The organism is Homoserinimonas sp. OAct 916, from assembly GCF_003260275.1.
Taxonomy (GTDB): Bacteria; Actinomycetota; Actinomycetes; order Actinomycetales; family Microbacteriaceae; genus OACT-916.
The window spans coordinates 173015-403700 of the sequence record NZ_QJHB01000001.1; the positions used below are offsets into that span (position 1 = coordinate 173015).

A 230686-nucleotide genomic window follows, 5' to 3' on the forward strand; every position below is an offset into this window, starting at 1 on the left:
GGTCCATGGTCGGCCCGATCAGACGCTGCCGCCCGTCGACCAGCACCGCGGCGGCCGCCGAATCCTCCACCCGGTATACGCCATCGGTTCCCAGCACAGCGGCGGAGTGCGCACCGGAACCGAGGGTGAGTGCGCGCGGTTGAACGGCATCGAGTTTCGTGGAGATGCCCGGCACCTCTGTCACCTTCTGCTGGTTGATCGACAGGTAGCCGAACTCCCCCAGACGCTTGGCGAACACCCGGCCGTCGACACGCGGATCCGTGATCGAGATCTCCGGGGTCTCCCGATCGTTCGAGTTGACCGAGATCGCCACCGAGGAGATCGAGGAGATCCCCAGGCTTCTGGTCAATTGCAGCTGCATTCGCTGCCAGGTCAGCTCATCGGCGCCCAGAGCCTCCGAGTTGAGGTCGACCTGGGCTTCGCGGTCCGTCACCGGAACGGCATCCGCCGTCAATGCCGTACCGGGCGGGAATGCGGTGACCACGGCGTTCTGCTCGGCAAGCCAGGGTGCCGGCCCGAGCAGCAGCGTCTTCACGATGCGGGTGCTGGGGGCGGCACGAGCCGGAAACCAGCGCAGGTCGGGAACAAGGTAGGTGTAACTCGGGTCGAAGAAGTACAGCGGGTACGGCGAGAACACCTGGTCGAAGTACAACCGCTCCAGCAGGATGCCGTCTGCGGCGGCGCTGATCCGCCACTCATCGGCCACCTTGGTGAACTCGAAATGAAGCTCGATCGGTGCTTCCGCTGCCACTTGCGCGTATTCGCCGGTCGCGTTGATCTCCGCCTGGGGAACGAGCGAAACAGCCATTGCCTGGCTGCCGGCCTGGTCGGCCTGGAGTGCACCTTGATAGATCGTGACGTTGGCCAGCGGTTTCCAACGTTGGGCCAGGGCCGGCGTCAGAAACTCCCTGGCGGTCTTGAACTCCCCCTGCGGGCTCAGGGCGGCGTCGATGAATCCGAGCAGGATCTCGCGCTGCGAGGCACCCTGCCCGGGTTGGGACGGCACGAAGTCCAACGGCAGGTCTTCGTCGACCTCGATCGGCGCCCCGGCCCGCACGGGCCCCTCGGTCGGAATCGCCGCGCATCCGGAAACGACGAGCGCGCTGACCGCGATCAGCACCGCGAAACGGAGCCGCCTGAACATCATGATTGCTCCTCCTTGACCGCATCGGCCGGTGGCAGGGAGATCGGGGATGACTCGATCTCGGTGCCGAGCGCCCTCGGCAGAGTCAGCACGAAACACGCTCCCTGGCCGGGCTTCGACCAGACCTGCAGCCAGCCGTGGTGCAGTGCGGCGTCTTCAAGCGCGATGGCCAGGCCGAGGCCGGTGCCGCCGAGCGTGCGCTGCCTGGACGGATCGGCGCGCCAGAATCGATCGAACACGTGCCTGACCTCGTCGTCGGTCATACCGTGCCCGTAGTCCCGCACCGAGAGCGCAATCGCCGACTCGTTGCTGTCGATGGTGACGACGATGGGCTTGTTCGGCCCGTGTTCGATCGCGTTTCCGAGCAGGTTTCGCATGATCCTCCGGATTCGTCGCGGATCGACGTCCACATCGAAGTGCCCTCCCGGGGCGACCAGGCGCAGGTCAGAGCCTGCCGCCTCGGCAAGCGAAGACACCGACTCGATGGTGTCTTCGGCGAGGCGCACCAGGTTGGTCGGTTCCGGTTCGGATTCCACGGAGCCCGCGTCGTACCGGCTGATCTCCAGAAGATCGGTTAGGAGCACCTCGAATCGCTGCACCTGGGTGTGCATCAACTCGGCGGTGCGCTGCGTCGCGGGTTCGAACTTGTCGCGTTCGTCATAGAGCAGGTCACCGGCCAGGCGGATAGTGGTGAGCGGGGTGCGCAGTTCGTGGGAGACATCAGAGACGAAGCGTTGCTGCATCACTGACAATTCAGCCAGTTCCCGGATCTGTCGTTCCAGGCTGTCCGCCATCCCGTTGAAGGATTGCGCCAGTTGGGCCATCACATCTCTTCCGCGCACGGGCATGCGCACCGCGAAGTTCCCTGCGGCCAACTGCTGACTGGTGTTGGCGGCGATCTGCACGGGGGTGACCACGAGCCGGGCAACCAACCAGGCCACTGCACCGATCAGGAAGACCAGCACGAGTCCGCCGAACAGCAGGATCTGCTGCACGAATTGCAGGGTCTGTTCGGTATCGCCCAGGTCGTAGCCGATGTACAACTCATAGCGGCCGGCGGCCGGCAACATCAATTCGGAACCCACAATGATCCCGGGCGTGGCACTGTCTGCATGGTGGAGGGAGACCGACTGCCAGTACTGTCCGCTGTTCCCCTGCTGCACTGCGAGGCGCAACTCCGGGCTGATCACCCCTTCCGCCAGCTCCGGGCTGATCCTCGCCTGCGGTGCGACCGAGGACGACGCCTGACCGGGAACTCGAAAGAATGCGATCAGTTGCGAACTCGACGCATCCCGAATGGAGGTTCGGGCTGAGTTGAACACGTTCTGCACCGCCACCCGGTCTGCGGCGTCCGATGCGTCCAAAAGCCGTTGCGCGGCGGTCGTGGCCCGGGCAGAGTCCTCAGAGACCTGCGCCACCCGCGCATCGAACAGGTCATGGCTGATGCTGTACGACATGTAGGCACCGGTGCCGAGAACCGCCAGCCCGGAAAGCACGACGGTGATCAGCGCCGTGCGCAACTGCAGGGAGCGTCGCCAGGCGTCGACGACGACCAGAGGCCAGTTGAGCCACGCGCGCCTGTTCACTGGATGTGCCTGTTCGTCACGCGTCGCCCGGATGCACGCCTGTCGCCGGTCAGTCGGCCTGGCCGGCGCGGTAACCGACGCCGCGCACGGTCGTCACAATGGCCGGATTGTCCGGGTCTATCTCCACCTTGGCCCGGAGCCTCTGCACGTGGACGTTCACGAGGCGGGTGTCGGCCTTGTAGTGGTAGCCCCACACCTGTTCGAGCAGCATCTCCCGCGTGAACACCTGTTCCGGGGCAGAGGCGAGCGTCAGCAGCAGGTCGAATTCCAGCGGGGTGAGCCCGATGACGGTGTTGCCACGTTTCACCTCGTGCGCAGGCACGTTGATGGTCAGGTCTCCGATTTGCAACGAGGTGACGGTTGGCGCCGGGGCGGGCCGCAGCCGGGTGCGGATACGGGCCACGAGCTCTTTCGGGTTGAACGGTTTGACGACGTAGTCGTCGGCACCGGCCTCGAGTCCGCGAACCACATCGTTGGTGTCGGTTCGTGCGGTCAGCATGATGATCGGCGTGCCTGATTCGGCGCGGATCTGGCCGCACACCTGGATTCCGTCGAGGCCGGGGAGCATGACGTCGAGCAGGACGAGATCGGGGTTGACGTCGCGGAACGCCTGCAGCGCCTCGGCCCCGTCAGCGCAGAAGGAGGGTTCGAACTGCTCGTTGCGCAACACAATGCCAATCATCTCCGCGAGGGCGGTGTCATCATCGACAACAAGTATTCGAGCGCTCATTTTCCTTACTCTCCCCTGCGCCAGGGTTCGCCGGGCGATCCCTCGCCACGGATGGGCGTTTGCTAAAGAGTAGCCCGTGTACGTGTCCGGCTGCCACCGATGTGAATCCGGGCCGACGGATGTGGAACCATGGGGAGGTGACTGATGACAGAAACTGGCGGGCCCCAGACTCCACCGAGCCTCCGACTTCGCCCGGCCACGGGCAGCCCTCAGCGCCGCCGGCTCATGGACAGCCCGGCTCCGGCCGACCCGGCTATGGCCAGCCGGGTTTTAGTCAGCCAGGTTTTGGCCAGCCAGGTTTTGGCCAGCCCAACACCGGCCAACCGGGCTATGGTCCGCAGGGCGCATTTCCCGGCGGGCAGGGTTGGCGCCCACCGCCCAAGCCCGGGCTGATCCCACTTCGGCCGCTCGCGTTCGGCACCCTCATCGGCGCCCCCTTCCAAGTGCTGCGCAGAAACCCGAAGGCAACCTTCGGCAGCGGATTACTGATCCAGGGCCTGAGCCTTGTGCTTTCCGCCCTGGCGACCGGCCTGGTGCTCTGGTTCGCGTTCAGCCGCATCGACGCGGCTGACAGTTCCAACGAAGACACCGTCCTGGCGGGGGCGATCGGCGGGATCATCCTGTCGATGCTCGTGCCGATCGCTCTCTCCCTGGTCGGGACGGCCCTGCTGCAGGGGGTCATGGTCGTGGAGGTCGCCCGGGCAACCCTCGGCGAGAAACTCACCATGGGAGGGCTGTGGCGCGAGGCCCGGTCCAGGCTGTTCCGCCTGGTCGTGTGGGTGTTGATGCTCTCGTTCGGTGCGCTCGTGGGCGTGCTGGCGGTGACGGCGGTGGTCTGGCTGCTGGTCGTGAACGGGCCGACGCTGCTGGTCGTGGGGATAGTGGTCGGAATCTTCGGCGCCCTCGCCCTTGCTGCGGTCTTCATCTGGATCGGGGTGCGCGTGTCCCTCGTGCCCAGTGTGATCATCTTGGAGCACCTGGGCATCATGGCGGCTGTTTCCCGGTCGTGGTCCCTGACCCAGGGCTACTTCTGGAAGACGTTCGGGGTGCAATTTTTGGTCGCCGTCATCATCAACATCGTCAGCCAGGTCGTACTCACACCGATCACCCTGGTCTTCGCCTTCTCCACGACCCTCCTCGACCCGAACGGCCAGGGCGATCTCACCGTCACCTCCGTGGTGCTCTATCTGGTGCTCATTCTTGTGTCGATGGTGGTCGGCGCGATCACTGTGGTCGTGCAGGCGTCGACCACGGCGGTCATCTACATCGACCTGCGAATGCGCAAGGAGGGCCTGGACCTGCAATTGGTGCGCTACGTCGAAGCGCAGTCGCAGGCGTCCGGTTCGGCCAGCGGGTACATGCCCGAGCACATCCCGGACCCGTACCTGCCTCGATGACCATCCCCGTGACCCCCGACACCCCCGAAGCCCAGAGTTGGCTGCGGGCGGAGCTTGCGCGACCGGAATACGAGGCGGCGAAGCCGACCTGGTTCGACCGGCTGTCGAAGAGCATCGGTGATTGGATCGCGTCACTTCGCCTGCCCGAGTCAGACAATGTCTCCCAATGGGGTTCGCTCGTCCTGGTGGTGATCGTCATCATCGGCCTGGCCGTCGCCCTCTGGTTCTTCGGCATGCCCCGGCTGAGACGACGCAGCCAGGTCACCGATTCGCTGTTCGGGGCCGCCGAGAGCCGCACCGCGGCGATGATGAGGGCGGATGCCCAAAAGGCCGCCCGAGCGGGCGACCACGCCCGCGCGATCGAGGAGATGTTCCGGGCGCTCGCGCGAGGCCTGAGCGAACGCACGCTCGTCGACATGACCCCCGGCACCACCGCCCACGGGTTCGCCGCTCAGGCGGCCGGGGTCTTCCCCCGGTTCGCGGACGAGCTGGATTCCGCGGCGCGAGGGTTCGACGCCGTGCGGTACCTGGGTGCGGCCGCCGACCGGGCCGATTACGACACGATCGCCGGGCTGGAAGCGGCTCTACGAACCGAGACGCCCCGGCTGGCGCAGCAAACCGTCGCGCAGGTGAACTGAGTGACGCTCCAGCCCGAGCCCCGGCCGCAGCAGGCGGCTGAGACCCCCGACGTGAGCACGCCATCCGTGCGCTCGGTGTCCAAGAAGTCCCTGTTCTGGGTCGCCGCGTTCGTGTTCATCCTGATTGTCGGCGCGGTCACGTTCAGCACTGCGGGCGCGGGTGCCGCCGCCGCGCGCCTGGGTGGCACCAGCCCGAACCCGAACGGGGCGAAAGCGGTGGTCGAGGTTCTCCGCGACCACGGAGTGACGGTCCACCTGGCGGATTCGCTCGCCGAGGCCCGCGCCGCGGCGTCCGATACGACCACCGTGTTCCTCTATGACGGCCAGAGCCTGCTCTCCGATGAGCAGTTGGCCGAGGTCGGCACGCTCGGGGGGCGGCTCGTGGTCGCCGCCCCCGACTTCGACACCCTTCAACAACTGGCACCCCAGCTTGCGATGGCCGGTGCGATCACCGATTCAGGCACCGTGGTGCCCGGGTGCACGCTGCCGTTCGCGTCGCGCGTCGAGGCAATCACCGGGGAGGGCCAGTCGTACCGGATCATCGACGACTCCGCCTCCGGGGTCACGGGCTGTTTCCCGGCCAAGGACAACACCTACTCCCTGGTTCAGGTGGCCACCGGTGCACACACCACCACCGTCATCGGCACCACCGCGGTGTTCTCGAACGAGACCATCGTGGGTGCGGGCAACGCGGCCCTCGCACTGAACCTGTTGGGCGAGTCGGACAGCCTGGTCTGGTATCTGCCGACCCTCGCCGACCTGCCGGCGGGCGAACCGACCCTCGCCGAATTGTCACCGGATTGGCTTCCGGCCGTCACCGGCCTTCTCGCGTTGGTGGTGCTCGGCGCCGCAATCTGGCGCGGTCGCCGATTCGGGCCCCTGGTGGTGGAGCGACTGCCGGTCGTTGTTCCGGCCAGCGAGACGATGGAGGGGCGGGCACGGCTCTACCAGCGGGCCACCGCGCGCAGCCACGCCATCGACCAGGTTCGCATCGGGACGATCGGCCGACTGGCAACCGAACTCGGACTCTCGCACCTGTCGGGGGTTGACGAGGTCGTGAGTGCCGTGGCCGCCCGGATCGGCGCACCCGTTCACGAGGTGCAGCACACCCTGGTCACGTGGGTACCCGCCACCGACGGCGAATTGATAGTGCTGTCCGATGCGCTGCTCGACCTCGAGAAGCGTGTCGCCGAGACCGGGCCGGGCCGGCGCAGCAGCCCCGGCCACCCATCCGTCACCATCGACCAGCCCCGCCAGGCACGAGCGCACGGCACCGAACAGGGAGAATGAACGCATGACCGACTACACCGAGGCGACCGCCTCCGAGCCGACCGCCTCCGAGCCGACCGTGACCGACCTGCGAGCAAAGCTCGTCGCCGTGCGCAGCGAGGTGGGTAAAGCCGTCGTCGGGCAGTCGGGCGCCGTCACGGGGTTGATCATCGCCCTCCTGGCCCGTGGCCACGTGCTGCTCGAGGGGGTTCCCGGGGTGGCGAAGACGCTCCTGGTGCGCGCGCTCAGCCAGGCGCTCGACCTCGACACCAAGCGCGTGCAGTTCACCCCCGACCTGATGCCCGGCGACGTGACCGGTTCGCTCATCTATGACGCTCACGCCGGCGAGTTCGAGTTCCGGGCCGGGCCGGTGTTCACGAACATCCTGCTCGCCGACGAGATCAACCGCACCCCACCGAAGACCCAATCGGCCCTGCTGGAGGCGATGGAGGAACGCCAGGTGTCCGTTGACGGGGTGAGTCGGCCGGTTCCCGAACCGTTCATCGTGGCGGCCACCCAGAACCCGATCGAATACGAGGGCACCTATTCCCTGCCCGAGGCCCAACTCGACCGCTTCCTGCTGAAACTGGTGCTCGATGTGCCCGAGCGCGACGACGAGATCGAGGTGCTGCGTCGGCACGCGACCGGGTTCTCCCCACGCGACCTGGCCGCCGCCGGCGTGACGGCGGTGCTGGATTCCGATGATCTCGCCCGCGCGCAGCAGGAGGTTGCCAAGGTCACCGTCGGCGTCGACGTGCTCGCCTACGTGGTCGACCTGGCGCGCGCCACCCGACAGAGCCCATCGGTGAAACTCGGCGTGAGCCCCCGCGGCACCACAGCGCTGCTGGCGGCCGCCAAGGCCTGGGCCTGGTTGAGCGGCTACGACTTCGTCACTCCCGACCACGTGCAGGCGATGCTGCTTTCGGTCTGGAGGCATCGGGTGCAGTTGCGTCCCGAGGCCGAGCTGGAAGGCGTCGCGGTCGACATGATCCTCGCCTCGGTGATGCAGCAGGTGCAGGTTCCGATCTGATGCACCCGCCACAGGCACACCCGGAGGGGCCCGCGGAATGCGCCAGCGGCCGCGACGCTGCGCCCGCTCGTGCTCGATCCTTCCCGCACCGCGCGCCTCGCGGCACCGGGAACGCTTCGCGCCTGCTTGAACAGGCGCGAAGCGTTCCAACGGGCGCGCGGCGTAGGGTGGGTACCTGATGGCTCTCACCGGGCGGTTCGTGCTGCTCCTCGCGCTCGGCGTTCTGCCGATCGTGTTCTTCGGCGAACCCGTGATCATGCTGCTCTGGCTTCTCGGCAGCGTTCTGCTCGGAGCCCTCGACCTCGCGCTGGCCGCCTCCCCCCGGCGGGTCACCATTGAGCGCGGACAGCCGGGCCGGTTACGCCTCGGCGAGAGCGTGCAGACCGAGCTGCTGCTGACCAACACCGGCACCCGCCGGTTGCGCGGCCTGGTGCGGGACGGCTGGGAGCCGTCGGCCGGGGCGTCGGGCGTGCGGGTTCCGGTGCGGATCCCCGCCGGCGAGCGTCGGCGGGTCGAAGTGCATCTCACACCGTTCCGGCGGGGCGAACGCCGCACCCGGCACGTGACCATCCGCTCGCTCGGGCCGCTGGGACTGTGGGCCAGGCAGGCGACGATCGCGTCGACCGGTGTCGTGCGGGTGCTGCCACCGTTCAATTCCCGCAAGCATCTGCCGTCACGGCTGGCGAGGCTGCAGGAGTTGGATGGCGCGACTGCGGTGATGGTGCGCGGGCAGGGCACCGAGTTCGACAGCCTGCGCGAGTACGTGCGCGGTGACGATGTGCGCTCGATCGACTGGCGGGCGACAGCCAGGCGCAACGACGTGATGGTGCGCACCTGGCGCCCGGAGCGCGACCGGCGGGTCGTGATCGTGATCGACTCCGGCCGCACGTCGGCGGCCCGCGTCGACAATGAGCCGCGCATCGACACGGCCTTCGAATCCTCCCTCCTTCTGGCGGCACTGGCTGACCGCGCCGGCGACCGGGTCGACACGATCGTGTTCGACCGTCGGGTGCGCGCCCGCGTGCAGGGTGCCAGCGGCGCAAACCTGCTGTCACGCATGGTCGATGCCATGGCCCCGGTCGAGCCGGAACTGCTCGAGACCGACTGGGCCCAGGTTCCCGCCCAGGTGCGCCAGGTGACCAGTCAGCGCGCGTTGGTGGTACTGATGACCGCGATCGACACGGCCCAGTCTGCGCGCGGGCTGTTGTCGGTGCTGCCCCAACTGACGCGCAAGCACACCGTCCTCGTGGTCTCGGTCAGTGACCCCGACGTGCTCGCCGCGACCGGCCACCGTGAAAGCCTGGACGAGGTGTACCGGGCCGCAGCGGCCGAACGGGCCCAGTTGGACGTGGCCCGGGTCTCTCAGGCGATCAGGCAGTTGGGCGCCGACGTGGTCACCGGATCGCCCGCAGACCTACCGCCCGCTGTCGCCGACCGTTACATCGCGTTGAAGGCGGCCGGCCGCCTGTAGCGGCCCGGTCAGTGGGCGTCGTCGACGCCGGCGGCCAGACGCCGGAGGGCGCTGACCGGGATGGCCAGCCAGTCGGGCCGGTTACGAGCCTCATACACGACCTCATAGAGCGCTTTGTCGACCTCGAACGCGTCGAGCAGCAGCCGGTCGTCGTCGATGTCCCATCCCGATCGCCAGGCGTAGCCGTCGAGAAACGCCATCCGGCACGAACGCGCCCAGTCGGCGTGCTCCGTGTGCCCCGGCCCAGAGGCGGCGGCGTAGTCGAAGCTGCGCAGCATCCCGGCGATGTCCCGGAGCGGCACATCCGGCAGGGAGCGTTCGGCGAGCGCCCGCATCGGTTCACCCTCGAAGTCGATGATCACCCACGTGCCGTCGGCGAGGGCGAGGATCTGCCCCAGGTGCAGATCACCGTGGATGCGCTGGAGGCTCGGCCACGGAAGGACTCGGGCCTTCTCATACAGGTGCTCGATGGGCCCACGAAACGTCTCGAGCTCCGGAACCTCCCGCACCGCGGCATCGAAACGGGCACGCCACGATCGGATGACGTCAGCGATGTCCGCCGGGGTGGCTGCGCTCGTCGGCAGTACCCGTCCCAGGGTCTCGTGAATATCCGCTGTCGCGACACCCATCTGGCGGGCGCTGACCGAGAAGTCGCTGGAATCATTCACCGCGTCAAGTGCCAGCCGCCAGGCATCCCCGGCTCCCTCAAGAAACTGTTGGGCGAAGGCGAGGTGGCCGTGCGCGCGTCCACCCGGCCGTGACGGGTCCGGCCACTGTCCGGCGACGCTGCCCAGGATGGTCGGAACCGAGTGGGAGCCGGCCTCGAACAACGCCGACTGGAGCACCACGTCTGGGTTGTCTCCGTGGTGCACCATGCGGAAGAGCTTGCAGATCGCCGGCAATCCGCGGCCACCACCGCCGGGCGTGTACACGATCGACGTATTGGACTGTTCACCGCGAAGCACCTCGGAAGTCAGGTTCTCGAACGGCCACGGCGCCACTGCCACCCCCCGCACCTGCGCACGGTCGCCGCTGACACCCTCACCGCGCACGATCAGGTGCAACAGGCGGTGGGCGAAGGCGGGGTCTTCGGGGCCGTCGAAGAGGTGCACCCGGTGGCCCTGGTCGTCGGTCACGGTGCCGATGAGCCCGTGATCGAGGGCCTCCGGCTTCACCCGGCGCCCGGTGACAGGCACCTGGTAGAGCACGGCCGGCGATTCGGTCTCGTCGGCGATGAAGTGGATGGCCACGTCGACGTCGGCCGCCTCGGCGTCACCGGCGGGCGGCAGCGGCACGGACGCGACGATTCGAAGACTCGGCTCACCCCCGGCGCCGACGAACCATCGTTGGCGCCGCATCCAGCCAGCGAGTGCTTCTGCGATCGGTTCCGCGGTTGCCATGCCCCAAGGTTAGCCCGCACGGCCCGGGCGGAGCACAATGAGTAGATGCCTCTTCCCAGTTCGACGTACCGGTTGCAACTCACCGCGCAATTCACATTCGGCGAGGCGGCGGCCGTCTGCGACTACCTTCAGCGGCTCGGGGTGGGCTGGGTGTACCTGTCGCCGGTGCTCCGGGCCGAACCTCATTCGCTGCACGGTTACGACGTGATCGATCATGCCACCATCGATCCGGAGCGCGGCGGCCAGGAGGCTTTCGACGCTTTCTGCGCTGCAGCACACCGGGCGGGACTCGGTGTGCTTGTCGACATCGTGCCCAATCACATGGGGGTGGCCACACCGAGGATGAACGCCTGGTGGTGGGATCTTTTGGGCCGGGGGCACGGGTCGAAGTACTCCGACGCCTTCGACGTCGATTGGGACGCCGGCGGCGGAAAGATCCGTATCCCCGTACTCGGTGATGGTGATGACGAACTCGACCACCTGGTCATCGACGGAGACGAGTTGGTGTACTACGAGAACCGGTACCCGATCGCCCCCGGGACGCGCCTGGCGGATGATGACAGTGCCGCGGAGGATGACAGTGCTGCGGATGTGCACGCCAGGCAGCACTACGAACTGGTCAACTGGCGGCGAGCAGACGACGAACTGAACTACCGGCGATTCTTCGCCGTGAACACCCTGGCCGGAATCCGTGTCGAGGTGCCGTGGGTGTTCGACTCCTCCCACGCGCAGATCGGCCGCTGGTTCCGGGAGCATCTGGTCGACGGGCTGCGTGTCGACCACCCGGACGGGCTCGCCGACCCTCGCGCCTACCTCGACCGCCTGTCCGCGCTGACCGCCGGCGCGCCGGTCTGGGTGGAGAAGATCCTCGAGGGCGACGAGGCTCTCCCCGCCGACTGGGCGACGGCCGGCACGACCGGGTATGACGCGTTGGGCGACTTCGACCGAGTACTCGTGGACGAGCGAGGAAGGGCTGGGTTGGCCCGGGCACAGCAACGGTTGGGAGCCGCCAGGGATCACTCTGCTGACTCGGCCAGCGTGGATGACTGGGCCGAGATGGTACTCGAATCGAAGCACGCCATCGCCAGCGGGATCCTCTGCTCGGAGTTCAACCGTCTCGCCAGGCTGATGCCGGAGATTCAAGGCGCGGCGGAGGCACTGATCGAACTGGCCGCGGCGTTTCCCGTCTACCGCTCCTACCTGCCGTTCGGCGCCCAACACCTCAGGCGGGCCCACCACCTCGCCCGCAGTCGGCGCCCCGAACTGGCCCAGACGATCGACGCAGCTGTGGCTGTTCTCGGCGACCCGAGGCATCCCGCCGCCGTTCGATTCCAGCAGACCTCCGGCATGGTGATGGCGAAGGGAGTGGAGGATTCGGCGTTCTACGGGTTCAACACTTTGACGTCCCTGAACGAGGTGGGCGGCGACCCGAGCGAATTCGCCATTGACGTCACCACCTTCCACCGGCGCCAGGCCGGGCGCCAGAACCAGCGGCCGGCGGCGATGACGACCCTGTCCACCCACGACACGAAGCGCGGTGAAGACACCCGGGCCCGGATCACCGCCCTGGCGGAGCGCCCCGAATTGTGGGAATCGGCGCTCACCCGGTTGCGCAATGCGGCCGACCTCGAGGATCCCGCCTTGGAGAACCTCATCTGGCAGGCGGTCATCGGCGCCTGGCCGGCATCGAGGGACCGACTGCACGGCTACGCCGAGAAGGCGGCACGTGAGGCCGGCAACTCGACGAATTGGCTCTCCCCCGATGCCGGTTTCGAAAAACGGTTGCACGCCGCGATCGACGCGGCCTTCGACGACGCGTCTGTCGCGGCCGTCATCCGGGAGACGGTTCAGGCTATCGGGCCGGCCGGCCGATCCAACGGCCTGAGCGCGAAGTTGCTTCAACTGGCAGGCCCAGGAATCCCCGATGTCTACCAGGGCAGTGAATTGTGGGAGCAATCCCTGGTCGACCCCGACAATCGCCGCCCGGTCGACTTCGCCGACCGGGCTCGACTTCTGGCCAGCATCGATGCGGGCGATCTGCCCGCTGTTGACGAGACCGGGGCAGCGAAGTTGCTCGTCACGAGTCGCGTGCTGCGACTGCGCCGCAGCCATCCGGAGTTCTTCTTGAGCTATCGGGCGCTTGAGCTCGCCGGAGAGATGAGCGACCACGGGATCGCCTTCGACCGCGGCGGAGCCATTGCCGTTGCGACTCGGCTGCCATACACCCTCGCACGCGCCGGAGGCTGGGGCGAGACGACGATCGAACTCCCCCGCGGCGAGCAGGTCGACCTGCTGACCGGTCGCTCGTTCAGCGGCTCGGTCACCCGAATGTCCGACCTGCTGCAGGTGTACCCTGTGGGACTGCTGGTCTTGGCCGGTGAGCAGTGATCCCGGCCGACCGCCCCATTCCAACCAGGAGGCGCCAATGACGACCCCGCCCGCCCCGGAGGGCCACGACGACCAGGGCAACCGAGACAACCGAGACAACCGAGACAACCAGGAATTCAGCGTCTGGGCCCCGGATGCCCACACCGTCGAACTCGCGCTCGGTGAGACGCGCTACTCGCTGCGCCAGAACGTGGACACCGGCTGGTGGACCGGCCAGGGACCGGCCGGCCCCGTGGACTACGGTTTCGTCGTCGACGGCCAGGGCCCGTTCCCTGACCCGCGTTCCCGAAGACAACCAGCCGGGGTGCACGGCCCCTCCCGCCGCTTTGACCCGTCAGCATTCGCGTGGAGCGACCAAGCCTGGCGGGGTCGGCCACTGGCCGGCGCGGTGATCTACGAACTGCACATCGGAACGTTCACCCCCGAGGGCACCCTGGACGCCGCCGCCGGAAAGCTGGAGCATCTGCTCTCCCTCGGTGTCGACTTCGTCGAACTGCTGCCGGTGAATGCCTTCAACGGCGTACACAACTGGGGCTACGACGGTGTGCTCTGGTACGCCGTGCACGAACCGTACGGCGGCCCAGACGCATACCAGCGGTTCGTGGATGCCTGCCACGGTGCCGGTATCGGGGTCATCCAGGATGTCGTCTACAACCACCTCGGCCCCAGTGGAAACTATCTGCCCCAGTTCGGCCCCTACCTGCACGCCGACAGCGCGAACACCTGGGGCAGTTCGGTGAACCTGGACGGGCCCGGCTCGGACGAGGTGCGCGGGTTCGTCATCGACAACGCGCTGATGTGGTTGCGTGACTTCCACGCCGATGGGCTGCGGCTGGATGCCGTGCACGCCCTGGTCGACCAACGGGCGACCCCCATCCTGGAAGAACTGGCCTCCCGGGTCCACTCCCTGGCCAGTCACCTCGGCCGCGAGTTGATTCTGATCGCGGAATCCGATCGGAACGATCCGAAGCTGATCACCGCGCGCGAAGCCGGTGGCGCGGGGCTCGATGCCCAGTGGAGCGATGACTTCCACCACGCTCTCCACGTCGCCCTGACCGGTGAGGTGAGCGGCTACTACGAAGACTTCTCGCATCCGGGGGCCCTTGAGAAAGTACTGAGATCCGGTTTCTTCCACGACGGCACATACTCATCCTTCCGGCGCCGGCATCACGGCCGACCGATAGACACAGTGGCAATCGACCCGTCACGACTGGTCGTCTTCAGCCAGGACCACGACCAGATCGGCAACCGTGCCGCCGGCGATCGCCTCACGGCCACCTTGAACGACGGCCAACTCGCCATTGCGGCCGCGCTGACCCTGCTCGGGCCCAACACGCCGATGCTGTTCATGGGTGAGGAGTGGGCGGCTTCCACACCGTGGCAGTTCTTCACCTCGCACCCGGAGACCGACCTCGGCGAGGCCACCGCTCGTGGCCGCATCGCCGAGTTCGCGCGCATGGGTTGGGACGAGTCGTCGGTGCCCAACCCGCAGGACCCGGCGACGTTCACGCGCTCGATCCTTGATTGGGCCGAGCCTGCCCGCGGGCGCCACGCCCGCCTTCTCAGCCTCTACCGCGATCTGGTCAGGTTGCGCCGGGAACGGGCCGACCTCACGGATCCACAGTTCGCGACCATTCACGTCGAACTGGTCGACCGTGCGCTGGTGCTGCGGCGCAGCCACACGGCGCTGGCCGTCAACTTCGCGCCTGTTGCGGTGACGATTGGCTCCGTGTCCGGGCAGTCCGACGCGAGCACACTGCTGTCATTCGGCGGTTACACGCACGGCAACGACGGCCTGCATCTCGGCGGCCACAGTCTGGTCGTGATGGGCCTCACCGAAGACGCAATCAGCGGCCGGGGGAAGCCAACGAAGAGAAATCACGGAAGACTGTCAACATGACCGAATTCGACGCCACCGCAGCCGAAACGCCCGACGAGAACCAAACGGGAGATGAGAGCGAGCCTGAGGAACTCAGCTATGACGACGTGCGCTACCCGGCACGCCCACGTCGGCTGCGGCCCCGCGCCCAGTTGAGGGCGAGCGGTATCCGTCGCTCGTTCATCGACCCACGCTCGGTCGGTGCTTCGAACCCGTCGTATGTCGAATGGCTGAAACGCCAATCCATGTTGGGGGATGCTGACGTGCTGGGCCGCGGACTCTCGGGCCAGCCGAGCATGTGGCGCAACTCCTACGCGCGTCCGGACGCCCGGCGCGCCATCCGGTCGGCGTCGGTGTGGTTCACGGCCTACCCGATCTCGCTCATCACCAGCCCCGGGCAGTCCTACCTGGAGGCATTGGGCAATGATGAGCTCTGGCAGGCGTTCGAGGCGATCGGCATCAGCGCCGTGCACACCGGCCCGGTCAAACAGGCCGGGGGAATCACCGGCTGGGCCCAGACGGCGAGCGTCGACGGACACTTCGACCGGATCAGCACTCAGATCGACCCGGCATTCGGGTCGGAGGAGGAGTTCCGGCACTTGTGCGACACGGCCGAGAGCCATGGCGGCAGCGTGATCGACGATATCGTTCCCGGCCACACCGGCAAGGGTGCCGACTTCCGGCTGGCCGAGATGGCGTACAAGGACTACCCGGGGATCTACCACATGGTCGAGATTCCCGAGGAGGACTGGTCGCTGCTCCCCGATGTGCCCGACGGCCGTGATGCCGTCAACCTCGACGCCGCGTCGGAGGCGAAGTTGGCCGCGAGCGGCTTCATCATCGGTGAACTGCAGCGCGTGATCTTCTATTCGCCGGGGGTCAAGGAGACGAACTGGAGCGCGACCGCGCCGGTGGTCGGGGTCGACGGTCGAACCCGCCGCTGGGTCTACCTGCACTATTTCAAACAGGGCCAACCGTCGATCAACTGGCTCGACCCGACCTTCGCCGGTATGCGGCTGGTCATCGGAGACGCCCTGCACTCCCTCGGCGACCTCGGCTCCAGCGCGCTGCGCCTGGACGCGAACGGGTTTCTCGGCGTGGAGAAGAGCGCGGAAGGGCCGGGCTGGTCGGAGGGCCACCCGCTGTCAGAGGCCGCAAACCACCTGATCGCGAGCATGGTGCGCAAGGTGGGCGGATTCTCCTTTCAGGAACTGAATCTGGGCATCGAGGACATCCGCGACACCGGCCGTGTCGGCGCCGACCTGTCTTACGACTTCATCAACCGCCCCGCCTATCACCACGCCCTGGCGACCGCAGACACCGAGTTTCTCCGGCTGACCCTGCGCACCTCGCTTCAGATCGGGGTCGAGCCGGCCAGTCTGGTGCACGCCCTGCAGAACCACGACGAGCTCACCTATGAGCTGGTGCACTGGGCCAACCGCCACCACACCGACACCTATGCGTTCCGCGGCGCCGAGCTGACCGGAGCCGACCTGGCCGACGCGATCCGCGCCGACCTCGTCGACGTGCTCACCGGTGCCGCTGCCGACTACAACCGGGTGTTCACCACCAACGGCATCGCCTGCACCACCGCATCGGTGATCGCCGCCGTGCAGGGATTCACCGAACTGGACGCGATCGGCGAGGCCGACATCGATCGTCTCCGCCGGGCACACCTGCTGCTGGCCAAATTCAACGCCTGGCAGCCCGGGGTGTTCGCGCTCTCCGCCTGGGACCTGCTGGGCATGCTGCCACTGCCGGCCGACCAGGTCGCCGATCTGATCGCCGGCGGCGACACTCGCTGGATCCACCGCGGCGCCCACGACCTGACCGACGCCGACCCCTCTGCCACGATGTCGAGTTCCGGCATGCCCCGGGGGCGTTCCCTGTACGGGTCGCTGACGACCCAGTTGGCCGACCCGAATTCGTTCGCATCCCAGCTGAAACACATCCTCCGGGTTCGCGGGCGCCTGGGCATCGACGTCGCCAGCCAGATCGACATCCCCGGGGTCGCCCATCGCGGCATGCTGGTCATGGTGCACCGGCTCGACGAGGGCGATCCCGCCAACGACGACGCCCAGTTGCAGGTCACGGTGCTGAATTTCAGCGGCGAGGCTGTTGAGGGCACCGTGCGGTCGGATGCCCTCATCCCCGGTCGCACCGTCACCGATGTGGAGACGGGCGAGGAGGTGGGCCCTGTCGACGATCTCAACAGCTTCTCTGTGCAACTGGAGCCCTACGCCGGGATGTTTCTCGTGCTCAGCCAGACGGGCGAAGCCACCAGCAGCTGACCGTGCCGGCGTGGGCGGCTCGTGCCGCGGCCGCTCCGGCACCCGCGGCTGCGCCTACTCCGGCTTCTCCCACTGCAGATCCTCGGGCTGCAGATCCTCGGGCGGCAGATCATCCTGCACCGGCTCCTCGCCGTCGGGCAGTACCCGCATACCCATCAGCGGCGAGAACAGCACGAACGCCGAGCCCAGCACACCGCCTGCGACCCCGATCCACATTGTGGGCAGAAGTCCGAGGCTCTGGCCGAGGACGCCGCTGGCGACGCCGGCGATCGGCATGACACCCCAGACCACGAACCGGATGGACGCGTTCATGCGCCCCAACAGGCGGGTCGGGCACAGCCGCTGCCTGAGGCTCACCTGCGTGATGTTGTAGACGAGCACCATGAAGCCGAGGCCGAATTCGGCCACCATCAAAAGCGGCAGCGCGGCCGCGGGGAAAACGGCCGACAGCGGTACCAGCGCTGCAAGCAACCCGCTGGCCACGACCGCGAGCGGGATCACGGTGCCCTCGCCGATTCGGCGGGTGAGCCACGGGGTCGCCAGGGCGCCGGTCACGCCCCCGACCGCCCCGAAACTCATCATGATGCCGAGGCCCGCCGCACCCAGGTCGAGATCGCGCAGCACCAGGATCGGCACCAGGGTCGCCGTGATGGTGCCGAACAGGTTGGTGACGGCCGTGGTGGCCGTGATCCGCCGAAGCAGCGGGTGCCGCCAGACGAAGCCCACCCCTTCGCCGATCTCCCGAGCCAGGCTGTCGCGCTCGGCCGGGTCGGCGAGGCGTTCGGTGTCGCGAATGCGCCAGAGGAACGCGGCCGACACCAGGTACCCGATCGCGGTGCCGAAAAGCAGCATCGGAGCCAGCATGACGTGCAGCAGGCCGCCGGCGGCGGCGGGCCCGCCGATCCGGGCCACCTGGGCGGTGCCCTCCAGTTTGGAGTTCGCCTCGGACACCTGTTTCTTCGCCACCAGTATCGGCACGTAGCTCTGGTACGACACGTCGAAGAAGACGGTGGCCGACCCGATCACAGCGGCCACCAAGTAGACGTGCCACATCTGCAGCAGCTCGAGGGCCCAGAGCGCCGGGATCAGCATGAGGGTCACCATGCGCACCAGATCGGCGACGATCATGACCCGGCGTTTCAACCACCGGTCGACCCAGGCGCCGGCGGGCAGCCCGATCACCAGGAAGGCGGCGGTTCCGGCCGCGCCCAAGAGCCCCACCTCGAACTCGGACGCGCCCAGCAAAGACACCGCCAGCACCGGAATCGCCAGAGACGTCAGTTGGGAGCCGAACTGGCTGGTGGTCTCGCCCGCCCAGAGCTTGAGGAAGCCGGGGTGCCGCCACAACGATGGGGACGGTCGCGATCCAGCGTTCCGAGGCGCTGCGACTGCGGGGCTGCTCACCGGTTGTCGGGTCTCCGCAGTCGATTCGGGCATGGCGCAAGCCTATTGGCCGATCCCGCCGCGCCGGGCCGCCCGCTGCGGGATCTGTCGGCCGGGCTCACCCCGCAGTGATGGTGCGCGCGCCCGCCTCGAACTCAACCAGGTCGCCGGTCTCGCCCGCCCGAACAGCACGGCCTCCGAAGAACAGCATGTAGAACAAGAAGCCGGCCAGGGCCAGCACGCCGATGCCGATCTTGACCGGCCACGGCCACGGCGCCGGGGTGACGAAGCCCTCGATCACGCCCGAGACCCCCAGCACGATCACCAGTCCGATGGCCACCGTGAACAGGGCGCGGCCATCCTCTGCGAGCGCTTCGCCACGGCCACGCGCACCGGGGGCGACCCAGGCCCAGAAGATGCGCAGGCCCGCAGCGGCGGCCACGAAGACCGCGGTGAGTTCCAGCAACCCGTGCGGCAGGATGTACAGGAAGAAGACGTCGCCCTTGCCATGGGCGAACATGACCGCCGCGGAGACTCCGATGCCTTGGGCGTTCTGGAAGAGCACGTACGGCACGTAGACGCCGGTGACGCCAAACGCGACGCACTGGGCGGCGATCCAGGCGTTATTGGTCCACACCTGACCGGCGAAACTGGCTGCCGGGTTCTCGGAATAGTAGTCGACGAACTTCTCTTCGGCGAGCTTCTTGAAATCGGCGTCCGATCCGAAGTTCGCCAGCACCTGCGGGTCGCCAAACGCCCACGCCCCATAGAGCCAGGCGACAAGCACGGTGAACGCAGCCACCGCGAGGGTGATCCAACGCAGGCGGTAGAGCGCGGCCGGCAGTTGCGCGATGAAGAACCGGGGCAGCTGGGACAGCAGGTTGGCGCTCGCGCCGGTGAAACGCAATCGGGCACGCGAGAGCAGTACCGAGAGCCGGTCACCGTGCACCGACGAACCGGCCGAGGTCTTGATGGCCGACAGGTCGGCGGCACCGGACTGGTAACGCTCGATCAGCTCGTCGGCCTCGGGGCCGGTGAATCGCCGCTGGCGCCCGAGAACCTGCAGGCGATCCCATTCATCGCGGCGGGCGGTGGCGTAAGCGTCGAGGTCCATCTGCTTAAATGATACGTATGACTGCCGAAAGATTCGACCACGCCATGCTGGTCGACGATTCGACCGAGCGAGAGTTGGTCACCGGCGAAGCCGTCGCGCTCGACGTGCGCCCGGCAAACTTCATTCTGCGCACGGCGGGAACACTGATCGACGCGGCCGCCTACCTTCTGCTGCTGGGCCTACTGGCGTGGTTGCTGCTGAACATCGCCACCGTCTGGCAGTTCGATGACGCGCTCGCCCAGGCGGTGCTGGTCGGCCTGTTGGTGTTCTGCCTGGTGATCGTGCCCATGACGGTGGAGACCGCCAGCCAGGGCCGATCCCTCGGGAAACTCGCGATCGGTGCGCGCATCGTGCGCGACGACGGGGGCTCGATCGGACCGAGGCACGCGTTCATCCGTGCCCTGACCGGCGTGGTCGAGATCTATCTCACGTTCGGCGGCCTGGCCGCGCTTACCGCACTGTTGAACGGCAAGTCCAAACGCCTGGGCGATCTGCTCGCGGGCACGTACAGCCAACACGAGCGGGTGCCGCACGTGGTGGAACCGGTCTACGGGCTGCCCGAGTCGCTGACCGACTGGGCACCGGTGGCGGACGTTGCCCGGATGCCCGACCCGCTGGCTCGCCGGGTGACCCAATACGTGAAGCAGTCCGCAGGAATGACGTCGTTCGCACGGGCTGAACTCGCCCACCAACTCGCGGCCGAGGTGGCGCAGTACGTCTCCCCCATCCCCCAAGTTGCCGCCGAGGACTTTCTGGCGGGCGTGTCGGCGATGAGGCGCCAGCGCGACTACGCGTCCCTGCTGCTCGAGGCGGAACGCCTCGGCCGGTTGCAACCCGCACTCACCGGAACGCCGCATGGGTTCCCTCTGCGCGGCAGGTAGACAGCCTCAGCCGCGAATGAGGTCGAGCACCTGGTCACGCACGCGTACCATCACCTGTGTGGTCTCTGCCTCGACGTTCAGTCGAAGCAGTGGCTCGGTGTTCGACGGCCTGACGTTGAACCACCAGAACGGCTCATCCCCGGACAGCCCGGTCACGGTCAAGCCATCGAGTTCGTCGAATTCGGCCATGCCGGTGAACGTGGTCACGATGCGCTCGTAGGCCGCGGGCACGTCTGTCACGGTCGAGTTGATCTCGCCGGAGAGCGCGTAGGGGGTGAACCTGGTCGACATCTCCGACAGCGGCCGGTCCTGGTGTCCGAACTCCGCGAGCACGTGCATCGCGGCGAGCATACCGTTGTCCGCGCCCCAGAAATCCCGGAAGTAGTAGTGGGCGGAGTGTTCACCGCCGAATACAGCGCCGGTCTCGCGCATCTTGTCCTTGATCAGCGAGTGTCCGACCCGGGTTCGCACCGCGACGGCGCCCGCTGCGGTGATGGTCTCTTCGACGATCCTGGAGGTGATCAGATTGTGCAACACCACGGTTTCGGGTTCGGTACCGGCCACCCGGGTGATCTCGCGCAACGCCACCACGGCCGTAACCGCCGACGGATTCATCGGGTTTCCCTTTTCGTCGACGACGAAACAGCGGTCGGCATCCCCGTCGAACGCCAGACCCAGGTCGGCGCCGTGGTGCACGACGGCACGTTGCAGATCGACGAGGTTGGCCGGCTCCAACGGGTTGGCCTCATGGTTCGGAAAAGAGCCGTCCAACTCGAAATACAGCGGGATCACTGTGACCGGCAACTCGGGCAATCCGGCGGCGGTGCCCAGCACCGCCGGCACCGTGAGCCCGCCCATCCCGTTGCCGGCATCCACGACGACTCGGATCGGGCGAATATCTGACAGGTCGACCAGTGAGCGGAGCTTCTGCGCGTACCCGGCCAACACGTCCAGTTGCCGCACCTCTCCCTGGTCGGCGACCGCAGGGATGAAATCGGCGCCGACGCCCCCTGCAGTGCCCGCGGTCAGATACGCGGCCGCACGGTCACGGATCTCGGTCAACCCGGTTTCCGAGCTGATGCCGCGTGCACCGGAGCGAGAGAACTTGATCCCGTTGTAGCTGGCCGGGTTGTGGCTGGCGGTGAACATCACCGCGGGCACGTCGAGGTGACCTGAGGCGAAGTAGGTCTCGTCGGTGGAGCAGAGTCCAAGCATGATGACATCGGCGCCGCGCCGACGGGCGCCGGCAGCAAACGCCTCGGCAAAGCGCGGTGAGGAGTCCCGCATGTCGTGGCCGACGGCGATCTCCGAACCCAGCGCCTCCAACTCATCGACGAACGCGGCGCCGAGCGCACTGACGATCTCATCGGTCAGTGTCTCATCAACGATGCCGCGCACGTCATAGGTCTTGACAATGGCGTTCAGCTGGTCGACGACGGTGGCGCGTGCAGGAGTCATGTCCCAAAACCTATCTGGCCGGCCACGGTGTGGCGCACCAGATGCCAGCCCTCGGGTGCGGAGGTGCGTTCTGCATGCCTTTCGCAGAGATCGTAACTATGCGGCTCTGCTGATGTGCTCAAAGGCCCGAGTACCGCCATGGAATCGTCATAGTCGAAAGTGAGCGTGGCCACGGCATCGCGCGGGCACGCCACTCGGGAACAGGGCCTGGAGAACATCGTTGCCAGACTACTAGCTGCCCGGTCGCTTAAGATGGCGACATGCCCCGATCCCGTTCCAGGTTCTCCTCACCCAGCCGAACCGTGCGTGGGGCCTTCCGAGACCGGCACGGCCGCGGGCTTCGCGGTTCTGTCACCGGCCCCCACCTGCCGATGTTGCGCGGGCGGATCGACGTGTTCGACATGACCGTTGCCTCCACTGTGGAGTACCTGCGCGGCATGTGGGCGGATGAGCTCGCGCACGTGCACTTCGAGATCGGCGCCTACCCCGACGGGGCGGTGGGCGGCGACGGAGTGGAACGCTGGCGGGTCGACCGTGAGCACGACCGGGTGGTGCTCTATCGCTTGCCGATCCAGCGCCTCAGCAAGTTGCATCGGAACGATGAGTTCCACCAACGGATGATGATCGAGAGTTGTGTCTTCCGGGCGGTTGCAGAGCTGATGGGCAAGGACCCCTGGGATCTGGCGCCCGGCGGCTTTCACCACTGAGCTGCTGACCGGGCCCGCGCCGGCGTGGAACGGCTGAACCGCTAACCGCGGTAGACCGTGATCGGTGTGGCAAGTGGACTGATCGCACTGATCGGGAACGACGACGACATTCCGTCGCCCAGGTAACTGACCGAGGCGTACAACCCGGCCGGCCCGGTCACGAGATACTGTCCACCGGCCGCAACGTTGGTCGATACGCTCGCACCGGCGTTCACCGTGAGGGCCACCTCGCTGCCGGGGGCCTTGATCGGAGTGAGGGTCACTTCGGCATTCTGGTCGCCCTGATTGGCAACATGCAATCGGGGCTGGGGCCCGGCCGGAACCTCGACGAGGAAGGACTCGGCCAGTGCCTCGCCGGCCTGGAACCACGCGAAGTCGAGCGCGGCGTCGCCACTCGTGTTTCCCCGCACCGCCGCGACGATCGGGGATGACGCCTCGACCACCACCGTGTAGGTGCCGGCCTGAAGATCCTCGATCGGCAGGTCGGCCACCGCACCGGCGGCCACACGGGCGTTGAGGACGGTGCCCTGGCCGGTCTGCTCGCTGAGGATGCGAACCATCAGGTCCCCGTCCTGGTCGCTCACGCTGTGCACGCGAAGTATGGGTTCGGCGTCATTCAGGGTTCTGCCGGTGTCATTGGAGATGCCTGAGGCATTCTGAACCACGTGAACCCCGGGGATCACCTGCCTGCCGGCCGGCCAGGCCGCATGCCCGACGAGCTCGATCCCCCCCGGCCTGAGCCCACGAACCACGCTGTGCTGCAACCAGGCCGCGATCTTTCCCCCGCGGCTGGTGATGTGCACCACCGGGGACTCGACATCGGGGGCGAGCCCGGCAAGGGGGATCACTCGCTGGCTCGCGGGTTCGACGATCAGGCCGGAGGCGCCCGTGATCTCGACCGGCCCCTCGGCTCCGGCGATCTGGATGTCAACGGTTGCCGCAACCGGTGACGGGTTGATGAGCATGATCAGAGTGGTGCGGCCCACATCGGTGGAGCCGGCGACCAGCCAGCTCTCGGGTGTTGCCTCCTGGCACTCGGTGGCGGCCAGCCCCGAGAGCTCATCTCCCGACAGCGCCTGGCTCTGGCTGCCGGCGAGCAGCGGGGCGGTCGCCTCGGCCGGGTCGACGGGAACGCGGATCGCCGTGGGGACGGCTGTACCGTCCGGATCGACGCCCGTGAGCGGCATGGTCTCCACTGTGCGGTCGGGATCCTGCGCTCCAGCGACCACACCGGCTTCTCCGATGGGCGAAACCGCGTTTGCATCGGTCGCACTGGCTGCGATCGTGAGCAACGGCCCGGGGCAGACGCGCTCCTGCGCCGCCGGCTGTGGCGTGACCACTGTTGATGGCGCCGACTGGCGAACCTCTGGCAGGGGGGTCACGAGCGCGGCGGCGGTGAAGGCCACCACCGCTGTCGTCGCGAGCGCCCCGAACAGTGTGCGCGCGCCGATCTTCCAGATACTTCGATCACGCGTCATCGTTCGCCTCCGCTCTCGACCTGCTCTTCGGCGGAATGCTCTGCCGCTTCCACGGTGCCGGCTCCCACCGATATCCGTTGACGCCAATCGGCGTCGGCAGGCTCGGGTTCCGGCTCGGCTTGGTGAGGATGGCCCTGTTCCGGCCCAGCGCTTTCTGGCTCGACCTGTTCTGGCTCGACCTGTTCCGGCACGTCCTGTTCCGGCTCGTCCTGTTCCGACTCGACCACGTCCGACTCAAGCAGTTCCGACTCAAGCAGTTCCGACTCAACCAGTTCTGGCTCAACCCCTTCTGGCTCAACCGGTTCTGGCTCAACTGGCCGAGGCTCGGCCGGATCGGCGGCGCCCCGGTTGTCGGCGGCGAGGCGTGGCTTGTCACGCTTCGGCCGGCGGTCGCGGGCATCACGCCTGCCCGGTTTTGCCGCGCTCCGCCTGCGTCGACGTGGATTCACGGCGAGAGAATCGAAATCGCGCACCGGGCCGGTGGGCACCGCCAGCAGGAACATGAGCGCGAACACGATCACCTGAGCCCAGAGCAATTGGCTGACACCCGGCGGCACCGCCTCGGGCAGCATGGATGCCGGGGTCTCGCTGGTGGTCAGCGGGTGACTCCAGAGCGTGCCGAACCCGGTTTCACCGATCGGAACGAGCCCCGCGTTGCCGTCGAGGGCAGCCGTGACCCGGCGCAACACGGCGTCCTGCGCGGAGACGTCACCACCGGCCTCGCCGAGGGCCGAATCACCCCGGCCGACGATTTGTCCCGCGGTCGGTACGGGTTCCACCGGGGCTTCCGAATCCAGCTCAAGTTTCGGCACCGGTGTCAGACTCGGTGGGCTCGCCGCGATCTCTGGGCTCTGCAGAACAACGAACCCGATCGCCAACTCAGACAGCTGGGTGCTGGCATCGAAGCCGCTGGTGGAGGCGAGGTTCGCCGCGAGTTGCGCCAATTTCACATCGTCTGGGCTGAGAAACGGGTCGGTCGTCTGCAGCGTCGATTCCCGGTCGAGGGTTCGTCCTGCGCCACGGTCAAGCCGCACGGTGAGGCTTCCATCCGGTTGGCCGATCAGCACCATGGTGCCCAGTCGGGGCTGCAGCTGCGCCTCGGCAGTGACCACGGCGGGCAGGGTTCGCCCGGCCGTCGGGGTGACCGCGGCTGTTCCAGCCAACACTGCGATTGCGGCGGGGCTGACGGCCAGAGCTGCCGCCAGCAACGCGGCCACTGCCGGTACAGGCGCAACCCGGGGCACGGCGTCCAGACCGATGACGGCCGCGCAACCGATGCCGAGCCAGAGAAGGCTCAGCCCGGTACCGGGCCACACCGGGGTGGCATCCGCACCGAGCAGGCTGACGGACAATTGACCGGAGACGACCGCCGTGGCGAAGCCGGCCATTCCGATACTGACCGCAATGGCCGCCCGTCGCCAACCCCGCAGGAACAGTGCGACCAGGGCGAGCGCGGCCAACGGCGCAAAGAGCAGGCCCACCACGAGTCCGGCTGGCGTCTCGACGCTGAGGGCGGCGAGCAGGTTGGACCAACTGTCGAGGCCGGTTCCGGGAAAGCCCGCGAGCAGTTGCCCGGCCGGCGCCACGGCGGTGGCGATCACCAGCCCGGGGTCGGCGAGCAGCCCCATCGGGTTGTCGCGCTGGAGCAGCTGGCTGAGAACCAGCGGCGCGAACAGTGCGACGGTGGGAACGGCAACGGCAATCAGGCGTGCGAGGCGCCGCCCGGACGAGAACACCGCGACCAACCAGATCAGAGCAAGCGCCACGAAAAGGATGGGAGCGCAGGCAATGGTCGCCGCCGCGAGCAGCCCCGTGGTGGCTGCCGCTGACCAGGAGCGCGCCGCCCGCATTCCGGCGAAGAAGAGCCAGGGAAGCAGCAGATGCACCAGGATCGCAGCCAGTCGGCCGTCGGCCAGCGCGATCATCAACGTGGGAGCGAGCGCATATATGACAGCCAGAAACGCGCGCAGCCCACCTCTTTCGGTGAACCGGCTGGCGAGGAACCATGCCCCCATCGTCGCGAGTGGAAGTGCTGAAAGGTACACGAGGGTGACGATCAACGATGGGGACCAGAAGGTGATCGAACCCAGCACTGCGAGCACGTAGCTGAAGGGGTCGGCACCTCCGGCGAATCCGAGGCCGACGTCACGCCAGCCGGTACCGAGCTGGCCCCAGAGTTCGGCCGGCCGATCGGACAGCGGTAGCAGACCGCCGCCGCCGAGCGACGATGCGCCGATGAACGGCAGGAAGACACCCAGACCGACCACGAACATGGCTGCCACGGTCCACGCACCGCCGGTGGAGAAGAACTGCACCGGCTGGCGTTTGCCATCGCGGCGCACCCGGGCCTGGTCGCGCTCGATGGCGCGCCGCTGCCGGACCTGATCCGGCGGCATCCGCAGGTCGTCGATGGCCGACCAGCCCAGGGTCTTGGTACGCGCCAGGGCACGACGCGCACGTGGCACACGCAGCCCGGAGAATGCCGCACCGAACGCCGCGAGAAACTCTCCCGCGACCGCGCCCGGTTGTTTGCGCAGCACGAACAGCAGCGAACGCAGGATCGCCAGGGGCACGAGCGCCAACCAGTGCAACGGAACGGCTGGCAGGGGCGCGTACACCAGGCGCCGGTGCAACTGGGCGCGACGATTCTGCCGCATGCGGGTGCGTCGGGCTCTGGCCCGGCGAGACCCGGTCGGGCCGGCGACACCGTCACCGGCCGAGAGGACACGGGCGTCGGGCACCACCACGATACGGTGCCCCGCAAGCCTCACCCGGATGCAGAAGTCAAGCGCGTCGTCGACGACGGGGAGCCCGGGGTCGAATCCGCCGAGTTCACTCCACAGGGTGTGGCGCACGAACATTCCGCCGGCACCGACCGCCAGAACATCGCTGGCCACGTCGTGTTGCGCCTGGTCGAGTTCATTCTCGACCAGCGCGACCGTTGCACCGGTGGCGGTCACCGTCTCGCCGAACTCTCGAATGTAGTCGGTGGCGTGCCAGTCCATCTGCTTGGGCCCGGCGACGGCGACTGACGGGGCCACCTCGACCGTGGCGAGCAACGCCGCCAGTGCGCCCGAGTCGGGTGCGCTGTCCTGGGCGAGCAGCCAGAGCCATTCGGAATCGGAGGCGGGCGGAGCCGAAACCCTCACCGCTTGGGCGATCGCGGCACCGAAGCTGAGTGGCGTGCTCGACGAGACGATCCGGTCAGGCACAAACCTCGCCGCAATGTCGGTGGTCTCGGCACCCGAGCCGACAGTGACGATGATGACCTCGTCGGCCGGGCGCGACTGAGCGGCCAGCGCATCAAGGGTGCGCTCGAGGTGGTCTGCTCCGTCGTGGGCGACGACGATGGCGGTGACTCGTGGCTGCATTCCAGTCAGCCTAAACGCGGTCCCGGCACATCGTGCACATCAGGTGCGGTGCGCCGCATCTGGGGTTCGTTCACCCCCGGATTGGGGGCGTGGATCAGCCCGCGCGACGCCGCAGTTTGCGACGCTCGCGCTCCGAGAGTCCGCCCCAGATACCAAATCTCTCGTCGTTCATCAACGCGTATTCGAGGCATTGCGTCTTCACTTCGCACGTTTCGCAGATCTTCTTGGCGTCGCGGGTGGAGCCTCCCTTTTCAGGGAAGAAGGCCTCAGGATCGGTCTGCGCGCACAGCGCATCCTCCTGCCAGGCAAGCGGATCTTCGCGCGGGGCCTGACGCACGCCCGGCACACCGAGGTCAACCGGATCCACAAACCAGTTGTCGGGAACCCCCGCACGATATTCTGGTATTGACATCGTGTTTCCCTTTCCACTCGGTTCTCGCTAAAAATTCGCTTCTAGTAATTACACCGGTGTAGTTACCGGTTAGTCAAGCCGCAAATGCTAAACCCTCAATCTGCTCTGGAAGGTTGCGACGCGCCGAATGGGGAGATCGTCAGCAAATTTCGGTACCTGCGGGCTCATATTGATCAGAAATTCAGGCGGAGAGGGTCGCCAGAGTTTTGTAGTCTCTGCCGAACCTCTGTGCCTGAATTTTTACCCGCGGCACCCGCCGCGAACCTGAGTAGAAGCTGAAGATGCGGTAACAATACAGGCCAGAATTCGGCACGGACGCCTTCCTGCGCATACGTTGGAAATATGGCACAGCTGCTACCCGCAGCGCGGGTCATGATTTCAAAAACCAATTCCTCCCTGCGGAGATTCTCCTCAGCGGAGCTCGCGGGCTTCGTCTTCTTCGTCACGTTCGCCGGTCAGGCGTTGCGCAACCTCGCCGGGTGGGCCGGGTTCGCAGCCATCATCCTTGCGGTGTTCCTGGCCACTGTCAGCGTGCTCGGGCCGCGCATCCAGTCGGGGCGCCTCGCCGCCGTTCCGGTGCCGCTTCTCCTGTTCCTCGGCCTGTGTGCCGCCTCGCTCACCTGGTCCAAGTACGGCGACGCGACGCTGCTCGGCCTGGTGGTGCAATGGATGCCGACGGTCGCCGGAGTGCTCATCGCCGTCACGCTGGATTGGCAGCAGCTTCTGGATGCGCTCTGGAGCGCACTGAAGTGGATCCTCGGACTCTCGCTGGTGTTCGAACTGTTCGTGGCCGTGGTGGTGCGCGGGCCGTTGATGCCCGTCGGTATGCGCGCCGGCGCCCACCCCGAGACGTTCGCCTGGTCAACCGGTGACCTGTTCTCACTCGGCCCCATTCAGGGGATCGTGGCCAACCGCAACCTGTTGGCATTCGTCGCCCTGCTGGCCATCATCACCCTGGCCGTGCGCTGGTTCGAGCGCCCGGCGTTGCACCGCAACACGGGCGTGTGGCTCGGCATCGCTGCTCTCACCCTCGCCCTGACCCGCTCGGCAACGGTGACCATCGCCTTGTTCACGATCGCGGCGCTGGCCGCCGTCGTGCTGTTGATGCGGCACATTCCGGACGCGTGGCGCCGCTACCTCTACCCCGGCGGCGCCCTCGTATTGTTGGTCGGCCTGGCCGCTTTCGTGGTCAACTCGGCCACTCTCTTCTCCATCGTCGGCCGCGACGACGACATGACCGGGCGAATGGAGATCTGGGAGAAGGTAACGACCCTTGCCTCCCAGCAGCCCATGTTCGGCTGGGGCTGGGTGGGATACTGGGCGCCCTGGGTGAAGCCGTTTCACAATCTCGTCGTCATCGATGGCACCACCTACCTGCAGGCGCACAACGCGCTGCTCGACGTCTGGCTGCAACTGGGGCTCGCCGGTGTGCTCCTCGCCCTGTTCGTGGCGGTCACCGCTGGTGCACGGGCTTGGCGCATCGCTTTGTCCCCCGTCGATCGGCACGGCCGGCGTCGCCCGTTCAGCGCGATCACGCTGCTGCCCCTGCTTCTGATGGCCGCCCTGCTCATCCAGTCGCTCACCGAGAGCCGCCTGCTGATCGAGGGCAACTGGTTGCTGTTCGTTCTTCTGGCGTGCGCGGTGAAGGCCGATGCGCCACCATTCGGTTCGTCGAAACAGTTCGGTCTGGCTGTGCGCGAGATCTACCAGCGCAACTCCCGGGAAGTGCAACGCACCTGAAAACTGGCGCCGGGGCGCCGGGGCGTCTTCGCCTGAGGGCTTAGTCTTGAGGGCATGGCTTGGGGCAGGACGCGACTGGCGGTCAACGTGTTCGGGACCTTCGTCGTCTTCATGTCGTTCACGGCTCTCACCTGGATGAACCTGATCGGTCGGTGGGCCTTCGGCACCGCGGCCGCCGTCATTGTGATCGTGTGCGTCGGACTGGTCATCCAGAGCAAACCGGACATGCGCTGGTGGGGCGCCCCGAAGGCGGTCGGGCTCTTCGTTCTCTACGCCCTGCTGATGGTGATCCTGTGGCCTCCGGGCGGGCAGGGCAGCCAGGACACCCTGTTCGGCGTGGCCATCATCATCGCGGTGACGTGCATCGGCTTGTTCCTGGCCCTCGCCCTGAGCTGGCCCGAATTGCTGCGCGCCATGGAGCACGGGCTGCGCTGGGCGATCGGGTTGTCGCTGCTCTTCGAGTTGGTGGTCGCCATCTTCGTGCGCCATCCGGTCGCGGCTTTGTTCACCGGTGTCTCAGGGTCCGGGGCGGCGGCGCCGATGCTCTCCGAAGCGAACCTGTTCTCGGGTGGGCCGATCCTCGGCGCCACTGGGCTCGAACTGCTGCCACTGACGGCACTTTTCGCCCTGATCGTCTGGTCGATCCGTCTCGGATCCTCGTCGTGGCGACTGCAGCGACCCACACGAAGGTTCTGGTTGATCGTCTGGATCGTTCTGGCGGTCATCACGCTTGTTCTCACCCGCTCTCCGGCCGCAATCGTCGGGCTGGGAGTTGTCGCTGTCACCTTTGGATTCGCGATCTGGGGCCGTACCGCAGGGCCGGCCGGCCGGTTGCCGGTCTACTTGGTGATGACCATCGTGGTGGCGGTCGGGGTCGCCGCAGCCATCGTGTTCACCCCGGAGATCACGGCATATTTCGAGCACCCCTTCGGCGCTCCCAGCCAGGCGAGTAGCGCACCGAGTTGGCCCGGCATCTGGGGCCAATTGGATGTGCTCGGAGTGGTGCTGCTCGCAATGGTGTTCATATCATCGCTGTGGCGCGCCTGGTTCCGGGCGGTGGACCGCGCACAGGTGCGGCCGAACGAACGCATGCGGTATCAGACCTCGGCGCTGCTCGCGCTGCTCGTGGTGATTCTGCTGCTGGTGGCGAGCCTGACGGGGGGGCTGCTGATCGCCATCGCCGGTGGAATCTGGCTGATCACGTTCGCCACCAAGTCGAAGCTGGACGTCGTCATCACGTCCTGACTGCGCGTCGCCGCCCCGTTGCTGAAGTCACTACTTCTCGACGGGCGGACCCTCGGGCGGGTCAGCCGGCGGGTCTCCGGGCCGAATGGGCGGGGTGGGCCGGGCCGGCGAGCCGCCAGAGGGCACGTCGGTGGGGCCCCCAGCGCGGTCAATCGCGATCCTGCGGGCCAGTTCCGTCACCTGGCCCTCCAGCGCCCGAAACCGGCGATAGCTGGTCGCCACGAACCCGAGGAAGGTGAGCACGAGAAAGTACAGCAGCAGGTCGGCCCCGCGCGCGACGCCGAACAGGTTGGCCAGTTTCGTCCAGATCTGCGGCAAAAAGACGCTGGAGGCGGCCGCGATGATGAACACCATCATCAGGATGCGGCGGATCGCCTGGTGGCGTGCTCCCCCGCCCCGCAGCATGAAGAAGGCCGCCACGGCGATGGCCAGCACCGCGAGAAGTTGGAAGACGATCAGCATCGGATCACCGGAACAGCATCTCGACGAGGATATTGACGGAGTTCAGCAAGGATTGCCCCTTCGACCGGGAGTAGTCGGTGTAGATGATGTGAGTCGGGTATTCTGCCCAGTTCGCCTTGAGGTCGCCGATCTGGTCGATCAGCTCAGACGCATGGGCCATCCGATTCTGCCGGAGCCGGATCTTCGCGAGCAGGTCGCGGTCGATCACCCGCAAGCCGTTGTGCGCGTCGGTGAGTGCCATCCCGGTCGTCCAGCGGGTGTAGCGGGCAGCCGACTTCAGGATCAGTTTTCGTAGGCCACCGATCTCGGTGCGGTCGTCGAGAAAACGAGATCCCACCACCACGTCGAGGTTCTTCGCACGAAGTTCTTCGACCATGGCCTTCGCATCCGCGACCGAATGCTGTCCGTCGGCGTCGAAGGTCACCACCTCGGTCATCTGCGGGTCGGCCAGGGCAAAGCTGAAACCGGTCTGCAGGCTGGCACCCTGACCGAGGTTGGTCGGATGCTCGACCACGGTCGCGCCGGCAGAACGCGCCTGGGCCACAGAATCGTCAGTGGATCCATCGTCGATGCAGACCACGAAATCGAAGGCTCGACGCACCTCTTCCACCACCTGAGCGATGACGGTTGCCTCATTGAGCATGGGGACAACAACCCAGGTACGCGCCATGCGTACAGTTTGGCATATCGTGGTGTTGCCTCCGTGACCGCTAGCGTTGGGGCATGAACCCGAGGGACGACGAATGCGCATGAGCAGTTGGCTCGGCCGCGTGGATATCGCCCACGACGAGAAGACGAGTCTTGCCAACAAGGGTCTGCTCTCCACCATCAGCGTGACCGTGCAGGGTCTGATCCGCACGGTGTACAGCATCCTGATCGGAAACCTGCTGACACCGGCCCTGCTGGCTGCCGTCAACAGCGCCATCTCCCTGGCCCTGTTCATGTCCCTGCTCTGGCCCAATGCGACCAGTGCCGCCGCCACGAAATTCATCGCCCGCTCACGCGGGTCAGGCGACTCCGGCCAGGCGGCTGCCATCGCCGCGCACCTGGCCAGGGTCACCGCGGTCACCGCGGGGTTGCTCGCCGTGCCCGCCGGGGCGTTCTCGTACCTGTTCCAGGCACGCAACGACCTGGCCACCGCGGTGCTGGTCATGCTGCTGGTCATCGCATACTCGGGCTATACGTTCGTACGAGGAATCTATTTCGCGATCGGCCAGATCAACCGATCCGTGGCCTGGGATGTGATCACAGCGGTCGTTGCCATCGGGCTGCTGGTCGGAGTGATCTGGGCCGGCTGGACCGCCCTCCTGCTCGCCCCACTGACGGTGGGCTACCTGATCTATGCGATCGCCGGGTGGCCCAGGCGCCACCGCGGAGACCGGCTGCCGCACCCCCTCCGCCAGGAGATGAACGGTTTCACCGCGTGGACCCTGGTCGGCACCCTCGCCAGCACCGGGTTTCTGCAACTCACCATGATCATCGCCCAAGGGGTGGGCCACGGCACCGAGGCCGGCATGTATGCGGCCGCCCTCACCCTGGCCACCCCCACCTCCATGCTCGCCCGGTCGCTGTCGCTGGTGCTGTTCCCGGCGATGGCGCACGCCACTGGCCGCGGCGACCTCGCCGCCGTTCGCCGGCAGACCGACCTGGCCACCCGCGGCCTGGTGGTGGTTATGGGGGGCGCCTTCGCCGCGCTCATCCTGAACAGCCAACTCATCATCGATCTGTTCTGGGGTGCACGCTATGCGGATGCGGTCGGTATCCTGCCGATCCTTCTGATCGCGTCACTTCTGGTCACCCTGAACGTGGGCGCCGTGAACTCGCTCAGCACGACCACATCGTCGGGGGTGCGCATCCCCGCGCTGCTCAGCGTGGTCGGCATGGCGGTGGGGCTGACCACGATGGCGCTTCTGATCCCGAGGCTCGGGGTCACCGGCGTCGCCTGGGGCTATCTGGCGGGCACCGTGGTGACCGGGTTCGGCCCGATCGTGTTCATCTGGGTGCAGGACCGGATGCCGTGGGGCGGCCTCTGGCTGCGTGCCGCGCTCGGGGCGATCGCCCTGGTACTCATCAGCATCGGCCGAGACGGCCTCGGTTGGGGCCTCGCCGGTGACGTGCTGGCGACCGTTGCCTTCGCACTCGTCTGGGCTGCGCTGATGTGGCCGTACCTGGGCATGCTAAATTCGGTGAGGAAACCCACGGCCGGCTAGTCGGCCTGTGTCGGTGCCCCCCAGTTGTTCCGCAAAACTCCGAGAGGACGGTCACAGGTGGTCTTCGTTGCGCCCAGCGCCGATGTGTCAGACGAAGCCGTGATCGGTGACGGCTCGAGCATCTGGCATCTGGCCCAGGTTCGCGAGCGGGCACAGCTCGGCACCCGGTGCATCATCGGGCGCGGGGCGTACATCGGCACCGGTGTGGTGATGGGCGACAACTGCAAGGTGCAGAACTACGCCCTGGTCTACGAGCCGGCCGTGCTCGGCGACGGCGTATTCATCGGCCCCGCCGTGGTGCTCACCAACGACACCTACCCGCGCGCGGTCACCCCGGACGGCGCCCTCAAATTGGCCTCCGACTGGGACGCCGTCGGCGTGACGATCGGCGATGGGGCATCCATCGGCGCCCGCGCCGTCTGCATCGCCCCGGTCACCATCGGAGCCTGGGCGACGGTGGCCGCCGGCGCCGTGGTCACCGCCGACGTACCCGATTTTGCCCTCGTCGCGGGGGTGCCCGCCAAGCGCATCCGCTGGGTCGGCCGCGCGGGGGTTCCCCTGGAACGTGACGGCGACGGGTGGGTGTGCCCGGCCACCGGAGCCCGCTACTTCGAAGAGAACGACAGCCTGCGAGAGGCCACCAATGACTGAGCACCAATCGACGCGGCACGACGTGACAGAGTATGAATTCATCCCCGCCGCCCGGCCCATCATCGGCGACGAGGAGCGCAGGGCTGTCGACGAGGTGCTGGTTTCGGGCATGCTCGCCCAGGGCACCGAGGTGGCCCGGTTCGAACGCGAGTTCTCTGAGGTGCTGCTGGACGGTCGTGCGGCGGTCGCCGTGAACTCGGGCACCGCCGGACTGCACCTGGGTCTGCTGGCCGCCGGTGTGGGCCCGGGCGATGAGGTGATCGTGCCGTCGTTCACCTTCGCGGCCACCGCCAACTCGGTCGCCCTGACCGGGGCCACCCCGGTGTTCGCCGACATCGACCCGAACTCGTTCTGCCTCGATGCGGCGAGTGTCGCCCAGGTGGTCTCCGAGCGCACCGTGGGCATCATGCCGGTGCACCTGTACGGGCATCCGGCCGACATGAATGCACTCGGCACGCTCGCGGCCGAACACGGCCTCAAGATCTTCGAGGACGCCGCGCAGGCGCACGGCGCCTCCCTCGACGGCCGCAGGGTGGGCACATTCGGCGACTTCGCGATGTTCAGTCTCTACCCGACGAAGAACATGACCAGCGGCGAGGGCGGAATGGTCTCCACTGCCGACCCGGAGGTCGAGCGCCGACTGCGTCTGCTGCGCAACCAGGGCATGGAGCGGCAGTACGAGAATGAACTGGTCGGCTTCAACGCGCGGATGACGAACATCCACGCGGCGATCGGACGGGTTCAGTTGACGAAAGTATGGGGCTGGACAGCGAAACGGCAGGCGAACGCCGCGTTCCTGTCCCAGAACCTGGCCGGGGTCACCACCCCGCCGCTCGCTGTGGGTGCCAGCCACGTCTACCACCAGTACACGATCCGGGTCGGCGAAGACCGCGACGGTCTGGCGGAGGCGTTGAAGAGCGAGTACAACATCGGCAGCGGGGTCTACTACCCGATCCCGAACCACAGGCTGCCGTCATTCCAACGCCCGGAAGATCTGCCGGAGACCGAGAAGGCGGCGGCCGAGGTGCTGAGCCTTCCGGTGCATCCGTCGCTGACCGAGCACGACCTCGAACGCATCGTGACCGCTGTGAACGCACTCGCTGCGGCAGGTGCCTGATGGGTGATCTGCGGGTCGGGCTGGTCGGGCTCGGCATGATGGGCCGTCACCACGCACGCGTGGTGCGCGAGGTGGACGGCGTGCAACTGGTCGGTGTTGCCGACGCGATGGGTGACCCGCACGAGGTCTCCGGCAAGCTTCCCGTGCTGCAGACAGTCGCCGAGCTGATCGCCGAGGGGCTCGACATGGCGGTGGTCGCCGTGCCGACCGGGATGCACGAGGAGGTGGCGCTGGAATTGGCAGAGGCCGGCGTGCACACCCTGGTGGAGAAGCCGATCGCGAGCGACTCGGTGGCCGGTCGTCGCATCCTGGAGGCATTCGCCTCACGGGGGCTGGTCGGCGCCGTTGGGCACATCGAACGGTTCAACCCCGCCCTGCAGAGCCTGCGCTCGCGCATCGAGGCGGGCGATCTCGGCGAGGTCTACCAGATCGCCACGAGGCGGCAGGGACCGTTCCCGGCACGGATCGCTGACGTGGGCGTGGTCAAAGACCTCGGCACGCACGACATCGATCTCACCAGCTGGTTGGCGCAGAGCCCGTACACCTCGGTGTCTGCGCGTACCACCACCCGCAGTGGGCGCCCCCACGAAGACATGGTCTCGATCTCGGGGCAATTGGCGAACGGTGTGATCACCGACCATCTGGTCAACTGGCTGTCGCCGATGAAGGAGCGCTGCACCGTCGTCACCGGGGAGCGCGGTGCCTACGTCGCCGACACGATCGCGGCCGACCTCTACTTCTACGAGAACGGCACAATGACCACGCGCTGGGACTCTGTTGCCGCGTTCCGGGGCGTCTCCGAGGGCTCGATGATCCGCTACGCGCTGAAGAAGCAGGAGCCCCTGCGCTTGGAACACGAGGCGTTCCGGGATGCGGTGCTCGGGGTATCGAACAAAATCGTCACCATGCAGGAGGGCCTGGACACGCTGCGGGTTGCCGAGGCCGTTCTCGAATCCGCCCGCGAATCCACCGTGGTGTCCCTGTAACGATGGCGGCACTCTCGATGGCGGTCTCGGGCACACGGGTGCTGATCGCCAGCAGGTTGTTCACCCCGGAGGTGGGTGCTGCGGCGTTTCGGCTGCAGGCGCTGGCTGAGGGGTTGGTGGCTGCCGGGGCATCCGTTCGGGCGGTCACGACGGTGCCGCCGAAAGGTGCCCCGGCGCCCGGCCGCACGCCCGGGCTCACGGTGTCCAGGTTCCCGGTGCTGCGGGATGCCGGCGGCAACGTGCGCGGCTATGTGCAGTACCTCAGCTTCGACATCCCGCTGTTCGTCCGGCTTCTGTTCGCGCGGGCCGATGTGGTGGTCTCCGAACCACCCCCGACGACCGGCCTCGTGGTCGCCGTGACCAGTTGGCTCCGGAGGCGCCCGTACGTGTACTACGCCGCAGACATCTGGACCGAGGCGTTGGCCGCGACATCCGCCCCCGGCCTCGTGACCCGGTTGATGCATCGGGTCGAGGGGCACGTGCTGCGACGGGCGGCACACGTGCTCGCAATCTCTGACGGTGTGGCCGAGAAGGTGAGAAGGTTCGGGGTGGATCCCACCCGCGTCACGACGGTCGGCAACGGGGTCGACACCAGCATTTTCACGGTCGATGGGCCGACGGCCGAAGGGGCGCCTGCACGCCTGCGAGCGCGCACCGCGGAGGCCGACGACGACCGCACGCAAACCCGAGACGCTCCCAGCGCGACTGGGGTGGCCGCCGCCGGAGCGACCCCGCCGTACTTCGTCTACACCGGCACGATGAGCGAGTGGCAGGGAGCCGGAGTCTTCATCGAGGCATTGGCTGCGGTGCGCGAGACGTATCCGGATGCCCGACTGTACTTCTTCGGGCAGGGTTCGGCCGAGGATCAGTTGCGCGCCCTGGCGACGGCCCGGGTTCCCGGCGCCGTGGTCTTCGGCGGCGTCATCCCGCCGGCCGAGACCGCCACCTGGCTGCGGTCGGCAGCCGCCGCGCTGGTGAGCATCGTGCCGGGGCAGGGCTATGACTTCGCCAAACCGACGAAGATCTATGCGGCCGCCGCCTGTGGTGCGCCCGTTATCTTCGCGGGCACCGGTGCCTCCACCGAGATGGTGCGGCACGCACGACTGGGCTGGACGCCGGAGTACACGGCGTCTGCGGTGGCAGCGGCCATGCTGGAGGCTGTGGCAGCGCATCCATCACCATCGGCGAGCGCCACCGCCCGAGCCGCGTGGGTGGCCGAGAATGCGTCGCTTTCTGCGGCCGGCACCCGTGCCGCCGCCGCTGTGCTCGACGTCGCCCCCTGACACCGCCCGCCTTCGCACCTTCCCTTCCCCCCCCTCCCGCGAGAGGTGAGCAGATGGGGTTTTCACGCTCGAATAACCTCAACGACTGCCCTCTCGACACCGATTTGACGAGCCCAGCCCCACCGCTGGTGAGCGGGCCCAGCCGAGTTGTCCCCAGATGCGCGTCAACTGGACAGCGGGCATGGGTGAGGTGGGCACACTGGGCCGATGCGCACCCCGAGCCCGCTCCCGCCACGCTTTCGAGGGCGCGCCTTCCTTACGACCGAAGCCCAAGGCCACTTGACCCCGACCCGGATGCTCGCACGCGACATGCAACGAATCTCCCGCGGCGTGCGGGCCGTCGGTCTCGATCTGGGCACCGTCTATGGCCGGTGTCTGGGCTACCAGCCTCGAATGCAACCAGGCCAGGCGTTCAGCCACATCACGGCGGCGCAGCTCTACCGCATTCCGCTGCCCCCCTTTTTTTTGCAAAACGCCCCTGCAGTTCATGTAAGCGTCGACGGCGAGGCGCACCAGCTGCGTGTGGTCGGCGTCGTCGGGCATCGTCTGGACAAACTGGCCGACCGCGTGGCGACCTACCGGGGTTTCACCGTCGTCAACCCGGCAACCGCATGGATTCAGCTCGCACCGTTCCTCGCGCACTACGATCTGGTGGCCGCCGCAGACTTCCTGGTCTCCGGCCGGGTGACTGACCTCGGCCGCGAACCGGCGCTCGCCACTCCAGAACAGCTCTACGAAGGGGTCGCATCAGCTGCCGGCGCGCGTGGCGTACGAAAGCTGCGGGTGGCTTTCGAATTGGTTCGCGTCGGCGTCGATTCCCGCCCCGAGACGCGAGTGCGGCTGATCCTCGTGGATGCCGGCCTGCCGGAACCCCGGGTCAATATGCCCATCTACAGCGCGAGCGGTGAACGGCTGGGCAAGCCCGATCTCTCCTATCCCGAGCAGCGAGTGGTTTTCGAGTACGAAGGAGACGGCCACCGCGTTGACAAGTGGCAGTTTCGCCACGACATCTTTCGGCGGGAGCGCTTCGAGGCGCACGGCTGGCGCGTCATCCGGGTCACTGCAGACGATGTTTTCATCGACCCGCGGGCGTTCGTGTGTCGAGTCCGATTGGTTCTCGCGCAACAGCCGCACCGAGTGGGCAGTCGATGAGGGAATACGAGAGCTATTTGCCCAACTTCTGCACTCTCGGCAACACATTCACGAGGGGCGGTCAGGCGGGGCGCGGGGCTGTACTTGGCGGAGCGGCAGCGTTACGGGGGCGCCTCAAGACGGTGCGCAGCCCTATGAGGGCGTTGAACAGCCACTCCTGGTTGCGGTACTCCCGATAGCTCACCGGCTCTGCCGCCACGATGGCATCGAGCTCTGCCGCGGTCAGTCCCAATTTCTCGGCGATGAAGAGGTGGTCCTGCTCGCGCAACTCCTGGTCGTACGGGGGCAGACTCAATTCCTCGAGAGCCTCGACCCTGGTCATCTGGCCTGAATTGATCAGGGACGACAGGTGTGCCCGCCGCTTGTCGAAACCGAACTTCGTCGGCAAGTAGTAGCCCTGAAAGTACCGGGTGAACACCGACTCATGGTGTTTGCCACCGTAGTCCTGCCAGTCAAGCTCCGCCGTGATTGTCGCCTTGGCGTCGTCTTTCACGTATGGCATGTAGTTCAACATCTTCACGGTGCGGATCGCACGAACCCGGGAGTACCACACCTCGCGTTTGAAGATGCCCAGCGACGGATACGTGCGCAGCGGTGTGGTGCCAAAGCGGCGATGAATGTCCTTAAGGTGCACGGCGTCCGACGAATTGTAACCCCACGCCTTCGGCAGGATCGACTCGGTGGCCAGGTTGCTGCCAGAAAGAATGAACTTGATTCCGTGTTTGGCCGCCTGCCTGAACGCGATCGCCGGGAACGCGAAGTCGGTCGGGGTGTCACAATTGGCGACGGATGCCCTGAAGAACGCCAATTGCAGATCCTGCATCTCAGTCCAGTTCACCACATCCGTGACCAGGTCCAGTCCGAGTTTCTGAACAATGTTCTCAATGTTCTGGGTTGCCTGCGGCGAGTTCCATCCGGAGTCGAAATGCACGGCCAACGGACGCAACCCGAATTTCACGGCTTGCCGAATCAGGTAGGAACTGTCGACTCCTCCGCTGACCCCCACCACGCAGTCGTAAGGTTTCCCGCGACCAGAGTCCTTGATCGTGGCCACCAGGCGCGCGAGTTCGCCTGCACGGTCGCCACGGTTCGCCGACTCCACGACGGCGCGAGAACTGCTGTCGTAACGCTGGCAGTGAGAACACAGGCCCTTGTCGTCAAAGAAGATTCCCGGGTCGGAGGTGTCCATCACGCACCGCGTGCACAGTTGCAAGCCGTCAGCCGTCATGCGCCGAATCCACCGTTTCTTGACGTGCCGGTTGCCGCCCGCGGCCCCCGATCGGCGCTATTCTACGTGTCATTCGTGACGAAGCTCCAGAACTCATTCCGCGCGTTGAGGAACCTGCTGAAACGATCAGTCGACGCTTACGCCGAGCAGAGTGTCCACGACGCGGTCGGCGGCATGCCCGTCACCGTAAGGGGTGGCTTCGGTCGCCGGGGGCAATGGTCGATGCACCGCGTCGGCCAAGATCGAGAGATCGTCGGAGACCAATGTGTTCCAGCCGAGCTCGACAGTTTCGACCCATTCGGTCTCGGGCCTGATGGTCGTGCACGGCACCCGCAACAGAAATGCTTCCTTCTGCAAGCCACCCGAGTCGGTGATCACACCGCGACTCTGCATGACCGTCGCCACCAATTGCGGATAGGCCAGCGGAGCGATCGGCCGGATGCCACCCTGTTCCAGATCGATGCCGTGCTGGGCGGCCAACTGCACCAGCCGGGGGTGGGCGGCCAGGAGCACCGGGGCATCCAACGCCGCGAGCCCCTCGATGATCGCGGCGAGGCGCTCCGGCGAATCCGTGTTGTCAGGCCTGTGCAGGGTGCTCACGTAGTACTCCCCCACATGCACGCCGAGGGGCAGGTCGGGCTCGGTGCCAGCAACGCTGTCGCGCACCCGATGAAGCACATCGGTCATCACATCGCCGACCAGAACGCTGCGGTCGACCAAACCCTCGTGGGCGAGGTGGCCCATCGCCACCTCGGTGGGTGCGAGACAGAGATCGGCGGCGTGGTCGGTGAGTACGCGGTTGTGCTCTTCGGGCATCCGCCGGTTGAAGGAGCGCAGACCCGCCTCCAGATGCGCTACCGGGAAGTGTAGTTTCACCGCCGCGATCGCCGCGGCGAGGGTCGAGTTCGTGTCGCCGTACACGAGCACCCAATCGGGTGCAAAACGCTCGAACTCGGCCTCCAGGCCGGCGAGCATCGTCCCGGTCTGTTGCCCGTGTTTGCCGCTGCCGACCGCGAGGTTCACATCGGGAGCGGGGATGCCCAGGTCACGGAAGAACACGTCACTCATGAGTTCGTCGTAGTGTTGCCCGGTGTGCACGACGATGTGCTCGGCCCGGCCCGCCATTGCACGCGCAATCGGAGCGAGTTTGACGAATTGGGGGCGGGCGCCGACCACGCTGAGGATTCGCATTGAGGAGACCTTCTTGTCTGGGTTTCGAGCATATGGGCTGTCAACGTAGGGGCTGGGGAGAACTGCGTTGGGAAGATCTGTGCTGGTACGGGTGATCGCTGGCACGTCAGGCGGATGCCGGCCGCCGGCGTCCGAGCAGGCGTTCGATGATGCCGCGTTGCACTCGTTCGTCTTCGGCCGAGCTCAAGGCGGGAGCGGCCGCGTGAGAGGCTGCCTTGAACCGCTCGACATCATGAGTTGTGAGCGACGCGAGTGACCGAGTGAGTGAGTCAGTTTCAAAGTCGGGCAAGATCACTCCGAGCCCAAACTTCTCGATCAATGCGCTGGTCTCCACGGCCGGGCTGAAGACCATCCCCAGCCGCGATTGCACAAAGTCGAAGAACTTGTTGGGCAGCATGAGTCGGTGGTTCGTGGTCTGCGGGGGAAGGACGTAGATGCCCATGTCGAACGTGTTCAACGTTTTCGGCAATTCGGACGGTTTCACCGCCGGATGGAACGAGATGCGCTCCGACCCTGCTGCACGCGCTTTCAACTGCTGCAGGTAGCGACCGCCATCTCGTGCCTCGATGAGGTACAGATCGAGCGTGAATCGGGCGTCGAGCGCCAGTGTGGCGTCGATCAGCGCCTCCAGGTTGCGTCCGGGGACAGCGCCCCCGCTGTGCACCAAGCGGATCCGTCCCGGCTCGAGGGGGCTCGGCTCCAGGTTCTGCAGGGCGATCGCATTGCGCACCACCTCCACGTCACAGCCGAACTGTTCCCGGTACAACTCGGCGATGGAACCGTTGACCGTGGTGACAGCCGCGGTCAGTGGGAGGTAGCGGGCGCAGATGGAGCGCATGAACGGTGCCACCAGCAGCCGCCACGACAACACGTGGGTGCGCTCTTCCGGCGCCCACTCGTGCATGTCTCCCCAGATCGGAGCGCCGCCAGCCACCGTGTGCGCGAGCGGCAACGCGCGGGCCTCGTTCGCGACCACCAGGTCGAACTCGCGCCCGGCCAGCATCTCGAGTGCCGCCCGGTTGGCCGGCGCCGCCAGGTCTGCGGAGCGATGCATTCTCAGCGCGAGCCTGGTCACACCAGTCGCCGTCTGCGGCAGTGACGCCGGCGATCCGACCAGTTCGAGGTGTTCGGTCGCCCCCTCGGGTTTGGGCCCATAGCCGATCGTGGTCACCTCGCCGTAGTCGGCCAGCACCCGCAACTGTCGAAGCACCCGAGCATCTGCGACGTATTCCGAGAACGAGATCGAGAGGATGCGTGCCGGGCCGGTCATACTCTCAATGCTAGAGGTACCGGTCAGATCGGCCCGACAACGTGGCTGGGCGGGCAACCAGTCCTTGGTTACCCGCAGCTCTTCAGTGACGCGACGTCTTTCGACAGCGCCCCGGTGCCCCCGAGGAGCGTCACCCGCAACGCACCAGCAGCCTTGATGTCCGTCAGGATCCCCGCCGGCACACACTTCGGCTGCACCACATACAACGGCGCCTTACTCGCCCCCGCCAACGCAGCCCCGGCCAACGCATCCGGGAACTGATACCCGGTCGCGAAAAACACCCTGGCCGCCTTCGGGAACGCTTGCTTGTTGATCTTCTGGCTCGTCTCGAACCGGTCATTGCCGGCGAACCTGGTCGGCGAATACGCCTTCAACCCCGTCTCGATCCCTTTACTGAGCACCCCGGTGCCGCCGGCGATCAGCACCTTCGTCACCGCCAACTTCTTCAACAGGGCCGCCGTGCCCGTGTCCAACGACTTCGCCTTACCATTCACCAAAACCACGGGTGCCCCGATCGCCCCGGCCGCCGCCGACGCCGACAACGCATCCGGATAATCCATCCCCGTCGCCACATACGCCGTGCCGGATGACGGGAATGCGTCACCGATCAACTTGCGAGACGTGTCGAACCTGTCCGTGCCACCGATTCGTTTCACCGACGCTGCGGGCAGCAGTTTCTTCACGGCATCCATCACCTGGTTCGAGACCGCCCCCGTCCCGCCGACCACGACAACCTTCTGCGGCTTCAACCGTTTGATCTCCGCCGCAACCGGCCCCGGCAACGACTTCGGCATCGTCAACAGCAACGGGCCGCCCTTCTTCGTCGCCGCCGGCGCCGCCGACAACGCATCCGGATAATTGGTGCCCGTCGCCAGGTAGACCACCGGAGCCGTCCCAGCGAACCCCGCCTTGGAGATCTCCACCGCCGTCACATACCGATCATCACCCGAAATCCGATCCACTTTCGCCGGGCCCATCCCCTTCAAAGTGATGGATACCGTCGCCGTATCCGCGGCCAGATCCACCTGTGACGCCGTCACCATGAGGCCGCCTCCCCGACTGGTCAGACTCTTCCCCTCCGCCAGGAAGATGTCCCGCCACCCCTCACCGTCGATGTCTATCGCCCTGAGCGCCGCCGTCGAATTGTCCCAACGGCGCTTCACGATCCGCACGCCAACGCCGAGCCCATCGATGGCTCCGAGTTCTTGAGCCCATTCGATGTTGGGCTGGGTATAGAGCGCGTCCTTATCGACGCCGCTCCCGGAACGGAACTCAACGTAGTAGGTCTCCAGGTTTTTCGGATCCTTGACCTTCAACGCCCGCAGTCCGCTCGTCACGGTAGCCGCGTTGATCGTATAGGTCTTCGTCGACGCGGCCACTCCGGCCTCCTGTGCAACCGGCTCGAGCTCCCCCGTGTTGTACAGCCCGAGCCTCTCGCGGTCGGGAGCGTTCAGCGCGGTCAGGGTGTTGTTGCTCGTGGGCACCCCGTTGTAGGTCAGCACCATGCCCCCCGACATGAAGTCGAAATAGTCTGCATAGGTGACGTCCGTGCAGTCGTCTGAAAAGGTGTACGTCGCTGCCGTGTACTTGCCTTCGACGACTGCGGCATCGGGACAGTGGTGCGCGTTGGAGTGATCGAGACTTGTGTTGTGACCGAACTCATGCCCTATGGTTTGCAGGTCAGTGTCCGCGCCGAGCCCGGCCCAGATTACCCCGCCCGAGTGGAGACCTGCACTCAGTGTTCCCAGACCGTTTCCGCCGCCGCACTGGTTCGGGCTGAGCACCACGAGATGCTCTGCACCTGTGCCCCTCTCATAGTCGAACTGGGCTCGCCCGAACTTGGCCGCGGCCTCAGTCCAGAGCGTGAAAGCATCGCAGCCGCCTTGGGCAATCGTCTTCGACGAGCTGTAGTTCTTGAAGGAGCGGACAGTGATAGTCGGCAGGCCACCTCGTGACTCAATCTTCCAGAAAGCACTCATCTTGGCGACGAGCCCACTGACCTGCGCCTTACTGATGAACGTGCTGGTTCCTGAGTCTTTTGGCGCCACGACGGCGATGTCGAGAATATGCGCCTTACTGGGCTGCACCGCATACGTCGCCGTTCGGATCTCTGCCGCTGCGATCTCCAACGGAAGATCCTGCTCGACGACCGCCTCGACGACCTGCGTTCCTGCTTCACTGTCCAGGCGCACCGGATCGTCTGCCGAACCCTCGACGAGTGCAGCCTGTCCCGAGTCCACAGCATCGACGACCGCCTTGGGCAACGCGAGCGTGCCGGCGAATTCACTCCCCGACCGAACCGAGGTGGGAACATCTCCGACAACGTCAAACCTCTCACCCGATTCTGTGACCAGAAGATACTTCCGGCCGCCGTCGACAGGGTCGGATGCTGCGCCGCCACCGTCACTCGAAACGATTCGCGGCCCTGCATCCACGATGTAGACCATGAGGGTGCCCTCGACCATCAGTTTGGGCTCCGCTTCGAGACTCGCGTCGTCGATCTCGACGTTCTCCGACTGGTCGGATGCTCCGGATGAGGGGTCATCCGCAGCCCCGGTCTCACCGACGTTGTCGAACAGTGGGGCGGAATCCGTGACGAGCGTGGATTCCGGGACGGCGTCGCTGGCAACAGCAGCGCCAGTGTCGTCCTCCGCCATTGCGGCGGGCAGGGCAATTGTGCTCATCACGAGCGCCAGCATCGCCGCCCCGGAAACAATCAGGTGCCGTGATCGTGGGTCGGGAAATGGGCGAAATCCATCCTTGGGCATGGTGACTCCTCGGGTATCACTGCAGTGCCACTGAAGAAAACGGTTGCCCATTCTTAGCGGATTATTGTGAAACACCGCGACCCCCCGTTCGTGGGGCAGACAATCGAGAGGCTTCATGCAGTATCACGCGGTTCCTTCAGTCAATTGCCGGGGTTCAGCCATCCACCTCGGGTACCCTGAACTGATCACATGACGCCGCCACCGTTCCCGGTGGGCACACCCCATGGCATGAGGGCCACCCCACACAGATGAGAACCAGACCCATGACGCGAGCGGATGCCGCCCCAGGCGCCGCCCGGCAGGCTGCGCGGTGAGCTGGCTCGACGTCGTTCCGACCTTCCTCATCGCGCTCACTCTCGTGGTTCTGCCCGGGGTACCGGTGGCCTGGGCGCTCGGGGCCCGAGGGGTCACTTTCGTCGGGATCAGCATCGGTGGCTCGGTCACCGCCACGGCGGTTGCGGCCATCATCGCCCCCTGGCTGAATCTGCCGTGGCAGGCCTGGCTGCCGTTCCTCGTATCACTCCCGGTGGCCGCAACCGGGTTCGGGTTGCGCCGATGGTGGCGCAGACGATTCGTGCCCCCTGAGCCGGCGCTCGTTCGCGACCGCTGGCCGCTGCTGGTCACAGCGCTCGGGGCCGTCGCCATCCCCGCGGTGCTGATCGGGGGCGTGCTGGTGCGCTGGATGGTCTTGCCCGAACACCCGACCCAGACCTACGACGGAGTGTTCCACCTGAACGCCGTGCGCCTGATACTCGACACGGGCAACGCCTCATCGCTGACGCTCGGCCTCACGTCGGCGGAGGGCAGCTTCTACCCGGCCGCGTGGCACGGCATCACCGCCCTCGTCGTGCAGTTGACCGGTGTGCCGATCGTGGTCGCCGCGAACGTGATGACTTTCGTCATCTCCTGTGTGATCTGGCCCGGCGCGAGCATCTTCGTGGCCCGCCAACTATTCGGTGCGCAGAAGTTGCCGATCCTCATCACCGGGATTCTCGCCGCAGCCTTCGTGTCGTTCCCGCTCTACCTCTCCGCCTACGGTGTGCTCTATCCCTACCTGCTGGCGGTGGCACTCGCTCCGATCCTGCTCGGCCTGCTGGTGTCGGCACTCGGCATGGCCCGGGGTGTCGGCATGGAGACTCCGGGGCGCTGGCTGGCGCTCGCCTGGGTGGTGCCCGGAGCGACTCTGGCGCACCCCTCTATCCTGTTCGCACTGATCGCACTGTCTCTGCCACTGTCGGTACAGGCACTGGTGCGTCATCTCGGCAGGGTTCGCGCCGAGGGACGGATGCGCACTGTCGGCATCGCCACGATCTTCGGCTTCACCGCCGCGTATGCCGGAGGCGCCCTGATCTGGTTGAACACGGCAACCTCAGACAACTCGTGGCTGCCCCACCTCACGGTGATCAAGGCCGCCGGGGAGGCGGTGCTGAACGTGCCCCTGGTACGGCCCGCGGCTTTCGCGGTGAGCGCGCTCATGCTGCTCGGCATCGTTGTCGCGCTCGTTGTGGAGCGCCACCGCTGGATGGTGTTCTCCTGGCTGATCCTGGTCTTTCTCTACGTGATGGTCGCCGCCTGGCCACCCGGTGTCCTCCGCAACGCCTTCACCGGGATCTGGTACAACAACACCCAACGACTGGCCGGGCTGATCCCGATCATGGCCCTGCCGCTGGCCGTGCTCGGAACGACTGCGCTCATCCGATGGGCGCAACGGCGCGTCCGAACCGCGCGCACACCTGGCCTGGATCGCGAGGTCGCGGGCCGCCCATTGCGCGCCTGGGCCGCCGTCGCGATCACCGCCCTGGCCGCCGGCATCCTGATCCCCGCCACACAGACCGGCGCTGTTCCCGCGGTGGAACACAAGATGGCCGCGCAGTACCGGTTCTCTGAGAAGTCGCACGTGCTCAGCCCTGACGAGGTGGCCATCTTCGAGATCGTCGCCCGCGAGACGCCACCCGATGCGGTGATCGCCGGCAACCCGTGGAACGGCAGCGCCCTGGTCTACGCCTACACCGGTCGCCCCGCCCTCTTCCCCCACCTCAGCGGCGAATGGAGCGACGAGCAGTGGTTGCTGGCGGAAGGCTTGACGTCGGCGACCGCCGAGGTCTGCGAGGCCGTCCACAGTTACGGGATCACCCACGTGCTCGACTTCGGGGGCAGGAAGCTGTTCAAGAACGACCCACGCGCCGAGAAGTTTCCGGGCTTCAGTTCGTTGAAGAAGTCGGATGCGGTCACCCTGGTCGCCGAGCAGGGCAAGGCGAAACTGTACCGGGTGACCGCGTGCGGCCTGGGCACATCGGGGAGTGACGAATGAGTTGGTTCGCGGCGGTCCCCGCATTTCTCACCGCCGTGACGCTGGTCGTCCTTCCCGGTGTGCCGATCGCGTGGGCTGTGGGGGCACGTGGGATCTCGTTCGTCGCGCTGAGCATCGCCGCTTCGGTCTCTTCGTCTGTCGTGGCCGGAGTGATCGGGCCACTGGTCGGATTCTCCTGGCAGGTGGCCGCACCGTTCACCGTTTCGATTCCGGTGGCCGTGGTCGGGTTCGGGCTGCGCCGCTTTTGGCTGCGCGCCTACCCGGCAGATGACCGGGCAACCCGGCGCACCGATTGGGGCCCGCTGTTCCTGGTCGCGCTGGTCGCCGCCGGAATCGGCGCTGTGCTCATCGCCATTCCGCTGAAGGCCGGCATCGGCATGCCCGACTGGCCTTCTCAGACATACGACGCCATCTTCCACCTGAACGCGGTACAGCAGGTTCTGAACACCGGCAACGCGTCCACTCTCGCGCTGAATCTCAGCACACCCGCGTCAGCCGTGGCCTTCTATCCCGCCGCGTGGCATGGCTTGACCGCTCTCGTGGTGCAGCTCACGGGCGCCCCGATCGTCGTTGCCGCCAACACGATGTCGTTTGTCATCGCGTGTGTGATCTGGCCGGTGTCCAGCGTGTATCTGGCCCGGCAACTGTTCGGGCCGAGCCGACTCGCCCTGCTGATCACCGGGGTGTTGGCTGCCGCGTTTGCCGCGTTTCCGTTGCTGCTGGTGCAGTACGGCGTCCTCTACCCCTATCTGCTGGCGATTGCTCTCTCCCCGATCGCGATCGGGCTTCTGCTGTCTGCACTCGGCAAGGCGAACGCCCCCGACCTCGAGCCTCCCGCCCGCTGGATCCTGTTCACCTGGACGTTGATCGGAATCGGAGCTGCGCACCCCGAAGCCATCTTCGGATTGATGGTGATCGCCGCGCCTCTCGTCGTGCAGGCCGTGGTGGAGTATCTGCGTCGGCTGCACGCCCAGGATCGTCTGGCGCTACGAGGCACGGTCGCGGTTGCCCTCACCCTTCTGGTGACGGCGGCCTGCATCTACGCGTGGCGCACCAACGGCACCACCGACAGCCGCTGGAAGCCGAACCAGACCATCGCGCAGGCGATCGGCGAGGCGATCATGAACGGGACGGTCGAGCGGCCGGCCTCCTTCGTTGTGAGCGCCCTGATGGTCATCGGCATGTTTGTCGCGTTGAGGACCCGCCGCCACCTGTGGCTCGTGTTCGCGTGGGCGCTGATCACGTTCCTCTACGTCGTGGCATCGGCGGGGCCACTCGGTGAGACCCGCACCGCTCTCGTGGGTCTCTGGTTCAACGACATGAGGCGCTTCGCAGCACTGCTCCCGCTGATAGCGCTCCCGTTGGCCGCGCTCGGCGGTCTCACCGTGATTCGTTGGCTCCAAGGCGCGTTGGAGAACGCTGGCCCCCGGTTCGTGTCGCTCACCCAGCCACGAAACCGCAGCATCGCGGCCACCACCATCGCCGCGCTGGTGCTGGTGCTGTTGGTCCCCTCCACTCAGGATGCACCCATTCGTGCTGCGGTGAAGGAGCTCAAGGTCAAGTACACGCTCAGCGACGAATCGGTGGTGGTCTCCCCCGATGAGATAGCCGTCTTCGCCGATGCGGCCCGGTTGACCCCGCCAGACGCGGTGATCGCCGGCAACCCGTGGAACGGAAGCGGGCTGGCCTACGCCTACGCCAACCGAAAGGTCTTGTTCCCCCATGTCTCCGGAACCTGGAGTGCCGAACGTTGGGAGATCGCCGACGACTTGAACACGGTGACCCCCGTCACACCGTCGCAGGCACCCATCTGCCAGGCACTTCGTGACGAGGGCGTCGGCTACGTTCTAGACTTTGGCACGAGGATGCTGCATCCGCATGATGAACGCACGACCCTGTATCCGGGTTTCGACGACATCGCCGCGTCGGATGCCGTCACCCTCGTAGCCCGCCACGGTGACGCCGCGCTCTATCAGATCACCGCCTGCGGTCTGAAGCCGTAAGAACATTCCGCCAATCGCCCACGACAATCCGCAAAGGTCGCACCCCCATGAAGATCGCCGTCATCGCCCTCGGGAAGATCGGCCTGCCGCTGGCCGTGCAGTTCGCAGACAAAGGACATGAGGTCGTCGGCGTCGATGTGAACCAGCACACGGTCGACCAGGTGAATGCCGGCACGGAGCCGTTCCCCGGCGAGGCCCACCTGCAGGAGAAGCTGTCGGCCCTGGTGCCGGCCGGGCGGCTGCGGGCAACCACCGACTACGCGGATGCCATTCCCGGAGCCGATGCGGTGGTGCTGGTGGTGCCGCTGTTCGTCGACCAGGAGGCTCAACCCGACTTCGGCTGGATGGATGCCGCCACACGGTCGCTGGCCGAACACCTGACCGCCGACACTCTCGTCGCCTACGAGACGACCCTGCCGGTCGGCACCACGCGCACACGATGGAAGCCTCTGATCGAGGAGGTCTCCGGCCTGGCCGAGGGGAAGGATTTCCATCTGGTCTTCTCACCCGAGCGTGTGCTGACCGGACGCGTTTTCGAAGATCTGCGCAAGTACCCGAAACTTGTCGGCGGCCTGTCAGAAGCCGGTGCCGCCCGGGCGGTGGAGTTCTACAACGCAGTTCTCGACTTCGACGATCGGCCCGACCTGGCTCGCGGAAACGGGGTGTGGGATCTCGGCTCGGCGGAGGCATCCGAACTCGCCAAACTCGCCGAGACCACCTACCGGGATGTGAACATCGGACTCGCGAACCAGTTCGCCCGCTATGCGGCCAGCGCTGGAATCGACATCTACCAGGTGATCGAGGCCTCCAACTCGCAGCCCTACAGCCACATCCACCAGCCGGGAATCGCGGTCGGCGGGCATTGCATTCCGGTCTACCCCAGGCTGTACCTGTGGAACGACCCGGCCGCGACCGTGGTGCGGGCTGCCCGCGAGGCGAACGCGGGTATGCCCGACTACACGGTCGGCCTGCTCGAGGGAGCCCACGGCACCCTCGACGGGCAGAGGGTGGTCGTGCTCGGCGCCGCATACCGGGGCGGGGTGAAGGAAACGGCCTTCTCCGGGGTGTTCCAGGCGGTCACCGCCCTCGAATCCCGCGGCGCGATCGTCAGCGTGCACGATCCGCTCTACTCAGATGACGAACTGGGCCGGCTCGGGTTCACCCCCTACCATCTGGGCGAACCGGTCGACGCTGCGGTGGTGCAGGCCGACCACGTCGAGTACCGCCGCCTCACATCGGCCGACCTGCCGGGCATCCGCACTCTCGTCGACGGCCGCAGGGTGACCGACCCCGCGGCCTGGCCCGGCGTCACCCACCGGGTCATCGGCCGGTCATATTCGTGAGAATCGCGCTCACCGAGAGCAGGTTGGTCCTTCCGCCGACCTACTTCACCCTGAGCCACGCGGAGCGGCTCAAGGCCGAGCACGAGTTCAGCATGTTCACCATGATCGCCCGCATCGACGACCCTCGTGTGAGCGTGCCGGTGCAGCAATCGGTGCCGCACGAGCGCTGGCCGTTCAGCCGCATGTCCTTTCGTCAGCGGGAGCTGCTCATGCCCGCATTCATGCCGCGGCTCACCCGGCAGATCGTGCGGTACACGCCCGACGTGATCCACCTGCATTTCGCGACGTGGTCTCTGGCCGCGGTCAAAGCCGCGCGATCAAGCGGCACCCCGCTGATCACCACCGTGCACGGCGCCGATGTGGCGGCGGCCCTCCGCACCCCCCACACCGCAATGGAGCGATGGCACCAGCGCAATGTGGCCGCTGCCCGAACGGCAAGCACCCGCGTCTTGGCGGTGAGCGAGTACCTCGCCGGCCGTGCGGTGCGCGCCGGATTCGACCCGTCTCGGCTCGAGGTACATTATTTGGGGGTGGATGCCGACTACTTCACCCCAGCCGCGCCCGGGGCAGAAGCACACAGTTGCGCAGATTCTGAACTGCCGCTGGTCTTGTTCGTCGGCGCCCTGAGCGTGCTGAAAGGGGCGCGCGACCTGGTGCGGGCATCCGTCGGCCTCGTCGACACGGTGCCCCATCGGCTGGTTCTGGTCGGGGAGGGGCCTCTTGAGAAAGAACTGCGGTCGAGCACGGAAGATCAACCACACGTGTCGTTCACCGGTTCGATCGACCGCGAGGCGGTGCGCGAGTTGATGCGCACAGCGACGGTCTTCGTGCTGCCGACCCAGGAGACCCGCGGCCAACGGGAGTCGGCCGGGCTCGTTCTTCTTGAGGCGCAGGCCTGCGGAACCCCGGTCGTCGCCTATGACAGTGGGGGCACCACGGAGATGTTCCGCAAAGACGTGACCGGTGTTGCTGTTCCGGAGAAAGACACTGCCGCGCTGCAGTTTGCCATCGGCCAGGTTCTGGCCATGCCGACAACGGAATACATCGCGATGCGAACGGCCGCGCGCGAATTCGTGCTGACGGAACGCAGCCTTGCGCTCAGCTGCACCCAACTGGTCGACCACTACCGCGACGTGCTGGGCTGAAGCCCGAAGACAGCACGACCGAAGATCAGCAGCGACCCAGCTTCGCCACCGTTCCGGAAAGCGCCCCGGTGCCTCCCAGCAGGGTGACCTTTTTCGACCCTGAGGAGTGGATGTCCTTCAGGATTCCGTCCGGCACGCACTTCGGCATGACCACGTAGAGCGGCGCCTTGGTCTTGCCGGCCAGTGCCGCCCCGGCAAGCGCGTCGGGGAACTGCATCCCCGTGGCCAGGAACGTGCGCTCCGCCTTCGGGAAGGCGTGCTTGTTGATCTTCTGGCTGGTGTCGAAACGATCCGTTCCGGCGAACCGCGTCACCGTGTAACTCGTGAGCGACGCCTCGAAGGTCGAGTTGACCGCGCCGGTGCCGCCCGCGATGAAGACACTCTTCGGCTTCACCTTCTTCAGCAGCGCCGCCGTCGCGGAGTCGAGCTTCTTGCCCGTGCGCCCGTCAACGAGGATGACCGGGGCCTTCTTCGCCCCACCGGCCGCCGATGCCGACAAGGCGTCCGGATAGTTGAACCCGGTCGCCAGATAGGCAGCAGACGCCGACGGGAATGCTTCACTGCTCACCTTGCGCGACGTGTCGAACCGGTCTTTGCCGGCGATCCGCTTCACCGTGGCCAATTTCTTCAACTCGTTCTCGACGGCCTTCGAAACAGCGCCTGTACCGCCGACCACGACGATCTGCGATGGTTTCAGGCGCTTGATCTCCGCTTTCACCACGGCGGGAAGCGTCTTGGTCATCGTCAGGAGCAGTGGCGCACCCTTTGCTGCGGCAGCCGGGGCCGCCGAAAGTGCATCCGGGTAGTCCTGGCCGGTCGCTACGTAGACGACTTTGGCGGTCGTGAAGCCGTACTTGGAGATATTCGCGGCGGTGGCATAGCGGTCGTCGCCCTGGATCCGGTCGATCGAGGTGACGCTGCTGCCAAAACCCTTCAGCGTGATCTCGACGGTGGCCTTGCCGCTCGCAATGGAGGCGACCTTGACGTTCACTCCACCACCCCGCCCGGAGAGGCTCTCCCCCGCGATCATGGCGATCGCGCGGGGTTCGTCGGCAGCAGGCTCCGGGGCTCTCAGCACCGCGCTGGTGCCGTCGATCGCCTTCGAAGTAGCGTCTTCGTCGACGTCGGTGCGTACTTTCAAGACTCGCACTCCGGTGCCGAGCCAGCTGGCGTAAGGCCGAGGCATCCACAGTGGTTCATCGATGGTGTAGAAGGCATTCTTGTCCAGCCCTGTGCCACCGCGGTATTCGACGTAGTACTTCTCACCGGTCTTCGGGTCGGTGATGCGGATGCCGCGCAGACCCTCGGTCGCCGAGGCCGGTTCCAGTGTGACCTTCACCTTCCCAACAGCGCCGGTCTTGGGGAGGGTGACCGACTTGAGTTCGCCTGCGCGGTAGAAGCCCAGGCGGGCCTTGTGGGTCGCGTTCAACGCGTTCGCCGTGTCGGCGTCGTTGACACCGCTGAAACCCATGACGTCATAGAGATCCATGTAGCTGTAGTCGTCACAGTCGCTGGAGAACGTGTTCGTCTTCGAGTTGTACGCCCCATCGACGACCTTGCCCCCCACACAGTTGTGCACATTTGAGTGGTTCAGGCTGAGATTGTGCCCGAACTCGTGGGTAGTCAACTCGTTGTTCGCACCGCCCTGAGCGGCAACCCAGAGCACGCCGCCGCTGGTCGACTCGGACCCGATTGAGGCCAGCCCGGAGAAGTCGACCACGTCCTCGCAATAGGTGGGGCTGAACACCGCAAGGTGCCGTGAGCTGGTCTGCGCCAAGTAGTACTCGGGAGTGTTGTACTTGCCGAACTTCTTCAGCGCCTCGTTCCAGAGGAAGCCATCTGGACTGCACCCGCCAGAATACGTGCCGCGTTCAGACGTGTAGGTCTTGACCGTGCCGACGGCGATGCTCGAAATGCTTCCGTTCGACTGCCCGTTCCAGTAGGTGCTGAGCTTGCCGAACAGCGTCTTCGCCCCAGCTGCGGTGAGAATCTGCCCTGTGGCCTCGCCAGCGGGAGTGACGATAGCCACGTCGACAGTGTGTTTCTTAACGGCATTTGCAGCAGCAACCCCGGCTTCGAATCTGGCCGAGGCCAGCGGAAATTCCGACTCCAGACCAGACGACGCCTCGAACACGGCAGCGCTTGTCTCCGAGTCGAGAACGACCGACTTCTGGGCGGATTGGCCAACCGCGTCCTGCTGCTCCGTCGAAAGCTCCCCAAGAACCGCAGCAGGGACGGTGACAGTTCCGGTCACGTGGCTGCCGGTCTGTATAACAGGGTCGATGTCGCCGGTGACCCGCACGGTTTCACCGGTCGTGGTGAACACCAGATACAGAAAGTCGGAATCTGGTTGCTCGCCCGGCTGGCCAAAAGTCGCCGGGTCGAACCGCGGGGCTTCGACGGGAATCACAGCGAAGGTGCCATCGATGCGCAACAGGGCCTCCCCTTCACCGACTGTGGATTCGAGTTCGATCACAGCCGGCTGCTCCGACTGCTCGCCCTCGTCAGCAGGATCGGCGTCCTCTACTTCAAGACTCACATCGGAGTCGATTCCCGCCTCGACCGATTCGGCGAGTTCTGGACCTTCCGCGAATGCGGCGGGCGCCGAGACCGCGCCCGCCAGCACCGCGAAGATCGCGGCGGCCGACACAGACAGTCTTCGAAAACGGCAGACGGAGTCAGTGCGATCGGTCAGAGCCATTCTGGGGATTCCTCTACATTGAGCAACGGCACTGCCGCGGTGTGTGAAGTTAAGTGAACCTCAATTATTAGCAGGAAGCCCCGACAGAGTACAGTTCACCCTCCCACCCAAAAGGCGGGCCATCTGCCCCTGAGCACCCAGTTGGAGTTCACCCGGAGGCGGCGGTGCATTCCGTTGGAACGTCAGCAGGTGTTGAGCCGGCTGACGTCTGCCGTGAGTACACCCGGGCCTCCGAGCAGTGAAACGCGTGTCGCGCTCGACACGGTGATGTCGAAGAGAACCTGGGGAGCCAGGCAGTTCTTGGCCACGACGTACACGGGGGCGTTCTGCGCCCCGGCCAGGGCCGCTCCGGTGAGGGCATCGGGGAACTGGCTTGCCGAGGCCACGTAGGCGCGTGCGGTCGTCGGGAACGCGGCCTTGTTGATCAGCCGGCTCGTTTCGTACCTGTCGGCGCCGGCCCGACGAGCGGGATTGAACGCTTTCAGTGAAGTCTGGATGCCCGAAGTCACCACTCCGGTGCCCCCGGCGATGATCGTGCGGGTCACCCCAAGCTTTGTGAGCAACGCCTTGGTGGGCGCATCAATGGCATTCTTGCGGCCGTCCACGAGCATCACCGGCGCCTTGATCGCACCCGCTGCGGCCGATGCCGAAAGCGCATCTGGGAAGTCCATCCCCGTCGCCAGATAGGCGGTCTCGGCCGACGGGAAGGCGTTGGAGATGACCTTGCGGGCAGTGTCGAACCGGTCGGTCCCGCCCAGTCGCTTCGTTGGTGCGATCGTTTTGAGCACGTCCATCACCGAGTTGGAAACCGCAGAGGTTCCACCCACGACGACAATACTCTTGGGCTGGAGGCGTTTGATCTCGTTCTTGACCACGTCGGGCAGGCGGTTGGGGATGGTCAGAAGCAGAGGACCGCCCTGCTTGGCGGCCGCCGGGGCTGCGGCCAGGGCGTCCGGATAGTCGTTCCCCGTGGTCACGTAGACCACGTTGGCGGTCTTCGGGTAGCCGGACTTGGAGATCGCCACTGCGGTCCAGTAGCGGTCATCGCCGGAGATCCGGTCGGTCTTGAGGGCAGCACGCATGACCACCTTCGGTTGCGTGGTCGACGACCAGCTGATGGTGCCCTTCTCGAACTCGGATCGAATCTGCCCGCCCGCGGCGGTGATCGGTTCAGCCAGCGGAAAGCCGAGCTTGCCGCCCGGTCCCCCAGCATCGGCATAGGCAGACAGCGCGACTTTCGGTACGCTGACCGCGCCGGTCGCACTTGACCAGAAGATTGCGCCGCTCTCGAAGACCTGACTGTACCCGCCCGGTTCCGGTTGCATGCCCGCCGCGGGATAGCCGAGCGTGCCGCCCGCACCGCCCAGAGCCGCATAGAGCGAGTAGATCCCGCCGGAGGAGTGTTGGGTGCCTCGTGCTGAACTCCAGAAGATCGCACCATTCTGGAACTTCTGGCTGTAGCCGCCCTTGCCGTCATTCACCATGTCACCGACCGGGTAGCCGAGCGTGCCGGTGGGGCCACCGAGCCCGATGTAGCTATGGCCGATCGCACCGGAGGTTCGGTAGGCGCCGGTCTTCTGGTGCCAGTAGGCCCAACCGCGCTGGAACTCCTGCCCGATGCCGCCGTTGGAGTACTTGACGGGCACGTTTGTCGCGTAGCCGAGCAACCCGGTGGAACCGCCGGTGGAATCCCAGAGTGCCTTCAGCTTGGCATCGGCCGCGTACCCCTGCGTCGAGCCGAACCAGTCGACGAAGTAGTTGAAGAAGTTGCGGTTGCCATAGGCCGAGCATCCGTTGCCCAACCCATAGCCGGCGTTCAGCGCCGCGGCATTCGGCGTGTACGGGGTATAGGTGTAGAGGCTGCTGGTGGCCTCGTTCTGGATCCTGACCGCCTTGGTGCCGCAGGAGGCATCAGGGTGGTAGCGCACGTTCACGGTCTTGCCGGGAGCGTACTGGCGGAAGGTGGAGTACCATTCCGTGCCGGGGCCGGTACCTTTCGGCATGGTGTAGCGCTGGAAGGCCCACGTGCCGGTGTAGACCTGGTTGAAGAATCCGTAGTAGTTGATGTCGCAGTCGGCGGTGTCGGGGCATCCGTAGCCCATCGCCGAGCGGTACATGCGGGCGCTCGGCCAATCATCGGTGATGAATCCCTGCTCCTTCTGGAGCGTGACCAGGATGACCTGGGGGTTCACGTTGCAGGCCTTGGCCACTTTGTAGATGATGGTGGCCGCCGACTCGTTCTTGGCGCCGGTGTAGCCGGCGCACATCGGGTCTTTCGGCCGGTTCGGTGTGTCCTGCTTGTAATCGATGAGGCAGGTGTATCCGGTGCGACAGGTCGAGACCTTCGACTTCAAGAACGCCTGGATCTGTGCGACGGTCATGGTGCTCGGATTGAAGAACACGGTGTCGCTGATGATGTTGCCCGGATCGAACTTCGAGAGGTCGGCAGCTTCAGCAGAGGGCGGCGTGGTGACGGTGGCTTCGACAGCGACCAGACCGGCAGCCAGCATGCCGACGGCGGCGACGGCAGCCAGAAATCGGCGCATACCTCGACGCATCGTTCACCTCCGTCCCGAAAATCATTTGGCGAACACTGATGTGGCGAACACTGATGTGGCGAACTCGCACATCGAGCCATCGTACAGTGCCACATTTGCTGGGGACGCTTACTCGCCGCGTGTCCGAAGATCAGACCCGGTTGCGCTCCCCGTGTGCAGGGGGCACGTCAAATCCGCGGGTTGAGGAAATAGCGTGCAGGCAGGTCGTCCGTTCGAGACGGTCGCTGCGCGAGACCCTCCGCCAATGTAGAGATCGCTCTTCAGCCTGCGAAAACGTGGGCCGACCAGGCCGAGCGGATGATCTCGGGCAGGTCGTATTTCGACGTCCAGCCGAGTTCGTCGGCTATCAGTTTCACGTCGGCAATGAGTTGGGCCGGGTCGCCGGGTCGCCGGTCGACGACGATCGGCGTGAGTTCCTTTTCGCTGGCCACACCGATCTCACGGATGACGTCGGCCACGCTGGCGCCGCTCCCCGTGCCCACGTTGAAGATCGAATGCGGCCGATCGTCACGGTCGAGATAGTCGAGGGCCGCAATGTGCGCCTCGGCAAGGTCGAGCACGTGCACGTAGTCACGGATGCAGGTGCCGTCGGGCGTGGGATAGTCGTCGCCGAAGATCAGTGGTTCGGCCCCGGCATCCATCTTCTCGAACACCATCGTTACAAGGTTGAGGGCTGCCGGGTCGCCCAGATCGTCCCAGCCCGCGCCGGCCACGTTGAAGTAGCGCAGGTTGGCACCGCGCAATCCCCACGCGGTGGCGGCGTCTGCCACCAGCCATTCGCCAACAAGTTTGGTCTCTCCGTACGGGTTGATCGGTTGCGGCAATTGTCTCTCATCTACCTGCTCCAGCGCAGGGATTCCGTACACGGCCGCCGACGAGGAGACCACCATGCGATCGACGCCGGTCTCCTCCATCGCCTCGAGCAAGTTGGCCAGGCCGCCCACGTTCTGCTGAAAGTACCGGGCCGGCTTCGACACCGACTCGCCGACCTGTTTCTTGGCGGCAAAGTTGATCACTGCCGTGACCTCGTGTTCGCGCATCACCGCAGCGAGCGGTTTGCGCGACGAATCCGCGGCGATATCCAACTGAACCAGCGGTGCATCCCCGATTCGGGACGCGTCACCGGTGGTGAGGTCGTCGACGACCACCACGTTCCGACCCTGTTGCGCCAGAAGTCGAACAACGTGCGCACCGATGTACCCGGCACCGCCGGCAACCAAAACTGTCATGCGTCAAGAGTACGGGGCAGTTGGCGTTCAGATGCTCCCAAGCGGCCTCCAGCTAACATGGAGCAATGCGCACCGCACTCATCGGCCACACGGGCTTCGTCGGCTCCAACATCGCCGCGAACCAGCCGTTCGACGACCTCTACAACTCGTCGAACCTGCAGGAGATCGCCGGTCGCGAATACGACCTTGTGGTGAGCGCGGCCGGCCGAGCCGACTCGTTCCGCATCAACGAGAATGGGGCCGCCGACCTCGCCGAACTCGACGCGCTTGCCGGGCTCGTCGAACAGGCGTCGATCACGAAGATGGTGCTGATCTCCACCGTCTGCGTGTACGAGGCATCCGACCGCTCCGATGAAGACACCCCGCTCGGCACCGAGAACCTTCCGCCGTATGGTGCGAACCGGTTGCACCTGGAACAGCGGTTTCAGCGGGCCTTCGACACCACGATCATCCGGCTCCCCCAACTCTTCGGCCCCGGGCTCAAGAAGGGCGTCATCTACGACCTGGCCCACAACTACCGGGTGGAGCACATCAGACCCCAGGGCCGGTTCCAGTACTACGACCTGACCCGACTGTGGAGTGACATCACAATCGCGCTGGATGCCGGCCTCACCTCGCTCAACATCGCCACGCCCCCGCTGACCAGCGAGACGGTCGCGAGCCAGTGTTTCGGCATCGACCTGAGCGGCCAGGTACCCGGGGAACCCCAGTCACGGTTCGCGCAGATGTATACGCGTAACATGGTCACCAAACACGCCGACCTGTTCGGGCAGACCCACGACTACCTCATGACCGAGGAGCAGGAGCTCGAGGCCATCCGCGACTTCGTCGCAACCCTCGAACTGCCCACCTGATCCAATCCGGCAGGTAGCATGCCCCACGATTTTCAGCCGAATTGGAGACTGAGCACATGTACGAATCACAACGCGTCTCAGCCATTGTGACCTGCGCGGGCAAGGGTGTTCGTTTCGGCGGCAACAAACTGCTCGAGACGCTGCGCGGCATGACCGTGATCGAGAAGACGGTGCGTCAGTTCGTGCTCCCGGAAATCGACGAAATCATCGTCACCATCGACCCCGACTTCGAGGGCGAATACCGCAGGATCCTGATCGAGGATGCGGGCCTGCCCGTGACGCTCGTGCACGGGGCCGAGGAGCGGCACCTGTCGGCGATGAAGGGTTTGGCCGCGACATCCGGCGACCTCATCCTGGTGCACGACGGTGTGCGGCCGTTCGTCACCGCCGAACTCATCCACGCCGCCCTCGCCGCCGGCGCCGAGCACGGTGCCGCCATGCTCGGCCTGCCGAGCACGGTGCAGGTGAAGCAGGTGTCGGATGACGAGTTCATCACCGGCTCACTTGATCGCGCCCACAGTTGGCTCGGCCAGACACCGCAGGTGTTTCGGCGTGACCTGCTCGACCGTGCCTATCAGGGCGCACTCGCCGACGAGTACCAGCGGGTGAGCGACGACGCCGACCTTGTTGCCGAATACACCGGTCACCCGGTCAAGATCGTTCTCGGAAACGACAACAACATCAAGATCACCACGCCGATGGATATCTTCGTGGCCGGCAAAATCGCTGACCGGGTCGCGCGCGCGGAGGCCTAGGGCCGAGTCACAGCTTCAGTCGGCTCGTGGAACGTCAACGTGCCGTCGGTTGAGACGGTGGCCAGGAACTTGGCGGCAACTGTGCGACCGCCGAAGGTCAGCGTCACCGGATGGGTTCCCCGATTCGCGCGTACGACACCTTCCAACCGCGCCTGTCCGTCTGCTCCTACGACGGCGACCCGCGAGTGCCACCGATCGCCCACCCTCAACCGGCCCGGAATGCGCGTCTCGCCGGTCACGGCGACACCGTCCAGGGGAATGGATACCTCGAAGCGGGAGCCCCACCTGGGCTTGATCTGCGCGTCGGCCAGGCGCGGCCGAGACGAGTTGACGACGTTGCGCACGTTCTGCCCGAGGTCGAGGGTGAGCATTCCGTGTTTGCTGGTGTAGACGATGGCGACACGGCCGTTGATCAGCGCCACGTCGGCGTCGCGCTGAGCGCGAAGGCCACGTTGGTTCACCGTTCCGAACAGGTTGTTGCGCGCGTTGAACTCCCAGACCACATCCTCGAGCGGCTTGCCGAAAATGGCTGTGTCGATATCGAGGGTCGCGTGCGCATCGACGGTTACTTCCGTCGCCCCGTTCTGCGCCTTCAGCACCACCTCGCATGTGCTGGGCACCATCCAGGTGACTCGCTCCACCCTTGACCTCAGGCCGATCGTCGAGCTGGCCCGCATCACCTCGTCGGTCACATCGACCATGTGAGCCGGTAGTCCCTCCTCAACCGCTGCGGGCAGGTCACGCAGAATTCGGCCACCGTGCTCGACCAGGCTCGGCCGGCGGTCGCCGCGCGTGTGCCACCTGGCAGTCGACCAGATGTGCAACTTGCCATCACGCCATTCGACGTCAGTGGTGTGGCTGAGCCCGGTGAGACCCGCGTCGACTTCGACCAGGTGCCTCAGCGACTCGTGTTCGCGGTTGCGAAGCAAATGGGCGCGGGCACGGAGCGTCATCGGGAGTTTCGCGTCGAACTCCTCGGGGATCAACTCGTCGATGATTGCCTCAGCATGCTCGAGAACCTCCTCCCGGGCGTCGTCGTCAACGTCGAAGAAGCCGGGCCCGACCTTCGTCAAGACCTTGTTGAGGTACTGCGAGTGCAACAGTTGGTCTCGCTGCTTGCCGTCGAGATTCTCGGCCACGTACTCCAGGAGCCAGCGCATGTTGCGCCAGTACTCGGTGGGATCGGTGGCGAATGTCGACGAGTTGTTCTCATCCGTCTGCACCCAGTGATAGAACGGGGTGTCCGCCAGGGTACTGATCACCCGGGCGTGACGCTGCGCATCCACGTTGAAGTAGATGTCCTCCCAGAGCACGCGGCGCCCTTCGGGGAACCGAATCTCGTGCTCATTGAGGAACGCCCGACGGTAGAGCTTGTGCGGATTCATCGGGGTCAGAGGGAGAGCGCGGTCGGTGTCGAGCACATTGTCGATATTGCCCGGATAGGCACCGATCGCCCACTTCGGATGATCGGTTCGTGCCTCTTTGCCGTTCAAGACGTCGGCCTTGTTTCGCTTCGCGAATTCGTAGCCGGCTCGGAGGGCATCCGGGTACAACTCGTCATCGTGATCCATGAAGAGCACGTATTCGCCGCGGGCCGATTCGATGCCGATATTGCGTGGGCGGCTCGGCCAGCCAGAATTCTCGATGCGCTGGATGCTCACATTCGAGTGCTCGGCGCGAACGTGCTGCAATCGCTCCCAGGTGTCGTCCGGCGATCCGTCGTCGATGAAGATGACCTCGAACTCGTCGGCTGGCAGCGTTTGATTGCGCAACGATTGCACTACCCGAAGCAGTCCCTCACCGGATCGGTAGGTGGGAACGATGACACTTACTTTGATCACTACAGCCCGTTCTCGAGAGTCATTCGGCAACCATCGCGCTCGTGGAAGTCAGCCTACCGACGGGTTGTCCTGACGCACCCGCTCGAACACCAGATCGTAGAGTTCGGCCATGCGTCGCTGGTCTCGGCGCAGCTCATTCATCTCAAGTTTGAGATCCTTGATCTCGTCCTGATAGGCGCGCAGGAGTTCGACCACGTCGCTGCCCTTCGCCCCGGAGCGGGACAGGAAGAGCAGGTTCTCAACGGTGCGCGGGGCGAGTTTGCGGGCGGTTTTGCCGATGATGTGTTTCATGATGTGGTTTCCTCATTCTCGAATTGAGACTCAATGGCGCGCTCCTCGTGCTGGGGAGACATCCGCCTGATCACGACGGATGCCGTCTGCCTGCGGCCGAGCGGCGAAGAACGGTGGCCCGTGTTGACCAATTGCAGGTCAAGGCCGAACGGTGAGGCCTCCTCATACAGCCAGTCCAGCGGCAGGTGCCAGCTGTCGGGTCGGCCCTTGCGATAGTGCTTGCCGAAGTCGGTGTCGAAACTGGCGTACGCCACTCCGCCGGAGGCCAGAGCGTGCCGCAGCATCAGAAAGACATTCGCGCGGCCGACCTTGGGCAACCCGGCAAGCAACTGGTTCGCAAAGAAGTGCCACGGTTGGCCAGACTCGACGATCTCGAGCGTGAACCCGAGGGTGGCGTGTGAATCGTTCAGGTTGAGGTAGCGATAGTCAACGTTGTCTGGCTTGCTGCGCCGGGCCAGACGCAGCGCCTCGTAGCTGTAGTCCACCCCGAGAACGGTGTGGCAGGCCGCCGCGATGCGCTCGGTCAGCCGACCGTCGCTCGATCCCAGATCGACCACACGGGCCTCTGGGGGAATAAGACGCAGGAACCTCTCGACATCGTCGAACCCTTCGTCGGAGTCGGGCCGGTCGAGCAACTTCTCGAAGTGCTTCTCCCAGAACACACGCCCGCGGTTGAAAACTCCGAACCACGTCTCGAAACGGCGAAGCGTCGACCGGGGGGTCTCGAAACTGAAGGACGGGTCGGGGACCAGCCAACTCGGGCCATAGGCGAATTCCAGCCATGCCTCGGGTTTCGCCGGGGCTGGAAACTCCACCCCGCTCAAGGTGATCGTGCCGATCGGCTCAAGATCGTCGGGAGCCAATTCGCCGCGTAGTGCAAATGGTTGGCCGTACAGGCCATCCATGAAGAACCCGGTGAAGATGTCGACGTAGTGGTCGGTGCCGTCGTCACTATTGAAGAAAGTGATCTGGAGGTGGGCCATACTCAATCGAATTGAGGTGTACCCGCGGTCAACGAGTTGGCGCTCCATCTTCATGCTGGCCAGCGCGATGTCGAGCGGGTTGGTCTCTCGGCAGATCCAGGCCAGGTCGATGTCGTCGTCGTGCGGCAACAGATTTCCGGTGCGCATGGCGCCCAAGAGCGTTCCGCCCACGATGAAGACCGGATATTCGAGCTCCTGCAGATCGGCGACGAGGCGTTGCGCACTGACGAGCAATCGCTCCTGAACCCCATCGTCGTTGCCCTCGAAAGACGGCCCCAGACGGTTCCATTTGTTCATGGCCAACCAGCGGCCCTGGGCATCCCTGATTTCGATCGGCTTCGTGCTGCGCCCGATCCGCACCCGGCTCTCGGCGAACACGTCTCCCGTGGCCGAGCTCGTGACGGTCACCTCTGCCACGCCCTGAAGGTATGGGGACAGTGCATTCGGCCACCGGAAGTGAACCTGTCCCGCCTTGTTGGGGTCGTCCGGACGCACGGACCAGACCCGCCTGCCGTCGAAGTAGATGTCGACAGTGCCATCGCCCATGGGTTCGCGAGGCTCCACCACGAGGGTTCTTCTGCTCGCGCTCAGCCGGCCGATCGGCACCATGTCCTCCAATTGCGCCCGGGGAAGTGCAGACACGAACCAACATTTTACGGGATGAGCCTGAGCGTTGGGTCTTGGGCACGGTCACGGTCGGCTTGGTTGCCGGGTCATCGCAATTCAGGGGTATCGCATATCGGTTGTTACAATCACAGGGTGCCGACGGGCAGCAGTGCCCCAGAGACTCTCACGATCTGCCCGCGATCTCAGAATAGGAACCTTCATTTCTTTGGATAGTAAGACTGCCCCCACTCTCCGCACGGTCGTCGTCATTCTCGCCGGTGGGATCGGCGTGCGAGCTGGGCTCGGCATGCCGAAGCAGCTGGCCCGCATCGCGGGCAAGACGATCATTGAGCACACCATCGAGGCGGTCAACGGGTCGCCAGACGTCGACGAGGTGATCGTCATGATGGAACCCGATCACATGGACCCGATCATCGAGATCCGAGATTCGGGAAAATACGCGAAACTCACAAGCGTGTTCGCCGGCGGCGCGTCCCGCAATGACACCACGCAATTGGCGCTCGACCAGTTGGGCGACGGCGAGAAGAAAGTGCTCTTCCACGACGCGGTGCGCCCGTTCGTCGACCACCGCATCCTCAAGGACTGCGTCGACGCCCTCGACACCTACGCCGCTGTTGACACCGCGATTGCCACGGCTGACACCATCATCGAAGTCGGCGGTGAGCACGGCGTGATCGTCGACGTACCGGTGCGGGACACGCTGCGACGTGGCCAGACACCGCAGGGGTTCCTGCTCTCCACGATTCGTGCCGCGTATGAGGTCGCCGCGAAAGACCCTCACCTGGCGGCCACCGATGACTGCACAATCGTCTTGAGGTACCTTCCGGATGTGCCGATAGCGGTCGTCAACGGATCGGCCGAGAACATGAAGATCACCGAGGGTATCGACGTCTTCGTGGCAGACAAACTATTCCAGCTGAAGTCAGCAGACCCAGCCGGGCTCGACCCCACCGAGCGCGAGGAGGCCATGGCGGGCAAGACGCTCGTGGTGTTCGGCGGAAGCGATGGGATCGGGCGCAGCATCTCCGAGGCAGCGCTGCTCTATGGCGCCAACGTGTTCTCGTTCAGCCGGTCGAGCACCAACACCCACGTGCAGAACCGTGACGACGTGCACGCGGCACTCAAAGAGGTACATGGCCAGACGGGCAGCATCGACTACGTGGTGAACTCCGCCGGGGTACTCGAGCTAGGGAGTCTTGAAGACACCGCCCACGCCGCGGTCGAGCAATCGATCGCCATCAACCTGCTGGCGCCCATTATCATCGCCCAGGAGTCGCTTCCCTTCCTGAAAAAGACTTCGGGTCAATTGCTCTTCTTCACGTCGAGTTCTTACACTCGCGGCCGCGCCAACTACGGCGTCTACTCCGCGACCAAAGCGGCCACGGTCAACTTGTCACAGTCTCTCGCTGAAGAGTGGGTGGAGCACGGAGTGCGGGTGAACTGCATCAATCCGGAACGCACGAAAACCTCGATGCGTATCCAGGCATTCGGCCACGAACCCGATGGCTCGCTTCTCGCGCCGGAGCAGGTTGCGCTGGCCTCGATCGACACGTTGATCTCCGACATCACGGGCCAGGTGATCGACGTTCGACGCAGCAACGGACACAAGGTGACCCAGAACAGCGGCGGCGGTGCGAGCACTGCTGTCGCCAAAGATTAGTGCTGCTTTCTACTCTGGATGACTCCGCAACGGGTCGATACGCTCAGCGCTAGAACTCGCTAGGGGTTGCCGTCTCTCAACCGCTCAAAAACGAGGTCGTAGAGTTCGGCGATCCGTAGGCTGTCTTTACGCACCTCGTCGACCTCGGCACGAAGCTCACGAACCTCCCTCTCGTAGGAGCGCACCAATTCAGCAATGCCTCCTTCGCTCTCGGCCTTATTCATCACCGCCCGGTTTGCCGCATGCTCTGGCGCTATGCGAGCAAATATCCTGCTGAAGAGTCTTCTCATCGGGGCTCTATTCTTCTCTGGTAGTGCGGGTGAATCAGCTGGTCGCGTGCGTCGAAGCATCACAGTCGCGGTCCGTCTCCGACCGTACGGAGTGCATCTTTGACCAGTGGAGAGGGTCTCAACCACCAACCCGTGGCGTCGGGCCTCATCGCGCAGGGTTTTCTGCGGCAGATGCCATGTCTGCGGATTCCCCTCCTCGAACTTGCGCGACAGGTAATTTGTATCAACGGTCGCGAAAGCGAATGCCTCATCTGCCAGCGCCAATCGCAAGCAACGAAAGACGCTTTCGCGGCCGTCTCCGGTGAGCCCTTCGAGCACGTGGTTCAGGTTGAAGTGCCACGGCAACCCGGTCTTCACCAATTCCACACCGAATTCGAGCATCCGTCGTCGGTCGGCGAGATTGATCAACTGCCAATCAATCGGCACCGCCGTGTTCTCCTTGGCTACGTCAAGGGCCCGCGCGCTGAAGTCGACGCCGACTGCTCGATGACCGTGCTGGGCGATGACAGTCGTGGCGACACCCGTTCCGCAGCCCAGATCGACCACCGGGGCGTTTCTGGGCAAGTGTCTCGACAGGGCGCGCAGATGTGCGGCATCACCGTCCACCAGCGCAGGTGTATCGCTTGCCGCATGAACGTCATGCCAATAGTCACGATGGGTGTTGAGGGTGCCGAACCAGTTCTCGAATCGTCGCCGCGTCTCCGGCGGCGTCTCGAACCGGAACGAGGGGTCAGGAGTCTCCCAATCGGGCCCATAACACGCCGCCAGCCAATCCCCGGGCACCGCCGGGGCGGGCAGCGCCTCGCCACCCAGTGACATCGTCGTCGTCGGAACGATGGATGATCGCTCCATGGGAGTGCGCACATGAAACGGTTGGCAGAATATTCCGTCGCGGAAGAACCCGCTGAAGATGTCGATGTAATAGGCGGATTCGTCGGCTGAACCGGAAAAATGCACCTGCAAGTGAGCGGTGCTGTGCCGCATCACCCTGTAGCCGAGACCTTCCAGTTCGTCTTCCATCCGAAAGCTCGCCAACGAGAGGTCAGACGGATGCTCGGCGGGTAACAGCACCGCAAGATCGATATCGTCGTCGTGCGGGAGAATCTCGCCGGTGCGCACCGCCCCCAACAGGCTGCCGCCCGTGATGTAGACCTTGTAACCGAGCGTCTGCAGGTCCGTGGTGAGTCGAGCAGCGTCCACAACAAGTAGTTCGCGCACGCGGGAATTGCCTTCCAGCGCTGGCGACATTCGCTGCCATTTGTTGACGACCAGCCATCGGCCCCGCGCGTCGCGAACTTCTACCGGCGACGCCGATCTGCCGAATCGGACACTCGACGTAGCCAAGAGTTTTCCCGACGACGAATCGCGCACTTCTATCGTTCCGAGGCCGCTCAGGTACGGCACCAGGGCTTTGGGCCATCGCAAAGTCACCTTGCCCTTTTCCGACGCAGTGCCGGGCATGGTGGACCAAATCCGGTTTCCGTCGACCAAAACATCGATGCTCCCCTCGCGCCCGCTGCCGTGGGTCGAAAAAGTGAGGCGTCGCCTGTTGGCTTCAAGTTCAGTTGTCACACAACTCGTTCCTACACCTGAGATGCCACCTGCGAGGCTCCTCGTATTCATGTGCCGATGTTCTCGGGGATGCTCTCCCGCATTCGCTACTTACGCAAAGCCTATTGCCCACCGATGCAGACGACGTAGTTCTCGGCGCGCACGACGACGCGTTCACACTGTTCAGAAACTATTTGCTTGAAGGTCGTCTGGCCGAGCTCTCCTCGGGCTGGGTTGGCGATTATCAACGGAATCGAGTCGGCCGCATCATCCAACGCATGAAACTCCGCGCCCGCAAGGAACGCGACACTTTCAGCGGGGCCCGGGTCTCCTCGAACAGCGGTTATGCCGGCCGTTTCCATCGCTGTCGCCGCAACTCGCTGCTCCGGCAGAGTCTCGTGGCCAATTCTCGCGAGCACGGACGGAAGAACTACGGGTGCCGTGGACACAGCCATGCCCGCCGCGACCATGATCACGAGCGCGCGGCCCGCCCACCTGCCCCGTTTCCAGATCCGGAGTGACTCGCGGAACAGGTACGTGATCAGCAGCGGCACCACGGCGAACAGAACAATCGCGGCGACTGTAGACAGCGGCTCGGACATACCGGCCTCGACCGTCCACCGCCAGGACGACTGCAGATGTGCCCAATAGATCGAAGGGCCGAGCCGAATCAGGTTGACCACCGCCACCGAAAGCGTCGGCAAAAGAGCGAAAAAAGTAAAACTGAAGCCACGAAGAATCCGTGCCTTCGACTTCCGTACTTGCGGTATTGAAAGGAGCACCACCAGCATTATTGGTATCGCGAGTGCGGCCAAGAGTTGGCTCTGCACCGCAAGACCGGCGAGCACCCCCGAGAGCCAGGGCCGCTTTGAAAGGTTGTAACTGGCCCACACGAGGAAAGCCGCAGCGGGGATTACCCCCGAAAGGATTGCGAAGCCATCCAGCGGCAGGCCAAGTGTTGTGGTGCTCACCACAACCGCCGTCGTCGCTGCAACGAGACCCGCCCATCGGCCACCGAGACGGATGCCGCACAACCACACACCCACGAGCAGTGCACCGAAGAAGAGAATCATGGTAGCTCGAGCGCTGACCACCGGGTCTAACCCGAATGCCAACGCACCGGACACGGGCAACAGGGGAATCGAGCCAACTGGGGCGTACGCGCCTGTCGCCGTTACCAGGTCGCTGGCGTAGCTGGGACCCGAACCCGCGAAAACGTCACGAGGCACGCTCGATACTGCCAGTCTGTGTTTCTCAGACTCCCTCAGCCTGTCCAGGGTCAGCGAACAAACAACGACTACTGTCTGCAGCAGAGCGAAGGTCGACGCCAGCAGCCAGAATGTTATGCGAGCGCGAAACGACGGGCCTTGAACGGTGATGGTCATGTCCGGCTAAAAGAGCCAACTCGCTTGTTCTTTGAACTGGGCACGTAATGCGGGCGCAGGGGTCTTTGAGTACGTGGCAGTCATATGGTCATCATCACGATACGCGAGGATGTTCCCCACGTCAGCTTCGCAGGTGCTCTCGGAACAGAATGAGTCAGAAAGATCAACGAAGGCTGTTCTATCTGGAAGCTCGACTTCGTCCAACAGCGGCGCGCGATCCAGGAACAGTTCTGGGAATGCTGGCGCTCCGTCAATGACGAGACCACACGTTGCGATCAAGGCCGAGCCGATCCACGCGAACGAGTTTCGCGCCCATTCGGGTCGCTGCGGGAGTTCCCGCCAAAGTCATTCGTCGTGACCATGCTTGGGAGCGTCCACACCTTTCTCTAACCAAGCCGTATTACAAATTGGACGCATCCACGGTTAAGAAGTCTGGTTATTGGAACCTCACCATCGACGACACCGATGCCAGCCCCGTGAGGGGTAGAGGTCTTGTGACGAGGGCACTCTCCAAAGGTCGGAGGGTTTCGAATAAGCTTCTGGCAAACCTCCGCTCCAGGAAAACGCCCTGAGCCACCACACGCTTCAACTCCGAGAATCTACCACTGGTCTCTCGCCGCGGCTACAGAACCCCGAGAAAACGACAAGGGCCGATCAAGCTGGCGTATAGCGTTGAACACTCGCTCTGAATTCTTCCCATCCTTTACCGGAAATGTTTTCAACGTCCGCGCCACAAACTCTCGCTTCGCCGAAGGGTTGTTCTCTAACGTGTGCAGGGAATTTACAACTTCATCACACGTAGAAACAACCGGGCCGAAACCGTCCGTTTCATAGTCGTAGTACGCCTTTCCTTCAGTGTGTTCTGCCTCGTAGATCTCCTTGTCAAACTGAAAATACACGACGGGTCGCCCGAGATACGCCATGTTGAACGCTTGTGATGAATAGTCCGTGATCATGACCGATGAACGACAGATGATGTCCTGAATATCGTTGTCACCGTACTTCTGGACCACAACATCGTCAGGGACATCAAAACTGGAAAGATAAGGCTGAATGTTCGGATGGGGGAGAAAGACGATTTTCAGATCATTCCGGCGTGCGTAGTCTCGCAATCCTTCCGAGTGCAGGAGGGATTTCCACTGATGCGCGAACTCGCTCGACGCGAAATTCGGGTTCAATTCACGGTCCGTGATCGTTTTCTTGCCAGCTCCGACCAAGTACTGCCGCCACGTCGGCGCGATGACAATCTGGTTGATCTCCCCTGCAGCAATCCCGCTGCTCTTTTCCAACAGCGCATCGTGCCTGGGCAGACCTGTGAGCTTCACTTCCCTCGGGCCGAATCGAAACGGCGACGTCCCACTTATGTAGTCATGTTCGGCCTGCGTCGACGTAGCAAAAAGGTCAATATTCTTCCCGTTCAACCAATGGGACAGATCCCCTTTGATGATTCCGTGTTGCAGAAATGTGAGCTTCCATTGGGGCTTTCCGTAGCGGCTCGCCGGCAACGGATTCGAAATGTAATGGTCAACATGGCTCGAGATGACATGAGCGGCCGAGAGGAGGAGGAGTCTCCAGCGATAGGATCCAAACTCGATGAGTTTGAAACCGTCTCGACTCAGTCGCGACCAATCCGGAGAATCACGTCGCAACACGTACCAGATCTTGGTGTCGGACTTGTTCTCCCTGATCCAGCGGTACAACTGTTCGGCGCTGTCATTTGCCTCGTTGTCCTTATCCATCAGAACCCAGGCATCGAGATATCTCCTACGGATCCACACTTGGCGCAAAGTGATCCCCAGGAAGACGTCTTGAATGTTAGCCAGCTCGAAACGCTGAGCCTGCTTCTTGGCCCAATTTTTCGTCGCGCGGGCCAAGTGGGAGGACATACGCCCGTGTACCTTCTGAAACCGCGGCGGGATGCCTCTGACCGCTTGGTTGGCCTCGGCCTCCAACACCTGACTACGCCTGAACTTGAAGTTGCTTGAGTCGACTTCTTTCGTCAGCAGTGGTTGCGGTTTGCCATCGAGTTCGAACCTAATCACACCGAGCGATGTGACCCAGAGTCTTCGTTCCTTAATGACATCGTGCCCTATCGTCCTTCGAAGCTGGGTCTTCGCAAATCGCGGTTCGACCAATTCGCCACGCACATAGATATCCTCGCGTGGCTGAGTACCGGTGTATCGATACCTGATTTGTAGAAGGTTTCGATCTGCATCCGTCGGCCCAACGTACACGTTGCCAAGATAACGTTCCTCGCTGTACCCATAAGCGAGTGCTTCCTTCATCCAAAGCGGAACTCTCATCATGTCGAAGCCAAGCACGACTTCCGGTTCAATGTGATCCATGACCTCTTCGAGCGTGCGGTGAAAGGCCGCAAGCACCTCCGGGGCCTGGGAGCGAGCACCAGACGGGTTTACAGAATCACTCTTGAACATCCAAAGGATGTCATAAATTACAAGGGTCTGGAGCCACCGGGGAACTTCACCGGCGCTCTGCTGGGCGGCCAGCAACGCATTGAGGTAGCCAGATTTCGGCACATCCGTGTACGAGCGAGAATCCGCTTTACTATTCTGGACGGTCGAACTTCCGTCACTGCGCTGACGATAGAAGTAGTGGGCCTCAGATACCAGTCCGATCACGGGCGCGGGCGCTGCCAACAGATACCGCGATATAAAGTTTCCATCTTCGAATCGTGATCTCAACTTCTCATCGAACTTGAGCTCATTATTTTGAATGACTTCGCGCTTGAAGAAACTCATGACCGCGTTGCCATGGATAAAGTTGGGCTTCCCGATGAGATTTGTCGTCGAATTGCCAAGCCTGAAACGAAAGCTAGTTGGGTGGTTGTCGACAAATCGCTCGGGTGATTCGTGCCACATGATTATGTGGCCAGCGAACAGCACTGTGTTACGGCTTTCCGGGGCACCCATATATTCACGAATTTCTTCGAAGAAATTGGAACTCAAAGTATCATCAGGGTCAGGGAAACAAACCCATTGGCCAGATGCCAGCGTCAAGCCTCTATTTCTTGCAGAGGCCTGCCCGCCATTCTCTTTATGGATGACTCTTACGTTGTTCGGAAACTTCCGCGCGAACTCTTCACAAAGGCGCAAAGACTCGTCTGTCGAGCCGTCGTCAACCAGAGTTATGTCGAGACTTTCAATGCCAACGGTTTGAGCCTGGAGCGAAGCGAAGTAGTCGGGAAGGTACCGTGCGACGTTGTAAACGGGAGAAATTACAGAGAACTGCCGGGTGGTCACGAATTAGTTCCTTCACGGATTGGTATCTGCCCCTTGGAAGGGCTCTGAACATGCTGGCTTCGGGCGACAGCGAAAACCGGGAATCCTATGAGGCTATTCGCTACTCGCCGATAAGCGGTAACTGGCAATACCTATGTCAGTTTCTTGAGGCACAGAGTTCGTCCACTCCTACGCACCGCCAGGAGGTCAGTATCCCTGATCGGCAGTGGCAGATCCCGTAACGCCTGTGCGCCGAGAACTACCGGTACCGAATGTGGCTCGGCCTTTCCGCCGCGAGCGGCCAAGAGTGCAACTTCAAGCTCTCCGTCACTCGAGACGGTCCAAGAGCTCATCTGATCGGAGATGTCAAGCCTGACGGACCAATTTTGCTCCGATTTTGTGACCGTCGCGTGCGTCGCCAGGCCCGCAACGTGCGCTCCGACGATAGTGGTCTGTGGAGGCAAAATGACATTCCCAGAAAAGCCCAAGGACCTCGGTGCGTCTGATGTGACCGCATCCAAGAAAATGCACCCCTGAGGATACTCCTCTAGCTTGAGGTTTCCGGTCGCGGCCCCGTAAGCCCTCAGCGTTCCCGTTCCTGCCGGCACCGAATGGGTTCTGCCTTCCGCCCAGCTGAGAGCCGCCTGGTTCCCGGCCACATCCTCAACACGAACTGTCCAAGACACCGACTTCGCGGTCGAGTCCTGTTCTGCCAGGAATGGAAGGTCAGCAACAGCCTCCAATTGGCCGTCTGCGAGCTTGCTCACGCGTGTCACATGCTTGGTTTCGAAAGAATCTGCTCGAAAGATCATTTTCACGAATTGACGATTGTCAGTCGATCGAAAAGTGACTCGAATCTGCCTTTCGTCGAGAAGAACATTGCCGACGATGCACGCAGGCCTTTCAAGAAGCAGCTTTGCGCCCACATGTCGGTTGGGGTTCGTCACGAACCTTAGTCGAAGGCCCTGCCCCACCATGCGCGAGCCCATCTCTGTCAGGGCTCCCCGGGAGGAGATGTTTCCCAGCGCCTCCGTGATGCTCAAGCCCCCTGCGGATACGCGCACGTCAAGTGTCCACTCGCTGGGGTCGCTGAGTCGAGAGACAAGGTCGTGAATTCGGAACTCTGCGACATAACCGCGACCCACGGTGTTTGCGGAGCCCGCTGCCTTCGAAGGAACTAACGCCGGTTCATCCGACTGACGGACCACAGCATGGGTGACCGCACCATTCGACCTATTCGTCGCCAGTACCTCAACGCGATTCGGCTGCAGTTTTTGGTCGACCCCGGGGATAGACGCGCTGCCAGAAAGCCGAAGCGTCAAGTCGGTTTGGTCGCCGACCCAGGCACCACGAACCAACTGTTGTCTCAAGGTCATCTGGTCCGGTCGAGTCAACAACACGTCAGAAGGCAGGGTATTGAGGGTGGCCTCGGTCAAAGGAAGGGAGTGGACAACGCCGGAGGGCGATACTGTGGCCGGAAAATTCGACAATTCGTATCCGCCGCCCTCACGGAAAGAGTTCAGCTGCCCGCTCAAACCCAAGTCAAGAAGCAGCAGGGCAACTCGCTTCTCTGGCGAAACTCGCACCAGCGCACCCGATAGCTCATGCTCCCGCAGCCTCTGGAGCACCGAGCGCAGTATCTGAAAATACTCAGCATCTGCGATGGAGTCATTGTTCAAGTACCAGTGCAGATGCGTGCCGTAAATCGTGTCGTACCAACCCTCGAGGACCTCACTCGAGGCTTCGGCGCGAAGCGTCTCGAGGCTGAGATCCCAAGCGGCAACTCGATCAATGAGATCGGCCAACTCTTCGGGGCGCTGACTGATCGACGAGCGATCTTCCCGTCTCCGGTACTCGTAGGTGACATCGGTGAGCACGTTCAAACATGAAGCACGGTTGAGCATCTGCGCAATCAGCGGTTGATCCTCATAGATGACACCAATCCGAAACTTCAGCCCCTGCTGGTTCCAGAACTCACGCCGATAAACTTTGCCGACGGGATAGTTGTTGCGCAACAGCGCAGGGAACTCCCTCAGCGTGATTCCTTGGCGGGAAATCGAGTGCACGCCCTTGGCCCAGGCCGGTACCCATTTACGAGTGGAGTCGAATCGGCTCAGCGCCCCGACAACGATATCTGCATCATTGGAGCGCGCAGAGCGCACGAGCACTGCGAGCGCATCGCGCGGGAGTCGATCGTCAGAATCGACGAAAGATACATATTGCCCCCGTGCGCGCGCGACGCCGGCGTTTCGAGCTGCCCCTGGGCCGGAATTGGCCTGGGTCAGCACCTTCACTCTCGGGTCACGGTTTGCGAGTTCGGCGGCGATAGCCGCTGAACCATCTGTTGAACCGTCATCAACCAGTATCACCTCGATGTCGCGCAAGGTTTGATTCACGATCGATGCCAGGCTCTCGGCAAGATAGCCTTCCACGTTGTAGAAAGGAAGTATGACACTCACCGAAGGTGCATTCGGGGCGACCGTTGTTATTGCCCGTCGGACGCCGCTTCTCAGTCGTTGCCAAAGGCTCATCTGGCTGCTGCTCTCAATTCTTGACTCCGGCAGCCCATCGGCCAGCCCGCGTCCATACTCGCACACGCCGCAGCTCGCCTCCTCCCCATGCTATTTTTGGGGAGGCTCATCAGACGGCCGGGTGCTGCTGACATTTGAAGCCTGATCGACTACGCACGCAAACCCCTGAAGGAGCTGGTCTCGGGAGATGACGACTGACCGGGCTCCTGGCAACGCGACGGATCGCGGATCGCTCGCTGAGCGATTTGCTTCAGCAGCGGGATACGAGCTACTGACCAATATCTTCGCCATCGCCGGTATCTCTGCCCTTCTGGCCGGTACAACGACGTGGGTCGTTCTTGCGTTGACGGGGATCTCGTTCGTACTCTCTCTCAGTTCGCACCTCCGTCGGATAAAAAAGGGCACTCAGCATATTCGCCCGACTGGGGAGTTCACGGTATCCCGCGTCATCATCGCCGTCACCGTCGGTGCGTTGTACATGGGAGAGTCACCACTGTGGGTCGTCTGGCTCGCCACCGGCCTTCTGGCTGCGTTGATCGCCGCCGAGATCAGCTGCGCGCGCGTCGCCTGGGGTGCTATCCCACATTCCGTCAGACTCCCCGGAATCACCATCCCCAACAAGTGCCCATTCGCTGCCGCCTGGATCTTCTATATCAATTCCGCGGCCCTGCTCGTTCTCGCTGCGTCGTCACTTGCCGGGGCTTCCGCGTGGATCGGCATGGCGGTCACAGTTGTGGCTGCCGTTCCGAGCGCCGTGATTCTGCTCGACGGGATCTACCGCATTCGGGCGCGACGTATCGCCGAAAGGCGCATCCGCCACTCGCTCACTGAGTTGGCTCCGACCTTCGCCGTGCATTGGGATGCGCCGCTTGGCACCGAATACCAACTCTCGATGTGGCTGCCCTACTTGGAACGGCTGAACAAGAAGTTCTTCGTGATCGTGCGCAACCAGGGCACGTTTCACGCGGTGAGTGCGCTCACCAGCGCCCCCGTACTCTTGCGCAAGACGATGGCCGACCTCGATGCGATGATCGTGCCGACTCTCAAGACTGCTTTTTACACCAACAATGCGGTACGCAATTCACACTTCGTGCGGTTCTCGGAGCTCACTCACATCCAGTTGAATCACGGCGACAGCGATAAGGCTCCGAGCTATAACCCGGTTTTCCGCATGTTCGACAAGAACTTCGTCGCAGGCCAGGCGGCCATCGACCGCTTCGCGAACCACGGGGTGGTTGTACCCCGCGAGTTCTTCTCCATCGTCGGCCGGCCCCAGGTCGAAGGCATCCAGGTTGGACCGGCCACCTCCAGCGGAGCGGGACTGACGGTGCTCTACGCTCCGACCTGGGCCGGACACAACGCCGACTCGGACTACAGTTCGCTTCCCGTGGGATACGGCATCGTGGAAGGGCTCGTGAAGCGGGGCTGCACAGTCATCTTCCGCAGTCATCCTTACACCCGCCGCAACAAGGCGCACGCGGCGGAAGCAGACCGCATTCAGAGTCTCCTGGCCCAGGACGCCGCCGCAACAGGTCGCCCGCACCGCTGGGGTGAGGCCGCAGAGAAGACTCTGGGCATGACCGAGTGCTTCAACGCCGCGGATGCCCTGATTTCTGATGTCTCCAGCGTGGTGCCCGACTTTCTCTACAGCGAGAAGCCGTTCGCCATGGCGAGCATGACGGCAAGCATCGCGACGTTCGTGGACGAGTTTCCGATCGCCAGGGTCGCCTACCTCTTCGACCGCCAGCTGGAGAACTTGGAGGCTCAACTCGATCTGCTTCTCGGCACCGACCCCCTGAAGCAGCAGCGCCACGCGCTGAAGTCGTACTACCTGGGCGACTTCGATCCGGCTCACTACGCCGATGCGTTTCTCACGGAAGCAACAAAGTTCGTCTGAACCGAACCTCCGGCCTTACGGCCGGTAGAGCCTCAGATCGTGAGAGCTGAGGCCAGATCATCTGATCCCGACATCGGCCCACTGCAGGTTGTGATCGGAACCCTGGTAGGCGGGGTCGATCTTCCCGCTCTTCAGAACAATCTGGTTCACGTACTCGAAGGCGCCCGGGGCCTTCTTCAGCATCACATAGTCGATTCTGGGCGCGGTGTACTTGTAGGCGAACGCCGTGAACGGGTAGCCCTTGGCGCCCTTGTTGTCGATCTGGTTCGTGATGTTCGCCGTCGCATGTTTCGGGTTCGAGCGTTTCGTCGCGGCGCTGGCGTCGTAGTACCCCGCGTCTCTCAATGCAGTCTGTGCGCCGTTCGGCATTTCTTCAAAGCTGGAGTTCAAATCGCCCAAGAGCACGATAGGGAGCTCTCCCGCCTTCTGGGACAGATACGAATCGATCGCTTTCGCCTCTGCTACACGAAGTGCATCGGGTGCGTCGTTCTGCGCCGGGAGGTGCACGGCGGCAGCGACGAACTGCTTCCCGGATGAGATGATCTCAAACTTTGCCCAGGAGAACCAGCGGTTATCGAGATTACTGGGCCACGTCTTGCCGAGCAATTTTTTCGGCGAGACGTACTCGCTGGCCAGTACTTTCACGACCGCGGGCTTGTAGAGAAGGTGGGCGCCATTGGTGCCGTCGGCGGCGGGGGGAATTGTGCCGGCAACACGGTAGTCCTTCACCAGGCCGGTGAGGTCTTGCAACTGGGTCTTGCCGTTTCCAAGGCCCGCATCGCCGGTGGTCAGCTCCTGGGTTCCCACCACCGACGCACCGGACTTCACGATGCCCGCGGCCACTTTGTTTCGGCGGTCCTTCCAGGTGTATCCCTTGATCTTTGCCGAAGCCGCCGCGCTGTGCACGTTCCAGGTCGCCACCCTGAGCTTGGTGCCACTCGCCGCTGTCGGCGACGTGTACGAATGTGAGCCCGCCAACGAGAGTCGGTAACCGGCCGCCTCATTCTTCGTGTTCGGCATGGAACTGCTGGCGGATGCCGAATTGTAGGTCGCAACTTTCACGTGGATCGGGTTTCCTGACCCCGTGCCGAGCTTGCTCCGAAGGTTCGCGGGAACCGTCAGCGTGATCGATGTGGTGGTCGCGGGAAACCAGGCCGACTTGAAGACATCCTTCGTGATCCCGCCTTCGGAGCCGGCGATGACCCCCACCTTCGTTGCCCGGCCCTGGCCGGTCCAGCTCACCTTGATCTTGTGCTCACCGGCCGGAACCACGTTCACCTTGAGCTCCCGTGGGTAACCCGCCTCAGGGGTGGCGCCTGTGATCGCACTTGCGGTCAGCGTCTTACCGTTGCTGCCTATCGCGAGAACCCGCACATAGTATTTGGCCTTGTTGGCTACGCCGGTGATCAGCTGGGAGAGCTCCGTCTTCGCATTGATCTTCTTGGCACCCTTCAGCGACGAGCTGGTGCCGTATTCGACTGCATAGCTCACGGCTCCGGGAACCGCCGGCCAGGCTGCGGTGATCGACCGGTCACCGCCGACGACGGTGATCGCGGTGAGGCACTGCTTGAGCGATTGGACGGCCGCGGTCAAGACACCGGTCCCGCCCAACAACGAAACCCTCTCAACCCCCAGCGTGCCAATGTTTTGCAATGCCTGCTGGGGCACACACGACTTCGGCACCACAAACAAAGGCGAGCTCTTCGAGCCGGCGAGGGCCGCGCCAGCGAGCGCATCCGGGAAGGAGGTGCCGGTCGCGAGATACGCAGACTGCGCTGTCGTGAATGATCCGGCGTTCAGCGCGACCGAGGTCTCATAGCGGTCATTGCCTGCCAGGCGCTTCACATTCGCGAACTTCTTGACCTGCGCTTCGATCCCGGTGCTGACCACGCCGGTTCCTCCGGCGATGTAGACCGTCGAAACGCCCGTCTTCTTGATCAGGTCGACGGTCTGCGTGTCGAGAGATGCGGCTTTGCCGTCGGCCAGCAGCACCGGGGCCGCCTTGGCTCCGGCGGCCGCTCCCGCGGAGAGCGCGTCCGGGAAGTCGCGCCCGGTTGCGATGTACAACGAGGTTGCCTTGGGAAAGGCCTTCGCGACAATCGCCCGCGACGTTGCATATCGGTCACTGCCCTGGAGACGCGTTGTGTTCGGCTGCACGGTTTTGAGCTTGTCGAACACGGCGTTCGTCACAACCCCTGTACCACCAGCCACCAGAATTTGCTCCGGCTTGAGCCGTTTGAGTTCGGTGAGAACGTCGCCAGGAATCGAGTTGTGCTCGACCAGGAGGAGGGGTCCGCCGGCGTTGCCCGCGGCCGGGGCCGCGCTCAGAGCATCGGGGTAGTCGGAGCCTGTAGCGATGTAGACCACGGAAACGCCGGGCGTGAAACCCGCCTTCGATATCGTGACCGCGGTCTGGTAACGGTCATTCCCCGCCAGACGATTCACCGCTGGAGCGGTAGCCGCCTCGGCCGAAGCCACCGGAACGATCGTGGTGAGTACTCCGGCGAGCAGGCCGCAGCCGACCATAAGGGCTAAAAAACGTCGCATTCTGTGGGTCTCCCGAAGTTGTTGTGCACAAGACCTGCCCCACGCTAACAGAGGCAACCCGGGAAATGCTGGCCCCAGATCGTGGCTCACCTCACCGGGCGAGTTGCGAACCCGCCAGCCCGAGGTTCGCCGTGTCACGCGAGGAACGGCAGAATAGAACAGATGACACACTCGCCCGCGCCGCTCACGATACTGCAGAATCTCGTCTTCGCCGACGACTCCAGCACCGCACGACCCCTGTATCTCGATGCACACTCCGCGCCGTCTACCCGGGTCACGGGGCGCACTGTTGCCCACGTGTCTGCCGGTGAGACGTTGTCACTTGCCAGCTATTTCAACGCGTTCGCCGCCGGGTACTGGGCGCACTGGACCGTGGTGCGCGAGGTGACCCTCGAAGTGGCAACCACGGGCCGCGGCACGATCACTGTGATGCGCTCGGATGCCGAGGGCGCGGCGTCTGTCGTCGACTCGCGCCCGATCTCTGGGGCATCCACCAGCCACTTCGAGCTTTCCCTCACCGGCTTCGAGTCCGGTGGTTGGTACTGGTTCGATGTGGCGGCGGATGAAGATGTGGAGATCACCGCGGCATCCTGGCAGACCGCCCAGGCGCCGGTAACCGCTGGTCTGCTCTCGATCGCCGTTACCACGTTCAACAAGCCGGACTATTGCGTGCGCACGCTGGAGGCGCTCGCCGATAACCCCGCCCTGCTCGCGGCGGTCGACAAGATCTTCATCATCGACCAGGGCGACAAGAAGGTCGCCGACGAGCAGGCCTTCCCGGCTGTTGCGGCCGCTCTGGGGGAGCATCTGGAGATCATCGACCAGGCGAATCTGGGCGGCTCGGGCGGCTTTTCCCGCGGAATGGTGGAAACGCTCAAACGGGAAGACTCCGCGTTCGTGATGCTGCTCGATGATGACGTCGAGGTGGAGCCCGAAGGGATCCTGCGCGCGGTACAGTTCGCGCGCCTGTGTGCCTCCCCCACGATCGTCGGCGGGCACATGCTCGACCTCAACAACAAGACGGTGCTGCACGCCTTCAGCGAGATCGTCGACCGCAACCGATTCGTGTGGGGCTCACCCGACCCCAGCCAGGAGCGCCACGACTTCGCCGAGGAATCGTTGCGAGACACCCCGTGGTTGCACGCCCGCCAGGACGGCGACTACAACGGTTGGTGGATGTGCCTGATCCCGACCACCGTTCTGCGCACCGTTGGACTCTCCCTGCCGCTGTTCATCAAGTGGGACGACTCCGAATACGGTCTGCGCGCGGCCGACGCCGGTTTTCCGACCGTCTCGCTCCCCGGCGCAGCACTCTGGCACATCTCGTGGCTCGATAAGGATGACTCGCTCGACTGGCAGGCCTACTTCCATGCGCGCAACCGGCTGATCGCTGCGCTGTTGCACTCCCCGGCTCCTCGGGGCGGGACGCTGCTGAGCGAATATCGCAAACAAGACCTCAAGCACCTGTTGTCGATGCAGTATTACACGGTGACGCTACGACACCAGGCGTTTCGAGACGTTCTCGACGGCCCGGCCGGGCTGCACGCAGCAATGCCCACCAAGCTCGGCGAGGTGCGCCGGTCTGCAGCCGCGTTCGCGGAGACGAAAGTGTATCCTCACGATGAGGCCCCCGCCGCTAACGAGGGCGAACGCTCCTATCCAGCTGACGAGAAGCGTGGCCCCCGTGGTCGCGCGCTTCTGCTGTTCATCGGCAAGGAAACCTTGAGGCACTGGTTCACGTCTCCCCGGCAGAAGGATGTCGACGCGCCCCAGGTTCGTCTGTCCAAACGTGATGCCACCTGGTGGCGCGTGCCGGGCTTCGACAGCGCACTGGTCGACACGGGCGACGGCACAGGCTCATCCTGGTACACGCGCGACCGTGCTCGCTTTCGCGGGTTGTGGCGGGAAAGCATGCGCCTGAACCGTGCACTCGAGAAGAACTGGGACAGGTTGCGCGATCAGTATCGTGCGGCCGCGCCCGAGATCACGTCGGTGGATGAGTGGGAAAAGACGTTCCGACGGTGACAGGCGCCTCAACCGCTGCCCGCAAACCCCGGGACCCCTTTCTCGACAACGCTAAAGTCGTGCTCATTACCCTCGTGGTCGTAGGGCATCTTCTAGAGAACGTGACGCCTTCAGGAGCAGCTGATGGCGCCTACACATGGATCTACTTGTTCCACATGCCGGCGTTCGTTGCACTCTCAGGCTATCTTTCACGCAGTTTCACGGCTACGCGCAAGCAATGCCTCTCGCTCATTACACTTCTGATCGCGCCCTACATGGTCTTTCAAACGATCATTTCGATAGAGCGATGGTCGATGGGTGGCGCCTTCAGCTTGAACTTCTTTCAGCCGAACTGGGCGCTCTGGTATCTGTTGGCTCTGGCGGCGTGGAGGCTCATGACTCCGTTGCTACGCGTTATTCCGCATCCGCTGTTGGTGTCGATCGTTGTTTCCGTTCTTTCCGTCACGTACGGCGGAATTTCGCAGGATCTGAGTGGCGCACGAATTCTCTCCTTCCTGCCGTTCTTCACCCTTGGGCTAATGACGACGCCGGAACGACTGGAGCGTTTCAAGGAGGCCACGAGCGCGCTCTGGGTTCGGTCACTGTCGGCAATGTTGCTCGCGTCGACATTCATTGGGACCTATTTCTTGCGTGATTGGATCGCACGCCGTTGGCTATACATGTCCGGTCGCGAAAGTGATTTCGACATGTCCAACCTTGAGCTGATCATCCTGCGATGCAGCGTGCTCCTTGCGGCATTCGTTCTGACGTTGGCCGCACTGACTCTCATACCGCGGCGCCACAATCTCCTCACCTCTCTCGGAGCTGCGAGTCTTGGCGTTTACTTGTTGCACGTTGCGATCGTGTACCCACTCAAGTTCACGATTGGAGATTGGAAAGGTTGGAGTCTCTTTTCCGTCGTTGGACTGATATTTGCCGGGATTGTGCTTTCGCTCGCGCTGGCTACTCCCCCCGTCCAACGGGCAACCCGGTGGCTGCTCGACCCGATCAATTTGATCGGTCGCCTGCGCCGGTCCCGGCCCCGGCCCCGGTTCGACGATGTGGTGAACGGACCGGACAGTGAAATTCTCGAGGTTCACCCCAAGGACCCTCGAGTCGACGAAATTCTGGAACCACGTGCTAGACCAACACCGCACGGGCGCCAGCAAGATCATAGCGGTGGATGAGTGACAAAGGATTTTCCGTCGACCAAGACCAGTTTGCGCGACCCGCACATGGAACAGCGCCGCCGCCGATGGCTTCGTCGCGTGCTGCTATTTGTCGCCATTACAGTCGCCGGCACCGTCGGCACCATTCTCGCTTACCCGTGGGGCAAAGCCGCCTACGCCGCCGTCGCTACCGCCTCGCACACGACAGACGTGCACACCACGGCATCCTATGAGACGCTCGACGCGGAGTGGGCAGCCGCGGAGAATGCAGCCAGCTATAGCTTTCTGGTCGCGACCGACTCAGCGATGAGCGACGTGGTGTGGAGCGAAGTGAACACCGAACCACACGCTCGCGCCGAGGGGCTCAGCAATGGGAACGAATACTGGTACCAAGTGAACTCGTTCAACGCGTTGGGCTTCGCCGGCGAGGCAACCACTCCGCAGTCGGTCACGACGCAGTTTCGGCCGGTGGATCCCCCGGTTGGGCTCAAAGTCACCCCCCTCTCGCCGACGAGCGTGCGAGTCACCTGGAAGCCTGCCACCTGGGCGACCGGCTACACCGTGACCCAGTCGACAGACAAAGCCGAGCCCATGCGTGGTGTCGAACATGAAGCCACGCTGTCTGCGGTGACTATTGAAGATCTCCCCGTCGAAAAGTACGGACGCGACTACTTCTTCAGCGTGCAATCAAAAAATGGCGAGAACCTCTCCCCGCCATCGGCAACGGCTGTCGGCAATACGTTCCCGACCAAGCCGGCCGCAGTGACACTTTCGGGCCGATCATCTCTTGGGGTGACAGTCGCCTGGCAGCCAAGCATGAACGCGCAGGAGTACGTGGTGGAACGGGCATCCGACGAGTTCTTCATTCATCCGGAGAATGAATACCGGGTTCCGCTCGCCTACACGCGGCTGACGGTCAACGACCTGAGCCCAGGAGCAATCAGCTATTTTCGCGTGCGGGCTGTCAACGGCGATGCCAGCGTGCTGGGGGATGCGGTGGTGACTGCGCAGGCGTCCGATGCCGCCACGATCCCGCTCCAGGTCGCCAGTTACAACGTGCGCAGTACCCGATACGATCCGGAAGGGCAGCCCTGGAAATCGCGTCGCTCGCGGGTGGCTGAGTTGATCAATGCGGCCAAACTAGACGTGATCGGCCTGCAGGAGGCGAGCGCTGTCGTGAGGGGGCCGGCCGGGGCACGCAGCCAGGTCGACGATCTTGCTTCACTGACGAAGCCCCGGTTGACGAAGTCGAAGGCAGCGCACCTGGGGACCTCCATTCTGTACGACGCAAAGAAGTTCGAGCCCGTGCGCCACGGAGTGATCAACCTGGCCTACGTGCCCGGTGACACGTCGACACGGGCTGCGGTCTGGCAGGAAATGCGAGACAAGAAGTCGAAGGCGCGCTTTCTCGTGGTCAACGCCCACTTGTCAAACGGCCCAGGGGCTGACCGCAACAAGGCACGATTCAACCAGAGCCAGGCGATAATCGAAGCTCTGAAGAAGATCAACCCGGGGGGAATGCCTGTCGTCCTGACGGGGGATCTGAACACGTTCGACAGCCGGGCTGAGAAGACTCCGTTGAACATGTTCTCCGAAATGGGCCTTGCCCGCACCGATCTTTCTGCAGCGAGGACCACAAACAACGAGTTCAACAGTTTAAGCCGGTTCGGCGGTTCTGACGGCAGCGAGCGAGGCACCAAGCTTGATTACATCCTCGCTTCTGAAGACATTGGAGTCGAGCAGTTCACCGTGGTGCTCGACACCACCGCCAGCGGCAAATTGCGCGCCAATGAGGCATCGGATCACCGGCCGGTCGTCGCCCATCTGAGAATGCCCGTCGTCAAGTAACCGGGGCGCTCCGGTCCTGCTCTCGGTGAGCTCAGTGCCTCCGTGCCTCGGTGCCCCAGTGCCCCAGTGCACGATTCAGGGTCTCAGAGCCTCAACGCCTCAACGCCTCAACGATTCAGAGGAGAGCCGTCTAGAGTCAGAGGATGGCATCCCCCTCGTCATCCGCCGCGTTGAGCAGCGTTCGCCTCGACGTATGGATCTGGGCCGTGCGCGTTTTCAAGACACGGTCGCTTGCCACGGCGGCCTGCCGGGCAGGCCATGTGCGCCTGAACGGGGAGCGCGCGAAGGCCGCCCAGGCGGTACGGCCGGGCGACGAGGTGCGGATTCGGATAGCGGGCTTTGATCGCATCCTGATCGTGAAGCACCTGCTGGTCAAGCGGGTGGGAGCGCCGGCTGCCGCGGCGGCAGTGACCGATCTCACGCCGGCCCCATTGCCGCGCGAAGAAGCCGCGATCGCGCCACAGCGGGACCGCGGCACCGGGCGCCCCACAAAGCGCGAGCGCCGAGACCTGGAGAAGCTGCGTGGGCGTTGACGGCATCCCGTGCCGACGGATGCCTCCTCCACAGATAGTTCTTTGACCTCATGTCCACAGCTTAGCGACATTATATTCGAATGTCAGTGGCTCACCTTATCATAGAAATATGTCAGAGATCGGAAGTTTCTTCGATGAACTGGTTGCCCAAGTCCAGGCAGCCGGCGTGCGTGCTGCCGCCTACGCCGCCCTCTCCGATGATGATCTGACCGCCGCCCATGTTGCGGCCACAGCCCTCATGCGTGCGGCCGAGAACAGTGCGTCGTTGTCAGCTGCCGAAATCGACCGTCGGTCGAGTCGGATGCTGGGGCAAGACGGCCTGGCCTGGCGCAGGGGGCACGTCAACTCCGAGGCAATGTTGCAGAGCCTGACCGGAGACGGCAAGCAAGCAACACGCCGTCGTCTCAGGGTGGGAACAATGGTGGCCGAGGCTGAGGCCGCGATAGAACTCGCCGTCCAGTCAGCCCAGAACCCAGAAGATGACTCTCTGGCACAGTTGGCCGCCACCGGCCAGGTGTGGCACTCACCTCTCGGCACCGCGGTTGCGGGCGGGGTGATCGGAGCTGAAACCGCTCACTCGATCCGGCAGGGGCTCGGCGAACCCGCACCCGGCGTGACCGCCGAGATGCTGGCCGAGGCTGTTGTCTCACTCATAGCCGAGTGCGCGCACCTGAACGCCGACCAGGCCCACAAGGAGGCGCGGTGGGCTCGGGACCAGATCGACGCCGCGGGGATCGCGGCCCGCGCCGAGAACAAGCGCGAACGACAGTCTCTCAAAGTGTGGGTGCAGACCGACGGCATGGTGGCTGGCCGGTTTTTGCTCGATCCCGAAAACGGCATGTTCGTCAAAGACATCGTCGACCAGTTGATCTCTCCTCGCACCGGCGGCCCCCGCTTTGTCAAAGAACCGAGCAAAAAGTGGTACCAGAGGGTGCTGAACGACCCTCGCACCACTGAGCGCATCGCTGCCGAAGGGCTCGTCGAACTGCTCCATGTGGCGGTGAACGCTGACCCGGGCACGATCTATTGCGGATCCAGCCCCACGGTCAAGCTCATCGTCAGGGAGACCTCACTTGAAGCTGCCCGCACAGGCCTCGAACACGGATTCATCGAGGGTCACCCCGACGCAGTGCCGATCGAAACGATCGAACGCGAGCTGTGTTCATCGGGAGCCGTTCCCATCATGTTCGACGATGGTGGTGAGTGCGTAAACGTGGGCCGGCAGTTGAGACTGTTCAATCAGCGTCAGAGGCAGGGCCTCGCCGCGCGAGACGGCGGCTGCATGTGGCCCGATTGTGACCGGCCACCCTCGTGGACCGAGGCGCACCACATCGAACAATGGAAACGAGATCGAGGCAGAACCGACATCGGGCTGGGCATCCTGCTCTGCAAACGACATCACCTGCTACTCCACAACAAGAAGTGGAAGATCATTCGGGTGGGCAAGGTGCAGTATGAACTGATCCCGCCGGAATCCGAGGATCCGAAGCGTCGACCGATCCCGCTGCGCAGCAAGTCACGGCTTCACCCAGGTTCGCCGGTGACAGTGGCGACAGCAGAGGCGACGTCGGATTCCCCTGTCCGAAACGAGCTCAGACTTGCTTCGGTTCAGGCCACGTAGTCACCCCAACCGCGCGACGCAGGAAGGCCGCCCGGGCAGACTGCGCTGAAGCCGGGTGATCTCTGCAACCTTTGTGGTCCACGCGTCGGCCTCCTCGGGCTTTCCTCCCCCTAGTCAGCCTCTGCAACGTTTCACCCACGTGTCGGCGCTATAGGGTCCGGCGACGTTCTGACTCCCTGGTCAGCCTTATCAGGCCCGGCAGCGTTCAAACCAATGGGTCAGCCGCATCTAACCGTGCAGTATTCCCACTCCCGCATCCAGCCGAATCAGGCCCCTGCAGACTTCTGAATCACCAGTGTCAGCGCTCTCGTTGGCTGGCAACCTTATTGAGTACGCCGTGTGCGGCCTCATGGACGGAATCCAAGCCAGCGGCGCGGGCAAACCGGCTGATGGCACCGACCACTTCGACTTCACTGGCCACCAGCGCGCGCTCACTTTCTTCCAAGACGGGGTCACCACCGTGAATCGCAATCCATATCTCGATCCACCGCAGTACGGAACGCCACGCATCATCGAGGTCAGCGGCGAACAACAGCAGTTCATGATTGCTGCCCTCGCCCAAGCCGGACGACCGCTCGTCGTTCTCGGATCGCAATTCCAAACGAACGGTGGCCTCAGCAGCGGCGTGTTGAAGTGTCTCACGCACTCGCTCCGCGCCGATCGTTGTCGCCACACGACTGATCGTTGCCAACGACACTCGCTGGAGCTCGTCCGAAGTTCGTGCGCGGATGAGCTCAGCCCAAGGAATTGATGCAAAATCGACATCTTGAGTTGGATCAAACATAGTATTCCGATCGCTTCGATCGCGTCGCTCTCAAGGCGCGTTTCACGCTGATTCTACTCCGGTCGAACTGCGGCTCCCAGACCGGAGGGACAGGTTGTTCGCTTGAACTTGCGATTTCCACGCCGTGCGCGGGCAGTGCATCTGGGGCGCCCGCGGTCAGCCATACACTCAAGGCATGACCACCAGTTTCCGGCGCCTCGTGGTCATCGTCAACCCGGCGGCGTCGTTCGGCAGGAATCGGCACGTAGGACCGCAAGTGGTTTCTGCACTGCAAAGAGCCGGGCACCGGGTGACCGTGCTCGAAGACCCAGACCAGACCCGGTTGCACGATCTGGCCACCGCCGCGCTCGCCGATGTCGAGGCTCCGGATGCTCTGATCGTGGTCGGCGGCGACGGCATGGTGAGTCTCGGCACCAACCTGCTCGCCGAAGGCACAATTCCGCTGGGCATCATCCCCACGGGCACCGGCAATGACATGGCACGCGGGCTCAGAATTCCGCTCGATGATCCGGCCGCAGCCATTTCGGCGCTTCTTGGAGCGCTCAACGAGCCGGCACGAGCAATCGACGTCGGCCGTGTCTATGACGGCGAAGAAGCCGTGACCTGGTTCGCCGGTGTCTTCTCGGCCGGATTCGACGCGATCGTCAACGAACGGTCAAATCGAATGCGCTGGCCACGCGGCAGAAGTCGTTACAACGTGGCCCTGGTGCGTGAGTTGGCAATGTTGAAACCGATCCAGTACCGGATCACACTCGACGGCACGCAAATGCACACTCGGGCGATGCTCGTCCTCGCGGCCAACAACACCTCGATTGGCGGCGGGATGCTGGTGACCCCCGAAGCTGAACTCGACGACGGGCTCTTCGACGTGCTGATCGTGCAACCACTGGGTCGTCTGGCGTTCCTCCGAATCTTCCCTCGCGTGTTCAAGGGCACTCACATCACCGATCCGAGGGTGCAGATCGTGCGCGCGCGGTCGGTTCGCATCGAGGCAGACGAGGTAGTCACCTACGCCGACGGCGAGCGTGTCGGCGCGCTCCCCCTGCGGGTCGAGATTCGCCCGAGGGCACTTCTGGTACTCACCCCACCGCAGTAGGGATCCGATGGCCGCGAACTCGGGAATGCAACAACTGACGTGCGCAGGCAACCCTTGGAACATCTCGTCGTGCGCAACCTTTCGCGAGGGTGCGCACAACCAGACTCAGCGGATCAGTTCAGGGCGCTGGCCCGCTCCTGCGTGTGGGAACGCCGCCACCCGTGGGTCAGTTCGCGACGCTCGCGCGCTCGGGAAACACCGGTGGATGGCTCGCAGCCATCTCCTCAAGCACACGAACGACCTGGCTGCTGTAGCCGTATTCGTTGTCATACCAGATGTACAGCACCAGGTTCTTGTCGTCGCTGATCGTCGCGAGTCCGTCGACAATTCCGGCACGGTGGGAACCGACGAAATCGCTGGAGACCACCTCGGGGGAATCGATGTAATCGATCTGCTGCTGCAACGGGGAATCCAACGACAGGTTTCTCAGGTAGGAGTTCACCTCGGCCTTCGTCGTGCCCTCGTTGAGCGAGAGGTTCAGGATCGCCATAGACACGTTCGGCACCGGAACTCGGATGGCGTTTCCGGACAGCTTGCCCTCGAGTTCCGGCAACGCCTTGGCCACTGCCTTGGCGGCGCCGGTCTCGGTCAGCACCATGTTGAGCCCGGCGGAGCGACCCCGGCGGTCACCGGCGTGGAAGTTGTCGGTCAGGTTCTGGTCGTTGGTGTACGAGTGCACCGTCTCCACGTGCCCGTGAACGATGCCGTACTTGTCATTGACGGCCTTCAGCACGGGAACGATGGCGTTCGTGGTGCACGACGCCGCCGAGAGGATGGTGTCGTCACCGATCGTGTTGTTGTTGATCCCGTAAACAATGTTCTTCAGGTCACCCTTGCCCGGAGCGGTCAGAAGTACTCGCGCCACCCCCGGGCAGGCGAGGTGCTGTGACAGCCCCTTCTCGTCACGCCAACGGCCGGTGTTGTCGACCACGATCGCATTGTTGATGCCGTACTCTGTGTAATCGATCGACGCCGGGTCGTTGGAATAGATCACGTGAATCAGGGTGCCGTTGGCGAGGATCGTGCTGTTCTCCTCATCAACGGTGATGGTTCCCTCGAAGGGACCGTGCACGGAGTCGCGGCGAAGCAGGCTCGCCCGCTTGACGAGATCGTTCTCCGCACCCTTGCGCACCACGATGGCGCGCAGCTTCAGCCCGTGCCCCTGGCCGGCATGGGAGATCAGAATGCGCGCCAGCAGGCGCCCGATCCGGCCGAAACCGTAGAGCACCACGTCGACCGTGTCGCCGTTCGGCTCCTGCGAACCGCCAATTACCGGGCCCAGTTCAGAACGCAGGAAGTCAGTCAGGTCCTGGCCCTGGCCATGCGCCTTGTAGCGGGCGACGAGCTTGGCCAGGTCGATCGACGCCGGGCCGAGCTGCAGCTGCATCATGGCCTGCACCACCGGCAACGTCTCTTCGATGGGAAGTTCGAGCTCATCGATCTTACGCGCGTACCGGTGTGCCTTGAGCACCTCGATGGCGGACTGGTTGATCAGCCTGCGGCCGTAGATCGACGTGACCACGCCGTGGTCACGATAGAGGGTTCCGATCATGGGAATCATCGACTCGGCGAGCGCCTGGCGGCTGTTCCACCGTCGAAGCTGGTTGTCGGATTCCTGGCTCATCGTTCTCCTTCGATTTCAACACACGAGGCCTGATAGGCAGACCACGCCAGTCTATTCCAAACCGCACATCGTGCTGGGTCTCGAGACTGGGCCCACAGAGCCGGTACCGAACGATGCGCCAGCATCGGGCGGCCGTGCGATGGGGAGCGCTGCGCGACCCCTCGACCAACGGAGACGCTCAGAGCCCGCAACTCGATCGTTACGGTCACCACTGCGCCACGAAACGGCGCATGCTCTCGAAATCGGGGCGCGCAAGCCCCGCGGATTGAGGGATCCGACGGAGAAGGATCGTCTCGAAATCGCGGCGCGCAAGCCCCGCGGATTGAGGGATCCGACGGAGAAGGATCGTCTCGAAATCGCGGCGCGTCAGCCCCGCGGATTGAGGGATCCGACGGAGGAGGATCGTCTCGAAATCCGCGCCCGCGCATCCTTGCTGCGCGCTCTGAGCCCGCGCCGCGAGTCCGCTCCGTCAGCGGGTGAAGTTCGGCGCCAGCTGGTTCGTGAACATCGACAGCGCAGAGCCGATCGCCATATGCATGTCGAGGTATTTGTAGGTGCCGAGCCGGCCGCCGAAGTACACGTCCTTCTCTCCCCCGCGCAAGTCACGATATTTCAGCAGGCCGGCACGGTCATCCGCGGTGTTCACGGGATAGTACGGTTCGTCCTCCCGGGTGGCGAAGCGGGAGTACTCCCGCATGATCACGGTCTTGTCGGTGGGGTACCAGGTGCGCTCGGGGTGGAAGTGCCGGAACTCGTGGATGCGGGTGTAGGGTACGGCGGCATCGGCATAGTTCATCACCGGCGCCCCCTGGAAGTCTCCGGTGTTCACAACTTCTTGTTCGAAGTCGAGCGTGCGCCAACTGAGCTCACCCTCGGAATAGTCGAAGTAGCGGTCGATGGCGCCGGTGTAGACCACGGGCACCTGGCCGACCGCAGCGGCTTTGCTGGCCTCGTGGGAGTCGTCGAAAAAGTCGGTGTTGAGTCGTACCTCGATGTTGGGGTGGTCGGCCATCCGCTCCAGCCACGCGGTGTAGCCGTCGACGGGCAGACCCTCGTAGGTGTCACTGAAGTAGCGGCTGTTGTACGTGTACCGCACTGGCAGCCGGCTGATCACCTCGGCGGGGAGCTCGGTGGGGTCGGTCTGCCATTGCTTGGCCGTGTAGTCGCGAATGAACGCCTCATAGAGAGGACGCCCGATCAACGAGATGCCCTTCTCCTCAAGGTTGGCGGCCTCTTTGGTGGAGAACTCACCGGCCTGCATTGCGATCACTTCGCGGGCTTCGTCGGGTGAGTAGGCCGATCGGAAGAACTGGTTGATGGTACCGAGGTTGATCGGCAGCGGGTAGACCTCGCCGCCGAAGTTCGTGTACACGCGGTGCTGGTAGTCGGTGAACTTCGTGAATCGGCTGACGTAGTCCCACACCGACTCGTTGGAGGTGTGGAAGAGGTGCGCACCGTATTGGTGCACCTCGATTCCGGTTTCCGGGTCGGGCGCGGTATATGCATTTCCGCCGATGTGGTTGCGCCGGTCGATGACGAGCACCTTGAGGCCGAGTTCTGTAGCCGCGCGCTCGGCGATGGTGAGCCCGAAGAATCCAGACCCGACTACGAGTAGATCAGCGTTCACGTGCAATCAGTCCTGTCCGGTCACTGGTTCTTCAGCGCTTCGATAGCTTCTTCCACTGGGCCGTCAAAGATCTTGACGCCCTTTTTGATCACGATGCCGCGGTCGCAGAGCTCGCGCACGGTGCCCACGTCGTGGCTCACAACCACCATGGTCTTGCCCTCACCGATCAGTTCGCGAATCTTTTTGCGACACTTCTCCCGGAACGGCGCGTCTCCGACCGAGAGAATCTCGTCGACGAGCAGAATGTCGAGTCGTACGTGGATGGCCACGGAGAACGCGAGCCGGAGGAACATCCCGGACGAGTAGTGCTTGACCTCGCTGTCAATGAAGTCCTCGATCTCGGAGAACGCCACGATGTCGTCGAAGCGTTCGTCGATCTCTTTCTTACTCATGCCGAGGATGGCGGCGTTCAGGTACACGTTCTCACGCCCGGACAGCTCGGGGTGGAACCCAGCGCCGACTTCGATCAGGGCTCCGACTCGTCCGCGGGTGCGAATGCGACCCGCATCGGGTTCGAGCACCCCGGAGATCAGCTTCAGCAGCGTCGACTTGCCCGATCCGTTGTAGCCGAGGATCGCCACAGATTCGCCTTCGTTGATCTCGAAGGACACGTCTTTCAAAGCGTCAAAACTCGTCGAAGTCTGCTTCTTCTTGATCTTCGAGATGAAGGCTTCCTTGAAGGAATGCGTGTGGCGCAGCAGGAACGTCTTGCGCACATTCTCCACGAGAATGCTGAGTTTCGGAGGGGCAGTCACGGTGGTCATCTAGACGTCCTGTGCGAATCGGCGCTCGAACCGGCGGAACACAACTTGCCCCACGATGATCAGCACGAAACACGCGGCCAATCCGACGAGGGAGAACACAAGCAGGTGCGGCGGGGTTGGTCTGGAATCTGTCGTGGTGCCGTACCAGAAGCCGTAGTGGAACAGTTCAACGGCAGACGTCAGGGGGTTGAGCATGTACAGGGTGCCCAGCCAGTGGCCGACCTGGTCAAGCTTGTCAACGATGAGCACGTAGCTGTAGAGCACGGGAGAGAACCAGGTGGCCAGCATCCGGATGATCTCCACGAAGTTCTCGGCATCACGAAACGAGACGTTGACGGCGCCGAAGATCATGCCGAGTCCCGTGGCAAAGAGGACAACGATGAGGGTGCCGAGGAGGATCGCAGCCAACTCAAGGGCTGTGGGAACCCACCCCATCAAGGCCGCGACGATCGTCAGCACCGCCGCCTGCGGCAGGAAGTGGATGAACGCGACGATGACCGCCGCCACCGGGAAGAGTTCCCGGGGCAGATAGATCTTCTTGACCAAGGCCTTGTTGTCGACAATGGATTTGGTCGCGTTGGTGAACGCCTCATTGAACAGGTTCACCACGACGATGCCGGCGAGCAGGTAGAGAGCAAAGTTCTCTATTCCGCCTCGACCACGCCCAAGAATGGTGCCCATGATGAAGAAGTAGATCGCGTACTGGGTGAGCGGTTTTACGTAGGACCAGCCCCAGCCGAGGGCGGAGTTGCGGTACCTCGTCGACACTCCTTTGCGAACCAGCAGGCGCAAGAGGTACCTCCTGCGGAACACGTCAAGAAGACCTCTGCCACGACCGGGAGTCGAGAAACCAGTCAGATCGACTGGTTCATGTGTGGTCACTGTCAATACTTTCTCTTCTGCTTCGTGTCTAGAATTCGGACTCGGGCCCGCACGTCACACGCTCGGGCAGGAAGTTTCTGCGCGAGCGTCGCGACGGCCAGAGTCAATTGTAATGGGAGACCTGCGTGTTTCCCGAGTGAGTCACCCTTCATCGCCCCCGGTGAAGAACCTCCGATAGGCAATCTTGCGCAAGGACTCGGGCACCAGGCGGTAGCCGCCGCGGATGGCGACGTTGCGCAAATACTGTCTTCTGCTGACGAATCCCGACCTCAAGAACTCCCGTTGCAGGGCAGTCTCGGCGCGCAGTTGCGACCACCCGCCGCGGCGCGCGTAGGCCCCGTCGCCGACCCGGTACATCACCAGGGCATCTGGAACATTGTCGACCACGGCACCCTTGTGGATCATGCGGGCGAACAGCCAGTAGTCCTCCATCAGCCCCAGATCACGATAACCGCCCGCATTCTTCACTGCAGACTTTCGGTACACGACGGTGGGGTGGTTGAACGGGTCTCGAAAGCGGGATGCCTGCACGATCGCCTCGGTTCCGACAGGCGGGGTGCGGCGCGCCCCGATCTCGCCGGTGGACTCGGCGAACTCCAGCAGTCCGGCTCCGAGCAGGTCGAGGCCGCCGTCGACCAGGCGAGGAATCTGCACCTCGAAACGGTTCGGCAGCGCGATGTCATCGGCATCCATGCGGGCAACGATGTCGTAGGTGCAGTGGGTGAGCCCGACCGTCAAAGCATTGGCCAGCCCGAGGTTCTCGTCGAGCAGCACCCGCAGCACGGTGACCGGGGAGTTCTCGATCGCGTCTTCCATCGCGTCATCCAGCTCGACCGAGATCGGACCGTCCTGGACGAGGATCACCTCGTCCGGCTTCAGCGTCTGCAGATTGACCGCGCTCGTGAACGCTTCGGTGAAGTAGTCGGCTTTGTCGCCCGCGTAGACCGGCAGCAGCAGCGAGAACCGGCGGTCGGGCCCCTCGTGCCCCTCATCATCGGGACGGGTCTTCTTTCTACCCAGCACTCGATCCTCCTTCTGCCTCTCCCGGCACCGCCGCGGCAGCCATCCTGACGGTCTCGGCGACCTGGGCACCCAACCGGGCCAATGCGACGGTGTTGGGCTGCGGTCTGGTCGAAAGGCCGTCTCTCAGGCCCCTGCGGAATGCTGCGCGCAGCACCGCCCGGTTCTCGGAGCGTCGGAATGTGCGCAGCCATCGTCTGAGTGTCGACCCGAAGTAGAGCACCTTCTCCCCCGGATTCAGCCCGCGCGAATGCAACAGCATCCATAACTTGTTGCGCACCTCGTAGTAGAAGCGTTCACCGGGGTCGACGTCGGTGGAGCCGAGCTTCTTCGTCTTGTGCACGACCACACTGGCCGGAACATAGCGCCCGCGCATGCCACGCAGTATGCGGGTGGAGAACTCGAAGTCGTCGTTCCAGATGAAGTAGTCGGCGATCGGCAGTCCGCGTTCGCGCACGATGTCGGCGCGCACCAGCATGGAGACGAACGAGGAGCTGCGAACGGCCAGAGTGCCGGCGTGTGCGGCGGCGGCACGTTCGGCGCGGGTGACGAACGGCTTCTCGCGTGGTGTGTTCATCGGGTGGTCCTGCCCGTCGGTCCATACGACGCGGGAACCGGCCAGCACCACCCGCTCGCCCTCGGCCCCGCGCAACAACTCTTCGAGTGCGGTGGGGGTGGGGATGGTGTCGTCGTCCATCAGCCACAGCCAGTCAGCGTTGTGGTCGGTGAGTGCCCGGGCGGCTCCGACCGCGAATCCGCCGGCGCCGCCGGTGTTGTGGCTGAGAGTGAGAACGTCGGCGTTCGGAGCACGGGTGCGGGCCACCTCGGCGGAATCGTCGTCGGATGCGTTGTCAATGACGACGATCTCGGTGACGGGAACCGTCTGTGACAGCAGACCCTCGAGCACTTCGATCAGCAGGTCGCGACGGTTCCAAGCGACGACGACCGCGACGACGCGCGGAACGGAAGTGGGTTCGGTCACGTGCTCTCTTCTGGCTGCTGAAAACGGTGGGGAAGCGCCACGAGGTGTCGGCGCATCAGCAGTCTATTGTTCCCGGCTACGCGGGAGCTGAACCCGCGGCCTCCGATTCAAGGTATTCCAACTGCGCGCGCATTGACGCCTCGGCGGCGAATCGGATGGCAGGATCCGTGTCGGCATAGACGAGGTCGGTGACCTTTTCCACCGTGGCATCCGGCCCGAGTGTTGCAACGACATCGCGAACTTCGGCCAGGCGCGCCAGGCGGTGCGCCCGGTACCGTTCGCATGCGGCCATGAGGTTCTCCAGGCTGTCTCCATGCGCCGGGAGTGCGACCGCGTCGCCGATACCGGCCAACAGCTCCAGCGAGTGCAGGTACTCCGCCAGGTTTCCGTCGGGGTGGGCGATGATGGTCGTGCCTCGGCCGAGGATGGTGTCGCCGGTGAGCACCGAGCCTGTGGGCCCATCGTCGGGGAGCACGAAGCACACCGAGTCGGAACTGTGGCCGGGGGTGGCGAGAACTCGAATGCGGGTGCCGCCGGCCACGATCTCCTCATTGTCGACCAGTGGGGCGCCGTCCACACAGAACGCGGGGTCGAGTGCACGCACCTGAGCTCCGGTGATCGCGGCGAACCGGGCGCTGGCCTCGGTGTGGTCACTGTGGTGGTGAGTGATCAGAACCAGTTCGACGGGTGCGCCAGAAGCCAGTAGTTTGAGGTGGCCCTCGTGAAGTGGGCCCGGGTCGACCACGACGCACGTTTCTGCGTTTGGGGCCCGGATGATGTAGGAGTTGGTGCCGTCGAGGGTCATGGGCCCGGGGTTCGGCGCCAGCAGCCGCCGCGTCAGTTCGCTGGTGCGCTCGCCGATCGCGCCAGTGGCTCCAGCGGCTCCCGTGGCCCCAGCGGCACCAGCGGCACCAGTGGCAGTGTCGTGAGTGTTGTGAGTGTCGTGAGTGTCGTCGTTGCTGGTATGGCCGTGGCCAGTGCTGCCTCGATGAGTCGCATCAGTCGCATCCGTCGCATCCGTCGCATCCGTCGCATCGTCCATACTGGGAGCCTAATCGTCAGCGGTCGCTATGCCGCAGGCGCTGCGGCGGGATGTCACGCCACGTGGAGTGCCACGCCCCATTACCACGGGCTACCACGCTCCGGAAAGTCGGCTGCGAACATCCGCCACCGCCGAGCAGGTCGCCCAACCGAGTTCTCCGATTCGCTCAGGCGTCTGGACCCGAGGCCGAACGGTCTCGATCGACCAGAACATTGGTGATCGTGATCTCCGATTGCAGTGTGCGATGCACCGGACACAGGTCTGCGATCTGCATCATCCGGGCACGCTGCTCGTCGGTGAGGTCACCGGTCAGGGTTATCGACCGATGAATGTGGTCGATACGGCCCGAGGTCGTCTCGCACTCTTCACAGTCTTTGGCATGCATGCGGGAGTGGGCGAGCCGCACCCTCACCTTCTCCAGGGGCAGCTTCTTGCGATCTGCGTACATGCGCAGGGTCATCGACGTGCACGCACCGAGCCCCGCCAGCAGCAGTTCGTAGGGAGAAAGCCCGGTATCGGTGCCGATCGGGTCTGGCTCGTCGGCCAACAGCGTGTGGCCTCCCGAGGAGACGAGTTGTTGGAAGTGGCCGTTGCCGGTCTCCTCGACGATGACCACGCCGGGTTCCCGCTCGGTCGTCTCGTTCGGCGAGGGTGTGCGGGTTGCCTCGACGCTCGTACCGGCGGGTGACGACTTTTCCTCGAAGGCGTAGCGACCGGCCCACGCACTGATGATGTCTGCGGCGAACTGGGAATCCTCGCGTCTGGACAGCAGGTGATTCGCTCCGTCGAGAGCAACGAACGACTTCGGATGCCGCGCCAGGTCGAAGATCTTCCGAGCATTGTCAATGGCGACGACCTGGTCAACAGGAGAGTGCATCACGAGAAGCGCCGCACCCAGCGTGCGGATTCGCTCGGCCTGGGGTTGGGCGGCGACATCGGCGAGGAACTGCTGGTGGATGTTGAACTGGCGGCCACCGATATCTACCGTGGCAAAGCCCTGCCGGTGAATCGTAGCCATGTCATCCTGCAGCAGGCTCTCGACCTGTCGCGGATCGGAGGGTGCGCCGATGGTCACGACGGCGCGAGTTTCTGGAATGCGGTGCGCCGCCGCCAGCACGGCCGCACCCCCGAGCGAGTGGCCGATCACGATGCTTGGCGCACGGTGGTGATCTCTCAGGAAGTCGGCGGCACAGACCAGATCGTCGATGTTCGAGGTGAAGTTTGTATTGCTGAAGTCTCCTTCGGATTGGCCCGAACCGGTGAAATCGAATCGGAGTACAGCAATTCCGGCACCGGTCAGGCCGCGCGCGATCCGCGAGGCAGCCAAGACGTCTTTGCTGCAACTGAAGCAGTGGGCGAACATGGCGTACGCCCGAACCTCACCATCGGGGATGTCCAGGCGAGCAGCCAGCACGTGGCCCTGGGATCCAGGGAACTCCAGCCTGTGTGATTCTGCCGACCCGCTCATCGCTTCTCCTGTCTTCGCGTTGCTATCGATCCAACCCTCTCCGGGCGCGGTGTGCACCACCTTGCCTGCGACGAGACCCATGAATCACCGGTTCTCATCGGACAAGAAAGATCTTGGCCCCGGAGATTTTGACCAAGGAGACACGCACCGAAGACGGCGACGGCGTCGACGAGGACGCGACGACGACGGACCCCCGAATCACGAGTATCACTCGTATCACCAGGCACGGTTCGCTCACGCGCTCTGGGATGGCCAGATTCGGTCGGCCCACACAGTGCGCGTCCGTGCCCTCTCGTACCGGCCGCTCACGCGGTCGCGGCAGCGCCGGCGGGTTGTGCGTGCTGGGTAGGGTGGACGGATGAATCCCCCCGCTGCCACCCTCGAAGTCGCGGCGACCGTGGTGCTCGTGCGAGACGGCACCAACGGGCCCGAGACGCTCATGCTGGAGCGGCCGAGCGACCGTGGATCGTTCGCCGGGGCCTGGGTGTTTCCGGGTGGTCGAGTCGATCCCGAGGACAGTGCCGCCTCTGAACCTGACGACTCAGAACATGACACCCCAGAACATGACTGCGCAGATCATGACTCTCCAGAACATGACCCTGCAGAACATGACTCTGAAGGTCGTCTGCCTGCGGACGTGAGCCCGGCAGGCGATGAAGAACCGGTCGCGGGTGGTGACGAGGAACAAAGTGCCCGGCGAGCAGCCGTGCGCGAACTGCACGAGGAGACCGGGTTGACCGTGGCGGTCGCAGATATTCACCTGATCTCCTGCTGGACTCCCCCGCTCGGCATCCCCCGGCGGTTCCGTACCTGGTTCTACTTGGCGAAAGCGCCCGCAGGCGAGATCACGCTCTCCGCCGATGAGGCCGTCGACCACGCCTGGATCCGCCCTATCGACGCCTTGGACGCCCATTCGGCCGGTCGGTTGCAGCTGGTGGCACCGACCTGGGTGACGCTGCATCTGCTCGCCGAGACCGATAACCTCGCCGGCATCCTCAGCCGGGCAGCATCTACCCCAGAAATCCATTTTCGCACCCGGCACTCCGAGCAGGGCAACGTGCTGCTGTGGGAGCCGGACGTGGCGTATTCCGATGACGGAATGCTAGAGGCATCCGGCCCACGTCACCGCTTGGAGATCACGCGCCTGCCCTGGGTCTACACCCGTTCCGTCAACGCTGCTCAAGCAACCGGGTGAGATAGGCGCCGTAGCCGCTCTTCTGCAGCGGTTCGGCGAGCGCCCGCAACTGGGCGTCGTCGATCCAACCAGCCCGCCAGGCCACCTCCTCGATGCAGCCGACTTTGAAGCCCTGCCGTGCTTCGATCACCCGCACGTAGTCACTGGCCTGCACCATCGACTCGAAGGTTCCGGTATCGAGCCAGGCCGTTCCCCGGTCGAGCACCTGCACATTCAGCTTGCCGCGGTCGAGGTAGACCTCATTGACGGTGGAGATCTCCAGTTCCCCACGCGCACTCGGCGTGATCGACTTGGCGATCTCGATCACGGAGTTGTCATAGAAGTAGAGCCCGGGAACCGCATAGTTGCTCTTGGGTTTCGCCGGTTTCTCTTCGATCGAGATCGCGCGAAGGTCGGAGTCGAACTCGACCACGCCGTAGCGGTGAGGATCCGCCACCTGGTAGGCGAAGATGGTGGCTCCGTCGACGTCGCGGTTGTCGCGCAACGCCGTGCCGAGGCCCGTTCCGTGAAAGATGTTGTCACCGAGCACCAGTGCCACTGAGTCATCGCCGATGAACTCCTCGCCGATCACGAAGGCCTGGGCCAGGCCGTCGGGAGTAGGTTGCACCGCATACTCCAGCCGAATGCCGAGTTCGGAGCCGTCGCCCAAAAGCGCTTGGAACTGATCGTTGTATTCAGGGGTGGTGATGATCAGGATCTCATTGATGTCCGCCATCATGAGAGTCGACAGCGGGTAGTAGATCATCGGCTTGTCGAAGATCGGCATCAATTGCTTCGAGACACCGCGCGTGATCGGCCACAGCCTGGTTCCGGACCCGCCAGCGAGAATAATGCCCTTCATTGCGTGGGTGCTCCTGTTCGTTGGCCCCGTTCAGACAAAACCCACCTTAGAGGACGCCATGCGCGTCGGCGCCCGATCAGTGCCAGAACTGTCAACACCGCCCAGAGCACCAGCAGAGCCGCGATCACCACTGCCGCACTCGCCATTACCCCGAAGCCGGCCGGCCGATACTCAACCGAAATCGTGTGCCCGACGGCATCTGCCGGCACATCGACCGTCAGCAGAAACCCCTCGGTCGCCGCCCCCAGAGTGCCGCCGGTGACGGTGTAGCCCGGCCACGGCATGCGGCTGAGCACCACGCGGCCGTCAGATGCCGCGGCCTTGATCACCTCGAAGTCGACCCGGCTCTCGGTTTCTCTCGTCACGCGTACCTGCAACCCGGGCGTTGTGGAGACGACGGAGCCGGCGTTCGGCACTGGGGTGTCTCGCACCAGCAGCCGCACGCCCGGGGTGTCGGAGACGATCGACCAGCCGGGGTAGACCGCCTGCCAGGAGTGCGAGTGGAAGGCCACCTTGACCAGGTAGATCGAATTGATGCCGAGCAGGTCGACCAGCATTTTGCCGGTTTCAGGCTGCGGCACGAACAACTGCTTGTAGGTGCCGGTGCACACGTTTCCCTTGAGTGAGATGCACAGCGTCTTCGAGTACGCCGGCCATTGCAGGGTGGTGTAGGCGTTCTGCACCCGACCGGCGGTGAGATACCAGCTGTTGCCGGTCACCGCCTCGGTCGGGATGCGGGCGTGTTCGTGATCGTCGAGGGCATCCCCGATGACAAGTACGTCACCGCGGGCATCCTTCAATATGGACTGGTAGGTGGACAGTGTGGTCGGCAGGCCGAAGTCCACGCCTCCGGGCGTGGGATGCTCGACATGCTGAGCCCCGAGCAGAAGCGCCGTCAGCAGCACGGCACCCGCGGCAAAGACCTGCTGCCGCAGCCGGGGATGCCGCCCAAGGCCAGGCACGGCACGATGTTGCTCGTCCTGGCTGCGCGCGGCGCCCGCAGGACTGTGGTTCGCCCGCGCAACTCCGGCCGTGCGTCTGATCGCCAGGAAGTACCAGAAGTACGCGAGTGCGACCACCATCCACCCGATCAACAGCGACCCCCACCATTTGGGCGATGTTCCCCAGACCAGGTAGGTGCTGAACGACAGCACACCAATGGTGCCGACCAGGCGCCGAACCGTGAGCGGCCTCGGTTGGGCCAACGACAACCCGACAGCAAGCATCACCAGCAGCACGACGATCAAATACGGGTACACCCGCAATGGGAACCGGATCGGGCCGAAGTCCGAAGGCAATTGGATCATGACCAGGGTGCCGGCGAGCATGATCAGAAGGCTGACTCGCGTCTTCAACAGCGTGCCAAACCTGCGCCAATCGACCATGACGAACAACGGCAGCAGCCAGGAACTGTACACGAACGGCAGGCCGGTCAGGTGCACGGGTGTCCAGTAGAGGCGCCCGGTGCCGAACGGTTGCACCGACTGCAGTATGGCGCTCACCCCCGGCGTGTAGCGGGAGACGTTGCTGATGCCGCCCTGCCTGGCGGTCACCGGGTAGATCAAGAGTGCGGGCAGATGGGCGATGATCGCGGCGCAGAGAAGGATGAGCGCTGCAACGATCATCCGTCTGAACCCGGCGCGGTCGGTGAGCCACGCCTCCACCATCACCGCGGCCACGGCGAGGCCGAGCATCAATGTGGCGTGCGTGTAGGTGATCCCGAGCAGGGAGACGCCCCACAGGATGGGCCCCGCGATCGTGGTGCGGTGAAAGGCAAACGACCGCATCGACGCCCAGGCGTGCGGCAGCAGCGCCCACGTCATCAACCCGGTCACCCAGGATGATGCATCCTGATACATCGTGAAACCGGCGAACGGGGCAGCCACCGCTACCATCGCCGCCCAGTGCGGATGCGCGCCGAATGAGCGGGCGAGCCGGTAGACGCCGAGGGCGGCGAGCACCAGGAAGGAGATCTTCACCGTGTTCATGAGCAGGAGAACGTCGTTGACGGAGTGCGCGGCGATGCCGATCACCCAGAGAATCGGACTGTACAGCCCCCAGGCCCCGTCTGCCAGATAGGCACCCGCCTGCCAGACGGTCGGGTTGAGCACCGACCAGTCCCCGGCCAGCAGCCTGGCGCCGATGTGGTACCACTGGCCGTAGGCGCCGACCTGTGTGTCACCGGTGAAGTAGTAAGTGCGGAACAGTGCCGGTGGGATCAGAGCCGCGACTGTCACCACCAGGGCGACGCCGAGCGGCCACAGGGTGCGCGCCCAGGCGGAGTGCCTCACAGGGGGGAGGTCATCGGTCGCAGGCGTCGACTGGTCGATCTCATCAGCTGGCTGGTGGCCGTCGAGTGACGCGGGCTCAGCGTTGTGCGACAACGGCGCATCCGCGTTCGGCTCGGGAGGGGACGCGTGCCGACTGGGCGCGCCACGGTGACGCAGCCGAACGACAAGACGCCCGATCTCCCAGGCCAGAAGCACCGCGACGACGATCGCGCCGACCGCCCATTGTGCCGTCGAAAGCGCTGCCCCCGATAGGGCAAGATGCACCGGTTCGCGGTCGGGCACGGCCAGCGACCGCGATGTGTAGTGCTGCGGGATCAGGAAGGTTACGGTGCCAAGAATCACCACGAGAGCGGCCGGCCAGCGTCGCCCCCGTACCGTGTGCCACCAGCGCAAGCCCTTCGCCGCCCTGCTCGAATCGCGCTCGGTCGTCCCGCGACGCTCCCCGCGCACGGTGATCAGCCAACCGACGAGAAGTATCGCCGGAAGCGACACCGCGGTGACCGCCACCAGCACCTTCACGAACTGCGGCCCCTGGCTGAAGGTGATGCCCGAGGCGACCAACACCCACCCCGACGCCAGCGCCACCCGCGGTGCGGTCAGGGTGCGCACCCTGGCGCGGGACAGTCCCAACCCGACGGCGAGCACCAGCGTCAGTGCAATGAAGGGCATCATACGAATCGGGTCGTGCAGGCCGAGCACATTCGACGGCATCACCGCGACCAGGATTCCCGCGGCGAAAGCGGCCGCGATGCTGGCCATTCCGCGCACCCGCGCCAACGCGCGCCATCGCACAAAGGCCAGCAACGGCAGGAACCAGGCCACGTACAGGATCGGTGCGTTGGGGAAGTGGGCCCCGAAGAATGTCACCTGCTGGGTGCCGACCGGGGTGCTCGAGGCGGCGATCCCGCTGAGGTCGACGGTGAGCTCTCCGGTGTTGTGGATACCGTCGTGCCCTGCCGCGTGAAGCCAGCCCGCGAAGCCGGGAAGCCACACCAGGACAGCGGCGGTGGCTGCGAGGGCGGCCACCGCAACTGCCCGGATGAGCGGGGTGCGGCGCCCGTGAATCGCGGCTTCGGCGATGGTCGCCGCGAGCACAGCGAATACCGCAAGCGTTGCGTGCGAGACGCCGAAGACGAGCACAGCGGCGCATCCGATCACCGCCCAGGCCGGTGTTTTTCCCTGAAACACCGCGCGGCGCGTGAGTGCCCACGCCCACGGCACCAGGCTGAACGCGGCCAGAGAGTTCACCCACACCGGGGCGGCGACATACAGGGTGAAGCCACAGAGCGGAGCGGCGACCCCCACCACGCCCGCCCAGGCGTGATCGACCCGAAAAGTGCGGGCCAGCGCATATGCGCCCCATCCGCCCACGATCAGAAAAGCGAGAATGACGCGGAGTTCGACGCTCGCCACGTCGACCCCGTAATACGAACGGTCGAAGATCAACGGAACCACAGCACCCGCGAAAACCGCCGCCCCCACCAGGAGCGGCGTCACAATGGCAGGTACGAGATTTTTCGACTGCACACCCGCAGTATGCACCGATTCCGTACAGTTTCGCAGTATCACCGCCGCATACGTTCCCGGTCTAGACTCACATTCGCACGAGCACGGAACCGATTGACGGCAATTCGACCGGTGTCGCGCTGTATCGTGAAAGCACAGGTCAGAATCCGATTGCGAGATGTTCGTCATGGCCAGTTCCTCGAACCAGACCGCAGGGGATCAACCCCTGCCCCCGGCTGGCATGCAGGGCGCGCCCGGACCCCTGCTGCGGCTGGTGCGCAACCAGAAGGTGGCGTTCGTTCTCGTCGGCGGGGTGAACACGGTCGTCGGCTTCCTGTTCTTCGTTGGCTTCGAGGTGACGATCGGGCGCCTGTGGGGATACTTCGCCAGCCTGGCCTTTGCACACGTGTTCAGCGTTCTGTTCGCGTTCGTGCTTTATCGCCGGTTCGTGTTTCGGGTGCACGGTCACGTGCTGCGCGACCTCGGCCGATTCGAAGTCGTCTACCTGGTCGCCCTGGGCATCAATTTCGTGCTTCTGCCGATCCTGGTGGAGGTGTTCGGCCTGCAGGTCATCCCGGCGCAGGCTCTGATCGTGTTCGTCACGGCGTTGGTGAGTTTTTTCGGCCATCGCGGCTTCTCCTTTCGTCGTTCGCGTGGCGAGCTCGAACCCGACGAGCAGACCCTGGCGGCCGCCGGCACCGCGGTCGCATCCGGGCCCGACGGCGTGCCACAGGTCTCGGTGGTCATCCCCGCCTTCAACAACGAGCAGTTTCTGGTCGAGACCATCGAGACCGTGCTCGGCCAGGACTACCCCAATTTCGAGTTGATCATCGCCGACCACTGTTCGACGGATGGCACGGCCGCCATCATGCACCGCTATGCCGACGACCCCCGGGTGCGGCTGTTCCAGACCGAGGCCGGAGGCGGAGCGGAGCGAAATTGGAACCGGGTCAGCCGGGCGGCCAACGGAACCTACCTGAAACTGGTCTGCGGCGACGACCTGCTCTACCCGGGAATCCTCACCGCCCAGGTGGCCGCGCTGCAACAGCATCCGGAGGCAGTGCTGGCGGCCTCGCCGCGGGATATCCTCGATGCGGCCGGCAAGAAATTGATTCGCGACCGCGGACTTGCGGGCCTGGTCGGTCGGCATTCCGGCGACACGGCCATCCGGCGCACGGTTCGACAGGGAACGAACATCTTCGGCGAGCCGGGCTGCGTCCTGATCCGGCTGGATGCGTTGCGAGCCGCCGGTTGGTGGAGCACAGCCGCGACCTACCTGATCGACGAGGCCACCTACGTCGCCGTGCTCGGGCACGGGGACTTCGTCGGCGTTCCCACGACGCTCGCGGGCTTCCGGGTCTCAGCCGGTCAGTGGAGCGTGCAGCTCGCCCGACAACAAGCAGCCCAGGTGGTCGCCTTCCACGGTGAACTGCGGCGAGCGCTACCGGAGACGATCAGCCGCGCAGACGTGCGAGTCGGCAATGCACGCGCCCGCGTGCTGGCGCTCAGCCGCCGCCTGGCCTACCGTGTGCTCGCGCACCGGGCGTCAGGGCCCACCACGCAGGCGACACCACCGAACCCGCACGCGTCCGGCCAATTGCACTCCGCGCCGCCGCACCCACCCGTGCCCATCAGCCCACCAGCACCCGCTCAGACAAGTCCTCCCTCGCCCGCTCGCGAGTCTCGCCCCTGACCAATTCCCGCCCAGAGGTCAGACCAGTGCACTACAGTAAATTTCGCGGCGCCCCAGTCCACATCGTGGGCAATCGTGGTGTCCGCAAGAAAGACGCCCCAATGCTCGAAGCACCCGCAGCTCGCGCCCGTCACGCAACGAGCGCTCCGTTCCCCAAAACGGCCGTCCCGGCCGGCTTCGAGGCAGTCCGAGATGTCTGATCCACAATCCGGGGAGAGAGCGGCATCTCCGGTCGAGCCTCGGGAAGACCAATCACGTCGACACGAGATTCAGGCGCGCTTCGTGTGGGGTGCGGCTGCAGGCCTTGCCGGGCTTCTGGCGGTGGTGTTGGCGGGAGTTCTCATCCGAACCGTGGCGGGCAACCGGCCGATCGGGCTCGATCAGGCGTGGCTCGATTTCCTCGTCGGCCACAGATCCGATTTCCTCACAACGATCACATTGGCGTTGAATCTGATCGGTGGGCCCATTGTCATGACCATCGTGCTCACCGTTGTCGCCCTCGTGCTGTTCCTGGCGCATCGAAGGCGTGATGCCGCGTTGTTCGCCATTTCGGCGGTGGGCGCGACGCTGTGCTCACAGACGCTGAAATTCGTCATCGCGCGGCCCCGTTCCATTGATCAGACGGTCCAAGCCGGTGGATCATCGTTCCCCTCCGGCCACACGACCATGGCCGCAGTCGTCGCGGTCATTCTGATCCTCTTGGTACGCCGTTGGTGGATCTGGCTGGTCGCGGTCGTCTGGGTGGCGCTGATGGCATTCAGTCGTACCTACCTGTTGGTTCATTGGCTCTCCGACACGCTTGCGGGGGCTGCTCTCGGCGCCAGCGTTGTCGTGATCGTCTGGTGCGGCATTCAGATCTTGGCGCCTCCGCGGCTACCAACTGCCGACCGCGTGGCCTGAGACGGGCCGAGCCCGTCGTTCACGATGCGCTGACCCGGGGTGGCCGGCCGAGGCCGTGGCCGCCTCACCCGGGGCAACCCTCGGAGGGCTCAATACCATCCGTTCCTTCCCGCTGATGGGTTTCCGTGCACGTCTCCCGATCCACGGCGAATGGCCAGAGATCGAGCGTAAAGTCCCCATGGACAAGGAGCCAGCCCATGGTCGCCTCACTCATGAACGCCAACATTCTCGACGGCCTGCTCCTGTTCGTCGTGTACGGCGTTGCGGCCGCACTCTTCGCTTGGATGTTGGTGCTCTCCTACCGGCGCGCGTCGTCGGTCGCGGCCTGGCTGGCCGGTCTCGCCATCGGTGCCCTGGCCGGAGTGATCACCGGCCTTGTTCTGTCCTGGCTGGTCGGCTACGTCTGGTCCACCTTCGGCCAGCCACTGTCAACGGTGACGACCGCTTGGGCCGCGGCCGCACTGGCCGCCACCGGGGTGGCGTTGGCCAGCCTCCGTGGCGCGCATTGGAGATCACGGCTGCTGTCGATCATCGTCATCCCGGTCGTGCTTCTGACGGGGGCCATGGGCATCAACGCCGATGTGGGACAATTCCCCACCCTGGAAGGCATCTTCGCCGGGAACCAGTTGACTGCGCTCACGCCTCAGGAACTGCAGGGAACCTCGGGGCCCACATCATCGACGGGGCCACTGTGGAAGACCTGGGTGGCGCCACCCGGCATGCCCACCACCGGCCAATTGGGCACCGAGACCATCCCGGCAACCCTTTCGCGCTTCCCCGCCCGGCCGGCCGTTGTGTATCTACCGCCCGCCGCCCTGGTGAAGAACGCGCCGAGACTGCCCGTCGTGATCGTGATTCCGGGTCAACCCGGCGAACCATACGACGTTTTTCGCGCCGGCGGGTTGCAGCCATGGCTCGATGCATTTGCGGCAGCCCACCACGGGCTCGCTCCAATCGTGGTCTCACCTGATCAACTGGGCGATCCGGCCAACAACCCGATGTGTGTCGACTCACCCCTCGGAAACTCTGCCACCTACTTGAGCGTCGATGTACCGAACTGGATCAACGATCATTTGAACGTGATCAAAGATCGTGCGTCCTGGGCGATCGCCGGATTCTCGCAAGGTGGAACCTGTGCGATCCAGCTCGGTGCGGCCCATACCGACATTTTTGGCAACATTCTCGACGTGTCGGGCGAGTTGAAACCGCAAAAAGGGTCGGTGGAGAACACCATCAAAGTCGGGTTTGGCGGCAGTGCGCAGGCCTACGCCAAGGCGTGGCCGGTGAACATTCTCACGGCGAACGCGCCATACGCCGACACAAAGGCGATCTTCGTCATCGGCGAGGCGGATACGCGCTATATGCCCGGCCAGATCACCGTGTCCGATGCTGCCAAAGCTGCCGGTATGACCGTGACGTTCCTGGAGTCACCGGGCACCGGGCATGACTGGCATACCGCCAAGTACGGACTCACCAACGGTATGCAGTTGTTGTGCACCCGGTTCGGCCTCAACCCGTGATCCGGCGGACGCTTCCCCGCCTGATGACGACGAGCCCCGGCGCCTTCTAGTCTGAGGCGCGGGCACGTCTGGTGATCTGCCTCAGAGAAAGGGTGGGGAGATAGACGCGGGTGAGGGCAATCCCAATGGCCGGCAGCGCTGCCTGGTCGGGGTAGGCCATCAGGAGAGGGTGGAATTCAGGCTGGAATTTGCGTTTGAAGTTCAGCAGTGACCGGAATCCGTAGACCGGTTCCAGGGAGGAACTGAGGTAGTCAAGCATCCGCTCGATCGTTGAGTTCTGGTCGGTGAGGTGCGCGGTGTGCGCCAGCGGAGCCCCGGAAAGGCTGAGGAACTCGATACCGGCCTCCTGCATCCGCATGGCGGTTTCAGCGATCAGGAACTCCATCACCCCGTTGATGCTTTCGGGGCGCCGGCGCATGAAGTCCAAGGTCCAGCCGATGATCTCGCCGTTCCTGAACGTGGGCAGCCAGCTGGTCACGGCTTGCACCTGACCGTCCGGGTCGATGGCGAGCATGAGGGCGACGTCGGGGTCACGCAGTTCATTCAACCCACCGAGGGTGAACCCCATCTCGGGCAGGCCCTTCTCGGAAACCCACTCTTCGGAAATCTCGGCGATCTGGGTGCTGATCCCGAGCGGCAGTGCGCCGAAGCTGGTCCAACTCGCGGTGATTCCGGCGCGCTGGGCCCGGTTGATGGAGGTGCGCACATCCTGCCATTTCTTACCAGTGGTCTGCCAGGTCGCCGGCCGGAGTACGGTTTCTTCCGCAACGACCATGGTGTGCCAACCCATGGACCGGAACTTCCCCTCGAATGCGGCGTCGATACTGTAGAAGACGGGCACCCAGTCGTTGTCGTCCGAGAATCGGGCGAACCGGTCGATGGCGGCGTCTTTGGGCACTGCGGAGCCGAACGGGCCGCCGAGGGTGAGCGCCACCCGCCCGACGACCCGGTACGCGATGGCAAGGTCTTCTTCGTCGTCGAACCAGTATGAGTTGCCCGGCCAGGATGCCATGAACGCCAATGAATCACCACCGCCCGCCATCAGCAGTGACCGAACCCGGGTGAGCGCGCCGGGCTGTTCCCTCGCCGGTGACTGGCGGGTGGGTGTGATGGCGGCGAGGATGGCGACCACCCAGAAAGCCGGGCCGATGCCGTAGTACAACATTTTGCCGATGATCGACGAGGGCAGGAAGGTGATCGACTCCCTGATCAGGAACGACACCGGCACGAACCGTTCCACGGCGTCGCTGAGCAGGTCGGCCAGGTTCACCGTGTCGGTGAACGCGGTGTCGCGAACCAGCAGACCGCCAACCACATACAGCCCGGCGAGCACGACTGCGGTCGCGGCGACGGTGATCACATACCGGCGGACACTTGCACGGGACGCGAGTACAGAAAAGTGTTTGCGCAGCACGATCAGGGTGATGGCAATGGCGACCGGCAACACGGCGGAAGCGACCAGCCCGAAGCTTGTCTCCCACGAGGCACCGGTCGGCCGCGAGATCACATACGGCACTCCTGAAAGTGGAAGCAGACCGAAGTAGAAGGCCGCGAGCACACCGAACATCCCGTTGACGATGACAGCCAGCCAGAGCGCGAACCTGCGCCCGTGCAGAAGCCCATAGGCGGCCACGATGAGCAGCACCAGCGGGAGGATCGAGACCAGGATCGCGCCGGGGCTGTTGATTCGCTGCAGGGTCAGATCGCGAAGGCAATGGGCGGTCACCGCGAATGCATCGCACCGGCTCTGGGCGTTCCCAGCGGCGGGCACCTGGTTGCCGATCAGCAGTGCGATCGGTGCGAGCGGTCCGAGCCGGGAAGAGGACAACAGGGCGATCACCGGCCCGATCGCGGTGATGGCCACCACGGCCGCCGTCAGCACGTGGATTTCGTGGGCAGAGCTCCGAACCCACCGGATCAGTTGCTTCTCACGTCGCAGCAGCAGGCCCAGCACCAGGCCGGCGACCCCGGCCAAAAGCCGATACAGATCATCAGGGTGCCCCGAGTAGAGCAGGAACACCAACAGCACGAGCATGGTCACGATGCGGATGCGCCGACGCCACAGCACACTCGCAGACCCGCTGGCGGCCATCAGCGCGCCAACGATCCCGATTGTAGGATCCAAGACGACGAACTCGGTCACGTGCAGCGACCAGAACTCACCGGTGGCATCGCCGAGGGCCTGCAATCCGATCCCGGCCAGCGGCCCGATGATCGCCGTGGCGAAGAATGCGACCGTGGTGCGCCAGGTGCCGATGATCTTTTCGGCAACGCGCAACAGCACAATCGCGAGCACGAGGGCAACAACCAGGTCGATGGGCATATTGGTGAAGAAAGCGGCGGTGAGCGGGCTCCACCAGTGGCCATGGTCAAGGAGCGGTTCGGAACCGGTTCCCATGTCCCAGACCAGCGTGCCCCGGGTTCCGAAAATGAGGCCTGATGTCAGAGCCAGCAGCAGGATCAGCGCCGTCACAGCGGAACTGAACGGTCGAGAAAGGATCCACCGGCCCACCGCACCCGTGGATGCGCTCAGTCGCGCCCGCCCGCCGGCGCCGGATGCAGGAGTTCCGCTCAACGGCCCCGCTCCAGACGCACGCGTTGTGCCGGTCGAGCTCGTCTCCGCTCACCACGCCGCCTGTCGCCCGGCGGTGTCAGCAACCAATGGAACACGAAAAGTCCTTCGGGAGGGTTGAAACAACGACTGTCGGGTGGGCGGGAGCACCGCTTCGCTACGCCGACACAGTCCCGTGAGGGTCGAGAATGCACGAAATCGAATCTGGCTGGACACCTCGATGTGCGATCCCCCGAAAGGCTGACGCCTTCCCGCCCATTTTACCGGCCTCAGGGTCAACCGCCAACAGTTCTGAGCAGTCGCGCAAGGACGCCCTCTGGCGTGCGTGACCACGTGAGCCCGGGCTTCGAGTGCGGCGATCCGGACTCCCAAGGGGCACTTCTTACAGGACTGCCCGCGCCCGGCTGGGCACTTCAGGGTAAATTCAGGGATATGAACACAGTGGCAGAACCGGTTCGGCCCGTACACCGAATCTCGGTTGTCATCCCTGTCTATCAGGGAGAGCGCACCCTGGCCGGGGTTCTCACTGAACTTCGCGAGTTCGCCGAAACCCGCACCAGTCCGGCGGGCCACGACTACGTCATCGACGAGGTGTTGCTGGTGTACGACAACGGACCGGATGGCTCGGCCAGGGTGATCCGTGAACTCGAGCGCGAACATTCGATCGTTCGAGGCGTCTGGCTGAGCCGCAACTATGGCCAGCATGCGGCGACCCTGGCCGGAATGGCCTCAGCCGGCGGCGACTGGATCGCAACCATCGATGAAGACGGCCAGCACGATCCGCATGACATCGCCGGGTTGCTCGACACAGCGATGCGGGAGCAGGCGACCGTCGTGTACGCGTTTCCCACCAACCCGGCACCGCACAGCGCGTTTCGAAACTGGGCGTCGCACACCGCCAAATGGGTGTTGCAGAAACTCTTTTCCGGCTCCGACGCTCCCGACTATCAGAGTTTCAGGTTGGTGGTCGGCAGCGTCGGGCGCAGTGTTGCCGCGTACGCCGGATCAGGGGTGTACCTCGACGTTGCGCTGGGCTGGGTCACGGGTCGCAGTGTCACGAGCCCGGTCACGTTGCGGGCCGAGGGCGACCGGCCCTCCGGCTACACCAACCGGCTGCTTCTGTCGCACTTCTGGCGCATGGTGCTTTCCAGCGGTACACGCGCGCTGCGCCTGATCAGCGTCGTGGGCATCGCGTTTGCCACCATCGGCGCGATCTGGGCGATTGTGATCCTGATCCAGTTGATGGCCGGCGCGACGATCGCAGAGGGCTGGTCGTCGATAATCATCGTCTTGCTGGTCTCCTCTGGCGCCATCCTGTTCTCCCTCGGGGTCATTGCGCAGTACGTCGGCGTGATCGTGAATATGGCCCTCGGCAAACCGCCGTACCTGATCGTCAGTGACCCCGCGCTCGGTCCACTCGGTTACGCCGACGCACCGCGCGAAGAGTGACCGATGCCGCTCGTCTGGGTGATCGGCTCACGCGGTCTGCTCGGTCGCGCGATCTGCCGCGCGGTACGCGCTCGACCCGGTTGGACGTTGTGTGATGCCGAACCGTTGCCCTGGGCAGAAGACACCCGAATGGCGGAGGTGGCGAGGCGGAACACCCGCGCGCTTCTGGAGCGGTCCGGCGCCGAGACGTTGCGGTGTGCAGGATCCCCGTCGGCAAATCCGGTCGACGCCCGAAGCGGCTTCGACTGGGCGATCGTCTGGGCGGCCGGGGCGGCCGTGACCTCCTCCCCCGTATCCCAACTCGACCACGAACACACCCAGCTGCAACTGGTGTTGGACGCGATCGCCGCGGAACTCGCCCTGGTTTCGGGCGCACGTTCGGACCCCCCGCATTCCGAGCCCACCGTGGAGTCTCGGCAAACCCCCTCCCCCGCACGCGGCGTGTTCTTCTACGCCTCCAGTGCAGGCGGCGTGTATGGCGGTTCGATCCACCCCCCATTCACCGAAGAAACCGTGCCGGTTCCGCTCGCCGGATACGGCCGGTTCAAACTCGGCGCTGAACAGGCGATCACCGCGTTCTCCCGTGGCTCCGACACCCCGGCGCTGATCGGCCGAATCGCCAATCTGTATGGCCCCGGCCAGAGTATGGCGAAACTCCAGGGCGTCATCTCCCACTTGGCGCGGGCGGAACTGACCCGTGCGCCGATGGCGATCTACGTTCCGTTGGACACGATGCGCGACTACATCTACGTCGACGACTGCGCCGCCCTGATCTGTGCCGGACTCGAACGCCTGGCCTCCGAGCCCCATGATGCACTCTCAAAGACGGTGGTGAAGAACTTGGTCAGCGGTTCCGCAGTGACCATCGGCAGCCTGCTCGGCGCGTTCCGGGTTCTCGGCAAACGCAAGCCTAATGTCACCCTCGGCGCGTCGTCGCTCGCCGCGGCGCAGGCCGTAGACCTGCGGTTGGCCTCGATCGTGTGGCCGGAGTTGGACGCGCGCCCCCAGACACCGTTGCCCGTCGGAATCCAGGCGACCCTGGCCGAAATGCAGGCAAAGATCCAAGCCGGGCCGCGCCAGTCGCCGTGATCAGCGCAACACCCTGCAGCGCAACACTTGCAGCGCAACACCCTGCTACGCAAAACAGCGGTCCACTACGGACCGGATCTGTACGCCGCTGGCCCGAGGAGCCTAGTCACCCGCGGGGCGGTTCAACCCCTCGTAGAACTCGCGGGTGGCCGCCCAGGTGGGCAGCAGGCCCTGCTCGGCGGCCTCGGCCAGGCCGGGCGCATCCGTGTCTTTTGCGGACAGGATCAGCTCGCCGGCCTCCTTCGGGAACTGCAGGGAGACCTGAGCATCCAGCGGGTTGATGCCGTGCTCCCGGGTCGCATCGAACCGACTCGAGACGAGGTAGCTCACGGTCGCGTCTTCGGTCAACGCCACGAAGGCGTGGCCGAGGCCCTCGGCGATGTACAGGGCCCGGCGGTCGGTGTCGTCGAGCAGCACCTGATCCCACTGGCCGAACGTCGGCGAGCCCACCCGGATGTCGACGACGAAATCGACGATCGCGCCGTGCGTGCAGGTCACATATTTGGCCTGTCCCGGCGGGATGTCGGCAAAGTGGATGCCGCGAACCACGCCGCGCCTCGACACCGACGTGTTCGCCTGCGCCAGGGTGAGCGGATGCCCGACCGCCTCCTCCAGCGCGTCGAAACGGTACCACTCGAGGAACACACCCCGGTCATCACGAAACTGCTTCGGCGTGATTTCGTAGGAATCAGGAATACTCAACTCACGGATCTGCACCCCGCCAGTCTATGGTTCATCCCTCTGGCCGGCGCCCCCTCGTGAACCGCGACACCTGGGCCCGGACTCTCCGGCGCACGCGGATCCGTGCGTAGGATTGCCTCAGAACCCAAGGGAGAACACACGTGAAGATTCTGGTCACCGGCGGAGCCGGGTTCATCGGCTCGAACTTTGTACGCCGCACGATCGAGGGAGCGTACCCGGAACTCGCCAAGGCTGATGTGATCGTGTTGGATGCGCTCACGTACTCCGGAAACCTGGCCAACCTGTCCCCTGTCGAATCCTCGCCCCGCTACCGGTTCGTGCACGGTGACATTCGAGACGCCGCACTCCTCGACACCCTCCTGCCCGGAATCGATGCGATCGTGCATTTCGCCGCCGAATCCCACGTGGACCGCTCGGTACGCGACGCAACGATCTTCGTCGAGACCAACGTACTCGGCACCCAGCAACTGCTCGATGCCGCACTGAGATGCAACGTGCCCCGGTTCGTGCACGTGTCGACCGATGAGGTGTACGGCTCCATCCCGACCGGCTCCTGGAACGAAGAATGCCCCCTCGAACCGAACTCGCCGTACTCCGCGTCAAAGGCCGGCAGCGACCTGCTCGCACGGAGCTATCACCGCACGCACGGGCTCAACGTGTCGATCACCCGTTGCTCGAACAACTACGGCCCGTACCATTTTCCCGAAAAGGTGATCCCGCTGTTCGTCACCAACCTGATCGACGACCAGCACGTTCCGCTCTACGGAACCGGCGAAAACATTCGTGACTGGTTGCACGTCGACGACCACTGCCGGGGGATCGCCCTCGTGCTGGCGGGCGGCCGCGCCGGTGAGATCTACAACATCGGCGGCGGCACCGAGCTCAGCAACACCGAGCTGACCCAACTGCTGCTGGATGCCACCGATCACGACTGGTCCTTCGTCGACCGGGTCGACGACCGGCTGGGCCACGACCTGCGCTATTCGGTGGACATCACGAAGATCCAGGCCGAGCTGGGCTACCGGCCGGAGGTTCCGTTCGAGCGCGGGCTCACCGAGGTCGTCGCCTGGTACCGCGAGAATCGCACTTGGTGGGAACCGTTGAAAGCACGCGCGGCTCTTCAATCATGACGCGGCGAACACGCGATGGCGACCTTGCTTCAACGGTGGCACCGAAGGGAGCGACCCCATGAGGTACCTCATCACCGGGGCCACCGGGATGCTCGGCCGTGACCTGCAGCGCGCGTTCGCCGGGCGGAACGTGACCGCGCTCGGCCGAACCGAGCTCGACATCACCGACCCGCGGGCGGTAGGCAATGCCGCAGCCGACCACGATGTCATCATCAACGCCGCCGCTTACACCGCCGTCGATGACGCCGAATCCCACGAGGAGGACGCCCGCCGGGTGAATGCCCTCGGAGCCGAGAACCTGGCGATGGCCGCAGCGAAGAACCAGGCACGCCTCGTGCAGCTCTCGACCGACTACGTGTTCGACGGCCGGGCAACGTCACCGTACCCGGAAGGTGCACCGCTGAACCCGATCTCCGCCTACGGGCGCACCAAGGCCGAGGGGGAACGGCGAGCCGTGGCCGCCAACCCGAATGCAACCTTCATCGTTCGCACCGCGTGGCTCTACGGGGAGCACGGCGTGAGTTTTCCGAACACCATGCTGCGGCTGGCCCGCAGCCACGAGAGCCTCCCGGTCGTCGACGATCAATTCGGCCAGCCCACCTGGACCTGGGATCTGGCCTGCCGCATCCGTGAGCTGCTCGATGCCAACGTGGTCGCCGGCGCGTACCACGCAACCAATTCCGGTCTCAGCTCATGGTTCGAGTTCGCTCAGGAGGCATTCAGGCTGGTCGGTCTCGACCCTGATAGGGTCACTCGAACCGAAAGTGCCACGTTCCGCAGGCCAGCCCCCCGACCGTCGTACTCTGTACTTGGCCACAGCGGTTGGGAACGGGCAGGACTTGGTCCGATGCGCCACTGGCGCACCGCGTTGAACGAAGCAGTGGGCGAGGGAGTGCTGAAGCGAGATGACAACACTGCGCGTGATCGTTGACCAGATGGTCGCCGCCCACCCCGGCGGCATCGGCAGGTACACCCATGAACTCACCCGAGGTCTGATCGCCGCGGCCCCCAGCGGCTGCGACGTCGAGGGGATCGTGGCCGCAACGACCGAAGAGAACTACGCGCTGATCGAGCGCAGCCTGCCCGGGCTGGCACGCCTGCACAAAACGAGTCTCGGCCGCCGGGAACTCGCTGCGGCCTGGCAACTCGGCCTGCGTTCCTCCGCTATGAACGGTTTGATCCACGCCCCGAGCCTGCTCGCGCCGCTGCGCAAGAACAATCACGTGACAGGCACCCAGGTCGCCATCACCGTGCACAACGTCTTCGCCTGGACCGACCCGTCGTCCCTCAGCCCACAGAACATCGCCTGGCAGAAGGCAGTGATCAAGCGGGCTCGCAAATTCGCCGACGCCATTGTCGTGCCCAGTCACGCCGTCGCTGCCGAACTGGCTGACATCGACAACTTCGGTGACCGGATCCGGGTGATCAGCGGTGCCGCCGCCGAAAGCCTGCAACTGCCCTCTGATGCTGATGCCCGTGCCCGCGACCTCGCGTTGCCCGAGCGCTACATCCTGACCATGGGTGGTCTCAGGCCGCGCAAGGGCGTTACCGAGCTCATCACCGCGCTGGGGCTGCCGGGAGCCTCAGAGCTGCCGCTCGTGATCGTCGGCGGTCCAGAGGCCGATGATCCCGACCTGGCCGCGGCGGTGGCGGCGGCAGGGCTCCCCGAGGACCGTGTGCGCACGTTCGGGCACCTCGACGACGGTGACCTCGCCGTCATCTATGACCGGGCCGCGGTGTTCGTCTACCCGTCGCTGGCCTCCGGCTTCGGTCTGCCCGTCCTGGAAGCGTTCACGTTCGGCACCCCGGTGGTGCATTCCGACGCACCGGCACTTCTCGAGGTTGCCGGCGACGCCGGATTGGTCGTGGAACGGGACGAACCGATCGGCTACCCGCACCGCTTGAGCGAGGCCATCACGAGTGTGCTCGATGACAGTGCCCTGGCCGACCGGCTCTCCGTCTCCGGGTCAGACCGGGCGCGCGCCTACAGCTGGTTCGACAGCGCCCAGCGAGTGTGGCAGTTGCACGCCGACCTGTAGCCTGGTGCCCGGTCAGGGCTTTGGAGTCGGCGTGACCGGGGCGAGGGCCTTGGCCACCAACTGGTGGATCACATCGAAGTCGGGATCCTCCGGGTCGACGGCGGGGGGCACGAGCTCGAGACGATCGATCGGCAACGCCCGGGTCTTCATCGCCAGGTCGGCGAACACACCCAGCATCGACTGCGGGATGTCGGTCTTCACCACGTCCTCCCCCGCCTTGGCCACCGCTTGGAACTTGGTCACCACATTGGCCGGGTTGAACTGTTTGAGCACTGCCTCCTGCAGCACACGCTGCCGGGCCATGCGGTCGTAGTCGCTGGTGCCGTGCCTGGCGCGCGCATACCAGAGCGCGGTGAAGCCGTTCATGTGCTGGGTACCCGCTTCCACCCAGCCGTCGACGTTGTTGAAATCTTCGTCGCCGCCGATCGGCAGGCGCTCGTCGACCGTGATCTCCACCCCGCCGAGCGCATCGATCAGATCGGAGAACCCCTGCATATCGATCGACACGAAGTATTGCACCTGGATGCCCAGGGCCCCTTCCACCGCATCCCTGGTGGCCTCGATGCCGGGGGTGCTGCCATGGCTCTCGGCATTCGGGTACCGTTCGGGGCTCTTCAACTGAACCTCGGTATAGATCGAGTTCAACATGCACACGTCGACGTCGCAGTCGTAGTAGCCGTCGGGGTAGGTCTCGTACATCGGTGAGTCGGTGGGAAAGGGCACGTCTTCCAGGTTGCGCGGCAGCCCGATTATGGTGGCCCGCCCGGTTTCGGCGTCGATCGAGACCACCGAGATGCTGTCAGGTCTGGCCCCGTCCCTGTCGGGCCCCGCGTCACTGCCCAGCAGCATGATGTTGTACCGGCCGTCGATCGGCGGCACCACGGCCTGATTCTGGAACACCGATCCGAGAAATCCGAGGGTGGACCCGATCACCGTCACGCCGTAGGCGGCCGTGCCCGCAGTTCCAACCATGAGGAGCACGCCGAGGGCGGCGATCCAGGCGCGGGCGCTCGGAGCTGTGCGGACCAGTTTCACCAGGCGCAACGTGTCCACCGTGAGCACAACCCAGAGCACTGCGTAGGCGGCCAGAATGATCTGCGCGGCCACCAGCCCGATTGTGTTGGTTGCGGCCGTCAGCACGGCGACCGGCCAGATGAGGTAGCCGATGCCGACAATCAGTGCCGCGCCCCACAGCCCCAACGTCATGCCCAGCCCGACCCGGCCGAGCCGACGGTTGCCGGCAAGCACCTGCGCCGAACCGGGCAGCACAAAGTTCAGCACCACCAACCACCACCCGCGCCGGGTCATGAGCGGGCGCGGGAGACCGTCGGAGTGCCTGATCGGCAGGGCGATGCTCATAATCGGGATTGAAGACTTTCGTTCTTCTGTTCCACCATCCGGGCGAGCCCCGCCTGGTAGTCGGCAAGCCGGCCCGCCAATTCCTCATCGCCGGTGGCGAGCATGCGGATCGCCAGTAGGGCGGCGTTTTTCGCGCCACCGATCGATACAGTGGCCACCGGAACCCCCGCGGGCATCTGCACGATCGACAGCAGCGAATCAAGGCCGTCGAGTCTGGCCAGCGGGATGGGCACACCGATCACCGGCAGGGTCGTGACCGAGGCGAGCATTCCTGGCAGGTGTGCGGCGCCCCCGGCCCCGGCGATGATCGCCCTGAGTCCGCGCTCCCGGGCCGTCTCACCGTATTCGACCAGGCGAAGCGGCGTGCGATGCGCCGAGACCACCTCCACCTCGTGGGCGATGCCGAAGTCGCTCAACTGCTGGGACGAGTCACTCATCACCGGCCAGTCGGAATCCGACCCCATCACGACACCGATGATCGGGGTGTCTGCCGTGGCGTAGTTCACGCGTTGCTCCTGTTCGTGGGAACCATCGCCGCATGACGAAAAACGGTTCGACCCATGCTAAACGTCAGTCGGTCAATATGTCCTGAGCGGCACGCGCTTCGTAGGCAACCTGGTCCAAATCGTCGCCCGAGACGGTGACGTGCCCGATCTTGCGGCCGGGGCGCGGCTGCTTTCCATAGTCGTGGATCTTGACGTTCGGATGCTCCCTGAGCACCCTCTCGTAGCGGTCGTACAACGTGCCGGTCGTCGGCCCACCCAGGATGTTCGTCATCACCGACCAGGTCTCGCGGCATCGGGTGGAGCCGAGCGGCAGATCGAGAATGGCCCGCAGGTGCTGCTCGAACTGGCTGGTGATGGACCCGTCGATGGTCCAGTGCCCGCTGTTGTGCGGGCGCATTGCCAACTCGTTGACCAGGAGCCGGTCGTCAGTCGTCTCGAACAGTTCCACCGCGAGGACCCCGGTGGCCCCGATTCCCTCGGCGATGGCCACGGCAGTCTCCTCGGCAACGCGGGCAAGGCGTGCCGAGCAGCCCGGCGCAGGGGCCAACACCTCGGTGCAGATGCCATCCAGCTGCACTGTCTCGACGACCGGCCAGGCCGCGACTCCACCGCTCGGCCGGCGAGCGACCAACTGGGCCAACTCCCGGCGAAATTCAACCACTTCCTCGACCAGCAGGTCACCGCCACGACCGTCTTCGGCGAGCGCCAGAAACCAGTCATCGACCTCGTGGGCCTCGCTCACCACACGCACACCCTTGCCGTCATAGCCACCACGGGGGGTCTTGACGACCGCGCGCCCACCGTGCTGGTCGAGGAATCGGCCCAATTCGTCGGCGTTCGAGGCCCGGGCCCAGTCGGGGCAGGCGATGCCGAGCTCGGTCAACCGTTCTCGCATCAAGAGTTTGTCCTGCGCGAACTGCAGCGCATCCGGCCCCGGATGCACCGCGAACCCGCGGGAGACCAATTCACGGAGGATCGCCTGCGGCACATGTTCGTGGTCGAAAGTGATCACATCCACGCCCTCGGCGAACGCGAGTACCGTCTCCCAGTCGCGGTAGTCGCCGACGACCGTTGTTGCCAGGTGAGCGGGTTCCCCCTCGCTGGCCGCGAGCACCCGAATCTCCACCCCCAGATTCGTGGCGGGGGATATCATCATTCGAGCCAGTTGGCCCGCACCGATAACGCCGATTACGCTACTCACATCAGAACTTTCCTGTTGGCAATTGATCTCACGGCCAATTCGATGACCACCTCATACAGTACAACTGACGCTGGGAAACAATTGGGACCAACCGAATGCTGAGCGACTGGGTCAGTCGGCTGTGGAGCACTTTCATCGTTTACGCGCTCAAGTTCGGCGTCGTCGGCATCATCGGCCTCGTCATCGACGTGGGACTCTACAACATGCTCCGCCTGGGGGTGTTCGGAGACGGGTTCTGGCAGGGGGCCATCGCCGCGAAGGTGATCAGCACGTCAGTGGCGATCGTCTTCAATTGGGTCGGCAACCGGTATTGGACCTTCCGGGCGCACCGGAGCGCGAACGTGCTGAAGGAGTTCTTCGAGTTCGTTGTCGTCTCCCTCGGCGGAATGGCTATCGCCGTGCTCTGTCTGTGGATCAGCCACTACGTGATGGGATACACCAGCCTGCTTGCCGATAACATCTCCACGAACGTGGTCGGGCTCGTCCTCGGAACCGCGTTCCGCTTCATGCTCTACCGGTACTGGGTGTATCGCCCGGGTCGTGTCGGTGCACGGGTACAGAGCCCAGCAGAGGTCGGTGACATCGTATGAGCCGCACCGTGGTACTCATTCCCACCTACAACGAGAGGGAGAACCTGGCCGAGATGGTCTCCCGGGTTCTCGACGCCGTACCGACCGCCGATGTGCTGGTCATCGACGACTCATCCCCCGACGGCACCGGCGAGATCGCCGACCGGCTGGCTGCCGATGATTCTCGGGTGCATGTGTTGCACCGCACCGGCAAGCTCGGCCTGGGTTCGGCCTACGTCGCGGCGTTCGAATGGGGCCTGGCGCGCGGCTACGACTTGCTGGTCGAGATGGATGCCGACGGCTCGCACCCGCCCGAGCGGCTCCCGGCGATGCTCGAGGCGGCGAGCAGGCCTGCAACTTCAGTGCGTGGAGCAGGGCCCGTGGGTGAAGCAGTGCCCGTACGTGGAGCAGAGCCTGTGCGTGAAGCAGAGCCTGTGCGTGGAGCAGGGCCCCTACGTGGGGCGGCTCCCCGAGCCGGCGCGGAGCCGGGGGCCGGCAAACCTGTCGGCCTGGTGATCGGCTCCCGCTGGGTGCCGGGCGGCGAAGTCACCAACTGGCCGAAGAGGCGCGTGTGGTTGTCTCGGGCGGCGAATACGTATGCCGGGTTGGTGCTGGGCATCCGGGTGAAAGACTCGACGGCGGGCTTCCGGGTGTTCCGCGCCGAGGTGCTGCGCGAACTGCCGCTTCAGGCAATCGACTCGAAGGGATACTGCTTCCAGGTCGACATGACGCTCCGAGTCCTCGACGCCGGATACCGCGTGGTGGAAATGCCGATCAACTTCCATGAACGCCAGCACGGCGAGTCGAAGATGAGCGGGGACATCGTCGCGGAGGCGATGTGGCGCATCACGGGGTGGGGATGGCAGCGCCGCGTGCTGCGACGACGTTCTGGACGGTCCCTGCGGCCCTGACACCATGCGAGGCCGCGACGGCCGCGGCTGCCAGGGCTACCGGGCGCCCAGCGCTATCGTGTGGTCCGAGTCCGCTTCGAACTTCTGCCGGTTGGTCGCGATCGTGTTCTGGCTGTGCTCCATCAGGTCGCTGAGCGCGCTCACCACCAGCGAGGGCCCCGGCACATCGGCCAGAACGAACGGGGCATCCAGCCCGGCGTTGATGAGTACGTCGCCCGAGCCGAACACCGACTGCAGCCCGTGCTTTCGCACCGTGATGTCGTAGCCGCGGCTGTGCAACAATTCTTGCCGGATCCGCACGAAGAAGCCGTGCCGAACGATGATGCGCCGGGTGGTGATCGTGTACCGCCGGCTCAGCCAGCCGATCAACGGCAGCAACCCCACGAGCACGATGATCACCGCGCCGCCGGCCAGCAGCACAAGGTTGATCCACCCCTCGGTGAAGTTTCCGTAGAAGTAGCCAAGGGCCCCGACGGTGGCGATCACGAGAATCGCAGGCAGGAACAGCCTGCGGGCATTCGGGCGCAGCCGCGCGACCACCCGCTCCGCCTCCTGCGGCGCCTGGGCCTCAACCATCTCGTCTCTCGCTCTGCTCATGGCTCACTGTGGTTCGTGCCTCGCACATCCACTGACTCCATTAATACCGCAGATGCGTGACATCGCCGGCTCCGACAGCCACGAGTTCGCCATCCGAGGCTCGTTTGATCACGATCTGGCCATACTCGTCGATTCCGGCGGCCACCCCGGTGAGGTCAGCGCCGCCGGGCAGTGCCACGCGCACCTCACGGCCGAGGCTCTCGCAGGCGTCTTCGACAGCGGAGCGGAGACCGCTCGACTCCGCGTCTCCGCCCTCAGCCGCATACTGCCCGGTGAGGGCGATGAGTTCACTCAGATAGGTGGCGAGCACGGTGTCGAACGAGGTCTCCGCTGCCCCGACGGCAGCCAGGGACGTTGCTCCGGGAATCTCATCCGGCGCCTGGCTGAGATTGACGCCCGCACCGATCACGACCCCTGCGGCACCGGGCAGCAGTTCGCAGAGGATGCCACTGACCTTCTGCTCCCCGACCAGTACGTCATTGGGCCACTTGAAGCCGACATCGCCGTCAACCAGCAATGCCACGGCCCGCGTCATGGCGAGGCCGGCGAGCAACGGATACCACGTGAATCGGTCGATCGGCAGCGGCACTTTCTTCCGGTCGACCGGCCGAAGCAGGATCGACGCGGCGAGGCTGGAGGATGCGGCCGTCCACTGACGGCCGTGGCGGCCGCGCCCGTTCGTCTGGTTGTCGGTGACGATGCCGGAGAGGTCGGGCCAGTCCGCGGCCGACGGGCCAGACGCGAGAGTGACCAGTTCTTCGTTGGTGGAGCCCACTTCGGCTCTGTAGACCAGTCCGGGGACGAGGGTTCGTGACTCGGGAAGCTGCATGGTTTTCAGCGTACGCGTTGGAGCCCGGAAGTTCGGCCACTGCCCCGTCGGGGATTCTCAACCAGTGGACTCGTCAGGCTTTGTGTCTTCTCCACAAGCTCACAGGGGCAAGTCACAGCTAGAGTGAAACGCGTGACTGTACCCCAAGCTTCCGAACCCACCGACCTGTACACGACTGCCGGCAAGATCGCCGACCTCAAGAACCGGTACCACGAGGCTGTGACGGCACCGAGTGCGGTCGCGGTCGAGAAGCAGCACGCCAAGGGCAAGATGACCGCCCGTGAGCGCATCGAGCTCTTGCTCGACCACGGTTCCTTCGTGGAGCTGGACGAGTTCGTGCGGCATCGCACCCACGCGTTCGGAATGGACAAGCGCCGCCCCTATGGCGATTCGGTGGTCACCGGGGTGGGCACCATCCACGGACGCCAGGTCGCCGTCTACTCACAGGACTTCACAATTTTCGGCGGCTCGCTCGGCGAGGTGGCCGGCGAGAAGATCCTCAAGGTCATGGATCTCGCGCTGAAGACGGGTGTGCCGATCATCGGAATGCTCGACTCCGGCGGTGCGCGCATCCAGGAGGGGGTGGTCGCGCTCGGCAAGTACGGGGAGATCTTCCGGCGCAACACCGCGGCATCCGGGGTCATTCCCCAGATCTCGATCATCATGGGGCCGGCGGCCGGCGGGGCGGTCTATTCGCCCGCGCTCACCGACTTCGTGATCATGGTCGACAAGACCAGTCACATGTTCGTCACGGGCCCGGATGTCATCAAGACGGTCACCGGCGAAGACGTCGGCTTTGAGGAGCTCGGTGGGGCGCTCACCCATAACAAGATCTCAGGGGTCTCGCACTTCCTGGCCAGCGACGAGAACGACGCTCTCGACTATGCGCGCACCCTGCTCGGGTTCCTGCCCGACAACAACCTGGCGCAGCTGCCCGTCTACGACAGCGATGTCGACCTCGAGACCACAGACGCCGATCGAAAACTGAACACGCTGATCCCCGACAGCCCGAACCAGCCGTACGACATGAAGACGGTGATCGAACACGTCGTCGACGACGGGGATTTTCTCGAGACGCAACCGTTGTACGCTCCGAACATCGTTGTCGGCTTCGCACGCGTCGAGGGGCGCTCCGTCGGAATCGTGGCGAACCAACCCAACGCCATGGCCGGCACACTCAATATCGAGGCGGGCGAGAAGGCGGCCCGGTTCGTGCGCTTCTGCGACGCTTTCTCGATCCCGATCCTCACCTTCGTCGACGTTCCCGGCTTTCTGCCCGGCACCGATCAGGAGTGGACCGGCATCATCCGGCGTGGCGCGAAGTTGCTCTACGCCTACGCCGAGGCGACGGTGCCGTTGGTCACCGTGATCACCCGCAAGGCCTACGGCGGCGCCTACATCGTGATGGGCTCCAAGCAGTTGGGTGCCGACATCAACCTGGCCTGGCCGACCGCTGAGATCGCCGTGATGGGTGGACAGGGTGCGGTCAATATTCTGTACCGCAATGAGATCAAGGCGGCAGAGGCGAATGATGAAGACGTGTCGGCGGTTCGCACCAAGCTTGCGAACGAGTACACCTACAACGTCGCCAGCCCGTTTCTCGCCGCCGAGCGCGGGGAACTCGACAACGTGATCGAACCGTCTGCCACCCGGGTCTCGGTGATCAAGGCCCTCAGGGCACTGCGCGGCAAGCGGGCGAGTGCGCCGCCGAAGAAGCACGGGAACATTCCGCTGTGAACGCGACCGGGCAGAACGAGCAGGGGCAGAACGAGCTCCCCGACATCATTGTGCTCACCCCCGGGGCCACTGAACTCGAGATCGTGGCGGCGACCGCAGTGCTGGAAGGGGTCTTGAAAGAACTCGCTGCGGAGGCGGCGGAGCCAGCACCTGGCCGCATTCCGTGGCAACAGGTCGCCCGCAAGTTGCGGGAACCGATCGGGCCCGGTCATCCGGGTTGGGGCGAATTCAGCGGGTGAGGCGGGCCACCGACTCCAGGTGGTGTGTGTTCGGGAACAGGTCGAAGGCGCTCAGGCTGCGCAGCCGATACCCCTCTGCTGCCAGAAGCGCGACATCCCGGGCCAGCGCCACGGGGTCGCAGGCGACGTAGAGGATCTGTGCCGGCTGCAGGCGGCCGAGTGCCCGCACCACTTTCTTGCCGGCGCCGGCACGCGGCGGGTCGAGGATCACGGTGCCGGCCGATAGCCTGGCCCTCTCGTTCTGGTTCGACTCCTCACCCAAGTAGTCGAGGTAGCTGTCGACCCGTGCGGTGACCGCCTGGGCGCCCCACTCGCGCAGGTTGTGCTTCGCGTGGCCGGTGGCACGGGCGTCGGACTCCACCGTCGTGATTCGCAACCCCGGACTGGCAGCGAAGTCGCCGACCGCGGCTGCGAGAAGCCCCACACCGCCGTAGAGGTCGAGGTTGTCGGCCTGGGGGTCGAACAGGTCACGGTCGAGGCCCTCGACGACTGCCTGGCTGAGGCGCGTGGCGGCGCCGGCGTGCACCTGCCAGAAACCGCGCACATCGAGCTGGAATTCTCGGTTGCCGACCGTTTCGACGATCGTCTGCGCGGCGGGTGCCGCGCCCGAGGCGGGCCGCCTGGCCGGGCCCCCGCGCCTGCGCTGGTCCGCGCGGGAGCCACGCGGGGAGGCACGGCGTTCGGACCGTGGAGTCGTGAGAACGTGCGTCTGGCCCGTACTCGTCGCGACCAGGTCGATCGTGGACACGTCGGGCAGATTCAGGCCCAACGGTGCGATCTCGGCCAGGGCATCGACCGCAAGCGGAAGCGAGTCCACAGCCACCACCTGGTGGGAACGTGCGGCGTATGGTCCGACCCGGCCGTCGTCGTCGACGTGCAACCGCACGCGGGTGCGCCAGCCCGCGTCGGAGTGTTCGGGCAGTGCCTCGACCGAGACATCCGATTCGTGGCCGGCCATACGGCTGAGCGCCTCGGTCAGCACCACGCGTTTGAGTTCCCGCTGGTGGCCGGGCTGGATGTGTCCGAACTCGGCGCCACCGGGGCGCTGCTCGGGGGAGCGATCCACACTCGCCTCGGCCCACAGGTGCGGGCGACGGTGAACGGAGGCCTCGAGCACCTCGACGGTGTCGGCCCGCCAGAACGTGTCGTGGGTGGTGTCGCTGATGCGCGCGAGCACCCGTTCACCGGGAACGGTGTCACTGACGAAGACCACGCGGCCCAGGTGGCGGGCGACGAAGACCCCGCCGTGGGCCACATTGGTGATCTCGAGTTCGACGGTGTCGCCTTCGGCGATGTCACCCGCGCGGGAATCGGGCCGGGGTTCACGAGGGAAAGTCATTCCTAGAGCATTCCACACCCCGCCCAAAACCGGCCCGCGCGCCAGTTGGCACGCTTTGCCACAGTTCGAACAGGCGCGAAGCGTTCCCGATGGCGCGAAGAAGCAACGGCAGGGCTCAGCCGGGGGGGCCGGGTTTGTTCGTTAGGGTGTGTACCGCGTCCACGAAAGGCCCTCATGCGCTTGTACCTCGCCTCTACCTCGCCCGCCCGCCTCGCCCTGCTGCGTTCGGCCGGCATCGAACCGGTGTTGCTCTCGCCCGGTGTGGATGAAGATCACGTGGTACGTGATGCCGAGCACGGCGGCGAACCTCTCGGCCCGGAGGCCATGGTGCGTCTGCTCGCCCGGGCCAAGGCCGAAGCCGTCCAAGGCGATGGCATCGACGGGTTCATCCTCGGCGGCGACTCGGCCTTCGTGCTCGACGAAGTCATCTACGGCAAGCCGCACACCCCGCACGTGGCCGCAGAACGCTGGCATGCACAGCGCGGCCGCACCGGCCAGTTGTATTCCGGGCACTGGCTCATCGACCACCGGAATGGAACGGCAGGCCCGTCGGCCACGGCCGTTTCGGTGGCATCCGTCACCTTCGCCTCCGACATCTCGGATGCCGAGATCGACGCCTATGTCGCCACCGGTGAGCCGCTCTTCGTCGCCGGGGCGTTCACGATCGACAGCCTGGGTGCACCGTTCATCAGTCACATCGACGGCGATCCGAGCACCGTTGTCGGCCTCTCCCTCCCGACCCTCCGCAGCCTTTTTCGCGAGTTGGGTGTCGCCTGGCCGACACTCTGGAACCGGGCATGATCGCGTCCGCCACGCGCAGATATGTGGTTTTCCACTAATCAAATACGGGTTCCTTGTGCACGTGCTCCAATCAAAGTGGCCGTGCGCCCAATAGGCTTGGGCCTCATGGCGCGAATACACAAGGTCTTGATTGCAAACCGCGGCGAAATCGCCGTCCGGGTGATTCGAGCGGCGAAGGATGCCGGAATCATCTCGGTTGCGGTCTACGCCGACACCGACCGAGACGCACTGCACGCGAAACTCGCCGACGAATCCTATGCGCTCGAGGGCACCACCAGCAGTGAGACCTATCTGGTGGTCGAAAAACTCCTGTCGATCGCACGCCGCTCCGGGGCCGACGCCGTGCACCCCGGCTACGGGTTCCTGGCCGAGAACGCCGACTTCGCCCGCGCCGTCATCGCGGCCGGGCTGACCTGGATCGGCCCATCCCCCGAAGCGATTGAACAACTCGGCGACAAGGTCTCTGCCCGGCACGTGGCAGAGAAGGTCGGAGCACCACTCGCACCGGGAACGTTGAACCCCGTGACGGGTGCCGACGAGGTTTTGGAGTTCGTCGACACGCACGGCCTACCGGTGGCGATCAAAGCCGCATTCGGGGGCGGCGGCCGCGGGTTGAAAGTCGCCCGCACCCGAGAAGAAGTGCCGGAACTGTTCGAGTCGGCCACCCGCGAGGCGATCGCCGCGTTCGGCCGCGGAGAGTGCTTCGTCGAGAAGTTCCTCGACAAACCCCGCCACGTGGAGACCCAATGCCTGGCGGATGGGCATGGCAACGTTGTCGTCGTTTCCACCCGCGACTGCTCGCTGCAGCGCCGGCACCAGAAACTCGTCGAAGAGGCCCCGGCCCCCTTCCTCACCGACGCCCAGAACGCCGAGTTGTACCGGGCGTCCAAGGCGATCCTGAAGGATGTCGGCTACGTCGGCGCCGGCACCTGTGAGTTTCTCGTCGGCAATGACGGCACGGTGTCGTTCCTCGAGGTGAACACCCGTCTGCAGGTGGAGCATCCGGTGTCGGAGGAGATCACCGGTATCGACCTCGTGCGCGAACAGTTCCGCATCGCCGAGGGAGCCGTGCTCGACTACGGCGACCCGGCCCCCCGCGGGCACTCCTTCGAGTTTCGCATCAACGGGGAAGACGCCGGCCGTAACTTCATGCCGAGCCCGGGCCCCGTGCACGTCTTCAAACCCGCTGGCGGCCCCGGTGTGCGCGTGGACAGCGGGGTCGAGGCCGGAGACGTGGTCTCGGGCGCATTCGACTCGTTGCTGGCCAAACTGATCGTGACGGGGGCCACCCGCGAGGAAGCCCTGGAGCGCGCACGGCGTGCCCTCGACGAGTTCGAGGTGACCGGCCTGCCGACGGTGCTGCCATTCCACCGCGCCGTTGTTCGGGATGAGGCTTTCGCCCCGGCGGGCGACACGCACTTCAGCATCTACACGACCTGGATCGAGGATGAGTTCGAGAACGACATCGAGCCGTGGAGCGGTTCGCTGGAGGAGGCGATTGCCGCCGCACCCCGGCGCACCGTGGTGGTCGAGGTCGACGGTCGCCGCCTCGAGGTGAGCCTGCCCACCAAGTTCCTGGGTGGCAGCCACCCCGATTCCGGTCCCACTGCCGGCCCCTCTCCCAAGCGTCGCAACTTCGGCATGGCGGTCTCCACCATGACCGGCGACGCGGTCGCCGCGCCGATGCAGGCCACCGTGGTCAAGCTGGCGGTGGCAGAGGGCGACCATGTCGTCAAGGGCGACCTGATCCTTGTTCTGGAAGCGATGAAGATGGAGCAACCGCTCACCGCCCACAAGGACGGCATTATCGGCCCGATCCACTCGATAGTGGGCACGACGGTCTCGTCGGGGCACCTGCTGTTGACCATCACCGACTAGGAGACGTGTCCAAACAACGAATTCAGTTGCGTTGCGTCAGGTCAACAGATGATTTGTTGATACGGTGTGTTGAATATCAACGCGAACCGTGACCAGTAAAGATGATTACCGCCGACACTATGGCAGTGGGAGAGATAATGAAGTCGTTCGGATCACCAGCACGCAGGCCACGCCCACAACTGTCAGCGCGTACTGGCTTCTCCAGGCGCCAGTTCATGCAGTTCGCCGCCGCAGCCGGTGGCGCGACACTGCTCAGCGCATGCTCCACCAAGCCTGCTGGCACCGTTCCGGGCGCCGGCGCCGGCGGTGGGTCCACGGGCGAGCTCATCTGGGCGAACTGGCCCCTGTCTGTCGACACCGAAGATGACGGCACGATCCCCAGCCTTGTGGAGTTCCAGAAGCGCACCGGCACCCAGGTCAACTACCTCGCCGAGATCAACAGCAACGACGAGTGGTTCGCCAAGGTGCAGCCGCTGATGCAGGGCGGGCAGGGAATTCCAGCGAGCCTGGTGAGCCCCACCGACTGGATGGGCGGGCGTTTCATCACCCTCGACTGGGCAGAGAAACTCGACAAGGCAAAGATCCCGAACGCGAAGAACCTCCAACCGGCCTTCGAGAGCCCGGCATTCGACCCGACACGCACCTACTCCCTGCCGTGGCAGGGGTGGCTCGTGGGCATTGCCGTCAACACCGACGTGACGGGCAAGGATGTTCGTTCGGTCGACGAGTTGCTGGGCGACCCCGACCTCAAGGGCAAGGTGTCGCTGCTGACCGAGTTGCGGGAGACGACGGGCACGCTGATGCTCGCCAACGGGGCGGATCCGAGCAATTTCACCGAAGACGAGTTCAACCAGTCGCTGGAAGACATCGAGAAGGCGCGTGCGAGCGGGCAACTTCGCCGTTTCACGGGCAATGACTATGCGGCCGACCTGGCGCAGGGCAATATCGGCGCCTGCTTCGCCTGGGCCGGCGATGTGGTGCAACTGGCCAAGGACAATCCCGCCATCAAGTTCTTCATTCCCGAATCCGGGGCAGTCCTCATGGAGGACGTGATGATGGTTCCCAAGAACGCACAGAACTCGGACGGGGCGCACGAACTCATCGACTTCTACTTCGAGCCTGAGATCGCGGCGCAGGTCGCAGCCTATGTGAACGCGGTGTGCCCGGTAGCCGGAGCCCAGGATGCGATGGCCGACATCGATCCCGAACTTGCCGACAATGAGCTGATCTTCCCCGACGACAAGGCAATGGAGAGCATGTACACATACATGTCGATGAGCATCGAGGACAACCAGAAGTACCAGGCCGCGTTCGACAAGGCTCTGGGGCTCTGAGCATGACCGAGGTCATCACTGCCGAATCAGAGGGGCTCAAGCAGGCGACCGCCCTCCCCGGCGAGGGAGACCTGGATCTGCGCGGGCTCGTCAAACGGTACGGGAAGAACACGGTGGTCGATCACCTCGACCTCACTATTCCGAGCGGGCAGCTGTTCGCACTCCTCGGCCCCTCCGGCTGCGGCAAGACGACCACCCTGCGCATGGTGGCAGGGCTCGAGCATCCCGATGAGGGGCAGATCCACCTGTCCGGCACCGACATCACGCAGCTGCGAACCTTCCGCCGGCCGGTGAACACGGTCTTTCAGTCCTACGCCCTGTTTCCGCATCTGACCATCTTCGAGAACGTTGCCTTCGGGCTCCGAGAGCGACGCAAGAAAGACATCAAGGCGAAGGTCTCCCGAATACTCGAAACAGTTGAGCTCCAGGCGATGGCCCATCGCAAACCGGCCCAGCTCTCGGGCGGCCAGCAGCAGCGGGTCGCCCTTGCCCGTGCGCTGGTGAACGAACCCCAGGTGCTGCTGCTGGATGAGCCTCTCGGCGCACTCGACATGAAGCTGCGCCGCCAGATGCAGTACCAGATCAAGCAGATCCAGAACGAGCTCGGCCTCACCTTCCTGCACGTCACACACGACCAGGAGGAGGCCATGACGATGGCCGACAAGATCGCCGTCATGAACAACGGCAGGATCGAGCAGATGGGGGCGCCCGAGGAGCTGTACGAATCACCACGCACCGCGTTTGTGGCAAACTTTCTCGGAAGCTCCAACCTGCTCGAGGGCGAAGTGCGCGGCACCGACGGTGACGTGGTCGTCACGGAGGTCGTCGGTCAGCAGGTGCGCGTTCCGAAGGATCGGGTGCACAGCGCGCACCAGAGTGTGTTTGTCGGCGTGCGCCCCGAGAAGATTCACGTGGTGGAGCACGGGACCGCTCCCGACCCGTCAGAGAACGAGATCTCCGGCATTGTCCTGGACTCCTCGTTCATCGGGATCGGGACCGAATACGTGGTCACGGTGGCCGGCAGCTTCGAGCCCATGAAGGCCTTCGTGCAGAATCGTTCTGCGGGCGCGCGCCTTGCGCCCGGCACACCGGTGAGCCTGCGCTGGCAGATTCCTTTCACCTTCGCCCTGGACGGTCACGAGGATCCCCATGCCGGCGAGGGCAGTGCGGTGGGCCCTGCGACGGGCCACATCAGCGTCGACGCCGACGAGATGAGTGCGCGCGCCAAGCACGGGCCCCGGAAGTAGGCGCGTCCGCGATGGCACTGACTGCCGCTGAAAAGCGTCGAAACTGGACGCCGTACCTCCTGCTCGCGCCCATGCTGCTGTGGTTGCTGATGTTCTTCCTCGCGCCCATGGTGACGCTGCTCATGGGTTCGCTCCAATCGGGCTCCTTCACCGAAGGGTTCAACTTCACCTTCGAGGTGAGCAACTATGTGAATGCGATCGTCGCGTACTGGCCGTGGTTCCTGCGGTCGATCGGCTACGCGCTGGTGGCAACGTTGTGCGCACTGCTCATCGCGTATCCGCTCGCCTACATGATCGTGTTCAAGGCGGGCCGGTGGAAGTACATCCTGCTGGTGCTCGTGGTCGCGCCGCTGTTTGCCAGCTTTCTCGTGCGCACCCTCGCCTGGACGACGATTCTCGCGGATGAGGGCGTCGTCGTGGGCACTCTGCGCTCATTGCACATCCTTTCGCCCGACCAGTGGCTCCTCGCCACCCCTGTGTCAGTGATCGCCGGTCTCACCTACAACTTCCTGCCGTTCATGACGCTGCCCATCTACGTGAGCCTGGATCGCATCGACAAGCGCCTCATCGAGGCGGCGACCGACCTGTACGCCAGTGGATTCCGGGCGTTCAGGCGGGTGACGCTGCCGCTGTCCCTGCCGGGAATCGTGTCGGGCATGCTGCTGGTGTTCATTCCGGCGGCCGGTGACTTCGTGAATGCGCAGCTGCTCGGAAGTGTCGAGACACAGATGATCGGCAACGTCATTGAAAGCCAATACCTGCGCGCCCTCGACTACCCGATGGCGTCGGCCCTCTCGGTCATCCTCATTGTGCTGATCATCGGCCTCGTCACGTTCTCGATGCGCCGGTCGCGCGCGGATGAACTTCTCTAGGAGCGTCATGACCCGTGAAACCGCTCAACGACCTGTGAGCCAATTGAACTACTCGCCGAAGCGCGAGCGCATCTCCGGATTCTTCGGCCGCCACATCATTCGGGTGATCGGCGCACTGGCGACGGTGTATCTGTTGCTCCCCATCGCCGTGATCATTGTGATGTCATTGAACAAGCCGGCGGGCCGGTACAACTTCACGTTCAACGAGTTCACCCTCGACAACTGGACGAACATGTGCGGCCCCTACGGACTGTGCAGTTCGGTGACGTTGAGCCTGCAGATCGCACTCGCCGCCGCCGTGGCGGCCACCGTCATCGGGGTGCTTGCCGCGTACTCGCTGTCACGGTTCCGGTTTCGGGGGCACGGTTCGGCCAATATTCTCGTGCTGCTGCCCATGACGATGCCCGAGGTGGTACTCGGTGCTTCGCTGCTGACCCTGTATGTGAACGTGGGAATCCCCCTCGGCCCCCTTGCAATTCTGCTTGCCCACATCATGTTCTGCATCAGCTTTGTCATCATTGTCGTGAAGGCCCGGCTCGCCATGCTCGATGCCAATCTCACCGAGGCCGCGGCCGATCTCTACGCCACCCCGTGGCGTGCATTCAAACGCGTGACCCTTCCGCTCGCAGCCCCCGGCATTCTTGCCGGGGCAGTGCTCGCATTCGCGTTGTCGTTCGATGACTTCATCATCACCAACTTCAACTCGGGCAATGCGATGACCTTCCCCATGTACGTCTGGGGTGCGGCAAAGCGCGGTGTGCCACCGCAGGTGAACGTGATCGCGACGGTGATCTTCCTGATCGTGATGGTCCTGGCGGTGACCATGTCGATTGTCGCCACGGTGCGTGAGAACAGGTCCCGCTAGTCGAAGGCGGTAGGCGGTTACCGCACCACGTGCATCGCCCGGGCGGCATCCGCGAGTGACCCGGTCAGCGACGGATACACCGAGAAGGTGCGGGCGACCTGGTCGACGGTCATGCGCCGGTTGACCGCGAGGGCGAGCGGATAGATCAGCTCACTCGCGTTCGGCGCCACGATCACGCCCCCGATCACCGTGCCGCTGCCCGTGCTGGCGAAAAGCTTGACGAAACCATCGGTGATGCCCATCATCTTCGCGCGCGGGTTCTTCGACAGCTCGAGCTTATGGATCTGCCCGTCGACCTCCCCGGCCTCGATCTGCTTCTGCGACCAGCCGACCGTCGCGATCTCGGGCTGCGTGAAGATGTTCGCCGCGACGTTGCGCAGGTCGATCGGGATGACCGCGTCGCCCATCGCGTGGAACATGGCCGCACGGCCCTGCATGGAGGCGACGGAGGCCAACGGCAGGCTGGTCGTGCAGTCACCGGCGGCATAGACGTTCGGCATGCTGGTGCGCGCCACGCGGTTCACCCGGATGTGTCCGGATTCCGTCATCTGCACACCCGCCTCGGCCAGGCCGATGTCGGCCGTGTTCGGAACGGAGCCGACGGCCATCAGACAGTGGCTGCCTTCGACGGTACGACCATCGGACAGGGTCGCCAACACTCCCGTTTCGGTGCGAACAACCGAATCGGCCCGCGACTTGGACAGCACATTCATGCCGTGGCGCGTGAAGACGTTCTCGATCACGACCGCTGCATCGGCGTCTTCACCGGGCAGCACCTGGTCGCGACTGGAGATCAGGGTGACCTCGGAGCCGAGTGCCCGATAGGCCGACGCGAATTCGGCACCGGTCACACCACTGCCGACCACGATCAGGTGTTCGGGGGTGCTCCGCAGGCTGTAGAGCTGGGTCCAGGTGAGGATGCGCTCCCCGTCGGGGACTGCGGAGTCGAGAATGCGCGGGGTGGCCCCCACCGAGACGACCAGGGTGTCGGCCTCCACCCGATCGAAGTCGGTGCCCTTTGTGCCCGGGGCGGTGGAGACGATGATGCCACTGGTGCCGTCGAGCCGGCCCTCACCCTGGATCAGGCGCACGCCTGCCGACTTCAACTCCGCCTTCATGTCTTCGGACTGCTGGTCGGCGAGCCGCAGCAACCTGTTGTTGACCGCTGTCAGGTTGACCGCGATCTCGGGCCGCACCGGAGCACCCGACTCGTGACCGCGCAGGAAGAACTGCACCCCCAGGTCCGTGGCATCGTTGATGGCATTCGCGGCCACCGCGGTGGCGATCAGCGACTTCGAGGGAACCACATCGGTGAGCACCGCTGAACCGCCGATCCCCGCCCGTTCGACCAAGGTGACGTCGGCCCCCAATTGGGCGCCGGCCAATGCCGCCTCGTAGCCCCCGGGGCCGCCACCCAGGATGGCAATGCGTTGTTTGCGCTCGAACTCATAGGTCATTGCTTCATTCTCGCGCAGCGGCCGGTGCCCGCCAAACCGGGCCGGTGCCATCCTCGGGGCCAACGAACCCGTCGGGTGGTGCCCCGCCTGTCATAGAGTGGAGCAATGTCCGAGTCCTCAGTGAATCCCCTCGACCAGAACGACGTCGACCCGTTTGCGATTGCCCAGACGGCGGCCGCCCAGATCGCCGAACGAACCGGCGTCGCCCGGCACGATATCGCCCTCACCCTGGGCAGCGGCTGGGGCAGCGCAGCAGACCTGATCGGTGAGACCACGGCGTCGTTCCCGGCGCAGGAGATCGAAGGGTTCAGCGCCCCGGCACTGGTTGGCCACGGTGGCCTGCTCCGCTCGATTCTGTTGCCCAGTGGTAAGCGCGCACTGGTGATCGGCGCCCGTACGCATTACTACGAGGGCCACGGGGTTCGCCGGGTCGTGCACAGTGTGCGTACGGCGGCCGCGACCGGCGCGAAGACGATGATCCTCACCAACGGCGCGGGCGGCATCAAAGACCATTGGACGCCGGGCACGCCGGTTCTCATCAGCGACCACATCAACCTCACCGCTGATTCCCCGCTGGAGGGGGCGACCTTCGTCGACCTGACCGACCTGTACTCGAAGCGCCTGAGGCACGTCGCCCTCGGCGTCCGGGGCGATCTCGACCAGGGAGTGTATGTGCAGTTCCGCGGGCCGCACTACGAAACCCCGGCAGAGGTGCAGATGGTGAAGACCCTCGGCGGCCACATCGTCGGGATGTCGACGGCGCTCGAGGCGATCGCGGCCCGCCAAGCCGGCATGGAAGTGCTGGGACTGTCCCTGATCACCAATCTCGCCGCGGGGATCTCACCGACCCCGCTCAGCCACGACGAGGTCATCGAGGCGGGGAAGACCGCCGAACCGGTGATCAGCCGGCTGCTCGCCGACATCGTGGCGGCGCTGTGATGGTCGCTGACGCCACGGACGGCGTGCTCGAGTCGGCGCGCGCCTGGCTCGCCCAGGATCCCGACGCGGTCACCCGCCACGAACTCGCCGCGCTGATCGATCAGGCATCCGGCACCGGTGAGGGATCAGTCACCCCGGAGGCAGCGGCAGGCGCCCTGGCCGAACTGCACTCCCGCTTCGACACCCGGCTTGAGTTCGGCACCGCCGGGCTCCGCGGCGAGATCGGTGCAGGCTCCAACCGGATGAACCGGGTGCTCGTTGCCCAGGCCGCGGCAGGCCTCGCCGCCTACCTGTTGGAGAAGGCACAACCGGGTGTGACCCCATCGGTTGTGATCGGCTATGACGGCCGCACCAACTCGGATGTCTTCGCCCGCGACAGCGCCGAGATCATGGCAGGGGCGGGCGTGCGCGCCATCCTGTTGCCCAGGCTGCTGCCGACCCCGGTGCTCGCGTTCGCGGTGCGTCACTTCGATGTGAGCGCCGGCGTGATGGTCACCGCCTCACACAACCCCCCGCGCGACAACGGCTACAAGGTGTACCTGGGCGGGGCACATCAGGGCTCCCAGATCGTGGCCCCCGCTGATGGGGAGATCGCCGCGCACATTCTGCGGTTCGCTGCCGAGCGCAGTGTGCTCGACGCACCTCGCCGCACCGACTATCAGGTCGCCACCGACGAGGTGGTCGACTCCTACATCATCGCCACCGTCGCGGATGTGCCCCGCCCCGAGGCGCAGGTCTCCTCGGTGTACACCGCGATGCATGGGGTCGGTTGGGAGACTGCACAGCGGGTCTTCCAGAATGCCGGCTTCGACGCACCAGCATGCGTGGCCGAGCAGATCGCACCCGATGCCGCGTTCCCGACGGTTGCCTTCCCGAACCCCGAGGAGCCGGGCGCGATGGATCTGGCGTTCGCGAGGGCCCGGGAGGTGGGGGCCGAGATCGTCATCGCCAACGACCCCGATGCCGACCGGCTGGCCGTGGCGATCCCCTCTGCCGGTCCAGGCTCCGAAGGCGGTTGGCGCCGGCTGAGCGGAAACGAGGTGGGGTACCTGCTCGGCTGGCAGGCGGCCGAACATGCGCGTGCGGCCGGGATCGGCGGCACCCTGGTGTGCACGATCGTCTCCTCCCCCGCGTTGCGTGCCGTCGCCGGCGACTACGGTCTCGACTTCGTCGAAACGCTCACCGGGTTCAAATGGGTGAGCCGGGTTCCGGGCATCCTCTACGGCTACGAGGAGGCCCTCGGCTATCTGGTCAACCCCGGCACGGTGCGAGACAAGGACGGCATCTCGGCGGCACTCGCGTTCTTGTCCCTGGCCTCCGAGCTCAAGACACGCGGGTCGACGATCGCCGACCGGCTGGATGAGTTCACCGCGCGGTTCGGGCACTTCGCATCAGACCAGATCTCGATCCGGGTGACCGACCTGGCCGACATTGCGCGCGTGATGGCGTTGTTGCGTGAGAGCCCGCCGACAAAGATCGGTGGCGTGCCCGTGGAGCGGATCGACGACCTGTTGGGCGGGTTCGGTGATCTCGCGCCCAGCGACGTTCTGCGCATCCGGCTTGCTGACGGGTCGCGCGTCATGGTGCGACCCAGCGGCACCGAGCCCAAGCTCAAGATCTACATCGATGCGTCCTCGACCGAGGGCAGCGTCGCCGAGCGCCGGGCGTCAGCGACGGGCCGCGTGTCGGCTCTGGCCGAGGGGATGACCCTGCTGATCGGTTGAGGCCAGCCGGCGGTCGCGCCGGCAGTTGTCGAACCGGCGCCGGGAGGCCTCACCGGGCTGCCGCACCCCCGAGCCCTGCCGCACCCCCGAGCCCTGCCGTGATCGACGCGGCGGCCGACCGGGCATGCTCTTCGGCGTCGTTCAGCCGTCCGCTGCTGAAACTCGTCGAGATGTAGGGCACCGTCAGGGCCGCGGACACTCGTCTATCCGGGCCGAAGACCGGGTAGACCAGGTCGGTGACACCGGGCTGGATACTGTCATCGGCGCGCTCGAACCCGTGCTCGCGGATGGTGTCGAGCCGTTCGGCCATGGCCCGGCCGGCACGCGGTTGCAGGGACGCGAGCCACGCGTCGCGCACATCGTCGTCCTGGTGCGCCATCAACAGCGCCCCGGTCGCGGTGGTGTCGATCGGAAACGTGGCACCCACACGGACGTGGAATCCGAAATCGGCGGGACTCTCGACCTGGGCGAGGATCAGAACCCGTCCCGCCTCGAGCATCCCGAGGTTGCATGATTGCCGCACCCGGTCGGCCAGAAGGCGCATCGGATACTGCGCGGCCAGGATCAGGCCCCGCACCCCGTGGTGCCGGTGGGCCAGATCGAACATTCGGAGCGACAACGAATACAGGCCGGACTGGGGATGCCGATAGATGTACCCCCTGGCCTGCAACGTCTGCAGCACCCGGAAGATCTGGCTGGCGGAGCGCTCGACCCGTTCCGCGATCTCTCCCTGGGCCAGGCCACCGGATTGTCCCGCCAGAAGCTCCAGGATGTCCAACGCCTTGTCCAGCGCCGGCACCGAGTAATCGGGTGCGGTGGCGCTCACCGATCCACCTGCATGGTGGCGAGCATCCGCCTCGCGATCTCACGGTTGAGATCATCAGGAACCGGATGCGCACCCGCGGTGAGTTCCGCCGGCCGCCTCGCCACTCGCTCAAGCGACATCGCCTGCAACAGGAAGCCGAGATCCATCGACTCGAGCGAGTTGCCCTTGGGCTCCCGGCCCGCCAGGTTGAACATTCGACCACCGGCAATCAATGTCAGGTACCGCCCGTCGGCGAACTCGACCTGTTCGATCCCGTCGTCGACCTCTCGTACCCGCTCGGCGTGCGCGGTCAGCGCCGACACATCGATCTCCCACGCAAAATGGCCGCAGTTCGCGAGAACGGCCCCGGACTCCATCCGGGCGAAGTCCTCTGGCCCCAAGACGTTCGGCCTCCCCGTTGCGGTGATGAAGACTTCTCCCCACCCCGCCAGATCACTCGTCGCGCCCACACGGAATCCGTCCATCGCTGCTTCGAATGCCTTCAGCTCATCGCGTTCCACCACAGCCACCCGGCCCCCGAGCGCGCGAAGGTACTGGGCGACACCGCGTCCGCACCAGCCGTAGCCGATTACGACGAATCGGCGCCCGGGCACCATCAGGTTGGTGATGCGCATGAAACTCTCCACCACCGACTGTCCCACGGCGTGTTTGTTCTCGCCGATCTGCTTGAGCGGGCTGTCGTTGATCACGATGACCGGGTACGGCACTCGGCCAGCGAGCTCACCGCGCAGCCGATCTCCCCCGGAGGTGGTCTCCTCGGTGGCGCCGATGATTCGTGCGGTGGTGCCGTCGCGCACACCCTGCGCAATCAGGTCGCCGCCGTTGTCCAGGATGATGTCGGGCTGCAATGCCAACACGTGCGTGAGGTTCTCGGCGTGCTGCTCGGCCGTGTCGTCACGCGCCCCGTAGATCGTCATGCCCTGGCTGCGCAGCACGGCGACGATGTCATCCTGGGTCGAGCCGTGGTTTCCGGTGGCGACGATTTCGGCGCCACCGGCGGCAAGCACCTCGAGCAGCACGGCCGTCTTCGGGTCGAGGTGGATGGCCACTCCGATCCGCAGGCGGCGAAAGGGTCTGCTCTCGGCGAACTCGTCCTTGATCGCGGCCAGTAGGCGCATTCGCGAGCGGATCCAGTCAAGCCGTCGTTCCCCGTGCTGAACCAGGGTGTCGCCAGTGAGTACCATGCATCGAGTTTACTCAGGTAAACGAGAGTTTTGTATATAAAACCTCTGACGCGGCCACGATTGGCGCCCCGCAAACTCCCCGGCAACGCGGGTGCGGCAACGCGGGTGCCTTGACACGAGTGCTGCGACACGAGTGCTGCGACGACGGGTCAGTGATACCGCCGCCGGGTTGCTCAGTCGCCGGCGTCGAGCCCCTGGTCGAAGCCGTGCGCGATCTGGTCGGCCAGCTCCTCGCGGTCTTCCAGCGGCAGGAACGCCGCCGCCGCCGCATTCTGCTGGAACACCTCGAGGTCGGACACGTCGTAACTGAAGGCATCCGCCAGTATCGACAACTCCCTGCTCAAAGTGGTGTTGCTCATGAGTCGGTTGTCCGTATTGACCGTGACGGCGAACCCGAGTTGGTAGAGCAGGTCGAACGGGTGTTTCTCGATCTCACTCCCCCACGCCGCGATCGCCCCGGTCTGCAGGTTCGAGGTCGGGCTCAGCTCCAGCGCGATACGCCGGTCCTTCACCCATTGCGCGACAGGTCCGACTGTGACGTACATCGTATCGGCATCCTCGCTGTCGACCTCCATGTCCTCGGCGATGCGCACCCCGTGCCCGAGCCTGAGCGCCCGCCCGTCGAAGAGGGCGGAGCGGATGCTGTCGATCCCGGCTGCCTCCCCGGCATGCACGGTGACGGGAAGATATTGCAGCGCCAGATAGTCGAACGTGCCTGCCATGAGGCTCGCCGGAAAGCCGTCTTCCGGACCGGCAACGTCGAATCCGACCACACCGTCCAACCGATGACGCACCGCAAGTTCGGCGATATCTCTCGCACGATCGCCCTGGCGCATCGCCGACAGGAGTTGGCCGACGCGGATGTCCCGGCCCAGGTGCGCCGCGTCGTCGACCCCCTCGTCGATCCCCTCCTGCACTGCGTGGACCGCGTCGTCGAGACTCAGGCCCCGCTCCAGGTGCTGTTCCGGAGCCCAGCGCACCTCGCCGTAGATCACGCCGTCGGCCACCAGGTCATTCACATATTCGCGGGCGCACCGCACCAACCCCTCCCGGGTCTGCATCACGGCGCACGTCACCTCGAACGTCTTCAGGTACTCGAGCAACGACCCCGAGTCGGATCGCTCGGCGAACCACCCGGCGAGCGCCTGGGGCTCCGTCTCGGGTAGCTCATAGCCGACCCCGTCGGCGAGTTCGATGATCGTCTGCGGCCTGAGGCCGCCGTCGAGGTGGTCGTGCAGGGAGATTTTGGGAAGATCTCGAATGCTCGCCCCACTCGCCAGCAGATAGTTCACATCTGTCAGTGCCACAACATCCTCCTCGACCGCCGGCGCCGGTGCCGGCATGCCAGTCCAAACCTACCGGCACCGCGCAACGAGCAACAGCGGCAGTTGCCCGGGATGCGGGTGCGCACCGTCTCTGATCCCGTCTGCCGCTACATTTGAGGAATGCCGAAGAAGATCATCCTGGACTGTGACCCGGGTCACGACGATGCCATCGCGCTGCTGCTCGCCCACGGGAACCCCGAGATCGAACTGGTCGCCGTCACCACCGTGGTCGGCAACCAGACGTTGGACAAGGTGACTCGCAACGCCCTCGCCGTCGCCGAGATCGCCGGCATCACCGGGGTTCCGTTCGCCGCGGGCATGCACCGCCCGCTGGTGCGCGAGGTCGAGACCGCACCGTCGATCCACGGCGACTCCGGCATGGACGGCCCCGTTCTGCCCGAACCGACGATGCCGTTGGATCCCCGTCATGCGGTCGACCTGATCATTGACACCATCATGGCCCACGAGGTTGGCGAGATCACTCTGGTCCCGACCGGAGGTCTGACCAACATTGCAATGGCCGCCCGGCGCGAGCCCCGCATCGTCGAGCGAGTCAAAGAGGTCGTACTCATGGGGGGTGGCTACAGCGTCGGCAACTGGAGCGCGGCCGCGGAGTTCAATATCGTGATCGACCCCGAGGCGGCCCACATCGTGTTCAACGAGAAGTGGCCGTTGACGATGGTGGGCCTGGATGTCACCCACCAGGCCCTCGCCACCCCCGATGTCGTGGCCGCTGTCGCCGCCGTCGGCACGAAGCCCGGCCAATTCGTGCTGGAGCTGCTGGAGTTCTTCGGCCGCACCTACAAAGTGGCCCAGGGATTTGATGCGCCGCCGGTGCACGACCCGTGCGCGGTCGCCTTCGTGATCGACCCGTCTGTCTTGCAGGTTCGCCGCGCGCCTCTCGACGTTGAGCTCACCGGCACCCTGACGTTGGGGATGACGGTCGCCGACTTTCGGTTGCCCGCACCTGCCGACTGCACCACCCAGGTAGCGGTGGGCCTCGATCAGGAGAAGTTCTGGGCTCTGGTGATCGACGCGCTGGAGAGGATCGGCAACCCCTGACCAGCATGATCCCATCGCTTGTGGCCACCGGCCGCGCCCGCCTCGCCCCCCGAGGCGGTCACCAGTGACCGTGTGGCTGGGCGAACTCGGAGTTCTCGGAGCGGCCCTGGCTGTGGTCTTCGTTCCCGGGCTGGCGCTTTCCTGGCTCCTCGGCGCGCGCGGAATCCTCCTGATCGGCTGGGCTGCCCCGTTCACGGCTGCGATCGTGGGGGTGACCGTGCTGGCTGCCCAGATCCTGCCCTTCCGGTGGGGACCGGCCGCCGTTCTGGTCAGCACGGTCGCCCTGTGCGCGCTCACCCGGGGCGCACGAGCGCTTTGGCGCCGCAGGTGGCCTGACGTGATGGCCGGCGGTGCCGGGCGACGCGACCTGGTCGTGGGGCTGATCGGGTTGCTGATCGGGGCCGCCTTGATCGCGCCGAGGCTGGCCGAAGCCTTCGGCGCCCCGTCGAACATCTCCCAGACCTTCGACAACGTTTACCACCTGAACGCGGTGCGGTTCATCGTCGACGGCGGCAGCGCCTCGCCGTTCCAGCAGATGATCCCCGGTTTCTATCCAGACCTGTGGCATGCCATCACCGCGCTGGTGGTGCAGACCACGGGCACCACCATCCCGATCGCCATCAATATCGTCAGCATCGTTCTCGGTGCGTTCGTCTGGCCGCTCAGTTGCATGCTCCTTGTGCGCGTGATCGTCGGGGCCCGACCGGTAGCCGTGCTGCTCGCCGCTGTGCTCGCCGCCGGCTTCGCAGGTTTCCCCCTCCTGATGCTCGACTTCGGGGTGCTCTACCCCAATGTGCTCTCCATCTCGTTGTTGCCGGCCGTCTTCGGCGCCGTCATCGTGGTCGCGCGGCTGGGCGCGCAGCCGGTGATCAGCGCGCCAGCGGCCCTGTGGACGCTCCTGGCGCTGGTCCCCGCACTCGCACTGGCCCATCCGAGCTCGCTGATGGCGTTGATCGCGGTGAGCTTCCCGATCGCCGTGGTGGCCGCGGTGCGCAACTTCCGCGAGCTGCGAGCCGCCGATGCCTCGCCCCGGGTCGTCGTGGCGACGGTGGCAGCCTGGTCGGCGGGGGTGAGCGCCGCGATTGTTCTGCTCCTTCTCGCACGCCCCACCCCGGAACAGGCGTTCTGGAAGCCCAATTCCACCGTCCTGAATGCCCTGTGGTCAGTCGTGTCGAACTCGGCGGCGGGGAAACCGGTCGCCTGGGCTGTCAGCATCCTGATGGTCATCGGTCTTGTGGCGCTGGTCGTGCAGCGCAGGCAGGGCTGGTTGGTCTGGTCCTTCATCGTGATGGCCGGGCTCTATGTCGTCTGCGCCAGCTTTCCTGTCGGGGTTCTCCGGTATGGCCTCACAGGGTCGTGGTACAGCGACAGCGTTCGCCTGGCCGCGCTACTGCCTGTCGTCGCACTCCCCCTGGCGACGGTCGGCGGCCTGTGGCTGATCGAATGGATCGTGGCGCTCAGCGCCCGCATTCGTTCCGCGAACCGCTCCGACAGCATCCGGGACGAGGCCGTCTCAGGGGCAGGCAGTGCACGTCCGGCACCCCCACCGATCAGCGCTGACGGAGCCCGCAGAAACAGCATCCGCCCGCGCGCCCTCACCTGGATCGTCGGCGCGGCGCTGATCACCGCCGTGGCCCTTGCCAGCCAGACGGGAGCCGCGATGCAGGCCGCGACGGCATCGGCAGAGCGAAGCTATCGGATCGGCGAACACGCCCCGCTGCTGTCACTGGATGAACAAACGTTGCTCGAGCGGCTGGACGCAGACGTCCCCGTCGATGCAGTGATCGTCGGGAGCCCCTGGACCGGCACCTCCCTCTCATTCGCGCTGGCGAACCGCTATTCCCTCATCCCGCACATCTACACCGAACTCGACCAGGACATGACCACCATTGTTGATCACCTGAATCAGGCGAAAAGCGATCCGCAGGTGTGTCCGGCGCTGGCGCGCACCGGTGTGCGGTTCGTGCTCGACTTCGGCCCCCACGAGGTGCACAACGGTTCGCATCCGTATCCCGGCCTGGCCGACCTGTCCGATTCCGACGCCGTCACCCTCATCGACGAGCAGGGCGATGCCCGACTGTATGAAGTGACCGCCTGCATGAAGTGACCGCCTGCCGGTGACACGGCCCGAGGCGCAGCCCCTGGTCAGTCGGCGAACGGCGCAAGGTTGGGCGTCGATGGGCTCGCCTGGATATCCAGCTGCAGGGCACTGATCAACAGCTGGGTGCCGATCATCAGGGGCAAGGCGGCCAGCATCACCGTGGCCGCGGTGGCGACGACGGAGCCCGCCACCTGAAAGGCCACCCAGATCGCGACGACAAGCCCGAAGCCGAACAGAATGATGCCGAGCACCAGAAGCAGAGCGATCGGGGAGAACGACCAGAGAACATAGCGGTACCAGATTCGTCGCCAGAATCCGCGCGTGAGAAGGCCCATGATCTCCGGAATCACCCGCCCCAGTTTGATCCCTGAGACCTCTGCGCCGTACAAAGCCGGGATGGGCACGTCAGTGGCCGAGACCTGCAAGATGTTCAAATGGATGAGCAGGTCGTTCTCGAAGCTGTACCGCTGGGCCACACGGCTGAGGTCCACCCGCTTCAACACCTCGGTTCGGATAGCGGTGTAGCCATTCTGCGGGTCGAACAAGTGCCAATATCCGGACGCCAGCTTGGTCATGAACGAGAGAACGATGTTACCGATCACGCGGTGCCTGGGCATCCCTTGGAACGACTCCGGTGAGAAGAACCGGTTCGCCTTGGCAAATCCGTAGCCCAGCTGGGTGACGTGATCCAGAAGTGCGGGCAGATGCTGCGGATCCATCTGGGCGTCGCCGGCCATCACCACGTTCACGTCTGAGCCCAGTGCCATCGCAGCCTGGTGCCCGGTGATGATCGCCCCTCCGACACCGAGGTTCTGCTCGTGTCTGATCAGTGTCACGCGAGGGTCAGCGCTCGAGCGCACCACGGTGCTCGTCTCATCGGGGCTGCAGTCGTCGACGATGACGATGTGGTCCACGTAATCGGGCATGGTGTCGATCACCGTCAGGATCATTTCGGCCTCGTTGTACGCCGGCACGACAGCGGCGATCACGGCTGAGTTGAACACTGGTCTCTCGTCCCTGCCTCACCCGAGGCGAATACCCAATAGCGGTAGATGAAGTAATTCCACACGGTGGTCACCGCTGTTGCGATGACTTTACCGCCAACCCACCCCACTGGTGAGTCATTGACCCACCCCACGATGAGGATCGTCGCCAGGGTGTTGAAGGCAACAAGGATCGCGTACCTCACCAGGGCCTGGCCGTGCGGTGACTGGGACGTGAAGGCGAACACTCGTTGGATCGAGTAGGTGAAGAAGAAGGAGACGAGGAACGCGGTGCCGGTGGCCAGCCAGAGGGGCCACAACAACACCAGTTTCAGCAACGCGAGTATGCCGAGGTCGACCAGGAACGCCGCGCCGCCGGCGAGCAGGTACCTGGTGGCACTGTGGTTCACCAGCCGAACCAGCCCGTTCGATGGCGGCAGGGGAACCTCGGCGCCGGCATCGGCCTCTGTGCCACTGCGCATTGCGTCTTCGCCTTTCATAATCCGTCGCCGAGAGGTGAGTAGATGGGGCAATAGCCGGCCGATAACCTCATCTGCTGCACTCTCGGCGCGTGGGGGGGGGGTGGGGTTGGGGGGTTGGGGTTGGGGGGGGGTGGGGTGGGAGCGGGGGGTGGGAGGTGGCGGGGGTGGGGGTGCGGGGGCTACTCGACGCGTTCGGCGATCAGGGGGCCGCCGTCGAGCACCTTCTCGGAGGCGCTCCCGATGCGGTACGCCCCCTCCAACGCCTCCAACGCACGCGCGAACCGCGCCGGCTCGTCTGCCGACAGCGTGAACAGGGGTTGCCCGGCCGTCACGGTGTCGCCCGGCTTGGCGTGCAGGTCGATCCCCACCGCGTGCTGCACCGGGTCCTGCTTGCGGGCGCGCCCCGCACCCAGGCGCCAGGCCGCGACACCGAAGGGTAGCGCCAGCTGCTCGACGAGCACGCCGTCACTGTCGGCGGTGACCACGTGAGTCTCGCGGGCGATCGGAAGCGCGGCATCCGGGTCTCCGTCCTGCGCGCGAATGAAGGCGCGCCAGGTATCCATCGCCCGCCCGTCGTCGAGGGCCGCCTCCACGTCGGCGTCGGGCTGTCCCGTCAGGGCCAGCATCTCCCGGGCAAGCGCAACCGTGAGCTCACGAACGTCGGCGGGGCCGCCGCCGGCGAGGATCTCCACCGACTCGCGCACCTCATTCGCATTGCCGATGGCGAGGCCGAGAACCACATTCATGTTCGTCAAAAGGGCCCGGGTCTTGACACCGGCGTCGTTGCCGAGGTCGACCATCGTACGGGCCAGTTCTCGGGAACGATCGATGTCTTTCAGGAATGCGCCGGAACCGAACTTCACGTCCAGTACCAGCGACTCGGTGCCTTCCGCGATCTTCTTGCTCATGATCGACGACGCAATCAGGGGGATCGATTCGACCGTGCCGGTGATGTCACGCAGGGCATACAGTTTGCCGTCGGCCGGGGCGAGCCCGGAACCGGCCGCACAGATGACTCCGCCGATCGAAGCCAGTTGGTCGAACATCTCCTGGTTCGTGAGGTTCGCCCGCCAGCCCGAGATCGACTCGAGTTTGTCGAGGGTTCCCCCGGTGTGGCCGAGCCCACGACCGGACAGTTGCGGCACGGCCACGCCGAAGCAGGCCACCAGCGGCATCAGGGGCAACGTGATCTTGTCGCCCACTCCGCCCGTCGAGTGCTTGTCGACGGTCGGTTTTCCGAGCGATGCAAAACTCATCGTCTCACCGCTTCTGATCATGGCCATGGTCAGGTCACGCACCTCGCGCCGGTTCATCCCATTCAGAAAGATCGCCATTGTCATGGCAGCCATCTGTTCGTCTCCGATGAACCCGCGCGTGTAGGCGTCGATCATCCACGAGATCTGCTCGGTCGACAGTTCGGCCGCATCCCGCTTGGCGTGGATCAGGTCGACAGTGTCGAAGGCTTCAAGGGCTGAGGAGGACATCGGTGACTGCTTTCTGTAGCGCGATCATACTTCTGGACGAGCATCGTGTTGGCTGGCCCTTGTGCTGAGTGGGCATTGTGTTGCGTCGGACTTGCGTGACACGGGATTTGTGTTGAGTGACGATTGTGTTCAGTGACGATTGTGTTCAGTGACGATTGTGTTCAGTGACGATTGTGTTGAGTGGCGCCGGTGGCCGATGCCGCAGAGAGGATCCTCAGGAGCACGGCTCAGGAGCCCGAATACTCGGCCAGGGTACGCGGTCCGAATGCGTCGGGAATGACCTCTTCGATGGTACGGATGCCCGAGACGGTCTCGAGTTGCATGCCGGGAACCGCGTGCTCGAACAACAGCTGCCGGCAGCGTCCGCAGGGCATCAGGGTGTTGCCGTGCCCGTCGACGCAGGAGAAGGCCACCAGTTGCCCGCCGCCGGTGGCGTGCAGGGTTGAGACCAGTCCGCACTCCGCGCAGAGAGTCAGCCCGTACGACGCGTTCTCCACGTTGCATCCGGAGATGATGCGACCGTCGGTGACCAGGGCGGCAACCCCGACCGGGAACTTCGAATACGGCACGTAGGCGTTCTCGACCGCCGAGAGTGCCGCAGCACGCAGCACCCCCCAGTCGATCTCGCCGCTGGGCGCGGCTTGATTGGTTTCATTCATGTTTTCGACTGTATCCGCCCTTCATCGCAACTGCCACCGCCGACGAAAGCCACCCTGTTCGCACAGGCCGGGGCGCCCGGCACCCGCCACAGGTCGCTATTTGATATACGGCTTGCCGTCAGCTGCCGGCGCTCTCGACTTTCCGACGAACCCGGCGACAGCCAGGATCGTGACGACGTACGGCAGCATCAGCATGAACTCACTCGGCACGGGCGAGCCGATCACGCCGAGCACGCTCTGCAGGTTCGTGGCGAACCCGAACAGGAGTGCCGCCATCGTGGCCTTCAGCGGATCCCACTGGCCGAAGATCACAGCGGCCAACGCGATGAAGCCCGCTCCTGCGGTCATCTCCTTGTTGAACGCACCGACTGAGCCCAGAGTGAAGTAGGCACCGCCCATTCCGGCCACGGCACCGGCCAGGGACACGTTCCAGAAACGGGTGACCCCCACTTTGATTCCGACCGTGTCCGCGGCCTGGGGGTGCTCGCCCACCGACCGCACGCGCAGCCCCCAGCGGGTGTGGAAGAGCCCGTACCAGACGACGAAGACCGTCACGTACATGATGTAGATGATGATTGTCTGCTGGAACAGCAACGGTCCGATGATCGGAATCTGGCTGAGCACCGGGATCTCGATCCGGGGGAACCGGGCCGGCTGGTTGAACATCTGCGGGTTCGCCGTCATGATCGTCGAGTAGAAGAAGCTTGTCAGCCCGAGAACCAGCACGTTGAGCACAACACCGACGATGATCTGGTCGACCAGATATTTGATCGCGAATGCGGCGAGCACGAACGACACCAGCATGCCGGCCACCATGGCGCCGAACAGCCCGGCGAAGGCATTGCCGGTGAGGGTGGCCACCATGGCTGAGACGAAGGCACCGGCAAGCATCTGCCCTTCAATGGCAATGTTGACGACCCCCGAGCGCTCCGAGATGACACCACCGAGCGCGCCGAAGATCAGCGGTGCGCTCAGTGCGACCGTTCCCAGCAGCAGTCCGTAGACCGGGATCGATGCGCCGGCTCCCGCCCAGGCCAGAAAGCCCACCAGGAAGAGGAACGCGAAGATCGCAACGATCCACAGCGGCGTCTTGCGCTCGGTCTGCACGCGGTAGGCGCTGTAAGCGGTCAGCCCCGCGAGCAGCACCGTGATAACGATGCCCGTGGCAACCGTCGGCAGCTGGATCACCGGCAATTGGATGGCGGTGGCATCGGCGGTCAGCTTGAACGAGCTGGTGCCCTCCCTGCCGTTCAGCACGAACAGCAGTAGTGCCACGATGGTGACTACGCCGAAGGAGATCGGCGCCTTCCAGTTCTTGACGAAGGCCTTCTCCAGGACGATCTTGTCGGCCCCGGCCCCTGATGTCTGGCTCACAGCGCTCATTAGACTGCCTCAATCTTCGTCCGCTTGCGGAACACGCCGGGGGTGGGCAAGTGGAACACCGCCCGCACCAAAGGTGGCGCCGCGATGAACAGCACAATCATCGACTGTACGACCAGCACGATATCAATCGGAATGCCCTGTGCGGCCTGCATCGCATATCCGCCCGCTTTGAAGGCTCCGAACAGAATGGCGGCCCAGAAGATGCCCCAGGGTTTCGACCGGCCGAGCAGGGCCACGGTGATCGCGTCGAAACCGATCCCCGCGTCGATTCCCGAGCTGAAGCCCGTTGTCACTGTGCCGAGAATCTGGGAGACACCGGCGAGCCCGACCAGCGCGCCGGAGATCACCATCGACCAGATGAACATCGCACCGACGTTGATTCCTGCCACCCGCGCGGCGTTCGGGTTGTACCCGACCGCCTTGAACTTGAAGCCGAGGCTGGAGCGTTCGAGGATCCACCACACGATGATGACGGCGATGATCGCGAAGACCAGTCCCAGGTTGACGCTGTACCTCTCGCCGAACAGAGGCGGGAACACCACGGTGTCCTTCATCGGCGGCGACTTCGGGTTGTTCGACCCGGGCGCCTGCAGTGCGCCGGGGGTGCGCAGCAAGAACGAGACCAGATAGAACGCCACGAAGTTCAACATGATCGTGGTGATGACCTCGTGCGCCCCGGTCTTCGCCTTGAGCAGGCCGACGATGCCGCCCCAGAGCGCCCCGCCGATGAGACCACCGATCACGGCAACGATCATGTGGATGCCCGCGGGCAGGTCGAGCGCGAAGCCGATCCAGCCCGCGATCGCGATTGCAATCAGCATCTGGCCACGGCCACCGATGTTGAACAGGCCCACCCGGAAGCCGAGGCCGATGCCGAGACCGGCCATGATCAGCGGGGTGGCGAAGTTCAAAGTGTCCATGAACGGTTTGATGCCGTTCAGGAAACCCTCGCGACGGAAGTTGTAGACCGAGCCCTGGAACAGCGAGCTGTATGCCCCGGACACCGCGAGCCAGACGGCGTTGAGCATATCGCCGGGCTTGGCAAAGAAGTAGCCCGCCGTCGCCTGTACGGTCTTGTCGGTCACGGCGATCAGGATCGCTCCGGCAACCATGGCGAGCACGATTGACAGGATCGAGATCATGATCGACCCGCCCATGATCTCGTTCATCGCGACCCGCCAGCGCGACGGTGGTTCCGGTTCCACCGGACCCGTGGACACCAACGGCCCTTCCAGATGCGCGATCCCGGTGTCGGACATGCCCGAGCTCGACAGTCCGGGGTTCGGCTCGTTGGTCGGTTGGTCGGTCATGCAACTGCTCCTCGGCTGTCGTGATGTTCTCCGGCCATCATCAGCCCGAGAACGTCTCTCGAAGTATCTCCCGGAACGATGCCGATGATTCCGCCGCGGTACATCACCGCGACGCGGTCAGCCAGTGCGGCGACCTCGTCGAGTTCGGTGGAGACCACGATGACTGCCACCCCGGCATCCCTGGCGGCCACGATCTGGGTGTGAACGAACTCGATCGAACCCACGTCAAGGCCCCGGGTGGGCTGTGCCGCGACGAACAGGCGCAATTCGCGACTCAACTCGCGTGCGAGCACGACCTTCTGCTGGTTTCCGCCGGAGAGCCGGCCGACCAGCGTACGGATCCCCTGCGCCCGGATGTCGAACTGCTCGACCTTCTCCTCGGCGAAGGTCGCAAGGTAGCCAAGTTGCAGGTTGCCGAACTTCACGAACGGCTCCCCGTCGGAGCGGTCGAGCATGAGGTTCTCGGCCACGGTGAAGTCCCCGACCAGCCCGTCCACGTTGCGGTCCTCCGGGACAAAACCCACCCCGGAGTTCAGCACCTTGTTGACGCTCAGCCGGTTCAGCGGCTTCCCGTCGAGCGAGATCTCACCGGTGACGTGCTGCTGCAGGCCCATGATCGCCTCGGTCAACTCGGTCTGTCCGTTGCCTTGGACTCCGGCGATCGCCAGGATCTCGCCTGCTCGCACCTCGAACGAGACCCGGTTCACCACCATCTGGCCGACGTGGTCTATCACCGACAGGTCTTTCACGACGAGGGCCGGTGCGCCGGGATCGGCCGGGCCCTTGTCGATCATCAGGTCGACGGCGCGGCCGACCATCAGCGATGCCAGTTCCTCGTTCGTCGCGGTGGGTTCGGCCTCACCCACCACCTTGCCCAATCGGATGACCGTGATGCGGTCGGCGACCTCGCGCACTTCGCGCAGTTTGTGGGTGATGAACACGATCGCGGTACCGGCGTCGCGCAGCTGCTTCATGATCAGCATGAGCTCATCGGTCTCCTGCGGCGTCAACACGGCCGTCGGCTCGTCGAAGACCAGCACCTGGGCGTTCTTGGAAAGCGCCTTGATGATCTCGACCCGTTGCTGCACCCCCACGGGCAGGTCTTCGACCAACGCGTCGGGGTCGAGGTCGAAACCGAACCGGTCGCTGAGTTCGCGAACCGTCTTGCGCGTCGCCGTCATGTTGAGGCGTCCGCCGAAGGTGGTCTCCTCGTGGCCGAGCATCACGTTCTCGGCGACGGTGAACACGGGGATCAGCATGAAGTGCTGGTGCACCATCCCGATTCCGGCAGCCATTGCGTCGCCGGGACCGGCGAAGTCCTGCACCACGTCATCGAGCAGGATCTCGCCCTCTTCGGCGTGGTACAGCCCGTAGAGCACGTTCATAAGGGTGGACTTGCCCGCACCGTTCTCGCCGAGAAGGCAGTGGATCTCGCCGGGATTGACCGTCAGGTTGATGTTGTCGTTGGCGACCAGAGAACCAAATCGCTTGGTAATGCCTCGAAGTTCGAGCTTCATGTTGAGTCAATCTACCTTTCGGCGTGCACCGCATTGTGTTGCCACGACGAGCTGTGTTGCCATGAAGCGACGTGTCGCTTCAAAATGAAGGATGCCAGGGAAAAAATAACGTGTGACGGGGAGACCAGCAGAGCGCTGGTCTCCCCGACACAACGATGTCAGTGCCTGTTACTTAGGTGACGACGGCGACTCGACCTTGATCGTGCCGGCGATGATGTCTGCCGTGATGGCGGACAGCTCGGCCTGCAGATCCGGGTTGATCTTCGACTCGTAGTCGTGGAACGGCGCGATGCCCACTCCACCGTTCTCCAGCGTGCCGATATACGGCGTGCTGTCGAACTTGCCGTCGGCCGCGGCCTTGGTGACTTCTTCAACACCGGGCTTGATGCCCTTCATGATCGAGGTCAGGAACAGGTCGGAGTTCTCCGGGTTGGTCTCGAACACGTCAGCGTCGACACCGATCAGGGCGATCGGCTTGCTGGCGTCGCGAATCGCTTCGGCGGCGCTCAGGAAGATCGGTCCGCCGACTGGGAGGATCACGTCGGCACCCGCGTCGATCAGCGTCTGTGCTGCCTGCTTCGCGTCGGTTCCGGCGGCGAAGCCACCGGTGAAGCTGCCGTTCTGGGATTTGACATCCCAGCCCTTGACCTCGACGGTGTCTTTGTTCTTCTCGTTGTAGTAGTTCACTCCGTCAACGAAACCATCCATGAAGATGGTGACGGGCGGGATCGGCAATCCACCGAACGTTCCCACGATCTTCGAGGTCGAGTAGCTCGCGGCTGCGTAGCCGGCCAGGAATGCTGCCTGGGCGGTGTCATAGACCAACGGCTTGACGTTCGGCAGGTCGATCGAGTTGTCGTCGATGATCGCGAAGTTGATGTCCTTGTTCGCCTTGGCCGCGTCGTCCGTGGCTGCAGCCAGGTTGAAGCCGACCGTGACGATCAGGTTGCAGCCCTGGTCGATCAGGTTGTTGATGTTGGGTGCGAAGTCGGTGTCTGACTGGGACTCAGCCTGCTTGAACTGGGTTCCGAGCGCGGCCGAGGCCTCCTTCAGCCCCTCGAAGCCCAACTGGTTGAACGACTTGTCGTCGAACCCGCCCGAGTCCGAGACCATGCAGCCCAAGAAGTCGGCGTTGGTCGCGGGTGCTTGCGATTCGGTTGCACCGCTTGCAGACGGTGCAGGTGCGGCGTCGGGCGCGGATGCGCAGGCAGCCAACATGCCAACCATGGCCATCGTGGTCAGGCCCGCGAGCGCAGCCCTGCGTGTGGTGAGTCTCAAAATATCCTCCAAGGTGCTGGCCCTGCATGGTGCGAGGGCTGTCATTAGGTATGACGCTACCGAATGAACTGCCTGCGCATGTGAGCATTCTCACTTCGCTACCGAACAGTTACAATCGCGCCAACTCGCTGAAGTCTACGACAGTTGAGAATTACTTCGTGACGAACCCGATGCTCTCGTTCCCGTCGCCGTGGACTCAGTTGCTACTCGGGGTGCTCGGCGATGTGACAACGATGGCGCCGTCAATGATCTGCTGGCGCAACTGGTCGATCTCGCCGGCCAGTTCGGTGCTGACCAGGTCGGCCCGATCGTGGAACGGCGCGATCTCCACCCCACCATTTTTGAGCGTACCGATGAACGCGCTGTTGTCGAAGACACCGTCGATGTCGCCGCCGACGATGCTGATCACGGCATCCTGAGTGTTCTTCAACACACTGGTCAGGACGATCGGCCGAAACTCGGCCGGCAGCGTCTCGAAGCCGTCGTTGTCGACCCAGATCAGGCTGGCCGCGCCACCGGCGTCGACCACTGCGGCGGCGGCCCCCTCACCGACCTGGCCGGCCACCGGCAGAATCACGTCGGCCCCGGCATCCAGGAAGGCCTGCGCCTTCGCCTTGCCCTTGGTGGTGTCCTCATAGTCGCCGGTGAACTCGCCGTCCTGCTTGGCCTTGTTCCAGCCGAGCAGTTTCACGGTGGTGCCGTGCACCTGGTTGTACTGGTCGATGCCGTCGGAGAAGCCGTCCATGAACAGGGTCACCGGCGGCTGGTTGTCGCCGCCGAAGGTGGCCACGATGCCGGTCTTCGAGACGCCCGCCGCCAGATAGCCTGCAAGATACGAGGCCTCGGCCGTGTTGAACACGATCGGCTTGATGTTCGGGGCGTCGACCTGCTCGTCGACGATGGAGAAATGCACGTCGGGGTGGGCTGTCGCCTGGGCAAGGGTCGCATCGGCCAGTTCCCAGCCGACCGTGAGCACGTACTGGCATCCCGTTGCGACGGCCTGCTCGACGTTAGGGCCGACATCCGTTTCGGTCTTGGAGACGATGGCCTGCACGTCAATGCCGTACTTCTCACCGGCGCTCTGCAGCCCCTCCCAACTGGACTGGTTGAACGACCTGTCTTGCAGGCCACCGGAGTTGGTGACCATGCGAGCACAGTAGTCCGCGTTCGCCGACGCGCTTTCCGACGGTGACGGCCCCGTGGAAGTGTCGGGCGCACTCGCACAGCCCGCGAGGAGCAGGCCGGCGGCTGAGAGCAGGACGAGGGGCCGAAGAAACGCAGATTTGGGCATGGGAAGAGTCTAGAGGGAACCCACCACGGGGACAGTTGGGCGAGAGAGCCGGGCGGTCCTGCTACAGAACGTCGCCGCGCCCGGAGAGTCGCAGCGCGTCGACGACCGACTTCACCTTCTGGGCGTTGGCTCCGGTGGTCACCAGCAGTGCGTCGGGGGTGTCCACCACCACGATGTCGTCCACGCCGATGAGGGCGATTGTGCGGCCCCCCTCGGAGACGACGATCCCGCTGGATGAGTCGGCCAGCACCCGGGCATCGGCTCCCAGGATCGCCAGATTCGACTTGCGGCCGCCCGAGTGAAGGCGCGCGATCGAGGCGAAGTCTCCCACGTCGTCCCAGTCGAAGTCGCCGGGAACGACGGCCAGCCTCCCGGCGGCGGCGGCGGGTTCCGCCACCGAGTAGTCGATCGCAATCTTGGTGAGGTTCGGCCACACCGCGTCGACGACCATGCCGCGGCGTGACGTGTCCCAGGCTTCTGCGAGCTCGATCACCCCGGCAGCCAACTCGGGTTGGGAGAGGGCCAACTCCTCGAGAAGCCGCTCCGCCCGGGCAATGAACATTCCGGCGTTCCAGAGATAGTTGCCGCTGGCCAGGTATCGTTCGGCGGTTCGGGCATCCGGCTTCTCCACGAATTCCGACACCGTGAGGGCGTGCGGCGCCCCGGCACAGTTCAGCGGCTCCCCGGCATGGATGTAACCGAAGCCCACCGATGGGCCCGACGGTTTGATGCCGATGGTGGCGATGTAGTCGGCACGCGCGGCGACCACCGCCTCCTCCACGCAGTGCCTGAAGCCGGTCTGGTCGGTGATCACGTGGTCGGCGGCGAAAGAACCGATGATGACGCCGGGTTCCCGCCTACTCAGGATCGCAGCGGCCAGTCCGATCGCCGCAGACGATTCGCGCGGGTCGGATTCGAGAACAACGTTCTGGTCGGCGAGCGTCGGCAGTTGGGCCTCCACGGCGGCACGGTGCGCCCGGCCGGTCACCACCATGATGCGCTGCTCGCCCGACACGGGGGCCAGCCGGTCCCAGGTGTCTCGCAACAGGGTCTGGCCGCTTCCGGTCAGGTCGTGCAAGAACTTCGGAGCGCCGGCGCGGGAGAGCGGCCACAGCCTGGAGCCGATGCCGCCGGCCGGGATCACACTGTAGAAACCTTCTATCGGTGCTGCGGATCTGCGAGCTCGAGTCATCCTTCGAGACTAGCGCTCGGGCCCCGAAACCGGCCGAAGCGAGGCCGCGGACCCGGGCGGCGTGCCGAACGAGAAGCCCGATCGACGAAAGCGGTAGAGTATTTTTACGCATAGTGCGCATGAGTGCTGGTTCATCGGGGGAGTTCGCCCCCGGAATTGCACAGCCGTAGGAGGGTTGTCCCGTGTCATCTCAACCGACAGAGACCCAAGCGCCGACACGCCGACGCAAGCCACGGCCGGCGGGAACGCTGTACCGCGGCGACATCACCGGCCTGTGGTCATGGGTTCTGCACCGGATCACCGGTGTCGCCATTTTCTTCTTTCTGCTCGTCCACATCCTGGACACAGCCTTGGTGCGCATCAGCCCGGCCGCGTACGACGCGGTGATCGGCACCTACAAGACCCCGATCATGGGCCTCGGAGAAGTCGCTCTCGTGGGCGCGATCGCCTACCACGCCTTCAACGGTCTGCGCATCATCCTGGTCGACTTCTGGCAGTGGGGAACCACACACCAGCGTCTCCTGTCCTGGATCGTGATCGCGCTGTGGGTCATCACCATGGCCGGTTTCGTCCCCCGTCACTTGATCAGCGTCTTCACCGGCCAGTAGGAGCGCCGAACACATGTCTGTCACCATCGAAAACCCACGCTCCCCATACACGCGCCCTCGCGTGGGCGGGTTGAACATCGAGAAGTGGGGCTGGATCTACATGCGCGTCTCCGGCGTCGTGCTGGTCGTGCTGATCTTCGGGCACCTGTTTGTGAACCTGATGCTCGGCACCGGCGTGCACCAGATCGACTTCGCCTTCGTCGGCGGCAAATGGTCCGACCCGTTCTGGCAGTGGTGGGACACCATCATGCTGTGGCTGGCCATGATCCACGGCGCCAACGGAATGCGCACCATCGTGAACGACTACGTGCGCAAGGTCCAGGTCGCCCGGGTGCTCAAGGTCGCACTCTTCGCCTCGGCCGCCATCCTGATCATCCTCGGCACCCTCGTCGCGTTCACCTTTGATCCCTGCCCGGCCGGCGCTCCCGCCGACCTCGTCGCATCCTTCTGCCCGGTCTCGTAGCCCGGGCCCGAGCAACATACCGGAGACATTCGTGACTGATAAGAACGCCCGCCCCGCCCCCCACGAGCATTCTGGGGCCGGCGCAGCCGACGACCCCTATGCCTCGAAACTGATCGACGGGGTGCACTACCACCAACACGACATCGTGATCGTGGGTGCGGGTGGTGCTGGCATGCGCGCAGCAATCGAAGCGGGGCCGCACGCTCGCACCGCCGTGATCTCGAAGCTCTACCCGACCAGGTCACACACCGGGGCGGCGCAGGGCGGAATGGCCGCGGCGCTGGCCAACGTGGAAGAAGACAACTGGGAGTGGCACACCTTCGACACCGTCAAGGGAGGCGACTACCTGGTTGACCAGGATGCCGCAGAGATCCTGGCGAAGGAGGCGATCGACGCGGTCATCGACCTGGAAAACATGGGTCTGCCGTTCAACCGCACCCCCGATGGCAAGATCGACCAGCGCCGATTCGGCGGGCACACGCGCGACCACGGCAAGGCGGCGGTTCGCCGCGCCTGCTACGCAGCAGACCGCACCGGCCACATGATCCTGCAGACACTGTTCCAGAACTGCGTCAAGCTCGGCATCAACTTCTTCAACGAGTTCTACGTGCTCGACCTGGTGATGAGCGAGGTCGACGGGGTGCGGAAGCCGTCCGGAGTCGTCGCCTACGAGTTGGCGACCGGCGAACTGCACGTCTTCCAGGCGAAGGCCGTGATCTTCGCGACCGGCGGCTTCGGCAAGATGTTCAAGACCACCTCGAACGCCCACACTCTGACCGGTGACGGCGTAGGCATCATCTGGCGCAAGGGCCTGCCGTTGGAAGACATGGAGTTCTTCCAGTTCCACCCGACCGGCCTCGCGGGCCTCGGCATCCTGCTGACCGAGGGCGCCCGCGGTGAGGGCGCGATTCTGCGCAACGCCTCCGGCGAACGCTTCATGGAACGTTACGCCCCCACCATCAAAGACCTTGCCCCCCGGGACATCGTCTCCCGCTGCATGGTCAAGGAGGTGGCCGAGGGCCGCGGCGCCGGACCACACAAGGACTACGTCTACCTCGACTGCACCCACCTCGGCGCCGAAGTGCTCGAGACCAAGCTGCCCGACATCACCGAGTTCGCCCGCACATACCTGGGTGTCGACCCGGTCACCGAACCGGTGCCGGTGATGCCGACCGCGCATTACGCGATGGGTGGCATCCCGACCAACGTGAACGCCGAAGTGCTCAGCGACAACACGACGGTCGTACCCGGCCTGTACGCGGCAGGCGAGTGCGCCTGCGTCTCGGTGCACGGCTCCAACCGCCTCGGCACCAACTCCCTGCTGGACATCAACGTCTTCGGCAAACGAGCGGGAAAGAACGCGGTCGAGTATGTGAAGACCGCACCGGATGTCCCGCTGCCCGAAGACGCGGCGCACTACGTCCGCGCGATGATCGACGACCTGCGCAACTCGACCGGCACCGAACGCATCGCGGCCATCCGCAAGGAGCTGCAGGAGGAGATGGACAAGAACGCCCAGGTGTTCCGCACCGACGAGTCGTTGGCCGGCGTGTCCGGCACCATCCACCGGCTGCGGGAGCGCTACCGCAACGTCGGCGTTCAGGACAAGGGCCGCAGATTCAACACCGACCTGCTCGAAGCCGTCGAACTGGGATTCCTGCTCGACCTCGCCGAGGTCGTCGTGTTCTCCGCCCGCAACCGCAAGGAAAGCCGCGGCGGCCACCAGCGTGACGATTATCCGAACCGCGACGATGCCACCTACTTGAAGCACACCATGGCGTACCTGTCGGGTGACCCGCATTCCTCGGATGCCGGCGACCACATCCGCCTGGACTGGAAACCGGTGGTCATCACGAATTACCAGCCGATGGAGAGGAAGTACTGATGTCGATCGCACCCGCGGCTCTGCCAGAGGCTGAGGCGCCGATCCTGCCGTTCACCGTCACCCTGATCATTCGGCGGTTTGACCCCGAGGTCGACGAGGAGCCGCACTGGCAGGACTTCGACGTGGAGCTGTACTCCACCGACCGCGTGCTCGACGCGCTGCACAAGATCAAATGGGAGGTCGACGGGTCGCTCACGTTCCGCCGCTCCTGTGCCCACGGGATCTGCGGCTCCGACGCCATGCGCATCAACGGGCGCAACCGATTGGCGTGCAAGACGCTGATCAAAGACCTCGACATCTCCAAGCCGATCTACGTCGAGGCCATCAAGGGCCTGCCGCTGGAGAAGGACCTCGTAGTCGACATGGAGCCGTTCTTCGAGTCATTCCGTGCGGTGCAGCCGTTCCTGATCCCAAAGAGTGCACCGACTCCCGGCCACGAGCACACACAGTCGGTGGCGGAACGCGCGGTCTTCGACGACACCACCAAGTGCATCCTCTGTGCAGCGTGCACCTCGAGCTGCCCGGTGTTCTGGACCGACGGGCAATATTTCGGGCCGGCGGCGATCGTGAACGCCCACCGATTCATCTTCGACTCCCGCGATGACGCCGCTCAGGTGCGTCTCGACATCCTGAACGACCGCGAGGGTGTCTGGCGCTGCCGCACCACCTTCAACTGCACCGATGCCTGCCCGCGCGGCATCAAGGTGACTCAGGCGATCGCCGAGGTCAAGCAGGCGATCATGAACAACTCGGCGAAGAAGTAGCCCTACGCGCACAGGAGCGGTCCGCGCGTTTCGGGTACACGCGGCCCGCTCCTGTCGCCGTCGACGCCTGGGCTCAACACACCGGGTGCGTTGGCTCCGACGTTGACGGGGGATCGCAAAAAACTGTTGCACACAATCCAGTGGCAAGGATCGCGTAATTCTCAGCTGGGGAGCGAGAACCGCATTCAAGGAATTTGATCACTCAGATCACATCCTTACCCACCGATGGGAGGCGACAACTTCGGGTCTTGGCGCCTCTCGCAACATCCATTGCGACACGACCATTGTAAGCTCAGCGCCCGCTAGCTGACAATTGCTCGCCTTGACCCCAGAACGGGGGTGGGCAGAGATGAAGCAGGGGCGAGGTGGCCCCAGCCAACCTCGCCCCCGATACCCCCCAGCCGAAAATTATGCGGCACGCCTCCCGATCTGCGTACCCGACTTCCCGAAAAGTTTGGTGCGCAGAGGCCCGCCGCAAGCCTGTGTCGCTGTGAAGCAACGAACCTCAGGATAGGGGACGAATGAAAGACCCGACCAGTCCCACTTTCGGGTCGCCCCCAGCCGGGGTACAGCCGAGGTACAGCCGAGCGACCCGCAGAAGTGTGGGCAACCCTCGAGATGCACTCTGCCCGACCTTCCGGCCCACGACTGCCCGTTCCCTGCGGGTCAGAGAATTTCACTGCATCCCACGGGTCGTTGGGACGGGGTCGCCGTCGGTACGATCGTTGGATGGCATCCCACGATTCACCACTGTCACGGATGAGCGCCCGCCTGCAACCGCTCATCGCCTGGGCCAAGACCACCCGGATCGCCCGTATGATCGCGCGCTTCAACGAGAGCCGCGGCAACCTTCTCGCCAGCGGGCTGGCGTTCAGCGCAATATTCGCGTCGTTCGCAGGCGTTTTCCTGCTGTTTGCGATCGCCGGGTTTGTCCTTGAGAAGCAGCCTGAGATCCGTGACCAGTTGGTCTCGATGGTGGCTCGGGCGATCCCTGGACTGATCGACACCGGGGAAGGCGGCGCGATCGACCTCGACACCCTGTTCGCCAGTCAGATCCTGGGCTGGGCGGGGTTTATTGCTGCCGGAGTGCTGCTGTGGACGGCGCTCGGCTGGATGAATTCCGTACGACAGGCGATCCGCATCATTTTTGAACTGCCGCCGCTGGTCATGAATTTCTTCCTGCTCAAGGTTCGCGACCTGGGCCTGATCATCGCGCTCGGAGTCGTGGTGTTCCTGTCGGCCACGATCTCGGTCATCGGAACGAAGTTGCTGACAACCGTGTTCGGGTGGATCGGCATCACCAGCGATTCCATACTGCTCAACATCAGCGTGCGCATCGTGGCATTCGCCGTCGCCCTGGTCGTTGACACTGTGACGCTCGGCGCCATGTTTCGTGTTCTGGCCGGCATTGCGATCCCCTGGCGCCTGTTGCTCGGCGGGTCCCTGCTCGGAGGTGTCGCCCTCGGCGTGCTGAAGGTACTGGGAACCCTGGTCATCGGGGGCGCCGGAAACAACCCGCTGCTCGCCGGCTTCGTTGTGATCATCAGCCTGATGCTCTGGTTCGTTCTGGTCTTCCGGGTGATTCTGATGGCCGCGTCGTTCGTCGCCGTCGAGATGGACGACTCAGACGCTCGCGGCACGAGCTCAGGGCGCCCGCCCAAAGTGGTTGCCGAGACCCCCGCCGAGACCGACCACGCCGCGCTCTAGACTTGAAACCATGAGTTCTGCCCCGACACCGACCCGCCTGCGCATCGCCTCGATCAACACGAACGGGGTGCGCGCCGCCTTCCGCAAGGGCATGGGGGCCTGGTTGGAGACCCGAGATGTGGACATCCTCGCCATTCAGGAGGTCCGCGCATCCACCGACGACCTCGAAGGCCTGCTCGGTGACGAATGGAGCATTCTGCACGACGCCGCCACCGCCAAGGGCAGGGCCGGCGTCGCACTTGCGAGCCGAAACGCCGCACACATCCACCGGGTCGCTATCGGCGACGAGGACTTCGACAGCGCCGGCCGCTGGTTGGAGGCGGACTACGAGGTGAACGGACGTCTGGTCACGGTGGTGAGCGCCTATGTGCACTCGGGCGAGGCGGACACCCCCAAACAGGTCGAGAAGTACAAGTTCCTCGACGGAATGACCCGGCGCCTGCCCGAGTTGGCCGCGCACAACCCGCTTTCGGTGGTCGTGGGCGACCTGAACGTTGGACACCGCGAACTCGATATCAAGAACTGGAAGGACAATGTGAAGCGCTCGGGGTTCCTGCCCACCGAGCGGGCCTACTTCGACCGCTTTCTGGGCGAGAAGGATTCGTCGGTCACGGGCGTCGACGGCAGCACCGGCCCCGGTCTCGGCTGGGTTGACGTGGGTCGAGAATTCGCGGGAGAAGTGGACGGGCCGTTCAGCTGGTGGAGTTGGCGGGGACAGGCCTTCGACAACGACACCGGCTGGCGTATCGACTACCACCTGGCGACCCCCGAGTTGGCAGCGACCGTGGCGCACTACGCGATCGACCGGCCGGCAGCCTACGACCAGCGCTGGTCCGACCACGCCCCCGTGGTCGTTGACTACCTGATCTGACCGGGCACCCGCAGCGCCGAGCCCACCACTGATCCGACCCCGCATCCAAGGCTCACGCCCCCGCAACCGAAAGACATGACCCATGACCGACAAACCCCGCCTGTTCTCCGGCATGCAGCCCTCAGCAGACTCCCTGCATCTCGGCAACTACATCGGCGCCCTGCTCAGTTGGAAGAAATTGCAGGAGACCCATGATGCGTACTTCTGCATCGTCGACCTGCACGCGATCACGGTGCCGCAGGACCCGGCCGTGCTCAGGGAGAACACCCGCCGCACCGCGGCCCAGTACATCGCGGCGGGCATCGACCCGTCGGCGTCGACCCTGTACGTGCAGTCACACGTGCCGGCACACGCCCAACTGGCGTGGGTGCTGAACACGGTCACCGGCTTCGGGGAGGCCAGCCGGATGACGCAGTTCAAGGACAAGTCCGCGCGCTTCGGGACCGACTCGACCACACTCGGGCTGTTCGCCTACCCCACACTGATGGCGGCAGACATCCTGCTCTACCAGTCCCGGATCGTGCCGGTCGGAGAAGACCAGCGCCAGCATGTCGAACTCACCCGCGACCTGGCCGAGCGCTTCAACTCGCGCTTCGGGCAGACCTTCGTCGTGCCGGAAGCCGTGATCGCCAAGGAGACCGCGAAGATCTACGACCTGCAGACCCCGAGCGCAAAGATGTCGAAGTCGGCCGACTCCGATTCGGGAATCCCGTGGTTGCTGGACGAACCGAAGAAGACGGCGAAAAAGATCATGCGCGCGGTGACGGATGACGAAGCACGGGTCTTCTTCGACCGCGAGTCGAAGCCCGGCATCTCGAACCTGCTGACGATCTACTCTGTGCTCGCCGACCGGAGTGTGCCCTCGATCGAACAGGAGTACGCCGGACGTGGCTATGGTGATCTGAAGAAGGCCATCGCTGAGGCCGTGGTGGAGACGTTCGGCCCGATCCGTGAACGCACGCTCGAGTTGCTCGATGATCCCGCCGAGCTCGACCGGTTACTGGCGCACAACGCCCAGCGCGCGGCAGAGGTCGCCGACCGCACGCTGGCGACCGCGTATGACAATATCGGCCTGCTGCCCACCGCCCGGTGACCCGGGCTGTGACGACCAAGCAAGGGGCGAACAAGGAGACACCATGCAACCCGTGATCCTGCACACGAAGCGAATGGAGCTCAGCGCTCCGACCGAGGCCGACATCGACCAGATCACTCACATCTGTCAGGACGAGGACATCCTGAAGTGGACCACCGTACCGTCCCCGTATTCTCGAGCAGACGCCGAGTTCTTCGTGACACAGATCGTGCAGCCCGGCTGGGAGTCGAAGGTGGCACTCACCTGGGCGATGCGCCAGGGCGGCGACCTCATCGGCATGATCAGTCTCACCGCCCTCGACGAATCGATGTACGAGCTCGGCTACTGGATGGCCCCCATCGTTCGCGGCCAGGGTCTGATGGTGGAGGCGGTGCAGCGTGTTGCCGATTACGGATTCGCAGCTGACGGCCTGAACCTCGGCCGCATCGAATGGCACGCCTATGTGGGCAATGCAGGGTCGGCCTCCGTCGCCCGCCGCTCGGGCTTCACCTACGAGGGACTGCTGCGCATGGAGGGCCTGCAGCGCGGAAAGCGGCACGACAGCTGGGTTGCCGGCCTGTTGCCGACCGACGACCGCGCCGAGAAACCGGGTTGGCCGGCATGAGGACCCCGCGCGTCGTGCTCTTCGACCTCGACGACACGCTGTTCGCCCATCGCGCGGCGGTCGACCGCGGGATCGCGGACTACTCACGCCGCCTGGGCGCTCCCTACGAACGGATCGAGCCCCAAGCCGCGTCACGCCTCTGGTACGAACTCGAAGAGCGGCACTACCACTCCTATCTGGCCGGCGATCTGGACTTCGAGGGGCAGCGCCGCGCCAGGGCCCGCGACTTCGCGGCCGCAGCCGGGGTGCACCTGAACGATGAGCTGGCCGGGGTCTGGTTCGATGACTACTTCGAGCACTACGTGGCCAGCTGGATGCTGCACGACGACGCCCTTGCGTGTTTCGACGCACTGACCGCCGGCATTCCAGGGGTGCGCTTCGGAATCATCACCAACGGGGACCGCGTCTTCCAGTCCCGCAAGATCGAGCGGGTCGGGTTGACCCACCGCATCGAGCGCGCCGTCTTCTCCGGTGAGTTAGGCATCACGAAACCTGAGGCCGGCATCTTTCACCACACGATCGGCCAGTTCGGTGTTGACACCTCAGACGGTGTGTACATCGGCGACCGTTTGGTCACCGATGCGCTCGGGGCCGCCCGGGCCGGGCTCACCGGCGTCTGGTTGAACCGCTCCGGGCAGCTTCCCGACCCGGCGGATGCGGCCGAGGCGCGCGCCCTGGGCGTGATCGAGATCCACAGCCTCGACGAGCTGCTCCCGCGCCTGCTCTGACCTGCGCGACGACTCGGTTTCGAGATCATCCTTTTTCGCCGGACCCCGCAACCCGATCTCGGTCAATGGCCAACGGATTGCACAGCAATCGTCTCGACCACCAGCACGCGAGATTCCCGCATCCGCACCTGTTGTTCTAGGATGGAGTCAGTAATGTGCTCCGGGGTCGGTGAGAGTCCGAACCGGCGGTGATAGTCCGCGACCCGCACCCACGAACGATCTGGGAAGATCGCACGCGAGTGCGGTTGATGTGGTGAAATTCCACGACCGACGGTTAAAGTCCGGATGGGAGGATGCACACGCTGACGGTTGACGTGTTGAACCGTCGGTGAGGCTGTGAACTGCGCACTGCCATCGCCCGGAGTTCGATAGATTTTCGAACTTGAGGATACGAGATGACGGATGCGACCGGCCGCTGGGACCCAGCGATGCAGCGAGCGATCGAGCTCGCGCGCCTGGGCCCCGCCCGCGACCGCAACCCGCAGGTCGGCTGCGTCATCCTGAATGACGACGACCAGATCATCGCAGAGGGCTGGCATCGAGGTGCCGGCACCGAGCACGCAGAGGTCGCCGCTCTGGACGCCCTTGGTCCTGGTGCCGCACGCGGTGCGACCGCGGTCGTCACCCTCGAACCGTGCAACCACAGCGGCACCACGGGGCCGTGTGCCGAGGCGCTGCTCGCGGCCGGAATCGGACGCGTTGTCTTCGGCACCGCCGATCCAGGAACGCGTTCGTCAGGCGGGGCCCGCACCCTGGTCAAAGCAGGCATCGCCGTTGAGTCTGGGGTGCTCACGGTCGAGACCACGGCATTGATCTCGGACTGGCTGGTCAGCGCCCGCCTCGGCCGCCCCCATGTGACCGTGAAGTGGGCCAGCAGTCTGGACGGTCGCGCGGCAGCCAACGACGGCAGCAGCCAGTGGATCACCGGCCCCGAGGCCAGAGCGCACGTGCACACCCAGCGCGCGCGCGCTGCAGCAATAGTGGTCGGTACCGGCACGGCGCTGGCCGACGACCCCAGCCTCACCGCCCGCGACCCGCACGGCTCCCTGTTGCCGGAGCAACCGATACCGGTCGTCGTCGGCCTGCGCGAACTTGCCACCGGTGCCCGGGTGTTCACGCACCCGCACAAGGTCATCCTCGAACAAAGCCATGACCTCGCCGGCATGCTCGACCGGTTGCGCCAACGTGGCCTCCACCGCGTCTTCGTCGAGGGCGGCCCGCACCTTGCAAGCGCCATGGTCGAGGCGGGCCTGGTCGACGAGTACCTGGTCTACCTGGCGCCAACTCTGCTCGGCGGCGACCGGATGGCGCTCGGCGACATCGGGGTCGACACCCTTCAGCAGCGCAGAAACCTGCGCATCACCCACGTCGAACGGCTCGGCGACGACCTGCTGGTCGTCGCCGTTCCAGGTTCTGTTGGCTCCCCGGCATCCGCAGACGCCGCACCTGCGAGCCCGACCGAGACCCCAGCCCAGCCCCTCCCGGGCCCGAATGAAGGCTTCTGAATGTTCACCGGAATCGTCGAAGAGCTCGGCCGGATCGACCAGATCGAGATAACCGCCGACGCCGCCCGCCTCACCGTACATGGCCCTCTCGCTGTCACCGGTGCCCGGGAGGGCGACTCGATCGCGGTGAACGGCGTCTGCCTGACCGTGGTCACCACCACCGGCCAGGCGTTCACCACGGACGTGATGGCACAGACCCTGAAGATGAGCACGCTGGGTTCGCTGGTTGCCGGTTCGCCCGTGAATCTTGAGCGCGCCGCCCTGGTCGGTGGCCGCCTCGGCGGGCACATCGTGCAGGGCCACGTGGACGGCACCGGCCGCCTGCTCGCCATCACCCCGGGCAGCGCCTGGCGCGTGCTGCGATTCAACCTTCCGGGCGAACTCGCCGGCCTGGTGGTCGATAAGGGGTCGATCGCCGTCGACGGCGTCTCCCTCACTGTGAGCGCGATCAGCGCGCCCGATGAGAAGGATGCCTGGTTCGAGGTCTCCCTCATCCCGGAAACCCTGCGCGCCACGACGCTCAGGCTCAAAGCCGTCGGCGACACAGTAAATCTTGAAACTGACATTCTTGCCCGACACGTCGAGCGCCTGCTCGCAGTTAGGAGTGCATCATGACTCTCGCCACCATCCCAGAAGTACTGGCCGCGCTGCGCGCCGGCACCCCCGTGATCGTCGCCGACGATGAGGGTCGCGAGAACGAGGGCGACGCCATCATGGCGGCCGAGCACGCGACCAAGGAGTGGGTGGCGTGGATGGTGCGGCACACCTCCGGCTACCTCTGCGCGCCCATGCCCAATCATCTCGCCGACAGGCTCGAGCTCCCCTTGATGACCACGCTCAACCAGGACACCCGCGGCACCGCCTACACCGTGTCGGTCGACGCGGCCAACCGGGTCTCAACGGGCATCAGCGCCTCCGACAGGGCAGAGACGTTGCGCACCCTCGCCGACCCGACCTCGACGCCTACCGCGTTGATCCGCCCCGGGCACATCCTCCCGCTGCGCGCGGTCGACGGCGGGGTGCGAGTTCGTGGGGGCCACACCGAGGCGACGGTCGAACTCATGAAACTTGCCGGCCTCCACCCGGTCGGGGTCATCGGCGAACTCGTCGAAGATTCTGGCGACATGATGCGGATGCCCTCGCTGCTGAGGCTCGGTGCCGAATACTCACTGCCGGTCACCACGGTGCAGGCGATCATCGACTGGCTGGACTCGCATTCGGAACCGCCGGCCCCCCTCGGATCGGATTCCGAGGCACGGGTGCGCTTCGAGGTGGAGACTCTCGTTCCGACGGTGCACGGCTCCTTCCGCATGCGCGCGTACCGCGACCAGATGACCGGCGCCGACCACGTGGCCATCATCTCCGGCAACCCGGGCCAGAACGCCTTCGTGCGGGTGCACTCGGAGTGCCTGACCGGAGAGGCGTTCGGCTCGCTGAAGTGCGAGTGCGGGCCCCAACTGCAGGAGGCGTTGAATATCATCCACGACCGCGACGGGGTCGTGGTCTACCTGCGCGGCCACGAGGGTCGCGCGATCGGCCTGGTGAACAAGTTGCGCGCCTATGAGTTGCAGGAGGAAGGTCTCGACACTGTGGATGCGAACGTCGCCCTCGGCCTGCCGATCGACTCTCGCGACTACGGTGCAGCGGTCGCGATCCTGAAGGATCTCGGTCTGGAGAAGGTGAAGTTGCTGACCAACAATCCGGAAAAATCCGACGCATTGACCGAGCGCGGCATCGAGGTCTCAGAACGCATCCCCCTGATCGTCGGCATCGGTGACAACAACCGGTCCTATTTGAAAACCAAGCGCGACCGAATGGGCCACGCCCTCTCGCTCGCCCACGACAGCACAGGAGACCCCCTATGAGCCACGAAGGAACCCCCACGATCGCAGTCGACGGCACCGGGCTTCAGGTGGTGATCGTCGCCGGGCGGTGGCACGAGAAGATCTCGGACGGGCTGATCGGCGGGGCAACCCGTGTGCTCGAGCAATCCGGCGCCCGCTTCTCTCTGGTGCGAGTGCCGGGCAGTTTCGAACTGCCCGTCGCGTGCAAGGTCGCGTTGGAGTCGGGGGCGGATGCAGTGGTCGCGTTGGGCGTCATCATCCGCGGCGGCACACCCCACTTCGAGTACGTGTCCGCGGCCGCGACTGACGGCCTGACCCGAGTCGCGCTCGACACCGGCAAGCCGGTTGGTTTCGGCGTGCTCACCCTCGATGACGAGCAGCAGGGCCTCGACCGCGCCGGGCTGGTCGGCTCCATCGAGGACAAGGGTGCCGAAGCGGCGACCGCCGCGTTGGAGATGGCGCGCGTGCTGGCCGGGTTGCGCGGATCGTCTCGACTGGGCTGAGTCAGGCACCAGCAGGTAGGCTTGTGCCATGACCAATATCGGCCGCGTGCTTGTCTCGATCTTCACCGTCGGTGCCGCGGCCCTCCTGGTGGCATTCGTCTTGAAGGTTCTCGCCGTCTTCTGACTCTCGGCACACCAGTTTCTGGACAGGGCGCGCTGCCAATCATGGTCGGCCCCCCTCCACCCACCGGGTGCCGGGCAGAATCGGTCGAGGAGCAGAATCAGTCGAGGAACAGGGTCGTCAGGCGCTTGGTGGTGAACACCATGCCGATGACGATCATCACCAGGTAGTAGAGCACGTGCCACGCCGTCCCGGCATCCACGGTGCCGGTGGTCAGCCCGCGGATGAGCTCCACCCCGTGCCACAGCGGCAAAGCCATCACGACCAGCTGGATCGGCTCCGGGTACACGGTGATCGGATAGAACGTGGCCGAGAACAGGAACATCGGCAGCAGCACGAAGTTGATCCAGTCCATCTGCTGGAAGGTGGTCATGTAGCTGGTGACGGCCATGCCGAAACTCGCGAAGGCGAAGGCGATCAACACCACTGCCGGCAGCGCCAGCAGCGCCCACCAGGACAGGTTCAAGCCCAGGAACTGCATCACCACCATGAAACCGACCCCATACAGTGCGCCGCGCAGGAGCGCCAGCGAAATCTCACCGAGCGCGACGTCGAGCGGGCCGAGCGAAGTCGACAGCATGCCCTCGTACAGCTTCGAGAACTGCATCTTGAAGAACACATTCCAGGTGCTGTCGTAGATGGCGCCGTTCATGGCGGCGACCGCGAGCAGGGCCGGCGCGATGAATGCCGCGTAACTGACCTCGTCGCCGTTCGTGGTGGTGACGGTGCCGACCAGGGCGCCGAGGCCGAGCCCCATCGACAACAGGTAGAAGATCGGCTCGAAGAAACCGGAGACGACCACCAGCCAGTTGGTGCTGCGGGTGGCGAGCACACCGCGGGCCATCACCGAGTTGGCGTTGCGGGCGTAGATCGACCCGAGCAGCCGGTTTCTGCGCGCAGACGCCCGGCCCGCGGCCAGCGTCTCGGTCATTTGTTCAGCCTCCGCTTCGCGAAGCGGACGGCGAGCCACCAGCCGACCGCCAACAGACATGCCGGATAGGCCACGTGCACGACCGACAGCCACAGCGGCTCGACGGCGCCGTAGCTCAGCACCCGGGAGAGTTCGACCCCGTGCCACAGCGGCGACAGCCAACCGATCCACTGCAGGAAGATGGGCAGCTGGCTGAGCGGGAAGAAGGTGCCGGAGAACAGCGTCATCGGCAGGATGACGAAGCGCATCAGCATCGCGAGCTGGCCGGTGTCTTCGGTCAGGGTTGCTGTGTAGGCCATCAGCAGGGCGCCGAAGCCGAGGCCGACCAGCAGGGCAACCGGGATCATCAGAACACCCGCCGGCCGGACGACCGCGCCGAACAGCAGCATGAAGACGTAGTAGAGACCACAGGTGGCGAACATGCGGGCGGCCACCGAGATGACCACACCGTTGATGATCTGGGCCGGCGAGATCGGGGCGGCGTTCATGCCGTAGAAAGTCGGGTTCCACTTGAAACCGAGCATGATCGGGTAGGTGAACTCCTCCGATGCCACCGTGATAGCCGCCATGCCCAGCAGCGCCGGCGCGACGAACTGCAGGTAGCCGACCCCGTTCACGGCGTCGGGCCCAAGGTTCTGGTCGACCAGGGTGGCGAGCCCCACCCCGAGGGCATAGAGGTAGATCAACGGATTGCCGATTCCGGTGACCGTGATCGTCTGCGCGTACGAGCGCATCACCCGAAACCGGTGCTCGGCCACATACCACGAGCCGAACCGTCGCACCCGGCTGGCCCGGGCGGTGGGTGTCCCGGCGCTCATGCGGTGCTCTCGCGTGGCGAGAGACAGCCTTCCGGCTGGAGGAAAATCGCGCGCCCACATCTTTCGGCCGCTTGACCATCGCTCAGGGCGCGGGAGAGGCTGCGGAACGCGGTGCTCATTCGACGAGGCTCCGACCTGTGAGGCGAAGAAATACGTCTTCCAGGCTGGAGCGGCGCACCAGGCTGGTGATCGGGGTGAGCCCGGTGGACGGGATGCGGGAGAGTTCGGCCTCGCCGTCGGAGCTGTAGACCAGCACGCGATCGGGCAGCACCTCGATGCGATCACCGAATCCGACGAGCCGCTCCCCCGCATCCGCGTTGTGGCCAGAACCGAACCGCATCTCCAACACCTCACGGGACGAATACGAGGCGATCAGGGAGGCCGGGGTGCCTTCGGCCATGATCCGGCCCTTGTCCACGACGACGAGACGGTCGCAGAGTTGCTCGGCCTCGTCCATGTAGTGCGTGGTCAGCACAAGCGTGGTGCCCTGCTCCTTGAGCCGGAACAGCCGGTCCCAGAGGATGTGCCGCGCCTGCGGGTCGAGGCCGGTGGTCGGTTCATCCAGAAGCAGGATGCGTGGTTCGTTGATCAGGGCGCGAGCGATTGTCAGGCGGCGCTTCATGCCGCCGGACAGGTCGTCGACCTTTGCCTTCGCGCGTTCGGTGAGCTGGGCGAATTCGAGCAACTCATCGGCACGGGAGGCGATCTGCCGGCGGGGCAGGCCGAAATAGCGCCCGTAGACCAGCAGGTTCTCGCGCACGCGAAGTTCGGTGTCGAGGTTGTCGGCCTGCGGCACGACACCCAGTCGGGAGCGGATCTCCGGGCCGTATTCGTCGGGATCGAGACCGAGAACACTGAGGGCTCCGCTGGTTCTGGTCGACACGGCGCCGACCATGCGCATGACGGTCGACTTCCCGGCCCCGTTCGGGCCGAGGAACCCGAAGGACTCTCCGGGCGCGATCTCGAAGGAAACGTTGTCGACGGCCGCGAAATCTTTGTACTTCTTGACGAGGTTCACTGCGGTGATGACGGGCTCTGGCACAAGATCCAACTCTAGTCGAGGTGCCGTGCAGCCTCCTGCGGCTGACGCGTGGCAGACCGGAACATGTGATGGTGGAACGTCAGCGTTCTCCAAGCAGTGCCCGTGACAGACTTGTCTCTGGCAATTGGAGCAACAGATGACTGAAACCCCCACCCGGCGCCGACTCGGCCGTGGCCCACGCACGCCCGACACGGGTCCGCGTGCCACGTTCAAGCAGCTGATGCCGTATCTCTTGGAGCACAAGAAGGTGCTCTCGGTCGTGATCGTTCTGAGCATCCTCGGCGCGGCGGCCAGCCTGGCCCAACCCCTCCTGGTCAGCCAGGTGATCACTGTGGTCGGTGAGGGCGACCCGCTCGGCGGCCTCGTGTGGGTGCTTGTCGCGCTCGTGATCATCGCCGCCCTGATCTCGGGTTTTCAGCATTACCTGTTGCAGCGCACCGGGGAGGGCGTGGTGCTCTCGAGCCGGCGCCGACTGGTGGGCCGCATCCTGCGGCTGCCGATCAGCGAGTTCGACGCCCGACGCACCGGTGACCTGGTCTCTCGTGTGGGCAGTGACACCACCCTGCTGCGGGCCGTTCTCACGCAGGGCCTGGTCGACGCCATCGGCGGGGCGCTCACCTTCGTCGGGGCGATCATTGCGATGCTCGTGATCGACCCGGTGCTGTTCGCCCTCACCGCACTGGTGATCGCGATTTCGATCGTCGTGGTGGTCACGCTGTCGTCACGCATCCGGGTGGCCAGCCGAAAGACGCAGGAGAAGGTCGGTGACCTGACCGCCGCGGTGGAACGGGCGATCAGCGCTGTGCGCACGGTTCGGGCCTCCAATGCGACCGATCGCGAGATCGCCAGTGTCGATGTCGAGGCAAAGGGTGCCTGGCAGAAAGGCATCGAGGTCGCCAAGATCTCGGCGCTGGTGGTTCCGGTCGCCGGTATCGCGATGCAGGTGTCGTTCCTCGTGGTGCTCGGCGTCGGGGGCTTCCGGGTGGCCAGCGGCAGCATCACGGTCGCATCGCTGGTCGCGTTCATCCTCTTCCTGTTCCTGATGATCATGCCGCTCGGCACCGCGTTCGGGGCCGTGACCTCGGTGAACGCCGCCCTCGGGGCGCTCGGACGGATCGAGGAGATCATCGCCCTACCTGCCGAAGGGGATGGCGACCGTGAGATCATGCCTCTCGCGATGACGGTCGGTCCGGCGAACGCCTCGGTGCTGCCCGATGCCCCGGCGATCCGGTTCGCCGACGTGCACTTCCACTACCCCGATGCGCCGGCACCCGTTGCACCGGATCTTCGTGCGCCAAATGCCGAGGCGGATGCGGCGGCCGTCCCTGCGGCACACGAGCGTGGGGTGCTGCACGGGGTCAGTTTCGAAGCCCCTCGGGGCAAACGCACCGCATTGGTCGGCCCCTCGGGTGCCGGCAAGAGCACCATCCTCGCCCTGATCGAGCGATTCTATGACCCGAGCGCGGGAACCGTGGAGCTCGGCGGTCTCGACATCCGCTCTCTGGACCGGGAAGCCCTGCGCGCCCAGATCGGCTATGTGGAACAGGATGCCCCTGTGCTGGCCGGCTCACTGCGCGACAACCTCCTGCTGTCGGCGCCGAACGCCAGCGATGAGGCCTGCATCAAGGTGCTCCACGAGGTGAACCTGACCGAGGTGCTCGAGCGCAACCCGCTCGGTCTGGGGGCGCCCGTTGGCGAAGAGGGCATCATGCTCTCCGGCGGCGAGCGCCAACGATTGGCGATCGCCAGGGCCCTGCTCGCGGCCCCACCGATCCTGTTGCTGGACGAGTCGACCGCGAGTCTCGACGGATTGAACGAGCAGAGGCTGCGTCTGGCAATCGACGCGGTCGCCGAGAATCGCACGCTGATCGTGATCGCACATCGGTTGTCGACGGTGGTCGACTCCGACCAGATCGTGGTGCTCGAGCACGGTCGAGTGGTCGGGGTGGGAACCCATTCGGAGTTGGTGGTCTCGACGCCGTTGTACCGTGAATTGGCCAAGCACCAATTGCTGGTGTGAAGCATCTGGTGCCGTGGGCTCCGCACAATGATCACCGAGCACGCGCTGCTTCAGGTTATCCCGGGGCACGAGGACGAGGGTGTGTGCTGAGCTCAAGCCGGCTCCCTGTCACAAGGTTATTTCCGGCGGCACACTGGGAGCATGATCGGTCGCCTGCATCACGTCGTGCTCGACACGGCGGACCCAGCCGGGCTTGCACGGTTCTACTCCGCGCTGCTCGGGCTGCCCATCACGTACACCTCTGATGACTGGGTCGTGGTCGCGGCCGACGACACGTCCTCGGGTCTGGCGTTCCAACGCGCGCCCGGTCACCGTCCACCGCTGTGGCCGGATCCGTCGAGTTCTCAGCAGTTTCACCTCGACATCATGGTCGACGACGTGGCTCAAGCAGGTAGCCGGGTAGAGGCGCTCGGGGCGAGGCGGCTCGACGACGGAGAGAATGTCTTCGCCGACCCGTCCGGCCATCCGTTCTGCCTTGTCGCTCGGCCGGGCTGGGCCGCCTCGATCACCGGCCGTTGACTCCACCGGCCGTGCGGCGCTTCGAGCGGTCTCACGCCCGGCGATAGCGCAGTGTCACCAGTTGGAATGGTCTCAGCTCCAGGTCAACACGCCGGCCGTCCGCGCCTATCACAGCCCGGGGCTCACCGGCGACCCGCTCCAGCAGGTCGGTCTCAACCGTTTCGTGCGCGTCGAAGGTGCGCACGATCTGCGCCCGTGCCCGCGTTCCGTGCGCTTCGTACAACCGCACGATCACATCCCCCGAGCGGTCCTCGGCGAGCTTCACCGCCTCGATAACGACGGCGGGATCATCAACCGTGAACAGCGGTTCCACTGTGGAGTTCGCAACCGCCAAGAAGCGCCTGAGCGGCAGGTTCATGCGATATCCCTCGGCCACAGCGTCCGCGATGCTCGCGCCTGGCAGTACCGAGACTCGCAGCCGGTGTTCGCCCTGATCTGATTCGGGGTCGGGGTAGATCGGCGCCCGCAACAGCGACAACCGAACCTGGGTGGACGTGTGACCTGTGGTATCCCGAATCCGGCTGATGTCGTGCCCGTAGGTGCTGTCGTTCGCGACCGCCGCCCCGAACCCCGGCTCCCCCACGTGAACCCAGCGGTGGGCGACCGTCTCGAACCGGGCGACATCCCAACTCGTATTCGTGTGAATGGGCCGGTACAGGTGCCCGAACTGGATCTCGGAAGCTGCCCGGTCCGCTGCCAGGTCGAAGGGGAACGCCAGTTTGAGCAGTTTTTGCCGCTCGTGCCAGTCGACCACGAACGAAAGCTGAACCGAACGAGCGCCGCCCGCGAGGGTGATCTCCTCCGTCACCGTCGAATCACCGAACCTGCGGCGCACCCGCACCCCCACGAGGTCTGGTTCGTCGGCGAATTCCGCCACCCACTCCGCCTGGCCCACGTCCACCGGCCGCTGGCCGTAATCAGCGTCGAGATCCCAGGCGTCCCACTGGTTGGGCACGTCGTGGAACAGTTGCAGCTGGTTGCCCCGCGCGGCCTGCGGCACCAGTTCGCGACCGGTGGCCAGGTGCACGAGGGAGACGAACTCGCCGTTCTGATCAATCACTACCCGCAGATGCTCGTTGGCCATTTCGATGCCGGCGTCGGTATGTGCGATGGATGCGGCGCCCGAGTGACCGGTGGTGCCACCGCCGAGACCCGGCACCCCGTCCTGCTCATAGGGGCCCGCGTTGAGGTGTACGGTCTCGTCACCGGTTCCGCAGATCTCGTGTGCCGCTGAGGTGATCAGCGCATTGAGCGTCTCGGCGACAGCTGCATAGTTGTGCTCTGCCTCGCGGTGCACCCACGCGATCGAAGTGCCCGGCAAGATATCGTGGAACTGCTGCAGCAGCACCGTTTGCCACACCTGTGCCAGCCGGTCGTACGGGTATGCGGAACCCTTCCGCACCGCAGCGGTGGCCGCCCACAGTTCGGCTTCGCGCAGAAGGTGTTCACTTTGACGATTGCCGCGCTTGGTGCGCGCCTGCGAAGTGAAACTGCCGCGGTGGAACTCCAGGTACAGCTCGCCCGACCAGACCGGTGGGTCACCGTACTCGGCCTCCGCCTGCTCGAAGAACTGCCGGGGACTCGACAGCCGCACCACAGGCGAACCCTCCAGGTCGGCGAAGCGCCTGGCCGCCGCGATCATCTCCCGGGTCGGGCCGCCGCCGCCGTCGCCCCAGCCGAATGGAACCAGAGACGTGTTCGCCGCACCCTTCTCGGCGAAATTGCGTTCGGCCCGCGCCAGTTCAACTGCGGACAGTTCGGAGTTGTAGGTGTCGACCGGCGGGAAGTGGGTGAAGATTCGTGTGCCGTCGATACCCTCCCAACAGAAGGTGTGGTGCGGCATCAGGTTGGTGTCGTTCCAGGAAGATTTCTGGGTGAGGAACCAGCGCGAGCCCGCCTGCGCCACGATCTGCGGCAGAGCCGCCGAGTAGCCGAACGAGTCGGGCAGCCACACCTCCAGCGGTTCGAGGCCGAACTCGCGCAGAAAGAATTGTTTGCCGGCCACGAATTGGCGTGCCAACGCGTCGCCGCCGGGCATGTTCGTGTCGGATTCCACCCACATGCCGCCCACCGGCACGATCTGGCCGGCGGTGATCGCCGCGGCAACACGGGCAAACAGGTCAGGGTAATGCTGCTTGAGCCATGCGTACTGTTGGGCGCTGGAAGCGGCGTAGACGAAGTCGGGGTTGCCCTCGGATAATTCGAGCACATTGGCGAAGGTGCGTGCCACCTTTCGCACGGTCTCGCGCACCGGCCACAGCCACGCCGAGTCGATATGGGCGTGGCCGACCGCGTGGATCTGATGCGCGCTGGCGGCGGCGGGGCGGGCAAGCACGTCGGCAAGTGCATCCCGCGCATCGCTGGCTGTACTGGCGAGGTCGCTCGGGTCGGTCGCGTCGACCGCCCGCTCCAGTGCCCGCAGGATCTGCGCCTTTCGGGACGAACCTGCCGGCAGTTCGGCAAACAGGCCACGGAGCACGGCGACATCCTGCGCCAGGTTCCAGACCGTGTCGTCCAGCAGGGCCAGATCCATTCGCATCAGGGTGTAGATGGGCTCCGTACCGGCCGTGGCCGGGTCACCCTGGGTGGTGGGCACGAACGTGAACCCGGCAGTGACGTCGGGGTTCGACGCCGCTTCGATGAACAGGTCGACCGGTGAGCCCTGGCTGACCGGCACCGCCTGATTGCGCGGTTCGACAGCTTTCACGATGGTGCCGTCAGGGAGATAGGCCAGACCCTCGGCCTGAAAGCCGGGAGTCGCCGGGGTGAACCCGAGATCGATGACCACTTCGGTGCGACATTCGGCGACTGACTGCCACCAGGCAGGCACGTGGCCGGTGACGTGAAACCACGTTGTTCCCCATGGTTTGCCCCATGGGCGGCCCACCTCGAACGGTTCGAACCGCTGGGTGACCGCCTCGGAGAACGGCACCGGTTCCCCGGGCGCCTCCCAGCGGGTGATCACAAGCGGCATCCGTTCCCGGTGAATCGCCGGGATCAACCGTTCCCTCACAAACCGGTCGATTGTGAGCAGAACAAGCGCACTGTCGTCATGCATGGGCCGACCCTTCGCGGTGGTTCTCAGCCTATGCCTGCCCACCCCCCGGCACCATGTCCCCTTCGATCACGGCGAGGGGCCAGGATCGGCGCCTCCGACGGCGATTCTGGCGCGTATCTTGACCCTTCAGCGGATCGGGGCGTGCGTGCGAGCTATTTGGGTTGCATACGGATGGCGCCGTCAAGCCGGATGACCTCGCCGTTCAGCATCGGGTTCTCCACGATGTGGCGAACGAGTGCAGCGTACTCGCTCGGCCTACCCAGACGGGACGGATGCGGCACCTGGTGCCCGAGGGATTCCCGGGTCGCCTCCGGAAGGCCGGCCATCATCGGCGTCTCGAAGATGCCGGGTGCGATAGTCATCACCCGGATCTGCGCGCGCGCCAACTCTCGGGCGAGCGGCAGCGTCAGCGCCGCCACCGCGCCCTTGGAGGCGGCATAGGCCGGCTGCCCGATCTGCCCGTCAAACGCGGCCACACTGGCGGTGTTCACGATCACGCCCCGTTCACCGTCGATGGCACGAGTCTCGGCCATAGCCGCCGCGGCGAGCCGTGCCACGTTGAACGTTCCGATCAGATTGATCTTGATGACCCGTTCGAACGCGTCGAGTGCCAGCGGCCCCTCGCGCCCGAGCATGCGGCCGGGAGTGGCGACACCCGCGCAGTTGACCAGTATCCGCAATGGGCCGAGCTCACCGGCGGCGGACACCGCCTGCATCACCTGGTCCTCATCGGTCACGTCGGCTGGCACGAACGCCGCCCTTACCGCAGAGACCCGACCGGCTGCCCTGCGCCGAGAACGGCGGGTTCCAGACGTGGGTTCCGCCGCCGGCTCCGCCTCCACCACGACCGGGGCGGCTCCGCCCTGCTCGCGCAACTCGGCTGCGACGGCCTCGCCCGCCGACGTCGGCAGGTCGACGATGACCACGTTCACACCCGCCGCAACCAGTTCCTTCGCGGTGGCGAGGCCGAGCCCGGAGGCTCCCCCTGTGACGATGGCGGAGCATCCGTTCAATTTCATTGCTGGAATCCGTTTCGCTGGAAGTGAGTGGGGAAAAAGGTGAGTGGAGCAGATTCAGAGTCGTTCGATGATGGTCGCGTTGGCCATGCCGCCGCCTTCGCACATGGTCTGCAACCCGTATCGGCCCCCGGATGCCTCGAGTTCGCCGAGCAGGGTCGCCAGCAGTCGGGTGCCCGATGAGCCGAGCGCATGCCCGAGCGCGATCGCACCGCCGCGGGGGTTCATCCTGGCCAGATCGGCGCCGACCTCTTCGCACCACGCCAACGGGACGGGCGCGAACGCCTCGTTCACCTCGTAGGCGTCCATATCGTCGATCGACAATTCCGCCCTCTGAAACACCTTCCACGTGGCGGGTATCACCCCGGTGAGCATCAGCATCGGGTCGCTGCCGGTCACGGCGAAGTCGACGAATCGTGCTCGGGCCCTCAACCCGAGGTTGGCTGCGCGTTCGGCGCTCATGATCAGTGCGGCGGATGCCCCGTCGGTCAGTGGCGACGAGTTTCCCGGGGTGATCTTCCACTCGATCTCCGGGAATCTTTCGGCGAGCCGGTCGGTGCGAAATGCCGGTTTCAAACCGGATAGCCCCTCAAGCGTTGTTCCTGTCCGAATGGTCTCGTCGACCGTGACGGGGGGCGACGACGGCGGAAAGACGGGTACGATCTCCTGCTCGAAGTCTCCCCTGGCGGTGGCAATTCCGGCCAGTTCGTGAGAGCGGGCCGAGTACTCGTCCAGCTGGGAGCGGCTGAACCCCCACCGGGTTGCGATCAACTCGGCTGACACGCCCTGGTTGACCAGGCCGTCTGGGTAGCGCTTGGCCAGCAGTTCACCGGACGGATCCGCCCCGGCCAGCGACGACCCGAGAGGCACCCGGCTCATCGATTCCACACCGCAGGCAATCACCACATCGTTGAGTCCGGTCATCACGGTCTGCGCAGCGAAGAGGGCGGCCTGCTGGCTGGAGCCGCACTGGCGGTCGATGGTGGTGCCGGGAATCTGCTCCGGGAACCCGGCGGACAGAAGCGCGTGCCGGGCGATGTTGAAGGTCTGTTCGCCCACTTGGGACACACAGCCGGCCATCACATCGTCGACGAGTTCGGGATCGAGATTGTTGCGAGCCACCAGGGCGTCGAGCACCCCCGCGAGCAGGTCGGTCGGGTGCACCCCCGACAGGGCGCCGCCCGGCTTGCCCCGCCCGGATGGCGTACGAATCACATCGACAATCACGGCTTCGTGCATGGCGCCTCCCGCATCAGGGTCTTCGTCCTCAGCCTACGCTGGGACGGGGTGAGCCATCCGGCCCTCTCGCAGAGCTAGGCCTGAGCGGCCTCCACGTAACGGTAGAACTCAATGCCGAGGTCAGCCACGTCGGGCCCGGCTGTGGTGCCCACACGGTCGACCACGAATTCGTCAGACGCCTGTGGGGGCGAAAGCGTCGCGGCGCGCCCGTCATGCAGTGCCTCGTACTGGTGCTGGTCGAGATCGATGGGGTCGGCCAATGCCTCGGTGAAGTTGATGCGGGATGCCGCCTCGCGCCACCCGTCGGCCACGCGCATCGGCAGTGCTTCTGCGGCGTCGCCGCTGCCGTAGCCGAGAGCCAACCACTCCTGCCCGGCTACCCGGAGATCGTCGTCGTGGGCTTCTACGAAGCCGGACGCGATCCACGCCGGAAGTGCCGCGGTGTAGAGGTTGCCGAGGTCACGCATGGCGTTCTCGCCGAGGCCGAGCTTCTTCTCGACGAGGGTCGCCCAGGTCTCGGTCTTACGCAGGTGCCTGCGAACTTGGCCGGAGAGCGGGAACAGGTCGCTGGTCTCCTCGGAGACGCTCACGCCCTGCCCGCGGAACGGTGACGGCGCTGACAGCTCGGCCACCAGGGCGTCGTAGTCGACGCCCGTGGCAACACTCAGTTCGCGCAGGATCTCCTTTCCGCCGTTCACGTCGGCGGCGAGCGCGAACAGGTAGGTCATCACCCAGCCGATGGCGGGCATCTGCTGGTACGGCCGGTGCATGAACACCGAGTCGACCTCGTCGAAGTAGGCGAGGTTCGCACCGTCGCGCTTGGCGAGCATGTTCATGACGGCATGGTGCGTCGCGTCGATGTAGCAACTGGTCGAATAGCGGCCGTTGAACACCGGCAGGTCTTGCATCTGCCCGTCATCGCGCTTGGGCTGGTCCCGGAACCGGGCGAACGGCTTGCGAAAATCGACAGCCCGATAGTCGGAGTCGCTTCCCGCGCCGGCCAGGTCGATCGTCAGCAGTTTGGGATCTGATTCGAGGAGCATCGCCACGGCGCCGGCACCCTGGGTGGGCTCCCCACTGGAGCCGCGCCGGTACTCGGCGATGTCGGCCCCGACCACGATCGCCTTGCGGCCGGCACCGTCACTGGACAGGTAGCGCAGCGCCGACTTGACGCCGTACATGGCGCCGAGGCAGGCGTGCTTGAACTCGGGAACCTCGCAGTCACGAGCGAGCTCGGGTTTGCCGTTCGCGACCAGGGCGTCATTGATCATCCCCTTGACAATGATCGCACCGGCCGAATTGTCACTGGACGACTCGGTGCCGAGGGCGAGATAGCCGACGTCACGCGGGTCGATGTCATAGTCGCGGATGAGCCGCCACACGGCGTTGGCCGCCATCGTATACACGCTCTGGGCAGGCCCGCGCATGCGGAAACTCCTGCCCACCACGTTGCGTACCTTGTCCCACGATTGGTCATTCCAATCACACCACTGCTCCAATTGAACACGGTAGGGAGGCAGGTAGAGGGACAGTCCACTTATTCCGGGTACCAAGTTTGCCCTTTCCGCAAGGGTGCCGATCACTCCACCGGCACCCTGCGATATTACCAAGCGAATCCGAGCGGTATGCCGGTGGCGGTTCCGCACATCCTCATCCGGGTGGATTCGATCACGCCGAGTGCTGGCCCTGGTGCCCAGCACTTCGCACACGTATACCCCTAGCGATATTTCTCTTCACTCGCGTTGCGACGACGCCACCAGGCACCGGGTAAGCTCGGGATTGACCCTCCGGTCTGTCTTGACCGGTTGCAGCTGACCTCGATTTGGGCGGCAGGTCCTGGCAGGAGCCAGCCCTGGATTCCCCGCGTCTGCATGCAGACGATTTCCCCCATCGAGGTCACATGTATTTCGTTCCCCACCGAGGTATTTTCGTTGTTGCCATCGCGGCCAGTGCATTGCTGGTCGCAGGATGCAGCGCCGCCGGCGCCGAGCGCGCAGCGGTTGAATCCCCGGCGTCCGCCGCCCCGCCGGTCGCAGCCGCGACAACCACGTACCCGGTCACCATCGACAACTGCGGAACCGAGGTGACCTTCACCCAGGCACCGACCCGCGTGGTGACCATCAAATCGTCCACCACCGAGTTGCTGGTGGCGCTCGGGCTGACCGACCGCATCATCGGACAGGCATTCCCCGACGGACCGATGCCCACCGCAGTTGCCGGGCATTCGATCACACCGGTCGAGATTCCGGTGATCAGTGACAAGGTGCCCGGGCAGGAGGCGGTGCTTGACCTTGAGCCCGATCTGGTCTTCGCCGGCTGGGAATCCAACTTCGGCCCGGAGGGAGCTGGCGACCGCGATGCTCTGCACTCCCTCGGCGTGCTCAGCTACGTGGCGCCCTCCGCGTGCAAGGAGCCCGGGTACAAACCGGAGAAGCTCAGCTTCGACGATGTGTTCGCCGACGTCAGCGAGGCCGGAGCGATCTTCGATGTGCCGGATGCCGCCACCACACTGGTCGCTGATTCGCGTGCGGTCCTCGACGACATCGCCCCGCTGCCCGCGCCGCTCACTGCCCTCTGGTGGTCCTCTGGTGTGGACCTCCCCTACGTCGGCGCCGGCACGGGTGCCCCGCAAATGATCATGGAGGCGGCCGGGCTCACGAACGTGGCCGCGCGGGTGGACGACACGTGGACCCAGATGAGCATGGAGGCGATCGTTGACGCCAACCCACAGGTGATCGTGCTCGTCGACAGCGCCTGGAGCACCGCGGCGAAGAAGAAGGAGTTGCTGGCGGCGAACCCGGCCACGGCCGGGCTGGATGCGGTGAAGAACGAACGCTATATCGTTGCACCGTTCGCGGAGACGGAGGCGGGCGTGCGCAACGCCGACCTGGCCGCCCAGATCGCCGTCGAGGCGGCGAGGTTCACTCCCTGATGCAAACGACCGCGCTTCGGCCTGCGGCGGCCGCCGCCTCTGCGCACAGACCCGGGGCTCGCATCCGTGTCCCGGTGTTGGGTGCAGGGCTCGGCGTGGTGCTCGCCGTATCCGTATTGTTCGCGGTCACGATCGGACCCGCACAGATCACGTTCGGCGAGGCCTGGCAGTCGGTGTTCGCTCACCTGGGATTTGGTGACCCGGCGCTGTCTCCGCTGCGGGACGGGATCATCTGGCAACTGCGCATGCCACGCATCCTCACCGCCGGGGCGGTCGGCGCGGGCCTCGCACTGTGCGGCGCGGTGATGCAGGCCCTCACACGCAACCCGCTGGCCGACCCCTACCTGCTCGGCCTCTCTTCGGGCGCTTCACTCGGCGCCGTCGGCGTCATCCTGCTCGGTGTGGGCGTGCTCCTCCCGGTCGCGGCCTTCGGCGGGGCCATCGTCGCCCTGGCCGCCACACTGCTGGTGGCCAGCGCCGCCGGCACCCTCACCCCGACACGCACGATCCTGGCCGGGCTGGCTGTCTCCTCCTTCTTTGGCGCACTCACAAGTCTGGCGATCTTCTGGTCGGCCACTGGCGACACCTATCGCGAGATCCTCAGTTGGCTGCTCGGCTCCCTCTCTGGTGCCCAATGGTCGTCGGTGGCAATCGCGGGGGCGGCACTCGCGGTGGTGGGCGTTCCCCTGCTCTTCTCCGGGCGAGTTCTGGATGCGTTCGCCTTCGGCGACACGGCCGCATCCGCCCTGGGGGTGAGCGTGACCCGAACCCGCTGGATCATGCTCACTGCCACCGCCCTGCTGACCGGAGCCCTGGTGGCCGTCTCCGGTGCGATCGGATTCATCGGCCTGATCCTGCCGCACATGGTGCGGTTGGTGGTCGGCCGCGGCAACCGCCGCGTGCTGCCGCTTGCGGCCCTCACCGGCGCCATCTTCCTCATCTGGGTCGACACGGCTGCCCGCACGGTGTTCGACCCGCGCGAGCTGCCGGTCGGAATCCTCACCGCCGCGATCGGCGCCCCCGTCTTCGCCCTTCTCCTACTGCGTTCCCGGAGTTCATCATGACCCTCTCCCCCACCCGCCCCGCCCCACAGGCCCGGCCCTCAATACCGCCGGCATTCCCGCAGCCGGTCGCCGCACCGGATGCCGCAGGGCTGAGTGCGCGACGCATCAGCTTCAGCCGCCAATCCACCCTGATCATCGACGGGGTGGACTGCACCGTCCCCGTGGGCGGGTTCGCCGCAGTGATCGGCCCGAACGGAGCCGGCAAGAGCACCCTGCTGCAGGTGATCGCCGGTATCCTGCCCGCGTCGGAATCGGCCACCGCGCGCCTGGGCGACACCGATCTTGTGGGCATGCGCCGTCGGGATCGAGCGCGCATCGTCGCGTTGGCCGAGCAACACTCCGCCGAAGACTCCGGCATGCGGGTTTCCGACGTGGTGATGCTCGGACGCACCCCCCACCTCGGCCGCTGGCAGGCAGAGGGAGCAGAAGACAAGCGCATCGTGCAGGACGCCCTCGAGGCCGTATCGCTTCGTGAGTTCGCAGATCGGGCCTTCGACACTCTGTCGGGCGGCGAGCGCCAACGGGTGCACCTGGCCCGGGCACTGGCCCAGCAGCCGCGCCTGCTTCTGCTCGATGAACCCACGAACCACCTGGATGTGCACGCACAGCTGTCGCTGCTGTCTCTGGTTCGGGCGCAGACGGCCTCAGGTCTCACCGTGGTCGCCGCCCTGCACGACCTGAACATCGCGGTGGCCTACGCCGACCACGTGATCGTGCTGAAGGCCGGCCGCGTGCGGGCCGCCGGCCCCGCCCAGCAGGTGCTCACTCCCGAACTCATCTGGGACGTGTATGGGGTGCGTGCCGAGATCCTGACCAACCCGATCACCGGCCGACCACTGATCGCGTTCGACACCGGCGACCGGCCCGCATCCTGACAAAAGCCGGGCGAGACGGCGGATTCGACGTCGCGCAGACGACCCGCCACGATGGGGGCATGGAGTTTCAAACAGTGGTGGACCGCCGCCGCATGGTGCGCCGTTACCAGGCCGAGCCGGTCGCCGCCCACACCATCGACCGGATGCTGCGCAACGCCGTGCGCGCACCGAATGCAGGGTTCACCCAGGGCTGGGCGTTTCTGGTGCTCGATGAGCCCCGAGACCTGGCCCGCTTCTGGGCCGCGACCACTCCCCCGGGCACCTCCAGCAACCGCTGGCTCGACGGCATGCGCAGCGCACCGCTGATCATCGTGCCGCTGTCATCGAAAGCGGCCTATGTGCGCCGCTACGCTGAGTCGGACAAGGGCTGGCCCGCAGATGAGGAGCCGCGCTGGGCGGTGCCGTATTGGCACGTGGACGCCGGAATGGCGGCCCTTTTGATTCTGCAGACCGCCGTCGACGAGGGTCTCGGCGGCTGTCTCTTCGGGCTGCCACCCGACCGCATCCAGGCGTTCCGGGCCGAGTTCGGTGTTCCCGACGAATATTCTCCGGTGGGGGCCGTCACGCTCGGCCATCCGGAGGCTTCGGCTCAGGCGTCTGGCTCAGCGACCAGGCGTCCCCGGGTTCCCCTCGAGGAGCTCGTGCACCGCGGGCAGTGGCGCTCGTAGCTCGGCGACCGAGGGCTGGCCCGCGACTTTCCCTCAGGAGCCGAAGTGCGACTAAAATATGGTGGACGCGATCGGAGCACCACTGTGGCAGACACCATCCGCGGTGACCTCACTGCGGTCGCGCGGGCGCACAGCAACATCGCTCTGGTCAAGTACTGGGGAAAGCGCGACCCCGCCCTGAACACCCCCGCGACCGGCTCGATCTCGGTGACCCTGGATGCGCTGGCCACGGATACCCGCGTTTCGTTCGATCCGTCGCTGGCCGCCGACCAGTTTCATCTGGACGACAGGCCCGAACCGGCATCCCGGGTGAGTGCCCTGCTCGATGTGGTTCGAAGTCAGGCCGGCCTCACCCTGCATGCCCGGGTCAACAGCACGAACAACTTTCCGTCGAGCGCGGGTCTTGCCTCTTCGGCATCCGGGTTCGCGGCCCTCGCCCTCGCCGCCAGCCGCGCCGCCGGTCTTGCCCTGACCCCCAGGGAGCTCTCGGTCCTGGCCAGGCGCGGCTCCGGTTCGGCCGCACGTTCGGTGTTCGGCGGCTACGTGGAGATGCATGCCGGTACCGCAGCTTCCGGCCTGGACTCCTTCGCCGAGCAGTTGCTCCCCGGGGCGGACTGGCCGCTGTCAGTCGTGGTCGCGATCACTGAGCCCCAGCCGAAACCGGTCAGCTCCACCGCCGGGATGCTGGGCAGCGCAACGACTTCGCCGTTCTATCCGGGCTGGCTCGAGACTGCCGACCGCGACCTCGACACGATGCGACGGGCCATCACGGAGCGTGACTTTCGCACGCTAGGCGAGGAAGCCGAGCACAGCTGCCTGAAACTGCACTCCCTGATGCTGACGACGCGCCCCGCGTTGATCTATTGGAACGCGGGCACCATGGCCGCCATGCACCGGGTCATCCGCCTGCGTGAAGAAGGGCTGCCCGCTTACTTCACCATCGACGCGGGGCCGCAGGTGAAGGCTCTCTGCGCCCCCGAAGACGCGTCAGCGGTGGCCGCCGAACTGGGTGCTGTGCCCGGGGTGCGCCAGGTGCGGATCAGTGCCCTCGGCCCGGCCGCACATCTCGTGGATGACATGGCCCCAGCTGAACCCGGGAACCCCTGATGATCAGGCCGCTCCACTCGCGGGCCCCCGGCAAGCTGTTCCTGATCGGCGAATACGCCGTGCTCGACGGGGCGCCGGCCCTGCTGACAGCCGTCGACCGGTACGTCGAGGTCACCCTGCGTCCATCGCCCGACGACCTCTGGCGGGTGGCCATGCCCGGCACCGGTATCGACCCGATCACCCTCGGGGTCGACGGGGGGTTACCGGACGGCCTGAGCCGCCGCCAGCGTGAGTCCCTGCGCGTGTTCGACGCGGTGCGGGGCGAGGTGCTCTCTGCGGCAACGCGGCCTCCCTCACCGTTGGAAATCTCGATCGACAGCCAAATCTTCCACGAGGGTGGGGCAAAGCTGGGGCTCGGATCCAGCGCCGCGGTCGCTGTTGCGCTCACCCATGCCCTAGCCCGCGCCTGTGACCTTCGCCTTGATTCCGGGCACGTGCGAGAGCTCGCAGACACCGCCCATCGTGCGGCACAGGGCGGAGTCGGCTCGGGTGGCGACGTGGCAGCCTCCAGCCACGGCGGCCTGATCGAATTCACCCCCGGCCGGGATCCTGTTCCCCTCACCTGGCCCACCGACCTGGAAATGATGGTGGTCACAACCGGGCAGGGCGCAGTCACCACCGATCTGGTCGGCCGGGTGCGCGCCTTACGCGCAGATGACCCCACCCGGTATCAGCGACTGATCGACCGTCTGGCTGCCCTGGCACGATCAGCACGGGACACCCTCGGCGACACGGACAGTTTTCTCCGACTCTGCTCGAACTACTTCGATGCGCTCAGCGAACTCGACGCCGCGACCCGTGCTGGCATCATCACCGACCGCCACCGCGAATTGCACACCCTGGCCGCGGCTCACGGCGGCGTGTTCAAAACCTCGGGAGCCGGTGGCGGCGATGTCGGTCTGGCGTTCAGCCGCTCCGGCGAACCCGCAACGCGGCTGGCCGACGCCCTGGTCGCGGCCGGAGCCGATATCATTCCACTGTCCGGCGGAGCGCCGGGCGTTCACCCAGGAGGCGGAGATGGCTGACTCACGCCTACCCAAATTTCACAAACTGTCTGTCGATGATCGGCTTGCGCTGCTGCGCGACCACGGGGCACTCACACAGGCCGACTACGAGGCGCTGCTCGGCGGGAAGTACGTCTTGACCCCGGAACAGGCCGACCGCCTGACTGAGAATGTGATCGGCACTTTCTCACTCCCCCTTGGACTCGGTCTCAACTTCCAGCTCAACGACCGTGACTACCTGGTGCCGATGGTGGTGGAGGAGCCGTCCATCATTGCGGCGGTGAGTTCCGCCGCGAAAGTGGTGCGCCGCGCGGGCGGATTCACCACGTCGTCGGATGAGCCGTTGCTGATCGGACAGTTGCAGATCCTCGATCTGGATGAGCCGCTGAAAGCGATCGCTGTTCTCGAAGCGCGCAAAGACGAGGTGATCGCATTGGCGAACAGCGGACACCCGAACATGGTGCGCCGCGGTGGGGGCGCTCGTGACCTGGAAGTGTTCCGGCACGCGCGAACCGCGAAGAACGGTGATCTGGTGGTCGCCCACCTGGTGGTCGACACCCGTGACGCGATGGGTGCCAACCTCGTCAACTCGATGTGTGAGGCGGTGGCACCGCTCGTCGAACAGATCACCGGCGGACGAGTCTTCCTCCGGATCCTGTCGAACCTCACCGACCGGGCGCTGGTGCGCGCCCGCGCTATGGTTCCTGCTGCGTTGTTGGAGACCTCCGAATTCAGCGGCGAACGCGTGCGAGATGGAATAGTGCTCGCCAGCGAGTTCGCCGAGCTCGACCCGTATCGGGCAACCACCCACAACAAGGGCATCATGAACGGAATCGATGCCGTGGCGCTCGCGACCGGCAACGACTGGCGGGCGATCGAGGCCGCCGCACACGCGTTCGCAGCCCGCGACGGACGCTACTCGCCGCTGACCCGTTGGTCAGTGGATGAAACGGGTGCTCTGGTCGGCGAACTGGAAATGCCGCTCAAGGTGGGCACCGTCGGCGGACAGGTGGAGTCGAATCCCGCGGTGAAGCTGGCACACACGCTGCTCGGGGTGCGCTCGGCGACCGAACTGGCCGAGGTGATGGCTGCCGTTGGCCTGGCCCAGAATATGGCTGCCCTCCGGGCCCTCTCGACCGAGGGAATCCAGCCCGGGCACATGCGCCTGCATGCCCGTGCCGTGGCTGTGGCGGCCGGAGCCGACCGCGGAATCTTCGACGAAGTGGTTTCACGGCTGGTCGCCAGCGGTGACATCAAGGTGTGGAAGGCCAGGCGCATCATCGACCAGGTGAACCAGGGGCTGCCCCCGACCGGCGCGATCAGCGTCATCGACCGCGCCGCAATCGATGCGGCCAGGGCGGCCAATGCCAGGTCCGCACCGATTCCCGCGGGCGCCACCGATGCCGACCAGGTCGGCTACGGAAAGATCATCGTGCTCGGGGAGCACGCGGTCGTCTACGGCGGCCACGCGATCGCGGCCCCGATCAACCTGTCGATTCGGGCGCGAGCAGAAAAACGCCCCTCGGGGCTCAACGTGTCGATCCCCGACTGGGACATGCGCGTCGCACCCGATCAGCCGGTCGGAGTCGACACGTTGCAACAGGTGGCGGCTCTCATCACCGGCCGCCTGGGGGTGGCCGATGAGGGCATCCACGTGGACGTGTTCGCTCACCTGCCGCGTGCGAGTGGGCTGGGGGCCTCGGCCGCTCTGGCCGTCGCGGTGATCCGCGCGGTGGCTGGCTGCTTCAACATCTCCCTGTCCGACCGCGCGGTCTCCGAGCTGGCCTACGAGTGCGAACAGATCGTGCACGGCACTCCGAGCGGCATCGACAACACCGTGGCGACGTTCGGTCGACCGATCCTGTACCGCAAGGCGGATGCCACCGCCCAGAGTGAGATCCAAGGCATCTACACCCCCCAGCCGATCCCGATCGTGATCGGGCTCACCGGGGTGAAGTCGTTGACCGCTCACACGGTCGGGCGCGTGCGCGAGGCGTGGAAGCGCAACCCGACCCGCTACGAGCAGATCTTTACACAGATCAACGACCTCGCACTGGCTGGAGCAGACGCGATGGAGTCCGGCAACCTGATCGAGCTCGGGGAACTGATGAACATCAACCAGGGCATGCTCAACGCGCTGCAGGTCTCCAGCCCGGAGCTTGAGGAACTGGTGGACATCGCCCGGCGGGCGGGAGCGCTCGGGGCGAAACTCACGGGCGGCGGTGGCGGCGGCGCGATGATCGCGTTGGCCGGGCCCGACGGCAGTGAGCCCATTATGAACGCGATGCGCCGGGCCGGCTACCGCAGTTTTCTCACTGAGATCCGCTGACCGCGCAGACTCCCGCAGAGCGTGCACCACTTGGAACGCTTCGCGCAAGTTCGAACCGGAGCGATGGGTTCCCGATGGCGCCCGTGTCGCCGGTGCTGCCGGTGCCGATGTCGCCGGTGTCGCCACGGATGCCCCCTCTCGGGCATCCGTCGGGTCGGATTTCTCGCGTGCGGGAGAGCAGCATGACGCATCAGACCACACGGTCACTGGTCAAACTTTCGCAGCCGCCTCGGTGCGCGCGCCCCTTGGCACGCTGCGCCCCCGTTGGAAAGAGCGCGAAGCGTGCCAAGGGGCGCGAGCCTCAAGGGATGGGTGTCAGGCCGCGGGGTCAGGCGTCAGCGTGTACTTCGTATACAGGTACTCGTGGATGCCCTCGAGCCCGCCCTCGCGGCCGAGGCCAGACTGCTTAACGCCGCCGAACGGCGCCGCGGCGTTCGAGATGACGCCCATGTTCAGGCCCATCATGCCGGTCTGCAGCCGGTCGATCATGCGCTGGCCGCGGGAAAGGTTCTCGGTGTAGACATAGGCGACAAGCCCGTACTCGGTGTCGTTGGCCAGCCTGACCGCCTCGTCCTCGTCGTCGAACGGAACAATCGACAGCACCGGCCCAAAGATCTCCTCACGCAAGATATCGCTGCCGGCAACAACTCCGGAGATCACGGTCGGCTCGTAGAAGCTGCCCTCCCGGTCAACCTTCGCGCCGCCGGTTCGCAGGGTCGCGCCGCGTTTCAGCGCATCCTGCACCAGCTCGTCGGCCTTGGCCACCGCCTTGTTGTCGATCAGCGGCCCGATCACGACACCGTCCTCCGTGCCGCGGCCGATCGCGAACGAGTTCACCCGGTCGGTCACCCGTCGGGCGAACTCGTCGGCGATCGACGAATGCACGATGAACCGGTTCGCTGCGGTGCACGCCTGGCCGATGTTGCGGAACTTCGCAGCGATGGCACCTTCGACAGCCTTGTCGAGGTCGGCATCCTCGAAGATGACGAACGGCGCGTTTCCGCCCAGCTCCATCGAGGTGCGCAGTACAACGCGGGCCGACTGCTCGATCAGCCGCTGGCCGACCGGAGTGGAACCGGTGAAGCTCAGCTTGCGCAGCCGCGGGTCGCCGATGATCGGGGCGGAGACCGCACCGGAGGTCGAGGTGGTGATCACGTTCACCACGCCCTTGGGCAGGCCGACCTCTTCCAACAGTTTCACGAAGTGCAGTGTGGACAGCGGGGTGAGGGCGGCCGGCTTCACGACCACAGTGCAGCCGGCGGCGAGCGCCGGGGCAATCTTGCGGGTCGCCATGGCCAGCGGGAAGTTCCACGGGGTGATCAGGAAGCTGGGACCCACCGGGTGCTGCGAGACGATCATGCGGCCGGTGCCCTCGGGGTTGGGTCCGTAACGGCCGGTGATGCGCACAGCCTCCTCGCCGAACCAGCGCACGAACTCGGAGGCATACTTCACTTCGCCGAGGGACTCGGCCAGCGGCTTGCCCATCTCGACGGTCATCAGCAGTGCGAACTCGTCCTGTCGCTCGATCAGCAGGTCGAAAGCGCGTCGCAACAGGTCACCGCGAAAACGCGGCGAGGTGGCAGCCCAGGCGTCTTGCGCCGCGACGGCCGCATCCAGCGCGCCGATCCCGTCTTTGATGCTCGCGTCGGCGATCGAGGCGATCACCTGGTTGTTGGACGGGTCACGCACGTCAAGGGTGGCACCAGTTGTCGAATCCACCCATTCCCCACCGATGAACAGTTGGTGAGGAACACGGGCGAGGAGGTCGGCTTCGGTCAGCACGGTCTCGGTCAGCGCAGTCATGGGCTCTCTTCTTCTTTTTCTACTTGTTTCTCAAGGTTTCGGGCCGGCACCCTCGTGGCGCAGACCGCTCCAGTTTACTCGCCAATACCGGGTCAGTACGAGGAGCGCTCGGGGCCTTCATCCCTCGACAACCAGCGGGCTGTGAGCTCTTCGGATCCGCGTGCCAGCAGCGCGACATCCGCCCCGACAAGCACGAACGAAACGCCCGCGGCCAGATACGCCTCGGCCGCATCGGGGTCGAAGGCGTTCACCCCGACCGGCTTGCCGACGGCCCGCACCGCGTCGAAGGCCCGAACGACGGCGGCTGTGACCTCCGGGTGCGTCTGCTGCCCGAGAAGGCCCATGGAGGCGGACAGGTCACTCGGCCCGATGAACACGCCGTCGATCCCGTCGACTGCTGCGATCTCGGACGCGGCCTCCACGCCCTGGGAGGTTTCGATCTGCACGAACAGCGAAACGTGTGAGTCGGCGTCGGTGAGGTAGTCGTCGACCCGGTTCCAGCGCGCCGACCGGGCGAGTGCCGAACCCACACCGCGTCGCCCGCGAGGCGGATATCGCACGGCTTCAACCACGGTGCGGGCGTCATCGGCCGAGGAGATCATCGGTACGAGGATGTTCTGCGCGCCGAGGTCGAGGACCTGTTTGATGGCCACCACATCACCGATTGGCACGCGCACCACAGGTGTCACGGGGTATGCCGCCACTGCCTGCAGTTGCGTGAGGGTCGACTCGAGCGTGTTCGGCGAGTGCTCCATGTCGATGAGCAGCCAGTCAAGCCCGGCGCCGGCGCAGATCTCTGCCACCAGAGGGCTGCCTGAACACACCCACATTCCGACCAGCGGGCGGGGCGAGGCGGCCAGTCGATCGCGGAAGGTCGGATCTAGACGAAGCGACACGAGATGGTCCCCAGTTCTCGATAGTCGGCGAGCACGGTGTCGCCCGGGTGCACCCACATCGGCTGGGTGAACGACCCCGCAAGTACGATCTCACCCGCTTCGAGCCGGTCACCGTGCTGGGCGAGCTTGTTCGCCAACCAGACGACGCCGCTCGCCGGGTGGTTCAGCACGGCGGCGGCCACACCGGTCTCCTCGATCATCTCGTTGCGGTACAGCAGTGCCGAGACCCACCGCAGGTCGACGTCGTCGGGCCGCACCGGATTGCCGCCGTAGACCATGCCGCCGAGCGCGGCGTTGTCACTGATGGTGTCGACAATGGTGCGTCCTTCCATCTCAACGCGAGAGCTGAGGATCTCCAACGCCGGAACGACGTATTCGGTCGCGCGCAATACATCGAAGACCGTGACATCGGGGCCTTCGACTGGCTCGGCGAGCACGAATGCCAGCTCGACCTCGATGCGCACGTTCGAGAACCGGGCGTGCTCGATGACCGAGCCGTTCTCGTACACCTGGTCGGCGAAGATCGCACCGTAGTCCGGTTCGGTGATGCCGGTGGCCACCTGCATCACCTTTGAGGTGAGCCCGATCTTGCGCCCGATCTGCCTGCGGCCGGCCTCGATGCCGCGCCGGCGCCACTCGTTCTGCACGGCGTAGGAATCCTCCACCGTCATTGACTCGTGGCGCGCTGTCAACAGGGGCACCATGGTGCGATTCCGCTCCGCCTCAGCCAGCTCATCCGCGATCTGTGCGATGGTCTCCGAATCGAGCATCCCATTCTTCCTTCCTACAAACAGCGATCAGGTCTGCATTCCCGGCGGCGTGCTGCTCATCGCGCCGTACCATTCATTGCGGCGAAGCCGATACTTCTATACAGGCGTGAAGCTTTGCCGACGTGCAGATCTACCGACGTGCAGACGTGCAGTCTCGCACACTGTGCCTCAGAGCTGGTGGCCGAGCTTGTACTCGCCCTGCTTCCACGATGGCAACCCTTCAGGCTCGTCGCCCTTGCGGGTGTACGAGAAACCGTCGGCGCCTATGGTCACCGCCAGTTCGGAGGTGTCGGTGCGCGCCACCACCGGCTGTGGGTTGCCGTCGAGGTCGAGCACGAGCGAAGCGTCGGTGTACCAGGAGGGAACCACCGGGTTTCCCCACCAGTCGCGGCGCTGGTTGTCGTGCACGTCCCAGGTGACGACCGGGTTGTCGGGGTCTCCGGTGTAGTAGTCCTGCGTGTAGATCTCGACTCGGTGCCCATCCGGGTCACGCAGGTAGAGGTAGAACGCGTTCGAGACACCGTGCCGGCCCGGGCCGCGCTCGATCGCATCCGAGCGGCGGAGCGCCCCGAGCTTGTCGCAGATCGAGATGATGTTGTGCTTCTCGTGGGTGGCGAACGCGATGTGGTGCATGCGCGGGCCGTCGCCGCCGGTCATGGCGGTATCGTGCACGGTGGGCTTGCGGCGCATCCACGCGGCATAGGTCGTGCCCGCCTCGTCCTGAATGTCCTCGGTCACCCGAAACCCGAGATCCTCCATGTACGCGACCGCGCGCGGCACGTTCGGGGTGACCTGGTTGAAGTGGTCCAGCCGCACGAGGGCGCCGGGGGTGTACAGCTCATAGCGCCAGGCGAGGCGCTCGACGTGCTCGACATCGTGGAAGAACTCGTACGGGAAGCCCAGTGGATCCTCCACACGCACCGAATCGCCGATGCCCCTGGTGAAGCCCTCCGCGCGCCGTTCGACCCGGCATGCGAGCTCCTCGTAGAAGGCGACCGCCTTGTCGAGATCCTCGGGGGAGCGCACGCGGTACGAGAACGCCGCAACCGCGGCGACCGGGCCCTGGCGCAGCACCAGGTTGTGGTGGATGAACTCCTCAAGTGGCCGCAGGTAGATGCTGCTCTCGTCTTCCCAGGTGACCACGAGGTCCAGCACGTCCACGTAGAACGCGCGCGACGCCGCGAGGTCGGTGACGACGATCTCCATGTAGGCGCAGCGCAGGATGTCGGGAGCTGGGGATTTCGGCGTGGGAATCCTCGCCGAAGTGGGGATCGGGGTTTCCGCCGTGACGACGGGTTCCGGCGAATCGGGGGTGATGGTGCTCATGTCAGCGTCCTTGGCTTGTCGGGGGTGGAGTGTGTCTGGCGACGGTCGGTTCAGCGGGGGTCGGGGTTGTCAAGTGACGCCTCGAAGGTCTCCGACTTGCCGAAGGTGGGGTTGTGCACGGCGCCGAGCGTGATGTGCACGGCCTGCTGGTCGGTGTAGAAGTCAATCGAGCGGTAGCCGCCCTCGTGTCCGAGGCCAGACGCCTTCACTCCGCCGAACGGTGTGCGAAGGTCGCGCACGTTATTGGAGTTCAGCCACACCATGCCGGCCTCGATCGCCTGCGAGAAATTGTGCGCGCGTTTGAGGTCGTTGGTCCACAGGTACGCGGCCAAACCGTATTTCACCCCGTTGGCGAGTTCCAGGGCTTCTTCGTCGGTGTCGAACGGGGTGATCGCCACGACCGGCCCGAAGATCTCCTCCTGGAAGATTCGCGCATCCGGCGCCACATCGGCGAAGACCGTCGGCGCGACGAAGTTGCCCTGCTCGAACCCCTCGGCGCGGCCGCCGCCGGCAACCAGGCGTCCCTCCGATTTGCCGATCTCGATGTAGCTCATCACCTTGTCGTAGTGCTCGGGGTGTACGAGCGCCCCGACCTCGGTCTTCGGATCATGCGGGTATCCGACGATCACGCGCTTCGCCTGCGCGGCGTAGCGCTCGACGAACTCGTCATAGATCGACCGCTCCACCAGAATGCGGCTGCCCGCAGTGCAGCGCTCGCCGTTGAGCGAGAAGACACCGAAGATGGTCGCATCGATCGCGGCGTCGAGGTCGGCGTCGGCGAACACGATGGCGGGAGACTTGCCGCCGAGTTCCATCGACAGGCCCTTGAGGAAAGGCGCAGCATTGGCGAAGATCAACTGGCCGGTGCTGCTCTCGCCGGTGAAGGAGATGAGCGGCACATCGGGGTGCTTCACCAGCGCGTCACCCGCATCCTCGCCGAGCCCGTTGACGAGATTGAAGACGCCTTGGGGCAGCCCCGCCTCTTCAAAGATGCCCGCCCACAGCGATGCCGACAGCGGGGTGAACTCTGCGGGTTTGAGCACGACGGTGTTCCCCGTGGCCAACGCAGGGCCGAGCTTCCAGGACTCGAGCATGAATGGGGTGTTCCACGGGGTGATGAGGCCCGCAACGCCGATCGGCTTGCGGTTGACGTAGTTGATCTGACGACCCGGCACCTTGTAGGTGTCGTCGGCCTGGGCCACGATCAGGTCGGCGAAGAAGCGGAAGTTCTCGGCGGCACGGCGAGCCTGGCCGAGGGCCTGGGTGATCGGCAGGCCCGAGTCGAAGCTCTCCAGCTCGGCGAGCCGGGCATCACGGGACTCGACGATGTTCGCGATGTTGTGCAGGATGCGTGAGCGCTCGCGTGGCAGCATCGTCGGCCACGGGCCTTCGGTGAACGCGCGCCTGGCCGCCGCGACGGCCAGGTCGATGTCGGCCTTCTTTCCGGCGGCCGCCTGCAGGTAGGTCTCATTCGAGACCGGGTCGAGCACGTCGAACGTGTCGCCATCGACCGAGTCGACGAACTCGCCGTCGATGTAGTGCTGGATACGGGTGGGCAAATCGGCGGGGACGTGCCGGGTGTCACGTGCGGTGTCGGTCATTGGGGCCTCCGGATCAGTGGGAGTGGATGTCGGATGGTTGGTGGCTGTCGGCATTGCGACGTGCGGCAGTGAATGCGTCAATGGTGCGCCACCGGTGGTTGCGCGCGGCCAACTCGATTTCGAGGGGGTCGGCATCGGCTCGAATCAGGTTGAGGATCTCGGCGTGTTCTTCCACAGAATGGTGGGCGCGGCCGGGCACGAACGAGAACGTTGAGTCGCGCAGGCCGGACAGCCTGGACCAGCCGCGATAGACCAGTTCACGCAGTTGCACGTTGGGGCAGGGCTCGAACAGGACGGAGTGGAACTGCTGGTTGAGGGTGGTGAACATGTGGGCGTCGAAGTGGTCGAGCAGTTGGCACATTCGCTCGTTGATCTCCTTCGCCTGGGTGAGGTCATCGGTGGTGAGCCACGGCGCGGACAGGGCGGTGGCCGCGCCCTCGACAATGCCCAGGGCCTGCATGGTGTCGACGTACTCGTCGGGGTCGACGAGCGACACGCGCGCCCCGACATTGCGCTCGAAGGTGACGAGGCCTTCGGCCTCAAGCCTGCGGATCGCCTCGCGCACGGGCACGACACTCATGTTCAATCCGTCGGCGATGGGGCCGAGCACCAGGCGAAAGCCTGGGCCGTACTCGTGGCGGGAGATCCGTTCGCGGATCCAGTGATAGGCACGCTCGGATTTGCTGGAGGCGGCCAGTGCGATCTGGGTCACCGTGCGTCCTCCGCGGGTTTCGGCTCGGCCGGACGAGCGTCGTATTTCGCCCGCCACTCGGCATTCATGGGAAACAAGCCGTCGATGGGGTTCCCCGCAGTCACCTGGTCGGCGACCCAGGCGTCTTCGTCCTCCTGCGCCAGTGCCGCATCCACAACCTCTTCGACGAGGCCGGGAGGGATGACGATCACGCCGTCGCCGTCGCCGACGATGATGTCGCCCGGCTGCACGGCCGTGCCGCCGCATCCGATCGTCACGTCGTGGTCCCACGGCACATGCTTGCGCCCGAGAACCGCGGGGTGGGCACCGACGGAGTAGATGGGGAGGCCGACCTCGGCGACGGCGTCGTAATCGCGGATGCCGCCGTCGGTGACGATGCCGGCGGCACCCTTCGCGCGGGCGCGGAGTGCGAGCACGTCGCCGAGAGTGCCGGAGCCGGTCTCGCCCCGAGCCTCGATGACGATCACTTCGCCCGCGGCGACGGCGTCGAACACGCGCTTCTGTGCGTTGTAGCCGCCGCCGTGAGTCTTGAACAGGTCTTCGCGGCCGGGCACGAACCGCAAGGTCTTGGCCGTGCCGACGATCTTGGTACCTGCATGCATGGGGCGCACGCCGTCGATGGTGACGTTGTTCAGCCCGCGCTTGCGCAGTTGCCCCGACAGCGCCGCGACGGGCACCAGCTCGAGTTTGCGTCGCACCTCGGCGGTGAGCCCGCCCGCCGAGGGTGGCTCTTCGCCGGCGAGCCCCGCGGCGGCCGCGGAGCCCCAGGCCTCGGTGCGCTGGGTGTCGTCGACAGAGGGAAGCGAGCCGAGCGCGGGGTCAAATTCCGCTGTGCCCTGCGTGACAGTGGTGACGAGCCTCCCCGACGTCGGCGCACCAGCAGAGCCCGGGGAATCCACTTCCACTTCGACCACGTCGCCGGGCACGACCACGGATGAACCGGCCGGCGTGCCGGTGAGGATCACGTCGCCCGGCTCGAGAGTGAAGTGTTGCGACAGGTCTGCCACCAGCTGGGGGAGCGTGAACAGCAGATCGGCCGTCGTGTCGTCCTGGGCGGGCCGGCCGTTGACCCAGGTGCGCACGCGCAGGGACGCCGGTTCGACCGCGCTCGCGTCGATCAGTGTGGGGCCGATCGGGGTGAAGCCGTCACCACCCTTCGACCGCACATTCGAGCCCTTGTCATTCGCGCGCAAGTCGTAGAGGCCAAAGTCGTTCGCGGCTGTCACCGAGGCGACATGGGACCAGGCATCTGCCAGCGATACCCGCCGCGCACTCGTTCCGATGACCAGTGCCACCTCGCCCTCGAAGGCGAGAAGCTCGGTGCCGGCAGGCCGCTCGATGGTGCCGCCCGATGCGGCAACCGAGCTCGACGGTTTGAAGAAATACGACGGCGCGGCAGGGCGGCGGCCACGCTGGGCGGCGCGGGACGGGTAGCTGAGGTGAATGGCGATGATCTTGCCGGGCCGCCCGGGAAGGGCGGAGAAGCGGGCATCGCCGGCATCCGACAGATGGCTGCCATATGCGGTGTCGTTGTTCATGAGCTCCCTCGCTCTTGCGTCGTATTTGAAATCGTATATGATCCTAATCAGGACGGCAAGCCACCCGAGGGAATGTCAGTCACGACAGTGAAACCAGCAGCCCGCTGGCTGATCGACGACGAAGGAGTCACCGCAGATGTCTGCACCCAACGCCCCACAGTCGGGATTCACCCCCACCGGCACCATCCAGACCGCGCACGATCGCCGCCGTGTCGTCGTCGCCACAGTCGTCGGCACCACCATCGAGTGGTACGACTTCTTCATCTACGCCACCGCGGCAGGCCTCGTCTTCAGCAAGGTCTTCTTCGAACCGCTCGGGCCCCAGGCCGCGATCCTGCTGTCGTTCGCGACAGTGGGCCTGAGCTTCCTCTTCCGTCCGTTCGGCGCCTTTCTCGCCGGTCACTTCGGCGATCGCTTCGGGCGGCGCGTGGTGCTCGTCTGGACCCTGATCCTGATGGGCTCGGCAACGACGCTGATCGGCGTTCTGCCCACCTATGCGGCGATCGGCGTGGCCGCCCCCATCCTGCTCGTGCTGCTGCGGGTTCTGCAGGGCATCTCGGCAGGCGGCGAATGGGGCGGTGCCGTGTTGATGGCCGTCGAACACGCCAAGACCGAAAAACGTGGCCTGTTCGGGGCAGCCCCGCAGATCGGCGTGCCGATCGGCCTGCTGCTGGCCTCGGGGGTCACCGCGCTGATGGCGATCATCGCGCCAGGTGATGCGTTCGTGGAGTGGGGCTGGCGCGTGCCCTTCCTGCTGTCGATCATCCTGATCCTCTTCGGCTACTGGGTGCGTCGCCGGGTGGAGGAGAGCCCGGTGTTCCTTGAGATCGCCGAGCGCAAGGAGAAGGCAAAGATGCCGATCGTGCAACTCTTCAAGAAGCACACGCCGCTGGTGATCATCGCCGCCCTCGTGTTCGCCGGCAACAATGCGGTCGGCTACATGACCACCGGCGGCTACATCCAGAACTACGCCACCAACCCGGAGGGCGTGGTCGCCCTTGAACGCGGACCGGTGCTCCTCGCGGTCACGATCTCGGCGGTGTTCTGGCTGGCGTCGACGTGGTTCGCGGGCTGGCTCTCGGACAAGCTCGGGAGGCGCAACACCTACATCGTCGGCTGGATCTTGCAGCTGGTCGGAGTATTCACGCTGTTTCCACTGGTCAACACCGGCGATGTCTTCCTTCTCGGGGCGGCTCTTGCGATCCTCACCATCGGCCTCGGCTTCACCTATGGCCCGCAAGCCGCGCTCTACTCCGAACTGTTCCCCGCATCCATCCGCTTTTCGGGGGTATCGATCTCGTACGCCATCGGTGCGATCGTCGGCGGCGCCTTCGCCCCCACCATCGCCACGGCGCTCGTCCAGGCGACCGGAACGACCTGGTCGGTCACCTGGTATCTCGCGGGGATGACAATGGTCGGTCTCATCGCGACGCTGATGCTGCGCGACCGCACCGGCATCCCACTCGGACCCGATCACGAAGAAGAGCAGGCCAAGAGCCCGATCTACGGGCTGTCCAGGTCCTGACGCCCCGCGTTGACACACCAGAACCGAGGAGATTCCATGCAGTTCCACCACCACGGCTACTTGTCCGAAGATCCGCGAGTGAGCCCTGCGGCCGGCACCGGGATCGATCGCTCCGAGGGCCTCCCCGACGAGGTCGACGTGCTGATCGTGGGCAGCGGCCCGGCCGGTATGCTGCTCGCCGCGCAGATGTCACAGTTTCCGAATGTCACCACGCGCGTCGTCGAACGCCGCGGCGGCCGCCTGGTCCTCGGTCAGGCTGACGGAATCCAGCCACGCAGTGTCGAGACGTTCCAGGCCTTCGGATTCGCACCGCGCATCATCGCCGAGGCGTACAACATCGCCCATATGAACTTCTGGAGCCCCGACCCCGAGAACCCGCAGAACATCATCCGTACCTCGCGCACCGAGGACTACGCTCAACACATCGGCGAGTTTCCCCACCTGATCGTGAATCAGGCGCGGGTGCTCGACTACTTCGCCGAGGCCGCGTTGCACGGGCCCGCGAGGATCACCCCCGACTACGGCATCGAGTTCACCGGTCTGACGGTGGGAGCCGATGGCGACTATCCCGTCACCGTCAACCTCAGGGACGTCGAGGGTGAGAGGCAGGAGCGAGTGGTCCGTGCGAAGTACGTGGTGGGCTGCGACGGTGCGCGCAGCCTCGTTCGCGACGCGATCGGCCGCAAACACCTGGGTGGCGTCTCGCAACACGCTTGGGGCGTGATGGACGTTCTCGTGAACACCGACTTCCCCGACTGGCGCATCAAGTGCGCGATCAACTCGGAGGCCGGCAACATCCTGCACATCCCGCGCGAGGGCGGCTACCTGTGCCGAATGTACATCGACCTCGGCGAGGTGGCTGAGGACGACAAGCACCGTGTGCGCCAGACCCCATTGGAGGCCATCATCCAGAAGGCGAACGACATTCTGCATCCGTACTCGCTGGATGTGAAGAATGTCGCCTGGCACAGCGTGTACGAGGTCGGGCATCGGGTCACCGACAAGTTTGACGATGTGCCCGTCGGCATGAACCACACGCCGCGGGTGTTCCTGACCGGTGACGCCTGCCACACCCACAGCGCGAAGGCCGGCCAGGGCATGAATGTGTCAATGCAGGACGGGTTCAACCTGGGCTGGAAGCTCGGCCACGTACTCACCGGCCGAAGCCCCGAATCGCTGCTGTCGACCTACTCGGATGAGCGCCAGCCGGTGGCGCAGCAGTTGATCGACTTCGACCGTGAATGGTCGAGCCTGATGGCCCGCAGGCCGGAGGAGATCGCCGACCCCCGGGAGTTGGCGGACTACTATCTGAAGACCTCGGAGTTCCCGTCGGGCTTCATGACGCAGTACCCCCCGTCGATGATCGTGGGCGCTATGGAACACCAGTCACTGGCCGAAGGCTTCCCCATCGGCAAGCGTTTCAAGTCCGCCCAAGTGGTGCGCGTATCCGACGGCAACAATGCGCACCTCGGCCACCACGCCAAAGCCGACGGCCGCTGGCGCATCTACGCGTTCGCCGATAGACCGTCAGCCGGTGAGAGTTCAGCGCTGGCCGACTGGGCCGAGTGGCTGTCATCCTCGCCCGCGTCTCCACTGGTGCGCTGCACCCCGGCCGGAGGCGATATCGACAGTGTCTTCGACGTGAAGGTGATCTACCAGCAGGGGTTTGAAGACGTTGAGATCGCGCGTGTGCCCCCGACGTTCCTGCCGAAGACCGGGCCGTTCGAACTGACCGACTGGGAGAAGATGTACGCGGTCAAGCGCGACGAGGACATCTTCGACGTGCGCGAGATCTCGCGCGATGGCGCCGTTGTCATCGTGCGCCCCGACCAGTACGTCGCGCACGTACTGCCCCTGGCGGCGACCGATGAGCTGGCGGCGTTCTTCGCGCAGAATCTCCTGCCGGCGTCGTGAGCCGACTCCTCGCCCGATCAGTCGTGGCGGGCGAGGAGATCGCGGATGCCCCGGCGCGCAGGTTCCACGTCATAGCTGTTCACCAGGGCGCCGGCCATCCGCACCGGGTCGCCGAAGAAGAAGTACTCGTACAACGCCTGCCGGGAGGCGAACCCGGAGATCGATGCGTCGTGGGCGAGCTTGAACAGCTTCACCCGCTCGGGGCCGGTCAGCGACTTGGCCTGCAGGTACAGCTCAATGTCGCCCACTTCGGAACTGGCCAGGTCGGCCTCGCCGGGCAACGCCATCAGCCCTGAGGCACACAAGGTGCGTATGATCTGCGGAAAGCGCTGCGCGACCTTCGGGTACCAGTTGCGCGCCGCATTCAGCGGCTCCCATTTCGGTTGCATCATGCCGAATTGATTGAGTTCGGCATCGACCTCCGCGGTCCGCATCAGCGCCTTGCCGATCTCGACGTCGATGATGAGTTCGGTCAGGGACTCCTGGACGTGTTGAAAGCCGTCAATCCCAATGGATGCGGCGATCTCGCTGGCCAGCCCCAAAAAGAACGTACTCTTGCTGATCGTGCGGGCGATCACCTGCCCGGTCATCAGCGCGGCCGCCCCCGTCTCGGAATAGAAGCCGTTGCAGAGCTCCGGGTGCCCGAGCAGGAAGATGCGCTCGTTGGGCACGAACACGTTGTCGAAGACGACCACTGCATCCATTTCCTCGAACCGGCTGGCCAGGGGCTCGTCGAAGGTGGAGCCCCCGTTGTGCAGCGACGTGCGGCAGAGGTACCGGAGACCCGGTGCGTCGTTCTGGATTGCGAACGCGTACGAGTACGGTGCATCCTCGGGGGTGCCGCGCAGCACCGTGGACGGGAACACGAGCAGTTCATCGGCGATCGGTCCGATCGTGGCCAGCATGCGGGCACCGGAGATGACGATGCCGTCTTCGCGCTCCTCGACGATGCGCGCCGCGAGCCTGCCGCCCAGCTGTTCGCTGCCCGAGACCGAGCGGTTGGCCTGCGGCGGGATCAGCGTATGTGTGGCCAGCAGGTCGTTGTCGCGGGCGTATTCGTAGTAGTTGCGGATGTTCTGCGCGAATTGGGGATCCGCCTGGGCGAACCAGTGTTCGGCAGCGGCGAGCGCGGTCAGCGCCGAGTTCAGATAGTCTCCGGTGCGTCCGAGGAACCCGTGGGAGTACTCCGCCCAGACCTCGGTGGCCTGTCTGCGCCTCTCCAGATCTTCGACGGTTCGCGGGATCAGGAACGACGTGCTCACGCGCTCCCCGGTCTGTGGCAACGCGTACGTGAGCGCCTCGGAGTGCTGCGGGTCGTGCTGCATGTCGAACAGTGTCGCGAAGGTGCGTGTGACGTTCGTGAAGGCCGGGTGTTCGGCGATGTTCTCTCGAATGACCTCGCCGTCGATGAGCACGTGCGGTCGCATGGAATTGAGCTTGTCGATGTATTGCGCTCCGGTGCGGATTCCCATGATTTCTATTGCTCCTTGACGGTCGGGTCGGGTGCGTGGGGCGGGTGTTCAACCCAGCGGTCAGAAGAGTGCCTCGTGCCCCAACAGGTGTTCGGGGATGACGGTGAATGCAGAGTTGACGAATCCGAGCGCGTCGCCGGGCCGGTAGTCGAATTCCCTCACTTCGCCCAGGTACAGCGTGTGGTCACCGCCGTCGTACGCGGCCCAGGGCAGGCAACTGAGGTGGGCCAGCACCCCGGAGAGCCTCGGTGCGATCTCGCCGTCGACCCAGAGCGGGTCACCCGTCAGGCTGCCCGCGAAATTGCGGGCAACCTCCTCCTGCTCTGCGCCGAGGATGTTCACTGTGAACGGGCGGTCGTGGAGAAGATCGTGTGACTGGGTGGACTTGGCGATGCTGACGAGCACCAACGGCGGCTCCAACGAGACCGAGGTGAAGGAGTTCACGGTGATGCCGTGCCGGCCGTCCGGTGTGCTGAAGGTGACCACTGCCACCCCGGTGGCGAAGCGACCGAGGGTGCCCCTGAAATGATGTTCGCGCGGGCGCAACACCGACGGCTTCCATGTGTGCCTGAGACCGTCAGGGACTGGGATCACCGGTGGTTCCCCATCCGCTGATTCATCATGCATTGTGTTCAACGGTCATCGTGACTCGGATCCACTCATTCCGGGTTCGAACAGGGCATTTCATCGCTGGCCTCCTTTTTGACGATAGCCGGTTGCCGGTTGACTGTGCATCCCCGGCGAGTCGTCGTCGGCTGCCCCGACGGGCCGGGATGGCGCTCGCCACCCGCATAACAGTCTCGTTCAGTGGGCCCGTCCAGCCCGGCGTGAGAGAATTATCTGTTGGCCCCTTCGCCGACCCGACTCGACCAGGAACGTGCCGCACGACTTATGCCCTCCCCCATCAGCACCCCGATGATCGCCCGCCTCGTCGGCCCGCAGGCATTCACCCGCGGCGAGCGCTACGCCAGGGACGGTCATGTGTCGCAGCTCACCTGGCTGAAGAATGGCGCGCAGGTCTACGGTACTGTGGCCGGTTCGCGCAACGAACCGTACACGGCCACTGTGACGCTCACCACGGATGGCCGCGGTGAGGTGTCCCGGGCATCCGGAGTCTGCACCTGTCCGTTGAAACGCAACTGCAAGCATGTTGCCGCTTTGCTGATCGTGAGCCAGCGCTCACGGCCCGACTCGGACGACCAGACGGCAGAACCGGTCGATTCGCGGCACGAGGAGGCCACCGAGTCGACCTGGCGCAAAATCCTTGGCCCGCTGGCGACTCCGGCCAGGGCAGGCGAGGCCACTCCTCGCACACCCCTGGCGCTGCAACTCGACGTTCCACGAAAGCACTCCGGCCATTTTCGATTCGTCTCAGGCGGCCCCGCGCCCCTCCCCCGCCTGGCCGCCCGCGGCATGCTCGCCGGCAGGAACGGTGTCTGGACACCGGGAAATCTCACCTGGGCGATGCTTTCCCACCCGCCCACGTCATTCGATCCGGCCCAGGTGCGCGCGTTGCTCGCCCTTCATGCGCTGTTGCCGGCCACCCAGCGGTTCCAGACGCAGGCTGACGAGTGGATCTATCTGGACGGCATCGATTCCCCCGCGTTGTGGACCCTGCTCACGGCTGTCGTCTCCAGCGGGGTGCCATTGGTCTCTACTGCCCCGGGGCTTGATCCGGTCACTCTCCAAGCCGCTCCGGCCAGCGTCGAACTCGACATCCGCCGACACGCGGGCGCCCTCACCCTCGCCCCGCTGGTGAACCTTGCCGGCGGTCACGTCGCGAGGCGCACCTTCGGCTTCACGGGGGCACCCGCTCACGGGGTGTTCACCTGGGACGAGAGCCGCGCGGCAGACGGCACGGCAGGCAACACCGTGCGGGTCATTGCGCCCCTGGCAGAGGCTGTCAGCCCGCACCTGCGTGCCCTGACCGCCGAGCCGGTCACAATCCCCCCGGCCGACGAGGCTGATTTCATCGGTAGCTTCTACCCCCATCTGCGCCGACAGTTCACGCTGACCAGCATTGACGGCTCGTTTGACCTGCCGCCGGCCGCGCGCCCACGTTTGGCACTGACCATCGCACACCACACGAATGCCCGGATAGAGCTCCAATTCGAGTGGGAGTACACCAATCCTCGAGCCGGGGCCGACGACACTGTGGCCTACCGTCATTCGCTCTGGCCCTCCCCCGGCGACACGAGTTTTCGAGACACAGAGGCAGAAGCAGAGATCATTCAGTCGGTGGATGCCGCCCTCAACCCGTTCCCAGAACTCAGCCCACCCCGGTATCCCCGATCGCGGCTGGCCGATACGTCGGTACTGGCCGGCGGTCGCATGCTCGCGTTCCTCGACACGGCTGTGCCCGAACTCGAGGTGATCGACCGCGTGCGGGTCACGATCGACGGCAACGCGCCGCTCTACCGCAAAGCCCATGAACCACCCCTGATCAGCGTCGGCACCACCGAGATCGCCGGCGAGCGTGACTGGTTCAACCTGGCCGTGACGGTGTCGATCGAGGGCGTCGAGATTCCATTCGATGACCTGTTCCGTGCGTTGGCGACCGGCCAGGAGGTGATGATCCTGCCCACAGGCATTTGGTTCGACCTGGACCGGCCGGAGCTTGGCCAGTTGCGCACATTAATCGAAGAGGCGCGCGGGCTCCAAGACGTGCGTTCGGATTCACTTCGGTTGAGCCGGTTCCAAGCCGACCTCTGGGACGAACTGCAGCATCTCGGCGTCGTCACCGAACAGGCCGACGCCTGGCGGCACGCGATGGCGGGTCTGACGGGCTCCGAGTCCGTCGCCTGGGTACCACTGCCGAACAGCGTGGATGCGACGTTGCGCGACTATCAGCAGTCGGGTTTCAACTGGCTCGCATTTCTCTACGAACATGGCCTCGGCGGCATTCTGGCCGACGACATGGGCCTCGGCAAGACTCTGCAGGCCATCGCCCTGATCGCGCACGTGCAAGGGCAGAAAGACGCGGCCGCGACCGACCGGGCGCCCTTCCTCGTGGTCGCGCCGACCAGCGTGGTCTCCAACTGGGCGGCCGAGTGCGCCAGGTTCGCTCCCGACCTGTCGGTGGCCACGATCTCCGAGACATCGAAGAAGAGACCGAACACACTGGCCGAGGTGGCCCGGGGCATGGATGTCATCATCACCTCCTACACGCTCTTCCGGCTTGACTTCGCGGAATACGATGCGATCGGCTGGGCCGGTCTGCTGCTCGACGAGGCGCAATTCGTGAAGAACCACAAATCCCGCGCCCACCAGTTCGCCCGGCGACTGAACACACCCTTCAAGTTGGCCATCACCGGAACCCCGTTGGAGAACAACCTGATGGAGTTCTGGTCGCTGTTGTCGATCACCGCACCCGGGCTGTTTCCCACCCCTGGCCGGTTCACCGAGTACTACCGCAACCCGATCGAGAAGAACTTCAACGCCGAGAGGCTGCAGCAGTTGCGGCGGCGCATTCGGCCGTTCATGCTGCGGCGCACCAAGGACCAGGTGGCGACAGACCTCCCGGAGAAGCAGGAGCAGGTGCTCGAACTGGAGCTGAACCCCAAGCACCGTAAGGTTTACCAGATGCACCTGCAGCGTGAGCGCCAGAAGGTGCTCGGGCTGCTCGGCGATCTGAATACGAACCGCTTCGAGATCTTCAGGTCGCTGACCATGCTGCGCCAGTTGAGCCTGGACGCGAGCCTGTACGATCACCAGTACGCCCATATTCCCTCGACGAAGCTCGACGCGCTGCTCGAAATGCTTGACGACATCACGGCCGAGGGCCACCGAACGCTGATCTTCAGTCAGTTCACGCAGTATCTGGGCAAGGCTAGGGACCGGTTGGATGCCGCCGGCATCACCTACTCCTACCTCGACGGCAAGACGCGCAATCGGGCCAGGGCGATCGCCGACTTCAAGCAGGGTGACACGCAGGTGTTCCTGATCAGTCTGAAGGCGGGCGGGTTCGGCCTGAACCTCACCGAGGCAGACTATTGCATCCTGCTCGACCCGTGGTGGAACCCGGCAACCGAGGCCCAGGCCGTGGACCGCGCCCACCGGATCGGCCAGACCAAGAACGTCATGGTGTACCGATTGGTGGCCAAAGACACCATTGAAGAGAAGGTCATGGCCCTGAAGTCGACCAAGGCGAAACTGTTCGAGTCGGTGATGACTGACGCGGCCCACTCGGGCAGCGGCTTCACTGCCGCCGACATTCAGGAGTTGCTGGCGTAGGCAGCACCCCTTTGTTCTGCGGTGCGGCACTACTGGTATGATCCGCATCACGGATCGTAAACGACGTTGTCCCTTCCCCGAGGTGGTTCCCCATGTCCCGTGCCACAGCCGACCAGAGCCCAGGTTCTGCCCGTGTCGAAACGCTGGTGGCGCGTGATTTCAGCGACTTTCAAGTCGCGGTGTCCGAGTCTTTCCTCCCCCTCAAGGTGTCGAGCGATCAACCGGAGCATTTTCGCGGCAGCATCCGCAGCGGCATCGTCGATGAGGTGCACATCTCCGATGTGCGAGCCAGCACGCACGTCGTCGAGCGCACCCCCGGCCTCATCGCTGCCGATGACCGCGCGTATTACAAACTCAACCTGCAACTGTCCGGCAAGGGGTTGCTGATCCAGGACGGCCGGGAAGCGCTGCTTCAGCCGGGTGATCTTGCCGTCTACGACACCAGCCGTCCATACTCCCTGGTGTTCGAGGACACGTTTCGCACCATGGTGGTCATGTTCCCAAGGGAGCGGATCGATCTGCCTGTCCCGCTGGTCGGCCAGCTCACAGCAGTGCACATGTCTGCGGCGGATCCTCTCGCCGGAATGGTCACCCCTTTTCTCGAGCAAATGGTGAACAATCTCGACCAGTTGTCGCGCAACGTCGGTCCCAGGCTGGCCCACGGTGCGCTCGACCTCGTGACGACCCTGTTCGCCGGTCAGCTCGACCTCAAACGCACGATCGACCCGAATCACGCGTTGATGGAGGGAATCCGTGCGTATATCGACGAGAACCTTCCCACAATCCAGCTCAATCCCACTCAGATCGCCACCGCACACCACATTTCGACCCGGCACCTTCACGCGCTCTTCAGCGCTGAGGAAACGAGCGTATCCGCGTGGATCCGCACCAGACGCCTCGAGCACTGTCGCCGCGACCTGCTCGATCCGGTCCTTTCCGGCCACTCGATCGCCCAGATCGCCAGCAGGTGGGGACTGGTGGATGCCGCACACTTCAGCCGCGTCTTCAAAGCCGCATTCCATGAATCCCCGAGCACCCTGAGGGAGCGCAGCAGGGCGGCCTGAACAGACGGCCCCCTGCCACAGCCCGGGCAGCCGCCACCCATTCCGCTGTTGGCGGCTTGGCCCCAGGCGACCTCGGCGCTACCGCATTTCGTCCGCGGAATCCGGTGCATCCAGTAGCGCATCAGGATCATCCCCTCCGCGTCCGATGTTCTGGTAGACGCCAGGATTGCGGCTCTTCAGCACGTAGGCCCACACGACCCCCAACAGGCCCGGCACGATGATGATGGCCGGCAGGATGAATGTCGTGCCTTCGATCGTGGGTTGGTCCAGTAACACATGGAAGTTGATCAGGATGAGCACGAGGGTGAGGCCGAGCCCGGCAAAGGCGATCACCGGTGCGATCACGGTGGTCCAGGCGCCATAGCCGCGCCTGTTGCTGCGGAAATAGCCGATCACCGCGAGAGACACGATCGTCATCATCAACACCAGCCCCATGGCCCCCGCGTTGGTCAGCCAGCTGAACAGGGTCAGCACGGGGAACAGTTCGCCGAGTTCAGACCCGGCCCCGGAAATGGCGAACACGATGATGACCACGGCAGCCAAGACCGACTGAGCCATCGAACCCGCGATCGGGGCATTTCGCCTGACGGTCGCAAGGGGCCGGAAGATCACACCTTCCCTCCCCAGGGAGAAGAAGTAGCGGGCCACGGCGTTGTGAAAACTCACGAGTGCCGCGAACAGGCTGGTCACGAACAACACCTGGGCGAGGTCGGCGAAGACTGCCCCGAGTTGCGTCTCGAGGAAGATGAACATCAGGTCAGGACCCTGCTCACGGGCCACGTCGATGATCTGGCTGGGCCCGGTGCCGATGGTCATCGCCCACGCCGAGAACGCGTAGAAGATCCCCATGATGGCCACGGCAGTGAACGTCGCGCGGGCGACGGTTCTCTTCGGATCCTTGGACTCCTCGCTGTAGATCGCCGCAGACTCGAAGCCCATGAAGGCCGCGATCCCGAACACGAACACGGCGCCGATACCCGGCACGAAGAAATTGGCCGGGTCGAGGGCCACCGCATCGACTCCCTCAGGGGCCACCATGAACGCAATGAAGTCGTAGATGATGACCACGATGAATTCCAGAGCCACGAAGACCGCCAGTATTCTCGCCGACAGGTTGATTCGGGTCACCCCGAATAGACCGACCACCACGATGCACACGAGCACATAGATCCACCACGGTATGGCCACCCCGAACAACGAAAACACCAGCGAAGACAACGCGAAGCCGAACAGCCCGTAGATACCGATCTGCATCGCGTTGTAACTCATCAACGCAAGAATGCTGCTGCCCACCCCGACTGGGCGACCGATGCCTTGGGCGATATACGCGTAGAAGGCTCCGGCGTTACGGATGTAGCGGCTCATCGCGGCGTAGCCAACCGCGAAGACGGCAAGCAGTCCGCCCAGCACGATGAAAGACAGGGGAACCGCGACCACCCCGCTGACCGCGAAGTTAGTTGTCACGCCCCCTGCGACCACGGTCAGGGGTGCTGACGCTGCGATGATCATGAAGGTCACGCCGGGAACGCCCAGCTTCCTGACCCCGGCCCGATCTGCTGTCCCGAGCCCGGTGCCGGGCCCGGCCTGGGTTTCAGAACCCTCGTTGACTGTTGCGCTCATCTGACTCTCCTATGAGTAGGGGCGACGGGCTCATCAATGACCACCCGACACCCCTGATCATCGCCGGATTCGGGGCCAGAAGATTGGCCTGCACTGCACAGCGGTTGTCTCATACTGCACATCACCGATCCAACAACGCACGGCTGAGCCCCCGGGCGTGCACCGCGCCACGGTCCGATCGCGCTCTACACTCGCATACAAGATGCCAGCACTGGGCAACAAGACACGCACGGAATCACCGGTCATGATGGATTCACTTGCGTAGGACAAGCAGGCACACAGCTACACGTCATGAAACCGAGGTGTTGGAATGGTTCGCAACGAAGCGGGCTGGAAAGTCATTGTCGTCGGTGCGGGTTTCGCCGGCCTGGTCGCAGCCCGTGAGCTCGCGTGGAGAGGCCATGACGTCACCGTCGTGGAGGCGCGTGATCGCATCGGCGGCCGCGCATGGACGGATGAGCGAATGGGCATGCCCCTGGAAATGGGCGGCGGCTGGGTTCACTGGGGCCAGCCCTACGTCTGGGCCGAGATGCAGCGCTACAGCCAGGACATCATCGAGTCCCCCAAGCCTGAGACCGTCTACTGGATCACAGGCGGCGAGTTGAAGTCGGGAACCTTGGCCGACCTCGACCAGTTGTTGGCTGATCCGATGGCCGCCATCTTTCAGGATTCGGCCACGCTCTTCCCCCGGCCGCACGATCCGTTCCGAGTTCTCGAGTCCGAGGAGTCCAGCGATGAGCTCAAGGCGGCCTTCCTCGCAGCAGACCAGGGCTCGGTGCTCGATGCGGTGCGCGGTGGCGAGTTCAGCCAGGAACAGATTGATCTCGTCGACGCCTATTGGTCGGCCGGTTACAACGGTTTCACCGCATCGGCCTCACCGATGATGGCGAAATGGTGGGTCGCCCTGAGCGACAACCGGTTGAGCTACTTGGACGACCTGACACTGTTGTACAAGCTGAAGAACGGCATGCGCGGAGTCTATGAGGGCATCGCCTCCCAGATTCCCGGCCCCATCAGATTCAATACCCAGGTCAGTCGCATCGACCACAGCAGCGATGGCGTCACTGCGACGCTTTCTGATGGGACCGAACTCACTGCAGATGCGATCGTCGTCACGGTGCCGATCACGGCGCTTCGCCAGGTCGAGTTCGCACCCGCATTGCCGGAACCGACCCGGGAGGTGATCGAGCAGGGGCTGAACTCCACCGGTCTCAAGATCTGGGTGAAGGTGCGCGGCCGGCACTCGATCATGGCCTACGCGCCGACAGGGAATCCGATCGCGATGATGAAGAGCGAGTATTTTCTTGACGATGACAGCACGATTCTCGTCGGCTTCGCGCCCGATGCGAGTGCCGTCGACCCGGAAGATATTGCGGCCGTCCAGGAGGTGCTTCGCCAGTGGGTGCCAGAGATCGAGGTTCTGGATACCACTTCGCACGACTGGGTGGCTGATCAGTGGTCCCAGCAGACTTGGGCAACCTGGCGCACTGGACAGCTGACCGGGGGTTGGCGCGGTTTTCTGGAGCCGTCATCCAGACTTGTCTTCGCCGGCGCCGACTACTCGACCGGATGGAACAGTTTCGTCGATGGCGCCATCCAGAGTGGAATCGTCGCGGCTCACACGATCGACACGTGGTCTGACCAGGGCTGAACGGGGCAGTGACGGTACGGTGAAGGATGTAACTTTTCGTATACCGTGCCAGGAGCGCCCGATCGGCAGCTAGCCGGGTGCTTTCGGGCGGCCTGCAGAGGAGCACGACGTGACTCAGAGTTCAAGAATGGATGCCCTGGCCGAGGTCTCCCCCGGGAAGATCATCGCGGTGCACCTCAACTACCCGTCGCGGGCCGAACAACGTGGGCGCACCCCGGAACTCCCGAGCTATTTTCTCAAACCCACCACCTCGCTCAGCGGTTCCGGCCGCGCCGTGGAACGACCGGCTGGTTGTGAACTGCTCGCATTCGAGGGCGAGATCGCCCTGATAATCGGCGAGAGGACCCGGAGGGTCAGCCCGGAGAACGCGTGGGAGGTCGTGGCCGGGGTCACCGCCTCGAACGACTTCGGCGTGTACGACCTGCGCTACGCCGACAAGGGCTCCAACCTGCGCTCCAAGGGCGCCGACGGTTTCACACCGATCGGCCCGCACGTGCTGTCGGCCGACGACATCGATCCGAAGGCGTTGCGGGTGCGCACCTGGTTGAACGGCCAGTTGGTGCAGTGCGACACCACCGACACCCTGCTGTTTCCGTTCACCCAGCTGATCGCCGACCTCTCCCAGCTGATCACGCTGGAGCCCGGCGACATCATTCTGACCGGCACCCCGGCCGGGGCCTCGGTCGCCCGGCCCGGCGACACGGTCGAGGTGGAGGTGGATGCCCCGGGGCACCCCGAGCAGCTGACCACCGGCCGGCTGCGCAACACCATCACCCAGGGCAACATCGAGCTCGGCTACTACGGCGCACGGCCGAAGATGAGCGAGTCGGAGCGGGCCGACGCCTGGGGGCACCGGGTTGATGCCACGGCTCCGATCCCCGTTGTGCCCACGAGCACGCCCCCTGACACACAGGCGGACAGGCCATTCGCGCTCACCGACGAGCTGGTCGCGAAGATCAACAGTGTGGGCACGGCCACCCTCAGCTCCCAATTGCGGCGGCGCGGCCTGAACAACGTGTCCATCGACGGGCTCAGCCCCACCCAACCGGGCAAACGGCTGGTCGGGCGAGCCCATACCCTGCGCTTCGTGCCCAACAGGGAAGACCTGTTCACCAGCCACGGTGGCGGCTACAACGCGCAGAAGCGTGCCTTCGATGCCCTTGGCCCGGGGGATGTGCTGGTCGTGGAGGCCCGCGGCGAAACCGGCACCGGCACCGTCGGGGACATCCTCGCCCTGCGCGCGCAGGTACGGGGAGCCGCCGGCATAGTGACCGATGGCGGCGTGCGCGACGTCGACGCCGTGACGGCCATAGGACTGCCGACGTATCACGCCGGCGCGCATCCGGCAGTGCTCGGCCGCAGGCACGTGCCGTGGGACACTGACCTGACGATCGCCTGCGGCGGTGCCACTGTGCAACCGGGTGACGTGATCGTCGGTGACGGGGACGGCGTGTTGGTGATTCCCCCCGGGCTGATTGACGAGCTGGTCTCCGATGCGATCGAGCAGGAGCGCCAGGAGCAGTTCATCGCCGAACAGGTCGCCGCGGGCGTTGGCATCGACGGTTTGTACCCGATGAACAACCAGTGGCGGGCGAAATATCAGGAATGGTGCGACCGCTGACCCACGCCACTGAGCCGAGCCACTGACCCGGGCCACTGACCAAGGCCCGTGACCCGTGCGGATGAGGCCCGGGCCATCCCGTCTCGCGACGGGCAGCTTTTCTGAACTTCTCAGCCGTTGATGATCTGCGGCACCGACACCGATTTGAGTCCTTCGACCCCGAACTCGAGGCCATACCCGGAGCCCTTCACCCCGCCGAACGGGATCATCGGGTGCACGCCGCCGTGCGAGTTGATCCACACGGTTCCCGCCTGGATGCGAGCAGCCACCCTTCGCGCCTCATCACGGTCGCCCCACACGGACGCCCCGAGCCCGACGTCGAGACCGTTGGCACTGGCGACGGCATCGTCCACGTCGTGGTAGCGGATGATCGGCAGTACCGGACCGAACTGCTCCTCATCGACCAGGGCGACGCCGTCGGTCACATCCGCAACCAGGGTTACCGGATAGAACAATTCACCGAGTTCGGGCGCGGGCGCGCCCCCGGTAACAATCCGACCCCCGTTGGCCCTGGCGTCCTCCACCAGGCCGCTGACGATGTCGAACTGGGCCTTGTTCTGAAGTGGGCCGAGCACGTTGTTCTCGTCCAGGCCGTTGCCCATCGGCATCAGGGCGGCGACCTCTGCGAGCGCGTCGACGACATCGTCGTAGATCGAGTCGTGGACGTACAGGCGTTTGAGCGCCGCGCAGGTCTGGCCGGTGTTGATGAACGCACCCCAGAACAGATCCTGCGCGATCGCCTTCGGGTCGGTTCCCGGCAGGATGATGCCCGCATCGTTTCCGCCGAGCTCCAGCGTGAGGCGAGCGAGGTTGCCCGCCGAAGCCTCGATGATCTTGCGGCCGGTAGCCGTGGATCCGGTGAACATCACCTTGTCGATGCCGGGGTGTGACGACAGCCTCGCTCCCACCTCGCGGTCGCCGGAGATCCCGATGAGAACATCTGTCGGCAGTACGTCGTTCATGATCGCCAGCATCGCCAACACACTCAACGGTGTGTGCTCACTGGGCTTGATGACCACGGTGTTGCCCATGCGCAGTGATGGCGCGATCTGCCAGATCGAGATCATCATCGGCCAGTTCCAGGGCCCGATCGCTCCAACGACCCCCACAGCGCGGTAATGCAGTTCGGCATAGACCTCTCCGTCGTCCACGACGACTTGTGTCTCCAGCGGTGTTGAGGCAGTGGCACGCAACCACGCCGAGCACGCGCCGACCTCAAAACGGGCGTTCGGGCCGTTCAACGGCTTACCCTGCTCGCGTGAGAGCAGACGCGCGAGCACCTCGGCGTTCGCCTCGAGTGCGTCTGCTGCCTTCATCAGCAGTGCGCTGCGTTCCTCGTGTCCACGCGCCTCCCACCCCGGCTGCGCCGCCCGCGCCCGGGCGATCGCGTCGTCGAGGTCGGCGACCGATTGAACCGGAGCGCGGCCGATCGCCTCGCGGGTCGCTGCGTCGAGGATCTCTCGGCCCTCGCCTTCCGGGGCCTGCACACGGTTCAGCAGCGTCGTCTCGTCGAGGGTCTGGGTGGAATCGGACATCGGAGTCTCCTTCTTCGGTTCTGCCACGGCGCATCTCGGCGACAGCACGTTTCTGCCAGCACATCGAACTGGCCCTGTCCTCCAATTATCTGTCACGTCACAGATCCCGCCTTGTCGCAGGGCGCACCGTCGCTGTCTTCCAGCGATCGTTCTGGCGAGTACCTGTGAACAGCGTCAGCCACGGCGAACCCGGCAGTCTGCTCATATCGGTACTTGCCTTTTTCGGCTTTCTGGACTTTCCGGGCGTTGTGATCTTTCCGGTCGAACCAGTCGTGTGGCCGATCTCGGCCCAGGCAACAGCGAACAATCGCACCTAGCCAATCGGATGCCGACGGGCAGCCCCGGCCGCAACGTGCCGACGTCCCGAGCACGGCAGGTGTTCGCCGGTCACCAACCCGCGCGGGCCCGGCTCGTCCCCTGCCTGGCTGGCGGTTCGCGGCGCCGCCCGCTGGCGCCTCGGCACCATTGAACCCATCACCACGCCGACGAGCACCAGTAGGAGGCCCGCCAACTGGCCGGGGCCGAATGTCTCGGCTGCGATGGCCACCCCCAGCACGACGCCGGTCACGGGGTTGAGCAGGCCCACCACGCCCACCACGCTTGCAGGAAGCCTCCGGAGGCCTGCGAACCAGGCTGCGTAGGCCACCGCTGTCGCGAAGACGATCACAAACGCGAAGCCGGCCACTGCCGGTGCGTCGAGTGCTGGCGGGGCGCCCTCCACGATGAGTGCGAACGGGAGCACCACGAGTGATCCGGCGAGCAGTTGCCACGCCGTCATCGGCAGGGGCGACACGCCCTTCCCCCACTTCACCGTCAGCACGAAACCGAGGGTCGACGACGCCATCGCTCCGATTGAGGCCACGACTCCCCACGGATCGACGGGTCCGCTGCTCGGCCCGAGCATCACAACGACTCCGGCGATTCCGACGAGCGCTCCGAGCACCGCCGCCACCCGCGGGCGCTGGCGCAACAGCAACCAAGAAAGCACGATCATGAACGCCGCCGAGGTGGACATGAGGGTGGCCGCAAGGCTGGTGGGCAATCGCTGCGCCACGACATAGACCAGCACGTTGAGTCCGCCCACCGTCAGCGCGCCGAGCACGAACGAGCGCCACCACCACGATCCGCGAGGGAGACGGCGAACCAGGATCAACACCAGCAAACCCGCGGGCAGGCACCGGATCACCCCGCCCCAGAGTGGGGCATCCGCGGGCAGGAGCTGCCGGGTCACGAGGTAGGTGCTTCCCCAGGCGATCGGGGCGATCGCGGTGATGAGCACCCAGCGCCATTTAGTATCTTCCATAGAAGACACCTTACTCTTCCATGGAAGATATTTGCGACTTCTCTGGAAAGTGCTCAGTGTCTCCGCGGAGGATGCTCGCTGATTCCGTGGAAGATACGATCGAGCCATGGATACCGCAGCTGACCGTGTCGCCCAGCTCATGGCCGAATGGCGTCGGGAGCGACCAGACCTCGACCCTTCGCCCCAAGGAGTGATCGGGCGGCTGCACCGCCTCGCTCGGGCCCTGAGCAAGGAGCTGGACGCCGTCTACTCGAAGCACGGCCTGAGCGAGCCGGAGTTCGACCTGCTGGCGACGCTGAGGCGCGCCGGTCCCCCGTATGAGCGCGCAGCCGGTGACCTCGCCACGCACACGATGGTGACCACCGGCGGACTGACCAAACGCGTCGACCGGCTCGAGGAACGCGGCCTGGTCACACGCTCCGGCGCGCCGGGCGACGCCCGCAGGCGTCTTGTGCGGCTGACCACGGCGGGCCGGAAAGTCATCGACGGCGCCTTCACCGACCACATCGCAAACGAACACCGTCTGCTCGCCGACCTCGGCAAAGCGGATGCCGCAGCTCTCGAACCCATTCTCCAGCGCTGGCTCCGTGTTCTCGGCGCGGACTGACAGCGCTCGGCTTCCGCCCCGTCACGGGCTGTGGCCTCAGGTTGTGGCCACCGTGCCAGAGAACATGAGTCACCGCGATTCAGAGCACGCCCTCGTCCGCCGCTTCGGCAGTGGCGGCTCCGCCTGGGCGCGGGTGCCGCGGCTCGCGCCGCGGATCCTTCAAGGAGATGGTGAGCAACAGCGCGATGATGGGAAGTCCGATCAGGATGCTCAGGGCCGCCCGCAGGCTGGTGGCATCAGCGATTGCTCCGAGCAGCGGGCTGAACAGCCCGCCGACCGTCACCGCCAACCCGACAGTCACCCCGCTCGCCGTGCCGATTCGATTCGGCAGGTAATCCTGGCCGAGGATGACGAAGACCGCGAACGGCATGAATACCGCCACCCCCGCGAGCACCGTGAACCCCATCGCCACCGGCCAGTTCGGGGCCAGGACGATGCCTGCCACTGCCGGGATCGCGAGCACGAATCCGACCCTGATACTGCGCAGCCGCCCCGCACGGTCGGCCAGCCAGCCGCCGAGGAGGGTGCCCACTGCCCCGGAGAGCAGGAACACGGTCAGTGCGGCGCCACCGGTCACCACGTCGACACCGAGCTCGTGGATGAAATACAGGGCGAGGAACGAGGTGAGCCCGAAGAAGAGAATTGATCGCACCACGACGACCGCCGTCAACTGCAGGAATGCTGGCCAATTGTCGGTTCCACTCGGTAGCCGCACCGGCCGCTTCGCGCCGGCCCGGCCGTCGAGAACAGTTCCGAGGCGCAGCACCAGAATGCCTGCCATCACAATCGCAGGGATGATCAGCAGCACGGTGCCTCGCAGCCCGGTCGCCAGCAGCAACGGGGTCGCGATCAACGCGCCGAGGGCGAACCCGATATTACCGCCGAGCGCGAACACACTCATTGCCCGGTTGCTGTCGCCCGATGCCTGCCTGGCCGCTCGCGCTGCCTCCGGGTGGAACGCGGCCACCCCGAGCCCCGACACCGCGATCAGCAACCAGGTGGTGACGTAGTCGCCCATCAGCCCGACCAGGCCCACCCCGACCGCCGCGATGAGCATTCCGACCGGAATCATCCAGCGCCGTGGCCGGCGATCACCCAACCAGCCGAACGCGGGCTGCGCCACCGACGAGAGCACGGTGGCTGCAAGGGTGAGGCCGGCCACAGCGGCGTAGCTGTAGTTTCTCTCGGCAACCAGGAACGGCAACAGCGCGGGCACCACACCCTGATAGAGGTCGTCGACCACATGCGCCGAGCTCATCAGCGCGACCCCGCGCCGATTCACCCGGGCGGCACTCATTCGCTGCTGGTGGCCGCCCACACCAGGGGGAGGGCGCGCGCGGGGATCTGGGAGTCCAACACGATGACGGTGGAGGTTCTGGTGACCCGGGTGTCGCTGACCACCTGGTCGATCACTCGTTGCAGGTCGCTGTTGGATGTGGCGACGACCCGCAGCAAGAGGTCGCCGGGGCCGGTGATGGTATGCGCCTCGAGCACCTCCGGGATGCCCGCCAGATGCTCGATCACCTGCAGGTCGCGCTCACCCTGGGAGATCTCGGCGGTGATGAATGCCATCACCGGGTAGCCGAGACCGGCCGGGTCTATGGTTGGCGCGAAGTCTTTGATGACCCCGTTCTTCAGCAGGCGGTCGAGCCGGGCCTGAGCCGTTCCACGGGCCACACCCAGCCTTCTGGAGAGCTCGAACACCCCGAGTCTGGGCTCGGTGGTGAGCAGGTCGATCAGCCGGGCGTCAAGCTCGTCGATCGCCATGGCCCGCCCTCCTGTCTCCTCCAGTGTATTGCGGCCGTGTAACCGCTACCGTTCCCTTCTGCTCGGCCCCGCACTCGTCGACGCTCCACTTGCTCGGCCCCGCACGCCTCCACCCGCACTCACCACATTCAGCCGCCGAGAGGTGAGTAGATGGGGTTATCCCACAAGTATTTCCCCAACGACTGCACTCTCGACGAAAGGGACAACCGCACTCTCGACGAAAGGGACAACTGCACTCTCGACGAAAGGAAGTACTGCACTCTCGACGAAAGAAACTACTGCACTCTCGACGAAAGGGACAACTGCACTCTCGACAGCACGAACTGGGATGACCCGTGAGCCGGACCCAGGGTGGGCGGCGGCTCAGGCGGTGGCCACCCTGGCCAGCAGGTCCGCGGCGACCAGCTCTGCGATCTGCACGGTGTTCAGGGCGGCCCCCTTGCGCAGGTTGTCGCTCGAGATGAACAGTGCCAACCCGCGCCCGTCTGGAACACCCGGGTCCTGGCGGATGCGACCGACAAAGCTCGGGTCGGCCCCGGCGGCCTGCCTGGGGGTCGGGATCTCGCTCAGTTCGACTCCGGGAGCCGACGAAAGAATCTCCGTGGCACGCGCCACCGAGAGCGGCCGGTCGAACTCGGCATTGATCGACAGGGAGTGCCCGGTGAAGACGGGAACCCGCACACAGGTTCCGCTGACCTGCAGTTCGGGCAACTCGAGGATTTTGCGGCTCTCGTTGCGCAACTTCTGCTCCTCATCGGTCTCGAACGTGCCGTCGTCGACGATCGAGCCGGCCAGCGGCACCACATTGAACGCGATCGGGCGGCGGTACACAGCCGGCTCGGGAGTATCGACACCGGCTCCGTCGCGCACGAGCGGCATCAGGTCACCACCGTCAATGGCGGCGCGAGTCTGTGAGGACAGTTCCCTGGCGCCGGCCAGACCGCTGCCCGAGACGGCTTGGAACGTGCTGATGATCAGCCGGCTCAGCCCGGCCTCGACGCTCAGTGCCTTGAGCGCGGGCATGGCAGCCATGGTGGTGCAGTTCGGATTCGCGATGATGCGTTTGCCTCCGGGGCCGGTCGCCCGGGCGATCGCGTGGGGGTTCACTTCGCTCACCACGAGCGGCACATCGGGGTCGAGGCGCCACGCGCTGGAGTTGTCGATCACCACAGCGCCGGCTGCGGCAAACCTCTCCGCCTGCGCGCGAGACGTGTCACCGCCCGCCGAGAACAGTGCGATGTCGATCCCGGTGACATCAGCCGTCGCCGAATCCTCGACCGTGACTGCCTGGCCCCGGTAGTCAAGCACCGACCCGGCCGACCGTTTTGAGGCGAAGTATCGAATACTTGCCACTGGGAACTCCCGCTCAGCCAAGAGGCTGCGCATCACCTCGCCGACCTGGCCGGTGGCACCGACAATGGCGATGTTCACTCCGACGGAATGGTTCACGTGGCTCACTGAAAATCCCTAACTGCTCGTGCTCGATGGGTGTCGCGACTGACGAGCGTCGCGCCCGGTTGTCTTGTGTCGGCGGCTAGCGCCCCGTACCGCCGTGCACGATTGCCTCGACGTCGGAGTCGAGTCCGAACGCCGTGTGCACGGCCCGAATCGCCTCGTTGATCATGTCGGCCCTCGTGACCACCGAAATGCGGATCTCACTCGTCGAGATCATCTCAATGTTAATGCCGGCGCCGGCGAGCGCGCTGAACAACTTCGCTGAGACCCCGGCGTTCACGCGCATTCCTGCCCCGACCACCGCGAGTTTCGCGATCTGGTCGTCGTACTGCAGTCTCCGGAACCCGATTTCCTCCTGCGCAGCGGTCAATGCGGTCAGCACCGTCTGGCCGTCGTCGGTCGGCAGGGTGAAGGAGATGTCGACCGTGCCGGTCTTCGAGCCGGAGACGTTCTGCACGATCATGTCAATATTCACGTTCGTGCGGGCCACCGCGTCGAAGACGGCCGCAGCCTTGCCCGGAATATCCGGCAATTCGAGCACGGTGATCTTCGCCTCGTTCAGATCGGTCGCGATACCGACGACAATCGGTTCTTCCATCTGGCCCTCACCACTTCCACTTGTAGCCTGCAACACGTCTGGGTCATAGACGAGTGTTCCCTCGTCATTGCTGTACGACGATCGAACACGCAGCGTGACCCCGTGCCTCCTGGCATATTCCACTGCCCGTATATAAAGAATCTTCGCCCCCGCCGCGGCGAGTTCGAGCATCTCCTCGCTCGTGATGCGCTCTATCTTGCTGGCGCGCGGCACCATGCGCGGGTCGGCCGTGAAGATTCCGTCTACGTCGGTGTAGATCTCGCAGATCTCTGCGTTGAGGGCGGCGGCCATTGCCACCGCCGTGGTATCGGACCCGCCGCGCCCGAGCGTCGTGATGTCCTTGGTATCCCTGCTGAAACCCTGAAAGCCGGCCACAATGACGATCGCGCCTTCATCGAGCGCCTCTCGAACGCGCACCGGTGTCACGTCGACGATACGTGCCGAGCCATGGCGCGCATCCGTGATCATGCCCGCCTGGCTGCCGGTGAACGACCGGGCGTCGTAGCCCATGCTCTTGATGGTCATGGCGAGCAGCGCCATCGAGATGCGCTCCCCCGCGGTCAGCAGCATGTCGAGTTCCCGCGGGGCTGGAATCGGAGCCACCTCATGCGCCAGGTCCAGCAGCTCATCGGTGCTGTCCCCCATGGCCGACACCGCGACGACAACTTCGTTACCAGATCGGTGCGTGTCAACGATTCGCTTCGCAACGCGTTTGATGCTTTCGGCATCACTCAGCGATGATCCGCCATACTTCTGCACGATCAAGCCCACTTGACAAACTCCCGAATCGTTCCAGTGTCATCGATGTCTCATTCTAGAGTGTGACTGAGAGACCGGAATCACCGATTGCCGCCGTGTGGCCCGCTGGAGGTAGTGGTCAGGTGACGACGCGGCGCCCCTCGAACGCACGCCCAAGAGTCACCTCGTCGGCATATTCCAGGTCGCCGCCGACCGGGAGCCCCGAAGCAAGCCTGCTGACAGTGAGCCCGATCGTACTGAGCAGCCTGGACAGATAGGCGGCGGTTGCCTCGCCCTCGAGGTTGGGATCGGTCGCGATGATCACCTCGGAAACCGTGCCGTTGGCCAGACGCTGCATCAATTCTCGGATGCGGAGGTCGTCGGGGCCGATTCCCTCGATCGGGCTGATCGCCCCTCCGAGTACGTGGTACAGTCCGCGGAACTCGCGGGTGCGCTCGATCGCCACGACGTCTTTGGCCTCTTCCACGACACAGATCAGGCTGGGGTCGCGCCGTGGGTCACGGCAGATCGTACAGGTCTCCTGTTCGCAGACGTTTCCGCAGATGGAGCAGAAGCGTACCTTGTCGCGCACCTCGATCAGCACCTCGGCGAGCCGGGTGACATCGAAATTCTTGGTCTGCAGAATGTGGAACGCAATGCGCTGGGCCGATTTGGGCCCGATGCCGGGCAGTCTGCCCAACTCGTCAATCAGTTCCTGAACGATCCCCTCGTACATCGGTTACCCTCCTCCGGGGCCGAAACCGGTGAATCCCCGGTCTGCCTGGTCACGTTCGACCGTCTGTTCCTCGAGGAAGGTCGCGCCCAGGATCTCGCGCACCACTGACTCCCCATACCGCTGCCGTTGGGCGCTCGGGGCGGGATTCACCGCCCGATCGGATGCCTGGTCAGCAGCTGGTGCCGCCTGAGCGGCTGAAACCGGTGCTGGTGCTGGTGCTGGTGCTGGTGCTGCAGCCTTCGGCGCCTCGGTCACCTTGTGCGTTGAAGCGTGTGCCTGGTCACCGGGGTTGTCTGCCCAGGGCTCGTACGGGGCGTCGTCATCCGAGACCGGCCAGGCGTCGTCAGCTTCGGCCGGTGACGGTGCTGGCCGAGACGAGTCTCGGGGGTTTCCCGATGCTTTCGGTTCAGTTCGAGCTTCTGGTGGCATCGATTCTGTCGGGGTTGTTGCCACCGATGGAGTCTGCGGCCGCGCTGATTCGGTTTGTGCGGCGTCGGACTGTGCGGAGCCCGGCTGGGGTATCGCCACCACGTCCCAACTGGCCATTGTCTGGGTGCGTAATCCCCCTGCGGGCGTGGCCTCTGTTGAGGCACCCGCCGATGGGGCACCGGTTGCGGGTTGTGGGTGTGCCTGCTGGATGGGCGGCACGAGAGCCTTCGGCATTTCAGCCTTGGCATCGGTGGCCGGGGAATCCTGCTCAGCCGTGGGAACGGCGGCCGCAGAAGCGGCGGCTGAAACATCGCCGTCGACGACGGCGACAAGTTTCGGCTGGAAGCCGAGAACCTGCTGCACCGCCGCCTTGAGCAGGTCGCCGATCCCCTCGCCCGGCTTCGAGCGCTGTTTGAGGCCCTCGACGTCGCGCTGGCTGGGGAACGCGAGAACGAGCACATCCGATTCACGCAGCTCGCGCACGTGCGCCGTCGACAACACCATCCACGCGCCGCGCTTGGACTTCTGCACGACTTCGAGAACCTGGGGCCAGGCGTCCCTCAATTGTTGAACCGTCACGGGGCCGACCGAAGTGGCCGCAGCCGCCGGGGCAGGCGTGGCTTCCGCAGACGCAACCTTGGCAGAGGGCGCATCCGCCGACGGAGTTTCGGTCGGTGCGGTCGTGGCGGAAGCGCTCGCGGCGGAAGCGCTCATGGCCGCTGGGGCAGCGGCGGGCCCTGCCGCCGGAGCAGATCGTGTGGCGCCGGTCGTCACCGGGGCGGCCTGCGTCGGTGCGGCAGAAACTGAGTCGGGGTCTGCAACTGAGGTTGCGGTGCGGCGATCGGCGGCGGGGCCGTCAACGACCCCGATCCTGCGCTCCAGACGCTCCAACCGGGCGGCGAGACCCTGTTCGGAGGTGTCGTGCGAGCTGATCAGCGTGCGGGCGATCATCAGTTCGAGGTGCAGCCTCGGGGAGGTGGCCCCGGTCATCTCCGTGAGCGCGGCGTTGACGATGTCTGCGGTGCGAGACAGCGCCGCTTGGCCGAACGACGAGGCCTGGCTCGCCATCCGATCCAATGCGTCTTGGGGAATGCCGCGCAGAACCACACTGGCGTTCTCGTTGGTGGCGGCCACGACAATCAGGTCGCGCAGACGCTCGAGCAGATCCTCGACGAAACGACGGGGATCCTGCCCGGTCTGGATCACGCGGTCAACGGCGCCGAACGCCGCAGCGGAATCACGCATGCCGATCGCCTCGACCACCTCGTCAAGCAGCGCCGCGTGCGTGTAACCGAGCAGGGCGACTGCCCGTTCGTAGCTGACGCTGTCTGCGTCGGAGCCGGCGATCAACTGGTCGAGCAGTGACAGCGTGTCACGTGGCGAACCGCCGCCGGCCCGCACCACCAGCGGAAGCACCCCGGGAGCCACGCTCATCTTCTCGTTGTCGCACATCAACTGCACGTAGTCGAGCATCTGCGCGGGCGGCACGAGCCGGAACGGGTAATGATGCGTGCGTGAGCGGATGGTGCCGATCACCTTGTCGGGCTCGGTGGTGGCGAAGATGAACTTGATGTGCTCGGGTGGCTCTTCAACAATCTTCAGCAGGGCGTTGAAACCCTGCGGGGTGACCATGTGCGCCTCGTCGAGGATGAAGATCTTGTAACGGTCGCGGGCGGGCGCGAACACGGCGCGCTCGCGGATGTCCCGCGCGTCGTCGACCCCGTTGTGGCTGGCGGCATCGATCTCGACCACATCGAGAGAGCCCCCGCCGTCACGGCTGAGCTCGATACAACTGGGGCACACACCGCACGGCGTATCGGTTGGCCCCTCGACACAGTTCAGGCAGCGGGCGAGAATACGCGCCGATGTCGTCTTGCCGCACCCGCGAGGCCCGCTGAACAGGTAGGCGTGATTGACCCGATTGGTGCGCAGTGCGGTCATCAGCGGATCGGTCACCTGCGACTGGCCGATCATCTCGGCGAACGTCTCTGGCCGGTACCGGCGATAAAGGGCTGTAACCACGAGTCAATCGTAGCCGGGGTCACTGACAGCGCGCCCCGGGGCCTCGACCACCGACAGCGTCTGCCGGGCGATCTCCAATTCCTCGTTCGTGGGGACCACCAGAACGGCGACCGCGGAGTCATCTGCAGAGATTCGTCGGATCTCCCGGGATGCGTCTTCGTTGCGTCTGCTGTCGATACGGACGCCCAGGCTTTCCAGCCCGGCCAACGCCCGGCCGCGGATCAAGGCGTTGTTCTCACCCACCCCGGCGGTGAACACGATCGCGTCCACCCGGCCCAACTGCGCATAGTACGCGCCGACATAGGCCTTCAGCCGGTGCAGGTACACCTCAAGCGCGTTCACCGCAGCGGGGTCTCCCACAGCTGCCGCCGCCAGGACGTCGCGCATGTCACCGGTGCCGGCCATCCCCAGCAGGCCGCTCGACCTGTTGAGCAGGGTGTCGAGTTGTTCGATGCCGAGCCCCGCCTTGCGGTGCAGGTGGAACAGCACCGCCGGGTCGATGTCGCCCGAGCGGGTACCCATCACGAGGCCTTCCAACGGGGTCATCCCCATCGAGGTCTCCACCGATCGTCCGCCTTTGACCGCGCAGGCCGAAGCGCCGTTTCCGAGATGCAGAACGATCGTATTCGTCTGCTCCAACGACCGGTCGAGGAACGCAGCCGCAGCTTCCGACACGAATTTGTGGCTGGTGCCATGGAACCCGTAACGACGCACCCCGTGGTCGGCGGCCAATCGGGCGTCGATCGCATAGGAATAGGCGGCCGGAGACAGCGAGTGATGAAAGGCGGTGTCAAAGACCGCCACATGGGGGAGGTTCGGGAAGGTGACCTGCGCCGCGTGGATCCCGGCCAGGTTGGGCGGGTTGTGCAGTGGGGCCAACGAGCTGAGAAGGTCGATCTCACGCCGCACCCGCTCGTCGATCAGAGTGGGTTCGACAAAGCGCTCCCCCCCGTGAACGACCCTGTGGCCGATGGCGACGGGTGGCATCTGGTCGAGGTCAGGACCGTGCTTGCGGAATGCCGCCAACATTGCCGCGAACCCCGCAGTATGGTCGGCGATCGGCAACCGTGAGACATGCTCCACGGCTTCATCCGCCGTCACAGTGGCCGCCTCAGTGGCGCCGGCCTCAGTGGTGGCCGCCTCAGTGGTGGCCGCCTCAGTGGTGGCCGCCTCAGTGGCAGATCGGTGCCGGCTGAGACCGATGTTCTCACCGATGCGTTCAATCAGGCCGGTGGCGAGCATCCGTTCGTCGGCGGCGTCGATCAATTGGTATTTGATCGAGGAGGATCCACAGTTGACGACGAGGATCGATCTCATGACGACACTGAAGTGGCTGCGGCAGGTGGCACGGCTGGCGTCGCGGTCGGCCTTGCGGCTTGGATCGCCGTGATCGCGACGGTGTTGACGATGTCTTGCACGAGGGCCCCCCGGGACAGGTCGTTGATCGGTTTGTTCAGGCCCTGCAGCACCGGTCCGATCGCCACGGCACCGGCACTGCGCTGCACTGCCTTGTAGGTGTTGTTGCCGGTGTTCAAGTCGGGAAAGATGAACACGGTCGCCCGGCCGGCGATCTGCGACTCCGGAACCTTCGCGGCGGCGACCGCGACGTCGGCGGCGGCGTCGTACTGAATGGGCCCGTCCACCGCGAGGTCGGGCCGGCGTTCCCGCACCAGCGCGGTGGCTTCGCGCACCTTCTCCACGTCCGCGCCGGCCCCACTCGCGCCGGTCGAGTAGGAGAGCATGGCGATGCGCGGCTCGATGCCGAACTGGGCGGCAGTGGCCGACGACGAGATGGCGATGTCAGCCAGTTGGTCGGCGGTGGGGTCGGGAATCACGGCGCAGTCGCCGTAGACGAGTACTCGATCGGCGAGCGCCATCAGAAACACGCTGGAGACCACCGACACCCCGGGTCTGGTCTTGATGATCTCGAATCCCGGCCGGATCGTGTGCGCGGTCGTGTGGGCCGCGCCCGAGACCATGCCGTCGGCAAGCCCGAGATGCACCATCATGGTGCCGAAATACGACGGGTCGACGATCTGGGCGAGGGCATCGGCATAGGTGATCCCCTTGTGTGCCCGCAGCCGTTGGTATTCCTTGGCGAACCGAGCGCTCAACTCGGGGTCTGACGGGCTGATGATCTGGGCATCCGCGATCGACAGGCCGAGTTGTTCCGCTCGGCAACGGATCTCCTCCTCATCACCCAGCAGGGTCAGTCTCGCCACCCGCCGGTCGAGAATGATGTGGGCCGCGGTGAGGATGCGGTCGTCTTCGCCCTCGGGCAGCACGATGTGACGCGCGGCCAGACGAGCCCGCTCGATCAGTGAGTATTCGAACATGAGTGGCGTGATCACCACCGAGTTGCTCAGGTTCAGCCGGTCGACCAGGTTCTGCCCGTCAACGTGGTCGGCGAACAGGGTGAGCGCCCGACGGTATTTGCCCGTGTTGTCGGCGGCCAGCCGCGCACGGGCTCGTGTGACTCGCATCGCCGTGTCGTAGGTGCCGAGATCGGTTGCGATCACTGGCCGCGGCACGTTCAGCCCTGATATCAGGCGCTGAATCGGTTCCGGAAGCTCGAATCCGCCGTTGACGATCACGCCCGAGATCGATGGGAATGTGCCCGACTGTTCCGCGAGCAGTACGGCCAACAGCACCTCGGTGCGGTCGGCGGCCACGATGAGCACCGAGTCCTGGATCAGTCGCGCGAGCACGTTGACCATCGACATGCCGGCAACGACGACGGCGACCGCCTCGCGCTCGAGCAAAGACGGGTCGCCGGCGATCAGGGTTCCGTCGACGGCTTCGAGCAGCGTGCCCATGCTGGGCGCGACCAGCATTGGATCCTCGGGGATGGTCCACACCGCCTTGCCGAGACCCGGGATCACCGCGGCCACCTCGCTCGAGATCTGGTCGAGCCGTTCCGTGTCGGCTCGGTTCACGATCACGGCCAGCAGGGTGGCGTGCGCGTGCACCAGTTCCACCATGGCCAGATCCATCAACTGCCGGAGGTCTCCGGGCGTGCGGGCATCCGCCTGTCCCAATTGCTGCCCGCGCCCGGGGCCGACCCTGCCGCCCAGCACCAGCAGCACCGGCGCGCCCAGGTTCGCGGCCACGCGGGCATTGTAGGAGAGTTCGGTCGGGCTGCCCACGTCGGTGTAGTCGGAGCCGACGATCACCACCACGTCACTCACGGCCTCGACCGCCTTATAGCGTTCCACGATGCGCGACAGTGCGGCATCCGGGTCGGAGTGCACATCGTCATAGCTGACGCCGACGCACATGTCGTAGTCGAGGCGGTTGGGTGAACCTTCTGTTGTATCGACACCGTCGTGTGCCAGCATCATTTCGAGCACATAGTCCGGGGCATCGACCGAGCGGGCGACCGGACGGAAGACCCCCACCCTCGTCACTGCCCGGCTGAGTTGGTCGATCACCCCCAGCGCTACCGTCGACTTCCCGGAATTGCCCTCGGCTGATGTGATGTAGACGCTGCGTGCCACCCCCCAAGGCTATCGCTGTAGCGTCTCCACCAATTGCGCGAGCGGCACGGTTGAATCGGCAAGCTCTGCCGCGTTCACCCGAATTCGGGAGCGGATCAGGTCTTGAACCGGCGTGATGCCCTCATCCCAGGCGTTGACGTGCATGCCGGCGACAACCACGTCGTCAACGACCCAGAAGGCATGGAACACATCTGCGGCGAGGTCGCCGCGGATCACCGGGTCGTCGGCAGTTCTGGCATCTATCCACCCGGCGTACTCCATGGCGACGTCGTACTGATCGGTGAAGAAGAACGGCGCCGGGTCGAACTCAGAAACTCGCCCCAACATCGATTGCGCAGCGATCCGGCCGTCCATCAGCGCGTTTGCCCAATGCTCTACCCGCAGCCGTCGGCCGTAGAGCGGATTCGCGACACTGGCGATGTCGCCGGCGGCAAAAACATCCGGGTCGTCGGTTCGCATCTGTGGGTCGACACGCACCCCACCGTCATCGGCGAGCATCCCGTCGTCGAACAATCCGACCTCGGGGCTGACCCCGACCCCGGCGATCACGACGTCGGCAGGAAACTCACCACCGTCGTCGGTGACGACCGACGTCACCTTGTTGATTCCCTGAAAGCCGGAGACACGCCGCCCCAGTTGGAACTCGACACCATGGCGTCTATGCAGGTCTGCGAAATACCCACCAAGTCGGGTGCCCATGGAAGCCTGCAGCGGAACTTTCCCGGGGCCGATCACCGTGACCCGGCAACCCTTGGCACGCGCAGCCGCGGCCGTTTCGAGACCGATCCAGCCCGCCCCGACCACGACCACGTTCGGTGCGCCGCTCAGGGCGGCACCCAGCGCTTCGGAGTCTTCCAGAGTTCGCAGATAGTGCACGCCAGGCAGATGCGCGCCGGGCACGTTCAGCCGCCGCGGGTTCGAACCAGTGGCAATCAGGAGCTTGTCGTAGCCGAGCGTGGTCTGGTCGTCGAGAGTGATCTCGTGATCGGCACGGTGCACCGATGACGCGCGCGCTCCCAGTCGAAGCTCCACCCGGTGCGTGTCGTACCACTGTTGATCCCGCAGCGATTCTTCCGAGAGCCAGCCTTCACCCTTCAAGTAAGACTTCGACAGGGGTGGACGTTCGTAGGGCAGGTGGCGTTCCGCTCCCACGAGCACGATCCGGCCGTCGAACCCTTCGCCACGCAATGTCTGGACAGCGGTGCCGCCGGCTTGCCCGGCGCCGACAACGACAAATACTTGGTCAGTCGCCACGATCTCCTCCTTCGATGGAGCCTTTGTAGCACCACCTCAGAAGAAGTGAGAAGTGGAAACTACTCTCACAAAGCCCTAACGGAAAAACCTCCCCGTGCATTCCGCCCAAAAGGCACGGCCCCGGTCACACGTGCTGCCCCGGTCACACGTGCTGCCCCGGTTGCCCGTGCTGCCCCGCGCAGCGAACAAGGACTCCCCACGCACCCCGCGCAGAAACACAGCCCCGGTTACCCGTGCTGCACGGCTTAACGAACAAGGACTCCCCGCCCACCCCGCGCAGAAACACAGCCCCGGTTACCCGTGCTGCACGGCTTAACGAACAAGGACTCCCCGCGCACCCGCCAGAGCCCGGTTACCCTTGCTACGTTTCCGTCCTGGGGGAGTTGGCCTGGATGGCGCCACGCGGGGAGCCGCACCCAGTGTATCCCGTGCTTGTGTCCGACGACGAACCCGCGTTGACTGGGAAGCTGACCCAACATTCGACGGAAGGGACAGAATCAATGAGAGTGGCAATTGCGGGCGGACACGGAAAGATCGCCCGAATCCTGGAACAGCTATTGGTCGATGCCGACCACGAGGCGATCGGGATGATCCGAAACCCCGAACATGCCTCTGACCTGTTGGCGATCGGGGCGATCCCGGTGATCATCGATCTGGAGAGCACCGAGCCCCACAGCCTTGCTCGCAATCTGGAGGGCGTCGACGCGGTGGTCTTTGCCGCCGGTGCTGGCCCGGGCAGCAGCGCGGCCAGAAAGTTGACGGTCGATCGTGACGGCGCGATCCTGCTCGTGGATGCTGCCGTGGAGGCCGGCATCAGGCGCATCGTGGTGGTCTCAGCCATATCGGTAGACGATTTCGATCCAGACTCGGACGAGGTTTTTCAGGTCTACCTTCGAGCCAAGTCCGAGGCGGATGCCGCGGTTCGAACCCGTGACATCGACTGGACGATAATCCGGCCAGGCTCTCTCACCGACGATCAACCGACGGGTGCTGTGACCCTCGGCGACCGCGTTGAGCGTGGCCCGATCTCCCGTGCCGATGTCGCCGCATTGATCTTTTCGGTTCTGGTCGACGGCACCGCAATCCGCAGCCAGTTCGAAGCAGTCGCCGGCGACGAGCGCATACGCGACGCCCTGAACGCGCTGAATTACTGAGGGTCGCCGCCTAGTTGGGTGGGCGTTGTCCTCCCTGCGCTCAGGCACCTGAAAATGAAAGATGCGAGAAGAACAGGTAGGATGCTCTTTGGTCCTGCGTGCTCGATCGGCGCCGTACCTACCTGGAGAATTCGCCTAGTGGCCTATGGCGCACGCTTGGAAAGCGTGTTGGGTGCAAGCCCTCGGGGGTTCGAATCCCCCATTCTCCGCCACGAAACTGTCCAGCGCCAGGGGTGCAAGAACCCCACCCGGGGAGCACGAATCCCCCATTCTCCGCCACGAAACTGTCCAGCGCCAGGGGTGCAAGAACCCCACCCGGGGAGCACGAATCCCCCATTCTCCGCCGTGAGCAGAAATGATTCCGCCTTTGCGGCCGGCAACCCCGGCCGTACAGTGACGATGTGACCCCCACCGTGTTGTCAACTGCGGTCGTACTGCTCGCGGTCGCGCTCGCCCCCGTCGTTGCCTTGGCGGTGCGCCGAATTGTCCGTGTTCCGGTGGTGGTGTTCGAGATCATCCTCGGAATGCTGGTGGGCCCGGCGGTGCTGAACTGGGTTCAATCAGGCGACGTACTCCACATGCTGTCCAATTTCGGGCTGATCCTGCTGTTTTTCATGGCGGGGAACGAACTGGACTTCCGCGGGTTGGGGGGACGCCCACTGAGGCGTTCGGTGATCGGCTGGCTGATATCACTCGCTGGGGGTCTCATCATCGGCTTCGCAGTCACGGGATCGGTCAACGGCGTCTATGTCGCGATCGCGCTGTGCTCCACAAGCCTCGGAACCCTGATGCCGGTGCTGCGAGACAGTGGGATCCTGGGCACCCCGCTGGGTGGTTCAGTGGTCGCCGTTGGCGCCGCCGGCGAGTTTCTACCGCTGATCGCCATCTCGGTGTTCCTGAGCGGGCGGCAACCGCTTCTGGGAGCGCTCGTACTGCTTGCCTTCGTGGTGATTGCGGGCCTTGCGGTGGCGCTGTCGCTGTGGCGTCGGATGCCCCGGTTCGATAATTTCGTCGCCGCGTCACTTGGAACGAGCGCCCAATTCGCGGTGCGCCTTGTCCTCGTATTGATGGCCGCTCTGGTGGTACTCAGTCTCACGCTGGGCCTGGACATGCTGCTCGGAGCGTTCGCAGCCGGTATTCTCGCCCGCGCCCTGCTGCGCGGCGTTTCGTCGGACCATGCCGAAACACTGGACCGCAAGTTCGAGGCCGTTTCGTTTGGTGTCTTCGTGCCGGTGTTCTTCGTCATGACCGGAGTGACGTTCGACTTCGCCGCCCTCTTCGCCGACACCTGGACTTTGCTGCTTCTCCCGGCATTCACCGTTGCCCTGCTCGTGGTGCGCGGGCTGCCGGGCACGCTCGCAGCGCCGGTTGGCGCTTCCTTCGCCGATCGCCGATCGTTGGCCTTCTTCTCGGCGACCGGCCTGCCGCTCATCGTGGCCGTGGTGGGAATCGCGCTCGATCAGAACGCGATCGCACCCGGCATTGGTTCTGCGCTGATCGGCGCCGGCATGTTGTCGGTGCTGTTTTTTCCTGTGCTCGCACTCGTCGGCCGCAGTGTTCCCCAAGCCGAATCGGAGGCCAGCG

At 65.0% G+C, this 230686-nt stretch carries 177 protein-coding genes, 1 tRNA gene, 1 other RNA gene and 1 riboswitch (2 of these 180 cut by a window edge); of the genes, 88 read left to right on the forward strand and 91 right to left on the reverse strand.

The window, feature by feature from the left end:
- The 3 genes in view from DL891_RS00770 to mtrA are tightly spaced (at most 49 nt apart) and all read right to left on the reverse strand, a layout consistent with a single transcriptional unit that may run on beyond the window.
- Positions 1–1147, reverse strand: the 5' portion of a protein-coding gene (locus tag DL891_RS00770) for a GerMN domain-containing protein (RefSeq protein ID WP_111718502.1). Its footprint begins 542 nt before the window's first position; only the first 1147 of its 1689 coding nucleotides appear in the window; it begins with the start codon at positions 1145–1147; its stop codon lies off the left edge, out of view.
- Positions 1144–2730, reverse strand: coding sequence for an MtrAB system histidine kinase MtrB (gene mtrB / locus DL891_RS00775; protein ID WP_232818934.1), 1587 nt, complete (start codon positions 2728–2730; stop codon positions 1144–1146). Before mtrB ends, DL891_RS00770 begins: the two co-directional genes overlap by 4 nt.
- A 49-nt stretch (positions 2731–2779) precedes the next feature.
- Positions 2780–3460 (reverse strand): MtrAB system response regulator MtrA, encoded by a 681-nt coding sequence (gene mtrA / locus DL891_RS00780; RefSeq protein ID WP_111718504.1) that lies wholly within the window; start codon positions 3458–3460, stop codon positions 2780–2782.
- A gap of 137 nt (positions 3461–3597) precedes the next feature.
- Between mtrA and DL891_RS00785 the strand changes: the two genes are divergently transcribed.
- The 5 genes from DL891_RS00785 (at position 3598) to DL891_RS00805 (ending at position 9265) form a co-directional block, all read left to right on the forward strand.
- Positions 3598–4857, forward strand: a complete 1260-nt coding sequence (locus tag DL891_RS00785) for a hypothetical protein (protein ID WP_157962338.1) — start codon at positions 3598–3600, stop codon at positions 4855–4857.
- A complete protein-coding gene (locus DL891_RS00790) occupies positions 4854–5495 on the forward strand; it encodes a DUF4129 domain-containing protein (protein ID WP_111718508.1) in 642 nt (213 codons plus the stop codon). Before DL891_RS00785 ends, DL891_RS00790 begins: the two co-directional genes overlap by 4 nt.
- The gene (locus DL891_RS00795) at positions 5496–6785 is read left to right on the forward strand and encodes a DUF4350 domain-containing protein (protein WP_111718510.1); all 1290 of its coding nucleotides are present in this window, start codon (positions 5496–5498) and stop codon (positions 6783–6785) included.
- A 4-nt stretch (positions 6786–6789) separates the two neighbouring features.
- Positions 6790–7794, forward strand: coding sequence for a MoxR family ATPase (locus tag DL891_RS00800; protein ID WP_111718512.1), 1005 nt, complete (start codon positions 6790–6792; stop codon positions 7792–7794).
- A gap of 178 nt (positions 7795–7972) precedes the next feature.
- The gene (locus DL891_RS00805; RefSeq protein ID WP_111718514.1) at positions 7973–9265 is read left to right on the forward strand and encodes a DUF58 domain-containing protein; all 1293 of its coding nucleotides are present in this window, start codon (positions 7973–7975) and stop codon (positions 9263–9265) included.
- An 8-nt stretch (positions 9266–9273) separates the two neighbouring features.
- Here DL891_RS00805 and DL891_RS00810 read toward each other — a convergent pair whose 3' ends face one another.
- Positions 9274–10665: a phosphotransferase gene (locus tag DL891_RS00810; RefSeq protein ID WP_111718515.1), complete on the reverse strand. Its 1392-nt coding sequence runs from the start codon at positions 10663–10665 to the stop codon at positions 9274–9276.
- A 45-nt stretch (positions 10666–10710) separates the two neighbouring features.
- Here DL891_RS00810 and treY point away from each other — a divergent pair, with 45 nt between their 5' ends.
- Genes treY through treS form a run of 3 tightly spaced genes read left to right on the forward strand, consistent with a single transcriptional unit; the run spans position 10711 to position 17223 of the window.
- Positions 10711–13053 carry a malto-oligosyltrehalose synthase gene (gene treY / locus DL891_RS00815; RefSeq protein ID WP_111718516.1) on the forward strand — a complete coding sequence of 781 codons (2343 nt, stop codon included), beginning with the start codon at positions 10711–10713 and terminating at the stop codon, positions 13051–13053.
- A gap of 37 nt (positions 13054–13090) precedes the next feature.
- Positions 13091–14953, forward strand: coding sequence for a malto-oligosyltrehalose trehalohydrolase (gene treZ, locus DL891_RS00820; RefSeq protein WP_111718517.1), 1863 nt, complete (start codon positions 13091–13093; stop codon positions 14951–14953).
- Complete coding sequence (gene treS, locus DL891_RS00825; protein WP_111718518.1) at positions 14950–17223, forward strand: maltose alpha-D-glucosyltransferase; 2274 nt, start codon at positions 14950–14952, stop codon at positions 17221–17223. The genes treZ and treS overlap by 4 nt, the downstream gene beginning before the upstream one ends.
- A 54-nt stretch (positions 17224–17277) precedes the next feature.
- On the opposite strand, the gene DL891_RS00830 is transcribed toward treS, so the two are convergent.
- Together DL891_RS00830 and DL891_RS00835 are read right to left on the reverse strand one after the other, a co-directional pair.
- Positions 17278–18660, reverse strand: coding sequence for an MFS transporter (locus DL891_RS00830; RefSeq protein ID WP_111718519.1), 1383 nt, complete (start codon positions 18658–18660; stop codon positions 17278–17280).
- Between the two features lie 64 nt (positions 18661–18724).
- Positions 18725–19720 carry a stage II sporulation protein M gene (locus tag DL891_RS00835; protein ID WP_111718520.1) on the reverse strand — a complete coding sequence of 332 codons (996 nt, stop codon included), beginning with the start codon at positions 19718–19720 and terminating at the stop codon, positions 18725–18727.
- Positions 19721–19737: 17 nt separating this feature from the next.
- On the opposite strand from DL891_RS00835, the gene DL891_RS00840 reads away from it, so the two are divergent.
- Complete coding sequence (locus tag DL891_RS00840) at positions 19738–20601, forward strand: RDD family protein (RefSeq protein ID WP_232818935.1); 864 nt, start codon at positions 19738–19740, stop codon at positions 20599–20601.
- A gap of 6 nt (positions 20602–20607) precedes the next feature.
- On the opposite strand, the gene DL891_RS00845 is transcribed toward DL891_RS00840, so the two are convergent.
- Together DL891_RS00845 and DL891_RS00850 are read right to left on the reverse strand one after the other, a co-directional pair.
- A complete protein-coding gene (locus tag DL891_RS00845) occupies positions 20608–22059 on the reverse strand; it encodes a phosphomannomutase/phosphoglucomutase (RefSeq protein ID WP_111718521.1) in 1452 nt (483 codons plus the stop codon).
- On the reverse strand, positions 22056–22277 hold the full coding sequence (locus tag DL891_RS00850) for a DUF3499 family protein (protein WP_111718522.1): 222 nt from the start codon (positions 22275–22277) through the stop codon (positions 22056–22058). The genes DL891_RS00845 and DL891_RS00850 overlap by 4 nt, the downstream gene beginning before the upstream one ends.
- Positions 22278–22319: 42 nt before the next feature.
- On the opposite strand from DL891_RS00850, the gene DL891_RS00855 reads away from it, so the two are divergent.
- The gene (locus DL891_RS00855; RefSeq protein ID WP_111718523.1) at positions 22320–22766 is read left to right on the forward strand and encodes a metallopeptidase family protein; all 447 of its coding nucleotides are present in this window, start codon (positions 22320–22322) and stop codon (positions 22764–22766) included.
- 41 nt (positions 22767–22807) lie between these two features.
- Here the strand turns inward: DL891_RS00855 and DL891_RS00860 are convergent, their stop codons facing one another.
- The 3 genes from DL891_RS00860 to DL891_RS00870 form a co-directional block, all read right to left on the reverse strand.
- On the reverse strand, positions 22808–24244 hold the full coding sequence (locus DL891_RS00860; protein ID WP_111718524.1) for a DUF5719 family protein: 1437 nt from the start codon (positions 24242–24244) through the stop codon (positions 22808–22810).
- Entirely contained in the window at positions 24241–27615 is a 3375-nt protein-coding gene (locus DL891_RS00865; RefSeq protein ID WP_111718525.1) for a glycosyltransferase, read from the reverse strand. The genes DL891_RS00860 and DL891_RS00865 overlap by 4 nt, the downstream gene beginning before the upstream one ends.
- Before the next feature lie 94 nt (positions 27616–27709).
- Positions 27710–28027: a WhiB family transcriptional regulator gene (locus DL891_RS00870; RefSeq protein ID WP_111718526.1), complete on the reverse strand. Its 318-nt coding sequence runs from the start codon at positions 28025–28027 to the stop codon at positions 27710–27712.
- Positions 28028–28369: 342 nt separating this feature from the next.
- On the opposite strand from DL891_RS00870, the gene DL891_RS00875 reads away from it, so the two are divergent.
- Positions 28370–29767 carry an O-antigen ligase gene (locus DL891_RS00875; RefSeq protein ID WP_111718527.1) on the forward strand — a complete coding sequence of 466 codons (1398 nt, stop codon included), beginning with the start codon at positions 28370–28372 and terminating at the stop codon, positions 29765–29767.
- A gap of 54 nt (positions 29768–29821) precedes the next feature.
- Positions 29822–31012 carry a hypothetical protein gene (locus DL891_RS00880; protein ID WP_111718528.1) on the forward strand — a complete coding sequence of 397 codons (1191 nt, stop codon included), beginning with the start codon at positions 29822–29824 and terminating at the stop codon, positions 31010–31012.
- A gap of 30 nt (positions 31013–31042) precedes the next feature.
- Here the strand turns inward: DL891_RS00880 and DL891_RS00885 are convergent, their stop codons facing one another.
- Together DL891_RS00885 and DL891_RS00890 are read right to left on the reverse strand one after the other, a co-directional pair.
- Positions 31043–31474: a DUF2304 domain-containing protein gene (locus DL891_RS00885; protein WP_111718529.1), complete on the reverse strand. Its 432-nt coding sequence runs from the start codon at positions 31472–31474 to the stop codon at positions 31043–31045.
- Positions 31475–31478: 4 nt separating this feature from the next.
- Positions 31479–32144 (reverse strand): glycosyltransferase family 2 protein, encoded by a 666-nt coding sequence (locus DL891_RS00890; RefSeq protein ID WP_111718530.1) that lies wholly within the window; start codon positions 32142–32144, stop codon positions 31479–31481.
- A gap of 79 nt (positions 32145–32223) precedes the next feature.
- Between DL891_RS00890 and DL891_RS00895 the strand changes: the two genes are divergently transcribed.
- The 6 genes from DL891_RS00895 (at position 32224) to DL891_RS00920 (ending at position 38873) form a co-directional block, all read left to right on the forward strand.
- Entirely contained in the window at positions 32224–33684 is a 1461-nt protein-coding gene (locus DL891_RS00895) for a lipopolysaccharide biosynthesis protein (RefSeq protein WP_157962339.1), read from the forward strand.
- 57 nt (positions 33685–33741) lie between these two features.
- Positions 33742–34335 (forward strand): acyltransferase, encoded by a 594-nt coding sequence (locus DL891_RS00900; protein WP_111718532.1) that lies wholly within the window; start codon positions 33742–33744, stop codon positions 34333–34335.
- Entirely contained in the window at positions 34328–35452 is a 1125-nt protein-coding gene (locus tag DL891_RS00905; protein ID WP_111718533.1) for a DegT/DnrJ/EryC1/StrS aminotransferase family protein, read from the forward strand. The genes DL891_RS00900 and DL891_RS00905 overlap by 8 nt, the downstream gene beginning before the upstream one ends.
- The gene (locus tag DL891_RS00910; RefSeq protein ID WP_111718534.1) at positions 35452–36438 is read left to right on the forward strand and encodes a Gfo/Idh/MocA family protein; all 987 of its coding nucleotides are present in this window, start codon (positions 35452–35454) and stop codon (positions 36436–36438) included. The genes DL891_RS00905 and DL891_RS00910 overlap by 1 nt, the downstream gene beginning before the upstream one ends.
- Positions 36439–36440: 2 nt before the next feature.
- Positions 36441–37721: a glycosyltransferase family 4 protein gene (locus tag DL891_RS00915; protein WP_232818936.1), complete on the forward strand. Its 1281-nt coding sequence runs from the start codon at positions 36441–36443 to the stop codon at positions 37719–37721.
- A gap of 207 nt (positions 37722–37928) precedes the next feature.
- Positions 37929–38873, forward strand: a complete 945-nt coding sequence (locus DL891_RS00920) for a hypothetical protein (RefSeq protein WP_157962340.1) — start codon at positions 37929–37931, stop codon at positions 38871–38873.
- A gap of 61 nt (positions 38874–38934) precedes the next feature.
- Here the strand turns inward: DL891_RS00920 and DL891_RS00925 are convergent, their stop codons facing one another.
- From DL891_RS00925 to DL891_RS00940, 4 genes are all read right to left on the reverse strand, one after another.
- Entirely contained in the window at positions 38935–40101 is a 1167-nt protein-coding gene (locus tag DL891_RS00925; RefSeq protein ID WP_111718536.1) for an N-acetyl sugar amidotransferase, read from the reverse strand.
- Positions 40102–40227: 126 nt separating this feature from the next.
- On the reverse strand, positions 40228–41292 hold the full coding sequence (gene wecB, locus DL891_RS00930) for a non-hydrolyzing UDP-N-acetylglucosamine 2-epimerase (protein ID WP_111718537.1): 1065 nt from the start codon (positions 41290–41292) through the stop codon (positions 40228–40230).
- A 106-nt stretch (positions 41293–41398) separates the two neighbouring features.
- Positions 41399–42562 carry a hypothetical protein gene (locus DL891_RS00935; RefSeq protein ID WP_111718538.1) on the reverse strand — a complete coding sequence of 388 codons (1164 nt, stop codon included), beginning with the start codon at positions 42560–42562 and terminating at the stop codon, positions 41399–41401.
- Between the two features lie 68 nt (positions 42563–42630).
- Complete coding sequence (locus DL891_RS00940; protein ID WP_198668715.1) at positions 42631–45330, reverse strand: cell wall-binding repeat-containing protein; 2700 nt, start codon at positions 45328–45330, stop codon at positions 42631–42633.
- 310 nt (positions 45331–45640) lie between these two features.
- Here DL891_RS00940 and DL891_RS00945 point away from each other — a divergent pair, with 310 nt between their 5' ends.
- Genes DL891_RS00945 through DL891_RS00960 form a run of 4 tightly spaced genes read left to right on the forward strand, consistent with a single transcriptional unit; the run spans position 45641 to position 52132 of the window.
- Complete coding sequence (locus DL891_RS00945; protein WP_111718540.1) at positions 45641–47641, forward strand: DUF6541 family protein; 2001 nt, start codon at positions 45641–45643, stop codon at positions 47639–47641.
- Complete coding sequence (locus DL891_RS00950) at positions 47638–49644, forward strand: DUF6541 family protein (RefSeq protein WP_111718541.1); 2007 nt, start codon at positions 47638–47640, stop codon at positions 49642–49644. The genes DL891_RS00945 and DL891_RS00950 overlap by 4 nt, the downstream gene beginning before the upstream one ends.
- A gap of 47 nt (positions 49645–49691) precedes the next feature.
- Complete coding sequence (locus DL891_RS00955) at positions 49692–50987, forward strand: nucleotide sugar dehydrogenase (protein WP_111718542.1); 1296 nt, start codon at positions 49692–49694, stop codon at positions 50985–50987.
- Positions 50984–52132 (forward strand): glycosyltransferase, encoded by a 1149-nt coding sequence (locus DL891_RS00960; RefSeq protein WP_111718543.1) that lies wholly within the window; start codon positions 50984–50986, stop codon positions 52130–52132. Before DL891_RS00955 ends, DL891_RS00960 begins: the two co-directional genes overlap by 4 nt.
- A 25-nt stretch (positions 52133–52157) precedes the next feature.
- Here the strand turns inward: DL891_RS00960 and DL891_RS00965 are convergent, their stop codons facing one another.
- The 3 genes from DL891_RS00965 to galE form a co-directional block, all read right to left on the reverse strand.
- The gene (locus DL891_RS00965) at positions 52158–54833 is read right to left on the reverse strand and encodes a cell wall-binding repeat-containing protein (RefSeq protein WP_111718544.1); all 2676 of its coding nucleotides are present in this window, start codon (positions 54831–54833) and stop codon (positions 52158–52160) included.
- A gap of 182 nt (positions 54834–55015) precedes the next feature.
- Positions 55016–57379, reverse strand: a complete 2364-nt coding sequence (locus DL891_RS00970) for a cell wall-binding repeat-containing protein (protein ID WP_111718545.1) — start codon at positions 57377–57379, stop codon at positions 55016–55018.
- A gap of 272 nt (positions 57380–57651) precedes the next feature.
- Positions 57652–58620: a UDP-glucose 4-epimerase GalE gene (galE, locus tag DL891_RS00975; RefSeq protein ID WP_111718546.1), complete on the reverse strand. Its 969-nt coding sequence runs from the start codon at positions 58618–58620 to the stop codon at positions 57652–57654.
- 65 nt (positions 58621–58685) lie between these two features.
- Between galE and DL891_RS00980 the strand changes: the two genes are divergently transcribed.
- Positions 58686–59474 carry an NAD-dependent epimerase/dehydratase family protein gene (locus DL891_RS00980; protein WP_111718547.1) on the forward strand — a complete coding sequence of 263 codons (789 nt, stop codon included), beginning with the start codon at positions 58686–58688 and terminating at the stop codon, positions 59472–59474.
- Between the two features lie 56 nt (positions 59475–59530).
- Positions 59531–60229 (forward strand): 2-C-methyl-D-erythritol 4-phosphate cytidylyltransferase, encoded by a 699-nt coding sequence (locus DL891_RS00985; RefSeq protein ID WP_111718548.1) that lies wholly within the window; start codon positions 59531–59533, stop codon positions 60227–60229.
- Here the strand turns inward: DL891_RS00985 and DL891_RS00990 are convergent.
- From DL891_RS00990 to DL891_RS01000, 3 genes are read right to left on the reverse strand one after another with little or no spacing between them, the layout of a single operon-like run.
- Entirely contained in the window at positions 60226–62070 is a 1845-nt protein-coding gene (locus DL891_RS00990) for a glycosyltransferase family 2 protein (protein WP_157962341.1), read from the reverse strand. The genes DL891_RS00985 and DL891_RS00990 overlap by 4 nt on opposite strands.
- 48 nt (positions 62071–62118) lie before the next feature.
- Complete coding sequence (locus DL891_RS00995; RefSeq protein ID WP_111718550.1) at positions 62119–62361, reverse strand: hypothetical protein; 243 nt, start codon at positions 62359–62361, stop codon at positions 62119–62121.
- Positions 62358–63986, reverse strand: coding sequence for a bifunctional 2-polyprenyl-6-hydroxyphenol methylase/3-demethylubiquinol 3-O-methyltransferase UbiG (locus DL891_RS01000; RefSeq protein WP_157962342.1), 1629 nt, complete (start codon positions 63984–63986; stop codon positions 62358–62360). The genes DL891_RS00995 and DL891_RS01000 overlap by 4 nt, the downstream gene beginning before the upstream one ends.
- A 190-nt stretch (positions 63987–64176) precedes the next feature.
- Between DL891_RS01000 and DL891_RS01005 the strand changes: the two genes are divergently transcribed.
- Positions 64177–65631: a bifunctional cytidylyltransferase/SDR family oxidoreductase gene (locus DL891_RS01005; protein WP_232818937.1), complete on the forward strand. Its 1455-nt coding sequence runs from the start codon at positions 64177–64179 to the stop codon at positions 65629–65631.
- Between the two features lie 59 nt (positions 65632–65690).
- Here DL891_RS01005 and DL891_RS01010 read toward each other — a convergent pair whose 3' ends face one another.
- The 5 genes from DL891_RS01010 to DL891_RS01030 form a co-directional block, all read right to left on the reverse strand.
- Positions 65691–67493, reverse strand: a complete 1803-nt coding sequence (locus DL891_RS01010; protein ID WP_198668716.1) for a methyltransferase domain-containing protein — start codon at positions 67491–67493, stop codon at positions 65691–65693.
- 101 nt (positions 67494–67594) lie between these two features.
- Positions 67595–68701: a hypothetical protein gene (locus DL891_RS01015; RefSeq protein WP_157962343.1), complete on the reverse strand. Its 1107-nt coding sequence runs from the start codon at positions 68699–68701 to the stop codon at positions 67595–67597.
- 162 nt (positions 68702–68863) lie between these two features.
- The gene (locus tag DL891_RS17740) at positions 68864–69136 is read right to left on the reverse strand and encodes an SGNH hydrolase domain-containing protein (protein WP_368665609.1); all 273 of its coding nucleotides are present in this window, start codon (positions 69134–69136) and stop codon (positions 68864–68866) included.
- A gap of 320 nt (positions 69137–69456) precedes the next feature.
- Positions 69457–72117: a CDP-glycerol glycerophosphotransferase family protein gene (locus DL891_RS01025; RefSeq protein ID WP_111718554.1), complete on the reverse strand. Its 2661-nt coding sequence runs from the start codon at positions 72115–72117 to the stop codon at positions 69457–69459.
- A gap of 131 nt (positions 72118–72248) precedes the next feature.
- Positions 72249–74555, reverse strand: a complete 2307-nt coding sequence (locus DL891_RS01030; protein WP_157962344.1) for a glycosyltransferase family 2 protein — start codon at positions 74553–74555, stop codon at positions 72249–72251.
- A 259-nt stretch (positions 74556–74814) separates the two neighbouring features.
- On the opposite strand from DL891_RS01030, the gene DL891_RS01035 reads away from it, so the two are divergent.
- Positions 74815–76524 carry a CDP-glycerol glycerophosphotransferase family protein gene (locus DL891_RS01035; RefSeq protein ID WP_111718556.1) on the forward strand — a complete coding sequence of 570 codons (1710 nt, stop codon included), beginning with the start codon at positions 74815–74817 and terminating at the stop codon, positions 76522–76524.
- Positions 76525–76581: 57 nt separating this feature from the next.
- Here the strand turns inward: DL891_RS01035 and DL891_RS01040 are convergent, their stop codons facing one another.
- Positions 76582–79071: a cell wall-binding repeat-containing protein gene (locus tag DL891_RS01040; protein WP_111718557.1), complete on the reverse strand. Its 2490-nt coding sequence runs from the start codon at positions 79069–79071 to the stop codon at positions 76582–76584.
- A gap of 162 nt (positions 79072–79233) precedes the next feature.
- Here DL891_RS01040 and DL891_RS01045 point away from each other — a divergent pair, with 162 nt between their 5' ends.
- From DL891_RS01045 to DL891_RS01065, 5 genes are all read left to right on the forward strand, one after another.
- A complete protein-coding gene (locus DL891_RS01045; protein WP_111718558.1) occupies positions 79234–81096 on the forward strand; it encodes a glycosyltransferase in 1863 nt (620 codons plus the stop codon).
- A complete protein-coding gene (locus DL891_RS01050; protein WP_111718559.1) occupies positions 81072–82262 on the forward strand; it encodes an acyltransferase family protein in 1191 nt (396 codons plus the stop codon). The genes DL891_RS01045 and DL891_RS01050 overlap by 25 nt, the downstream gene beginning before the upstream one ends.
- Entirely contained in the window at positions 82263–84092 is a 1830-nt protein-coding gene (locus DL891_RS01055) for a fibronectin type III domain-containing protein (protein WP_111718560.1), read from the forward strand.
- 143 nt (positions 84093–84235) lie between these two features.
- Complete coding sequence (locus tag DL891_RS01060) at positions 84236–84625, forward strand: RNA-binding S4 domain-containing protein (RefSeq protein ID WP_111718561.1); 390 nt, start codon at positions 84236–84238, stop codon at positions 84623–84625.
- A 109-nt stretch (positions 84626–84734) separates the two neighbouring features.
- Positions 84735–86246: an HNH endonuclease signature motif containing protein gene (locus tag DL891_RS01065; RefSeq protein ID WP_111718562.1), complete on the forward strand. Its 1512-nt coding sequence runs from the start codon at positions 84735–84737 to the stop codon at positions 86244–86246.
- 298 nt (positions 86247–86544) lie between these two features.
- On the opposite strand, the gene DL891_RS01070 is transcribed toward DL891_RS01065, so the two are convergent.
- Positions 86545–86919 (reverse strand): hypothetical protein, encoded by a 375-nt coding sequence (locus DL891_RS01070; RefSeq protein WP_157962345.1) that lies wholly within the window; start codon positions 86917–86919, stop codon positions 86545–86547.
- A gap of 286 nt (positions 86920–87205) precedes the next feature.
- On the opposite strand from DL891_RS01070, the gene DL891_RS01075 reads away from it, so the two are divergent.
- Positions 87206–88126: a diacylglycerol kinase family protein gene (locus DL891_RS01075; RefSeq protein WP_111718800.1), complete on the forward strand. Its 921-nt coding sequence runs from the start codon at positions 87206–87208 to the stop codon at positions 88124–88126.
- A 166-nt stretch (positions 88127–88292) separates the two neighbouring features.
- Here the strand turns inward: DL891_RS01075 and DL891_RS01080 are convergent, their stop codons facing one another.
- The 8 genes from DL891_RS01080 to DL891_RS01115 all read right to left on the reverse strand — a co-directional run bounded on the left by DL891_RS01080 (position 88293) and on the right by DL891_RS01115 (position 97616).
- On the reverse strand, positions 88293–89750 hold the full coding sequence (locus tag DL891_RS01080) for a glyceraldehyde-3-phosphate dehydrogenase (RefSeq protein ID WP_111718564.1): 1458 nt from the start codon (positions 89748–89750) through the stop codon (positions 88293–88295).
- Positions 89751–90219: 469 nt separating this feature from the next.
- Complete coding sequence (glf, locus tag DL891_RS01085) at positions 90220–91377, reverse strand: UDP-galactopyranose mutase (protein ID WP_111718565.1); 1158 nt, start codon at positions 91375–91377, stop codon at positions 90220–90222.
- Between the two features lie 20 nt (positions 91378–91397).
- Complete coding sequence (locus DL891_RS01090; RefSeq protein WP_111718566.1) at positions 91398–92141, reverse strand: ABC transporter ATP-binding protein; 744 nt, start codon at positions 92139–92141, stop codon at positions 91398–91400.
- Positions 92142–92933 carry an ABC transporter permease gene (locus DL891_RS01095; protein WP_232818938.1) on the reverse strand — a complete coding sequence of 264 codons (792 nt, stop codon included), beginning with the start codon at positions 92931–92933 and terminating at the stop codon, positions 92142–92144.
- A gap of 231 nt (positions 92934–93164) precedes the next feature.
- Positions 93165–94046 carry a glycosyltransferase gene (locus tag DL891_RS01100; RefSeq protein WP_232818939.1) on the reverse strand — a complete coding sequence of 294 codons (882 nt, stop codon included), beginning with the start codon at positions 94044–94046 and terminating at the stop codon, positions 93165–93167.
- Positions 94036–95025, reverse strand: coding sequence for a glycosyltransferase (locus DL891_RS01105; protein ID WP_111718568.1), 990 nt, complete (start codon positions 95023–95025; stop codon positions 94036–94038). Before DL891_RS01105 ends, DL891_RS01100 begins: the two co-directional genes overlap by 11 nt.
- A gap of 76 nt (positions 95026–95101) precedes the next feature.
- Positions 95102–96067, reverse strand: coding sequence for an MBL fold metallo-hydrolase (locus DL891_RS01110; RefSeq protein ID WP_232818940.1), 966 nt, complete (start codon positions 96065–96067; stop codon positions 95102–95104).
- A gap of 166 nt (positions 96068–96233) precedes the next feature.
- Positions 96234–97616: a bifunctional alpha/beta hydrolase/OsmC family protein gene (locus DL891_RS01115; protein WP_232818941.1), complete on the reverse strand. Its 1383-nt coding sequence runs from the start codon at positions 97614–97616 to the stop codon at positions 96234–96236.
- Between the two features lie 277 nt (positions 97617–97893).
- Here DL891_RS01115 and DL891_RS17010 point away from each other — a divergent pair, with 277 nt between their 5' ends.
- The gene (locus DL891_RS17010; protein WP_157962346.1) at positions 97894–98730 is read left to right on the forward strand and encodes an NUDIX hydrolase; all 837 of its coding nucleotides are present in this window, start codon (positions 97894–97896) and stop codon (positions 98728–98730) included.
- On the opposite strand, the gene rfbA is transcribed toward DL891_RS17010, so the two are convergent.
- A complete protein-coding gene (rfbA, locus tag DL891_RS01125; protein WP_111718569.1) occupies positions 98705–99571 on the reverse strand; it encodes a glucose-1-phosphate thymidylyltransferase RfbA in 867 nt (288 codons plus the stop codon). The genes DL891_RS17010 and rfbA overlap by 26 nt on opposite strands.
- On the reverse strand, positions 99568–103389 hold the full coding sequence (locus DL891_RS01130; RefSeq protein WP_111718570.1) for a hypothetical protein: 3822 nt from the start codon (positions 103387–103389) through the stop codon (positions 99568–99570). Before DL891_RS01130 ends, rfbA begins: the two co-directional genes overlap by 4 nt.
- Positions 103390–103555: 166 nt before the next feature.
- Between DL891_RS01130 and DL891_RS17410 the strand changes: the two genes are divergently transcribed.
- The 3 genes from DL891_RS17410 to DL891_RS01150 all read left to right on the forward strand — a co-directional run bounded on the left by DL891_RS17410 (position 103556) and on the right by DL891_RS01150 (position 107481).
- Positions 103556–105061 carry a glycosyltransferase gene (locus tag DL891_RS17410; RefSeq protein ID WP_232818942.1) on the forward strand — a complete coding sequence of 502 codons (1506 nt, stop codon included), beginning with the start codon at positions 103556–103558 and terminating at the stop codon, positions 105059–105061.
- A 192-nt stretch (positions 105062–105253) separates the two neighbouring features.
- The gene (locus tag DL891_RS01145) at positions 105254–105961 is read left to right on the forward strand and encodes a phosphatase PAP2 family protein (protein ID WP_111718571.1); all 708 of its coding nucleotides are present in this window, start codon (positions 105254–105256) and stop codon (positions 105959–105961) included.
- Between the two features lie 197 nt (positions 105962–106158).
- Positions 106159–107481 (forward strand): esterase family protein, encoded by a 1323-nt coding sequence (locus DL891_RS01150; protein WP_111718572.1) that lies wholly within the window; start codon positions 106159–106161, stop codon positions 107479–107481.
- A gap of 46 nt (positions 107482–107527) precedes the next feature.
- Here DL891_RS01150 and DL891_RS01155 read toward each other — a convergent pair whose 3' ends face one another.
- Entirely contained in the window at positions 107528–110056 is a 2529-nt protein-coding gene (locus DL891_RS01155) for a bifunctional lysylphosphatidylglycerol flippase/synthetase MprF (protein ID WP_232818943.1), read from the reverse strand.
- A 429-nt stretch (positions 110057–110485) separates the two neighbouring features.
- Between DL891_RS01155 and DL891_RS01160 the strand changes: the two genes are divergently transcribed.
- Positions 110486–111502 (forward strand): glycosyltransferase, encoded by a 1017-nt coding sequence (locus DL891_RS01160; RefSeq protein ID WP_198668718.1) that lies wholly within the window; start codon positions 110486–110488, stop codon positions 111500–111502.
- A 3-nt stretch (positions 111503–111505) separates the two neighbouring features.
- A complete protein-coding gene (locus DL891_RS01165) occupies positions 111506–112591 on the forward strand; it encodes an NAD(P)-dependent oxidoreductase (protein ID WP_111718573.1) in 1086 nt (361 codons plus the stop codon).
- A gap of 102 nt (positions 112592–112693) precedes the next feature.
- Here DL891_RS01165 and DL891_RS01170 read toward each other — a convergent pair whose 3' ends face one another.
- Positions 112694–113308 (reverse strand): dTDP-4-dehydrorhamnose 3,5-epimerase family protein, encoded by a 615-nt coding sequence (locus DL891_RS01170; RefSeq protein WP_111718574.1) that lies wholly within the window; start codon positions 113306–113308, stop codon positions 112694–112696.
- Positions 113309–113433: 125 nt separating this feature from the next.
- Between DL891_RS01170 and rfbB the strand changes: the two genes are divergently transcribed.
- The 3 genes from rfbB to DL891_RS01185 are packed head-to-tail and all read left to right on the forward strand — an operon-like array spanning position 113434 to position 116462.
- A complete protein-coding gene (gene rfbB / locus DL891_RS01175) occupies positions 113434–114423 on the forward strand; it encodes a dTDP-glucose 4,6-dehydratase (RefSeq protein ID WP_111718575.1) in 990 nt (329 codons plus the stop codon).
- A 58-nt stretch (positions 114424–114481) separates the two neighbouring features.
- On the forward strand, positions 114482–115354 hold the full coding sequence (gene rfbD, locus DL891_RS01180) for a dTDP-4-dehydrorhamnose reductase (RefSeq protein ID WP_111718576.1): 873 nt from the start codon (positions 114482–114484) through the stop codon (positions 115352–115354).
- A complete protein-coding gene (locus DL891_RS01185) occupies positions 115329–116462 on the forward strand; it encodes a glycosyltransferase family 1 protein (protein WP_111718577.1) in 1134 nt (377 codons plus the stop codon). Before rfbD ends, DL891_RS01185 begins: the two co-directional genes overlap by 26 nt.
- 12 nt (positions 116463–116474) lie before the next feature.
- Here DL891_RS01185 and DL891_RS01190 read toward each other — a convergent pair whose 3' ends face one another.
- The 3 genes from DL891_RS01190 to DL891_RS01200 all read right to left on the reverse strand — a co-directional run bounded on the left by DL891_RS01190 (position 116475) and on the right by DL891_RS01200 (position 119555).
- Entirely contained in the window at positions 116475–117821 is a 1347-nt protein-coding gene (locus tag DL891_RS01190) for an LCP family protein (RefSeq protein ID WP_111718578.1), read from the reverse strand.
- On the reverse strand, positions 117818–118285 hold the full coding sequence (gene purE / locus DL891_RS01195; protein WP_111718807.1) for a 5-(carboxyamino)imidazole ribonucleotide mutase: 468 nt from the start codon (positions 118283–118285) through the stop codon (positions 117818–117820). The genes DL891_RS01190 and purE overlap by 4 nt, the downstream gene beginning before the upstream one ends.
- A 106-nt stretch (positions 118286–118391) precedes the next feature.
- Entirely contained in the window at positions 118392–119555 is a 1164-nt protein-coding gene (locus DL891_RS01200) for a 5-(carboxyamino)imidazole ribonucleotide synthase (protein WP_255563064.1), read from the reverse strand.
- A 68-nt stretch (positions 119556–119623) separates the two neighbouring features.
- Between DL891_RS01200 and DL891_RS01205 the strand changes: the two genes are divergently transcribed.
- A complete protein-coding gene (locus DL891_RS01205) occupies positions 119624–120118 on the forward strand; it encodes a GtrA family protein (protein WP_111718580.1) in 495 nt (164 codons plus the stop codon).
- Positions 120115–121008, forward strand: coding sequence for a polyprenol monophosphomannose synthase (locus DL891_RS17415; protein ID WP_111718581.1), 894 nt, complete (start codon positions 120115–120117; stop codon positions 121006–121008). Before DL891_RS01205 ends, DL891_RS17415 begins: the two co-directional genes overlap by 4 nt.
- 36 nt (positions 121009–121044) lie before the next feature.
- Here the strand turns inward: DL891_RS17415 and DL891_RS01215 are convergent, their stop codons facing one another.
- Positions 121045–121605 carry a PH domain-containing protein gene (locus tag DL891_RS01215; RefSeq protein WP_232818944.1) on the reverse strand — a complete coding sequence of 187 codons (561 nt, stop codon included), beginning with the start codon at positions 121603–121605 and terminating at the stop codon, positions 121045–121047.
- A 40-nt stretch (positions 121606–121645) separates the two neighbouring features.
- Positions 121646–122434, reverse strand: a complete 789-nt coding sequence (locus DL891_RS01220; protein ID WP_111718583.1) for a biotin--[acetyl-CoA-carboxylase] ligase — start codon at positions 122432–122434, stop codon at positions 121646–121648.
- Positions 122435–122566: 132 nt separating this feature from the next.
- Between DL891_RS01220 and DL891_RS01225 the strand changes: the two genes are divergently transcribed.
- A complete protein-coding gene (locus tag DL891_RS01225) occupies positions 122567–124171 on the forward strand; it encodes an acyl-CoA carboxylase subunit beta (RefSeq protein WP_111718584.1) in 1605 nt (534 codons plus the stop codon).
- On the forward strand, positions 124168–124410 hold the full coding sequence (locus DL891_RS01230) for an acyl-CoA carboxylase epsilon subunit (protein ID WP_111718585.1): 243 nt from the start codon (positions 124168–124170) through the stop codon (positions 124408–124410). The genes DL891_RS01225 and DL891_RS01230 overlap by 4 nt, the downstream gene beginning before the upstream one ends.
- Here the strand turns inward: DL891_RS01230 and DL891_RS01235 are convergent.
- Complete coding sequence (locus DL891_RS01235) at positions 124400–125749, reverse strand: class I SAM-dependent RNA methyltransferase (protein WP_232818945.1); 1350 nt, start codon at positions 125747–125749, stop codon at positions 124400–124402. The genes DL891_RS01230 and DL891_RS01235 overlap by 11 nt on opposite strands.
- Before the next feature lie 174 nt (positions 125750–125923).
- Between DL891_RS01235 and DL891_RS01240 the strand changes: the two genes are divergently transcribed.
- The 6 genes from DL891_RS01240 to DL891_RS01265 all read left to right on the forward strand — a co-directional run bounded on the left by DL891_RS01240 (position 125924) and on the right by DL891_RS01265 (position 132746).
- Positions 125924–126550, forward strand: coding sequence for a nucleoside triphosphate pyrophosphatase (locus DL891_RS01240; RefSeq protein ID WP_111718586.1), 627 nt, complete (start codon positions 125924–125926; stop codon positions 126548–126550).
- Positions 126551–126655: 105 nt separating this feature from the next.
- Positions 126656–128428: a biotin carboxylase N-terminal domain-containing protein gene (locus DL891_RS01245; protein WP_111718587.1), complete on the forward strand. Its 1773-nt coding sequence runs from the start codon at positions 126656–126658 to the stop codon at positions 128426–128428.
- Positions 128429–128643: 215 nt separating this feature from the next.
- Positions 128644–129762, forward strand: a complete 1119-nt coding sequence (locus DL891_RS01250) for a spermidine/putrescine ABC transporter substrate-binding protein (RefSeq protein ID WP_198668732.1) — start codon at positions 128644–128646, stop codon at positions 129760–129762.
- Positions 129763–129764: 2 nt separating this feature from the next.
- Positions 129765–131009, forward strand: coding sequence for an ABC transporter ATP-binding protein (locus tag DL891_RS01255; protein WP_111718589.1), 1245 nt, complete (start codon positions 129765–129767; stop codon positions 131007–131009).
- A gap of 11 nt (positions 131010–131020) precedes the next feature.
- Positions 131021–131881, forward strand: a complete 861-nt coding sequence (locus tag DL891_RS01260) for an ABC transporter permease (RefSeq protein WP_111718590.1) — start codon at positions 131021–131023, stop codon at positions 131879–131881.
- A gap of 7 nt (positions 131882–131888) precedes the next feature.
- On the forward strand, positions 131889–132746 hold the full coding sequence (locus tag DL891_RS01265) for an ABC transporter permease (protein ID WP_111718591.1): 858 nt from the start codon (positions 131889–131891) through the stop codon (positions 132744–132746).
- A gap of 17 nt (positions 132747–132763) precedes the next feature.
- On the opposite strand, the gene DL891_RS01270 is transcribed toward DL891_RS01265, so the two are convergent.
- Complete coding sequence (locus DL891_RS01270) at positions 132764–134203, reverse strand: NAD(P)H-quinone dehydrogenase (RefSeq protein WP_111718592.1); 1440 nt, start codon at positions 134201–134203, stop codon at positions 132764–132766.
- A 105-nt stretch (positions 134204–134308) separates the two neighbouring features.
- Here DL891_RS01270 and DL891_RS01275 point away from each other — a divergent pair, with 105 nt between their 5' ends.
- Complete coding sequence (locus DL891_RS01275; protein ID WP_111718593.1) at positions 134309–135142, forward strand: purine-nucleoside phosphorylase; 834 nt, start codon at positions 134309–134311, stop codon at positions 135140–135142.
- Positions 135142–136866, forward strand: coding sequence for a phospho-sugar mutase (locus tag DL891_RS01280; protein WP_111718809.1), 1725 nt, complete (start codon positions 135142–135144; stop codon positions 136864–136866). Before DL891_RS01275 ends, DL891_RS01280 begins: the two co-directional genes overlap by 1 nt.
- Positions 136867–136915: 49 nt before the next feature.
- On the opposite strand, the gene DL891_RS01285 is transcribed toward DL891_RS01280, so the two are convergent.
- From DL891_RS01285 to DL891_RS01295, 3 genes are all read right to left on the reverse strand, one after another.
- Entirely contained in the window at positions 136916–137692 is a 777-nt protein-coding gene (locus DL891_RS01285; RefSeq protein ID WP_111718594.1) for an IclR family transcriptional regulator, read from the reverse strand.
- Complete coding sequence (locus DL891_RS01290) at positions 137689–138876, reverse strand: adenosylhomocysteinase (RefSeq protein WP_111718595.1); 1188 nt, start codon at positions 138874–138876, stop codon at positions 137689–137691. Before DL891_RS01290 ends, DL891_RS01285 begins: the two co-directional genes overlap by 4 nt.
- 173 nt (positions 138877–139049) lie before the next feature.
- Positions 139050–140219, reverse strand: a complete 1170-nt coding sequence (locus DL891_RS01295; protein WP_111718596.1) for an adenosine deaminase — start codon at positions 140217–140219, stop codon at positions 139050–139052.
- 102 nt (positions 140220–140321) lie between these two features.
- Here DL891_RS01295 and DL891_RS01300 point away from each other — a divergent pair, with 102 nt between their 5' ends.
- Together DL891_RS01300 and DL891_RS01305 are read left to right on the forward strand one after the other, a co-directional pair.
- On the forward strand, positions 140322–141263 hold the full coding sequence (locus tag DL891_RS01300; protein WP_111718597.1) for a nucleoside hydrolase: 942 nt from the start codon (positions 140322–140324) through the stop codon (positions 141261–141263).
- Positions 141264–141327: 64 nt separating this feature from the next.
- Positions 141328–143370 (forward strand): DUF6541 family protein, encoded by a 2043-nt coding sequence (locus tag DL891_RS01305; RefSeq protein ID WP_111718598.1) that lies wholly within the window; start codon positions 141328–141330, stop codon positions 143368–143370.
- A gap of 38 nt (positions 143371–143408) precedes the next feature.
- Here DL891_RS01305 and DL891_RS01310 read toward each other — a convergent pair whose 3' ends face one another.
- The 10 genes from DL891_RS01310 to DL891_RS01360 all read right to left on the reverse strand — a co-directional run bounded on the left by DL891_RS01310 (position 143409) and on the right by DL891_RS01360 (position 154943).
- Positions 143409–144368 (reverse strand): glycosyltransferase family 2 protein, encoded by a 960-nt coding sequence (locus tag DL891_RS01310; RefSeq protein ID WP_111718599.1) that lies wholly within the window; start codon positions 144366–144368, stop codon positions 143409–143411.
- Positions 144350–144829 carry a GtrA family protein gene (locus tag DL891_RS01315; protein WP_157962347.1) on the reverse strand — a complete coding sequence of 160 codons (480 nt, stop codon included), beginning with the start codon at positions 144827–144829 and terminating at the stop codon, positions 144350–144352. Before DL891_RS01315 ends, DL891_RS01310 begins: the two co-directional genes overlap by 19 nt.
- A gap of 179 nt (positions 144830–145008) precedes the next feature.
- Positions 145009–146313, reverse strand: a complete 1305-nt coding sequence (locus tag DL891_RS01325; RefSeq protein ID WP_111718601.1) for a thymidine phosphorylase — start codon at positions 146311–146313, stop codon at positions 145009–145011.
- Between the two features lie 227 nt (positions 146314–146540).
- Complete coding sequence (locus DL891_RS01330; protein ID WP_111718602.1) at positions 146541–146972, reverse strand: cytidine deaminase; 432 nt, start codon at positions 146970–146972, stop codon at positions 146541–146543.
- A 96-nt stretch (positions 146973–147068) separates the two neighbouring features.
- The gene (locus tag DL891_RS01335; protein WP_232818946.1) at positions 147069–148346 is read right to left on the reverse strand and encodes an ABC transporter permease; all 1278 of its coding nucleotides are present in this window, start codon (positions 148344–148346) and stop codon (positions 147069–147071) included.
- Positions 148347–148354: 8 nt separating this feature from the next.
- Positions 148355–149665 (reverse strand): ABC transporter permease, encoded by a 1311-nt coding sequence (locus tag DL891_RS01340; protein WP_232818947.1) that lies wholly within the window; start codon positions 149663–149665, stop codon positions 148355–148357.
- Positions 149662–151182 carry an ABC transporter ATP-binding protein gene (locus DL891_RS01345; RefSeq protein ID WP_111718604.1) on the reverse strand — a complete coding sequence of 507 codons (1521 nt, stop codon included), beginning with the start codon at positions 151180–151182 and terminating at the stop codon, positions 149662–149664. Before DL891_RS01345 ends, DL891_RS01340 begins: the two co-directional genes overlap by 4 nt.
- A gap of 168 nt (positions 151183–151350) precedes the next feature.
- Complete coding sequence (locus DL891_RS01350; protein WP_111718605.1) at positions 151351–152460, reverse strand: BMP family protein; 1110 nt, start codon at positions 152458–152460, stop codon at positions 151351–151353.
- Between the two features lie 196 nt (positions 152461–152656).
- Positions 152657–153751, reverse strand: coding sequence for a BMP family protein (locus tag DL891_RS01355; protein ID WP_111718606.1), 1095 nt, complete (start codon positions 153749–153751; stop codon positions 152657–152659).
- Positions 153752–153812: 61 nt separating this feature from the next.
- Complete coding sequence (locus DL891_RS01360) at positions 153813–154943, reverse strand: mannose-1-phosphate guanylyltransferase (protein ID WP_111718607.1); 1131 nt, start codon at positions 154941–154943, stop codon at positions 153813–153815.
- 182 nt (positions 154944–155125) lie between these two features.
- Between DL891_RS01360 and sdhC the strand changes: the two genes are divergently transcribed.
- The 13 genes from sdhC to ribH all read left to right on the forward strand — a co-directional run bounded on the left by sdhC (position 155126) and on the right by ribH (position 167518).
- Positions 155126–155551 (forward strand): succinate dehydrogenase, cytochrome b556 subunit, encoded by a 426-nt coding sequence (gene sdhC, locus DL891_RS01365; protein ID WP_111718608.1) that lies wholly within the window; start codon positions 155126–155128, stop codon positions 155549–155551.
- Between the two features lie 13 nt (positions 155552–155564).
- On the forward strand, positions 155565–156014 hold the full coding sequence (locus tag DL891_RS01370) for a succinate dehydrogenase hydrophobic membrane anchor subunit (RefSeq protein ID WP_111718609.1): 450 nt from the start codon (positions 155565–155567) through the stop codon (positions 156012–156014).
- 109 nt (positions 156015–156123) lie between these two features.
- A complete protein-coding gene (gene sdhA, locus DL891_RS01375) occupies positions 156124–157899 on the forward strand; it encodes a succinate dehydrogenase flavoprotein subunit (protein WP_111718811.1) in 1776 nt (591 codons plus the stop codon).
- Positions 157899–158663 (forward strand): succinate dehydrogenase iron-sulfur subunit, encoded by a 765-nt coding sequence (locus tag DL891_RS01380; protein WP_111718610.1) that lies wholly within the window; start codon positions 157899–157901, stop codon positions 158661–158663. Before sdhA ends, DL891_RS01380 begins: the two co-directional genes overlap by 1 nt.
- A 729-nt stretch (positions 158664–159392) precedes the next feature.
- A complete protein-coding gene (locus DL891_RS01385; protein WP_157962348.1) occupies positions 159393–160370 on the forward strand; it encodes a YihY/virulence factor BrkB family protein in 978 nt (325 codons plus the stop codon).
- Positions 160371–160380: 10 nt separating this feature from the next.
- Positions 160381–161241: an exodeoxyribonuclease III gene (locus DL891_RS01390; RefSeq protein WP_111718612.1), complete on the forward strand. Its 861-nt coding sequence runs from the start codon at positions 160381–160383 to the stop codon at positions 161239–161241.
- Positions 161242–161323: 82 nt separating this feature from the next.
- A complete protein-coding gene (trpS, locus tag DL891_RS01395; RefSeq protein WP_111718613.1) occupies positions 161324–162334 on the forward strand; it encodes a tryptophan--tRNA ligase in 1011 nt (336 codons plus the stop codon).
- Positions 162335–162377: 43 nt separating this feature from the next.
- On the forward strand, positions 162378–162938 hold the full coding sequence (locus DL891_RS01400) for a GNAT family N-acetyltransferase (protein ID WP_111718614.1): 561 nt from the start codon (positions 162378–162380) through the stop codon (positions 162936–162938).
- Positions 162935–163666: an HAD family hydrolase gene (locus DL891_RS01405; protein WP_111718615.1), complete on the forward strand. Its 732-nt coding sequence runs from the start codon at positions 162935–162937 to the stop codon at positions 163664–163666. The genes DL891_RS01400 and DL891_RS01405 overlap by 4 nt, the downstream gene beginning before the upstream one ends.
- Positions 163667–163817: 151 nt before the next feature.
- Positions 163818–163967: riboswitch (FMN riboswitch) on the forward strand.
- Between the two features lie 94 nt (positions 163968–164061).
- Positions 164062–165171: a bifunctional diaminohydroxyphosphoribosylaminopyrimidine deaminase/5-amino-6-(5-phosphoribosylamino)uracil reductase RibD gene (ribD, locus tag DL891_RS01410; RefSeq protein WP_232818948.1), complete on the forward strand. Its 1110-nt coding sequence runs from the start codon at positions 164062–164064 to the stop codon at positions 165169–165171.
- Positions 165172–165786, forward strand: coding sequence for a riboflavin synthase (locus tag DL891_RS01415; RefSeq protein WP_111718616.1), 615 nt, complete (start codon positions 165172–165174; stop codon positions 165784–165786).
- Entirely contained in the window at positions 165783–167036 is a 1254-nt protein-coding gene (gene ribA / locus DL891_RS01420) for a GTP cyclohydrolase II (RefSeq protein WP_111718617.1), read from the forward strand. Before DL891_RS01415 ends, ribA begins: the two co-directional genes overlap by 4 nt.
- A complete protein-coding gene (gene ribH, locus DL891_RS01425; RefSeq protein WP_111718618.1) occupies positions 167033–167518 on the forward strand; it encodes a 6,7-dimethyl-8-ribityllumazine synthase in 486 nt (161 codons plus the stop codon). The genes ribA and ribH overlap by 4 nt, the downstream gene beginning before the upstream one ends.
- A 221-nt stretch (positions 167519–167739) precedes the next feature.
- Here the strand turns inward: ribH and DL891_RS01430 are convergent, their stop codons facing one another.
- The 3 genes from DL891_RS01430 to DL891_RS01440 all read right to left on the reverse strand — a co-directional run bounded on the left by DL891_RS01430 (position 167740) and on the right by DL891_RS01440 (position 170430).
- Complete coding sequence (locus DL891_RS01430) at positions 167740–168570, reverse strand: ABC transporter permease (RefSeq protein ID WP_111718619.1); 831 nt, start codon at positions 168568–168570, stop codon at positions 167740–167742.
- Positions 168567–169388 (reverse strand): ABC transporter permease, encoded by an 822-nt coding sequence (locus DL891_RS01435; protein WP_198668719.1) that lies wholly within the window; start codon positions 169386–169388, stop codon positions 168567–168569. Before DL891_RS01435 ends, DL891_RS01430 begins: the two co-directional genes overlap by 4 nt.
- Positions 169389–169503: 115 nt before the next feature.
- The gene (locus DL891_RS01440) at positions 169504–170430 is read right to left on the reverse strand and encodes an ABC transporter ATP-binding protein (protein ID WP_111718621.1); all 927 of its coding nucleotides are present in this window, start codon (positions 170428–170430) and stop codon (positions 169504–169506) included.
- A 136-nt stretch (positions 170431–170566) separates the two neighbouring features.
- Between DL891_RS01440 and DL891_RS01445 the strand changes: the two genes are divergently transcribed.
- Positions 170567–172450 (forward strand): ABC transporter ATP-binding protein, encoded by a 1884-nt coding sequence (locus tag DL891_RS01445; protein ID WP_111718622.1) that lies wholly within the window; start codon positions 170567–170569, stop codon positions 172448–172450.
- Positions 172451–172591: 141 nt separating this feature from the next.
- Complete coding sequence (locus DL891_RS01450) at positions 172592–172969, forward strand: VOC family protein (RefSeq protein WP_111718623.1); 378 nt, start codon at positions 172592–172594, stop codon at positions 172967–172969.
- 31 nt (positions 172970–173000) lie between these two features.
- Here DL891_RS01450 and DL891_RS01455 read toward each other — a convergent pair whose 3' ends face one another.
- From DL891_RS01455 to DL891_RS01470, 4 genes are all read right to left on the reverse strand, one after another.
- Positions 173001–176027 (reverse strand): glycoside hydrolase family 38 C-terminal domain-containing protein, encoded by a 3027-nt coding sequence (locus DL891_RS01455; RefSeq protein WP_111718624.1) that lies wholly within the window; start codon positions 176025–176027, stop codon positions 173001–173003.
- A 152-nt stretch (positions 176028–176179) separates the two neighbouring features.
- The gene (locus DL891_RS01460) at positions 176180–177046 is read right to left on the reverse strand and encodes an SDR family NAD(P)-dependent oxidoreductase (RefSeq protein ID WP_111718625.1); all 867 of its coding nucleotides are present in this window, start codon (positions 177044–177046) and stop codon (positions 176180–176182) included.
- 54 nt (positions 177047–177100) lie between these two features.
- Positions 177101–178282, reverse strand: a complete 1182-nt coding sequence (locus DL891_RS01465) for a thiolase family protein (RefSeq protein ID WP_111718626.1) — start codon at positions 178280–178282, stop codon at positions 177101–177103.
- 74 nt (positions 178283–178356) lie between these two features.
- Complete coding sequence (locus DL891_RS01470) at positions 178357–179991, reverse strand: hypothetical protein (protein WP_368665610.1); 1635 nt, start codon at positions 179989–179991, stop codon at positions 178357–178359.
- 191 nt (positions 179992–180182) lie between these two features.
- On the opposite strand from DL891_RS01470, the gene DL891_RS01475 reads away from it, so the two are divergent.
- The 7 genes from DL891_RS01475 to DL891_RS01505 all read left to right on the forward strand — a co-directional run bounded on the left by DL891_RS01475 (position 180183) and on the right by DL891_RS01505 (position 188261).
- The gene (locus tag DL891_RS01475; protein ID WP_111718627.1) at positions 180183–181214 is read left to right on the forward strand and encodes a putative F420-0 ABC transporter substrate-binding protein; all 1032 of its coding nucleotides are present in this window, start codon (positions 180183–180185) and stop codon (positions 181212–181214) included.
- Entirely contained in the window at positions 181214–182278 is a 1065-nt protein-coding gene (locus DL891_RS01480) for a putative F420-0 ABC transporter permease subunit (RefSeq protein WP_111718628.1), read from the forward strand. The genes DL891_RS01475 and DL891_RS01480 overlap by 1 nt, the downstream gene beginning before the upstream one ends.
- Positions 182275–183153: an ABC transporter ATP-binding protein gene (locus DL891_RS01485; protein WP_111718629.1), complete on the forward strand. Its 879-nt coding sequence runs from the start codon at positions 182275–182277 to the stop codon at positions 183151–183153. Before DL891_RS01480 ends, DL891_RS01485 begins: the two co-directional genes overlap by 4 nt.
- Before the next feature lie 59 nt (positions 183154–183212).
- The gene (locus DL891_RS01490; RefSeq protein WP_111718630.1) at positions 183213–183821 is read left to right on the forward strand and encodes a nitroreductase family protein; all 609 of its coding nucleotides are present in this window, start codon (positions 183213–183215) and stop codon (positions 183819–183821) included.
- Positions 183822–183905: 84 nt separating this feature from the next.
- Complete coding sequence (gene mvaD / locus DL891_RS01495; RefSeq protein ID WP_198668720.1) at positions 183906–184928, forward strand: diphosphomevalonate decarboxylase; 1023 nt, start codon at positions 183906–183908, stop codon at positions 184926–184928.
- Entirely contained in the window at positions 184928–185953 is a 1026-nt protein-coding gene (locus DL891_RS01500) for a mevalonate kinase (RefSeq protein WP_111718631.1), read from the forward strand. The genes mvaD and DL891_RS01500 overlap by 1 nt, the downstream gene beginning before the upstream one ends.
- The gene (locus DL891_RS01505) at positions 185946–188261 is read left to right on the forward strand and encodes a hydroxymethylglutaryl-CoA reductase, degradative (RefSeq protein WP_111718632.1); all 2316 of its coding nucleotides are present in this window, start codon (positions 185946–185948) and stop codon (positions 188259–188261) included. The genes DL891_RS01500 and DL891_RS01505 overlap by 8 nt, the downstream gene beginning before the upstream one ends.
- Before the next feature lie 315 nt (positions 188262–188576).
- Here DL891_RS01505 and DL891_RS01510 read toward each other — a convergent pair whose 3' ends face one another.
- The 7 genes from DL891_RS01510 to DL891_RS01540 form a co-directional block, all read right to left on the reverse strand.
- Entirely contained in the window at positions 188577–190064 is a 1488-nt protein-coding gene (locus DL891_RS01510; protein ID WP_111718633.1) for an NAD-dependent succinate-semialdehyde dehydrogenase, read from the reverse strand.
- 92 nt (positions 190065–190156) lie between these two features.
- The gene (locus tag DL891_RS01515; RefSeq protein WP_111718634.1) at positions 190157–190960 is read right to left on the reverse strand and encodes an HpcH/HpaI aldolase/citrate lyase family protein; all 804 of its coding nucleotides are present in this window, start codon (positions 190958–190960) and stop codon (positions 190157–190159) included.
- Positions 190945–191730, reverse strand: coding sequence for a 2-oxo-hept-4-ene-1,7-dioate hydratase (gene hpaH / locus DL891_RS01520; protein ID WP_111718635.1), 786 nt, complete (start codon positions 191728–191730; stop codon positions 190945–190947). The genes DL891_RS01515 and hpaH overlap by 16 nt, the downstream gene beginning before the upstream one ends.
- Positions 191731–191898: 168 nt before the next feature.
- Complete coding sequence (gene hpaD / locus DL891_RS01525) at positions 191899–193056, reverse strand: 3,4-dihydroxyphenylacetate 2,3-dioxygenase (protein WP_111718636.1); 1158 nt, start codon at positions 193054–193056, stop codon at positions 191899–191901.
- A 50-nt stretch (positions 193057–193106) separates the two neighbouring features.
- Positions 193107–194657 (reverse strand): 5-carboxymethyl-2-hydroxymuconate semialdehyde dehydrogenase, encoded by a 1551-nt coding sequence (hpaE, locus tag DL891_RS01530; protein WP_111718637.1) that lies wholly within the window; start codon positions 194655–194657, stop codon positions 193107–193109.
- Between the two features lie 13 nt (positions 194658–194670).
- Positions 194671–195369 (reverse strand): GntR family transcriptional regulator, encoded by a 699-nt coding sequence (locus DL891_RS01535; RefSeq protein ID WP_232818950.1) that lies wholly within the window; start codon positions 195367–195369, stop codon positions 194671–194673.
- The gene (locus tag DL891_RS01540; RefSeq protein ID WP_111718638.1) at positions 195366–196907 is read right to left on the reverse strand and encodes a fumarylacetoacetate hydrolase family protein; all 1542 of its coding nucleotides are present in this window, start codon (positions 196905–196907) and stop codon (positions 195366–195368) included. Before DL891_RS01540 ends, DL891_RS01535 begins: the two co-directional genes overlap by 4 nt.
- Positions 196908–197043: 136 nt before the next feature.
- Here DL891_RS01540 and DL891_RS01545 point away from each other — a divergent pair, with 136 nt between their 5' ends.
- Both DL891_RS01545 and DL891_RS01550 read left to right on the forward strand, forming a co-directional pair.
- Positions 197044–198432, forward strand: a complete 1389-nt coding sequence (locus tag DL891_RS01545) for an MFS transporter (protein WP_111718639.1) — start codon at positions 197044–197046, stop codon at positions 198430–198432.
- 36 nt (positions 198433–198468) lie between these two features.
- The gene (locus DL891_RS01550; protein ID WP_111718640.1) at positions 198469–200346 is read left to right on the forward strand and encodes an FAD-binding monooxygenase; all 1878 of its coding nucleotides are present in this window, start codon (positions 198469–198471) and stop codon (positions 200344–200346) included.
- A 17-nt stretch (positions 200347–200363) separates the two neighbouring features.
- Here DL891_RS01550 and hpaB read toward each other — a convergent pair whose 3' ends face one another.
- Both hpaB and DL891_RS01560 read right to left on the reverse strand, forming a co-directional pair.
- Positions 200364–201818, reverse strand: coding sequence for a 4-hydroxyphenylacetate 3-monooxygenase, oxygenase component (gene hpaB / locus DL891_RS01555; RefSeq protein WP_111718641.1), 1455 nt, complete (start codon positions 201816–201818; stop codon positions 200364–200366).
- Between the two features lie 60 nt (positions 201819–201878).
- Complete coding sequence (locus DL891_RS01560; RefSeq protein WP_232818951.1) at positions 201879–202412, reverse strand: flavin reductase family protein; 534 nt, start codon at positions 202410–202412, stop codon at positions 201879–201881.
- A gap of 249 nt (positions 202413–202661) precedes the next feature.
- Between DL891_RS01560 and DL891_RS01565 the strand changes: the two genes are divergently transcribed.
- On the forward strand, positions 202662–206051 hold the full coding sequence (locus DL891_RS01565) for a DEAD/DEAH box helicase (protein WP_157962349.1): 3390 nt from the start codon (positions 202662–202664) through the stop codon (positions 206049–206051).
- A 92-nt stretch (positions 206052–206143) separates the two neighbouring features.
- Positions 206144–207115, forward strand: a complete 972-nt coding sequence (locus DL891_RS01570) for a helix-turn-helix domain-containing protein (RefSeq protein WP_111718644.1) — start codon at positions 206144–206146, stop codon at positions 207113–207115.
- 78 nt (positions 207116–207193) lie between these two features.
- On the opposite strand, the gene DL891_RS01575 is transcribed toward DL891_RS01570, so the two are convergent.
- Positions 207194–208735 (reverse strand): APC family permease, encoded by a 1542-nt coding sequence (locus tag DL891_RS01575; RefSeq protein ID WP_111718645.1) that lies wholly within the window; start codon positions 208733–208735, stop codon positions 207194–207196.
- Positions 208736–209045: 310 nt separating this feature from the next.
- Between DL891_RS01575 and DL891_RS01580 the strand changes: the two genes are divergently transcribed.
- Both DL891_RS01580 and DL891_RS01585 read left to right on the forward strand, forming a co-directional pair.
- On the forward strand, positions 209046–210386 hold the full coding sequence (locus tag DL891_RS01580; protein WP_111718646.1) for an NAD(P)/FAD-dependent oxidoreductase: 1341 nt from the start codon (positions 209046–209048) through the stop codon (positions 210384–210386).
- Between the two features lie 109 nt (positions 210387–210495).
- Complete coding sequence (locus tag DL891_RS01585; RefSeq protein ID WP_255563063.1) at positions 210496–212007, forward strand: fumarylacetoacetate hydrolase family protein; 1512 nt, start codon at positions 210496–210498, stop codon at positions 212005–212007.
- Positions 212008–212117: 110 nt separating this feature from the next.
- On the opposite strand, the gene DL891_RS01590 is transcribed toward DL891_RS01585, so the two are convergent.
- A complete protein-coding gene (locus DL891_RS01590) occupies positions 212118–213542 on the reverse strand; it encodes an aldehyde dehydrogenase family protein (protein ID WP_111718648.1) in 1425 nt (474 codons plus the stop codon).
- A gap of 313 nt (positions 213543–213855) precedes the next feature.
- A complete protein-coding gene (locus DL891_RS01595; protein ID WP_232818952.1) occupies positions 213856–214845 on the reverse strand; it encodes an EamA family transporter in 990 nt (329 codons plus the stop codon).
- Positions 214846–214951: 106 nt separating this feature from the next.
- On the opposite strand from DL891_RS01595, the gene DL891_RS01600 reads away from it, so the two are divergent.
- Entirely contained in the window at positions 214952–215452 is a 501-nt protein-coding gene (locus tag DL891_RS01600) for a MarR family winged helix-turn-helix transcriptional regulator (protein WP_111718649.1), read from the forward strand.
- Positions 215453–215531: 79 nt separating this feature from the next.
- On the opposite strand, the gene DL891_RS01605 is transcribed toward DL891_RS01600, so the two are convergent.
- Together DL891_RS01605 and DL891_RS01610 are read right to left on the reverse strand one after the other, a co-directional pair.
- A complete protein-coding gene (locus DL891_RS01605; RefSeq protein ID WP_198668721.1) occupies positions 215532–216710 on the reverse strand; it encodes an MFS transporter in 1179 nt (392 codons plus the stop codon).
- Between the two features lie 35 nt (positions 216711–216745).
- The gene (locus DL891_RS01610) at positions 216746–217219 is read right to left on the reverse strand and encodes an Lrp/AsnC family transcriptional regulator (RefSeq protein WP_111718650.1); all 474 of its coding nucleotides are present in this window, start codon (positions 217217–217219) and stop codon (positions 216746–216748) included.
- A gap of 150 nt (positions 217220–217369) precedes the next feature.
- On the opposite strand from DL891_RS01610, the gene DL891_RS17245 reads away from it, so the two are divergent.
- Entirely contained in the window at positions 217370–217558 is a 189-nt protein-coding gene (locus DL891_RS17245; protein WP_111718651.1) for a hypothetical protein, read from the forward strand.
- Positions 217559–217582: 24 nt separating this feature from the next.
- Here the strand turns inward: DL891_RS17245 and DL891_RS01620 are convergent, their stop codons facing one another.
- The 8 genes from DL891_RS01620 to ffs all read right to left on the reverse strand — a co-directional run bounded on the left by DL891_RS01620 (position 217583) and on the right by ffs (position 228363).
- Entirely contained in the window at positions 217583–218668 is a 1086-nt protein-coding gene (locus DL891_RS01620; protein WP_111718818.1) for an aspartate-semialdehyde dehydrogenase, read from the reverse strand.
- 85 nt (positions 218669–218753) lie between these two features.
- Positions 218754–220043, reverse strand: coding sequence for an aspartate kinase (locus DL891_RS01625; RefSeq protein WP_111718652.1), 1290 nt, complete (start codon positions 220041–220043; stop codon positions 218754–218756).
- A gap of 106 nt (positions 220044–220149) precedes the next feature.
- A complete protein-coding gene (gene recR, locus DL891_RS01630) occupies positions 220150–220746 on the reverse strand; it encodes a recombination mediator RecR (protein WP_111718653.1) in 597 nt (198 codons plus the stop codon).
- 3 nt (positions 220747–220749) lie between these two features.
- Positions 220750–223197 (reverse strand): DNA polymerase III subunit gamma and tau, encoded by a 2448-nt coding sequence (locus DL891_RS01635; protein ID WP_111718654.1) that lies wholly within the window; start codon positions 223195–223197, stop codon positions 220750–220752.
- Positions 223198–223200: 3 nt separating this feature from the next.
- The gene (locus tag DL891_RS01640; protein WP_111718655.1) at positions 223201–224514 is read right to left on the reverse strand and encodes an acetate/propionate family kinase; all 1314 of its coding nucleotides are present in this window, start codon (positions 224512–224514) and stop codon (positions 223201–223203) included.
- Positions 224511–226694: a phosphate acetyltransferase gene (gene pta, locus DL891_RS01645; protein WP_111718656.1), complete on the reverse strand. Its 2184-nt coding sequence runs from the start codon at positions 226692–226694 to the stop codon at positions 224511–224513. The genes DL891_RS01640 and pta overlap by 4 nt, the downstream gene beginning before the upstream one ends.
- A gap of 9 nt (positions 226695–226703) precedes the next feature.
- Positions 226704–227948: an NAD(P)/FAD-dependent oxidoreductase gene (locus tag DL891_RS01650; RefSeq protein WP_111718657.1), complete on the reverse strand. Its 1245-nt coding sequence runs from the start codon at positions 227946–227948 to the stop codon at positions 226704–226706.
- 318 nt (positions 227949–228266) lie between these two features.
- Positions 228267–228363: signal recognition particle sRNA small type (ffs, locus tag DL891_RS01655), an RNA gene on the reverse strand.
- Between the two features lie 85 nt (positions 228364–228448).
- Here ffs and DL891_RS01660 point away from each other — a divergent pair.
- From DL891_RS01660 to DL891_RS01670, 3 genes are all read left to right on the forward strand, one after another.
- Positions 228449–229102 (forward strand): SDR family oxidoreductase, encoded by a 654-nt coding sequence (locus DL891_RS01660; protein ID WP_111718819.1) that lies wholly within the window; start codon positions 228449–228451, stop codon positions 229100–229102.
- Positions 229103–229226: 124 nt separating this feature from the next.
- Positions 229227–229314: transfer RNA gene (locus DL891_RS01665), tRNA-Ser, on the forward strand.
- Between the two features lie 189 nt (positions 229315–229503).
- A protein-coding gene (locus DL891_RS01670) for a cation:proton antiporter (protein WP_111718658.1) crosses the window boundary here: on the forward strand, positions 229504–230686 show its 5' portion. It continues 35 nt past the right edge of the window; only the first 1183 of its 1218 coding nucleotides appear in the window; the start codon lies at positions 229504–229506; the stop codon falls past the right edge of the window.

Bases quoted from the DNA above. Each gene is read 5' to 3' on its own strand.
- DL891_RS00845 (WP_111718521.1), bottom strand. From the start codon at position 22,059: ATGACTCCTGCACGCGCCACCGTCGTCGACCAGCTGAACGCCATTGTC.
- DL891_RS01400 (WP_111718614.1), top strand. From the start codon at position 162,378: ATGCAACCCGTGATCCTGCACACGAAGCGAATGGAGCTCAGCGCTCCG.
- DL891_RS00850 (WP_111718522.1), bottom strand. From the start codon at position 22,277: ATGTTCTCCAGGCCCTGTTCCCGAGTGGCGTGCCCGCGCGATGCCGTG.
- trpS (WP_111718613.1), top strand. From the start codon at position 161,324: ATGACCGACAAACCCCGCCTGTTCTCCGGCATGCAGCCCTCAGCAGAC.
- DL891_RS01275 (WP_111718593.1), top strand. From the start codon at position 134,309: ATGTCCGAGTCCTCAGTGAATCCCCTCGACCAGAACGACGTCGACCCG.
- ribA (WP_111718617.1), top strand. From the start codon at position 165,783: ATGACTCTCGCCACCATCCCAGAAGTACTGGCCGCGCTGCGCGCCGGC.
- rfbA (WP_111718569.1), bottom strand. From the start codon at position 99,571: ATGAAGGGCATTATTCTCGCTGGCGGGTCCGGAACCAGGCTGTGGCCG.
- DL891_RS01075 (WP_111718800.1), top strand. From the start codon at position 87,206: ATGACCACCAGTTTCCGGCGCCTCGTGGTCATCGTCAACCCGGCGGCG.
- DL891_RS00915 (WP_232818936.1), top strand. From the start codon at position 36,441: ATGGCGGCACTCTCGATGGCGGTCTCGGGCACACGGGTGCTGATCGCC.
- mtrA (WP_111718504.1), bottom strand. From the start codon at position 3,460: ATGAGCGCTCGAATACTTGTTGTCGATGATGACACCGCCCTCGCGGAG.
- DL891_RS01215 (WP_232818944.1), bottom strand. From the start codon at position 121,605: ATGAGCAGAGCGAGAGACGAGATGGTTGAGGCCCAGGCGCCGCAGGAG.
- DL891_RS00840 (WP_232818935.1), top strand. From the start codon at position 19,738: ATGACTGCCGAAAGATTCGACCACGCCATGCTGGTCGACGATTCGACC.
- hpaE (WP_111718637.1), bottom strand. From the start codon at position 194,657: ATGACCGACACCGCACGTGACACCCGGCACGTCCCCGCCGATTTGCCC.
- DL891_RS01045 (WP_111718558.1), top strand. From the start codon at position 79,234: ATGACACACTCGCCCGCGCCGCTCACGATACTGCAGAATCTCGTCTTC.
- hpaD (WP_111718636.1), bottom strand. From the start codon at position 193,056: ATGAGCACCATCACCCCCGATTCGCCGGAACCCGTCGTCACGGCGGAA.
- DL891_RS00870 (WP_111718526.1), bottom strand. From the start codon at position 28,027: ATGTCAATACCAGAATATCGTGCGGGGGTTCCCGACAACTGGTTTGTG.
- DL891_RS00855 (WP_111718523.1), top strand. From the start codon at position 22,320: ATGCCCCGATCCCGTTCCAGGTTCTCCTCACCCAGCCGAACCGTGCGT.
- DL891_RS00800 (WP_111718512.1), top strand. From the start codon at position 6,790: ATGACCGACTACACCGAGGCGACCGCCTCCGAGCCGACCGCCTCCGAG.
- DL891_RS01110 (WP_232818940.1), bottom strand. From the start codon at position 96,067: ATGGACGATGCGACGGATGCGACGGATGCGACGGATGCGACTGATGCG.
- DL891_RS00925 (WP_111718536.1), bottom strand. From the start codon at position 40,101: ATGACGGCTGACGGCTTGCAACTGTGCACGCGGTGCGTGATGGACACC.
- DL891_RS01220 (WP_111718583.1), bottom strand. From the start codon at position 122,434: ATGCAGCTTCCCGAGTCACGAACCCTCGTCCCCGGACTGGTCTACAGA.
- DL891_RS01035 (WP_111718556.1), top strand. From the start codon at position 74,815: ATGACGACTGACCGGGCTCCTGGCAACGCGACGGATCGCGGATCGCTC.
- DL891_RS01570 (WP_111718644.1), top strand. From the start codon at position 206,144: ATGTCCCGTGCCACAGCCGACCAGAGCCCAGGTTCTGCCCGTGTCGAA.
- DL891_RS01385 (WP_157962348.1), top strand. From the start codon at position 159,393: ATGGCATCCCACGATTCACCACTGTCACGGATGAGCGCCCGCCTGCAA.
- DL891_RS01090 (WP_111718566.1), bottom strand. From the start codon at position 92,141: ATGACCACCGTGACTGCCCCTCCGAAACTCAGCATTCTCGTGGAGAAT.
- DL891_RS01510 (WP_111718633.1), bottom strand. From the start codon at position 190,064: ATGACTGCGCTGACCGAGACCGTGCTGACCGAAGCCGACCTCCTCGCC.
- DL891_RS01575 (WP_111718645.1), bottom strand. From the start codon at position 208,735: ATGAGCGCAACAGTCAACGAGGGTTCTGAAACCCAGGCCGGGCCCGGC.
- DL891_RS01505 (WP_111718632.1), top strand. From the start codon at position 185,946: ATGGCTGACTCACGCCTACCCAAATTTCACAAACTGTCTGTCGATGAT.
- treZ (WP_111718517.1), top strand. From the start codon at position 13,091: ATGACGACCCCGCCCGCCCCGGAGGGCCACGACGACCAGGGCAACCGA.
- DL891_RS00985 (WP_111718548.1), top strand. From the start codon at position 59,531: ATGTACGAATCACAACGCGTCTCAGCCATTGTGACCTGCGCGGGCAAG.
- DL891_RS01250 (WP_198668732.1), top strand. From the start codon at position 128,644: ATGCAGTTCGCCGCCGCAGCCGGTGGCGCGACACTGCTCAGCGCATGC.
- DL891_RS00950 (WP_111718541.1), top strand. From the start codon at position 47,638: ATGAGTTGGTTCGCGGCGGTCCCCGCATTTCTCACCGCCGTGACGCTG.
- recR (WP_111718653.1), bottom strand. From the start codon at position 220,746: ATGTACGAGGGGATCGTTCAGGAACTGATTGACGAGTTGGGCAGACTG.
- DL891_RS01315 (WP_157962347.1), bottom strand. From the start codon at position 144,829: ATGCGCAGTGGCACAGAGGCCGATGCCGGCGCCGAGGTTCCCCTGCCG.
- DL891_RS01380 (WP_111718610.1), top strand. From the start codon at position 157,899: ATGTCGATCGCACCCGCGGCTCTGCCAGAGGCTGAGGCGCCGATCCTG.
- treS (WP_111718518.1), top strand. From the start codon at position 14,950: ATGACCGAATTCGACGCCACCGCAGCCGAAACGCCCGACGAGAACCAA.
- DL891_RS01660 (WP_111718819.1), top strand. From the start codon at position 228,449: ATGAGAGTGGCAATTGCGGGCGGACACGGAAAGATCGCCCGAATCCTG.
- rfbD (WP_111718576.1), top strand. From the start codon at position 114,482: ATGAGGTACCTCATCACCGGGGCCACCGGGATGCTCGGCCGTGACCTG.
- DL891_RS00935 (WP_111718538.1), bottom strand. From the start codon at position 42,562: ATGACCGGCCCGGCACGCATCCTCTCGATCTCGTTCTCGGAATACGTC.
- ribH (WP_111718618.1), top strand. From the start codon at position 167,033: ATGAGCCACGAAGGAACCCCCACGATCGCAGTCGACGGCACCGGGCTT.
- DL891_RS01545 (WP_111718639.1), top strand. From the start codon at position 197,044: ATGTCTGCACCCAACGCCCCACAGTCGGGATTCACCCCCACCGGCACC.
- DL891_RS01430 (WP_111718619.1), bottom strand. From the start codon at position 168,570: ATGACCGAGACGCTGGCCGCGGGCCGGGCGTCTGCGCGCAGAAACCGG.
- galE (WP_111718546.1), bottom strand. From the start codon at position 58,620: ATGACAGTTTTGGTTGCCGGCGGTGCCGGGTACATCGGTGCGCACGTT.
- DL891_RS00895 (WP_157962339.1), top strand. From the start codon at position 32,224: ATGAGCAGTTGGCTCGGCCGCGTGGATATCGCCCACGACGAGAAGACG.
- DL891_RS01325 (WP_111718601.1), bottom strand. From the start codon at position 146,313: ATGTCCTCCTCAGCCCTTGAAGCCTTCGACACTGTCGACCTGATCCAC.
- DL891_RS01605 (WP_198668721.1), bottom strand. From the start codon at position 216,710: ATGAGCTCGGCGCATGTGGTCGACGACCTCTATCAGGGTGTGGTGCCC.
- DL891_RS01330 (WP_111718602.1), bottom strand. From the start codon at position 146,972: ATGAATGAAACCAATCAAGCCGCGCCCAGCGGCGAGATCGACTGGGGG.
- wecB (WP_111718537.1), bottom strand. From the start codon at position 41,292: ATGCGAATCCTCAGCGTGGTCGGCGCCCGCCCCCAATTCGTCAAACTC.
- treY (WP_111718516.1), top strand. From the start codon at position 10,711: ATGCCTCTTCCCAGTTCGACGTACCGGTTGCAACTCACCGCGCAATTC.
- DL891_RS01345 (WP_111718604.1), bottom strand. From the start codon at position 151,182: ATGAAGCTCGAACTTCGAGGCATTACCAAGCGATTTGGTTCTCTGGTC.
- DL891_RS17010 (WP_157962346.1), top strand. From the start codon at position 97,894: ATGAATCCCCCCGCTGCCACCCTCGAAGTCGCGGCGACCGTGGTGCTC.
- DL891_RS01610 (WP_111718650.1), bottom strand. From the start codon at position 217,219: ATGGCGATCGACGAGCTTGACGCCCGGCTGATCGACCTGCTCACCACC.
- DL891_RS00805 (WP_111718514.1), top strand. From the start codon at position 7,973: ATGGCTCTCACCGGGCGGTTCGTGCTGCTCCTCGCGCTCGGCGTTCTG.
- DL891_RS01235 (WP_232818945.1), bottom strand. From the start codon at position 125,749: ATGACTTTCCCTCGTGAACCCCGGCCCGATTCCCGCGCGGGTGACATC.
- DL891_RS01065 (WP_111718562.1), top strand. From the start codon at position 84,735: ATGTCAGAGATCGGAAGTTTCTTCGATGAACTGGTTGCCCAAGTCCAG.
- DL891_RS01435 (WP_198668719.1), bottom strand. From the start codon at position 169,388: ATGAGCGCCGGGACACCCACCGCCCGGGCCAGCCGGGTGCGACGGTTC.
- DL891_RS00920 (WP_157962340.1), top strand. From the start codon at position 37,929: ATGCGCACCCCGAGCCCGCTCCCGCCACGCTTTCGAGGGCGCGCCTTC.
- DL891_RS01190 (WP_111718578.1), bottom strand. From the start codon at position 117,821: ATGAGCATCGCCCTGCCGATCAGGCACTCCGACGGTCTCCCGCGCCCG.
- DL891_RS01580 (WP_111718646.1), top strand. From the start codon at position 209,046: ATGGTTCGCAACGAAGCGGGCTGGAAAGTCATTGTCGTCGGTGCGGGT.
- DL891_RS01340 (WP_232818947.1), bottom strand. From the start codon at position 149,665: ATGACCGACCAACCGACCAACGAGCCGAACCCCGGACTGTCGAGCTCG.
- DL891_RS00965 (WP_111718544.1), bottom strand. From the start codon at position 54,833: ATGGCTCTGACCGATCGCACTGACTCCGTCTGCCGTTTTCGAAGACTG.
- DL891_RS01480 (WP_111718628.1), top strand. From the start codon at position 181,214: ATGCAAACGACCGCGCTTCGGCCTGCGGCGGCCGCCGCCTCTGCGCAC.
- DL891_RS00905 (WP_111718533.1), top strand. From the start codon at position 34,328: ATGACTGAGCACCAATCGACGCGGCACGACGTGACAGAGTATGAATTC.
- DL891_RS00830 (WP_111718519.1), bottom strand. From the start codon at position 18,660: ATGCCCGAATCGACTGCGGAGACCCGACAACCGGTGAGCAGCCCCGCA.
- DL891_RS01205 (WP_111718580.1), top strand. From the start codon at position 119,624: ATGCTGAGCGACTGGGTCAGTCGGCTGTGGAGCACTTTCATCGTTTAC.
- purE (WP_111718807.1), bottom strand. From the start codon at position 118,285: ATGGGGTCGGATTCCGACTGGCCGGTGATGAGTGACTCGTCCCAGCAG.
- DL891_RS01485 (WP_111718629.1), top strand. From the start codon at position 182,275: ATGACCCTCTCCCCCACCCGCCCCGCCCCACAGGCCCGGCCCTCAATA.
- DL891_RS01595 (WP_232818952.1), bottom strand. From the start codon at position 214,845: ATGGAAGATACTAAATGGCGCTGGGTGCTCATCACCGCGATCGCCCCG.
- DL891_RS00875 (WP_111718527.1), top strand. From the start codon at position 28,370: ATGGCACAGCTGCTACCCGCAGCGCGGGTCATGATTTCAAAAACCAAT.
- DL891_RS01295 (WP_111718596.1), bottom strand. From the start codon at position 140,219: ATGCCGGCACCGGCGCCGGCGGTCGAGGAGGATGTTGTGGCACTGACA.
- DL891_RS01590 (WP_111718648.1), bottom strand. From the start codon at position 213,542: ATGTCCGATTCCACCCAGACCCTCGACGAGACGACGCTGCTGAACCGT.
- DL891_RS01060 (WP_111718561.1), top strand. From the start codon at position 84,236: ATGGCATCCCCCTCGTCATCCGCCGCGTTGAGCAGCGTTCGCCTCGAC.
- DL891_RS01240 (WP_111718586.1), top strand. From the start codon at position 125,924: ATGCGCTTGTACCTCGCCTCTACCTCGCCCGCCCGCCTCGCCCTGCTG.
- DL891_RS00790 (WP_111718508.1), top strand. From the start codon at position 4,854: ATGACCATCCCCGTGACCCCCGACACCCCCGAAGCCCAGAGTTGGCTG.
- DL891_RS01360 (WP_111718607.1), bottom strand. From the start codon at position 154,943: ATGACTCGAGCTCGCAGATCCGCAGCACCGATAGAAGGTTTCTACAGT.
- DL891_RS01280 (WP_111718809.1), top strand. From the start codon at position 135,142: ATGGTCGCTGACGCCACGGACGGCGTGCTCGAGTCGGCGCGCGCCTGG.
- DL891_RS01405 (WP_111718615.1), top strand. From the start codon at position 162,935: ATGAGGACCCCGCGCGTCGTGCTCTTCGACCTCGACGACACGCTGTTC.
- DL891_RS01465 (WP_111718626.1), bottom strand. From the start codon at position 178,282: ATGCACGAAGCCGTGATTGTCGATGTGATTCGTACGCCATCCGGGCGG.
- DL891_RS00940 (WP_198668715.1), bottom strand. From the start codon at position 45,330: ATGCCCAAGGATGGATTTCGCCCATTTCCCGACCCACGATCACGGCAC.
- DL891_RS01500 (WP_111718631.1), top strand. From the start codon at position 184,928: ATGATCAGGCCGCTCCACTCGCGGGCCCCCGGCAAGCTGTTCCTGATC.
- DL891_RS01115 (WP_232818941.1), bottom strand. From the start codon at position 97,616: ATGGGTCTCGTCGCAGGCAAGGTGGTGCACACCGCGCCCGGAGAGGGT.
- DL891_RS00880 (WP_111718528.1), top strand. From the start codon at position 29,822: ATGGCTTGGGGCAGGACGCGACTGGCGGTCAACGTGTTCGGGACCTTC.
- DL891_RS00810 (WP_111718515.1), bottom strand. From the start codon at position 10,665: ATGGCAACCGCGGAACCGATCGCAGAAGCACTCGCTGGCTGGATGCGG.
- DL891_RS01040 (WP_111718557.1), bottom strand. From the start codon at position 79,071: ATGCGACGTTTTTTAGCCCTTATGGTCGGCTGCGGCCTGCTCGCCGGA.
- DL891_RS01540 (WP_111718638.1), bottom strand. From the start codon at position 196,907: ATGAACAACGACACCGCATATGGCAGCCATCTGTCGGATGCCGGCGAT.
- DL891_RS01455 (WP_111718624.1), bottom strand. From the start codon at position 176,027: ATGCATGACGACAGTGCGCTTGTTCTGCTCACAATCGACCGGTTTGTG.
- DL891_RS01080 (WP_111718564.1), bottom strand. From the start codon at position 89,750: ATGAGCCAGGAATCCGACAACCAGCTTCGACGGTGGAACAGCCGCCAG.
- hpaB (WP_111718641.1), bottom strand. From the start codon at position 201,818: ATGGGAATCCGCACCGGAGCGCAATACATCGACAAGCTCAATTCCATG.
- DL891_RS01265 (WP_111718591.1), top strand. From the start codon at position 131,889: ATGACCCGTGAAACCGCTCAACGACCTGTGAGCCAATTGAACTACTCG.
- DL891_RS00970 (WP_111718545.1), bottom strand. From the start codon at position 57,379: ATGCGCCGATTTCTGGCTGCCGTCGCCGCCGTCGGCATGCTGGCTGCC.
- DL891_RS00955 (WP_111718542.1), top strand. From the start codon at position 49,692: ATGAAGATCGCCGTCATCGCCCTCGGGAAGATCGGCCTGCCGCTGGCC.
- DL891_RS01355 (WP_111718606.1), bottom strand. From the start codon at position 153,751: ATGCCCAAATCTGCGTTTCTTCGGCCCCTCGTCCTGCTCTCAGCCGCC.
- DL891_RS01160 (WP_198668718.1), top strand. From the start codon at position 110,486: ATGAACACAGTGGCAGAACCGGTTCGGCCCGTACACCGAATCTCGGTT.
- DL891_RS01185 (WP_111718577.1), top strand. From the start codon at position 115,329: ATGACAACACTGCGCGTGATCGTTGACCAGATGGTCGCCGCCCACCCC.
- DL891_RS01415 (WP_111718616.1), top strand. From the start codon at position 165,172: ATGTTCACCGGAATCGTCGAAGAGCTCGGCCGGATCGACCAGATCGAG.
- DL891_RS01300 (WP_111718597.1), top strand. From the start codon at position 140,322: ATGCCGAAGAAGATCATCCTGGACTGTGACCCGGGTCACGACGATGCC.
- DL891_RS17410 (WP_232818942.1), top strand. From the start codon at position 103,556: ATGGCCAGTTCCTCGAACCAGACCGCAGGGGATCAACCCCTGCCCCCG.
- DL891_RS01245 (WP_111718587.1), top strand. From the start codon at position 126,656: ATGGCGCGAATACACAAGGTCTTGATTGCAAACCGCGGCGAAATCGCC.
- DL891_RS01390 (WP_111718612.1), top strand. From the start codon at position 160,381: ATGAGTTCTGCCCCGACACCGACCCGCCTGCGCATCGCCTCGATCAAC.
- DL891_RS01475 (WP_111718627.1), top strand. From the start codon at position 180,183: ATGTATTTCGTTCCCCACCGAGGTATTTTCGTTGTTGCCATCGCGGCC.
- DL891_RS01150 (WP_111718572.1), top strand. From the start codon at position 106,159: ATGGTCGCCTCACTCATGAACGCCAACATTCTCGACGGCCTGCTCCTG.
- DL891_RS01450 (WP_111718623.1), top strand. From the start codon at position 172,592: ATGATCGGTCGCCTGCATCACGTCGTGCTCGACACGGCGGACCCAGCC.
- DL891_RS01490 (WP_111718630.1), top strand. From the start codon at position 183,213: ATGGAGTTTCAAACAGTGGTGGACCGCCGCCGCATGGTGCGCCGTTAC.
- hpaH (WP_111718635.1), bottom strand. From the start codon at position 191,730: ATGCTCGATTCGGAGACCATCGCACAGATCGCGGATGAGCTGGCTGAG.
- DL891_RS01260 (WP_111718590.1), top strand. From the start codon at position 131,021: ATGGCACTGACTGCCGCTGAAAAGCGTCGAAACTGGACGCCGTACCTC.
- DL891_RS00995 (WP_111718550.1), bottom strand. From the start codon at position 62,361: ATGAAACACATCATCGGCAAAACCGCCCGCAAACTCGCCCCGCGCACC.
- DL891_RS01290 (WP_111718595.1), bottom strand. From the start codon at position 138,876: ATGGTACTCACTGGCGACACCCTGGTTCAGCACGGGGAACGACGGCTT.
- DL891_RS01255 (WP_111718589.1), top strand. From the start codon at position 129,765: ATGACCGAGGTCATCACTGCCGAATCAGAGGGGCTCAAGCAGGCGACC.
- DL891_RS00980 (WP_111718547.1), top strand. From the start codon at position 58,686: ATGCGCACCGCACTCATCGGCCACACGGGCTTCGTCGGCTCCAACATC.
- DL891_RS00860 (WP_111718524.1), bottom strand. From the start codon at position 24,244: ATGACGCGTGATCGAAGTATCTGGAAGATCGGCGCGCGCACACTGTTC.
- DL891_RS00865 (WP_111718525.1), bottom strand. From the start codon at position 27,615: ATGCAGCCACGAGTCACCGCCATCGTCGTCGCCCACGACGGAGCAGAC.
- ribD (WP_232818948.1), top strand. From the start codon at position 164,062: ATGACGGATGCGACCGGCCGCTGGGACCCAGCGATGCAGCGAGCGATC.
- DL891_RS01370 (WP_111718609.1), top strand. From the start codon at position 155,565: ATGTCTGTCACCATCGAAAACCCACGCTCCCCATACACGCGCCCTCGC.
- DL891_RS00910 (WP_111718534.1), top strand. From the start codon at position 35,452: ATGGGTGATCTGCGGGTCGGGCTGGTCGGGCTCGGCATGATGGGCCGT.
- DL891_RS17415 (WP_111718581.1), top strand. From the start codon at position 120,115: ATGAGCCGCACCGTGGTACTCATTCCCACCTACAACGAGAGGGAGAAC.
- DL891_RS01145 (WP_111718571.1), top strand. From the start codon at position 105,254: ATGTCTGATCCACAATCCGGGGAGAGAGCGGCATCTCCGGTCGAGCCT.
- DL891_RS00890 (WP_111718530.1), bottom strand. From the start codon at position 32,144: ATGGCGCGTACCTGGGTTGTTGTCCCCATGCTCAATGAGGCAACCGTC.
- DL891_RS17245 (WP_111718651.1), top strand. From the start codon at position 217,370: ATGGGGTTATCCCACAAGTATTTCCCCAACGACTGCACTCTCGACGAA.
- DL891_RS01270 (WP_111718592.1), bottom strand. From the start codon at position 134,203: ATGACCTATGAGTTCGAGCGCAAACAACGCATTGCCATCCTGGGTGGC.
- DL891_RS01445 (WP_111718622.1), top strand. From the start codon at position 170,567: ATGACTGAAACCCCCACCCGGCGCCGACTCGGCCGTGGCCCACGCACG.
- DL891_RS00835 (WP_111718520.1), bottom strand. From the start codon at position 19,720: ATGGACCTCGACGCTTACGCCACCGCCCGCCGCGATGAATGGGATCGC.
- DL891_RS01600 (WP_111718649.1), top strand. From the start codon at position 214,952: ATGGATACCGCAGCTGACCGTGTCGCCCAGCTCATGGCCGAATGGCGT.
- DL891_RS01165 (WP_111718573.1), top strand. From the start codon at position 111,506: ATGCCGCTCGTCTGGGTGATCGGCTCACGCGGTCTGCTCGGTCGCGCG.
- DL891_RS01550 (WP_111718640.1), top strand. From the start codon at position 198,469: ATGCAGTTCCACCACCACGGCTACTTGTCCGAAGATCCGCGAGTGAGC.
- DL891_RS00885 (WP_111718529.1), bottom strand. From the start codon at position 31,474: ATGCTGATCGTCTTCCAACTTCTCGCGGTGCTGGCCATCGCCGTGGCG.
- DL891_RS01640 (WP_111718655.1), bottom strand. From the start codon at position 224,514: ATGAGATCGATCCTCGTCGTCAACTGTGGATCCTCCTCGATCAAATAC.
- DL891_RS01460 (WP_111718625.1), bottom strand. From the start codon at position 177,046: ATGAAATTGAACGGATGCTCCGCCATCGTCACAGGGGGAGCCTCCGGG.